We start from the raw sequence: 230686 nt of genomic DNA, 5'->3' as shown, positions 1-230686 counted from the left end.
GGAAAGTTAAGCGCAATGCACAATTTAAATTTTTTAAATTGGACCATTGCAGATCAACCAGATTGGGTTTGGTTGTCTAACAATTCGTTTTTAAGTAACGTAGTACACATTAATGCTTATTGGCAGAAAAATGGTGCTTACAATGAAAATTACCAACGCTTAAAGATTACGATTTTATAACACCTATGAATATACAAGATAAAATACATACGCTTCGCGAAGAGTTACGTCAGCATAACTACAATTATTATATTTTAGACGAAGCTACTATTAGCGATTACGATTTTGATATTAAATTAAAAGAACTTCAAGCATTAGAAGCGGCGCATCCTGAGTTTTTTGATGCCAATTCCCCTAGCCAAAGAGTGGGTGGTGCGGTGACTAAAAATTTTAAAACCATAGTACACGACTCAAGAATGTATTCTTTAGATAATTCGTATTCTAAAGAAGATTTACAGGATTGGGAAGCGCGTGTTAAAAAAATGGTAGATGGCGATGTAAGTTATACTTGCGAGCTAAAATATGATGGAGCTTCTATAAGTCTTACGTATGAGAAAGGTAAATTGCTACGTGCGGTAACACGTGGTGATGGTGTTCAAGGCGATGAGGTTACGAGTAATATAAAAACTATAAATACGGTGCCTTTACAGTTAACGGGCGATTTTCCGGAACGTTTTGATATTAGAGGAGAGATTGTATTACCAATTACAGGCTTCTTAAAGATGAATGAGGAACGTATAGAAAATGGTGAAGATCCTTATAAAAACCCTCGTAATACGGCCTCTGGAAGTTTAAAATTACAAGACAGTGCTGAAGTTGCAAAGCGTCCTTTAGAATGTTTACTATATAGTATTGTAGGCAATAACCTTAATATTGAATCGCAATTTGATGGTTTAGAAAAAGCGAGGTCATGGGGTTTTAAAGTGCCTCAAGAAGCCAAATTAGTCCATTCTATAGATGAGGTTTTAGATTATATTAATTATTGGGACACCCACCGATTTGATTTACCTTTTGAAATTGACGGGGTCGTGGTTAAAGTTAATAATCTTCACCAGCAAGATGAGTTAGGCTTTACCTCAAAAGCGCCACGTTGGGCTATGGCTTATAAGTTTAAAGCCGAACAAGTCTCAACCCGATTAAATAAAATAACCTATCAAGTGGGGCGTACAGGGGCTATTACGCCTGTAGCGAATTTAGAACCGGTACAATTGGCGGGAACGATTGTAAAACGTGCCTCATTACATAATGCCGATCAGATTGAAAAATTAGACATTCGTGAAGGCGATGAGGTATTTGTTGAAAAAGGCGGTGAAATTATACCAAAGATTATCGCAGTAGATCTTACAAAACGACCAGAAGATTCTGTGCCTACAGAATATATAAGCCATTGCCCGGAGTGTCATACAGAACTGATTCGTTTAGAAGGTGAAGCCAAGCATTACTGCCCTAATTACAATGGCTGTCCTACTCAAGTGGCAGGCCGTATTCAGCATTTTATCTCAAGGAAAGCTATGGATATTGATGGTTTAGGCGGTGAAACTGTAACACTATTGGTAAAAGAAGGTTTAATTTCTAATTACTCTGATTTATATGACCTAACCGTAGAGCAAGTGATTCCATTAGAGCGAATGGCTCAAAAAAGTGCGGTTAATTTAGTAAATGGTATTGAAGCGTCTAAACAAATTCCTTTTGAGCGTGTGCTATTCGCTTTAGGAATTCGTTATGTGGGCGAAACTGTGGCAAAGAAACTCGCTAAGCATTATAAGTCTGTAGAGGCTTTAATGCAGGCGTCGCTTACAGATTTAGTTACCGTAGATGAAATAGGGGAGCGTATTGCTCAAAGTGTCGTGGAGTTTTTTAATGCTGAAGAAAATAAAGCCATTATTGAGCGTTTAAAAAGTTTTGGTGTACAATTAGAAATTTCTGCAGATCAACTTGCCAACCAAACTGAGAAATTAAAAGGACAGACTTTTGTAGTTTCAGGAGTTTTTGAAACGATTTCTAGAAACGAATTAAAAAAACTTATTGAAGATAACGGCGGAAAAGTATCGTCGTCCATTTCATCAAAAACGAGTTTCTTAATTGCTGGAGATAAAATGGGGCCTAGTAAACGTGAAAAAGCAGAGCGTTTGAATATCAATATTTTAACGGAAATGTCTTTTTTGAATAAAATGAAGTAAATTCTTACATAAAAATAACATTTATTCGGTGAATTACATAGTTTTATCGTTTAAAAGTTAGATATTTGTTTATATTTGCTAACGTTAATAAGGGATAATTAATGTTAGTAAAGAGAATTTTAAAAATAGTATTACTGCTATTGGCGGTAACCTATGTTTTTTTTCAAACGATGTCGTTGGAGTTTGAGGGGGCTTTGACAAGTGCTGTCATCATGGTGCTATTGACCATTTTGTATGTGGGTTGGACCCCTAATGTTTCCAAATTATTTTTATCGTTTTTGGTGTTATACGCCTTAGCTGAGGTTATTAATGTCTCGGCTTGGTCAAAACCTGAGGTCGCGATAGAGAATATAGATTGTATTTATTTTAGTATCAATACACTATATCTTATCGCTTACACGTTACTTATTGTTGAGATAATTAGGCAACTCGATTTTAAAACAGTCTTTAAAGAACTCACAATACCTATCATCATTTTATTGGTTTTAGACGTGTTCAGTGTTACGCTTATTTCTAATACAACAGAAGGCTTTTTCAATTTTTATGAGTACGCTTTAGAGTATACATATAATGCTGTTGTGATGCTGTTGTTGTCCTTAGCCTTAATTAACTATATGTATCGCAACACTAATAAATCGATGCTCTTTTTAATAGGGTCTATCTTTATCGTGTTTTCAGAAATTATTCAGCTGAGCTATTATTATATTTTAAAAGATGATAATTTAGGCTTTATCTATTCGCTATTCTTTATGATTGCGCTGACCTTCTTTTACTTGCAATCTCAGCAAGAGTTTTCAGGTCCAATACAAGATTATACCGATGAAAATTACAGTATAGATTAAGTCATTGGGGTATTTCATTTTAAAAATCTCATGAGAACAAAGCCGTAAACACGATTAAAGCTATTCAGTCTCAGATTTAAACGATAATAGAAGCGCCATCAGATTTTACTTTTCTTCCAGGTTCAAAATAAAAATCAACGCGTCCTAAGTATAAACCAAAACAGCCCACTTGGTTAACTAAAACACTTTTGCCAACACTATTGGTTTCTACGGTTGGTTTAGGTAAAAAGGTATGCGTGTGGCCTCCTATAATAAGATCGATGTCTTTAGTCGCTTTTGCTAGAGAAATATCGCTAACTTTCTGTGGTGCATTCTTATATTCGTAACCGAGGTGCGATAGGCAAATGACCAAATCACAGCCTTCGTCTTCACGTAAAATACGAGACATATCCTGAGCTTTTTCAATAGGGTCAAGGTATACCGTTTCTTTATACATGTCTTTACCGACTAAGCCTTCTAACTCAACGCCTAATCCAAAAATTCCAATTTTAATACCGTCCTTAACAAGGATTTTATACGGTTTTACATGCGTGTCCATCACGGTGTTTGTAAAATCGTAATTGGCGGAAACAAATTCAAAATCAGCATGTGGAATTTGAGCGTACAACCCATCAATTCCATTGTCAAAATCATGATTACCAATGGTAGCAACATCATACTTTAACATACTCATGAGTTTAAATTCTAACTCACCCCCGTAATAGTTAAAATAAGGGGTTCCTTGAAAAATATCTCCGGCATCTAATAATAAGGTATTCGGATTTTCAGCTCTAATAGATTCTACTAAACTGGCACGCCTAGCAACACCACCTTTATTGGCGTTTCTACCATCTTCTGGACCAAAAGGGTCAATATGGCTATGGACATCGTTAGTATGTAGTATGGTTATTTTTTTTGTTTTGGTAGAACTAAAAGATTGTAAGCTGAGACCACCAACACTTGCTAATACAGTTGCTGCTGTTGATTTTTGTATAAATTGTCTTCTTTTCATGGGTCTTTTATTTACGGTATATTATAAGGATGACTTCGTAAAATAGGTTTAGATATAAATGAATGCGTTTTATAATTTAATAAAACGTTGGTCTCTTTTAGGATTAATGGTGTCGTATTTTTTAAAGTGGTCAATAAGAATGTTTCTTATTTTATAGTTTAAAACATAAAGACCTTCATTAGGATGGAAAAACGTCATGCCATCACCGCCATCATAAAGATAATCATTTGTAGCCACATAGTAGGTCTTGTTCTCATCAATAGGAGCGCCATGAATGGTAGCGGACTTTACTTTTCCGTTTTCATCTAAGGTTAACTGTAATTGTTTTGATATAGGATGCGCTCGTTTTCCGCGAGAAAGGTATTCCGTCATTTCCATAATTTGAGTGCCTTTTAAACCAGCGACAACAACAGAGTTTTCAAACGGCATAACACCATAGGCAGTTCGGGTTGTAATATTTCCTTTAGAAATTATAGATCGGATCCCACCATAATTTAATAACACAAAATCAAGATCTTTTTGAGTCTGTTTTTTAAATACGGGATTTCCTTCAGCATAAACAGCATCGGCCATAAAGTTTCCTATAGCCGTATTAAATTTACCATCGGTTTTAGAATAGGTTTCTGGCGCGTAAGAAATAACGCTATCCATGTCTTTATTAATATGAAGACGGTAAGGTTTTATAAAATCGTCAATGGCCTGATCGGTCTTTAAAGTGGCATCAATATCTAAGCGTTTGCCTTCAATTTTAGAAATTTCTGACGAGGCACAAGAGAAGATAAGCAGTAGTACACAGAGGTTTAAAAGATGTTTTATAGACATTAGAATAACTTATAAGAAGTTTGTAATAAAGTTGAAGTGCTTTTACTAAATTTGCACAAAGGCTAAAGGTAAATGATTTTAAAAGCATTTAAAGAAAAATCGAATCGAAAATATGTTAACAATTTATTGGCTGCACGTAAATCTAGAGTTAACCAAACTAAAATTAAAACGGTTGCTGTCCTTTTAAATGCTAACGAATTTCATGAATTTGAAGTCTTTAGAGTCTTTTTCAAATCTTTAGGTTTGGAGTCTCCGAAGCACAAAATTATAGCTTTTACTTTAGATGACAAATTAGAGCATAACGAATGGAATACTCATGTAAGTCCAAAAGACTTCGGTTGGAAAGGAAAAATTAATAATGCCGACTTAGAGACTTTTATTAAGGAGCCTTACGATTTGTTAATTAGCTTTTATAAAAATCCAGTGTTACAGCTCGATTTAATTACGGCAGCCTCCAAGGCCCAATTTAAAGTAGGCATTACAAGAACCGATGAGCGGTTATACGATTTAATTATAGATGTCGATTTAAAAGACATCAACATTTTTAAACAAGAATTAAAAAAGTACTTAAATATCTTAAATAAATTATAATGACTGAATTTATAGGAACAGGTGTGGCATTAATTACACCTTTTAACGCTGACTTAAGCATTGATTTTGATGCCTTAGAGCGTTTAGTAGAATATAATATAGAAAATGGAACGGACTATTTAGTAATAAGTGGGACCACAGGAGAGAGCGTAACAGTAACGCCAGAAGAGAAAAAAGAACTCATTGCATTTATATCTAAAGTTAATAAGGGGAGACTTCCTATAGTATTAGGAATAGGAGGGAACAACACCTTAACAGTACTTGAAGAAATTAGAACCACAGATTTTACAGGGATTGATGGAATCTTATCCGTAACACCGTATTATAGTAAGCCAACACAAGAGGGAATTTATCAGCATTTTAAAGCCATTGCTGAGGTATCTCCAAAACCAATCATCTTATATAATGTTCCAGGACGAACGGCATCTAACATGACTCCTGAAACCACTTTACGTTTGGCTAAGGATTTTGAGAATATCGTAGCTGTAAAAGAAGCCGGAAATAATGTTCACCAGTATTTAGAATTATTAAGATCTAAACCAAAAGGCTTTTTAGTGTTATCTGGAGATGACGATTTAGCATTAGGCGTAGCCTTAGCAGGTGGATCGGGTGTGATTTCGGTCATCGGACAAGCCTTACCAAAAGAGTTTTCTGAAATGATCCGTTTAGGAATTGCACGCAAAGCTAAAGAAGCGTACGATATTCATTTTAAATTAATGCCAATTACCGGATTAATCTTTTCTGAAAATAACCCTTCAGGAATTAAAGCTGTATTAAGTGCGCTAAATATTTCTAAGCCTGCAGTACGTTTACCGTTAGTAGAAGCAACAGATAACTTAAAAACTAAGATTGCTGCAGAACTTAAAGTTTTAGGTAAAAGTTAAACTTAGCATAAATTGATTTTTTGCGCTGAGGCAAGGTTTATTTTAGCGTATAATAAATTTTTTTTAAATCCGTTTATAATGTTTACTTTTGCACACTGTTTATTATTTATGAAGAGAGGAATATACATATTACTAGTCAGTATCTTATTTATTTCATGTAGTGATTTTCAAAAGACGTTAAAGTCCGATGATACCGCTGCAAAATATGAAATGGCTACTGATTTATACGAGGCTGAGAAGTGGAATAAATCTTACAGGTTGTTAGATCAAATTCTTCAACAATTTAGAGGAAAACCACAAGCAGAGAAGATTACTTTTATGCATGCGATGTGCTCGTATCAATTAGGGGACTACTATATTTCTAGTTTTCATTTTGATAAATTTACTGATGTGTATCCGCAAAGTGAAAAAGCTGAAGAAGCCGCTTTTTTAGCTGCGAAAGGGTATTATTACAACTCACCGGTATATTCTAAAGAGCAAAAAGAAACGGTTGAAGCGATTGAAAAGTTACAATTGTTCTTAAATCGTTATCCAAATTCTGAATACTTAGGTGAAGCCAATACTTTAGTAAAGGAGTTAGATTTTAAATTAGAGAAGAAAGCTTTTGAAATTGCAAAGCAATACAATACCATTGGTGAGTATAAAGCTTCTATTAAATCGTTTAATAACTTTTTATTAGAGTTTCCAGGGACATCCTTAAGAGGGGACGCCTTTTATTACCGCTTTAATTCTGCTTATAATTTAGCGGTATTAAGTGTGGAGCATTTAAAAGAAGAACGTCTAAAAGATGCTATAAATTACTACAATGCCCTTAAAAAAGGCTATCCTAATTCAACCTATTCGGAGATTGCGGATATGATGAATGCTGATTTACAAAAAGAATTAAATACGTTTACTACAAAAAGTTGAACATTATAATGATGGATTTAAAAAAGACAGATGCACCCGTAAGTACAATTACTTACAACCGAAATGAAATTGATGCTCCTACAGATAATATCTATGAAGCAATTTCTGTAATTGCTAGACGTGCCGAACAGATTAATACAGATATTAGACGTGAGTTAATAGACAAGCTTGAAGAGTTTGCAACTTACAATGATAGTCTTGAGGAAATTTTTGAAAACAAAGAGCAAATTGAAGTTTCTAAGTTTTACGAAAAATTACCTAAGCCACATGCTTTAGCAGTAAAAGAGTGGATTGATAACAAAATTTATCATAGAAACACTGAGGATCCTCAGCCATAATTTAATAACCTTAGATGTCTATTCTAAAGGATAAGAATATTTTATTGGGCATTACTGCTGGTATTGCCGCATATAAATCTGCGAACTTAGTCAGATTATTTATTAAAGCAGGCGCTAACGTTAAAGTCGTTATGACGCCTGCTTCTAAAGATTTTATAACACCGCTTACACTTTCTACCTTATCTAAAAATCCGGTGTGTTCTTCATTTGTTGCTGAAGATGAGCAAAATGAAGATAATCAAGTTTGGAACAACCATGTTGATTTAGGACTTTGGGCCGATCTTTTTATTATTGCGCCCGCAACGGCAAATACTATGGCTAAAATGGCTAATGGTGTATGCGATAACATTCTTTTAGCCACCTATCTTTCTGCTAAATGTCCGGTGTATTTTGCACCTGCTATGGACTTAGATATGTATCAGCATGCGTCTACAAAAGCGTCTTTTGCAAAACTTCAATCTTATGGTAATACCATGATTCCGGCAGGAACAGGTGAGCTTGCTAGTGGTTTAATTGGTGAAGGTCGTATGGCAGAGCCAGAAGCCATTATTGGTTTTATTGAAAAGGATATCTTAGATCAATTACCATTAAGAGGGCAACACGTTTTAGTTACAGCAGGGCCTACTTACGAAGCTATAGATCCTGTTCGGTTTATTGGAAATCATTCCAGTGGTAAAATGGGCTTTGAAATTGCCAAAGCCGCTGCCAATCTAGGCGCTGAGGTAACTCTAGTCAGTGGTCCTACCCACCAAACAATAGATCATTATTTAGTCACCTTGAAGCCTGTGGTTAGTGCTGAAGAGATGTATAACGAAGTGCATAAGCACTTTTCAACAGCTCATATTGCTATTCTTTCTGCTGCGGTTGCAGATTACAGACCTAAAGAAGTGGCCAGTCAGAAAATAAAAAAGCAATCAGCAACGTTTACTATAGGATTAGAGAAAACTAAAGACATTTTAAAATCATTAGGAGCGCTTAAAACCAGTCAGTTTTTAGTTGGTTTTGCTTTAGAAACGAATAACGAATTAGAGCATGCTAAAGGTAAACTAAAAGCTAAAAACTTAGACCTTATTGTCCTTAATTCGTTACAAGATAAAGGCGCTGGTTTTGGAGTGTCAACAAATAAAGTTACATTTATAACGTCAGCAAATGACATTATAGAACAGGAATTAAAATCTAAAGCCGATGTCGCTAAAGATTTAATGCAATTGATCTTAAAACAAACCCATGCGTAATCTTTTATTGATTTTTACTTTCTTCCTTACTTTAACAAGTGTTGCACAAGAACTCAACTGTACGGTGAACGTCATTGCGCAGCAAACCGGGAATGAAAACGATATTATTTTTAAAACCTTAGGGACACAACTTACAGAGTTTATTAATAATACCAAGTGGACCTCACAAACCTTTGGGCCCCAAGAGCGCATTAATTGCAGTATGGTTATAAATGTAAAAGAGCAAAATAATAATGCCTTTTCAGCCACGCTTCAGGTGTCTTCATCACGTCCTGTTTTTAATTCAACCTATAGCACTCCGGTGTATAATTATAACGATAGAACTTTTAATTTTGAATATGTAGAATTTCAGAATTTGGTGTTTAATGAAACACAGTTCGAGTCTAATCTCATCTCAGTATTATCATTCCATGTATATATGATTTTAGGAATGGATGCCGATACGTTTCAGCTTAATGGTGGCGACGACTATTTTACACAAGCACGGACCATTGCTAATTATTCACAACAACTCAGTGGTCAAGGTTGGAAGTTAGAAGACGGATTACAATCGCGATTTGCACTCATTAATAATTTAACCTCGCCAATGTATAAAGGCATTAGAGCGACGTTATATAAGTATCACATTCAAGGATTAGACATCATGAATGAAGATGCTAAAGAAGGAAAATCAGAAATTATTTTAGCCTTAAATGAGCTTCAAACCGTACATAGTGTAAGACCCAACTCTTACGTTATGCGTGTGTTTTTCGATGCTAAAGCCGATGAGATTGCCGATATTTTTTCGGGAGGACCTAGTGTTAATATTAGAGACACCGTAGATCTTTTGGCAAAAATTGCACCTATGCACTCACAGAAATGGAGAAGTATTAAGTACTAAATCGCCTGCTTATAGTTAAAAAACTCGAGTGGCTTGCTTGTTGTGTTTTAAGCCTACCGAGAGTGTAAGAACGCTTTTAATGGCGAGCAAAACACTTAAAAATTAGAGTTATTTTTTAATTTTATATTCTTAAATCTATAGACGCTTGTTAACATCACTTCACATAAAAAATTACGCCCTTATAGATGAACTTAAAGTTTCATTTCATAATGGTTTTACAATTATTACAGGAGAAACCGGTGCGGGTAAGTCCATATTATTAGGAGGTTTATCGCTTGTTTTAGGAAAACGTGCCGATTTAAGTCAGGTTAAAAATAGCAAAGAAAAATGTGTTATTGAGGCCGTTTTCGACATTGCCAATTATAATTTAACGGCATTATTTAAAACCTTAGATTTAGATTATGATGTACAAACCATCATTAGGCGAGAAATTTTACCTTCCGGAAAATCTAGAGCATTCATTAATGATACACCCGTAACGTTAGAAAATTTAGGGGCTTTAAGTGGTTCTCTTATAGATATCCACTCGCAACAGCAAACACAACAAGTTACGCAAGATGATTATCAATTTAAAGTCATCGATGCCTTAGCCGAAAACCAATTGAATATAGAGGCGTTTTCAAAACAATTAAAGCAATATAAAAGTTTAGAAAAGACGTTAGAGCAGTTAAAGCAGTCTAAAGCCGAATTGATTAAGGAATATGATTACAATCTCTTTTTAACAAAGGAATTAACCGAAATCAATTTAGAAACCGTTGATCTAGAGACCTTAGAAGCAGAATATGAAGCGCTCAATAATGTAGAAATTATTGGCGAAAAACTAGCAAGTGCTAAGGCCATTTTAAATGCTGAACAATTGGGGGTTTTAGATCAGATTAACGCTTCTAAACAAGAGTTAACTAAAATTGCTTCTTTTGGTGCAGCCTATGAAAACTTAAAAGAACGCATTGTAAGTATTGGTATAGAGCTCGATGATATTTTGGTTGAAATTGATGACCTAGAGGAAAAGCTTTCTACAGATCCTGAGGCCTTAGAGGGGATTAATACCAAACTTCAAATTATAAATAATTTGTTTCAAAAGCACGCCGTCTTAGATGTTAAAGCTTTAATTGAAATTCGAGATACCTTACAATTAAAATTAAACGATACAGAAAGTTTAGACGATGCCATTGCAGATAAAGAGCAAGAACTTGTTAAAGCCCAAGAAAAGCTTAAGCAAATGGCGCTTAAAATTCACAAGAATCGAAAAAAGGTCATTCCTGTATTCGTTTCAAAATTAGAAGCAATTCTTTCAGAATTAGGCATGCCAAATGCGAAATTTAAAGTAGAGTTAGAAGCTTTAACGCACTTTGTTAAAAACGGAAATGATAATTTACAGTTTCTGTTTATGGCCAATAAAGGGTCTAGTTTTAATGAGCTTAAAAAATCTGCTTCCGGAGGAGAGTTGTCGCGTATTATGTTAGCCATTAAATCTATTTTAGCAGATTACATACAGCTGCCTTCCATTATGTTTGATGAGATTGATACAGGAGTTTCTGGAGAAATTTCTAATAAAATGGGAGATATCATGAAACAAATGAGTCTAAAAATGCAAGTATTTAGTATTACCCATTTACCTCAAATTGCAGCAAAAGGAAGTGCGCACTTTAAAGTGTTTAAAACCGATATTGATGATGTTACGCATACCAACCTTAAAAAACTATCAGAAGAAGAGCGTATTGTAGAGATTGCTCAGATGCTAGGAGGTGTAGCCATTACAGATTCTGCCATGGCACATGCTAAACAATTATTAAATTAATAAACAACAGATCAAGTCTTAATCAACGCGTCTTAGGTTAACATTGCTTATAGGCTTTAAAATCAATATATAAGCGAGGGAAGGACTCTAGAGTGAATTTTAAAGTTTCCTTTCGTAGAATGGAGCTTAAACCGCTGTAAAGAGATCCGTTGTAATAACATTTATAGACATAGAGGTTAGAAGATGGGAAGGCTAAAGGGCCTACCGTGGTCTAATTACAGATTTAGGAATTAAAACCGACTAATAACTTTAAAGTTTTATTAACTTTGAACTCTTAATATAGCTTATCAATAAATAAAAAATAACATGTCTTATAATTTATTAAAAGGAAAACGAGGAATCATATTTGGTGCCTTAGATGAAAACTCTATCGCTTGGAAAACAGCAGAACGTGTACATGAAGAAGGCGGAACATTTGTTTTAACAAATGCACCAGTTGCGATGCGTATGGGGCAAATAAATGAGCTTGCAGAAAAAACAGGTTCTCAAATCATTCCTGCAGATGCGACTTCTGAAGAAGATTTAAAAAACTTAGTAGAGCAATCTATGGAGATTTTAGGAGGTAAAATTGATTTTGTATTACACTCTATAGGGATGTCTATTAATGTACGAAAAGGAAAACATTATACAGATCAAAATTATGCATGGACTCAAAAGGGAACGGATGTTTCAGCCATGTCTTTTCATAAAGTAATGCAAACCTTATACAAAGCAGATGCTATGAATGAGTGGGGAAGTATTGTTGCTTTAACCTATATGGCTGCACAACGCGTATTTCCAGATTATAACGATATGGCAGATAATAAGGCCTTTTTAGAAAGTGTTGCTCGTAGTTTTGGTTATTTCTTCGGAAAAGATAAAAAGGTGCGTGTTAATACCATTTCACAATCGCCAACACCGACAACTGCAGGTAGCGGGGTTAAAGGGTTTGACGGTTTTATTTCCTATGCTGAAAAAATGTCGCCTTTAGGAAATGCTACGGCATTAGACTGTGCAAATTACACCGTTTCCCTATTTAGTGATTTAACAAAACGTGTAACATTACAAAACCTTTACAATGATGGAGGTTTTAGTAATATGGGAGTTAGTGATGCTGTTATGGAAGCTTTTGTAGATCAGCAACAGTAGAAGAATAGAATTAATAATAAGCGATAAGCCATTATGTTTGAACATAATGGCTTTTTTATGTTCACAAATTCATGAATTTTAAAACAGAACCAAAATGTGGTGTTAAATATTTAACACTTTTGGGTGTTTATGTTTTTTGTCGACATTTTCTTCATTTAAACGAATTGAAAGTTAAAGCTAATTATGTTACAAGGAATTAACATATTTTTAGAGAATAACTAACTTAAAATATTTTTTATGAAGAAAATTACTTTATTAACCTTATTGTTATTCGCTTTTCTATGGCAGGGTAATACACAAATTTTTATACAAGAAGATTTCGATTCTGGGGTTCCTTCTGATTGGACCAAAGTAAGATATTCCAATTCTACTACTCCTGCGTATCAATGCGGTGATGGAACAGGTAGTGTTTTTAATAATATGTATGGTTCATCGTCTAATGACGGTACGTTAATTTCACCTAATTATGTAGGAGTTTCTAATGGTACAGATACGACCGTTCAGTTCGATTGGTTAGCTAGGCCTTATTCGGTTAATGCAGTAGATTATATTATGTATATTGATTACTCTACAAATGATGGGGCTGATTGGATTTCAATATCTTCTTTTGCAGTTACTGAAACTACACCTTGTACTGCATTTACAGAAGTTATTCCAGCGGCGGACTTAGCAACTGGTTCTGATTTTAAATTTAGAATTAGAGGGGAGTGGCAAAGTGGAGATAGCTATTTTTACTTAGATAATCTTAATATATCTCAAGTAATTTCCTGTCCTTCACCATCAGATTTATTAGGAGCGGATATTACAGCGACGACTGCAGCTCTTAGTTGGACGGAAAATGGTTCTGCCACATCCTGGAATATTGAAGTTGTTGATATTACAGCAGGGGCTACTTTTACTGGTACGCCAACGACATCAAATGTTACTAATCCGTATACAGTTACAGGACTAGCATCGGATAATGACTATGAATATTATGTACAAGCAGATTGTACAGGAGGTGATTTAAGTTCTTGGGTAGGTCCTTTTACTTTTTCTACAATACCAACTTGTTTATCACCAACGGATTTGGAAGTAAGTAATATTACTACAAGTTCAGCAGAACTTTCTTGGTCAGCAGGAGATGCAGAAGTGTTATGGAATATTGAAGTGGTTAATATTACTTCGGGTGGTTCTGTTTCAGGGACGCCATCAAATATGGGAGTAACTAACCCTTTTGTTGCTACAGGATTACTAACTTCTAGTGAATATGAATTTTACGTTCAAGCAGATTGTGGAAATAACGATACAAGTGAATGGGTAGGACCATTTACGTTTAGTACATTATGTGAGCCTATAGCGTCATTTCCTTGGACAGAAGATTTTGAAGCTGTCACAACACCTAATTTACCTATATGTTGGGATATAAATAACAACAATGACGATACTGATTTTTGGAAGACTTATGGAACATATGGTACTTCTGGTGGTACAGCAGTTGGTTTATATACTGACTACAATTATGGTTCAAACGATGATTATCTAATTTTACCACAATTTACATTAACAGGAAATGAGCGTTTAATTTTTAATGTTAGAGCAAGAAGTACTGGTGAGCCAAATGATTATAAGGTCGTATTATCAACGACAGGTACTGCTCCAGAAGATTTTACTACAGATTTGTCAGATTTAACTCAAGTTTCATCGACTAGTTACGAGGAGAAAATCATCAATCTGAACGCTTATTCTGGTGATGTTTATATTGCTATTCATGTTCCAGAAGATGGATTAGATGGATATTACATATATTTTGATGATTTTAGTATCGTCGAATTACCATCATGTATTGAGCCTACAAATTTAACGGCTTCTGCTATTTCTTCTGATCAAGCTAATTTATCATGGACCGAGGAAGGAACGGCATCTCTATATAATGTTGAAGTTTTAATTGCCGGTGAGACACCAACAGGGGTTGCTACCGATACTGGGGTTTCTAATTCCTTTACTAAAACAGGTTTATCACCAATAACTAGTTATGAGTTTTATGTACAAGCAGATTGTACAGGTGGTGATTTAAGTGCATGGGTAGGTCCTTACTCATTTACTACGAGCTGTGTCCCTTATGCCGCACCATTTATGGAAAATTTTGATGGCGTGGGGTCTTCAGAAGTACCATCATGCTGGTCTACCATTGAAAATTCTAGTTCATCTTATGCATCTGTACTAACAAATACGTCCTATGATATTTCTGAACCAAATTCAATGCGATTCTATAATGGCTCTGACACTGATGCAGAGTTAATTCTAATATCACCAAATTTTAATGATGACTTTACTTTAAATAGAGTACGTTTCTCTGGTAGAGATGGAGCCGAAAATGATTTTATTGTTGGTACAATTACAGATCCAACTGATGCGAGTTCATTTACGCCTTTTCAGACTATTACATTAACAAGTACACAAACAGAGTATTCTGTAAATTTTGATACCTATACGGGAACTGATAGCTATATAGCCTTGAAAATGGTGCCTAGTTCAACTTATAATTACACTTATATTGATAATTTTTATTGGGAGGCTATTCCTAATTGTACACAAGCTGTTGTAGAATCATCTGCAATATTTGAAGATTGTGAAAATACTCAATATTATGTTGATGTAAATATAACTACTCTAGGTGATGCTACAGAAGTTAGTGATGGTACTAATACATTTGCCATTTCTGGAACAGGAATTGCACATATAGGTCCATTTGCTTCTGGTGATTCTACAACGTTGACAATTACGCATTCTGATTCAGCTTGTGATTTAAATTTAGGAACTTTTCATTTTGCTTGTCCACCAACTAATGATGAATGTTCAGCGGCTCAATCTATAACACAAGAAACTGGAATAGCAAATGCAAGTAGTGCGACTGCAACTCCAGGAACTATTGATGGTGCAACAGATTCTGGTCTAGCAGCAGAAGAATGTGGTATTTTTACTGGTAACGCTAATGATGATGTTTGGTACTCATTTGTAGCACTAACAGAAGATGTTAATATAACATATGAGCTTAGTACTGGTTTTGATGGGGTAGCGGAATTATTTTCTGGTACTTGTGGAGCTTTGACAATTATTGGATGTTCAGATAATAGTACAACTGAAGAAGTGAATGCGACAGGTTTAACTGTAGGTGAAACTTACTATACAAGAATTTTTCAGTATAGTGGTTCAGTTTCTACAATAGGTAAAACTTTTGATCTAAAAATTTGGTCTCAAGATGAGCCTTTAGGTGTAAGTGATTTTGAAACTGAAGCAGCATTTACTTATTATCCAAACCCAGTAAAAAACACATTATCTTTAAATGCTCAAAACACCATAGAGCAAGTGGCAATGTACAACATGCTAGGTCAAGAAGTATTAAGAGCAACGCCTAATACTGTTGATAGTGATTTAGATATGTCTCAGTTACAAACGGGTACTTACTTTGTTAAAGTAACTATTGCAAATGTGACTAAAACGATTCGAGTAATGAAGCAGTAGAAACCGTCATGCATGATAAATGCATAACTTAAATACGCTTTTTTATTATTATAAATGAGTTAAAACCAGAGAAGTGATCTTCTCTGGTTTTTTTTTGTTTAAGGTTATAGGTAAGTGAACTTCATTATTATTAAAATCATTAAAATCAAAAAAGTCTTAGGCTAACGGGACTCAATTTTTATAAGTTTTACGCGTCTAATAAGCTCATAATCTTGAAAGAATAAAATTACAGTTTTTAGATCTGTTAATTTCATCGAATTTATAGGTTGTTTGACGATTGAGGGATTTGTGATGACATATTTTTAGTGTTTTAACATATTTTTAGAGAATAATCTTACTTAAAACACATTTATTATGAAAAAAATTACTTTATCACTTATGGCTTTGTGTCTCGGATCTGTAGCTTGGGCACAATGTACAAGCGGAATTCCATATGAAGGCGCTGCTTTGGAAAATAATGGAACCATAGAACAGCAATCCATTTGTAATTTTTCTGGCGAGTATAGCGAAACTACAGGAATTATAGATGGTGACACCTATACGTTTTTCTCAGATATAGAAACTGATTTCTTAACCATAACGAGCTCTGATGGTAGCGTAATCTATGGTTATGGAATAACCCCGGTGACTCTAACAATTAATACCATACCCGATGTTAATGATCAAGCTGTAAATGTATATTATCATATTAATGAATATTGTTCTACGGATATCTATACTTGTCGTCGTACAAGTGTAAGGAATGATACTGTTGCTGAAGGTGCGTGTTTATCTCCTCTTGAGGTTGAACTCAGTAATATAGAAGATGTTTCTGCTGAACTTTCCTGGGAGCCCAATGGTATTAGCGTTATTAATTATACAGTAGAAGTGTATTTGGTAGGAGAAAGCGCGTCCAATTCAAATACGCCGGTGTTTGCTAATGCCAACGTTGAAGGTGAGAGTCTTCTACTAACTGGGCTTTCTGCATTAACAGAATACGATGTTTATATTAATGCCAACTGTGGAGGGGCTACTACAATGAGTGGGTTAACAAGTTTAAACTTTACCACTACAGCGTCTTGTGAGTCAACTTCAAACCTTGCTTTAGAAAACGTTATGTCTAATTCAGTTGTGGTATCTTATACGCCAGGTACAGGAAATAGTACTTTTTTGGTTGAGATTTATCTTGAAGGGGAGAGCGCTGCCCTAGGAAACACCCCCGTTTATTCTAATGCTTCGGTGACAGAAACTTCGGAGTATGTGGCTAATTTAGTTGAAGAAACAGCTTATGATGCTTTTGTTACAGGATTTTGTGACGGTGTCGCTACAGATTTGGTAGGCCCTGAGTCTTTTACAACACTAATAACTCCACCAACAAACAATGATTGTTACAATGCCGAAATAATTGTTCAAGAAACGGAAATTAGTGATGAGGACGCTGCGACACCAACATTAAGTACTATAGAAAATGCGTTACCATCTGGTGTTCCGGCAGAAGTATGTCAAGGTTTTGAAGGTGACGCTAATGATGATGTTTGGTTTTCTTTTGTGGCCTTAACAGAAAATGTAACTATTAATTACGACCTTACTTTTGATGGGGTTGCTGTACTATACACTGGTACTTGTGATAACTTAACCTATGTAACTTGTGCTGATGATTACGGAAATTCGGAAACAATTAATGCGACGGACTTAACGGTAGGTGAGACGTATTATACGCGTGTATATCAGTATAATACAGCTTCTACAGTAGGTAAAACTTTTGAAATAAAAATTTGGTCATCAGATGAGAACTTATCTACAACTGATTTTGAAAATGAGACCGCATTTACTTACTATCCTAATCCTGTTGCGCAAAGCTTAACTTTAGATGCTAAGCATACTATAGAACAGGTAGTTATGTATAATATGTTAGGCCAAGAGGTTTTAAGTCGTACACCTCAGACTTTAATGAGTCGTATAGATATGGATCAATTACCGTCAGGGACCTATTTTGTGAAAGTTACAATTGCTAATACTACTGAAACCATTAGAGTGATTAAAAAATAAAAGTAATCAACTTATGTATATATAAAAGCCGCTTTTAAAGCGGCTTTTTTTTGGGCGTATATCGTACATGGTTTAGTCCCATAAAAAATATAAAAAATGAAGCTATTTAAAGTGATTTTAGCTTTAATTGTCACCTTAGTATTATTTACCTTTGTAAGATATGGCAACAATATATTTTTCTTTTATTATACCCGTTTATAACAGACCACATGAGGTTAAAGAACTTTTGCAAAGTTTTTTAAGTTTAGAAGGGGAGCATCAGTATGAGATCGTTATTGTAGAAGATGGCTCTACAGAAAGTTCAGAGCAGGTTGTAGATACGTTTAAAAAACAGTTAGAAATTTCTTACTTTAAAAAAACAAATTCAGGACCCGGCGATTCTAGAAACTATGGAATGCGAAACGCCAAGGGAAATTATTTTATCATTTTAGACTCAGATGTTTTATTACCACCACAATATTTAAATACAATTTCATCATTTTTAAGGGAGACCTATTACGATTGTTTTGGCGGACCAGATGCAGCACATCCGTCTTTTACATCGCGACAAAAAGCAATTAATTTTGCTATGACTTCCTTTATTACGACTGGTGGAATTAGAGGAGGAGCGAAGAATATTGAAGATTTTCAACCCCGAAGTTTTAATATGGGCTTATCTAAAGCAGCGTTTTTAGCAACCGGCGGCTTTGGGAAAATTCATCCAGGTGAAGATCCCGATTTATCACTTCGTCTAAAACAATTAGGTTACAATACAGTTTTAATCGCTAAAGCTTTTGTTTACCATAAGCGACGGATCTCTTGGTCTAAGTTTTATAAACAAGTCCATAAGTTTGGACAAGTAAGGCCCATTTTAAATCAATGGCATCCAAGTTCTAAAAGTGTGGTGTATTGGTTACCGACCGTATTTAGCTTAGGAATGGTTATCGCAGTCCTTTTAGCTTTGTGGTCCTCTTATTTCCTCTTATATTTATATGGTTTTTATTTTGTGTTGGCTTGGATCTTAGCTCTAATTTCAAATAAAAATATTAAAGTGGCTTGTATGGCACTATGCGCTATAAGTATTCAATTTTTTGGCTATGGTTATGGCTTTTTAAAATCGACAATTGCACTCGTTATATTAAGAAAGACGCCAGAAACGGCATTTCCTCATTTATTTTTTAACTAAACAATGAATTCAAAAAAAAAGACTAACATTATAGATTACCTGAAAAAGAAAAATTTTAAAAGGTTCAGTCTCTTTTTTCTTGTTGCCTTTGTGTTTTTAATTTTCTCTAAACTCTCTAATGATTATAAACAGACCATACGTTTAAAGGTGAAATTGATTCATGTAGATGATGAAATTTTAATTAAAAAAGATTCCTCTAATAGTATTGAAGCTTATGTAGAGGCCAAAGGGTTTTCGTTAATGCCTTTTATTTTTGATAATACTAAAGCCTTAATTGTTGATGCTAAAACAGATGTTACGGTCCGCGCTGATTATTTTGTTTTTGATGTTACAAAGCACAAATATCTTATAGAGCGACAATTTGGGGATGCTTACCATTTAATTTCGGTAATTCCAGATACGTTGGTCATAGCCTATTCTAAACGCGCTTCAAAAAAACTACCTATTACATTTAAAAAGGAAATAGCATATAGTGTGGGCTATGATTTAAAAGGTGGCTTTGCCTTAGAAATGGATAGTGCCAAAGTGGTTGGGCCTGTAGAGGAGATTTCAAAAATGAAAACCATTACAACAGAAACCTTAAAGCTTAACGAGGTGAAAACGGATATTAATAGCAGTGTAGGTTTAGACATATCGGCTTTTAAGAATGTAGAAGTCTTTCCTAAGACCATAAATGTTAAAGGAAAGGTAGCGCGTTTTACTGAAGGGGTAATAGAGGTTCCTATTACTATTATTAACCAACCCGAGGATGTGGTTATTAATTATTTTCCTAAAACCGTTACATTGAGTTATTATGTAGATTTAGATCAGTATAACCATATTAAGGCTTCAGATTTTAAAGTGGCATGTGATTATTTGGACCGAGAAGAAAATCAAAGATTTTTAGTTCCAAAGGTGGTGCAGTCTTCAGAATTTGTGAAATATGTAAACATTAAGCAGAAACAAATTGATTTTATAGAATTATAATATGGTTGTAGGATTAACAGGAGGCATAGGAAGTGGTAAAACCACCATTTTAAACTATTTTAAATCCTTAGGCGTACCGGTCTATATTGCAGACCAAGAAGCTAAGGCCTTAATGAATTCATCAACGGAGATTAAGCAACAGTTAATCTGTTTGTTTGGTGACGAGGCCTACAAAGAGGGCGTGTTAAATAGAGCGTTTTTATCGGCAAAAATTTTTAACGATAAAGTCTTACTCCAAAAAATGAATGCCATAGTACACCCTAAAGTGGCGGCGCACTTTAAAACTTGGTTGCAGCAACAAGAGGCACCTTATGTCATTAAGGAAGCAGCTATTATTTTTGAAAATAACCATCAAGATCAGTACGATTATATTATTACCGTTATAGCAGATGAGGATTTGCGTATACAACGTGTTATGGCTAGGAATGGGGCTACCGAAGACAACGTAAAGTCTATTATTAAAAATCAATGGTCAGACGCAGACAAGGTAAAAGCTTCAGACTTTGTTATCGTTAACAACAGCTTAAAAGAGGCCAAGGATAAAGCCTTTCAAATTCATAATTCCTTACTAAAAAAGTTAAATCCCTAATTATACACTTTCATTTGTTAACATTAGGTTAAACCTAATTTGCACTAAATGTTAAAATGTTAAATTTGGGAAATGAACAAAAAACTATTCGTGTTATTAATAGTCCTAATGAGTTTATCGCTCATAGGGATTATTTTTGTACAAGCATTTTTCATAAACAACAGTTTAGAAAATGAGAATAAAAATTTTACGTTTAGTGTAAGACGATCATTAAGTTTGGTGTCTCAGGCTATTGAAGACTATGAGTACCGCGATTACTTTATGAAGCTTCAGCCTTACTTAAGTCAAGACAATAAGGCCGATTCCTCAATCATTAAACAATTATTTATTGCTACGGAAGATGATGTTAACGATAAAACCATTATTCACCGTAACACCGTTTTAGAAGAACGCTTTAAAGTGCCTTCTTTGTTCTTTGAAATTGATGCCGATAGTTTTAACGTTAGTAAATTATCTAGTGAACGGGTTACCGAAACGTATAACAATACCAGTATTGATGGTAATAGAAGAATAGACCCACAAACACAATTAAGAGAATATTCTTCTTTAAGTGCTTTAGATAAGCAGGTGTACGAAGATACCTTTAAGACCTTGTTAAAAGACACTCCTGTTTACAAACGTGTTTCTGCTGCTCAAGTAGAAACCTTTTTAAAGCGCGAGTTAAGAGCAGAAGGAATTGATTTAGATTTTGAGTTTGCCATTTATGATGATGATTTAGCGACTAAAGTAAGATCTGAAAATTTTGAGTTAATCGATGGCGAAGCCTATGGAGTGCCTGTTTTTTTAGACGGTAATAATGAAAGTAGTTACAATCTTTGGGTTGACTTTACAGGACGAAAAAAATACCTGTTGTCTTCAATTTTATGGATGATTGTATTGTCTATTGTTTTTACAGGAATTATTATTTTAGCTTATTCTAGCGCTATTTATCAATTGATAAGACAGCGACAGATTTCTCAGATTAAGACCGATTTTATAAATAATATGACGCATGAGTTTAAAACACCTATTGCGACCATAAATTTAGCTTTAGACTCTATAAAAAATCCTAAAATTATTTGCGATCAAGAAAAGGTAAGACGTTACTTAGGCATGATTAAAGAAGAGAATAAGCGGATGCATGCCCAGGTAGAAAATGTGTTGCGTATTTCTAAGCTTGATAAAAATGAGCTGAATATTAGTAAGGAACGCTTAGATATGCACGACTTAGTAGAGGATGCCATTACCCATGTGGAGTTAATCGTAGAAGATAGACAAGGTTATGTAAAAAGCCATTTAGACGCAGAACATACTTCTATATTGGCTAATGACACGCATTTTACTAATGTGGTGGTGAATATATTAGACAATGCTATAAAATACTCAGATAATGCGCCAATGATTGATGTTTATACTGAAAATGTAGGGAATAGCATTATTCTAAAAGTGGTAGATCAGGGTAACGGAATGTCTAAAGCGGTAGCAAAACGTGTGTTCGAAAAATTTTATAGAGAACATACCGGAAACGTACATAATGTAAAGGGACATGGCTTAGGATTAGCCTATGTTAAAAAAATAGTAGATGACCATCATGGTCATATTTCAGTAGAAAGTGAAAAAGGAAAAGGCAGTACTTTTATAATAAAGATGCCGTTAATATCATAAAAACGAATTATGGAAGAGCAAAATAAAAAAATTCTTTTGGTAGAAGACGATCCAAATTTTGGAACTGTTTTAAAAGATTATTTAATGATGAATGATTACGAAGTAATCCATGCCAAAAACGGAATGGAAGGCTTTGAAAAATTCAAAAAAGATGATTATGATCTTTGTATCCTAGATGTCATGATGCCTTATAAGGATGGCTTTACTTTGGCTAAGGAAATTAGAGAGAAGAATGAAGATGTGCCTATTATTTTCTTAACCGCTAAAGCCATGAAAGAAGACGTTCTTAAAGGTTATAAAGTGGGGGCAGATGATTACCTTAATAAACCTTTTGATAGTGAAGTTTTATTGATGAAAATTAAGGCCATTATGCAACGTAAAGCTAAAGACACCGTTGCAGATAGTAAACAATTTGAATTTAAAATTGGGCGCTTTGATCTTAACTCTAAATTGCGTTTTCTTAAATTTGATGGTGGCGAACCGTCTAAATTATCTCCTAAAGAGAATGAATTATTACGCCTTTTAGCTTTACATGAAAATGATTTAATGCCTAGAGAATTAGCATTGACAAAAATTTGGCGCGATGATAACTACTTTACATCACGAAGTATGGATGTTTATATTGCGAAATTACGTAAATATTTAAAACCAGATCCAAGTGTAGAAATCTTAAATATACATGGTGAAGGATTTAGATTGGTGGTAAACAAATAAGTCCAAATAAATTAGATTTATAAAAAAAAATCCAGTGGTTAGTTCCACTGGATTTTTTGTGTTTTTTAAGGCGAATTTCATCCTTTTAAAATTAAAATTGAGCTTCAATATAACTTATAATTTGCGAGATATCGGTTTTGTAATCAAACCATTCTATATAAGGATCTTTTCTAAACCAGGTAAGTTGGCGTTTAGCAAATCGTCGTGTGTTCTTTTTTATTTCAGAAAGAGCAAAATCTAAACTATGATGGCCATTAAAATATTGAAACAGCTCTTTGTAACCTACCGTATTTAAGGCATTGAGATCTTTATAAGGGAGTAATTCTTTTACTTCATCTAACAAGCCATTCTCAACCATAAGATCCACACGTTGGTTAATACGATTGTAGATTATAGAGCGCTCGGCATTAAGTCCAATACTTATAGTTTTAAAGGCACGCTCTTTTTCAGGATCGGTTAAAAAGGAGGTATAAGGTTGTCCTGTGCCAATACAAATTTCTAAAGCTCTAATAACCCGTTTAGGATTATCAATAGCAATGGTACTGTAAGCCTTAGGATCTAAAGTTTTTAATTGTTCTTGAAGGACTTCTAGGCCATCTTTTTTTAATTTGGCATTAAGATCTGTTCTTATCTGCGCATCGACCTCGGGAAAATAATCTAAACCATCCCTAACAGCTTTTACATACAAGCCTGAACCGCCTACCATGACCACAACGTTGTGTTTTTGGTGTAACTTTTGAAGTTTTAAAATGGCTTCACGCTCAAAGTCTCCAACATTATAAGTGGTCTGTATCGATTTATTTTGAATAAAATGATGTGGGGCAGCCTGCAATTCTTCAGGAGAGGGTACCGCTGTACCAATATTCATTTCTTTAAAGAACTGTCGCGAGTCGGCCGAAATAATTTCGGTATTAAAATGCTGCGCTAATTTTATACTTAAAGCCGTTTTGCCAATAGCCGTTGGGCCTACAATAGAAATAAGAAATTTAGGGGATGGGTGTGCCATTGGTATCTTAAAAGTTTAATGGTGCAGTTGGTTACCACAATTGTAACAAAAGTCGGCATTATCTCTATGATTAGAGACATGACAGTTAGAGCAATGTTGCGAGTTCAGATGAATGGTTACATGTTGTGTAGGGTCATTTTCCTGATCGTAGTTGTTAGATTCTAAAGACTTTTTTTTATCATCACTCTGTTTCCCAGATCTAATATATTCAGCAGAAACAATTCCGGTAGGTACAGCAATAATTCCGTAACCCAGAATCATAATAAAAGTTGTGATAAGTTGTCCTAGGGCCGTTTGTGGTGCAATGTCTCCAAAACCTACAGTGGTTAAGGTGACCACACACCAATAGATACTTTTGGGTATGTTGTCAAAACCATTAGCTTCTCCTTCCACTAAATACATAATAGTTCCGAAAATAACTGACGTAATCATAACCGCAAATAAGAATACCATAATTTTTACGCGGCTAGCAATAAGTGAAGCTTTTAAATGATTAGAAGCACCGAGGTAACGCGCTAATTTTAGAATTCTGAAGACTCTTAAGAGACGAAGCGCACGTAAGGTGACTAAAGCTTGTGAGCCAACAAAAACAAAGGATAAGTACATAGGGATGGTAGAGAGAAAATCTACAATACCGAAAAAACTAAAGACATATTTTAAGGGTTTCTTTACGGAAATGATGCGTAAAATATATTCAATAGAAAACAAAATAGTCACCACCCATTCACCAATATATAAGAGTTGGTGGTATTCTTCATCAATACTTGCGATACTTTCTAACATCACCAATATGATACTAAAGATGATGAGTACCAATAAAATAATATCAAAGAGTTTACCAGAGGGTGTGTCGGCCTCATAAATCACTTCGTGAATTTTATGTTTCCATTTTTGTTTTTGTTGAGAATCCATAGGCATTAAAAGTCTAAAAAAGTATCACTATTGATTTTCTAAAACAATTACTGTATTGTTTTGAAGTTTTACAACCTTATCCATAAATTGTTTTAGATAAGGATAATATTCTGGTAAATAAATGGGTCTATTAAATTGAATTTTAAAATAAAGCGTTAGTACTTCATCTTTCATATTGGTATTAAATAGTATTCGTCCGCCATTATTAGGTAATGCATAATTTACGGAAGAAGGCATTTCTACTATTTTTAAATTATCATTAAGATCTATTTTTACTTTATACATAAAAATGCTTTTGTAGCCAAAATCTATAGGGTATGTTCTTTCTTGTAATTGAAAAGGGTTCTTATTAAAAAATTTTAAAATAAAGGGGTTTAAGTAAATTTTGTTACCTATAATTTCAGGTTCTAAAGAAAAATTTAAAGTTTCATTAAATTCCGACTTTGTTTTATCGTAATCATTAACGTTATGATCAATGATTTTAATATCAGTGTAATTATTAATGCTGTTCTCTTTATAAGTTATGGAATTTTCCTCAAACTGTTTTTTTTTACTATATGAATAATACCCTTGAGAATTACTGTTTATTCTTCCTGTAAAATGATCATCTTGATATGAAAATAACTCTATACTGTGTGATTTTATAGAGTTATCATTAACAATGATATCTTCCCAATAACTTCCATTATCAAAATCTATAAGTCTTCCATATTGATTTAAAGTTCTAAAAGGTAATTCTCCAAAAACGAGATAAGGATCAGTAGCATCTAAATAATAGCTTTTTTCATCTATTGTAATTTTTAGTATTACATAGTTAAAGTCACTAAGTACAGGATAGATTTTAGTTATTAAACCATTTTGTCTCGTAGATATTAAGATAGGGTAGGCTTTGATACCTTCAATATTTAATAAATTTTCTAAGAGTAAATTAATTTCAAATGTACTTCCTACTTTCTCTTTATTTAATGTTTTTATTGAAACATCATACCTTTCAGATTTACCGTTCCATTTATAATTATCAAGAACAAATTGATAAATAGCTTTCGCTTTAGTTAGCTTATCAGAAATTAGAGAAATAGACTCTGGTAATACACTTTTTACGAGACTCTTTTTACTAATCTGTCTTCCAAAATCTTCATCGGTCTCTAATTCTTTATCCGCATTTTTCCATGTTTTGGCTATTTTCTTAACAACACCATCAAACCCACGGAAAACACTTAGTTCATATTCTATTCTAGAAATATAATTTAACTCTGTAGTTGTATAATCTTCCAATTTGTAGGCGGGTATATTTTTCATCACATACTTAGAAATCCCACAGTCTGAATAACCATTACGCCCCACTTCTAAACAACTTTTTTCTAAACTAACATCATTAGTGTCTAAAGGAATACCACCAACTAATTTTACATGATATTCGTAATTACCAGGAATACTAGTGTTGTATTCGCTATACATCACAGGGTCTTGTCCTTGGAAATACCACGGCTGATATTTAGACATAAATTTAGATTGTGTTTCATATCTAACCGTTAAAACACTTCCTACTTTTACTTGTGGCAAAGCAAACTTTACTAAAGTATAGTTTTCATTTTCCTCTTTAAAAATAGCATCCTTAGATAAATGACTTTTAACAATTTTACCATTAACTAAATTGTAGGTCGTAGCACTAATGTTTTCAATTTTTTCTTCAGAAGATTTTCCTTTATAGAGTTTAACTTCAAATTGGCCTCGTTCTATTCCTTCTGGTCTTAAAATTTTTATTTTTCTTTGATTTTGTACTCTAAGCCAAAATGTATTTCTATCCACAAAACTGTTACCATAATCGTAAATAACAAGAGCATTTGCAGTAGAGTCTTTACTGTAAGAGGTGAGTTCTAAATCACTTTTAGAAACAAACATAGCCGTATTGTATTCTTGAGAAAAACCAATAATGCTGATAAAAAATACAACGATAAACAACCTTAATTTCATCAAAAATCTACTTTAAATCTACTATTTTTAATCGCTTATTACGCCTCATATAATTCTGAATGATATGCTGAGTATCTCTATTGTTTTCCATCGGCGTAATGATTGACGATAGAATAGCTCTATTATTGATTTGATGATTTAAATCAAAGTATCCCATTCCTTTAAAAATACCGTTCTCAATTAAAAACACGGTTTTTTCTTCAATGGTACGTCCTCGATCTATAATCAGCATATCCTTGTTTTGGTAGCTATACTTGTTAATAAGCTGCTTTACACGTTGGTTGTATGCTGCCACAGGTTCCTCATTAATGCATGCTCCTTCGCATTCTTTAACATCGTATTTAAAACAACTGCTTTTAGTAGTATATAAACCGGTTAATTTCTGACAAAGCTCAAATTGATCCACCGCTTTAAACAAAAAGTTTTTAGCACTTAAGCGTGTACTAAAAGTGATTATAGGCGTTTCTTGACGATTAGATTTGTCTATTTCTAAATTAATATAGCCGTTGCTGTCTGTATATTGGTATAAGGCATGTGTAAAAATGGTACGTCTTAATGCTCTATTAAAGATAGGCTTATGCGTTTTTATTTCAGCACTTTCTTTTAATAACGCGGCGAGTTCACTACCCGTTTTTTCATAGGTTACGGTATTGACTAAGCGTTGTATTTTTTTTGATTTTGAATTGGTACCCGTAAAATGCTGAACAATCCGTTTTCTTATATTATTACTCTTACCTATATAGATAATTTCGCCATCCGCATTATGGATGTAATACACGCCTGTATCTGAAGGTAAGTTGTCAATGATATCTTTTAAATTAGGCGCTATGCTCGATTTTTTTTCCACCTTAATAGCGTCCTTAACAATAGCTTTATCTAAATCTTTATGAAGCAACATCTTAAACAACTTCACCGTAGCCATAGCATCACCATTAGCACGGTGTCTATCGCTCATAGGTATGCCTAAAGAACGAGTGAGTTTACCCAAACTGTAAGAGGGCATATCTGGAATAAGTTGTTGAGAGAGCTCAACAGTACAAAGCGTCTTGCGTTTAAAAGGAAAGCCTAAACGTTTAAATTCGGTCTTTAGAATTCTATAATCAAAAGAAGAATTATGGGCCACGATGATGCAGTCTTCCGTAATTTCAACAATGCGCTTGGCAACTTCGTAAAACTTAGGCGCATTTTTAAGCATATTAGAATTTATGCCTGTTAAATTAACGACAAAAGGTTGAATTTCGCGTTCCGGATTAACCAAAGAAATAAATTGATCTACAATGGCGTGACCATCAAATTTATAAATTGCTATCTCAGTTATGCCTTCTTCATTGAACTTACCACCGGTGGTTTCTATGTCTAATATTGCGTAAATAACGTTATAAATTTTAAGGTTTAATCGTAGGCAGAAAACTGCTACAGCGTTGAGAACTAGTTATTGTAATTCCGAGATCCAAAGATACGACTTCCTACACGAACCATAGTGCTTCCATTTTTAATGGCCAGCTCATAATCACCACTCATTCCCATACTTACAATTTGAAGTTCTGAATGCTCGGCTTTAAGCGTAGTAAAAGTGCGTTTTAGGTATTGAAACTCATTTTCAACCTGTTCAAGGTCTTCTGTAAATGTAGCCATTCCCATGAGACCAACAATACGAATATGTTTTAATTCTGAAAATTCTTCCGATGCTAACAGTTGTGAAGCCTCATCGGCAGACATTCCGAACTTGCTATCTTCTTCGGCGATTTTAATTTGAAATAAGCAGTCGATAATGCGGTCGTGCTTTTGGGCTTGTTTATTAATTTCTTTTAAGAGTTTGAAGCTATCTACACCATGGATTAAGCTCACAAATTCGGCCATATATTTAACCTTATTACGCTGAACGTGTCCAATCATATGCCATTCAATATCTTTTGGCATTTCGGCATGTTTCTCAGCCATTTCTTGGATTTTGTTCTCTCCAAAAATACGCTGACCAGCATTGTAAGCTTCCATTAAATCTGAAACAGGTTTTGTTTTAGACACCGCAACCAATGTAACAGTTTCCGGTAGGCTTGCTTTTATTTCTTTTAAATGTTTTGTAATGCTCATGAGTTTGTAAATGAATTATAAAATGCGTTAGCTTTAATAATTTGTAGTCTTTTAATATTCATAAATGGTAATGCCGCTCCTTAATTTTGGTAAAATATAGGTGCTTTTTGGCGGCATGGTTAAACCTTCGTCGGCAATTTGTTTCATTTGGTGTACGTTAGATGGACATAAACCAAAACCCACTTTAAACGCACCGCTATCTACACTGCTTTTTATAGTTACCATTTCGTGTTGACCATTAACATACGAAATTCTGTCGTTATGCCTTAAATCGTCAATACCTAATAAAGGCTGAAGAATGGTTATATATAAAATCTGAGCATCTAAGGCATCTAATGCCGTATGAAACTCATAAGCCGTTTTTCTTAAAAATAAAGAATAAAATTCACCATCTAAATACATACTAAAATGATGCGCCTCTTTAGGCTGATAAGGCATAATACCTCTATTTTCTATTCTGAAAGTGGTATCGAGCTGAATTAAAAATTCTTCCTTAGTAAATCCGTTGAGGTCTTTTACCAAGCGGTTAAATTCTTGAATAACCAATTCCGATTCCGGAATTAAATAAGACATAAAATAATTGTAAGACTCATTGCCTTGATGCTTCGGGTTTTTAGCTTTTTCATCATTATATAAAAGATAGGAGGATGCTGAGCGGTGATGCCCATCGGCAATGTAAACCGTTTTCATCTTTTTAAATTCCTCTTGTATAATACCAATAGTTTTAGGGTCTTCTACTTTCCAGAGATAATGCGTATCTCTATAGGTCATAGTAAACTCAAACTCGGCGTAGCCTTTTTGCGTGTCTTTTATAATCGCTGCAATGACGGCATTGTCAGGATATGTCAGTAATACAGGCTCAGCGTTAAAGCCTACGGTTTGAAGGTAAGATTTAAAGGTTTCCTCACGTTGGGCAATGGTGTCTTCGTGCTTTTTTATCAGATCCTTTTCATAATCTTCAGCACTGGCTGCCGCTATAATACCATTAAACTCATGTCCATGTCTATTTACAATTTTATAGACGTAAAACGATGGGTTTTCATCTTGAACAAAAATACCGTCTTCTTTAAATTCTAAATAACGATTTTGAACCATTCGGTAGCGTTCTTTACCAGTAACTTCTTGGTCATATTTATAACCTGGATTGACGATATGAAGAAAACTAAAAGGATTATAGGCCATTCTGGACTCGCGCTCATCTAAAGTATAACTTTGATAAGGGCGTGCCGCAACGAGGCCTACAATGGCTCTTGTGGGTTTTACAGCTTTAAATGGAATGATATTCGGCATGGGTCATTTAAAAGTATAAGTCTTTAAGTATGGAATTTGAACTAAAATAACGAGGCTATTGGTTGTAGACCCTACCTGGGTTGAAACCTTATAATTTGCTGTTGTGCCTTTCACTTTCTACTAATGATTACCTACATTAAAAAATGCATCTTTTTCTATAGAATCGTGTGACTTCAATACCGCCGCCGAGGCCTAAGCTTTACAGCTCTAAAAAAAAACTGTAAAGCTTAAAATAGGGCTTTAATGTTTAGCAAACTGTTCAGACACTTTTTCTGCTTTTCTACTTTCAGCATAATCATAAAATCCTTCTCCAGATTTAACGCCTAATTTTCCGGCCATTACCATATTGACTAACAGTGGGCAAGGGGCGTACTTTGGGTTTTTAAATCCGTCATACATAACGTTTAGTATCGATAGGCAAACATCTAAACCAATAAAATCAGCCAATTGTAATGGTCCCATTGGGTGTGCCATACCAAGCTTCATTACGGTATCTATTTCTTCAACTCCAGCAACACCATTATAAAGGGTTTCTATAGATTCGTTAATCATTGGCATTAAAATACGATTCGCTACAAAACCAGGGTAATCATTGACTTCTGTTGGAACTTTACCAAGTGTTTTTGAGAGTTCCATAATGCTTGTGGTCACTGCATCACTCGTGTTATAACCTCTTATAATTTCAACCAATTTCATTATTGGCACCGGATTCATAAAGTGCATACCAATAACTTGTTCTGGTCTTGAGGTTGCCGCAGCAATCTGAGTGATTGATATTGATGAGGTGTTGGTTGCCAAAATGGTGTGTGCTTCACAAACCTCGTCTAGTTGTTTAAAAATTTTAAGCTTTAAGTCTAGGTTTTCCGTAGCAGCTTCTACAACTAAATCTACATTTTTAACCCCTTTTTGGGTGTCGGTAAATGTAGTAATGTTGCCTAAGGTCTCTTCCTTATCAGCAGCACTTATTTTTTCTTTAGCAACCATACGGTCTAAATTACGAGCAATGGTATCCATTCCACGTTTTAAAGAGGTGTCGTTAAGATCAATAAGTTGTACTTTAAATCCAGATTGTGCAAAGGTATGGGCAATACCATTCCCCATAGTTCCTGCACCTATAACAGCGATGTTTTTCATAAATAAAAAAGCCCAAATTAGCCTTCCTAGAGCGAAGGAATTCTTACGTGGGCGAAATAAGAATTTTGTTAATGCTTTATCTCCCTTATATAAAGTAAAGTGTTTATTTAGTTATACTATAAAGCGTTTAGCTTCCGGGTTTTATTTTGTGTGGAAATAAAACCCGAAGGCCTAAACGTTGTAAGTTTTAAAATTGATTGATGATCATATTGGCAACACGTAAAGCTTCTGTACCATCATGAAGGGTTACTACAGGCTTTGTGTTGGTATTTATAGCTTCTGCAAACGTTTCAAGTTCATCTAAAATTGCGTTGTTATTAGCAATATCAGGATTATCGAAATAAATTTGTTTTTTAACGCCTTCTGCGTTTTGTAAAATCATATCAAAATCGCCAGGAGTTTCTGGAGCATCTTTCATTTTTACAACCTCACATTTCTTTTCTAAAAAGTCTACCGAGATATAAGCGTCTTTTTGAAAGAAACGTGTTTTTCTCATATTTTTAAGTGAAATTCTACTCGCGGTTAAATTAGCGACACAGCCATTTTTAAACTCGATACGCGCATTAGCAATATCGGGCGTTTCACTTACCACAGATACACCACTTGCAGAAATGTGGGTAACTGTAGATTGTACAACACTTAAAATAATATCAATATCGTGAATCATAAGGTCTAATACCACCGGAACGTCCGTTCCACGCGGATTAAATTCAGCCAAACGATGACACTCTATAAACATAGGATTTTTAATCTGATCTTTTACTCCGGTAAAAGCAGGATTAAAACGTTCTACGTGACCTACTTGTCCTTTAACACCGTGTTCAGCAACCAAAGCTCTAATGGTTTCAGCTTCTTCAACAGTGTTGGTTATAGGTTTTTCTATAAATATATGTTTTCCTTGTTTTATGGCTTGTTTTGCACACTCGTAATGAGAGAGTGTCGGTGTAACGATATCAACCACATCAACGGCTTTAATTAAAGCGTCTATAGAATCATAATAGGTATAACCAAATTCTTCAACAACGCGTTTTGCGTTTTCAGGATCGGCATCGTAAAAACCAACAAGATCGTATTTATCCGATTGGTTGAGTAATCTTAAATGAATTTTACCAAGGTGACCAGCACCAAGAACACCAGCTTTCAGCATGTTTTTCTGTTTTTAACAAAAATAGTCGTTTTCACTTAGAAATTGAAATAAGAACCTACAAAATCTCAGGGTCTAAAACGGGGTGAAATAGTGCAAATTTTAAGGTAATTTTTAAGACTCTGCAAGCTCATTAACAGCATAATTTGTCAATTTAGCGTTGCGAGATATTCTGAGTTTTTACTTATGACATGGGGATTTTAGGATGATAAAATGCGTTTATTGGGGTTGGAAATTGCTTTTCTTTGGTTTATTTTAGCAGAAACTAAACTACGCTTTGAAAGATACATTTAAGCATCAAGGGATGCGTCAGCAACTTGTTGAGGTCCTTGTTAATAAAGGAATTAAAGACCATAGAGTATTAAAAGCTATAGGGAAAATTCCTAGGCATTTATTTATGGATTCAGGATTTATAGACCATGCTTATCAGGATAAAGCGTTTCCTATTGCGGCAGATCAAACCATTTCACAGCCGTATACCGTGGCTTTTCAATCGGAGTTGTTACGAGTGAGTCCGGATGATAAAGTTTTAGAAATAGGAACGGGAAGTGGTTACCAAACCGCGGTACTCTTAGAGCTCGGAGCAAAAGTCTATAGTATAGAGCGCCAAAAAGAGCTTTATAAAAAGACTTCTAATTTTTTACCTAAAATTGGGTATCGGGCAAAACAGTTAATTTTTGGTGACGGTTATAAGGGCTTACCAGAAGAAGCGCCATTTCAAAGTATAATTGTTACGGCAGGGGCGCCTTATGTTCCTAATCCGCTTTTAAGCCAATTGGCTATTGGTGGCCGTTTGGTTATTCCTGTTGGAGAAAATGTACAGGTCATGACCTTATTTATTAGAAAAGGCCCTAAGGAATTTGAAAAACATGAGTTTGGAGATTTCCGATTTGTACCTATGTTAGAAGATAAGAACTAAAGCTAAGGCCTAAAGTCATATTATAAAAATAGAACGCCTAAAATTGTCAATTCAACCATACAATTTTAGGCGTTTCTTTATTTAAAGTTTAGGGATCTTGTGCTCCCAATGGAGTCCACTAATATCGGTTATTTTTAAAGTATATGTCCCTTTGGCTAAAGTTTTGAGTGTCTCATTTCTAAAATGTAAACGGGCCTTGGCCCCTAAAGGCACAATTAAACTGTGTTTTCCAGGTTGTATCTGTGCGACATAATAATTATCAATAACACCTTCGTTTAAATGGGCTAATTGAGACTGATCTAAAGACCATATCACATCACCATTGGCATCACTTAAGTCCATTTTAATAATCCACGCCCCATAAACATCTACACCTTCGGTTCTAAAGAGGTCGAAAGAAAGATGATCTTGTTGGAGCTGCGCTTTTGTAATTTCTAATTTAGGTTTAACAGATTTATTATGTAAAGTTCCCCAAAGTCCTCCGTGAAATACCTGATTGGTGTATAAGGTAAGTCCTAAGATGAAAAACGAACCGATAAGCACTATTTTTGAAAATAGACTATTCTTTAGAGGAATAAGGCCAGAGCCCAACCAAGCAAATCCTTTTGTTTTTGTGATTGCGGCTTGCTTTTTCAAAAGGTAATAGTCTATGGAATAGCGGCCGCTTCCGGTTAGGAATAGGACGAATCCTGTTGCAATTCCAAGGACGCCAATTTGCCATTCATCTAGGCAGGTGGTTCCAATCCAACCCGAGCCTAAAAGAATGCCCATGGCAAGTCCGAATACGCCAATACTCATTAAGCGTGTAAACAATCCGAAAATGATAAAAAGTCCTACAAGGCCTTCTATAATGGTGAAGGCAACCATATGATACCATAAAATATCAGGATTTTCAACCAGGTAGAGAATCATGGGTTTAATGCCTAAGGCATTAGGGAGGAAATGGTTAAATTTTTCGCCAATATAGCCTGCGGTTTCAGGATCTAATTTGTCGGCTAAAATGGTGCGTCTAAAAAAGGCTGAAAAGTAGGTCCAACCGACCACCATACGTAAGGAAAGGGTTAAAAAACCCGAGTCATTTTTAAGAGGTAATTTCATTGTATATATCTTTAAATATGTAAACTAATTTTCTGCTAGCGAAGTGGCTAGGATGCTGTTAAGAAAACAAATTATAGATAAGCCTTACAATGTTTATAGAGAATATAATAAGGCGCTAAGGGAGGGATTTCGCCTCTAGCGCGATAGGTTAGTGCCAGCAAAGGCTTTAAGACAAGACCACGATAGAAGCTAAAGTCTTTTAAATTGGGCGTTGCGGCAACTGAAAATTGAAGTTTCTTATAAGCTGTTATGTGGCTATTGTAGGCTTCTACAGAAGACTTACAGAGGGTATTTGTTAATGAAGAAATACTTTTATTAGAAACTTTGGTAATTGGAATTTCTAAAGAGTTTTGAATTGTATTTCTGACTTTGCAAGGTGAAAATACCAACAAAACCATGAGCCCTAAAAGGGCTAGGGCACCGCTGATTTTTTTTATGTGTATTGGTAATTTCAAGGGACAAATATGAAATGATAATATTGAAATACTGCAAAATTTAAGTTAATTCTGCATTAGTCTTCCTGTGGTAAATAGGTTTCAGGGATTGGTGTGTCTTCGGTTTCTTGAGTCCATAATAAATTGATAATCCACCAACGTGTACCGTCATTGAAGAGTTGTATACTATTGATGCCTTTTAGAAAAGGAACCTCGTCTGTCTTTGTTTTATAGGCTTCATAAGTACTAAAAACTTGGGTGATGGCCCCAAAAGATTCAACCGTTCTATGCACTTCTCTTTCATGAAATCCATTGGTTTCTAACCATTCTCCAGAGGTTGAAATATAATCATCTACGCTCAAATATCGGACTTTTATTTCACCTTTTATCGATTTTCCTGTAGGAATAAGTTTAGCATTCTTATGAAACAAATGCTTAAATAAATCCCAATCGCGTTTAAAACCTTTATCACCAGAAATTACGGTGTATAGCGATTCAATAATGCTGTTTAAAGTGGCAACATTGGTTGTGTAATCTTTTTCTTCAACATCGTCTTGGGCAAAAGCTCCAAAAGACAGCGTGAGTAGGAGGGCTGTTAAAACAATTTTTTTCATGGGGTAAATTTAAAAGAATTTCAAACCAAATACAACGGCATCACTTTGAAATCCGCTTTGGTAAGAGCGCAAATAGTCAACGCGTAGAAATTTCCACTTTCCCCACCCAATATTGTCTACACCTACAGAGTATTCTTGGTAAGGACTGAAATTAGGTTGTGCTAAAACATGCATTCCTAAAACCAAATTAAAATTTAAATTGTTCAGTAGCGGGAGTTTTCCAAGGATATAACCATTAAAGTCGTGTTCAATATGGCCTTCAAAATAAGCGTCATTGGTGCTAGCGGTGTAGTAGTCTACATTGTTAAACACATTGGTGTAATTTCCAGAAGTGCTTACATGAGTTTGGTTGCCGTTAAAGTGTTGGTAATCCATAAACGCAATGTTATCGGCATTAAAAAACTTTCCTGCTTTTAGGTTATAATGGAAACGGCCTTTGTCTTTAATGTTGAAGGCTTGTCTAAGGCTTGCTTTAATTTGATGGTAATTATAGTCCTGATCTGATGACGCAAAACTGGTCTCGTAGCCTAAGTATAAGGTTGGATAATCTTCATTATTCACATTGTATTTAGCATCGGGATAGCTTAGGTATTTTTGTCCAAAATTAATACGAGCATCAAGATTCCCTTTGAGGGTATGGTGGGTGTTAAAAGGCGCAGTCCCCAAAGCGAGGGCATCTAAGGGATTGTTGCTGGTGTAAACATCGTCGTCATCATTAAATAAGGTTTGGTCTGTGGTGTTAAAAATAGCTTTTCGTCGTTCGTAACTTAAACCAGCATAAATTCTGAAGCCGTTAAAAAGTTCTTCAGCATAATTAATGGCTAGGTAGCTTTTGTCGTATAGCTTCATGTAATTGTCTTCAAAAAATAAGGTGCTTACCGTATTAATCAGTGGAGTTATGGGGGTGGAGGGACTAAATTGTTCTGCGCTAACACCACCCGATAGCACTAAAAAAGAATTTGTAATACTATTAAATTTATAAATCATAGATGCTGAAGCCCGAAATCGCTTATCTGAAAATCCATATTGCAGGGAACCATCGATATTGAAATACCGATTATAGGCATCGTATTTTTTTGTGTAAAAAACATCGGCATTAGCGGTATAACCTTGTACGGTGTTAAATTGTACGGCTTTTAAGGTCGGAATGTTAAAACCTAAGCGGTAATCTTTAATGGAGTTTTGATAGGTGTAGCCTAAAATGTTACTTACTTTAAATTTGTTTTTAACGCGGTCTACAGAATCTAAATAAGGTTGCGATTCGCGCAGTACCTGAAGACTATCTTTTTTTGTGTAATCGGTGCGTTCTTCAGCTGTTAGTGGGACCGGTCTAATGCTGTTCCAAAAAATAGAATCTTTGGTATTGGCTTCTTTTTCATACGTTACAATTTCACGTGTAAAGTCTTTATTGCTGAGTCCAATATTAAATTCATAATTGCTATAAACGGCAGTGAATCGGCCTTCACCTTTAATGCCAAAAAGAGCATATTTTAAATCGATACTCTGAGAAATTAATGCCCAAAGCTCATGATTTTCTGAATACGAAAAACTTTGTTGTAACGATAGTTGATCTACAATAGGAATTTTAGCTTGAGTTCCGGTAAGGCTTAATTCTATCGCGAAAAGCGTCCATTGCTCTTCAACAATATAGATAAACCCAGAAAAAACCGGATCATTTTTTCGCTTAGGAATTACCTTTATTTTATTAATGAGCTGTCCTCGCTCGTTATAAAACATCCCTTCAAGTTTATAATTGTAATAAGAAAAAGCATTATTGGCAATAGGAGAGATGATTTCATTTCCTAAAGAAATTGTATTGTTATAAAAGTTGTAGTCAACGTCTAGTGCACTATTAAAACTAAATCCATTACTATCACCGCTAACTTTTGAAGCAGTAATTTTTTCTTTCAGCTTATTGGGATTTAGAAATTGAATTTTAGAAATGGTTTCAGACAAATAAACAATACCACTGCGGGTAGAGTCTAAGCCACCACCCAAATCTCCTAGCTCTTGGCCCATTATTTTTTCTGGCGCGTCTACAATTTTAAGTAATCCGCGCGAATAGAAATCGGCTTTAAAGGATTCTATTTTAGCAAGGTTGGCTTCTCTTTGGGCAATGGTTTGGCGTATTATGGCATTAGCCGGATCCGTTTCAGAATCGATAAGCACCTCGTTTAAAGACACGGATTCTTCTATAAGAACCATATCTAACTCATAAGGAAACTGGCTAATCTGTACCTCTTTTTTTACCGTCTTATAGCCTAAATAGCTAAAGACAAGCGTATAAGTTTTTGGAGTGGTTATGTTTAGTTCATAAAATCCATCGTCATTACTCGTTGTGCCTTTGTAGGTATTCTCAATTAAAATATTTACAAAAGGAAGTGGTTGATTGTTTTGGTCGGTGACTTTTCCTTTAATTTGGGCTGAAACGAGTGTGGTGGCGATGAGGCACAACAAACCGAAGAATTGCTTTTGCATAGACGATGAGATTGATGAATTAATGTACGACCCTTTGAGTCCATTAAACCACAGGTAAAGTGATCTAAAAGTTAGGCGTCATAAAAGTCGCAACTAAAAATGAACGGTTAGACCTTAATTTAAGGCCACATAAATATAGACGAAAGTTTAAAGTAAACGCGAGTCCGCCCTAAATTTAACGCAAAAAAATAAAATGACGTCGATGCAGAGAAAGCGCTTAGCGGAAGTTCTTCTTAATACGGTCTAGGTTTCGCTTGTTATCACGATCCTTAATGGTATCGCGCTTATCGTAAAGTTTTTTACCTTTTCCTAAGCCTATAACAAGTTTAGCCAAACCACGGTCGTTAATAAACAAGCGTAACGGAACAATAGCATTCCCTTTAATATTCACTTCTTTTTCTAACTTTTTTAGCTCTTTTTTATTCAGTAATAGCTTGCGTTCAGCCTTAGGTCTGTGGTTGTAATAGGTGCCGTATTTGTATTCTTCAACCGTCATGTTAATTACAAAAAGTTCACCTTTGTCATTAAATTCACAAAATCCTTCAGCGATAGACGCTTGTCCAGATCGTATCGATTTAATCTCCGTACCAGAAAGCACTATTCCAGCGGTGTATTTATCCAAAATTTCATAATGAAACTTGGCTTTTCTATTGAGTATGTTGACGGTTTTTTGCATGGTGGGCAAAGATAAGAAAGTATGTGTGAAGTTTGAAGTCTTATAGATATAAAAAATGAAAGTGATTTCTGCTTGGGTTTTAGAACGTCTTTAGCGTCCTGCTTTCTGGTTTTTTTGTAAACCTTTTGACGCAAGCTTTATCATGAATTTAGGATAATTCTGTAATCTAAGCCATACATTCGCGACTGCAGTATTGTAAAACCAATGATATGAAAAATTACTTCTTCCTCGCAGCCTTAGTCTTTATTTTAGGATGTAAAAATGACAACGCAGAGACAAATACCGTAACACCTACTGAAACGGTTGTAAGCGCATTAACTGCAAACCAAATTATTGATAAAGCTATTGATGTAGCGGGAGGTGAGCGATTTCAAAAATCGAGTTTGAAGTTTGAATTTAGAGATGTGTATTACCAAGCGCTTCGTAAAAATCATGAGTTTTTATTGGTAAGACTTAAAGTGGAAGGGACAGATTCTATTTTTGATATGTTAAGCAATGTGGGGTATGAGCGTTATAAGAATGATGCTTTTGTACAGCTTGAAGATTCAATTGCTAAAAATTATGAAGCTTCTGTAAATTCTGTCCATTATTTCTCTGTGCTGCCTTATGGCTTAAATGATAAGGCCGTAAACAAAACGCTTTTAGGAACAGAAACCATTAAGGATAAGGCCTATTTTAAAATTAAAGTCACCTTTGATCAAGACGGTGGAGGAGAAGATTTTGAAGACGAATTTATATATTGGATCCATACCGATAGCTTTAAGGTAGATTACCTTGCTTATTCTTATGAAGAGGAAAGTGGAAGAGGGCAGCGCTTTAGAGAGGCTTATAACGAACGTTACCGCGGCGGACTTCGATTTGTGGATTATAATAATTTTAAAACCGACGATGCCGCTTTAAAACTAGAAGATTTAGCAAAAGCCTTTGAGGCCAACACATTAAAATTATTGTCTAAAATTGAATTGGAGAACGTTACTGTAGAATTAGTCAACGACTAAGAGCTCCGATTTTTTTTGATCTTCAGAGCGTGTCACAATATACAAGTTGGCATTATTATCATCAGCAATAGCCTCATATTTCTCTTCACCCAATAAAGCATTAACAAATTTTGGAGTGGTGTTGCTATGTCCAACGATTAATACGGTTTTGCCTTGGGTTTTGGAAATAAACTTGTTGATCTCAAGGTCTGAAGGATTATAATATTGAACCGCTAATTTCTTGGCTTCAGCTGTAGGTTGTGCCGTTTGTTCCGTACGCTTATAGGCGGTGGTATATATGGCATCAAAAGGGATTGACTTAAAATAGTCTGCCCAATGTTGTGCGCGTTTCAGTCCTTTTTCGTTTAAATCAGGATTTTTGTTAGAAGCATCAGACCGATCTTTTTCAGCATGCCTAATGAGGTAATAGGTGCTTGTACTCGCAGTATTAGATTGCACTTGGTCTTTGCAAGAGACTAGGCCTATTGCAGCAATTAGTAAAATTATAATCTGTTTTCTCATTACTGTTGAAATTGAATAACTTGTGCGTATTCTAAATTTAAGCCAATTCTAATGCGACTTCAATCATATGTTTAAAGGTGGTTTCGCGCTCTTTACTAGTTGTTGATTCCCCTGAAACCAAAGAATCTGAAATAGTTAGAATGGCAAGGGCATTTACCCTGTGTTTAGCGGCAATGGTATATAAGCCGGCGGCTTCCATTTCTACACATAAGACACCGAATTTAGACCATTTTTTAAAGGACTCTTTATCATCTTCATAAAATTCATCTGAAGATAGAACATTTCCGGCTTTGATAGGAATATTTTTAGAACGGGCTGCTTCTACGGCTTTAATAAATAAACCGAAATTTGCAGTTGGCGCATAGTCCGCACCGCCAAAACGTAATTCATTAACCCCAGAGGTTGATGAAGCTGACATGGCCAAAACCACATCTCTAATTTTAACGTCGGCTTGGTAGGAGCCAGCGCTTCCTACTCTAATAAGGTTTTTTACGCCATACTCGGTAATAAGTTCATTGGCGTAGATAGAAATACTTGGGACGCCCATACCTGTTCCCATTACGGAAACACGTTTTCCGTTATAAGTGCCTGTATAGCCATACATACCTCTAATTTCATTGAAACAAAATGGATTGTCAAAATAAGTTTCAGCAATCCATTTTGCTCTTAATGGGTCTCCTGGTAATAGGATGGTCTCTGCGATGTCGCCTTTTTTTGCTCCGATGTGTACACTCATAGTACAAAGTTAAGCAAAGTAGTGCAATTAATAAGCAGCTTTTGAGGCTAACTCATTCATCATGGCAACACCCGCCGAAGCTCCGATGCGGTCAACACCAATGTCAATATATTTCTGAGCAGTTTCAGCATCTCTAATACCTCCAGAGGCTTTAATTTTAACTTGGTCACGAACGGTTTTACGCATAATTTTTACCGCTGTTAGGGTTGCGCCACTTTTAGAAAATCCGGTTGAGGTTTTTATAAAATCGGCTTTAGCATCCATACAGATTTCACAAGCTTTTACGATTTCATTTTTAGAGAGTTCGCTAATTTCTAGGATAACTTTAAGGGTTGTAAAGCCAATAGCGCGCTTTACGTCACTGATATCCTTAAGAACTGCGAGGTAGTTTTTACTTTTTAAACGACCGATATTTAAAACCATATCGATTTCAGTAGCGCCTTGCTCTATGGCACTTTTAGCTTCAAAAATTTTAGCTTCAGTAGACATCGCTCCAAGAGGGAATCCTACGACGGTACAGATTTTAACATCAGAATGTCCTAAGGCTTGTTTCGCGAGTATTACATTGCTACTATTCACGCATACGGAATAGAAATTGTATTTCAATGCTTCTTCGCATAGTTGTAAAATGTCTGCTTCGGTGGCAGAGGCACTTAATAAAGTGTGGTCTAGGTATCGATTTAAATTCATCTATTATATAAGTAGGGTTATACTATAAATTGAATGATGTCGTCATCTCATTAATGATTTCAGTACATCGGTAATAAACTTAAAGGGAAGGATTAAATAGCTCGACAAAACTAAGTATTTATCCGATAAAAAGCATAATAAATAAGGTAAAATTATAGTGCATTTGGTCGAAAAGTTAGAAATACGAATTTAAACCCTTTGATTTTAGGGGTGTATGAGATTTAATTTGAAAAATGTTTTTTAACTATTTAGGGGGTGTTTTACCTAAAATAAAGTCAATACCTGCATTGTTTCTCTTAGATGTCTTTTTTGATTTCTGAATTGAAGCCTGAATTAATACAACTTATTTTCGTGGTCTGTAAAGGATTTTATGCTCCTAAATCAGTCTTCGTTTTAATGTATTTTGAAGTTAAAATTGAATTGGTTTTCCTAAGTTTTGAACGTTTATTTGACATATGAAAAGTCCGCAGTCTGATACTAGAATGTCAAAATTTTAATATAGGCAACCGCTTGTAGTCGTACTTTTATTTATAAGTTTTTAGCGTAAAAAAAGGGCATGAAAAAAGCAACACTCTTGGCTTCCTATCGAAAACTAGAATGTTGCTTTTAAAGGTATTTAAAAATATAATTTAATGCCTTAAAGTTTTAATTTAAAACTCTTCAGTGATTAAATCCCCTTGATTTCTAAAGACCAATTGCTTATCAAACTCATCAAGTAGAATAATACTATCCGTAGTGACTTTTCCTGATAAAATCTCTTTACTCAATGCATTAAGTACTTCTTTTTGAATCACACGTTTTACAGGTCGTGCACCATATTCTGGGTGATAGCCTTTATCAGCTAAATAACGTGCAGCTTCCGGAGTGGCGTCAAAAGTGATTCCTTGTTGCGCAATCATTTTGGTGATGCCTTTAAGTTGGAGTCCTACAATATCTAAGATGTTTTCTTTAGTCAGTGGCGTAAACATTATGGTATCATCAATACGATTTAAAAACTCTGGTCTTACCGTTTGCTTTAATAAAGCCAAGACATCAATTTTAGCTAATTCCATAGCCGAGGCAATATCTTTTGTGGCTTCAAAACGTTCTTGTATAATATGGCTTCCCATATTAGAGGTCATGATAATGATGGTATTTTTAAAATCGGCCACACGCCCTTTATTATCTGTCAATCGGCCTTCATCTAAGACCTGTAAAAGAATATTAAAGGTGTCGGGATGGGCTTTTTCAATTTCATCTAACAAGACCACAGAGTAAGGTTTTCTTCTCACGGCTTCTGTGAGTTGTCCGCCTTCATCATAACCCACGTATCCTGGAGGTGCCCCCACTAAACGACTTACGGCATGGCGTTCTTGGTATTCACTCATATCAATCCGAGTCATCGCATTTTCATCATTAAACAAATATTCTGCTAATGCTTTTGCTAATTCGGTTTTTCCCACACCTGTAGTTCCTAAAAATAGGAAGGTACCCACCGGTTTATTCGGATTTTGTAATCCAGCGCGAGAACGGCGTACCGCATCACTAACAGCTTCAATGGCTTCTTCTTGTCCTACTACACGCTTGTGCAGTTCATCTTCAAGTTTTAGTAATTTTTCACGATCACTCTGTAGCATTTTGGTCACCGGAATTCCAGTCCATTTTGCAATAACATCAGCGATATCTTCATAAGTAACTTCTTCTTTTATTAAAGAGGTTTCTTGTTGTGCGGCAAGTTGTTTTTGGTAGTTTTCAAGTTGCTCTGTAGCTTCTTTGATCTTCCCGTAGCGAATTTCAGCAACTTTACCGTAATCGCCTTCACGCTCGGCACGTTCCGCTTCAATTTTAAAGGTTTCGATATCTTGCTTAATATTCTGAACGTTTTCTACAACTTCCTTCTCTGATTTCCATTTCGCATTAAGCTCATTACGTTCTTCTTTAAGGTTAGCAAGATCCGCTTTTAAACTTTTAAGTTTTGTTTCATCTTTTTCACGTTTAATGGCTTCATGCTCAATTTCAAGTTGCATAATCTTACGGTCTAGGACGTCTAACTCTTCAGGTTTAGAATTGATTTCCATACGTAATTTAGAAGCTGCCTCATCCATTAAGTCAATGGCTTTATCCGGTAAAAATCGGTTGGTAATATAACGCTCAGAGAGTTCTACGGCACCAATAATAGCTTCATCTTTGATTCGCACTTTATGGTGCGTTTCATACTTTTCTTTAATTCCTCTTAAAATAGAAATCGCACTTTCGGTATCTGGCTCATCAACAGTTACTTTTTGAAAACGACGCTCTAAAGCTTTGTCTTGCTCAAAGTATTTTTGATATTCGTCTAATGTTGTGGCTCCGATAGCTCTTAACTCACCGCGGGCTAGGGCAGGCTTTAAGATATTAGCGGCATCCATGGCACCTTGTCCGCCACCAGCGCCTACAAGCGTATGGATTTCATCTATAAATAGAACGATGTCTCCATCACTTTCCGTAACTTCTTTTATTACAGATTTAAGACGTTCTTCAAACTCGCCTTTATATTTAGCACCAGCAATTAGTGCCCCCATATCTAAGGCGAAAATTTGTTTATCCTTAAGGTTTTCAGGAATATCTCCATCAATAATTCTATGGGCAAGCCCTTCAGCAATCGCCGTTTTACCGGTTCCTGGTTCCCCAACTAAGATGGGGTTGTTTTTAGTACGACGCGATAAAATTTGAAGAATACGTCTAATTTCTTCATCGCGACCAATAACCGGATCTAATTTGCCATCGCTAGCTAATTGATTTAAATTCTTAGCGTATTTTGATAAGGAGTTGTACGTGTCTTCTTGACTTTGAGAGGTAACTCTATCGCCTTTTCGAAGTTCTTCAATAGCCGCATTTAATCCTTTTTCTGTAACGCTTTGATCTTTTAAAATCTGAGCTATTTTGCTTTTAGATTTGAAAATAGCGACGATAAGATGTTCAATAGAAACAAAATCATCGTTCATTTTTTTTGCAATGATTGACGCTTCATTTAAACTTTTACTTGCTTCACGCGAAAGCATCAGGTCACCACCCGAAACTTTAGGGAAACTCTCCAATTCTTTATCTAAGACTTGTTGAAGCATTGAAACGTTGACGTTCAACTTCTTTAAGATAAAAGGGAGGACGTTTTCATCAACATTAAAGAGGGCTTTAAAAATGTGTTCGTTCTCTATTTGCTGATGACCAAAGCCTTGAGCCAGCTGCTGCGCTTGCTGTATGGCTTCTTGCGATTTAATGGTGTAATTATTAAAATTCATCTTTTTTTATGCCTGTTCTAAAAAACAGGTGTCTTTTTTAGTTTAACTTTTGATTTCGTCATTCAAAAGACATCTAGAAGTTAGACCGCTTTTGAAAGACCTTAACATCGCCTCAGATGGCGTTGTTTTGATAAGCTATAGTCAATTATCTTACCATTATTTAAAAGTAGGTAAAGCGCGACAAAATGTCTTATTTAGAATGGTTTATAATGACGTTTTGTCTTTTTGTAAGAATACTACTTTATTTCGACTTAAAGTATGACTAGCGTCAGTTTAGAGCTTTTAATGTTTTTGAAAGTAAAAATTAAATTGTATTATAGTGTAGAATGTGCGACCTATATTTTAGGGTTAACACGATTAAAAGATAAAGTATGTTTAAGAAAATATTCGGCAGTTCAGAGCCAAAAGAAGAAAAGGTGTTACCATGGCAATCTTTAGAAGAGGTGACGCAATTAGATGTTATTGCTGAAAAATCTATGGTTAAACCGCAACTCCTATTTAAGCATTCTACGCGTTGTGGAATTAGTAGAATGGTATTGAAACAGTTTGTTTCGGATTATAATTTAGATCTTAATATAGACTTACATTTTTTAGATCTATTAAGTTACAGAGCGGTGTCTGATGCTATTGGGACAAAATTTGAAGTCGTACACCAATCTCCGCAAATGTTAATTATAAAAAATGGTGTTGTGGTGGCTCACAGCTCTCATGGGGCTATAAATGAGATGAATTTAGAAAAATTTGTTTAAACCTTAAAAATAAACACCCCTTAATGTAGTGTTAGATTAAGGGGTGTTCATTTAAGTTACTATAGCTTTAATGGGTTGTCACTATAATCTTCTTATGAATAGTCTTGTTTTTTGTTTCTACCTTAAGAATGTGAGTGCCTTGAGCGATATGCTTTACAGGAATCCGTACTTGGTTAAGACTATTTGAAGTTGGGTTTGTCCAAGTTGCGAGGGTTTGGTCGGCAATATTAACAAGTTGAATCGTTTTAATGCTATCCTCTAACGGAGCTTGTACAAAAATCGCTTTGGATTGGTTTAAATACCGAATTGTAACGGCGTTAAAAGTCGCGTCTGAAATCCCTAAAGTTTCCTGATCTTGAAAGGCTAAATAGAATCGGTCCGTATAGGTGCCGGCTTCCAAGTACTGCTGGTAACTAACAGTATTGAATCTTGTATAGGTTTCTAATAGCGCATCGTAAATATACACATCAATAGGAGTTTCAAAATTTTCTAGAGTGTGAAGACTTATTTCTACATTTCCCGAGAGTCCTAAAATCATATCTAAAGGATACACTTTAGTGGCTTCAAATTCGCCCACACCTTGAATAATATAGCGTTCTCCTTCAATATTGAAAGATAAGTCACTAGGGAAGGTGTCTGCATTTAAGGCGTCGTAACCATAGTCTACACCGTCTGTAGCCGCATTGTCTGATGTAAATCCGAGTAAAAGCTGTCTTACGGCACCTTCTGGTGTGGTAAAGTTGAAATAAATACGTCGGATAACGCTTTCTTCGGAGTTTGTTTGGTTCAGGTCTTCCGTATTAAGCGTTCCATTTGAAGGTCGGAAGAACAACGATGCTCCTGAAGCTTCTGTTTTAAAACAACGTTGATTGTTGTTGAATGTAATTAAGCCTCCCGTTTCATTCCCTGAGACAAAGAAACCTTGTCCTATTGGGATATAGCGTTCTGGGATTTTACTCGCATTTCCAGCGCCGTAAATTTCGGATGGTGCGGTGACCGCTGGAGCACCTCCTGTATAGTTGTAATACGAATAGCGCCCTTCATAGTCAGCCAACATATGCGAATTATTGCTCGGTGCTTGTTCCCAAAAGGTAATTGTTCCGTCATCCAAAACGTTTTCGTTATCGGCTATAAATTGATCTGCATCTAGGGCCGATGGATAAGGATTTCCTAATAAGGTATAATTAAAACCTCCTCCCAAAGAAAGATTAATTTCTCCGTTGTTTGGTTGGCCTTTAAAGGTGTAATTCTGAGGGTCTTCACTAGAGCCACTGCCTTTCATGGTGTAGCCCAATCCAATAGCTACTGCGGTGTTTTGAGAAATAGAAGACCAGTTGGAATAATCGGATTCAGCATCATTAAAAACATATAACCATCGCGAACTTATGGTTAATGGAGAAGGACTTCCGTTGTAATTAGTGGTCCAATTTAACGGGGTGTTACCATCAAACAGAATGCTGCTCAGTTGGTAGGTTCCCGCGGCATTGCTTACAGGGCTTCCCCAATAGTTGTAATTAAATTTATTACTTGTGCCTTGTTGATCTCGTTCTAAAATTCCTGTTCCATTAGTGTCTACAATACTGCCTTCGTGCTGTATCAATTGCGACTCACCAACCAAATCTAAAGTACCGTCGATTTTTAAATATTTACGGACAACAAGAGGTTGGTTGTTAGAAACCGTTAACGTATGATTAGTGTCTACAATTAGCCCCAAGAGTTCCATAGGTCTATCTATTGTGACATTGTGAGTCGTTTTTACAATATTCCAATACACATCGTTGGTGTTAGGCGCCATGAGATGTGTACCACCTTGCCAGGTGTTCGCCACATCCCAACTCCCATTGGTTTCGGTAACATAGGGGAGTGGAGCTTTAGCAGATTGTAAAGCGCTCATATTATTTAATTGTCCAGACGCTCCGGTATTAGCGTTTAGAAAGCCATTTGTAATATCCGTCGTTCCTTGATTCATCTTGTAATAGCCTTCTAAATTATTCCATAATAAACCGGTTGTCACTTCAGGACCTGTAATACTTCCAATAACACCATTGTTATTTTCAATTTCTTGATTCATCATAATTCTAATTTGCTCTGTTGATAGCGCAGTATTCCATATACGGATTTCATCTAGCCATGCATCTAAATGATGGGTAGGCATGTTGTCTTCACGGGCCATTGCTCCGATAAGCATGTCGTAATCGTTAAGTAATGGGGCAGAGCCTGATAGTGTTGCCTTTTCTATACCATCAAGATACATGGTATAGCTGCCGTTGTAAGTAATGGCAATATGGTACCAACGGGCAGTACTAATATTTCTTACGGAGATACTTGTATTGTTATTAGCGTTAAAGGAAATTGTACCGTTGGTAAGGCTTAAATCGTAACCCGTATTGAGTTGTTCTGCGTTACGTTTAGATAAAATGGTTTGTTTGGAATTACTTTGGGTATTAGGTTTTAGCCAGAGTTCAATACTAAAGTTTTGAAGTAGATTATAATGATCTCCAAAATCGATATACTCTTCATTTCCAGCGAAAATTAAATTACTTCCACAGTTAGGAATTGTAAAGGTTAGGCTATCCGTATCGTTATCGCATACGGAAGCCGTATTAATAGCATTCCATGTTAACTGATACGTGGTGCCGCTTTCACCAGTAAATTGAGAATTTGGGGAAGTAGGATCGGAGAAATATCCGGTTTGAGGTGTGGCAGACCAAAAGCCTGAGACCTCATTGTTTGCTGCTAATGTAATTGTGGTATTCTCACAACTTAATGCAGTTTGGTCAGGACCAGCATGGGCCACATTATAAGGTATGATTTCAATATCTAATGTTTCGGTAACCGCATTACATGGTCCGTTAGGGGTGTTGCTTGTAAATGTAAAAGTCTTAGTTCCGCTAGAACTAATGAGGTAGGTTGCCGTGGCGCTATTTCCAGTAACAGTGGTCGCTAATGGGGTTCCCGAAATACTCCATGTTCCACTTGTGGCAGTACCACCTAAAATTGCTTCTAAATTTATAGCGTCTTCTGAAGCACATATAATAGGGGAGGCTGTGCTTAAGGTTGCAGTAGGGATCGGGTTAATGTTTAGGGTTCCTGATAATGTTTTTTGGCCACAGCTTAAGTTTGAAGTTATGGTATAATTAAAGACTCTTGTTTCTGTAGGTGTACCACTTATTGTAAATGTTGTGCCATTATAATTAGTACTTAATCCAGAAGGAAGTCCTGTTAAAGTTGGGGTGCTAAGTCCATCGCCAACATAGACAGAGATCGTTTCAATTGCCGCGTTTTCACAAAGGGTCTGATGTTGTGTCTCTGGTGCTGAGGTGAGATGAAGAAAGGGTAATTTTGACATAAAAGAAATATCATCTAAACCAAAATCATTTCCTGCTAAAGCCGATTGTAAATTACGAATTTCAATATCGACTACAGTCTCCGAAGGTCCCGTGGTATAAGTACCGTAAAACTGGGTCCAATTATCAGCGTTTAAATTATTGTTGTTGGGATGCGCAGCTAGGACAGGGGAGGTTCCAATATTAGTACCGTTAATATTAAAAGTAAGTTGCGCATAAGGTCCATGGCTATTTAAGCTCATGGCCCAAGCCGAAAAGTAATATTCTGTGTTCGGTTCTACAGTTACATCATTTTGAGCCCACACAATTAGTGAAGTGCCTTTACCATTAACGGCCATAAAATAACCCTGACTATCTCCTGTATGATCATAACCCCAAAAACTGTTATGTACATTTTGGCCGTTTTGGGTTATAGAGTAACCGCGGTTGTCTTGGTCATTTTGTAATTCGTTATTCGTGTTGTTTTGGTCTTCAATATAAAGGTAGTCTGAAACAAAATGAGCGTTGCCTAAGTTAAAATCTCCATTAATTATAAGATCTTGAGACATGTTATATAAGGTGCTATTGGTACATCCATGACTTGTTGTAGCAGTGACATTGCAAGCTCCAGATTGACTAATATATATTGTTGAACTTGTCTCGCCTGTGCTCCATAGCCAACTTGTAATATTTTGATTCGATGTAGCGGTTAACTGCACCATATTGCTTTCGTTTTGTGATGTACTTGGAAGATCTACCGGACAGTAGTTTGCGCTGATGCTTATTTCTGGTATGGCATATATTGAAATTGGATTAGCGCTATTTGTAGTACCTATTGGGGTGGTTATCGTGATTAATCCTGTAGAGGTATTAGGTGTCACGGCTGTAATTTCAGTATCGCTATTAACGGTAAAAGAAAGGGCTTAAGTGCCATTAAATTTAACGGAGGTGGCATTGGTGAAATTCCGACCCGTTAATGTTACTGTTTCGCCAACACATACGGCAGATGGAGAAAAATTATTAATAACTGGACGGAGAATAATCTCGTATGTAATGATAACCTTACCGTTGGCTCCTGCCCCTCCATCTCTAAAGCTTGAGTTTCCTAATCCAAGTCCTGAATGGTAAGCACCGCCGCCGCCGCCTCCGGGAATATGACCGGGGCTTCCGTGAGTAAGAATGCCACCGTTACCGCCAGTGTTAATCGTATTTCCAGAATCTCCACCTTGTCCACCTATTCCAAATCCGTTAGAACCACCAGGGGATCCTGGTATGTTGGTAGCACCTCCAGTTGCAGTTCCTCCGGCACCTCCAGCGTTATCAAAACTATTACTTTGGGTTCCTCCTTCACCGCCACCTACGGTTATCGATGTTTCGCTAATGGTGTGGTTTAGTGTAGATTCGCCTCCGGTATTACCAGATCCGGAATTAGTAGCGATAGCACCTCCAGCACCGATTTCATAGGTTATCGTTTCGCCAGCTGTAACTGTAAAAGTTTGCGTAGCATAAGCACCACCTCCGCCACCGCCACCGCCGCGACCTGTTTTTTTGGAGCCTCCACCAGAGCCACCAGCGCCCCATATTTCTACGGTAGCAGAAACGGCGTCAAGTGGAACGGTACTACTGTAAGTACCAGGTGTAGTTGAGTCTACATTTTGAGAAAAAGTCTTTGTAAAGAATAGTGAGAAAAAACAAAGGCTTAAAACTTTTACGAAATGAATTTTCATGTTTTATATAATTATACCTTAAGAAAAAGAGACTTAAACGTGTTGTGGGGAAGGGGTAATTTCTAACAACGTAACGACCTGATTTCCTTAAAAAAAATTTATAAAAAAGGACTATTCAAATTAGTTATAAGGGTATCCCAATATAAGACGTTAAATGTTAAAATCAAACAAAAAGCATCGATAAAATGTAATTTACATCGTTAAAATGTATTTTTTTGTGCGTTTTATGGTTAAATTGTTAAAAGCACGATTATGTTAAAATACGAGGAAAATCAAGGGATACGAGCAATTAATAGGGTAGAGAATTACCCTTGTCTAAGGATGGTAAAATTTTTAAAAAAAAATAAAAAAACACTATAAAATTGCATTTATTATAGTGTTAAGACTCTGATTTTGAGTTATTTTTAATGCTTAAAAGCAGTGAAAAAGCTAAATATAACTAAAAAGGGTAAAAAAAAACGCTCATATAGATTTATATGAGCGTGCTATTAAAAATTAAATTTGTTTCACATTGTATAGGATGTTATAATGCGTTTTAATTGTCGCTTTAAATCTTCACCTGTATCATATACCATATCTTCATCAGATGGAAACTGAAGTTCTCTTTGGTTTAGTATGCTGCGGTCATCGGCGTGCAGAGCACGACTGTCGCCTTGGTATCTTCCAAAAACATTTTCGAATATAAATTCACTAGCTATAGGAAAAGCATCAAGGACTTTGTTCTGTTTTAAGTCTGAATAAACCACATTGGCTACAACTTGTGCTGATTTGGTTTGTAAAACTTCATAAAACCTAGCCGTTACCGTTACAATTTTATCAATTTTAATATCATTACCAAGACTGTCTTTTTTTACATTTCCAGCACGATCTAATTCGTATTCCCAACCATCAACTATGTCTCGTTCTCTTATAATCTGACGTTCGCTCATGCGTTCTGGAGAAATTGAAATTTGCTTTAATTGCAGCTCCATGGCATAATCGTAATTCAGATCGCGCTCTTGAAACGAATGGTAAGTGGTCCAAAACTGATCTAAACCATAGGTGTTAAAATCTAAGAGCTCAGACTCTAAGCGTTCCGGAATAATCTGTTGAGTTTGATTCTGAATAGAAACATGTACAAAATCCATTCCTTTCTGGTGCGCCTCAGTCATTAGACTTCTCGTATTCTCAAAATTAGGATTAATCTGTTCTATATAATTAAAGATTTCATAGGCTTCCCTTACGTTATATTTATCATTAGAATTTAATAGGTTAAGTCCTTGACTCTTTAAGTAATTAGAAGTTTTATAGCGGTAAGAAACTAAATCACTACTATAATCCTTAAATTTAAATTCTATAGTCTGACCGTCAATTTGTAAGGGCAAAACTCTTTTAATTGCCGTTTGCCTTGCGTCTAAATTAGAATAGAGGCTATAGATGGTTTTGTATTGTTCCGGATTTCCGTCTTTCTTTAAATGTTTTATGGTTTCTAAATCTTCTCCAAGGGCCTTGTAAAACGCTTCTTCTAATAAAGCAATGTATTCTTGTTTGCTTTTTTTGTCTTTATTCGTTTCTAATTTTTCTAAAGCATCATCTATGGCTTGGTCAAAATTTCCATCACTAATTGCGCTTTTAATTTGTTTTTTAGCGCTACAAGATCCAAGTGCTAAAAAAAGAATAGATAAGAGTAAAAAATTTTTCATAATCTTGTGGGTTTAGGTTCGTGATTTAGCGAATCCAATTATGATGCCAAAATAAATAAAATATATGAGTTCCGTGAATTTAGATAGGTAAAGCGATCATTTTATTAAAATGTTTTATAGGCGTATTAAACGCCCTATTTTGAAGCGATGATTTTTAAGGTTAGGCCTTATAGCCTTATATTATTTCGTTTCTTTGCACGGCAATACGAATAAATGATGTTTAAACCGGAAGACAATTATTTTCACCCTTTAAAGTTGAAAGACGAAGTAAATTTACCTCAAGAATTTACGTATCCATTCTTATATGTGCCACATCCTTATTGTGTGGAAGCTGCTGATGAGGTTAAGGCGTATTTAAGTGCTCAACAGGATTTTGATCATAATTTTGGTTTAGATCCGGCTCTTAAAGGTTTACAAATCGGAAAGATGTTTGGGGTTATGCTAGTATTAAATGCTGAAGGACAATTAGGCTATATTAGTGCGTTTTCGGGGAAATTAGCAGAAAGCAATCATATCTCGGGTTTTGTGCCGCCAGTCTACGACACTTTAGATCCAAAAGGATTTTATAAAGAAGGAGAGACCTACTTAAACCAATTAACGGAGAAAATTTCGCAATTAGAGCAGCATCCCGATTTAGAAGCGGCTAAACGTAACCTTATAGCGGCGCAGGACTCCCAGATTCAGAAAATTACAGAGTTTAAACGCCAAGCCAAGGTAAGTAAAAAGTTGCGTCAACAACGGAGAACGCATGAGGCTCAAAATTTATCTGAAGCGGAGAAGTCTTTATTGTTTGAAGAATTAAAACAACAGAGTATTCAGAGTAATTTAGATCTTAAATATTTAAAATTAGCCTGCGATTCTGAGTTGGAACAAGCACAAGAACTATTAGACCGTCTTTTAAAGCCTATTGAAAAATTAAAGCAAGAACGTAAAGCCTTATCAGGTGAATTGCAGAAACAGATTCATCAAGAATATCGGTTTTTAAATGCTCATAAAGAGACTGAAGATTTATTATCCATTTTTCAACGTACGGATTTAGGATATCCTCCTGTGGCGGCGGGGGAATGTGCAGCACCAAAGCTGTTTCAATTTGCGTATCAAAATCAATTACAACCTTTAGCGATGGCTGAATTTTGGTGGGGGGTGGCGCCTAATAGCGAAGTGCGACGCCATGGGCAATTCTATCCGTCATGCCGTAGCCGTTGCGAACCTATTTTAGGGCATATGATGAAGGGCTTAAATGTAGAACCTAATCCTATTGCCTCTGCCGGACACTTTGATGGCACTTTAGAGATTATATATGAAGATGAGGCTATAGTTTTGGTAAACAAACCTCATGAATTCTTATCCGTTCCGGGAAAAACCATAAAAGATTCTGTGCTTATAAGGATGCAAGAGTATTTGCCTGAGGCTACTGGAGCATTATTGCTTCACCGGTTAGATATGTCTACCTCAGGGCTGTTACTTGTGGCCAAGACGGAAAGAGCACATAAGCATCTTCAGCGCCAATTTATTAATAGGAAAATTAAAAAACGTTACGTGGCGGTGTTAGATGGTGTATTGTCGTCTTTAAAAGGGACGATTGATTTGCCACTTCGGGTAGATTTAAACAACAGACCCCGTCAGTTGGTGTGCTATGAGCATGGCAAATTAGCAACCACAAACTATGAGGTGATAAACGTTAAAGATCATAAAACTAGAATTTATTTTTATCCGGTTTCCGGACGTACCCATCAACTTCGGGTGCATGCCGCCCATGTAAAAGGATTAAATACCCCGATAGTAGGGGATGATTTATACGGACAGCCTTCTAACCGCTTGCATCTTCATGCTGAAACCTTAAGTTTTGAACATCCCATAACTAAAGCTTGGATGAGCTTTAGTTGCACCCCCAATTTTTAAAAGATGTTTGTTATTGAACTATTTCAAGACAAAAGTTTCTGTACATAACAAGGATATCAATGTTTCTGGCATCAATGACGTTGAAACTTAAATGTGAATTAATATCAATTGTCCATTTCCTGATATTTATATAAAGTTATAAAACAAAAAAGAAGATTAAAGTACGGTACTCAAATCTTCTTTTTATAATGGTATAAGTCTAAAATTTATTTCTTTTTCTTCGGATTAAATATAGGAAGTAACTGTGTTTTTACGGTTCCAAATCCAATACGTGTACCATCGTTTTCACAATGCCCTCTCATAATTACAGAGTCGTAGTCATTGATAAACTTTCGTTCGGTACCATCTTTCATGGTTAAAGGTTTGGTTCCTTTCCAACTTAATTCTAACATAGAACCATAAGAGTCTGGAGTAGGACCAGAGATGGTTCCACTTCCCATAACATCTCCAGAGTTTACTGGACATCCGTTTACGGTGTGGTGTGCTAATTGCTGAGCCATATTCCAATACATATATTTGAAATTTGATTTGCTTACAATAGTTTCTTTAGCACCTTTTGGCTGAATAGCAACTTCTAAATTAATATCGAAACTTTTCTTTCCTTTACTTCTTAAATACTCTAAAGGCTTAGGGTTTTGTTTTGGGCTTTCAGTTCTAAAAGGCTCTAAAGCGTCCAAAGTAACAATCCATGGCGACATTGATGAGGCGAAACTTTTTCCTAAAAAAGGACCTAATGGAACGTACTCCCATTTTTGAATATCTCTAGCTGACCAATCGTTAAATAAAACCAATCCGAAGATGTATTCTTCAGCCTCTTCAATAGGAATTGGTTCTCCTAAATCATTAGCATCGGTGGTGATAAACGCCATTTCAAGTTCAAAATCTACAAGTTTTGACGGTCCAAAAACAGGAGTGTCAGCATCTGGAGGTAAGGTTTGACCTTGAGGTCTATGTACTGGAATTCCTGAAGGGATAATAGAAGAACTACGGCCGTGGTAACCAACAGGCATATGCACCCAGTTTGGCATTAAGGCATTATCAGGATCTCTAAACATGGTCCCCACGTTGGTAGCATGCTCTTTACTTGCGTAAAAATCCGTATAATCACCGACTTGTATAGGCAGTTGCATTTCTATTTCGTCTAAACGGAATAAAATAGTTTCTTTATGTGGAATATTATTTTTTAAGGTGTCGTTTTCAGCATCAAAAATCTCAGCGATTCTATTTCTTACCAGACGCCATGTTTTTCTTCCATCAGCAATGAAATCATTTAAGGTATCTTGAAGAAAAATATCATCGGTAAGGGGTATGCCTTCAAAATAACCCAATTGGTGTAAAGCTCCAAGATCAATAGCCGTATCTCCAATTCTAGTTCCTATGGTAATGATGTCATCTCTAGTAAGAAAAACTCCAAAAGGAATGTTTTGAATCGGGAAATCTGAGTTTTTACCAACATGTAACCATGAGGTACGATCTGGATTGTTAGCGGATAATGGCATATATTATTGTTGATTAATTGTTCATTAAATTCAGTCAAACCTACATAATTTTTGATATTTAAACTAATGTATTCACTATTTTTGTATTGATTTAACAAACACTTTATTTATGCAACGCGACGAACAAATATTTGAACTCATTCAAGCTGAAAAGGAACGCCAAATTGATGGTATAGAATTAATAGCTTCAGAGAATTTTGTAAGCGACCAGGTTATGGAAGCTGCAGGATCTGTATTAACTAATAAGTATGCTGAGGGGTATCCTGGTAAACGTTACTACGGGGGCTGCGAGGTTGTCGATGAGGTAGAGAATATTGCTATAGAGCGTGCCAAGACCTTATTTGGGGCTGCTTATGCTAATGTACAACCACACTCTGGGAGTCAGGCTAACACTGCAGTATACCACGCATGTTTAAAACCTGGAGATACAATTTTAGGTTTCGATTTATCTCATGGTGGTCATTTAACACACGGATCTTCAGTAAATTTTTCAGGTAAATTATATAAGCCAACCTTCTACGGGGTAAAGAAAGATACGGGGTATATTGATTACGATATGCTTGCGGATCAAGCTCAAAAAGAAAAGCCAAAATTAATTATTGCTGGGGCTTCAGCCTATTCTCGTGATATTGATTTCGCTAAGTTTAGAGAAGTTGCTGATAGTGTAGGAGCTGTATTATTAGCTGATATCTCTCACCCGGCCGGATTAATTGCAAAAGGAATTTTAAATGATCCCATGCCGCACTGTCATGTTGTAACGACTACAACTCATAAAACCTTACGTGGACCAAGAGGGGGAATGATCATGATGGGGGAAAATATAGACAATCCTTTCGGAATTACTCTAAAAAATGGAAATCTACGTAAAATGTCTAGCTTATTAGATTCTGGTGTTTTTCCAGGAAATCAAGGTGGACCTTTAGAGCATATTATTGCTGCTAAAGCGATTGCTTTTGGTGAAGCGCTTACTGACGATTTTATGCATTATATGTTACAGGTGAAGCACAATGCTAACGCTATGGCTAAAGCTTTTGTGGCTAAAGATTATAACTTAATTTCTGGAGGTACGGATAACCATATGATGTTAATTGACCTTAGAAATAAAAATATTACAGGTAAAGATGCTGAAAACGCTTTAGTAAAAGCAGATATTACTGTGAATAAGAATATGGTACCGTTTGATACGGAATCTCCATTTGTAACTTCTGGTATTAGAATTGGTACTGCAGCGGTAACAACAAGAGGTTTAAAAGAAAGCGATATGCCTTACGTTGTAGATTTAATTGATGAAGTTCTTGCTAACCATGATAACGATACCGTTTTAGAAGGTGTGGCTAAGAAAGTAAATGAATTAATGAGCGGACGTGCTTTATTTAATGCTTAAAACCTAGTCCTGTAGATTTTTGAGATACAGGAGCCTTAACAAACAAAAAGCCTTTCAATTTATTTTGAAAGGCTTTTTGTTTGTTAGTGTTGTTACTATTCTAGCTACTCGTTAAAAGTGGTATGGATGTAAGCGCCAGCGTCTATAGCACCTGAACGTGGATTGCCAAGTAAATCTGTTGCAACGGTGAATTCAGAACTGCCAATACCTATAGCTTCTGAATCGGCACCAATACGCATCTTATTATCATAAGGCGCTTCAAAATCGGGATCTTCATTAAAAACGTTATTCGCATAGAATGTGCTGTCTTCAAAATCGTAAATTCCATTACCTGAAAGATTCAAGTTATTAAAACGTAGAAGAGAATTTGAAAATTTAAATTGAAAGACGTCGCCTTGTTGCTCTAATAAAAATTCAGGATTATCATTACCATATATAATACAGTTGTTAAAATTCGCTTCGGTTAAGTCATTCACATAAACCGTATTATTTTCATCAACAATATAATCGTTTAAAAGTAGGGCAGGGTATTCTCTAAAGCTGCTGTTCCAGTAATTAGCAATGGTACAATGTGTAAAATTGTATTTTCCACCATAAGTTCCCGCAAAAGATGATTGTCCGGAGTTATTAAGGACTACATTTTCAGCGCTAATAGAGGTGGCTCTTCCTAAGATACCAAAGCTGCTGGTGTTGTAGATTTGAGAATTGGTAATCGTTAATTTGTCTGTAGTTGTATTCGGATTTCCTTCAACTAATAGTCCAACCGTAGCATTCTTTATAGTGGCGTGATTAATATGGTTATTCGTACTTCCGTTATAGAGCCAAATAGTACCCCATTGTCCGGGAATATCCTCGTATAAAGGTTCTAAACGATCCCCTTCAATAATAACTTCGTTTTCTAAGAGGTCAGGATTGCTACTAAGCGCACCATCAATGTGTAGTGAGGCGCCATCGGTTATGATAATTCCAGAATCGGCATGAAAATGAACCCGTGCTCCGGCTTCCATGGTTAGGGTTTTTCCGGTATTTACGGCAGCGTAACCATAGATTACATAAGGTTTTTCATTGGTGAAGGTTAATTCTTCATCAGTTAAAAACCGACCTTGAGTAGTCGTATCATCAATAACGCCATCGCCATCAATATCAAAACTTAAGGTTTCTATAGTTCCTGTAATTTCGTCTTTACTTGGATAGATAAAAACAGCATCCTTAACTAAAGTCACCACATCAATATCTTGTTGGTGATTCCCCGCGTCAAAAAGAATTCTGTCGGTGTATAAAAACTGATTCTCTAAAGCTCCAAGAGTATTGATATCTATAGTGGTTTCAATAAAAATATAAAGGCTATCGTTGGCCAATAATTCTACGTCTTCAAAGAATTTTCCTTCTTGGGCGCCTTCTAAACCGGTTTCGCCATCAACATTCATTCGGTATCGCGAGTCAGTTCCGTTTTCAAATTGAATGGTAGGGATCACAATATCCTCATCGCTACGGTTATAAACTTTAAGGTTATACGTGCTCGACCCAATATTAGAAAACACCGTATCTAAATAAATAGTGTCTTTGGCAAATTCTAATTGACCTTGACTCGGTGAGAATTCAAAATCGTTACGACAAGAACTCCAAAAGATTAAAATTCCAAAACAAAACATAAAGGATAGCAATCGCTTCATAAAAGAGAAATATAATTAAGGCTTAAAAATATAACTTTTGAAATTAGATTTTAGTATTGTAGCCTATAAATTACAAGACCTTTAGATTAAAGGCGTCGGGGAGGCTGTGTATTTATGATTATAAGGTTCGTGGTTTCTGGGGTTGGCATTTGTGCTTATAACAGGAAATGTTTTAAAGGCTACCTTTTGAGAACCACTAGAAAGCGCTTACTCTTGTTTTAAACTTTCTTCTCCGTACTCTTCTAAAAGAATTAAGAATAGTTGACTGTTTACAACCAATGCTTCTAATAATTGCATTTTGTTTTCTTCTTTGAGTAATTCCGAACTGAGTTGTTTAGACGCGCAATAATCTAAAAAGAGATAATTATAGGCTTCAGGAATTTTAAGGCTTTGGGTTAATAACTCCTGATTAAAAAATGAGCTTGTTTCAATGAGGGAGGTGAAATTCTTGTATGTAATGACTGTGGGGGTTTCTGTCTTTGGTTTTTTAGATTTTATTAAGTTGTAGAGTTTTTTAGCGAGGTAAACAAAATCTATACCTTGGTTATTACCTAAAGGCGCATATTTTTCAGGATGATTTTTAATATCTTCTTGAATAATACTTTTAAGCTCAATATTGTAGGTTTCTTCGGAAAAGACAGGTTGTTCGGGTTCTGCTTTTACTTCAACTTCATCGAGTTCATTCAGAATTTCTTTGAGCTCAAAGACGGCCATACTTCCAAAGTGAGAGGGTTTTAAAACTACGGTTTTTTGGTGATAGAAAAGGGACTGAAAAATAATACTATCTTGAACTTTAGCTTCAATTTTAAAATCACCATCAGCATTGGTAATGGTCATTCGGTTTTGCGTTTTATTAATCACCTTAATATTCTTCAGTACACTTTTGGTGTCGTAGACTTTACCGTTTAAGGTTTGAGAGAAGTGAATAAAAGGAAGGAGACAGAATAAAAGGCTAACCGTAATGTTACGCATAATAGGATGGATTGATGCGTTAAAGAAAAGGGTTTAAGCCCTAAATGTTGCGCTTATTAGTTAAACTTTAACCTAAAGAATTGTTAATTAAATAATTCTGAAATTTCTGGGATAATACGTGTTGGCCGTAATGTTTTATTGTCAATGAGACACCATTTGGCCTTAGAAGCGACTACGAGTTGGTCCGTTTTGGCATTGATAATTTCTACATGCCGTGTTGTAGATACGCCTTCTACCACCGGAACAAAGGTTTTTAAGATTAAAACATCACCAAGTAAAGCTTGATTTTTATATTCAATAAAATGATTGACTAAAAACCAAGAGTAGGTGTCTGTTATTGTTTTAGGGGCATAGGTGAGCCAATGTTCTTTGGCAATATCTTGTACCCATTGCACATAACGCACATTGTTAACGTGGTTGAGGTCGTCAATATCGTCCTCACAAACGGTAATGGTTTTTTGAAATACTTGCACGGATGTCTATTTTTTTTGAAGTTTCACTTCAAATAATTTATCCCAATTTTTTCCGGTTACAAAAATGGTGTTACGTTCTGGGTGGTAGGCAATACCATTTAAGACATCGAGTTCTGGGTGTTGCGTTACTAATTTTCGTAACGGTTTAAAATCGATCACCCCTTCAACACCTCCTGTTTTAGGATTGATGATAACCACACCATTACGTTGGTAAATATTCGCATAAATTTTTCCATTAATCCATTCCATTTCATTAAGGTTCGGAATTTTCCCTTTTTCCGTATAAACCTCAATATGACCTTTTTCATTTAAGTTGTCTGGGTTAAGCAGGTAAATTTTTTCAGTCCCGTCTGATTTATATAAAGTATTTCCGTCATTACAAATACCCCAGCCTTCTTTACTTGTGCCATAATTAAAAGTACTGAGTCGTTCAAAGGTATTAACGTCGTAAACAAATCCGCGTCTAGCTTGCCATGTTAATTGATAGATTTTGTCGTTTAAAATGGTTAATCCTTCACCAAAATAGGAATCATCTAGGTTAATGTTTTTTAAAACTTCACCGGTTTCAAAATTTACTTTTCTCAATTTAGATTCGGTACGTTGTCCTGTACTCTCATACAATTCGCCCTTATAAAATTCTAAGCCCTGCGTATAAGAGGTCATATCATGTGGGTAAACATTTACCACTTCATAAGTATAATACGATGGAATAATATTATTAAAAATCTGAATGGATTGTGATAAGGTTTCTTTTTTATCGCCAACCATAAGTTCAGCTGTAATATTTTTTTCGCCTAAAGTCACAGCATTTAAAATAGCATTCTCCTTTATAGGTTTCCCGTTTAATTGATAATTTACACTTGAAATCTCTAAATTTTTAGGATTGTTAATAGAGAGGTTAAGGGTATCGCCAAGCATTAAAGATTGAGCACCTACATTAATTGATAATCCTGATTGTTTTGAAGCGTTAGTATCTCCACATTGGAATAAAAGGAAGCTGAAGGCTAAGAGAAAAAGATAATTATAGTGGCGCATGGCGAATATTGGATTTTTTTTGGCAAGTTATTAAATAAAATTCAGTTTGAATATGCTTTTTAGCGTCTAAATTCAATGTGTTTTTAGCATTTTTCTAGAGGAAGAAGAAGATAAATTGGGATGAAATTTCAACTTAGAATTTCAAAATAATAGATTTTATCGAGTAATTTCTGTCTAAGATTCTCTTAATTAGCGGGTTAAAAATTTTAAAGATTTTATGGGATTTCTTTTGGCAAATACTCTGAAAAGATTGTATCTTTGCACCTGGCAAGTCCTACACAACCAGCTCCTGTTGAATCCTCCAGGGCGGGAACGCAGCAAAGGTAAATGGTCGTAGCGGTGTGATGTAGGTAGCTTGCCTTTTTTTGTACCCAAAACTCAAATCTTGAATGCTATAGCTCTTCGAGATTTTTTTAGTTTAAAACCTTACTATTCTTCAATTAGTTAAGGAATAAAAGGTCTACTAATTTCAGAATTTGTAATTTTCAAAATTATAATTTATATCATCATATGTCTAAAGTTGTATTAATAACAGGGGGCTCCTCTGGAATCGGAAAATCTGTTGGTGAATTTCTTCAAACTAAAGGTTTCAAAGTATATGGCACGAGTAGAAACCCTAATAATTATCCGCAAAGTAAGTTTCCTATCGTGGCTTTAGATGTAACGAAACCTGAAACCATTACGGCTTGTATCCATCAGGTTTTAACTGCTGAAACTAAAATTGATGTCCTTATTAATAATGCGGGTGCCGGAATCACAGGACCTATAGAGGAAATCCCTGATGCGGAAATCAAGCGAAATTTTGAAACCAATTTATTCGGTCCTATAAATGTGATTAAAGCTGTTTTACCAAGCATGCGTCAACAACAATCGGGTTTAATAATAAATATAACGTCTATTGCGGGCTATATGGGATTGCCATATCGCGGTATTTATAGTGCGAGTAAAGGGGCTTTAGAGTTAATAACTGAAGCTTTTAGAATGGAAATAAAAGGCTTTAATATTAAGATGACTAATGTGGCGCCTGGCGATTTTGCAACCAATATTGCTGCTGGGCGCTACCATGCACCGGCTTTAGAAAATTCGCCTTACAAAGAAACCTACGGAAAAACCTTAAGCCTTATGGATGAGCATGTTGATAGCGGTGGAGACCCTAAGGAGATGGCAGAGGCTATTTACAAAATTATACAAACGAAATCGCCTAAAATTCATTATAAGGTTGGGGCTTTTTTACAGAAATTTTCTATTGTTTTAAAACGAATTCTTCCAGATGCTATCTACGAGAAGATGTTAATGGATCATTATAAATTATAACCAACGCATTGTTTTGATGGGGTTAAAACCGTAAATTTGCGGCAACTAAAAACACAACAACTTAAATAAAGTTTTATGAAATTTTTTATTGATACTGCAAATTTAGAGCAGATTAAAGATGCTCAAGATATGGGTATTTTAGATGGGGTAACTACAAATCCATCGTTAATGGCTAAAGAAGGCATTACAGGAACTGATAATATTATGAAGCACTATGTGGCTATTTGTAATATTGTAGAAGGTGATGTTTCTGCAGAAGTTATTTCTACAGATTTTGAAGGCATGGTAAGAGAAGGAGAGGCCTTAGCAGAATTACACGAGCAAATCGTTATTAAATTACCAATGGTAAAAGATGGGATTAAAGCGTGTAAATATTTTTCAGATCGTGGTATCAGAACAAATGTAACCTTAGTGTTTTCTCCAGGACAAGCCTTATTAGCAGCTAAAGCTGGTGCAACTTATGTATCTCCATTTATAGGACGTTTAGATGATATTTCTACAGATGGTTTAAACCTTATTGCAGAAATCCGTCATATCTATGATAACTATGCTTTTGATACGCAAATTTTAGCCGCTTCTGTACGTCATACGATGCATGTTATTGACTGTGCAAAATTAGGAGCAGATGTTATGACAGGACCATTAAGTTCTATTACTGGTTTGTTAAGACACCCTTTAACAGATAGTGGATTAGAGAAATTCTTAGCAGATTATAATAAAGGAAACTAAGAGAATTTCAACTTATATAATTTTAAAGAGCATCTTGTTTAGCGATAAGATGCTTTTTTTGTAGTAATTCTTCAAGAGTATCGTGAAATTCTGAGCTAAAAATGTTAGCGTTAGGGTGTAAGATGATACCATCTTGGTCTACAACAATACATTTATTCAGATAGTTTACCGCTAGCGTTTTACGCGCTTCTTTAGAGTTTTTAAACTTAAACTCGTTAATGGTAGGGAACTTATAATTATCAATAATGTTCTTCCAAAATTTATCGTTGTTGTCATTTACATTAATAGAGATAAAATCGGTTTGTGGAAATTGAGACTTTAATTGGTCTACCATAAAATGACTGTTGCGGTATTGTGACTTAGAGTTAGAGGACCAGAAATAAATAATCGTCGGTTTGGTAATGATAGAGTTTATACGGTGTTCCGTGTTGTTATAATTAACGATGGTAATATTAGGCAACGGATTTCCTTGACGTAATAATTTTAAAGAAGACACTAAATCTTTCATGTACAATTTGTCTTCTTCATTGGTGCTCTTTGATAAATAATGCTCTAAAATTTCATTAGCTTCATCTTCTGTGTGGTTATAGCTAATATATTCTCTTGCCTTATATTTAAGTAAGTTATTTTTTATTACCGGATCGGTAATAATACTATCAATTAAATCGAGTTTAGATTTGTTATAGCCCATAGCGTGTCGGTTAAATTTACTATGATAGGCATTATCTTTATAATAGTCATGAATGGCCAAATTATCAATGTGCGAAAATAAGAAGCGGTTATAGGCAAAAAAGCGGCTTAAATGCGTGGCATTATAATCTATATGCTTTCTATGGGCGAAAAAATCTTCAGGAAGATCTTTAATATGAATCAGTTTGTTGTTCCCAAAATAGGCAAAAGGATAAATTTCCTTATCTGCATAGTTGTTGTAGTTAATATTAGCTTCAACAATAGACTTAAAAAATTCAGATTCTTCGGTCTTACTTAAAAAGGTATGAAAATCACGCAATTGTTTTAATCGACGTTTTTCAACAAAATCATTAAAAGCCTCAGGTTCCATTTTAGAATAACGCACTAACTGTTTCGCTTCTTTTTCATTAGATAAATACGTTTTAAGAAGGTAGTTGTTTTTTCTAGCGCCATGACCGGTAAACACAAGCGATTCATCAAAATCATAAGTATTAATACGGAACATAATACTGTCACTAGGCTCTAACAACAACATTTGGTATTCACCACCATGGGTAATAGAGTGGAGGCCAGGGATTAAATTATCTATTTTGTAAATAAATCGGTGGTTATCATCTAAGGTAATGGAGTCTAAAATCTGACCTTTAGTATTGTAAATGACAACACTGTTGTTTTTTGGGTTTATGATTTCACCTCCAATATATGCGTAATCTGTTGTTTTACTACCTTTAAATTGGCATCCAAAGATGGTAGACATTATAGTTAAAGCAAAAACGAAACGTAGACTTAGCATGTATATTTCATAAAAGTTAGGCTAACAAAAATAGAAGAAGCTTTGCAAATCCGTTGTTAATACCTCGTTAAATGTTAGCGAACTCCCACAATATTAGGATAAAAAGAGCGTATCATCGGTATAAAAGTCAGAGAATTTAAAAGAATATTTTCCGGCTTAGGATATTTTCTGAAGGACATTTTAAGTCCTCATAGGCGTTTTAGTTTTAAGATTAAGCCTTTAGTATATTTTTTCTAATTGAAGAGGGCCTATTGTAAGAGTTTCTGCTTTTAATTTTCTACTTTTGCAATCTTAAAAATTCACCTTTATTATATAAGGTTAACAGAATAAAATTATACAACATGTTATCAGTTTCTAATCTTTCGGTTCAATTTGGAAAACGCGTACTTTTTGATGAAGTAAGCACCACTTTTAATAATGGTAATTGCTACGGAATTATCGGTGCTAACGGGGCCGGGAAATCAACGTTTTTAAAAATTATAGCAGGAAAAATGGATCCTACTTCAGGGAGTGTACATTTAGAACCTGGGAAGCGTATGTCTGTTTTGGAGCAAAACCACAACAAGCACGACGATGATACCGTTTTAGAAACCATATTAAAAGGCAATAAACCGTTATACAATCTCAAAACTCAGATCGATGCGCTTTATGCAGACTATACCGATGCTAATGCTGAAAAAATTGGAGAGCTTCAGGTACAGTTTGAAGAAATGAATGGTTGGAATGCCGATAGTGATGCTGCGGCCATGTTATCAAATCTAGGGATTAAGGAAGAGTACCATTATACCTTAATGAAAGATTTAGATGGAAAGCAGAAAGTCCGTGTGTTATTAGCGCAGGCTTTATTCGGGAATCCAGATTTACTAATTATGGATGAGCCTACCAATGATTTGGATTACGAAACCATCTCTTGGTTAGAAAATTTCTTAGCAAACTATGAAAACTGTGTTATTGTGGTATCTCACGATAGACACTTTTTAGATTCTGTTTGTACCCATATTTCTGATATTGACTTCGGAAAAATTAATCACTTCTCAGGAAACTATACCTTCTGGTATGAGTCTTCGCAATTAGCGGCCAGACAACATGCACAGCAAAATAAGAAGGCTGAAGAGAAGAAGAAAGAATTAGAAGACTTTATCCGTCGTTTTTCTGCCAATGTTGCAAAATCTAAGCAAGCAACGAGTAGAAAGAAGATGATTGATAAATTAAATATTTCTGAAATAAAACGTTCTAGTCGTCGTTACCCAGCTATTATTTTTGAACGCGACCGTGAAGCCGGAGATCAGATTTTAAATGTTCAAGGTTTAGGAGCAAGTCTTGAAGGCGAAGTTTTATTTAAAAACGTAGACATCAATTTAAATAAAGGCGATAAAGTGGTGGTTTACTCTAAAGATTCTAGAGCAACGACCGCATTCTACCAAATACTTAATGGAAAAGAACAAGCCGAAGAAGGGAAATTTGATTGGGGTGTTACCACAACACAATCGTATTTACCTTTAGATAACAGTGAGTTTTTTGATAATAAACTAACCTTAGTAGATTGGTTACGTCAATGGGCTACAACAGAAGAGGAGCGCGAAGAAGTTCATATTAGAGGCTTCCTTGGGAAAATGATTTTTAGTGGTGAAGAAGCCCTTAAAACTTCAGATGTGCTATCAGGAGGAGAAAAAGTACGTTGTATGCTAAGCCGAATGATGATGATGAGAGCTAACGTTTTAATGTTAGATGAGCCTACAAACCACTTAGACTTAGAAAGTATTACGGCGTTTAACAATTCCCTTACTAATTTTAAAGGAACGGTTTTATTAACCACACATGATCATGAGTTTGCACAAACTGTGGGTAATAGAATTATAGAATTAACCCCTAGTGGTGTTATTGACCGTTACATGACCTTTGATGAGTACATGGGAGATAAGAAGATAAAAGAACAACGCGAAAAAATGTATGGTGTAGCTTTATAATAAGCACTCTATAATAAGTCGCTATAGATTTATAGTATAAAAAAAAGCTGGTATGAAGATACCAGCTTTTTTTTGCTTTAAAGTGACGGTATTAAGGCCTAAAAAAACATTAGAACCATTTCCTTTATTATAGCGACAAGATTAAGAGGCTTCCATTTCAGCCTTCAGCCGATTTATAATGCCCATGGCTTTAGTTAATTCGTCATTATGTACAAAAACTTCTTGGTATCCCTGATTTAAGGAAGCGTAACCTGCCAAACGTTGCGATTCCCCTTCATCTTTAATAATAGGAACGATGCCAGAGGCTTCTAATTCATTCTTTATTCTCGTAACTAAAATAAAATTTCCGTAATAAACTTTGGTATATTCTGTAGTGCTCATAGCTATAGGTATTGATTTACACTTAAAAGTTACGAAATTTTCTTGAGATTTCAGCCTATAAAACGCTTTATTTATTCGTGTTAACTATCGGTTTTTAATTTACAATAGTTTTTGTCTATTAAAAAATAAATTAAAAAAATTACGTATCTTAAGCCTAAGGTGCATAATAGCATAATTTTATCAAAAATTAAATCAAAAAATCATATAGGATATGGAAAGTAATTCGCATTCAACCGATGCTCCCCAAGGTAAAAATTTCGACATTAATGAAAGTGCAGCTAAATGCCCGTACTTAAGTGGTACTGTAAAACAAACCGGTGGTGGGGGTGTAAAAAACCGTGACTGGTGGCCCAATGAATTAAAACTAAATATTTTGCGTCAACACGCTGCAAAATCGAACCCAATGGGTGAAGATTTCGATTATGCTGAGGCGTTTAAAAGTTTAGATTATGACGCTTTAAAAAAAGAGCTTACAGATTTTATGACCGATTCTCAAGATTGGTGGCCAGCAGATTATGGTCATTATGGAGGATTAATGATCCGTATGGCGTGGCACAGTGCAGGAACCTACAGAGTAGGAGACGGACGTGGTGGAGCAGGAGCAGGGAATCAGCGTTTTGCACCAATTAACAGTTGGCCAGATAATGGTAACTTAGATAAGGCACGTTTATTATTATGGCCTATTAAACAGAAATATGGCAATAAGATCTCTTGGGCCGATTTAATGATTTTAGCCGGGAACTGCGCCTTAGAATCTATGGGATTCCCAACAGTTGGGTTTGCCGGAGGACGTGTAGATGTATGGGAACCAGAACAAGATGTGTATTGGGGAAGTGAAACTGAATGGGGTGCGAACGAAGACCGTTATAAGGATGGAGATTTAGAAGATCCATTAGCCGCTGTAATGATGGGGTGGATTTATGTAAATCCTGAAGGACCAAACGGAAATCCTGATCCTATGGGCTCTGCACACGATGTTAGAGAAACCTTCGGTAGAATGGCGATGAATGATGAAGAAACTGTGGCTCTTGTTGCGGGTGGACATACCTTCGGAAAAGCCCATGGTGCTGCAGATCCTAATAAATACGTTGGGAAAGAACCGCATGGAGCTTCCATAGAAGAAATGAGTACAGGATGGAAAAACTCTTACGGTACAGGAGTTTTAGATGATACTATTACAAGTGGTATTGAAGGCGCATGGACTCCAAACCCAACACAATGGGATGCTGATTATTTTGATGTCTTATTAAACTACGATTGGGAATTAACACAAAGTCCTGCGGGCGCACACCAATGGAAACCTACAGCCGCTTCTAATGCTAAAATGGCTCCTATGGCTGGTGATGCTAATGCAAGACAAGATCTTATGATGACCACTGCAGATATCGCGCTTAAAGTAGATCCTAAATACTTAGAGATTTCTAAACGTTTTCATGCCGACCATAAAGCTTTTGAAAAAGCCTTTGCAAGTGCTTGGTATAAATTAACGCATCGTGATTTAGGACCAACATCACGTTACTTAGGTCCTGAGGTACCACAAGAAGAATTGTTATGGCAAGATCCAATCCCTATTGTAGATTATACTTTAACTGATACGGATATTGAGACTTTAAAAGGGTTGATTTCAGATTCAGGTTTAACCACGTCACAATTAGTGACTACAGCTTGGGCTTCTGCATCTACATTTAGAGGTTCAGATAATAGAGGTGGTGCTAATGGCGCACGTATTCGTTTAGAGCCGCAACGTAGCTGGGAGGTTAATAATCCTTCGGAATTAAATAAGGTATTAACCGTATTAGAGGACATTCAAAATAAGTTTGAAGGTGATGTATCTATGGCCGATTTAATTGTTTTAGCCGGAAATGTTGGTGTAGAACAAGGACTTAAAAATGCCGGATACGATCAGAAAGTCGAATTTTATCAAGGTCGTGGTGATGCCACTCAAGCACAAACCGATATTGAACAATTTAGCTATTTAGAGCCTTTAGCCGATGGTTTTAGAAACTATATTAAAAGCGATATAAAAATTGCTGCTGAAGATTTATTAGTAGATAAAGCTAACTTACTAACGCTTTCTGTACCAGAATTAACTGTTTTAGTAGGAGGATTACGTGTGTTAGGTGCTAATTATGATGGTTCTGATTACGGTGTGTTTACCGATAATGTAGGGCATTTAACTAATGATTTCTTTAGAAATATTTTAGACTTTACGTATACCTGGAAAGCGACTTCAGATGATGATCGTTATTTTGAAGGACGTCACCGTAATACAGGAGATTTGAAATTTAAAGGAACACGTGCTGATTTAATTTTTGGTTCTAATACCGAGTTAAGAGCAATTGCAGAAGTGTATGGAGCTAACGACGGACAAGATCGTTTTGTAAAAGATTTTGTAGCCGCTTGGACCAAGGTGATGAACTTAGATCGCTTCGATTTAAAATAAACCGTAGAATAATTAAATATGAAGAAGGAGTGAGTGTAAAATCTCATTCCTTTTTTGATTAACACATACATTATGAAAGATATTGATATTTTTTTCGAAGCCATTAGAGTTGGTGATCAAGACCGCATTGAAGCCTTATTAAATATAAATCCTAAGCTTATTAATGAAAAAGATGCTCGTGGCTTTACACCTTTAATTTTGGCAACCTATTTCGATAATGAAATAATTACGGATGTCTTATTAAAGCATCAAGCCGATATAAATGCTAAGGATGGTTCTGGGAATACTGCTTTAATTGGCGTAAGCTTTAAAGGAAATGAGGTTTTAGCGCGAAAATTGATTAACCATGGTGCCGAGGTTAATGCAGTTAATACTACTGGAGTTTCAGCCCTAATTTTTGCCACCATGTACAATCGCAGCGCTATTGTTAGTCTTTTATTAGAGCATGATGCCGATAAAAGCCTCACTGATGAGCACGGAAAATCAGCTTTAGATTACGCTAAAGAAAAAGAATTTGATGCTCTTGTTGCTTTATTGCAATAATGCATTAATAGCACAATGGTATACAGCCACTTCGATTGAAGTGGCTTTTTTGTTTGAAGTTTTTTATGCAAGCTTTGGGGCTTAGGTTTTGCGTGGTTGTTTATGGTTGGTTACGAGTGTTTTTGTAAGTCGGCCAGCACTAGCACTGAATTAAATATGGTTTTGGACACAGTATTTCTAATATTTAATTTTTAATGTCTTCCCTTCCAAGAACTTTCCTTTTGATTGGGAAATTCTTAGTTTTTGTTCAGCTGAAATTCCAGTTGTTTCTCCGTCTTTTAGCGTAACGTCATGAGCGATAACATAATGAGATAAATTAAATATCATTTCATTTAATTCTTCTATTGCCTTTTCAAACTCAACAATTTCCATTTCCATTTTACCAAAGTCAGCAAGTCCGTAGGTATATACAGATTGTTTTCCGTTTTCTTTTCTTAAACCAAAATAAATCCAATTGTATAAAGGAAGATCTTCTTTGCTCATCATTTCCACATTCGCTTGATAGAAGTCTTTTTTCAGAACTAAAGTTCTACCTCCAATATAAATTCCGATTGCTTTGCTGTTATTCATAACTGCAGAAGCAATTTTACTATATAGTAAATTTTCCTGAACTGTATTTTTTCCAATGTTTATAATTGATAAAACAATATGTCCTTTGTGTTTGGATGTTTCTTTAATTCCGTTTTCCCAGAAATAATTGTATTCAGCTGCTTTTCAACTTCTTCTTTTGGTATTGGAGCTGGAATATTTGCTACAGCAACACTGTAATCTCCAATGGCTAATACAGCAGCTTTGTCATTAGGGTTATTATCATTGACTTTTAGTTTCCATTTTGTTTTCAATTCATTTACAGTCCCTGTTAAGTCAAATGAATTTGGGGCTTCCAAAAGAACCATTCCTAAAATTGTTGAATTTGTGTTTGATTCAGTCTTTTTGTCTTTCTTTAAAAAGCTAAATAATCCCATGGATAGCGTATAGGTTAATATTATGGTAAGTGATTTTCGCAAGTAAGCTCATAAAAAACAATTTATGACGCACGGTGTTCGCATATACTATTATTGCGTTTTATTCACCCAATTTAGAAAATCTTGAAAAACATCATTCCAATGGTCTTCAAATTCGCCATTTTCTAATTCCATTTCAAATCCATGGTCAAGATTCGGGTAAGCTTTAAAAGTTAAATTGTCTTTTTTATTTCGTATAAATTCGATTGGTATCAAGTAAGCAGATTCAAGTGCTACAGCTTGGTCTTTTGTTCCGATGGCAACAAATAATGGTTTATTAATTTGCAATAGATTCTCAATAGGCGGGTCCGAAAAATGACTCCATCGCTTGTAGCTATTATCATCTCCTTGCCAAAATTTGTCCGTCGCATTGGGATGAGACATAATATCTCTTAAGTCGTTAAATAGCGAATCTATTTTTATTTTTGCTTGTGCTTCCGTTAAAGTCCCTTTTTCAACATCTTTTCTTATAAACGTTACAAAGTCTATAAATTGGGTGTTCCCGCCACCTGACCAGTATCCAAAATGTGTTACTCTTTTATTTATAGTTCCAAGTTTTGCAACAACATCACTACCCTCAGAATGTCCGAGTACTATTATTTTGTCTAATTGTTTGTTGTATGTTTTATGTAGGTCGTTTATGACCAAATTTGCTTGATTTGCTCGATATTCGAGCGTTTGATTCTCAAAAAATGATTCAGGAATGGGAAATGGCTTATCTAATTCAGTAGAAAATGGAAATCCTTTACGTGATATTACAACGAATAAAAAATGATCTGGAATTGTGGCTAAATCAAAAGGCACGGTTGTTCCAATAACAATACTGCCTTTTTCTTTTTTGACTTGGTATAAAGATATCGCACTTGAGCCTTGAATGTATAAGAGAATGGTACTTAGAGAATCTGTTTTTACTTTAGCGTAAGTATGATAGTTTATGGTATCATTTTTAGTAATGACGGAGTGATGTTTGTAATTCTGTAATTCACTATATTTCTGTGCAAATACTGTAAAATTGCTGGTCAAAAATATAATCGTTATAACTAATATCTGTTTCATTCTCAAAGGTATGTCAACATAAACACATAAACAACAAAAAGCTCTAAACCTGTATACACTGAGAAGGAAAACCATAATGATGTCCACTCTAAAAAAAACGTTAACACCTTCAGGTTTACATTAGAACAAGTTAGAGTAGCGATAGAACCACGATTTAAATAGCATAAGGCATAAAAAAAACCCTTCGATGGAAGGGCTCTTATTTTAGCGGAAATTTTTCTTTTTTTATTTATCTATAGAACCAAGAACACGAGACATAAAAGTATTCAGTGCTTCTTTTTTAGGCGTTCCATCCTTTATCATTTTTTGGACCTCTACAGCGCCATACATATTAGAGATTAATTCTCCAATAACATCGAGTTCTTCATCTTTAAGAGAAGGGACTTCTGTAAGTTGTTCTAGGGTTTCAATAGTTTCTAAAATATAATCTTCATCATTCTCTTCAATGAATTGTGTTAAATGCTTAATTACAGGTAATTTCATAATTAAATAGCTTCTTCAACAAGTTCTTTAAGAACATCGAACTTATTAGTTTGTACTTGATTTTTAAACGCTCCTTTTTTAAAGGTGGCAAAGGTTGGTAAATTATCAACCGTCGCTAATTTTCTACTTTCAGGAAATTTTTCAGCATCAGCAATCACAAAGGCCGTACCTTCATTTTCTGTTGCTAATTTCTTGAATTTTGGTTTCATAATTCTGCAATTACCGCACCAAGTTGCAGAATACTGTACCACTACAGTATCGTTATTATTTATAATATCTTGTAGGTTGTCTTGTTCTAATTCTTGAATCATAACGTTTTGTATTTTTTTTAAAACCTGAGCTATTCTTACAAATAACCCAGGTTTATATAGCATTTTGGATTAGTGAGCAGCTAAATAAGCAGCAGTGTCTTTAGCGTTAGCTTGCATTGCTTCTTTTCCTTCTTCCCAGTTTGCAGGACAAACTTCACCTTTTTCTTGTACGTGTGTTAAAGCATCAATGATTCTGATGTATTCATTAACGTTTCTACCTAATGGCATGTTGTTCACACTTTCATGCTGAATAGTTCCTTCTTCATCAATGATGTAAGTTGCTCTAAAAGTAACATTGTCACCTTCTACAGTTACTAATCCTGTTTCTTCATCATATTGCTCATTAAAAATATCTAAAATTCCTAATGCAGAAGCAAGGTTACGGTTAGAATCTGCAAGGATTGGGTAAGTTACACCTTCAATTCCTCCGTTATCTTTAGATGTGCTTAACCATGCAAAGTGCACTTCAGCAGTATCACAAGAAGCACCAATTACAATGGTATTTCTTTTTTCAAATTCTCCTAATGCGGCCTGGAAGGCGTGTAATTCTGTTGGGCAAACAAAAGTAAAATCTTTTGGGTACCAGAATAATACTACTTTTTTATTATTGTTCTTAGCTTCTTCTAGAACGTTCACTTTAAAAGTGTCACCCAATTCATTCATTGCGTTTACGTCTAAATCTGGAAATTGTTTTCCTACTAATGCCATGTTTTTATAGTTTTAAAATTATTAATTATTTTACACTACAAATATACTTCGCATCAAGGAAAATAAACGTTAATCGAATTTTAATTTTTTATAAGGAAATAGGCATTGGCTATGATAAAGTTTTGGGTATTATAAACGCATTTTATTACGCTTTAATCATCTTGATTTTCAACTTTAAAGCCGCAAAAATTAAGGTGGTCACCGGACTTAACCAATTAAATATCGCATAGATAAAAAATTCTCCGACGCCTACACCTAGTACGCCACTATGATAGGCTCCACACGTGTTCCAAGGGATTAATACTGAAGTTACTGTCCCCGAATCTTCTAAAGTACGACTTAAGTTTTCTGGGGCTAAACCACGATCTTCATAAGCTTGTTTAAACATTTTACCAGGAATAACTATGGCTAAGTATTGATCTGAAGCGACAATGTTTAAACCAAGACAACTCGCCACAGTACTCGCAAATAATCCAAAGACAGATGTTGCAATAGATAGTAAGGCTTTCGTAATTCTAGATAGGGCACCGATACCATCCATAATCCCTCCAAAAATCATGGCACAAAAGATTAAATAGATGGTCCAAAGCATACCATTCATTCCTCCAGAACTAAATAGTTTTTTTAGTCTTTTGATGGTGATGAGTTTATCTAAATTTTCAACTTTAGATTCAATAACTTCGGGATCACTATATTCAGTCGCAAAAAAGTTTTTTAAATTTTCTGTGGTATAGATTCCTTTTAAATCATTATCGCTAAATAAATTGGCTAAACGGCCTTCATCATTATTTATATTTTCAATATCAGTTGCGGTAAAAGCATCCTTATAGGCTTCATCTGAAATCGTGACATTAATATCCGTTAAAACCGAAGTGGTAATGGTATCTATTGAAGAGTCTGAAATGCTATTGATTAGTTTCGGTTGAAAAACAAAAGCAAAAATAATGGCTAAGACTACCCCTGAAACCAAGGCTAATAAAGGTTTTGTCTTTAATAAAATAAGGCCTACAACCGCTACAGGAACCAAGAATAACCAAGGCGTTATATTAAAGTAACGACGGATGGTTTCTAAAATAAAACCAGTATCAGAACTTCCTGTGGTATCAATATTAGCGCTTATAATAGCAAAGACCACTAGGGTAATGATAACGGTAGGTACGGTAGTAATACCCATATATTTAATATGTGTAAATAAATCGGTACCGGCCATAGCGGGTGCTAAATTAGTGGTATCACTAAGCGGAGACATTTTATCTCCAAAATAGGCTCCAGAGATCACGGCTCCTGCAATCATTCCAGGATCAATCCCTAAAGCGGTTCCGATACCTACTAAGGCAATACCTACTGTTGCTGATGTGGTCCATGAGCTTCCCGTAGCGATAGAAATTATGGCTGCAATAACTACAGAGGCAGGTAAAAATATAGCTGGACTTAACACTTGCAGGCCATAATACACCATAGCGGGGATTACACCACTAACGAGCCAGGTCCCGGCAAGAGCTCCTACTAATAAAAGGATCAATACCGGAACAAAAATGGTTTTAAGGTTTTCCCAAACTTCGGTAATCATTGTTTTTAAGCTGGTTTTATTAAAAAAACCAACACCTGCGGCAATAGCACCTCCTATAAGAAGTATAATTTGATTGGTATAGGCGCCGAACCATTCTTGACTTTCAACGAAAAAAATATTGTACGCTAATAGCCCCATTAAAATAACAACTGGGATAAGGGCTTCAAGTAGATTTAATTCTTTATTGTCTATGATATTTTGATTGTCAAAATCTAATTGAGAGGGCTTATCTGGCATTTTATCTGAGTTTAGTGTCGTAATGTTACGATTTTGTTAACTCATTTGCAAATGAAGAAGCGTGAGGCAAGGCTTATACCTGAAAAAAAGGTTAGATTTTCATTTCTGAAAATACTAACCTTCAATTATATTACCTCTTTTTATAAATTTTATAAAATATTTAATTGGGTCATACACGCTTTCATTTTTGTGAAGGTTCGTTCAATATCGGCATCCAATCCAATTGAAAAACGTATTAAACCGTCGCTTAGTCCCATAGATTTCTGTTCTTCCTCAGGAATTTCTGAAGATGTAGAACTCCCCGGCGCGCTAAATAAGGTTTTGTAAAAGCCTAAACTTACGGCGAGATAGCCTAAATTTTCTTTTTGCATCAATTCCATTAAGGCATTGGCTTTTTCTAAAGTGCCTATATCAATGGTGAGCATCCCTCCAAATCCGTATTTTTCATTCATCATAGCTTTAAATAATCCATAAGAAGGATGAGATCTTAATCCAGGATATACGGTTTTTAAGCCTTCACGTTCAAATTTTTCGGCTAAATAAGCCGCATTAGAACTGTGTTGTTGCATCCTTATATGTAGAGTTCTCAGGTTTTTTAATACTGAAGCAGCGCGCAAGCTGTCCATAGTAGCGCCTAAAAGCATGGCTGCACCGTCATTTACATTACGCAGGTCATTGATTAATTCTGTAGTTCCGCAAACCACGCCACCAACGGTATCTGACGAGCCATTGATAAATTTTGTTAAACTGTGAATTACCACATCGGCACCTAAATGATAAGGCGAAATAGATAGAGGAGAAAACGTATTATCAACAACCAATTTTAGCTTGTAGGTCTTGGCCAATTGTGCTAACCCCTTAATGTCGGCGACTTCGAGTAGTGGATTGCTTACCGATTCGCAATACAACACTTTAGTCTTTGGGGTAATGGCCGCTTCCACGCGTTCCAAATTGGTTATGTCTACAAAGCTGGTGTTTATACCCAAACGTGGCGTAAAATTTTTTAAAAAAGCATACGTCCCACCGTAAATTGTTCTACTACTGACCACATGGTCTTCAGCGCCACAGAGCTGTAATAATACGGCGGTGATGGCGCCCATGCCTGAAGCGGTTACCGTAGCGGTTTCAGTCCCTTCCATAGCGGCCAAAGCTTCAGCTAAATATAAATTAGAGGGGGACGAGTGGCGCGAATAGAGATAACAGCCATCAGCATTGCCTTCAAAAGTATCAAACATGGTTTTTGCGGATAGAAAGGTATAGGTGGAAGAGTCTGAAATGGAAGGGTTTACGCCTCCAAACTCTCCAAAATATTGTAAATCTTGAATCTGATTTGCGGGTTTAAATGCCATGATTATAAAATTTTAGTTAGTACATCAAAAGTCTGCTATATTAGAATATTAGTCAAGCAATGTGGTATATTTTAGAAAAATCATAAGCAATTAGAGTTTTTTTTAGATTTTTTATCTTAAATTACTCAACGATAACCCTTCGTTTAGAAAAAAGATAAGTATGATTTTTGATGCTACCGACAGAAAATTACTTCACTTACTGCAAAAAGATAGTAAACAAACTACAAAAGCTCTAGCGCTACAGTTAAATTTATCTGTAACTGCCGTCTATGAGCGTATTAAAAAATTAGAACAAAGCGGAATTATTAAACAATATGTCGCCTTGGTAGATAAAAGCAAGGTGGAGAAAGATTTTGTGGCCTTTTGCCATGTGAAATTGGTACAACACTCTCAAGATTATGTGGTGCGGTTTGAGCGGGAAGTTACGCAGTTAGAGGAGGTCTTAGAGTGTTACCATCTCAGTGGAGATTATGATTATTTACTTAAAGTACTTGTAAAAGATATGAAAGCCTTTCGGGTATTTATGGTAGAGAAATTAACTAAAATTAATCACATTGGTAGTACTCACAGTATGTTTATGATTAATGAAGTGAAGTACACTACGGCTATCTCGGTTTAAATAAAAAAAGTGTATTTTTATTAGAGTTTTCTTTACTATAATGTTGCTATTTAGATAATTGGGTGAATGTTTTTTTGAATAGATACCCATAGTGAAATGATAATTTTTTAAATTTCTCTTATGAAATATGATGAAATTAAAGAGGTATACGAGTTTATTTTTAAATCCTATAATAAACCGTTTTTAGAAAAGCATATTAAGAAATTTATTGAGCTTGATGAATATCTACCTTATAGTTCAACGTTTTTTTGTGTAACGAATACGCAGTCTCTTACCTTTGAATATGTCAGTAAAAATTACAAGAGTTGTTTAGGTCTGGATCCTGAGGAATTAAAAAAACGTGGTATGCGCTATTTTTGGAGTAGAATTCATCCAGACGATGTAGAGCCATGGATTCAAAGCCTAAATGGCTTAATGGAATTTACGCTTGAAAAAATTCCTATAAGCAAAAGAGGAGACACTAATTATACATGGAATTTCAGACTTAAAAATAGTGAGGGGAATTATGTGAATGTGGTTCAAAATACCACGCCTTTAATTTTTGGTAGCGAAGGCAAACCTATTATTGGCCTAGCCCATTACACGGTTTTAGATGCAGGACTTAAAATGGACATCTCTGCCTCGGCTAAGATCTTAAATGCAAATAATGAATACGAAACCCAATATTTCAATAATTTTTCTCAAAAATTACTTCAGGGACGTATCAGTAATCGCGAGCGTGATGTTATTAGATTGTTAGTTCTTAATCAATCGAGTAAAGCCATTTCAGATAAACTTAATATTAGTTCGCATACCGTAGATACACATCGTAGAAATATTTTAAAAAAGTTGAACATTTCGTCTACAGGAGAATTAGTAGGACTATTAAAAAGCAATAAACATTGGTTGTAAGCATAAATACTCAAATTGAGTATTGTGGGTATCATTAATATATTGCAACTTTGAGAAGCTATTAAATTTAGGGTAAAACAGGTCCATTCTAAGAGTTATTTAGGGGTAACTTAAAGTTTGGGCCATTTTTTTAGGCCAAATTAAAAAGGAGGTCTGTTCAGAATTTGTTATATAAAATACCTTCGCGTAATAGTTCTCACTTCAAAGTATTTTATTTTTAAAAAACGACATATAATATATGTTCTGCGACAGTAGCTATTAGCTTAAGATTGCTAGTATCGATTGGGGTGTATGGGTTTAAGCAATTTCTAAACCGAGCTATTTTAAAAATCCAAAGAATTTTTTGCACTATAATTAGGTCTAAAAATAAGGTAGAGGCAATGGAAATAAAAAAATAAGATAAGGTGCATTTAATATTGTTTTAAAATTCGTAATATATTAATCTAAATTGTACATTTGTTATCGTTTTTTAATCAACGAAAAAAAAATCATATGAAATCGTACGATGTAGCAATAATAGGTTCAGGACCTGGTGGATATGTAGCAGCAATCCGTTGCGCACAATTAGGCATGAAAACTGCAATTATTGAAAAATATTCTACTCTCGGTGGAACTTGCTTAAACGTAGGTTGTATTCCAAGTAAAGCTTTATTAAGTTCTTCTCATCATTATGAAGAAGCAACAAAACACTTTGAAGATCATGGTATTGAGATTCCAGGAGATATTAAAGTGAATTTAGAAAAAATGATTGGTCGCAAGCAAGCTGTAGTAGACCAAACAACGGGAGGTATTGATTTCTTAATGAAGAAAAACAATATTGATGTTTTTGAAGGGTTAGGATCTTTTATAGATGCTACTCACATTAAGATTGAAGGAAAAGATGCTCAAGAGATTGAAGCTAAAAAAGTAATTATAGCAACAGGGTCTAAGCCTTCTAACTTACCATTTATCTCTTTAGATAAAGAACGTATTATTACGTCTACAGAAGCCTTAAAATTAAAAGAAGTGCCTAAGCACCTAATCATTATTGGTGGTGGGGTTATTGGTTTAGAGCTTGGACAGGTTTACCGTCGTTTAGGAGCAGAAGTGACTGTTATTGAATATATGGACAGAATTATCCCTACAATGGATGCTGGTTTGTCTAAAGAATTAAATAAAGTCTTTAAGAAAGCAAAATGTAAAATGATGCTTTCTCATAAAGTACAGTCTGTGGAACGTAAAGGAGACGAAGTTGTAGTAAAAGCAGAGAATAAAAAAGGTGAAGTGGTTGAGTTTAAAGGAGACTATTGTTTAGTGTCTGTAGGACGTAAGCCTTACACGGAAGGATTAAACTTAGAGGCTGCTGGTGTTAAGATGAATGACAGAGGACAAGTAGAAGTTAACGAACATTTACAGACGTCTACCTCTAATATCTATGCCATCGGTGATGTTATTAAAGGGGCTATGTTAGCGCATAAAGCTGAAGAAGAAGGTACGTTTGTGGCAGAAACTATTGCCGGACAAAAACCTCATATTGATTATAATTTAATTCCAGGTGTGGTTTACACATGGCCAGAAGTTGCGGCTGTTGGTAAAACGGAAGAAGAATTAAAAGCTGATAACGTAGCTTATAAAGTAGGACAATTTCCTTTTAGAGCCCTTGGTCGTGCTAGAGCAAGTGGAGATATTGAAGGATTTGTAAAAATCTTAGCAGATAAAACTACAGATGAAGTATTAGGCGTACATATGATTGGTGCACGTTGTGCCGATTTAATTGCTGAAGCCGTTGTGTCTATGGAATATAGAGCGTCTGCTGAAGATATTTCGCGTATGTCTCATGCGCATCCAACTTTTGCTGAAGCGGTAAAAGAAGCAGCATTAGCAGCAACGGATAACCGTGCGTTACACGTATAAATATATTTTGAAGTCTTAAGATTTCAATACCATAGTAATAGAAAAGCGAACTTTAGGGTTCGCTTTTTTTATGACATTATCTATATTATACTATGATCAGGTGTTAGTCGAGTTCGTTTATTAAATCAAAAATACGTAAGCGCTCACTGTAATCGTAAGCATTAATATCTCGGACAAAACAATAGCCGCTTATTTCTCCGTCACGGACTTTTTGGGCTAATTCTTCAACTTTACAAGGACCAAATTCTTCAGATTTTTCGATATAATAAAATTCATGATCGTAAATGGTAGTACTGACCTTTTTCTGATATTTATACTTTAAAAAAGCTTGTATGTCTTCAATGGAATTTAATTCGTCTTTATATTTTGTGGTATTTATATAAAGTGCAAATTCATCGTTATCCTGGTTGTTAAGCACAAGGATATCATCATCTTTAAAAAACGCACTCACGGTGATTTGGCCGTCTTCGGTTTCTATAGTGAGTATATTCTGAAGCGAAATGGTCCACGATGTTTTAATAACATTGTCTTTACGCGAGATTTCAAGAATATTATTGGCTTTAAAAGTGTAAACTGATTTTTTATTAGAAATCCCATTAACCAAAACCCATTGTTGATTTATAAAATGCGCATCATGATGACGTTCATAATTAAATGGTTTTAAATTCGGAATGGTTTTATGCAAAAAATCGTTCATTCAATAGATTTGTGGTACCCTGCTGAGATGATAAAACGTTTGTTTGATGTGGTTTATTTCTTAAAGTTAAGGATTTTCTAAACATTTCAAAATTTCTAGTTGAGAACTTTTAGGGGCATTGGCTACTCTTTAGGGCTAGAGAAGGTTTTTTTTGACTTCTACAACGTATTATTAGTGAGAAAAGTAATAATGAAGCCATATAAATTATGTAATTTTGTCAAAGCGCCTTACAGTCTATGTTTTTAGAACATAAACTGAAGTGCTAAACTTTTAAATTGATCTTTTTAATACTCCTGTATCAGAATATTTATAGTGTCTTCAGAAATAACAAAACGTATAAGTGACTTTATCTTAAAATAAGTGTCTTATAGCTAACAACCATATAATTACAGAGTAAAATTTCCCTTGACAGTAGACGCTATTCATACCCTAAACGATGAAGCGCTTGTAGAAGCTATCGTAAAAACAAACGACACTATGTTGTTTGAGGTACTCTATGACAGGCATGCCGCTATGGTTTATAATAAATGCTATGGATTTGCCAATAGTGTTGATGAAGCCAAAGATTTAACTCAAGATGTTTTCTTAAAGGTTTTTATTAAATTAAAAAGTTTTAAGGGGAAATCTAAATTTTCAACTTGGTTATATGCGTTTACGTATAACCACTGTGTTAATTATGTGACTCGTAATACCGCTAAGAAAATTGAAAAGCAATCTATTAGCAGCGAATCTATAGATATTGAAAATATAGGCGAGGATATAGATTCTACTTATGAGTTTGAAAACATGAGAGTTGAGCAATTAAAATCAGTCATGGAGCTTATATCGCCAGATGAAAAAATGATTTTATTACTAAAGTATCAAGATAATTTATCGATTAGAGAATTAGCAGATGCTTTAGATATTGGAGAAAGCGCCGTTAAGATGCGTTTAAAAAGAGCAAAAGAAAAATTAGTACAGAAGTACTCAAATTACACGAAAGATGGAGAATCCATTTAAGCAATTAGATCAGCCTCTTAAGGAAGTTCCTTCTGAGCTTAAAGCAAAAGTGATGCACGATGTGGCTATGGCTAAGCTTTTTATGGAATTAGCTGAGCTATTTTCTTATAATATAGGTCATATTATAGAAAGTGTACAGAGTAAACGACAAAAGCATAATTAATTAAAACAATCCCTCACCTAAACGTATTACCATGGAAAATATAATGACATTTAAGAACAGTGCAATACAATCGTTGTACGCTTTATGGCCAGAATTTTCAACTCTTGCTCTAAAAATATTAGGGACTCTTGTCCTTTTAATCGTTGGATGGCTTGTAACCAAGCTTGTGGTAAAAGCGATACAAAAACTTTTAAAATTTGCTAAGGTAGAGAAGCTAGACGCTAAACTAAAGGAGATTGAAATTGTAGAGGGAAAGTCAATCAATTTTGACACCGTTAAAGTGATTTCTAAGGTTGTAAAATGGGTGATGTATATCATTTTATTAGTGGTGATTTCTGAAAGCTTAGGGCTAGAAATCATATCTAATCAGGTGAATAATTTATTAGGGTATTTACCACAGTTATTTGCAGCTTTAGTTATTTTTATTTTAGGATTATTATTTGCCAATTTTGTAAAAAATGGACTCAAATCACTTTTTGCTTCTATGGATTTATCGGGAGGAAAGATGATCAGTCAAGTGGTATTTTTCCTTATTCTTACCTTTATATCTATTACAGCCTTAAACCAAGCGGGTATTGATACGGTAATTATAACCAATAATATAACCATGATTATGGCGGCCTTTTTATTGGCCTTTGCTATTGCCTTTGGTTTTGGAGCTAAAGAAGTGGTGGGAAAATTATTGAACACCTTTTATGCCAGAAAGACTTTTGAAGTAGGACAAAAGATTATATTCAATGATCAATTGTATACAATTGAAGCTGTTCAAAGTATTTCTGTGGTCTTAAAAAATGCACAAGAAAAACTTATCGTTCCCGTAAAAGACATTATTGATACACAAATTGTGGTGAAGGATGAGGCTTAATTTTAAGGCCTCACCCTTTATCTGTTAAGTTGTGTTTAGGGAGTAATAGGGTATTGAGATGCTTTACCTTTTATAACCTCTCGTAAAATCTTTTATATCTATCTCAGTCTTACAAATTGCAAGCGTTTTTAGCACGAATAAAATCGGTGATAAGATAGGTAATTAATTTTCCAACCTGGGTTTCATTAGATGGAGTAGGTGCTGCTTCACAAATATGGAGATAGGCCGCGTTTTTATGCGAGCCAAAATAATGTATAAATTGTCTTGCTTTTTCACTGTTAAAACCACTAGGAGTCATTGCGCTACTTGGCACGTGCCTTATGGCATCACAATCCATTTCAATTCCAAATGGTCTGTCATTAATATGATCTGCTGCCGATTTTAATTCTGAACTGTAGTCCAGTTCTTGTCTTACGGCAATGGCTTCATAAGTGTTATATTTTATAGATTTCACTTTTTTAAGCCTACTCAGTAAATTTTGAGAGGTATAATTTTCATGCAATCCAAAGATGAAATAATACTTTAAAAACCCTTCAGCATAGGCATAACTAAAACCATTACCACTATGTCTGCCTTCATCGGATCTAAAGTCGGAATGCGCATCAAAATTAATCACATTCATACGTTGTTTATAAGCTAATGCGGCGCCTTTAATATTACCATAAGCGTTATTATGGCCGCCACCAATAATAATTGGGATTTTGCCGGCTTCTAGTATGGCAGTAACCAAATGTGTTACATCACGATCTATAGTTTCTACAAAATGGCGCACTTTGGCAAGTTGTTTTTTTTTGCTTAAATCTAGATTTAATAACGCTTTACGTTCTTCAGGGTATTCTAATTGGCCTAAGACTAAAACCCGGTTAGGGTTGGTAAAGGTATTACTCTGAATATTTAATAAAACTTTTAATGTAGCATCCCAAGCCTTATAAGTTCCTGTTTTACCGTGGTTTGCCGCAACACCTATATCTTCGCTAATACCAAAAATAACATAGTCAACATCTAAACGCGCAATATCATCGTATATCTTTGTGAGGTTGGGTATTAACTGAATCTGTTCACCAAATTTTGTTTCCCCTTTTCGTTTATTTAAAAGCTGTTCTTTTTCTTTTTCAGTAAATAAAGTTAGCTGCTGCATTTAAATGAAATATTATTTTAATTTAGTTAAATGTACATTTTTATTTAATTACTTTGACCTTAAATATCATTAAAAACAACAATTAAAGAATACTCAAAAACTAAACAAATTATGGAAGGATCTCAAAAATCGAATTCAGGATTAAAGGTAGGATTAGTAATACTCTTGGTATTATTCTTAGTCACTGCGTTTTACACCTCAAAACTGTATAGCGAAAAACAAGAAAATGAGAAATTACTGATGAGCGAAAAGCAACAAGTAATGAATGATCTTAATAATATGGCTAAGGATTATGATGAAGCCATTGCTGAGAGTGAATTAAAAAATCAAGATTTAGTAGCAGCCAGAGATCGTATTCAAGGATTAATGGATTCGCTAAAAGTGTCTCAGAATAGTGTGGGAAGCTTATGGAACTACAAAAAGAAGTACTTAGCCTTACAAGAAGAAATGGACGTCTTACTGGTTGAAAACGACCGTTTAAAAGGTGAAAATCAATATTTAGCATCATCATTAGACAGTACGCAAACACAATTGGCAGAACGTACCATGTTTACCGATTCTTTATTGGTGCAAAACACTCAGTTATCTACGGTAGTTAAAGATGCAGCAGCTTTACAGACTGTTGGTTTGGTAGGAATGGGCGTTATAGAACGTAATAATGGAAAGCAGATTCCAACAGAACGTGCAAGACGAAGTGATAAACTTAAAATTTGTTTTACCGTTGCTAAGAATACCTTAACGGAAAGCGGTGACAAGGAATTATATGTACAGGTTATTGATCCTAGTAATAATGTATTAGGAAGCAACGCACAAGTAGAATTTGACGAACAGGTTTTAAACTACAGTTTAATTAGCCGTTTTAATTACGAGAATAGAAACTTAAATATCTGTGAATATATAGATGAATTAGAAGATTCTAAATTTGAAGAAGGACGTTACACGGTGAATGTCTTTAACGATAAAGCGTTAATTTCAAGTTCAGAATTTGAATTAAGATAAGCCTGAATAAAAGCTAAAAAGAAAAAATCCAGAAGTTTAAGACTTCTGGATTTTTTTATTTTAACAATTGCCCATTAATAATAACATGCGCAATAGGATCGTGAGCAAAAGCATATGGAATTTCACTGTAGTGTTTCATGGGTTTGGTAATAATAATATTAGCCTTTTTTCCTCGTGTAATACTTCCGTACATACTGCTAATTCCCATAGCATAAGCCCCATTAATGGTAGCTGCATTGATGGCTTCTTCTGGAGTCATTTTTAGTTTGACGCAAGCCGCACTAACAATAAAGTTCATATTTCCACTTGGTGAAGACCCCGGATTATAATCTGTAGCAATAGCTAAGGGTAAACCTGCATCGATAATATCTCTTGCTTTGGTATAATTCATACTTAAAAAGTAAGAGCAGCCTGGTAGGGCAACCGGAATGGTATCTCCTGTTTTTAAGGCTTCAATATCTTCAGAGCTGAGTTCTTCAAGGTGGTCTACCGATAAGGCATTGTGTTTTACTCCTAAAGCAATTCCGCCGAGAATATTAAACTGATTTACATGAATTTTTGGCCTAAGGTTATACGCTTGGCCAGCCTTTAAAATGGTTTCTGTATCCTCAATATCAAAATAGCCCTTTTCACAAAACACATCAATAAAGTGTGTGATATTTAAAGCCGCCGCTTGCGGAATCAGTTCTTCCGTGATAAGCTTAATGTAGGCTTCTTTATTGGTTTTATAGTCTTTAGGAATGGCATGAGCCGCTAAGAGTGTAGGGATGATGGTGGCTAAACTCTCTTGTTTAAGTCGTTTTATTACCCGTAGCATTTTAAGTTCGGCCTCTACCGTAAGCCCGTAGCCTGTTTTAACTTCAACCGCACCAGTTCCCATAGCGATAAGTTCATTCAATCGTTTTAAAGATTGCTCAAACAATTCTTCTTCCGACGTTTCCTGAAGTTTTTTGGCTGAATTTAAAATTCCACCACCTTTATTAGAGATTTCTTCATAAGAAAGGCCATTGATTCGATCGACAAATTCCGAAGTTCTATCCCCAGCATAAACCAGATGGGTGTGAGAGTCGCACCAAGAAGGTAAAACAATCTGCCCCGTGGCATCTATAATTTTTTCAGCATGGATTCCTTCACAATCTTCCATAACACCATATTCTATAATGGTATCATCTACAATGTAGAGATACGCATTTTCTAAGACAGGAAGGGTTTTCATATCGCTTCCTTTAACGATCGTGGTGTTATGTTCATGTACCTGAACGAGTTGTTGAATGTTTTTTATTAATATAGACATGCTTATTAGTATTTGGTAAACGTATTAGTTTGAATAAAAAAACGCTAGGTATAGAGGTCTAGCGTTTTTTTTGATTTATTTGAACATTGTAATTTTACTTTTTTATAAACTTTAAAAGGCCTTTGTTATTAGGGCTTAACACTTTAAAAGACTTAGACGATGAACACGGAACACATGCTGTAGGCCTAAGCTTCAAACTTTAAGTACAGCTTCTGTAAAAGTATTGTTGTAAAAGAACATAGGGTAGAGGAGGATTCCTCTTGTTACTATGTGGTTTACATTTTCAATATCTAAAAAAACTGTGCCCTCCACGCGTTATTTTAAAGCTTATAAAACTGCTATTCCAAAAGTACAAGGTATAAGATGTCTACGAATATAGTCATAAATTATAATTGTAGCCTTGAGGTCTTATGGAAAGCGCCTTACAAGTTACTTTAAGCTACCCACCATATTTTCTGGCTTCACCCATTCGTCATAATCTTCAGCAGAAACATAACCTAAATTCACTGCTTCTTCTTTTAAAGTGGTGCCGTTTTTATGGGCTGTATTTGCAATTTCAGCCGCTTTGTAATAACCAATTTTAGTATTTAAAGCCGTTACAAGCATTAAAGAATTGTTTAATAATTCTTTTATAACTTGGTGATTAGGCTCAATACCACTTGCACAGTGCTCTTCAAAGCTTACACAAGCATCACCAATTAATTGTGCTGATTGTAGAAAGTTAGCTGCCATTACAGGTTTAAAGACATTCAATTCATAGTGTCCTTGTGTCCCTCCAACAGAAATAGCCACATCATTACCTAAAACCTGTGCACAAACCATAGTTAAGGCTTCACACTGCGTAGGGTTTACTTTTCCTGGCATAATAGAACTTCCTGGTTCATTCGCTGGGATAATAATTTCACCAATACCAGAACGTGGTCCTGAGGCCATCATTCTAATATCATTAGCAATTTTATTTAAAGATACCGCCAATTGCTTTAAAGCGCCATGGGTTTCTACTATAGCATCGTGTGCCGCTAAGGCTTCAAATTTATTTTCAGCAGTAACAAAAGGTAAGTTTGTAAATTGAGCAATGTATTTAGCCACAAGAACGTCATAACCTTCTGGAGTGTTTAATCCGGTTCCTACAGCGGTTCCTCCTAAAGCTAATTCGCTTAAGTGTGGTAAGGTATTTTCTAAAGCTTTTAAGCCGTGATCTAATTGCGATACATACCCTGAAAACTCTTGTCCTAAGGTAAGCGGTGTCGCATCCATAAGGTGCGTACGTCCAATTTTAACGACTGCCTTAAATTCTTGAGATTTTTTATGAAGTGTATTACGTAACTGAATAACCCCTGGAATGGTGGTTTCTACAATTTTCTTGTAAGCCGCAATATGCATTCCTGTTGGAAACGTATCGTTAGACGATTGCGATTTATTAACGTCGTCATTAGGTTGAATAGTTTTTTCGCCCTCACCAATAGTTTTACCAGCAATTTGGTGCGCTCTGTTGGCCACAACTTCATTCACATTCATGTTACTCTGGGTTCCAGAACCGGTTTGCCAAATGACTAATGGAAATTGATCATCGTGCTGTCCTTCTAAGATTTCATCACAAACCTTTGCGATTAAATCACGTTTTTCTTTAGACATCACTTCCAATTCACAATTGGTATACGCTGCTGCTTTTTTTAAATATGCAAAACCATAAACAATTTCTAAAGGCATTGAGGCTGTTGCACCAATTTTAAAGTTATTACGAGAACGTTCAGTTTGTGCTCCCCAAAGTTTATCGGCAGGTACTTTTACCTCCCCCATGGTGTCTTTTTCTATTCGGTAATTCATGTTGATATATGTATTTATTGCTTTACAAATTTAAATATTTTAAGGGTCTAAACGGGTATTCTATAGGTTTTATTTAAACAGTTTTTAGATAAAATGGTTAAAAAGTTTTACGCCACATTCTCCTAAAACTAAAGCCGTAATTAAAGCTGATAAATATCATTTTTCTTTAAATATTTTATTTTAAAGTTAAGACGGCGCTTAATCTTATGTCTTCTGAAAAAGTAAGTATTTAATTACATTTTTTTTGAATAGGCGTCAGTCTAAAACTCTAGTTCAAAATATATATGCTATTTTAGCTTGGTCTAGTACTTTTTACTAATCGCGAAATTATAGTTATATGTCAGACCGTCAAGAACTCATTAATAAGCTTATAGAGAAGTTAGAACTTTTGTTTGAAAGGCAAGCCGAGTTTACTTCAGAAATAAACAATTTAAAGGAAGAATTGTATCGCTTACAATCTGAATTTCCTGAGGCTAATGCTGAAGATGATGGACTGAAGGTTGAAACTCCAGTGGTTGAAAAAGTTGAAACTATTGAAAAGGTTGAAATTACTGCGGAAGAACCCGTATTGCAAAATTTAACGCCGGTAGAAGCTTCAACGCCTCCGGTTAGTTCTGAGCATGAAACGCCTCAAGACCGGTCTGAAGATTTAGAATCAAAGCGTAAAAGCAGACCTAACAAATTTCGTTTAGAATCCTTTATCGGGGAAAATCTCCTAAATAAAATAGGGATACTTATTACCGTAATAGGGGTGGCTATTGGAGCAAAATATTCTATTGAAAACAATCTTATAAGTCCTAGTACACGTATTATTTTGGGTTATCTTATGGCCATTGGACTTTTAGGGTTTGGTATAAAACTGAAAGCAAAATTTGCAGCGTTTAGTGCCGTTTTAGTCAGTGGCGCTATGGTTATTTTGTATTTTATAACCTTTTTTGCCTATAGTTTTTACGACCTAATTTCACAAGGTGTCACGTTTGCGCTGATGGTCATATTTACGCTCTTTACCGTCGTTGCTGCCATTAATTACAACAAGCAAATTATTGCTCATTTGGGCTTGGTAGGAGCTTATGCAGTACCTTTTTTACTCAGTGATGGTTCAGGACGCATAAGTGCGCTGTTGAGTTATATGGTGATTATCAACTTGGGCATCGTAGTGCTTTCCTTTAAAAAGTATTGGAAATCCTTATACTTATCGGCCTTTGTATGTACTTGGTTAATTTATGCGGCTTGCTATTTTGTAGAAATGCCTTTTGAAGACCAATTGCTTTTGGGGCTCAGTTTTCCGACCATATTTTTTCTCATCTTTTATGTAACGTTCTTAGCTTTTAAAATGCTTAAAACAGAAGTTTTACACAGCAGTGATGTGGTGTTATTATTGCTTAACTCGTTTTTATTCTATGGCTTTGGGTATATGATTTTAGAAGCGGATCCGGTAGGACAAGAGTTATTAGGTGTTTTTAGTCTTGTTAATGCCTTAATTCATTTTATAGTGAGTTATATTTTATTCAAGAAAAACTTAGGTTCTAAGAATCTATTCTATTTAGCCTCTGCTATGGTATTGGTGTTTATAACCATCACCATTCCTGTACAATTAAATGGAAATTGGGTCACCTTGCTATGGGTTACAGAAGCGGCCTTATTATTTTGGTTGGGGAGAACCAAAAGCATTCCCGTTTACGAGAAACTCGCATTCCCATTAATCTTATTAGCCTTTTTAAGTTTAATTGAAGATTGGTCTGTGGGGTATAGTGGTTTGGGAGAACATGCTGTTCTACCTTTTATATTTAATCTTTATTTTTTAACCTCGGTATTATTTATAGCCGCTTTTGGGAGTATGGTTTGGCTATCTAGAAATCCGGCATATCCTTCAACGTTAAAAACCGATTCAATTTGGATAGTTGTCTTTAAATATGGCTTGTCTTGTCTGTTGTTGTTTACCATTTACTATGCCTTTAGATTAGAAATTGCCTCGTATTGGAATCAGTTATTAGATCGTACAAAATTAACGTTGGATGCTGAAAATATCTATAGCACTACTTTTTATAATTACGATTTAATGACCTTTAAGACCCTATGGGTGCTAAATTATTCCTTAGGTTTTGTGGCCGTGTTAGCCTTAGTAAACCTTAAAGTCATAAAAAATGAAATGCTTCAAAAAGTGGTCATTGGCTTGTCTGTCATTAGCATTTTTACCTTTTTAACGCAAGGATTATACGCCCTAAGTGAGTTAAGAACAAGTTATTTAGAGCCTTCAGAATATTTTATAAGTACAACCTTTAATTTATGGCTGCGTTATATCTGTTATTTATTTTTAGCTATAGTGTTATGGACTGGTACTAAAAGTGTAAAGGGCTATAGATCAGATAAAATTGTCAATATGATTTACGATTTGGTGTTGCATATCGCCCTTTTATGGTGTCTAAGCAGTGAGCTTATTCATTGGATGGATGTCATGGAATCAGAACAATCCTATAAATTAGGACTTAGTATTTTGTGGGGCTTATATTCCTTTGTGTTAATTGTCTTCGGACTTTGGAAAGATAAAGTTTACTTAAGAATAGGAGGTATAGGCCTGTTTGCCCTTACCTTATTAAAGTTGTTTTTCTACGATATTTCACATCTCAATACCATTTCTAAAACGATTGTGTTTGTCTCCTTAGGGCTACTATTGCTTATCGTCTCATTTTTGTATAATAAATATAAAAGCCGCATTTCTCATGACAATAAAGACCAATTATCTATTTAGTATTCTGCTGATGTTCAGCCTGGGTTGTTTTGCGCAAATGGATACCTATCAGTATGAACGAGCACTTACAGGTATAGAAGATGAGTGGCATAACATTATCATTCCGTCTAAGGTTTTTGAGAATTTACAACCAGACCTGTCAGATTTAAGAATTTATGGACTAACCTCTACTAATGATACTATTGTAGCACCGTACCTCTTAGAAACTCTTTCGGACCAAGTGGTACAGCACAAGATTCCGTTTAAAATTATTAATCGTAGTAAAGGCGCGGAAGGGTTTTATTACACCTTTCAGGTTCCAACGGAGACTTCAATTAATGCGATTGATCTTGATTTTAAAGTCGCTAATTTCGATTGGAATGTAAGTCTACAAGGGAGCCAAGATCAACAAGAATGGTTTACGATTTTAGTGGATTACCGTATTCTTTCAATCCAAAATAATATTACAAATTATAGCTTTAGTCAATTGCGATTTCCAGAGGCTAATTACACCTATCTAAGGCTTTTGGTAAAAACGAAGGAAACTCCGCAATTAAAAGGGGCACACCTTAATAAGGTTGAAGTTAATAAAGGTACGATTTTAAATTTTCCTATTCGTTCTATGTTTCAAAACACGGATCGCGGTACCAAAATCACGGAAGTTGATGTTGTTTTAGAAGAAACCGTACCGGTCTCTGAGCTTCATATAGAAGTTGAAAATACTTATGATTTTTACCGTGCGCTTAAAATTGAATACCGCAGCGATAGTTTAAACACTGAAAAGGGGTGGACCTACCAATATTCAACCTTAACAAAAGGGGTTCTACATTCTTTAGAACCGCAAAGATTTAGTTTTAAAAGCACGCTAGCAAAGCACCTAAAAGTAACACTGTATAATAAGGACAATGAACCTTTGAGTTTAGGGAAAATTAAAGTTTATGGACCGCAACATCAATTATTAGCACGTTTTTCTCAGCCAGCAGCATATCGTTTAGTCTATGGGAAAGCTTCAGCAAAGCTGCCGAGCTATGATATTGCGAGGTTTAAATCTAAGGTGCCTAAAGATTTAAAAGCACTACATGTTGGAGATGAAGTAAGCTTACAAAAACAAAAATCACCTGAAGCAAGGCCTTTATTTCAAAATAAATATTGGCTATGGGGTATTATTGGAGTCATTATCTTAATTCTTGGCGGATTTACGCTAAGTATGATGAAGAAGCGTTAAAGCAGCACGATCTTAATTGACAATTTTACCATCTACCATGGTGAGTTTACGATCGGCCATTTCAGCTAACTCTTGATTATGAGTTACCAAAACAAAGGTTTGGTTAAACTCATCACGGAGCTTAAAAAATAAATTATGAAGTTGTTCTGCGGATTCACTATCTAGATTTCCAGAAGGCTCATCGGCAAAAATAATATTAGGATTATTAATTAGGGCTCTGGCAACCGCCACACGTTGTTGTTCCCCTCCAGACATGCTATTAGGTTTGTGGTGAATACGTGCACTGAGGCCTAAATACTCTAACAATTCCTTAGCGCGCTTTTCAGCTTCTGCTTTTGGAGTATTGTGAATAAAGGCGGGAATACAAACATTCTCTAAGGCCGTAAATTCAGGTAATAACTGATGAAACTGAAAAATAAAACCTATATTTTTATTTCTAAACTTAGCCAAAGCTTTATCGTTTAGGGTTTTTATAGATTGGTTGTTAATTATGAGTTCTGTATCGGCTTGATAGTCGGGTTTATCTAAGGTGCCTAATATTTGAAGCAGGGTCGTTTTACCAGCTCCTGAAGCGCCAACAATAGAAATAACTTCGCCTTCTAAAATGGTTAAATCAACACCTTTTAAAACCTGAAGTGTTTTATAGGCTTTTTTAATTTGTTTTGCGGAAATAACGGTTTTGCTCATACGATGTGAAAGTACTACTAAATGTCAGAATCTACAATAGTAGCTTATAGTTTTATCGTAGTCAAGAAAAAATTAAGATATTTAAAGAGACAAAATTTCTAAAGATTTTTGGAACAGTTTTTGAAGTTCTTAATACGAATAAATAATACAGATGAATAAATACAAAAAATTACTAATGGGTATCGTCTTAGATGCTATAGGCTTAGTCTCTTTCATCATTCCTGGAGTAGGGGAGTTTTCAGATATTGTTTGGGCGCCCATTTCTGCTTGGATAATGACCCGCATGTATCAAGGAAAAGCTGGGAAGATTGCAGGTTTCGTAGCCTTAGTAGAAGAAGCTTTACCGGGGCTTGATGTGATACCAAGTTTTACCTTAATGTGGTTTTATAGCTATGTTATAAAAAAACAAACCCCAGAAATTAAAGCCTAAAAAAAAGCACTCCTCGGAGTGCTTTTTTTATAAAGGAACGGCGTTATTAGTTAACATCATAGGTAAATGTAACTTCGGCATCTGTAGCTCCACCAGCATTAGTAATGTCACCAGCACTAACACCATCAGCACTTTTACTTGGCTCATGTCTTAGAGTTACGACTAAGGTATTTCCTGTAGAAGCTGCTCCTGAGTTAAATAAGGTAGAAACTCCAATTGGGTTTCCGTCGCTATCTACATCGTTGTAAGTAAAGCTACTGTCGGTGGCAGAAGTAAACGTATAGAATACTTGGTGGTCATCACCTTCTTCTAAAACTTCTAAAGTAATATCTTCAGCAGGGTTTTCAAGTTCATTTAAAAACTGAACAGCGCCAATATAATCCGTATTAGCAACAAGATCACCTTCCATAGTGTAAATTGGAGCATCAGGGCCATCACCGTCTAAATCTTGACTTTGAAGCACAACTACTTCTCCTGTTGCAGGTGTAAGTTCTAAACGAACTGTTGTGATTAATTCTTCTTCGTTTACAACTTCAGGGGTATCATCATCAGATGAACAAGATACAAGTGCAGATAAACTTAATACAGATAAAAATAGATACTTAATGGTTTTCATGTTTTAATTTTTTTTAATAGTTAAATTGTAGTTGCAACATTACATTTCTTCCTAAGTCATCAGCAAAATAACGAAGGCGGTTTAGGTAAGCTCTATACTTGGTGTCTAATAAATTATTAACGCTAAGGGCAATGTTTAAATTGGTTTTAGCGGACGTCTTTAAAGTCACTTCAGAATAAAGATTTAATAACTGATAAGCACTAGGAGGCGTACTCACATCAACAAGAACGGTTTCTTCTGTTGCTGCAATATAGGTCTCAAAATTATTATCAGGGTATCGGGTTTGTTCAAAATTCCAATCGCTACTTAAGGATGCTGAAAATTGTTTCCAATTTGCGTTGGTATAGGTTATCGTATTTAAGGTTTTAAAACCAGGGATATTAATAAGTGGTTTATCATCTTCAATATTAGTTCCTACGGTGTAAGACGATTTGTTTGAAAACTTAAAATGCTCATTAATATGGTAGTCTGCACTTAAATCTATCCCATATAACTCCGCATCGGTCTGTAAATAACTCCATACTGGAAAAGCACCTCTTATGGTTTGCTCAATTCCTGTGGGTTCTATATACATAAAATTAGCAATTCGGTTGTAAAAGACTTCTGTGGTCAGCTTGAAGGGGGGGCTTGTGTAATTATAACTCGCCGAAACTCTATTAGACGTTTCTTTGGTTAGTCTTAAATCACCCAATTCAATTCTTGCCGCAGAGTGGTGTAAGCCATCACTAAATAATTCTGAAGCGTTAGGAGGTCTGCTTGATAAGCTATAGTTTCCTATAAAACCGTGGTGCTCATTAAGCAGATACTGGAATCCTGCTGAAGCTGAAAAATTATGATAATTAAACACGGGGTTGGCTAACAATTGCGTACCCGAATCGATATAATCAATAATAATATCAGAGAAATCCTCATCATACCCGCGTTCTTCCCAACGTGAGGTGATGTAGTATTTCTTAGCATCAATACGATTGTAGTCGTAGCGAAATCCTAAATCTACAGTTAAATTAGTGTTTAAGCGCTGCTCTGCTGTGGTGTAAATACCAAAATCATATTTATCGTAATCCGGAATTAGGCGTCGTATGCCAGTATCGGGATCTGGAAAATTATTTTGGTAGCGGCCCATCAGTCCAAACTTTACTTTTGTCTTAGAAAACGCATCTAAAATCACGTCTGTCATTACGGTATGTGTATTCAATTCTAAATCTAAAGCGGGCTTATACTTGTCGTCACCCACACGAATATCGTACTCATAGCGTTGATTGTTTTGATAATCGTATTGTACATTAACTTTACCAAAATTTGTAAAACGTTTGTAATACATAGCTTTAAAAAGCTGATGGGTTACATCTTGTTTTGGTGCGTTAATGTCGTAACTAAAATCTTCAATCACTAAAGGTTCTCTACTATTAATAGCGGTTACCAAATCTTGGATACTACCAATATGAGAGGCTTTTAAGATTCCTATTTCATTATTTAAATAGCTGTAAAAGATTTCAAAACCCGATTCAAAATTATGTTTTCCGCCACGGAAAGAAAAACCTTTAGACTTAGCGCCCGTGTTGGTTAAATTATAATCAGGAGTTTCAAAATCACCGTTTTGCTTAAGGGAGCCTTGCACAGCGGCAAACCAACCTTTAGCGGTGTATTTATTTAATTTGGTACTTAAGGAATAGCCTCTTCCATTGCTTTGTCCGGTTACTGTTGTTTTTCCGAATAAAGTATCTTCTAAAAATACCCGCTCTGGATTAACAACCACCACACCACCAATAGCATCGCCGCCATAAGCCAAAGCTCCGGCGCCTTTAATAACAGAAATTTGAGACGCTACATTAACATCGATATTAGGAGCGTGTTCAATTCCCCAATCTTGGTCTTGTAGCCTAACATTATTATTTAGCATAATAAGTCGGCTACTATGCAATCCGTTAATCATAGGTTTAACAATTGCACTTCCTGTAGAAATTGAAGAGACACCAGCCACTTCTTTTAACGCATCTCCAATACTCAAAGCGGCATACTTTTTTAGGGTTTGCTCTTTTAATACGGTTTCTTGCGCTGTAGTGGTTTCCTTTTTATCCACATGAGCAACCACTGAAACTTCCTTGAGTTCTTCAATATGATGTTCAATTAAAATAGTTTTAAAAGTATCACTATTGATGTTAAAACTCACGGTTTTAGTTTCGCAATTGGCATGCGATATGGTTAATGTTAATGGACCTGCACAAAGATTTTTAATTTTGAATTTCCCGTCTAAGTCAGAGAACGCATACTTATCATTTTCTTTTTGATAAATAGTGGCTGACTCTATAGGGGATCCGTCATGAAAATCTTTTAACTCTCCTAAGAAAATATAACTGCAGTTTTGACTATAACTAAAGCTAGATATAGCGATAACTAGGCCAATAATTAATCGTGTCATTCAAATAGATTTATTAGTGTAATAGAAATTTTACAAATTCTAAATCACTGCGGGTGGCCCCCGATCAAACCTTGATAAATGCTGATAATCTTCAAAAGAAATATAATGTGAAAAATAAGTTTTCTCTGTTATAGCTTCTTCTAATAAGTCATAATTAGAGCTAACAAAGAATTGGATGTTATTAAGTTGAAACTTGTAAAAATCGCAATTGAGGTCCGACTCATGAAAATGGGTTTTTTCATTGCCATCGACCTTACAAACCTTGTGTGAGCGGTGCGAAAACACATGGGTTAATTTTATAGCAGAAGGAAACAATACCGCCAGCACTAGCACAACGGCTAATGGCTTTAATAAGGGCGTAAATATTGTTTTTAAATTCAATCTATAAATCTTTTTAATCCGAATCTACGAAGCATTTTCTTTTCAAATTCCCAGAAGAATTTAAACTGACCAAAGAGCCAACCATAAGAAACTAAAAGGATTTGGTAGAAAATAAGCCCAATGATAAGGAATAAAAACCAATAGAGTATAGGGTTTAAGTTTTCTTTAGTAATTCCCATGGCATAAATAAGGGGACGTCCTACAAATAAGGAAGAACTCCCTGTAATGGCAAAAACCATAAAAACGCGAATCATTTCCCATTTATAATCTAAAATCCATTTTTTTTCTAATTTTTTAAAGATGAATAAAATGAATTTCAGTAAAACGAAGAAAATAGCAATAGCCGCTACAATGCTTATGATAAGGCCATAAGTTTTTAATATACCATTCGCTATTTTGAAGGCCGAATACCCTAAAATAACTAGACCTAAAAAGGGAAATAACAACTGCCAATTGTGTTGTATTTCCCAGTGTTTTTTAAATTTTTCCATATGCATCACTCTCGTGCTGCAAAACTAATAAATAAAGATGTATTTAAAGCTTAAATTCTAGGACTAAACGCAGAGGTCAGTCTTTGCTTATATTTTATTTGAAAGTATAAAAAGTAGTTGTACAATTTATAATTAACCTCGTAGCCGTAGTCTGAATTAACATCGTAATCAATACGAACTTCGTATAAACTCGGATCGTAGTTTTGGGGTTGCATATTTCTTTGGTTCCAACTTTGTACTAAGATAGCGTTTCTAGACTCTAACCATTCTTGAGAGTGGTAGCCCTCTGGTCTTGCGGTTGATAATAACCAAGAATTAAAACCAGGTTCTATAATAATAATCTCATAGTCGTTTTCATCACTACTAATAGACACTGTATCATTGCCAATAAGGCTGTGCTCATTTTCATTATTTATAACGGGGCTCGTGGTATAAGACTTACAACTTGCCACCAAAATAACAACAACAATAAAGGGAAGTAATTTTTTCATAGATAATAAAGGTATTAATTTTTTTTTTGAAGTCCTCGTGTTTTACTTCAGTTTAACACCGTAAAGTAAATGTATTTAAGAGCGCGAAACTAGAGGCAATGCGTAAACTTAGAGTTTAACGAAGGGAGGAAGGCTTATGACTACGTAAAGCGGCATAAAAAAAGCAGCTCTAAGACTAGAACTGCTTTACTTATTTTTTTTGGTCTAATTTTTATTTACCAAACATTCCTCCTAAAAGGCTTCCAATACCTCCAGAACTTTTATCGCTTCCTAAAACCATACCAGCTACATCGTCTACAACGCTACCATCACCATCGGCATCTAATATTTTTTCGAAGAAACTTTGTTCGTTACTCGCGCTACTTCCTCCAAGTAAACCTCCTAAAAGCCCACTGATATCAGATTGAGAACTTACGTTATTCTGATTGGCTTGTTTTCCTAAAATACCCATTAATATAGGTGCTGCCACCTTAAGGATGTTAGAGACCGTATCGGTATCTAAGCCCGATTTAATACCAATCACTTGTTCTACACCTTGTTGTTTACTTCCTAAAACATGGCTAAGAATTTTAGAACCGTCATTTTTAACGCTATCATCTACACCGCCACCAAATAAACCACTAAGGTTATCTAAGATACCACCGTTATGTTGCCCATTTAAAGCACCCATTAGGCTTTCTGCACCTTCTGGAGTAGAGGCATTACGCTCCATCGCCTTCATTAATACGGGTAGCGCCATTGTTAATACGCTGCTTGTTTTATCTTGGTCTGCGCCTGTTGAGCCTGCCACACCACTGATAATATTTTTTCCTAAATCGCTGTTTAATAAGTCTAAAATTCCTGCCATTTTATTTCTGTTTTTTAAGGTTCGTTAAATATGGTTCTTCAAGATACAAAAAAAGTCCCACGTTATGTAGGACTCATTTTATTTGTATTGGTCACATTTTCTAGTGTTTTTTTAAACCTTAGAAGCTGTGTGCCGTCATTTTAAGACAATCAATTAACCAAGAATAGCAATAATTTGTTCTGCTAATTCCGTTCCAATTCTATCTTGAGCTTCATTTGTAGCCGCCCCGGTATGTGGGGTTAAAGATAGCGCTGGGTTCATTAACAATTGAATTTCTGGTTTAGGTTCTTTTTCAAAAACATCTAAAGCTGCTCTTGAAACTTTACCACTCTGAATCGCTTCAACTAAAGCGACTTCATTAACAACACCACCACGGGCAGCATTAGCGATAATGACACCGTCTTTCATTTGTTCAAATTCTTTCTTGTCTATAACGTATTCCTTCTGAGCCGGTACATGTAAGGTTAAGAAATCTGCTTGTTTTAAAACCTCTTCTTTAGAAATGGTTTCAATTTCAAAATTCACTTTTTGACCATCAAAGAAATCCAATTCAAGATTTGCTTTTTCTAAGAAAGGATCAAAAGCAACGACTTTCATACCTGCTCCGATAGCTACTTTAGCGGTAGCTTGACCAATACGTCCAAAGCCCAAAACGCCTAAAGTTTTACCTTTTAATTCTGTTCCTTTAGCGTAAGATTTCTTTAACCCTTTAAAGTTGGCATCACCTTCTAAAGGCATATCGCGGTTAGAGTTATGTAAGTAACGTGCAAGTCCGTAGAAATGTCCGAAAACTAACTCGGCCACAGAGTGCGACGATGCAGCAGGGGTATTAATAACTTTAAGACCTTTGCTACGTGCGTAGTCTACATCAATATTATCCATACCAACACCACCACGACCAATAACTTTTAGGCTAGGGCAGTTGTCAATTAAATCTTTTCTTACCGTTGTAGCACTTCTTACTAATAAAACTGAAATTTCATTTTTATTAATGTAGTTTTCTAATTGTTCTTGTGCAACAGTTGTTGTTATTACTTCATAACCTGCAGCTTCTAAAGCGTTAATTCCACTTTGAGAGACTCCATCGTTTGCTAATACTTTCATGATTTTCTTATTGGTCATTGTTTACAGTAAGCCTGGTTATTTTTAATCTTTTTAGGCGTGTAAAAAAAATGACAGTTATTATTTAATGGCGTTAGGTTAGCCCTTGAATAGCAAGGCGCCCTAAACGATTTTTTTTATTAAGCTTTGCTTTCTAATTCGCTCATAACTTCAACTAAAGCTTTTACGCTATCTAAAGTTAAGGCATTATACATAGAAGCTCTGTATCCTCCAACACTACGGTGTCCGTTAATACCGTTGATTCCTGCTTCTCTTACCATAGCATCAAACGTTTCTTTTAAGTTTTCGTTTTCTAGAGTAAAGGTCGCATTCATAAGAGAACGATCTTCTTTGGCTGCAAATCCTTTAAATAATGGATTTAAGTCAATTTCAGAATAAATAAGACGTGCTTTCTTTTCGTTTTCTTCTTCAATAGCTTTGATTCCTCCTAAGTTCTTTAACCATTCTAAAGTTAACATAGAGACATAAACGGCAAATACAGGAGGCGTATTAAACATACTGCCTTTGCTGATGTGCGTTTTATAGTCCATCATTGATGGAATTTGACGCGATACTTTACCTAAGATCTCTTCTTTAACAACGACCAAAGTTGTTCCTGCAGGTCCCATATTTTTTTGAGCGCCGGCATAGATTAAATCAAATTTAGAAAAGTCTAACTGACGTGAAAAGATATCACTACTCATATCACAGACCAATGGGACTGGTGAGTTAGGGAAGCTTTTCATCTGCGTTCCAAAAATGGTATTGTTAGAGGTGCAGTGAAAATAATCATAGTCTTCAGGAATATCATATCCTTTAGGAATATAATTATAGTTGGCACTTTTAGAAGAAGCAACCTCATAAATATCATCATAAATTTTAGCCTCCTTAATGGCTTTATCTGCCCAGGTTCCGGAGTTTAAATATCCAGCTCTTTTTTCAAGTAGATTTAAAGCTACCATTAAAAATTGTGTGCTTGCGCCACCTTGAAGAAATAAGGCTTTATATCCTTTACCTTCTAGGCCTAACAATTCTAAAGCTAAGGACCTCGCATTCTCCATGACGTCTACAAAAGGTTTGCTACGATGCGAGATTTCTAATAACGATAAACCATCATCAAAGTTTAATACAGCAGCTGCTGCTTGCTCCATTACAGATTTTGGTAATACACATGGTCCTGCGCTAAAATTATGTTTTTTCATGAAAATTATGATTTCATTCCCGATGCTTCGGAAATATGATTTTACTTATTATAGAGTAACAAAGGTGCTAATTAATTGGTTATTTAGTGTTATAGATTTGATAATTTTTACTCTATATTTTTAATAAAAATTCAATAGTGTCTTCGCCGTCCGCATAATCCCAAAGCTGCGGATTTTGTGTTTCTCCGAAGTCTACTATGTTTTCAGTAAAAGAACGCGAAACAACACATTGTATTTTATCGGCGTCGGCCTTTAATTTTTCTTGTAAGGTATTACGGTCTTCATAATATTCATAAAAGAGGGTAGCGATCGGCGAGGCGTAACTTTGGTCTTCTTTTATCATAAGGAAACCGTTCTCTAGCATATCAAACTCACTCATTAAATAAACCGCTTTATTATAATCATAATTATTAGCGTATTTAGATTCGTTAATAATAGGATTCCATTTATAAACGGCCTTAAAAAAGTATTGAAAGTCATAATCTTTAGGTACAAATAACTTAGATACATTTCTGCAACCTAGGCCGTAGTATCTAAAAATATCGTCGGCTAAAGCTTCTAATTCTTCCTGTGTTTCAGTTCCATTTATTACGGCTACAGAATTTCTATTCTTTCTAATAATAGAAGGTTTATCTTTAAAATAGTACTCAAAATAGCGGGCTGTATTATCACTTCCTGTGGCAATAACGGCGTCAAAGTTTTCTAATTTGGCTTCTGTAAAGGTGATGTTACCTTTAAATTCAGGCGCAACGATTTCTAAGTATTTGGCTAAAAAGGGAAGGAGCTGTTTGTCATTTGAAGACTGCTTCACAAGAACCTGATGCCCTGTGATTAGTACGCTCAAAAAATCATGAAAGCCTACTAAAGGAATGTTCCCGGCCATAATAATAGCAACCTTCTGCGGGTTTACACTCTTAAAATCATAGTTTATTAACCATTGTTTCAGGTTGTCTTGGGTTAAGGCCTGAGCCCAATTTTTTAACGTAAAGGCGATATTTGCCTTAGTAAACCAGCCGTTATGCTCTTGGGCGAGTTTTAATTGATGCTTAAAGCCGTCAAAGAATAAATCGTTGGCTTCAACAGTATCCTTTTTTACGCTGTTAATATCTTGAAATTGACTTAAAAATTCGCCTAATTTTACAAAAGCGTTAATTCTATCTTGTAAATCCATAAAGAGTTTGGTTATACGATGTTTTGGCTTTATTTTTGCAAGTGCAAATTTAAGCAAACAATACTAAAAAAATTACTATGGCAATTATTATCACAGACGAATGTATAAATTGTGGTGCGTGTGAGCCAGAATGTCCTAATACAGCTATTTACGAAGGTGCAGATGATTGGCGTTATGCTGATGGCACAAGTTTAGAAGGCAAAGTTGTGTTACCTGACGGTAAAGAAGTGGACGCTGAAGAAACGCAAGAACCTATAAGTGATGAAGTTTATTACATTGCGCCCGATAAATGTACAGAGTGTATGGGATTCCATGAGGAGCCACAATGTGCTGCAGTTTGTCCTGTAGATTGTTGTGTGCCTGATGAAGACCACGTAGAAACAGAAGAAGAATTGTTAGGTAAGCAACGTTTTATGCACCCTGATGGGCATTAAAACGGTCAACCTAATTCTATTTATAAAAAATCCTAGGTCATTTGGCTTAGGATTTTTTGTGTTTTAGGAGCAGATGACTACTGTTTTGCAGGTTTAATTTTGAACTTAAAAAATGGCTTAATTTAGAATGGTCTATCGCTAATGGCTCAATATTTAATTTTATGAGGTTATTTTTTAATTGAGACTGAGCTGTTTTCCGAAAAAGATATTTAAAGTCCTCGAGGTTTACCTGTCCTTTTTGGTTTAAAACTAGAAGGAGATTGTTTTTTTCTTTTTTAATCTCTGCTTTTGAAATAGCGCTCCATAAAATCATTTGTTTAGTGATTTTTTTATGTTCAATACCTAAGTCAGATACAATTAATTGAGGTTTATGATTTAATAAATGATATAAATTGATGACGAGGCTTACAGCACCAAGAATTAAATTTAAATATCCTAATATTATGATGATCAGTAAATCGGAATCTAAACATGAAATTCCGATGATTATGATCATTGAAGAAAAAAGGATGGATTTCATCAACTTTCGTTTAGAACTATAAAATTCTAATTTATTTTCCATTTCGTTTCAAGCGTTATGCAACCGATCCGTTTACTTTAGGTTTAAATTCTAAATTTAGGAAATAAAAGGGAAATATAAAACCTACTATAATTTTTTAAGAGTAGGCGAGAGGGAGTGTTAAATGAGCTTTGTTTTTGGTAAGTGTGTTTTATTCGGCTATTGCTATTTTCCCTGAATTTAAATAATTTTTCCCAAAAAGACCTTTCTGGAACTCTATAGTGATGTGATCTCCTTTCTTTATGTTAGGTAGATCAAATGTTGTAAACTTATTTTCTGTGCGTTCGAAATAGTCGCTTTCTTATAAACGTCTGCATTATTCTAATTGATGTCGACTTTTCGAGCGATAACAAACGAAAAAACAGAACTAAGGAAATGAAAAATATAATTCCGGTTATAATTAGAGTTTCTTTTAGAGTGAAGTTGATGAAATCTCGTTCTAAATAGAAGTTATATTGGTAGGGAACGGGAAACCAATAAATGAAAAGGGAAACACCTGTTCCTACAAGTCATTTCTAATGTCGTTTTAGTTGCTCCATGTTTTTTGGGCTGGTTATGAGTAGTTTTGTGGTTTAAGATCTAATTTAGTAAAGAAATCACAGATAGAAAGTCTTATGGGTTATTAGTAAGCAGGCTGGATTCTCTCATCAGTTATATAATGTTAGCTTTACAGCTTTTATTTACTTACAAATAGCTTTAATTATTCGTTCCTCATTTATAACAATATCTCTAAATAATACGTGTGGAAATTTTGTGTATTTAGATGTTTTAAAAGCCTCTAAAATATTCGACAGAGTTGAGGCGGTTATAAGTGATAAATTCATTTCTGTATCCATTTCGCAATCGGTAACAAAATCATCACTAAATTCTGGTGCAATAAGTAATATTTTAACGATTCGTAAATCATTTTTTAGGGCTAAATTTTGATAGGATTTCAATTGTCTTGAAACTGCACTAAATTTGTTATACCCTCTTTCTTTACTTGTTTTACACTCTACAATTATTACTTCACTATTATCTAAATTTAAAAGAATATCAATCATATCCTTTTTAGTGTTCAATTTATTTTTAAACTCATCATCAATGTTGAATCCTAAACCTGTAAATATAACTTTTGTTAATTCCTCAAATTTACTTCCGAGCTCACTTTCTTTAATGGTAATTCCATTTTCTTTTAGTGCGTTGAGATTCCTGTAAGCAACGTTTTCAAAGTTTTCTAAGTATAAATTTTCTACGTCTTTATAATGTTCTAGAATGTTTAAAATATTATCCCCACGTTGCTTAATCCCATTGTCTTTTATGAATTTTGTTAAATCTGACTTAGTAATTAAATCCAAAATATCTCTGGGTTTTATATTGTAATCAAGAAGAAAATCAGCTTTTAAAACAAATTCATCTTGCAACTCAAATTGAGCTTTAATGTTTTTATTTAGTTTAGGAAGAGATTCATTTAATTCAGTAAGTAATTTGTCGAATCCATCAATTGAAATCCCAACTTTTTCATCACGCTCAACATTCTCAAAGTGTTCAATTAAACTATTAATCTTATCTTCTAAAATGCTACCTTTTAAATTTGAGATATTTAGACCTTTTTCACATAGTTCATTTAAGGTCTTTTTCTTTTCTGTTAGTGTACTTCCTGGTTTGTAAATATCTTCTAAAAGTAAACTTGTAAATGAAATGCCTTCTTTTATTATTTCCTCAATTTTCTGAGAATGAGATAATTTTCTGTCGATATTATGCTCTCTACAGATTTGATTAATAATAGGTTCTCTTAAGATTTTTAAAGTCCTACGATAGAATTTTTCAGCAACTTCTTTCTGTCTTACTTTACGCAACATTCTAACCATTTCGTCAGCTACATAAATTGTGTTTTCTTTATTTGAGAAGAAAATTATACCAATATTTTTAAGACCTTTAATAACTTCTTGAATATCAAGTTTTTTAATTGGTAAAATTGAGTAATTGATCAGTTTAACTTCTTCTTGTGAAAGACCTAATTGTTTTGAGAGGGTTAGGATTATTGACAATTCATCAGAAGTGATTTTTGTATCTCTATTATTTACAATATCATTATGATAAGCCGTACTTAAACAAGCTTTGTAAATTTTGTAATCTCTTTTTCGGTTTGCGCTTAATTCCGATTTATCATTATCAAAATCAGCATTAAGCATTTTAGTTTTATTTTTTAAGCTTTTAATTTCAGCTTCATACAATCTCGAAAACCAATCTTGTTTCATTATACAATTTCCATCTCGAATTATGATGTCAATTAATATGTCTAATTGCGATGCTATTTCCTGAAATTCACATTTAATGTGTTCTTGGAATTCGCTAGCAGTTAAATTAAATATTTTAGAAATATTTTGATTGTCAACAGATTTTAGCCCCTTATCTGATGAGCTCAAAATTTTGTCAATTTGTTTAGTGTTCTTGGGGTTTTTAGATATTATGTTGTCAATAATTTTAATAAATGAGTTCTTTTCAATTGAGCCGAGTTTATCTAAAATTTTCTCTAATTTCATGTTTTTTAAGGTTTGGTACTGATGTTTATTGAGCTTTTGTCTATCAGATATATACAAACCCTAAATGTAGCAAATAAAAACAAAATAGAAAATTTTAATGGATTTTTACAAGGAGTTGAATAGAATCTAAAATTTATCGTTTTGCTAAATCTATTTTTTAATAAATAAATGGGGGGTGTTAATTTAAAAAAAGGAGGAGATAAAAAATCCTGAAACCACAACCTGAAATACCGACACGGCTTATTCTACTAAAGTTGCTTTTCAAAACAGGGCACTTTACGCAGTAAAACCACTAGTTTACGTATTTTAAGGAGAGAAAAAGCATTAAAAATCATAGCTTTGTTATCAATGTATACAACCCATATAAAAAGAAATATTATGAAAAAACTAGGAATGTTATTCACTTTAAGCCTGCTCGCTTTACAGAGTTATGGGCAACAAAAAAACTTTATCGATCAAGCCTATTTAGAAACAACAGCCGTTGTAGATACATTGGTGGTGCCCGACCAAATTTATTTAGACCTATTAATTAGCGAAAAAGATACCAAAGGAAGAACCTCGGTTGAAGAATTAGAAAACCAGATGTATACCAAACTCGAGGCGCTAGGGATAGACACCAAGACACAGTTAGCGCTTTCAGACGTGGCGAGTAACTTCAAAAACTATTTTTTAAGAGGTAAAGAAGTCTTAAAGAATAAAGCCTACACCTTAGAGGTTTATGATGCTGAAATGGCAGGAAAAGTTATTGTTGCTTTAGAGGCCATCGAGATTGCTAACGTTTCCATACGTAAAATGGAATATTCTAAAATAGAAGCGCTTAAAATCAATTTAAAACAGAAAGCTATTCTTAAGGCTAAAACACAAGCGGAGGCTTTATTAAAGCCCTTAAATCAGAACTTAGGGAAGGCGCTTTATATTTCGGACGTTAATTTTAGTTCCATGAATTATCTACAAGGAAAGACCTCAGGGATTCAGATTCGAGGATATGCCTCATTAGATGCTACCTCAAATTATCAGCCTATAGATATTGAATTTGAAAAGATAAAAATAGAAAGTACGGTAACCGTAAAGTTTGCTATTGAATAAAGGCTAATCAAGGTGTTCCTAAAGCATAAAAACCAAGCTCTGTTTTCATTTATAATAACAGCTGAAACAAGTTTCAAAAACGAAAGGATATGGTATTAGAATCTAAAGCCCTTTTACAAATTCAAAAGCCCATTGCAACGGTTTTTGAAGGTATTGTCAATCCAGAGATCATGACCCAGTATTTTATTTCTGAAAGTAGTGGGCGACTTGAAACCGGAAAAACGTTAATTTGGAAGTTTCCAGAATTTCCAGACCAGTTTCCTATAACCAACGTCCGCGTAGAGAAGGAGCATCTTATCACCTTTGTTTGGGATCCTGAAACGGTAGTAAACATTACATTAGAAGCCTTACCTAATCAAAGTACCCTTGTAAAAGTCAGTGAAAAAGGAAAAGCATTAAATGACGCCAATATAGAGTGGGCGCTACAAAATACAGGAGGCTGGGCTAATTTTTTAGCCTGCATGAAAGCCTATCTAGAATACGGGGTTCACCTTAGGAAAGGTGCTTTTGATTTTATGCGCACTAAGGTGTAAAAATCGGGTCTTGGTTTAAAGCTTACACGCTAGAGCATAAAAAAAATAAAGACGAAAACTTAAGGGTTCTCGTCTTCAGGTTTTATAAGTGTTGAGCTTTCTGGGGCTAAAAATGCTTTATGCCGTTCTAACAGTTGCTGTTTAATTTTTTCCAAGTCCATCATGTTTGTTCCCATAGCTTGTTCAAAAAAATCATCTAAAAACAAAGGCGATTGTAATAAAGAATCTTCAGGAAATCCTTGATGCAATAACGACCTATGGCCTCCAGAAAATTGAGAAAAGAAACGGGAACGCATAGCGCTCAATAGACTGTCTTGCTCAACTTGCGGTAAATCTTGTGCCCCATTGTGGGACGACCAAGAATAAACACTATCAAAACGTATAAGATTACCCTGTTCATCGTAGGTTTTGTTAACGCGCCAAGAACCTTCAGGAGGACTTACTTGTGATTTTGGGCTGGCTTGTTGTGCTAAACTTTTATCCGTTTCAGTTTGTCCGTTGCAGCTTAAAAACAGCAAGCAAAGCCCTGTAAATAAAAGTTGTTTTTTCATAATATTGAAATTTAAGTTAAACGTAAGGTGTTAGGCGAATTGTAAGTTTTAAATAAACCGCCAGCGTCCCTATGGTGGATCAATGCATTTTGATGAAAAGTCTCTACATAACGTTTTCCATTGCTATACCACACACATTCTAAAAACGTATCTTGATCTTTTACACCAAGAAGTGGCGCTTTATGAACCGTATATTTTAAAACTTGCATTTTAGGAGCGGTAAGTTTTCCTTTAATCCTTACCCAGTCTCCGGGTTTAAATTTTTTAGGCATAACTTTAAATTTTAAAATTGAATACATAACCAATAGGAGGCCCTATTAAAGCCTCCTTCTTAAATAACAAATCCTTTTATAAGCCTTAAGATATCTCTATGTTTCTTACGGGCTTTTGTTTAGCTTCTTCTTTTTTAGGAAGCAAAATACTTAAAATACCATCTTCGTAACGGGCGTTAATCGCATCTTCGTCAACACTTTCAGGTAAATTAAAACTACGTTTAAAGGATGCATATCCAAATTCACGACGTGTGTAATTGGCGTCTTTATGCTCATTTTCCTCTTTAGTTTCCGTAGAGATAGACAACAGGTCGTTATCTAAATCGATATGAAAATCCGATTTTTTTAATCCCGGCACCGCCATATCTACAATAAAAGCATCTGCCGTTTCTTTTATGTTCACCTGTGGTAAGGTCATTCCTGTATTAAAATTAGACGTTAATACAGAAGGGAAATCTCTGTTGAAAATATCATCTAACCAATGTGATAACGTGGAGAAGTTAGAATTTGAATTGCTGTTTGATAAAGTTCCGTTTTTAGGAACACTAATTAAATTGCTCATAATTACAAAAATTTAAATTAAACATTATTTCAAAATATGAAATCTATAGTGCTAGACTTCGTAAACTAAGTAGACAAAAAAAATGCCAAACCTCTAAAAGGGCTATTTGAAGTCGTTTTAGCTGTTTTTTATGATATTTTGTCTTGAAAATGAGTGTTTCCGTATTATATTGTAGTAAAAATGTCAAATTGACATTTTTAAGAGTCGCAAAAAACAGATCTTTTAAAGACGAAGCGGTTGAAAAAATGGCAGCCTTCAAAGGCTTGTCACCTTGAGTTTTAGGTCTTGTTTTAGGGCGATTTAAACAGAAGCCGTTAACCTTTTAAAAAATAATAAGATGAACAATACAACTCTCAATAGGCCTTTATGGTTTGCAATAGTTGCAATCGTACTTTTAATATGGAATGCGCTAGGTATATTCTCATTTTTTGCCCATACCTTTATTTCTGACGAAGCTTTAGCAGCATTGCCCGCCGAAGAAAGTGCTTTATACGGGGCTTACCCTTTTTGGACCACTGTAATTTTTGCTATTGCTGTTGTTACAGGGTTTATAGGTGCGCTCGGTTTAGTTTTAAAGAAGGCTTGGTCTAAAAAAGCATTTATCATATCATTATTAGCCATTATTCCGCAAATGATTCATAATGTCTTTTTTACGGATGCTATTGCGGTTTACGGCACGGCAGAAGCAGTCACTATGCCAATTCTTGTGGTGCTTCTTGCAGTATTTGCGTTATGGTTTTCTTCATATGGGATTAAAAAAGGCTGGCTTGCATAGTGGATGCCTAACATATATAATAGATATTTGTAGTGATAGAATGAGAACGGCAAGGCGTCAGATTTAAATAAGACAGAATTCGTTTTATAACTGCGTAACCCTGCATTAGTTAATTAAAGACCATGACATACGAAGACGATTTTAATGAATTTTGGAAAACGGTAGAGCAGAGTATTGAAGCCCAAGCTTTTGCTAAGCTAACAATGGCAAAAACTATAGGGAAACCTGAACTGAAAAATATTTTTCTGAGACCATTATACGGAAAGGCGGATTTTAAAGTACTGCTGAAATATAGTTTTAGACCTCGAGAAACTGAAGATATTGAGGAGGAAATGACTTTAGAGGCCGCTTTACCAATTATTAAAGCACATTTAAAAAGTGCATTCTTATCAGTGTTGTTATTTACAACGGAAAAGGATGTTACGTTTAAAATCAGCAAAAAAGGAGTAGGGAGCATTACAGAAGGCTATCCGACCTTTAAAAATATAATTCCAGCAGAATAATCCACAAGTGAAGAGGAGGGGATCCATTTTGTGATCTCTAGCCATCCCAAAACCATAAAAATTTATACAATGCAAAAGCACAAACCTAGTCGACCTAAAGTAGTATTCTTTGATGTAAACGAAACATTACTAGATCTTGCTCCGATGAAAACAGAAATCGCGACCGTATTAGGAGAGGAGAAAGAAGTTTTAGCCTTGTGGTTTACAACCATGTTGCAGTATGCCTTAGTGACTTCTGCTAGCGGACAGTATAAATCCTTTGGAGAAATTGGTGCGGCCGCATTACAAATGGTTGTGGCCAATCAGAATAGTTTTATTTCTGAAGCTGATGCGCTAAAAATTGTTAGCGAATCCATGCAAAACTTACCACCGCATCCCGAGGTCAAAGCGGCTTTAGCTTTGTTGAAAGAGGAAGATTATACCTTAGTGGCTTTAACAAATTCTTCTGTAGAAAGTTTAAAAAATAAGTTTGAAAATGTAGGCTTAACCTCGTATTTCGATACCTTACTCAGCGTTGAAAGCGTCGGAAAATTTAAACCTTTTTCTGAGACCTATCATTGGGCTGCCCAGGAAATGAAGGTTAAGAACGAAGACTGTATGTTAGTTGCAGCTCATGGTTGGGATGTGGCAGGAGCACTTTGGGCAGGTTGGCGTGCCGCTTTTGTGAGTCGTCCGGGGCAGCAAAAGTTTCCTTTAGCACCAGATACTGAAATTACAGGTTCTGACTTATCTAAAATTGCACAGGCTTTAATTCAATATTAATTCGCGCTAATTACACCTAAACGTATCAACTAAAAAAGCTTCTAGAACTCAATATATGTCAACGCTTCACATTAAAAATATGGTTTGTAACCGCTGTATTGTTGCCGTGAAAAGCGCTTTAGAAGCTTACGACCTAGACATTACGTCTATAAACTTAGGGGAAGTAGTGTTGTCTAAAGTGTTGCCCAACCCTCAAAAAGTTCAACTGGCTAAGGACTTAGAAGAACTCGGTTTTGAGTTAATCGCAACGAAAGAGCTTCAGGTGGTAGAAAAGATAAAGAATGCCATTGTACACCTCGTTCATTATCAAAATAACCAACTTAACGTTAAGCTGTCTGAATATTTACAGAATCAGTTGCATCAAGATTACAGCGCACTTTCCAATTTGTTTTCTCAAGTAGAAGGGATCACCATTGAAAAATACCTTATCGCTCAAAAAATTGAAAAGGTCAAAGAACTCTTAATTTACGATGAGTTAAGTTTAAGCGAAATTGCTTTTCAACTGCGTTATTCTAGCGTGGCTTATTTAAGCAGTCAGTTTAAAAAAGTCACCGGACTCACCCCGAGTCAGTTTAAGAAAAATGGGATTTACGAACGTAAGCCCTTAGATAAACTTTAAATCTCATAAATCTTTTCCATAATACTATAAGGTCTCGGTTATAGAGATTTCCGAATTTTGTGTTTTAATCCTAAATACAAATAAGAGATGTCTAACCCTCAACTTATAAAAGCTCGCTTTCCTGTTTTAGGGATGACTTGTGCTTCTTGTGCGGTAAGTGCAGAAACAAGTGCTGCCGCTGTAGATGGCGTGGTAGAGGCTTCGGTTAATTATGCGTCGGAATCGCTTGCGGTAAGCTATAATGCTGAAGTAACCAATGCAAAAGCCATACAAAAAGCCGTACAATCTATAGGCTACGATTTACTCATAGAAGAGGAGCATCAAGACCAAGATGTAGAGGAAATCAATAAGAAAAACTACCAAAACTTAAAGCAAAAAACCATTTGGGCGGTTGTATTGGCATTCCCTGTCGCAGTGATTGGAATGTTTTTTATGAATATGCCTTACGCTAATGTAGTCATGTTTATACTAACCACGCCTGTGGTATTGTGGTTTGGACGTGGGTTTTACAAGAGAGCATGGAAACAAGCCAAACATGGCACGGCTAATATGGATACGCTTGTGGCCTTAAGTACCGGAATTGCTTATAGTTTCAGTGTTTTTAATATGGTCTATCCTCAATTTTGGAAAACTCGTGGCTTAGAAGCACATGTGTATTTTGAAGCGGCCGCCGTTATTATCGCTTTTATATTAATAGGGAAACTAATGGAGGAGAAGGCTAAAGGAAATGCCTCTTCGGCTATTAAAAAGTTAATGGGATTACAGCCTAAAATGGTCACATTAATAACTGCGGAAGGCGAAGAACGAAAAACGGCTATAGAACAACTTCAGGTCAACGATCTTATTTTAGTAAAACCTGGCGAAAAAATTGCCGTAGACGGTGTATTGGTTTCAGGGACGTCTTATGTGGATGAAAGTATGTTAAGCGGTGAGCCTATTCCGGTTTTAAAGGAAAAAGAGCAGATGGTTTATGCGGGTACCATAAACCAAAAGGGGAGTTTTAAGTTTAAAGCCAGCAAAGTAGGGAAACATACCTTATTATCTCAAATTATTGCGACCGTACAAGAAGCGCAAGGGAGTAAAGCGCCGGTGCAAAAATTAGTCGATAAAATTGCGGCCATTTTTGTGCCTACAGTAATCGCTATTGCGATACTCACCTTTATAGTATGGTTGGTTTTTGGAGGTGATAATGGCGGAGTTCAAGGGCTTTTGGCTGCAATAACAGTATTGGTTATCGCTTGTCCTTGTGCGCTTGGCTTAGCGACGCCAACAGCAATTTTAGTTGGTATGGGCAAAGGCGCCGAACAGGGAATTCTTATTAAAGATGCCGAAAGTTTAGAGTTGGCCAAAAAAGTCAACGCTATGGTTTTAGATAAAACGGGAACCATAACAGAAGGACAACCGAAAGTCACGGAAGTATTAGGTTTAGAAGATCATGAGGCTTTTATTGGAATTTTACTTGGTTTAGAACAGCAATCAGAGCACCCACTAGCAGACGCTGTGGGGCATCATTTTAAGGAGCACAAAGCAAATGAAATTGTAGATTTTGAAAGTCTAACCGGTAAAGGTGTTACGGGTAAGTTTGAAGAAACCACGTATTATGTGGGGAATGCGGCACTTCTAAAAACTCACAATATTGCTATAGCACCACGTTTATTGGACAAGGCTGAGGCTTGGAGCGCAGACGCTAAAACGGTGATTTGGTTTGCGAATGAAGAGAAAGCTTTAATGGTTCTAGCGATTTCAGATGCCATTAAGCCCAGTTCTAAAGCGGCAATTGCAGCGCTTAAGCAGATGAATATTGAAGTGTATATGTTAACTGGAGATAATCCGTCTACAGCTAAAGCCATTGCTAAACAATCAGGGATAACACATTTTAAAGCCGAAATGTTGCCGCAGGATAAGGCCGACTTTATAAAAACGCTTCAAGCAGAAAATAAAGTGGTGGCTATGGTTGGAGATGGTATTAATGATAGTACCGCATTGGCAACGGCTAATGTGAGTATTGCGATGGGAAAAGGTAGTGATATCGCAATGGATGTGGCGAAGATGACACTTATTTCGTCCGATTTGCTTAAAATCCCTCAAGCAATCACTTTGTCTAAATATACCGTGGCTACGATTCGGCAGAACTTATTTTGGGCTTTTATTTATAACCTTGTAGGGATTCCTATTGCTGCCGGAATTTTGTATCCGATTAATGGATTTTTACTCAATCCTATGCTTGCCGGAGCTGCAATGGCTTTAAGTAGTGTGAGTGTGGTGAGTAACAGTTTGCGATTAAAAGGGCGCTCTTTGGGGAATAGTTTGTCAGAAAAACTAAAACAGCCTGAGGCACTTAACGAAGCGGCGACTATGCCACCAACACCTTCAGAAAAACAAACAAAAACAACAAATAAAATGAAAACTCAAGTTTTAAAATTTAAGACCAATATTAATTGTGGACATTGTATTTCAACAGTAACCCCATCTTTAGATAAGCTTGTTAAGGAACAATGGGAGGTAGATACAGACCACCCTGATAAAATCTTAACAATAACCTCAGACTCGGCTAATGCTGATGAAATTAAGTCCGCTATAAAAGAGGCAGGGTATCAGATTGAAACGGTATAGGGCGTTCGTTTTGTTGGATTACGTCAATTTAAAGCTAAACTAAACTGGTTTTAATTAAAAAATAGTAGTGGAGATGGCTTACAATACAATAAAGAAGCTAACTTTGCCCGAACCTTTAAAAACAGGAATTGCTTTTATGTATAAGACATAAAGAACAGATTTTTTTAGGTTGAAGTGAAATACAGTACAATGGATAAAAACGAATTTTTAGAAGCATATATTTTTAATGGCTTAGAGCCAATTGAGGTCGCCAAAGCCACAGAAGGCATAACTTATTTCTCAGAATCAGATTTTGGGATAATTTTAGAGCGTGCGGAGCATTATGGTTTAAGTGTTTATACCATTGAAGCGCGTTTAGAGGCTGAGGTTTTTGATACCTTAAGTCATGACAAAGCAAAAAAGAAAGCAACAGATCCTAAATGGTACACCCAAGCGTTGGTTCATTTTAAAAAGCGCCAATCGGGCTTGGTTTACGGGGCAACCTATAAAGTGTCTCAAAAACTATTAGATCGTAATAACGGCGATGCAGAAGCGCTATAATTAGAACCACTAATTGTAAATTTAAAAGAAATTCTGAGCGTTGAGCTTGGGATTTTTTTTTGTGTTTTAATGGCAGGGAGAAGATGAAGCGTTTTTGATAGGAATGAAGGCTTTACATCGTGTTTTATTTCCGCTGCCAAGCCGGTGAAAAAATAGGGTTTTAGCGGGGTTGAGGATTTCAAAAAATATAATTCAAACTATTCTCTGAATTAACTACATTTGCATTCGCAAAAATCTGTGTCGGCTATTCTTTTAAAATCGAAAGAAAACGCAGGTACAGAAGTGATAATTTTATTAATAAAGTTCCCGCAGCAATGGGAATGAAAATATATTTTCGATGAAAGCAGGAATCGTAGGATTACCAAACGTAGGAAAATCAACCTTATTTAACTGTTTATCTAATGCTAAAGCGCAGAGTGCCAACTTTCCGTTTTGTACGATTGAACCTAATATTGGAGTGGTGAATGTACCAGACCCAAGGTTAGAGAAATTAGAAGAATTAGTAAAACCAGAGCGTGTTTTACCAGCAACTGTAGAGATTGTAGATATCGCAGGTCTGGTAAAAGGGGCGTCTAAAGGTGAAGGTTTAGGAAATCAGTTCTTAGCGAACATCCGAGAAACTGATGCTATTTTACATGTATTACGTTGTTTTAATGATGATAATATTGTGCATGTTGATGGTTCTGTAGATCCTATTAGAGATAAGGAAACCATTGATATGGAATTACAGTTGAAAGATTTAGATACTGTAGAAAAGAAATTAGATAAAGTAAAGCGTGCTGCCAAAACTGGGAATAAAGAAGCCCAAAAAGAGGAAGCTATACTGCTTAAGATTAAAGAAAATTTAGAAGCAGGTGTTTCTGTGAGAGCTTTAGAATTTACAGAAGAAGATTACGAAGAATTTGTAAAACCATCACAGTTTATTACCGATAAGCCTGTAATGTATGTTTGTAATGTTGATGAAAGTGCTGCAAATACAGGTAACGCTTATGTAGAGCAAGTGCGTGAGGCGGTTAAGGACGAAAATGCAGAGGTTTTAGTCTTGGCTGTTGGTACAGAAGCTGATATTAATGAATTAGATGACTACGAAGAGCGTCAAATGTTTTTGGCAGATATTGGTCTTGATGAGCCAGGTTCGGCAAAATTAATTCGTTCAGCCTACAAGTTACTTAATCAGCAAACCTATTTTACGGCTGGTGTTAAAGAAGTACGCGCATGGACGGTAAATGTTGGTGCTACAGGCCCACAAGCTGCTGGCGTTATTCATACGGATTTTGAAAAAGGATTTATTAGAGCTGAGGTTATCGCTTACGAAGATTACGTAACTTATGGTAGTGAAGCCAAAGTAAAGGAAGCTGGCAAAATGCGTGTAGAAGGAAAAAATTATATTGTTAAGGATGGTGATGTGATGCATTTCTTATTTAATGTATAATCGTCGTAAATCATAGTAATTTTTACGATATTAATAAAAAGCCAGTGTTCTCAACAACATTGGCTTTTTTGTTAATTATTTTAGCATTTGATTATTTCATTTTTTAAGGTATAATCTTATATTAGCCTTTCATCTTAATACTTACCTCACTTTATGTCAGAACAGACGAATTATACTGAAGATAACATACGCTCACTCGATTGGAAAGAACACATCCGAATGCGACCTGGTATGTATATCGGAAAGTTGGGTGATGGCTCATCTCCCGATGACGGAATTTATATTCTTCTTAAAGAAGTTTTAGACAACTCTATTGACGAGTATGTTATGGGCGCTGGTAAAACCATTGAAATCTCTATTCATGGCGAGCGCGTTATTGTACGCGATTACGGTCGTGGGATTCCTTTAGGGAAAGTGGTAGACGTGGTGTCTAAGATGAATACAGGTGGAAAATACGATTCTAAAGCCTTTAAAAAATCGGTTGGACTAAATGGTGTAGGTACAAAAGCCGTTAATGCCCTGTCCTCTTACTTTAGAGTAGAGTCTACCCGAGATAGTAAATCGGCTTCTGCCGAATTTGAGCAAGGGAATCTTATCAATCAAGAATTGTTAGAAGACACCTCGCGCAGAAAAGGAACTAAAGTCTCTTTTATTCCTGATGATCTTATTTTCAAAAATTACAAATACCGTAATGAGTATGTGGTTAAGATGCTTAAAAACTATGTGTACCTCAATCCAGGGTTAACCATAGTCTTTAACGGTGAAAAATTCTACAGTGAAAACGGATTAAAAGATTTACTTGCTGAAAATATTAAAGCAGACGATATGCTGTATCCTATCATTCACCTAAAAGGGGATGATATTGAAATAGCCATGACGCATAGTAAAACCCAATACAGCGAGGAGTACCATTCTTTTGTTAATGGGCAGAATACCACACAAGGAGGAACGCATTTAGCAGCCTTTAGAGAAGCCATCGTTAAAACCGTACGTGAGTTTTACGGTAAAAACTACGAGGCTTCAGATATTAGAAAATCGGTGGTGACCGCTATTGCCATTAAGGTTATGGAACCGGTCTTTGAGAGTCAGACCAAAACAAAATTAGGATCTACAGATATGGGGGGCGAATTGCCAACCGTACGTACCTATATTAATGATTTTGTTAAACGCTATTTTGATAATTACCTACATAAGAATCCTGATACAGCCGAAAAACTGCAACGTAAAATTCTTCAAGCAGAACGCGAGCGTAAAGAATTATCAGGCATTAGAAAATTAGCCAAAGACAGAGCGAAGAAAGCCAGTCTTCATAATAAAAAATTACGCGATTGCCGTGTACACTTTGGGGATACTAAAAACGATCGTAATCTAGAAACCACTCTGTTTATTACCGAGGGAGATTCAGCATCAGGTAGTATTACCAAATCACGTGATGTAAATACCCAAGCGGTATTCAGTCTAAAGGGGAAACCGTTAAACTGCTATGGTTTAAGTAAAAAGATCGTTTACGAGAACGAAGAGTTCAACCTGCTTCAAGCCGCCCTAAACATAGAAGAGTCCTTAGAAGATTTAAGATATAACAATGTGGTGATTGCTACCGATGCCGATGTCGATGGGATGCACATTCGTTTACTGCTGATCACATTTTTTCTTCAGTTTTTTCCGGAGGTCATCAAAGAAGGGCATTTGTATATTTTACAAACCCCGCTTTTTAGAGTTCGAAATAAAAAAGAAACCATTTACTGTTATTCCGAAGACGAAAGACGTGACGCTATTGAGAAATTAAAACCTAAGCCAGAAATTACCCGATTTAAGGGGTTAGGGGAGATCTCTCCAGATGAATTTGTACACTTTATTGGTGAAGATATTCGTCTAGACCCTGTGATGTTAGATAAAGAAATGCCTATTGAAGATTTATTGGCGTTCTACATGGGGAAAAATACACCAACCCGTCAAGAATTTATTATAGATAATCTGAAAGTTGAATTGGATGTTGTTGAAGATACGTTATGAGAACAGATAATAGGGAAATAAAAAATACCATAATTTCTATCTACTTTATTATTGTTGTTTTGGCCGTGCTTTTGGCCACTGTATTTAGGTCGTTTCGTCTGGTAGAAGGCAGTTCGCTTTATGTCTTGTTAGGCTTATTGCTTGCTGTAGTTATCGTTCATTTTGTCGCCCGCTTTTTTGAATATGATAGCGATGGTGCCAATGTGATTATTACCAATAGCGGCTTAATTTTAACCGATTATTTTAATTATAGAGAAAATAAAGTTGAGGTTGCTAGAAACCAACTGACCGGCTATAGGATTGTAAACTATTATTTTTATAAGAGCTTAATTGTCTATGTAACAAGTAGTAGTGGTAAGGTTTCAAAAGAACGCTTTAATATCACGCTTCTTAAACGTAAGAAGGTACGCTATGTAAGGCAATCTCTAAAAAAGATTATTAAGGAAAATAAAATGCATAAATTAGACTAGTGAGATGGTAGAAGAACATGACGAATTTATAAATGAGGATAACGGTAGTCAAGAAACCATTACCAAGGTTACCGGAATGTATAAAGAGTGGTTTTTAGACTATGCTTCCTACGTAATTTTAGAACGAGCGGTCCCGGCAATTGAAGATGGGTTTAAACCTGTGCAACGCCGTATTATGCATTCTATGAAAGACTTAGATGATGGGCGTTACAATAAAGTCGCTAATATCGTTGGTCATACCATGCAATATCACCCCCATGGTGATGCCAGTATTGCAGATGCCATGGTGCAAATCGGTCAAAAAGATTTATTAATTGACACTCAAGGAAACTGGGGAAATATCCTGACCGGAGATCGTGCTGCAGCGTCTCGTTATATTGAAGCCCGCCTTTCTAAGTTTGCTTTAGATGTGGTGTACAATCCAAAAATCACAGAATGGCAAGCCTCTTATGATGGTCGTCGTAAAGAGCCTATCAATTTGCCAGTTATGTTCCCATTATTGTTAGCGCAAGGTGGAGAAGGGATTGCTGTAGGTTTGTCTACCAAAATTTTGCCGCATAACTTTATAGAGCTTATAGACGCTTCTGTAAAGCATTTAAAAGGAAAACGTTTTACAATTCTTCCAGATTTTCCAACGGCCGGAATTGCAGATTTCTCAAATTATAATGATGGAATGCGTGGCGGTAAGGTGAGAGTCCGTGCTTTAATCTCGCAACGTGATAAAAATACCTTAGTAATTACCGAAATTCCTTACGGAACCACCACATCATCGTTGATAGACTCTATTCTTAAAGCTAATGATAAAGGGAAAATAAAAATTAAGAAAATTGAAGATAATACCGCTGCAAAGGTTGAGATTTTAATTCACCTTCCTGCTGGTTTGTCTCCAGACAAAACTATCGATGCGCTTTATGCCTTTACAAGTTGCGAAACGTCTATTTCGCCTTTAGGTTGTGTAATTGAAGACAACAAGCCTTACTTTGTTGGGGTGACAGAAATGCTACGTAGATCTACGGATAATACGGTTCAGCTTTTAAAAAGTGAGTTAGAAATAAAGCTTGGTGAGTTTCAAGAGCAATGGCATTTTGCGTCTTTAGAACGTATTTTTATCGATAAGCGTATTTACCGTGATATTGAAGAGGAAGAAACTTGGAATGGCGTTATTGAAGCTATTGATAGAGGATTACAACCTCATATAAAGCACCTAAAGCGTGCTATTACGGTTGAAGATATTACCCGTTTAACAGAAATACGAATTAAGCGTATTTCTAAGTTCGATATTGATAAAGCCCAACAAAAAATTGATGCTTTAGAAGCGCAAATCGCTGAAGTAAAACATCATTTAGCCCATTTAACCGATTATGCTATAGCCTATTTTGAACGTTTAAAAAAGGAATACGGCGAAGGCAAAGAGCGTAAAACAGAAATCAGAATTTTTGATGATGTTGATGCGACTAAAGTGGTTATCAGAAACACAAAACTCTATGTCAATAGAGCAGAAGGCTTTGTAGGAACCGCACTAAAACGCGACGAGTATGTTTGCGATTGTAGTGATATTGATGATATCATTGTCTTCACCCAACAGGGTACGATGATGGTCACCAAGGTGGATTCAAAGACCTTTATTGGTAAAAATATCATTCATGTCGCGGTCTTTAAGAAAAAAGACAAGCGCACCATTTATAATATGATTTATCGTGATGGAAAAACAGGCCCATCGTATGTAAAACGTTTTGCTGTTACTAGTATGACGAGAGATCGTGAGTACGATTTAACGAACGGCTCTAAAGGATCGGCCTTATGGTATTTCTCAGCCAATCCTAATGGTGAAGCCGAAGTGGTGACTATTATGTTGCGCCAGGTGGGAAGTATTAAAAAGTTGAAGTGGGATTTAGATTTTGCAGATGTGCTTATAAAAGGGCGTGCGTCTAAAGGAAACACGGTTACTAAATACGCTATTAAGCGCGTAGAACTTAAAGAGAAAGGCGTTTCTACACTAAAACCACGTAAAATTTGGTTTGATGATACGGTAAGACGTCTTAATGTTGATGGACGTGGCGATTTAATTGGAGAATTTAGAGGTGAAGATCGTTTGTTAATTATCAATCAGTCGGGGGTAGTAAAAACGATTGTTCCAGAATTAACGGCGCATTTTGATAATGATATGATTGTGATGGAGAAGTGGATCCCTGAAAAACCAATTTCTGCCATTTATTTTGAAGGCGAAAAAGAGCGCTATTACGTTAAGCGTTTTGTGGTGGAGCACGAAGGCCGAGAAGAGTCTTTTATTTCAGACCATCCCAACTCTCAATTAGAGATTATTTCTACAGATTGGCGTCCGGTGGTAGATGTAGAATTCACCAAAGAACGCGGAAAAGAGCGTAAGCCTAATATGGAAGTTGATCTTGAAGAATTTATTGCGGTAAAAGGGATTACAGCCTTAGGAAATCAGCTAAGTAGAGATAAAATAAATCAAATTAGTTTGTTAGACCCTTTACCTCATGAGGCCTCAGAAGCGGAAGCTGAAACGGAAGCCCACGAGGGGGACGGTGAAGTGTCTAAAGCTTCTCAAGAGGAAGGAGCTGATGCACATTCGGATGAGGATGATAAAGACCAGCCGACCTTATTTTAATACTGAAAAGAGATAAGCATCGTGTTTTGATTTTGCCTTAGGAAATGTTATTTTTAAAACAATCCTAGTCCTAAAAGCGAAATTCAAAACACGTTTTTTTTTATGTTGATTTATGGTTTGACCAAAGACGTTAAACCCAATCAGAATCTTCTAAAGTAAAGATGGCGCTAATTTCAACATCAAAGATCTGCGCCCATCTTAAAGCTAAAACTGTTGACGGTTAGGTATGCTTCTCGCTTTTGCTTAATCATTTTATAGACATGGTTTTCTCTAAATCTACTCTAGAGAAAACTTAATAGCGCACTTTTAAAAGCTGGTGATGTCTTCTTTCGGCTACTTGAAACGTATAGATTTGGTCCTATTAGTTTTAAACGTTTAGAGGGTCTTGTTAAAGCGAAATTTAGATTTAATTATCTTTATTGCAACTTAATTGCAATAAAAATAAAAAGCCTAACTTTGTTTGGTATGAAAAAGAACAGTTAAACTAGGCGTAATTTTATAAAAAGCACATCGTTGGAGATTTCGGCTATGGCTTTTCCAAGCGCATTAAGGGCTTTTAAATCATTAAAAGATATGGAGGAAAATCAACAATTCGACGTCGTAATCATTGGAGGTAGTTATGCAGGCTTATCGGCCGCAATGACCTTAGGGCGGTCATTAAGGACGGTGCTTATTATTGATAGTGGGAATCCATGTAATAAACAAACTCCACATTCACATAACTTTCTAACGCAAGATGGGGCAACCCCAAAAGAGATTGCAGAAATAGCAAAGGCACAGGTTTTAAACTACCCAAGTGTTAACTTTCTGAACGATTTGGTGGTTTCAGTTCGTAAAATGGATTCTGGTTTTGAGGTTTCAACACATGCTTTAAAGTCTATAAAGGCGAAAAAGTTACTCTTTGCGACAGGGATTAAAGATATAATGCCCAATTTAAAAGGATTTTCAGAATGTTGGGGGATTAGTGTTTTACATTGTCCGTATTGCCATGGTTATGAAGTTGCTCATAAAAATTTAGGAATAATTGCTAAAGGCGAGACTGCTTTTGATCTGTGTATGCTTATTCAGCATTGGGCTGGCGATTTAACCTTATTTACTAATGGCCCTTCAGAATTGACTCCAGAACAATTGAATAGCATTGAAAAACTCCATATCAAGGTTGTAGAAGAAAAAATAGCAGCACTTCATCACACTCACGGGAAAATACACAGCATAACTTTTAAGGATGACTCTAAGAAAGGTATTGAGGCTGTGTTTTCAAGAGTTCCTTTTGAGCAACATTGTAAACTGCCCATAGAATTAGGTTGTGACATAACCGATACGGGCCATATCCAAGTCGATTTTTTTCAAAAAACAAATATAAATGGCCTGTTTTGCGCTGGTGATAATACAACACCATTCAGAACGGTGGCTTCAGCGACATCTGCTGGCACCAAAGCGGGAGCTTTTATTAATATGGAGTTATTGCAAGAAGCCCTTCCGAAGTAAACAGATATCTTTATATACTACAGTATTTAACTGTTTTATAGCGGTTAAATAGAAAATTTATTCGGAATTCCCTCACATTCGACCGCTTTTTTGCTAAATTAGGAGCTTAACGTCTTAATTAACGGCACCGCAATACTTGTAGTCCATTAAAAAAATGAAATGTCAATAACAAAACCATCAGAATTAAGCGGAATGAAAAAGATTAGCGAAGTTGTAGGAACCACGCTAAAACTAATGCGAGATCATGCAGCAGTAGGAATGTCCACAAAAGAACTAGACAACTATGGTGCTGAGATTCTAAAACGTTATGGCGCTAAATCGGCACCCTATGAAACTTACGACTTCCCTGGTTTTACGTGTATTAGTGTTAATGAGGAAATTGCTCACGGTATTCCAAGCAATAACAAAATTCTTAAAGAAGGGGATCTAATTAATATTGATGTATCGGCTGAATTAAATGGGTTTTGGTCTGATAACGGTGGTTCTTTCGTTCTTGGAAAAGACATTAATAATCATCAACCGCTTGTAGAGGCTTCTAAACATATCTTGAAAAGGGCTATTGAACGTATTAAAGGCGGGGTTAAAATAGCTGATATTGGACAGCTCATAGAAACAGAAGCTAGAAAATCAGGTTTTAAAGTCATTAAAAACTTAGCTGGTCATGGTGTGGGAAGAAGTTTGCATGAAGCACCTGAAAATATCTTAAACTATAGCGTTAGGACCAACCGAGAACGCTTTAAAAAAAATACAACCGTAGCGATAGAAACTTTTATCACAACAAAATCTACGGTGGCTGTGGAACGCAGTGATGGTTGGACTCTAGTGGGTAATAGAGGTGGTTTTTGTACGCAACACGAACACACAATTTTAATTACAGACAAAGCAGCAATAATTTTAACCGATGCTAATGGTATTTGGGACTAAAACAGGTGAGGGTAAGGTGGGTACTAAATAGTTGTTGTTTTATGACTATGAAAATTCTACCGAAATTTGTTTTCATATCATTCATTTTTTAAATGGAGTGACAAGTATACTATTCATTATAGGTTAAAGGTAGGTGGTTGATAAAGGAAAATGGTAAAATACAGTTCATCATCAAAATACTCAAATTATACAGCGGCAATAGCGGCTCTAATGGTTTTAGGGATAGGAATTACAATCGCTAATTCATTAAAAATGCTATGGGCAAAAGTTTATAGTATTGTTGTCGCAATCGCATTAATGGCTTTAATGCTAGTTTATCAAAGAAGAAAGACTTTTGAGATTAAGTTTCTTGAAACCGAAATTTTAATTGAATATCCATATTTAAAGACAAGCCTCCAAATTCCTTATGCAGATTTACTAGAAATTCACTTTGTATCCGTCTATAGAGAGCCGGATAGAAATAGAATAAAATTCAGAATGGGAAACAAAATAAAATCTTTAAGGTTTTTAACCGTTGCGCACTCTGATTCTTATATTGAATTTATTAAGTGGCTAAAATCTAAAAATGGCAACGTAGAATTAAAGGTGATTCCTTCTGATCATATCATGAACCATAAAATTCAAGACGTTTTTGGATTTAAATACCGAAAAATGGTGAAGAAAACGCTTTAAAAATGTCTAATCCTGTGCTTTAAGAAAGGGAATATTCCTTGGGAATTTCTTCATTTACAATTCTTTTCCCTAAATTACTCCCTTAAGCAACACAACGTATCATAAACCAAGCGTTGTAGATCATTAAAACCCATCTATGAAAAAGACAATTTTACTCGTCACTTGCCTATTATCAATCTTCAGCGTTTACTCACAAGTCAATATTGGACGAAAAAGAGGTCTGGGAAATTTATATGTTGTAGAGCATAAGGATAAGTTGTACGATATTATAGGGAAAACTACAACTTACTTTGTGGTGCCAGAAACTCTAGATTTTGACGAGACCAAAAAGACCATCGAAGAGATTTGGACCTTCAACACCATTAAATTTATCTCTGAAAAAGATTATGAAAACGGAGATTTCATTGCTACAGACAATTCTATCATCAAATTTCAGGACAAGAATTATATCAAAACAAAAGAAACCATGGGTTTAAACGATAAACGAATGGTTGGTGTTGTTGATCTGTATAAATTTCAAATGTTTTATTTCAAAGAAGTCACCAAAAAAACTAATGGGAAAATTAAAAAAGATATAGGGCAGATTGCAGAAATCATATTTACGCCAAACAACTATTATAGGTTTTTAGCCAACAAGGTAGAGGATACCGGCGACTTTAAAGTAGGGTATGTAAGGAAGTCAACCCCATTTGGAACTTCGCTAGAAGACGTTAAGATGGAAACTACAGATGATGGTAATAGCTATAGGTTGCTTAGAGCTCCAGAATCGTACAATTTTAATCTCGGTTATATTAAAAATTATTTTCAAATTTTGAATAACAAATTAAAAGCGCGTCAAAGTTTAAAAATAAGAGATGATATTAAAGATAAAGACAAGTTAAAAGTGCTTAAATCGAAAACACTTTATGCGCCACATTGGTTGTTAAAAAAATATAGCACCATAAAATTAAAAGTAACTGGAATTTTAAAACCTGAAGAATTATTTGAGGATTACAAGCACAAATTTCAAATTCTTTCTAATGAGGAATTAAATTCAAAAATTTTAAACAAAGAAGATTTTTACTATTTGATGCACACCACTTATAATGGAGAGAAAGTGGTTTCTATTATTAATAGTCTGTCAGGAGAAATAATATACTCCACAGTGGATAATTCTAGTGATCTTATTGAAGCATCAGATTTAAAAACGATAAGTAAATTAATTAAATAATACTGATTTGTAATATCTTGTAAAAATAATTGCAAATTAAAGCATGTTGCGGGTTTGTAGCGTTTGGTTTTTCTCGGAAAATCCTACTGTGCAAACCCGTATTACGTCTTAAACAAAGCTGTTGCTTGTCATTTAAATAAATAACTGTGAGATGAATTTTACAACCCTTATTCTGAATGTTTTATGTCTTAGTGTCGCTATAAGTACATCTCCTAAGCTTCAGACGACCAATGATAGTCTTGATCTAAAATTTAAAAATTCACATTATGTTAAACAGGCTACGGACAGCGTAAAGCTTAATAAAAGTAAGTTTCATGTCGTGATTAAAGGGGCTGAAGATTACGATATTGTTCTAACTAAGGTGCGAAAAGAGACTTATGAGGCGGCAAAACAAATTAAAACCACTCAAGTATTAGATAAAACGATAAAGCCTTCTCAAATAAATTTTACTGAAGACTGTTATACCGTTTCAACTGGTGTTAAGACTGTACAAAACTGCTTATCGGATGATGAGCAACTCCATGGTCTATCTTATCTCGGATTCATTAAAAAATTAAATAGCGTTGTTGTTACTGAAGATTGGTTTGAATCAACCACTTCAAATTTATTGATTAATTTAGGTGATGGAGCAAGGTCTTACATCTCGGGCGATACGCTTATTTTTTCTCCAAATCTAAAATTCATTTATAGTTATGCGCATGACGGTATTGATTTCGATGGCATGTCATTACATTATATAAAAGATAAAAAAGCAGAGCTTATTCTTGTAACCGATTACGATATGCAAGATAAATATAAAGTTGATTTTAGCGCTTTGGGTGATGTCTATTGGGATTCGGACACCAGTTTCCTCGCTAACACGGACAATGACTATTACAGATTTAAGATTCAAGATAAACGTGTAACTTATCGTAATGAGCGAAAAGCAACCATCATTCATTCTGAAAATAAAAAGTTTATCATTAAAGTGGATCAATTAAAAGACGGCACGCTAAGGTATATGTCTTGGAATAAACCGAACAGCACTAAGGATAAGCCTGATTTAGTTTTGTATAACGGTGAGAAGTATGAACAACATAAATACGGTTCCGGATTTGATTATAGATTTGAAAACGGGCCGTATCTTTATATTATAGAAGATAACGAAGAAACAACAAGTGCTAAACGTTTAATGCTGAGGCTTTATAAAGCTAATGAAGAAATACTTTATACGAGTTTATTAAATTTGAAGGAATTGAATAAGGCAAAGTAAATGGAGCTGTAGAGCGTCACGTAAGTTGTTTTTTTTGGGTTTCTTACTTGGTTTTTATTTTCAATTTACGCCTAATCTACAAGGGCTAATCCTATCACAATCCTTGTATGTAATTATAAAAAAAGATGAGAATACCAATACTATTAATTCTATTTTCTTACGAGCTTTTTAAGTGCTCAAAGAAATTCTGAAAAAGCAAAAGAATTTCTAACCGTACTAAATTCAGATCAGGTAATCGACGACTATTATGGAGAATACAAGCATAAAATATTAGAGGCTACAAATTTAGTTTTTAAAGAGCATGATTTAGATATTTCAGATAGCACTCTACTGAAAGCGTATAATAAATCCTTAGAGAAAAACTTTGAATCCTATTGTAAAGAGGCAAAAGAAACAACCTTACGTATAGCAGTATGATTTTTTTAAAAATCATTTTGTTAATCTGCCAAAAGAATTAAGAGCAATTTTAAGTGATGAAGATAAAGAATTGCACAATCCGATTTCGCAGTATTGTTTTGAAAAACTCTTGTTTTGGGAAAAAGTCATAGATAATGATCCTAAAAATAATTCCGATTACGTAATGATAAAAAGAAGTGGGGATTTCACCAAGGGGTTAATTAGTTTTAAAACGCGGGTTACCTCTATTGGAAGGTTAAAATAATAGGATATGATAAGAATGCAGAAAAATGTAGAGTTCAAAGTATGGCTTTTTAATTCCTTCAACAGATAATCATATAAAATTAAACATGGGAATATTTGATAAATTATTTGTTAAAAAAGATCCAAATTTTCAAACAGAAGGGCTTTCGCAAAATTCTGAACAATTGATGGATTCTGAAATGTTTTGGGAAATGATATCAATATCAAAGGCGAATAGTTCTGGGGATTATGAGCAACAACAATTAGAACTGAAAAAAGAATTACTAAAACGAAGTGCAACCGATATTCTTGAATTCGACAATAAATTCAGAACATTAAGAGGGGAGATTTATGATTGGAATTTTTGGGCTGCAGCTTACATCATAAATGGAGGTTGCTCAGATGATTGTTTTTCCGATTTTAGAGGTTGGTTAATTGGACAAGGAAAAGCGGTTTTTGAAGGTGCCATTCAAAATGTTGAAAATTTAGCGGAACTAAAGGACACTAATGATGGCGATTGGGAAGGTTTAAGTTATGTCCCGTCTGAAGCTTATGAGCAAAAAACCAGAAAAGATCTTCCGGCAGGGATTCGTGAAAATTTTGAAATAACAGGAGAAGAGTGGAGCGAGGATGGTGATGATTTAAAAAACAAATTTCCTAAGCTGTGGGAGAAATTTGGTTTAGAGTAAGTTGTAGCAATTCCGGGATGTAATGATCCTTTTGGTTCTGATTTAAACTTATATTCCTGTAAAACGTTGATGCATTTGATTCCTTTATGCTAAATTAGTTTATTAGCAACATCGCTAAGGGTTTAATGAATGTTGCAATCAAAAATTTAAAAACCGTAAACCAACCGTCTTATGAATAAAGCACTAAAAACAATGATTGATAATATGCCTGAAAAAACAGGTAAATCCTTAGCGGAATGGAAAATCCTCCTAAAAGAAAAGGCTTTCGCTAAACATTCAGAAGCGGTTAATTATCTAAAAACGGAGTATCAGGTGACACACGGATTTGCAAATACCATTGTAACACTTTCTAAAGACGAACAGCATACATCAGAAGACCTTGTTGAAAATCAGTACAAGGGAAAAGAAAATCTGATTCCTATTTATAACTCACTCATAAGTTTTGTAAAGTCTTTAGGTGAAGACATTAGCATTACGCCTAAAAAAGGCAGTGTAAGTATTATAAGATAACGACAATTTATTTTAATTAAGCCAGCCACTAAAACAAGAATTGATTTAGGGTTTAAATTAAAAGATAAGCCCCCCACAGAACGACTTGAAAATTCTGGACCTTTTGGTGCTATGTTTACGCATAGAGTACGCTTATCAAATCCGGAAGAGGTGAATGAGGAATTAAAAAGCTGGATCAGCGAAGCGTATGAGAAATCTATTTAAACTTGTAACAACAAAAAAAGTGCTATAATGTCAAAGAGGCATAACCAGAGCGCGTTATGGCTTTAGAAACTAAATAAAAATTGAAATACATTTTAATCTATTTAATCTGAATAGCCGTTTCTTGTTCAGATAAGATTAAAATTTATAAGGTGAAAAGCGGAGCTATTTTATCTTAAATCTCTTATTTTGAATGAAAATTAAAATCAACAATTTTTAATGTCCATATTCACCTATCATCTTGTTAGGCTACCATATCACTTGGCGCTAAAAGGCTTATTTGCTTCTCCAATACACAAAAAGACCAAAGGCCTTATTCATTCAGAATATATGACAGCGATGACTTTAGGTTCTTCAATAATCTCAAGGTCACGATTTCTTATACAGCAAGTTGCTATTTTTGCGCAATGGGAAAACGAGGCTGCTTTTGAAACTTATCTAGAAACCGAAAAATTTGGTCAAACCCTAGCTAAAGGTTGGCATGTGTGTTTAGTCTTTATGCGCGAATGGGGAAAAATAAGCGGCTATAAAATTCCGGTGCAAAAGGCAGAATTAGACAATGAATCGTCTCCAGTGGTTGCGGTTACTATAGCGAGAATGAAACCTTTAGCGATTCCAAGATTTTTGCGCTGGGGAAGACCTGTAGAAAAATTAGTGAGAGACCATTCCGGAACATTATTGTCGCTCGCTTCAATTCGTTGGCCAAATACCGTATCGACGTTTTCAATATGGAAGACTGAAAAAGAAATGACCAATATGGTTCATGGACACAGTGCGATGCCAAAAGCGAAAAGACATGCAAACGCCATGAAAGAACGAGCACGCAAAGATTTTCATTTTGAATTTACAACTTTGCGTTTTAAGCCTATTTCTGAATTTGGATTTTGGAACGGAAAAGAAAATTACATCCCAAATCTTAAAAGCAAATAAATTAACCAATGGAAATTCCTGCTTTCAAACAAAACCTTCAAGATTGGATTACGCAACAGTGGGTCATTCTATTCGGAAAGAGAATCCAACCAAAAGATAAGCTTTGGTTATTGGGACCTTTTGGAGACACCAACGGAATAGGTCTAAAGTTTATTAAGCAGTTAGCACAGCACGAGGGCTTAATTATAGATAAGAAACAAATTGATAAAGGTTTACTGAATTCCATTGATCAACTCCATTTAACGGAGTCAGCGTTAAACCACTTATCTAAAGATGTTATTGACTTTTACGAAAATACCAGTAATTATAAATTTGATTTAAAAGTAAAATGGAATCCGCTCTTTAAAGTATTTGGATATGCTTTAAAATTTTTATTCAGTAATAGAATTGAGCAGTTAAACATTCCGATGAATAACACCAAAGCTTCAGGCGTTTTAAGTAGTGAGATCATTCATTTGTTAGACAAAAACAGCAAGACCGTAAAACGAACCATTTGGTTAAGAACATTTAAGGCTTCCAATCAAGTGGTGTATTCTGGCATTTATGAAGTTTGTACAATTCCCAACGGACAGCCGTGTATAAAAGCTATTTTCCCTTTGCCTAACGGAAGTGCCACGGTAATCTTAGAACCCAAGGTTGGTAAAAACGGTGAACTTATTTTAAATTCCTCAGGACAAACCATTGGAGATTCTGGTTTTTATTTTCTATTGAAAGACGCCAAGGGAAATTTATGGACAAAATTCATTAAATCGTTTAAAGATAAACTAGTGGTCAGTTCTGAAAATGAAAATGTAAAGGCGGTACAAACCTTAACACTTTGGAATTTAAAAGTGTTAGAATTTCAATACGCTATAAAGAAAATAAATTGCGATCAAGCGTAAATTAAAGCGGGTGGCTTAAGAATTAAAAACGCAGTGATTTTTCTTAGCTTGTTTTAAAAATGAAATCGGTTTCCTTCTACAGAAAAAGCAAACATTCCAAAAGCGCTCAAAAAATCTAAATTTTACTTAGTCCACTTTCTTGGCTACACCTTTCTCAACGCGTGTCGGTCGATTAGGGCGCTTTACAGCGCGTTTATATTCAAAAACGTATGAATCCTTAGTTGTAGACAAAATCTTCATGTGTATCGCTTCTTTTTCGGCATTTGTTGTTGGGTGTAGTTTTTTTAAGATAAACTCACAATCGTTAATCCAACGTACGGACGAGGAATCCGCATGGCCTTCATGGTAATCAATATTTAAAGTGTCTGTCCTTTTAAATTGACTGGTGTGTTCAGTGCCGTCGATGGTGTACGTAAATTCAAAAGTTCCAGTTTTAAAATCTGTGCAATCGCGCTGATTAGAATAACAACTCGTTAGGAGGGCAAGGCTAAGAAGAACTAAAATTTGTTTCATGATAAACTTTTGCCAAAGGTAATCAATCCTTCAATGAAAATTAAGGCTTGTAACTTTTAAAAGTACCGTTCTTGTAAAAGATCACAATTTTTTCAATCTCGGAATCTGAAGGCGGAGGTGTAATTTGATTTTCCTTTTCTGCTTCGGTCGGAATTGAAATTTGATTGCCATTTTCAGAAGGCAATTTTTTTTGAGCTTCTGAAATTTTTGGTGGCGGTGTTTGGTTGTCAAGAGGGTGGTGAGGAAAATTTCCTTTCCCGTTAAGAAGCCAATATAATTCTACCTCAGGATAACTGTTTAGTACCTTCATCACAAAGTCTAAACTCGGCTTGTTTCGTCCTGATAAAATGTGTGAAATACTAGAGCGTTGCACACCAATTTTTTCGGCAAAGCTAGAGGCTGATTCGTTGTAATAATCGATGACTTTTTGCAGTCGACCTGTAAATTCCGCAGAGTTTATCATTGTATACAATTGTAAAGTAAAACTTATAATACAAATGTAAACAAAACGGATAATATGACCTAGATAAACTTTAAAACCTTAAAAACACACATAAAGTAATACTTCGGTAAATTAATTTAAATCACTGAATAATAGTATTTTAAATTATAATTTAAAAATGAAATGTTTTTAGCCTTATCTCTAGGCTTGTTTTTCGTTTTAAAGTAGAAAAAGCTGTTTACCATTGTAACAAAAGAATAGCATTTCGTTGTTTACAATTGTAAAATATCAAATGATTACATTTGTAACCAATAAAATTTACATATGACATTAGATAATTTCAATAGCTTATACCATCAAGTAAAAAACAGTAATTTACACGGGCGTTTCATTACCAATTCTCATATCAAATCGAGTCTCGATTCCTTAGTAAAACCAGCCGTTTCTGTGCTTGGGTATTCTGTCGAAAACCGACCAATTTATAGTGTGAAATATGGACAAGGTCCGATCAAAATTTTGCTATGGTCCCAAATGCATGGGAACGAATCTACCTCTACAAAAGCTCTTTTTGATTGCTTTAATTTATTTGAAAACGACCATGCTTTGGCGACTGAAATTTTAGAACAATGTACCTTAGTAGTGATCCCTATTTTAAATCCAGATGGTGCCGAGCGCTTTACAAGAGTTAATGCAAATACGGTCGATTTGAACAGAGATGCCCAAGAGCTAACACAGCCAGAAAGTCAAATTTTACGTCAATTATATAACCAAGAACAGCCCGATTATTGTTTTAATCTGCATGGTCAGCGTACAATTTTTAGTGCAGGAGAAACTAATAAAATAGCGACGTTGTCATTTTTATCGCCAGCGCAAGACCCGGAACGCCACTTAACCTCCAATAGAAAAGCAGCTATGGCTATTATAGCGGAGATTAATAGCGTGTTGCAAGAAGGGATTCCAGAAGGTGTAGGACGTTATGATGATGGTTTTAATTTGAATTGCGTCGGTGATACGTTTCAGAATTTTGGTGTGCCGACCTTATTATATGAAGCCGGACATTACCCTAATGATTATGAAAGGGAAGAGGTGAGGCGCTTAATGTTTACGGCTATTTTAAAAGGTATAGCGGTTGTTGCGCGAGGTGTGGATGTGGAATCGTATAAGGCGTATTTTAATATTCCAGAGAACGGTAAGTGCTTTAATGATGTGATTATTCGTGATGTAAAGCGTGCCGATGAGGAGGCTTTAGTCGATGTGGCTATACAATATAAGGAAGTTCTTATCGATCGCGTGTTGCATTTTATTCCAGTGGTGGTGAGTATAGCGACTTTAGAAGGGCAATTTGGACATCGCGAAATAGACGCTCAGGGTGGTTTTATTAAGGATTTAGATAATTCTGAGATAACTATAGGTTCCGAAATCGATTTCGTAATGTTAAATAATGAAAGAATATCATTAAAACCTTAAAATTATTCATTTAAAATGCACAATCGTTAACTTAAATGTCTTAATTTTGCATTTACTTTAAATATTATATGATTATGGCAAAATTTAAATTAGATGAGGTTGATCACCAAATTCTAGATATGTTGATTGATAATACCCGAATTCCATTTACAGATATAGCAAAGAAACTGTTAATTTCAGCAGGTACCGTACATGTACGTGTTAAGAAAATGGAAGAGGCTGGGATTATAATGGGGTCATCCTTAACCTTAAACTATCAAAAATTAGATTATTCATTTATTGCTTATGTTGGCGTTTTTCTTCAGAATACCTCGCAAACTAAATTCGTTTTAGAGCGTATCCATGAGATTCCTTATGTAACTGTAGCGCATATTACAACGGGCAAATTCAATATTTTCTGTAAAATTAGAGCTAAAGATACCATGCATGCAAAGGATATTATCTTTATGTTAGATGATATTGAAGGCGTATACCGTACAGAAACAATGATTTCTCTTGAAGAAAGTCTTAATGACAAGAAAAGATTGATGCATACAATATTTAATGAGTTGTAATCTATCAAAATAATAAATACCTTAAGCCCTTTGTAATTTTACTTAGGGCTTTTTTATAACTATAATCTTATGATGCGTACCACATTATCACCTTCAGAATACCATAACTTTTACCAAATTTATATTGACCAAGTGGATCCCGCTTTGGGGATTGTAGAAGGTTTAAAAACCCAACACTTAGCCATCTTAAACTTTTATAAGCAGCTTCCTGAAGACAAGCATAATTATGCGTATGCTAAAGATAAGTGGACGATTAAAGATGTTTTATTGCATATTATAGATACCGAACGGATTTTAGCCTACCGTGCACTGCGTATTTCTAGAGGCGATAAAACAGCATTAGCTGGCTTTGAACAAGATGATTTTGTGGTTCATGGGAAAGCCAATGAGCGTTCAATGGAGAGTTTACGCACTGAGTATTCAGCGGTACGACAAGCTAGTATTGCCTTGTTTTCTTCCTTTGATGACGCTGCAAAGCTCCGCGTTGGTGAGGCGTCAGGCTTTCCAATTTCAGTACGAGCTTTAGGGTTTATTATCTTAGGGCACGAAAATCACCACAACAGAATCATAGAGGAACGTTACCTCTAGCGGTTGTAATATTCAAAAGCTTCTAGGATTAACTCATTGCTCACAACGCAGTCTATTTTAGGCTGACCAATAGCTTCCAATAATACAAATTTAACAACGCCATGGCTGTTTTTCTTATCGTGTATAAGGAGTTCTATGATGTGTTCTTGGTCTTGTTTTGTGATCTCTACCTTAGTAAAAGTCTTTAAAATGCCTTCATTAATTTCGTCTAATTCGGAAGGGCTTAAATCGCAAACTTTAGTCGATAAGTAGGATTCTAAGATCATTCCCAGCGCAATAGCTTCGCCGTGAAGTAAAGCTGTTTTTTCAGGATGCTCTAAGAAGTAGCTTTCAATAGCGTGGCCTAAAGTATGCCCAAAATTTAAGATCTTTCTTAAGCCTTGTTCTGTAGGGTCAGAGGTGACTACCTCGTTTTTAATCACCACAGATTCATGTATTAATCGGTCTAAATCTGAAAGGTCTAAGTTTTCTAAATGAGTTAGGGTATGCCAGTAACTTTGACTGTAAATTAAGCCGTGTTTAAGCATTTCGGCAAAGCCAGAAACCATTTCTTTTTGAGGTAAAGTATCTAAAAAAGAGGTGTCAATTCCTACCATTTCACCTTCATTAATAACGCCAACTTGGTTTTTAAGTGCGCCTAAGTCCACTCCGGTTTTTCCACCAACGGATGCATCAACCATCGCGAGTAAGGACGTTGGGATGTTAATATAGCTTATACCACGCATGTAGGTACTTGCAACAAATCCGCCTAAATCAGTAACCACACCACCGCCTAAATTAATTAAAAGGCTTTTTCGGTCCGCATGATATTCAGATAAAGCGCCCCAAACTCCAGAGCAGATGTCTATGGTTTTGTGTTCTTCGCCATCTGGCATTTCCATAACCTCAACTGTTATATCGCCATTTTCTAAGCGTTCTAGAAATTTTGGCAAACAATAATCGTGTGTGTTGCTGTCTACTAACACAAAGATAATTGAAGGTTGAGTGTCTTTTATATAGCCATTTAATGCTGAATAAACATCAGAATTAAAATGAACAATGGCGTTTTGAGTGGTAATTGAATCCATGTTAAAAATTATAATCAGAAATAGGATGTGAAAATACTTCCTTTTTAGAAAAAAAAGTAAAACTATAATAAATATATTTGCAGCAACATAATTTAAGCTAATGATAGATCGTTCACTTTTTGAGAACACAGGGACAGCTTTTACTCTAAAATCAGATTCTGAATTAGAGCGTGCCTACTTTTTATTTAAAATGATTTCTTCTGAGCCTTTGGTTCGTATTGGCACTGTAGCCACAAATTTTGCTTTAAAGGCGCACCTGCCGGTAGAGAAGCTTATAAGAGCAACTGTTTTCGATCATTTTTGCGGTGGCGTGAGTGAGGAAGATTGTTTGCCGGTTATAGATCGCTTGTATACGAAAGGCGTAAGTTCGGTATTGGATTATTCTGTAGAAGGAAAAGCGGAAGAAAATCAGTTTGATAATGCTTTAGAGAAAATTCTAAAAATTATCAATTTCTGTGATGAACGTGAAGCCATGCCTATTGTGGTTTTTAAACCGACTGGATTTGGGCGTTTCTTTCTGTATCAGAAAAAGACAGAAGGTGTAGCGTTTACTGCTGAAGAACAAGCGGAATGGGAGCGTATTGTAGACCGTTTTGATCAGGTTTGTAAATTAGCAAAAGCTAAGGATGTCGAGGTTTTAATTGATGGTGAGGAAAGCTGGATGCAAGATGCTGCAGACGACCTTGTGGAAGAAATGATGCGTCGTTATAATAAAGATGTAACTATCGTTTATAATACACTACAGTTGTATCGTTGGGATCGCTTTGATTATCTTAAAGGATTGCATGAACGTGCAAAGAAAGAAGGTTTCAAAATTGGAATGAAGGTGGTACGTGGTGCTTATATGGAAAAGGAGCGTGAACGTGCGCTTGAAAAAGGCTACGATTCCCCGATCTGTGAAAACAAAAAGGTCACCGATGATAATTTTAACGGTACTCTTAATTATATTTTTAACCACCTCAATGATATCTCAGTCTTTATTGGAACTCATAATGAAGCGAGTTGCTATTTGGCGATGGAGCTTATGGAGAGTTTAAAGATCTCTAAGCAAGATAATAATGTTTGGTTTGGGCAACTGTATGGTATGAGTGATCATATCAGTTTTAATCTTGCTGCTCAGGGTTATAATGTGGCGAAGTATATTCCATTTGGTCCTGTAAAAGATGTGATGCCTTATTTAATACGTCGTGCAGAGGAAAATACCTCCGTTTCAGGACAAACGAGCAGAGAACTGAATTTATTAAAAACAGAAAAGCGAAGACGAAAAGCGACTCAGAACTAAGATTAAAGTTAAATTATAATAATAAAAAGCCACTAGTATATGAGTGGCTTTTTTAGTTTTTAGTATTGGTTTTTAAGAACTAAGCCTTACCAAATTGATACCATTTTTTATTTTTATGCGGGTTGTTTCCGTAGCCATAACCGTAACCGTAGCCTTTCTTATGAAAATTAGTACCGTTTAAAAGCATGGTCATTTTAGGGAGCCTCTTGTCTTCATAGAGTGGTTTAGCCACAGCAACAAGTTGGCGTTTGTCTACATTATCGGCACCAACTACATAGATAAACAGATCGGCATAATTAGAGATAAGTAAGGTGTCGCTCACTAAGCCTACGGCCGAAGTATCTACAAGGATATAATCGTATTTATCGTCAAAATAATCGAACAGGTCTTTAACACGTTCGCTCATTAAAAGTTCCGAAGGGTTGGGAGGGATGGTTCCTGAAGGAATCACATCTAAGTACGAATTATCTTTTATAGGGTTTATAATTTGTGTGGGCTTAATGGCAGGATCTGCAATATAGTCTGACAATCCAATTTTTGAAGTTGGTTCTTCATTGAGATACTGCATAATTTTAGGTTCTCTGATGTCCATTTCTATGAGCAGCACGCGTTTGTCTGAAAAAGAAATAGATTTCGCTAAGTTAGTACTGGTGTGCGACTTCCCTTCTTGAGCCTTGGTCGAGGTAATGAATATTTTTTTAGCGCCGGTTTTAGATTCGCTCAGTAAGAAATCAATATTCGAACGAATAATTCTAAAGGCCTCTGCTTTGGGAGAGTAATCGACTTTAGAGATTAATTTACGTTTTTTACTTGTTTTCGGAATGTCGCCAAGATACGGAACGTCTAAGATGTTGGTAAGATCATCTTTATCATAGATTTTGGTGTCTAATAAATCCCTAACATAAATAAACCCAACAGGAATAATGAGTCCAATGATAAACGCTGCCAAATAGGTAAACATTTTATTTGGATATACTGGGATGTACGTGGAGTAAGCGGTATCTACAATTTTGGCACTTGGAGTGAACATACCAAGGGTTATGGCAGACTCTTCTCTTTTTTCTAGTAGATATAAGTAAAGGGATTCTTTAATGCTTTGTTGGCGCTCAATGTCTCTAAGTTGTCGTTGTTTTGTTGGCGTGGAGTACAACTGACCACGTATTCTGGCATCTTCGCGATTTAGATTGGCAAGAGTAATTTCATTAGAGCGTTTCATGTTCTCTAATGAATTCGATAAATTTTCCTTTAAGGTATTAATCTGATTGTTCAAATTAATCACTACTGGATTGCTTTCCGAAGAATTTTTTAAAAGTTTATCGCGCTCAGCCACCAATTCATTATGGCTTCGCGTCACTTGATTTATATTGCCATCAGACAAGCCGATATTAGAAGGTAAAAGATCAGAGTTTTTGTTCTTCTCTTCAAGCTCCTGTTGCATATAATCAATGAGTTGTATGTTGTTGGTGGTGTTATTAATTTGAGATTCATTTTGTCTCTCACTTTGTAAATAGATGTCTGCTTGAGAGCCTAAAGCCGTTAAATTATTGCGTTTCTGAAGTTGTTCTGCAGAGAAATCTACCTCCTCGAGTTCTTTAAAAACAATTTCTAAACGGTTATTAATAAAGTCTGAAGTGACTTGAACCACCTCTTCTTTATCCGTAATGACATTACGGTTATATTCTTTTACCATTTGATTAAGAATGTCCATGGCTCTTTTAGGAATATTGTCTTCTAAGGTTAGCTTTACAACGCTAGATTCATCACTGGTGCTAACGGTTAAGTTAGATTGGTATTTGCTTAATAGTGACGATACTGATTTAATAGAGATTCGGAGGTTACTCCCTATTTTAGGTTGGTGTTTCCCAGTATTCGGAATAATAACCATGCCGCCAAAACCTGTTTTTATACGGTCTCCAAAAGCGTAAGATTTACCTAAACTTTCATCACGGTCAATTAAAGAATTGCCGTCGTCTTCAAATATTAAAAATTTAGAAGCCGATTTTATTTTTATATAGAGTGTGGTGTCTACTTGCTGTATAACAGAATCATGTGCGAAAAAATTTAACTTAACAGGAGGGTTGTTGTAGATCTCTTGCTCTTTAATTTTTCCTTGTTCAAAATAAGTGATGTTAAGGTCTAAGTTCTTAACGATGTTAGCAATTAAGGTTCTTGATGTTAAAACTTCAATCTCATCCTTAAGTTGATTAGAACTCCCGGAGAGTAAGCTGCTACCGCTAAGTTCTGCAAGACTAGGGAGTTTTTGAGATTCTTTATCGCCCTTTATCTTAATGGTTGCCGTGGCTTTGTATTTAGATGTGGTATATCTTAAGTGCGTGTATGCTAACGCCAAAGCGATAATAACGAAAAAAGAAATAAATTTCCATTTACTGAGGTAGAGGTTCAGTATTTTTTTTAATTCTTTTATAGAGGTTATACTGTTTGATTGCATAGCACTTAAAATTTGTAAACAGATTTTATTTAATTAAGAATACGGCGATCACCGTGGTTAAGGTTCCTATGGCGGAGATTAACACACTGTTGTTTTGGTTGTAAGTAGACGATCGAATACGGGCATTGTTAGGTTCTACATAAATAACATCATTTTGTTGGAGGTAGTAATGTGGCGCATTAACCGCGTTACTCGAGGTTAAATCGATAGTAGAGAACTTCTTTATACCATTAACTTCTCGTATCAATTTTACGTTTTTACGCTTTCCAAATATCGTAAGGTCATTGGCAAAACCTAGAGCTTCTAAAAGCGTGACTCTTTCATCTTGCATGGTAAACGTTCCAGGGGAGGCAACCTCACCAAGTACGGTAATGGTGAAATTGGCGAGTCGGACATTAACAATAGGGTCATTGGCCATTTTCTTAATTTCGTCAACCAATAAATTTGTTAATTCGGTTCGGGTTAAACCCTCTACTTTTAAAGTTCCTAATACCGGGAACTCAATATTGCCATTGTAATCCACTAAATACGATTGCTGTTGCAGGGCGCCTTGAGCGGTGGTCACGTCTAAAGTGTTGTTAGATACTACTGGTAAATTAAAAGGACGCACGGTGTTTGGGTCTAAGGCCGAAACGTTAATGGTTAAAATGTCATCGGGCTTATAGGTGAGCTCTACAGGCTCTGAAGGCATTTTGAATTCAGTATAAGACTCATCTTGAAAATAGATTAACTTTTTACGCGACCCACAAGAGGAGAGTATAAAGCAAGATAGGATGGTGAGCGTGAGAAAACGTGTTTTCATATTTAGATTTGGTATTAATTAGTAGCGTGATCACTGGTTGCTATGCGGATCTAAAATTTCATAGGCCGAATTATTAGATATATATTCAGGAATAAGTTGCTTTATCGAAGATACGATATCTAGAGGCTGGGTACATGTTTTAATCGCTGAAAGTTGATTAATTTTCGTTTCAATGCATTCGATATCAAATTGTTTCGTTTTTGCAATCATTATTTTATGATGGTAAGTTTTCTTAGTGTTCTCTCCATCGGCTAATAGCTCTTCGTAGATTTTTTCTCCTGGTCTTAAGCCTGTAATTTTAATGTCAATATCTTCAGGATAACGCAGGCCGGATAGGGTAATCATATTTGTAGCGAGATTGAAAATCTTGATTGGAGTTCCCATATCAAAAACAAAAATTTCTCCTCCGTCTCCCATTGCTGCAGCTTCTAAAACCAATTGGCAGGCTTCAGGAATGGTCATAAAATAACGCGTAATATCTTTGTGGGTTACCGTTAAAGGGCCTCCTTTCTCAATTTGCTTTTTAAATAAAGGGATTACAGAACCGTTAGAGCCTAAAACATTTCCAAATCGGGTGGTAATAAAACGGGTTTGTTCCTTGTCTTTTAAGCAACTCACATAGAGTTCGGCAATACGTTTAGTTGCGCCCATAACGTTTGTTGGGTTTACAGCCTTGTCTGTGGAGATTAAAACAAATTTTTCAACTTTATGTTTCACAGCAATATCAGCTACATTTTTAGTACCGCCAATATTGACGCTCACGGCTTCAAAAGGCGTGCTTTCCATTAAAGGAACATGTTTGTAAGCGGCCGCATGGAAAATGATATTGGGCTTGTATTCTAAAAAGATCTGATCAATACGGTTGCGGTTTCTTACATCGGCAACTATGGCTTTTATGTTTTTTAGTCCCTGCAGTTTAAATTCTTGTTGAATGTCATAAAGTGCAGATTCTGCGTTATCTATTAGTATTAAGGTGTTGTAATTGTATAAGCTTATTTTACGGCATATTTCACTTCCTATGGAGCCTGCTGCTCCGGTAATTAGGATGACTTTATTATTGTATTGCGATTCTAGATCTGGATTTTTTATGTTGATAGGATCACGGCCCAATAAGTCTTCAATTTTAACCTCCTTGATTTGTCCTACACTTAAATCGCCATTAATCCAACTCTGAACAGGAGGGACGATCTTTACTTTTAGATCTAAAGCGAAAAGCTTCTCGGTGATTTGAAGCAGGTGTGTAGAGTCTATGTTCTGCATGGAGATAATCACATCTTCAACATCTAATCTAGCAATTAGTTTAGGATTTAAAGACTCTAAGTCGTAGACGTTAAGGAGATTAATTTTTTTTCCAACTTTACGTTCGTCATCATCAATAAATCCTACAACATTAAGGCGACTTTTGGTATCATTTTCTATAGCATCATAGGTAATCATTCCTGAATTTCCAGCGCCATAGATTAAAACGTTAGAGCTGGAACGAATATCTTGTGTAATGTTGATGTAAATCGACTTTATAAAGAGTTTAGCGCCCATAAGACAGAGCATATTCAGCAACAAATGAATGTAGATGATGGATCCGGAAATGTTAAAGATACTATCCGAACCAAGTGTTTTTCGACTTAAAAACGTGAAACATATTAATAGTGTTGCTAAGATATTGGTACCAATAATAATGTTTAAAATATCTTTGAAGCCTGTAAAACGGACCACGCCTTTGTAAGAGCCCACGGACAAAAAGCTAATAGCTGCAATAACAGCGACATATGGAATTTGACTCAACAGGGTGATGACGTCAAAATCGATTTGAAAATTAAAACGTATTAAATAAGCAATGAAAAACGACCCCATGACAATGCAAATGTCAAAAATGAGCACTAACCATTTAGAGGCGTATTTTTTCGAAATTTTATTTAATAACTTGTATATCATGTTTTAAAGTAAGCATGTACCGTTCTTGTAACGCGGTTAAGTTCTTCTTCCGTTAAGTTAGAACCACTTGGTAGGCAAAGGCCACGCTGGAATAAAGCATCAGAAACGCCATTCAAATAATGGGGGTAAGCTTTAAAAACAGGTTGTTGATGCATCGGTTTCCATAAAGGTCTCGATTCTATGTTTTCATGTTCTAAGGCTTGTCTCAAACCTTCTCTTGTGGTTTCGCTATCTAAAAGGATACAGGTTAACCAACGGTTAGAAGTCATTCCTTCAGGTTCTTTTAAGAATGTTATTTGAGTGTTTGCTTTAAAAGCTTCGCGGTAATGATTGTAATTAGCACGTCGTTGTTTTACATGCTGGTCTAAAACGGTCATTTGTCCGCGACCAATTCCTGCTACGATATTAGACATTCTGTAATTATAGCCGATTTCAGAATGCAAATAATAAGGCGCCTGATCTCTGGCTTGCGTCGCTAAGAAAATAGCTTTTTCTTTTAATTCTGAAGTAGAGATCACTAATGCACCACCTCCAGAAGTGGTTATAATCTTGTTGCCGTTAAAGGATAACACTGAGAAATCTCCTAAAGTACCACAATGTTGTCCTTTATATAGGCTTCCTAAAGCTTCAGCGCTGTCTTCAATAACGGGGATGTTGTATTTTGAGGCTATGGCATTAATCTCATCAACGCTATAAGGCATACCATATAAATGGACTGCAATGATGGCTTTTGGAGTCTTGTCTTTAGAAATTCTATCGCGTATAGCGCGTTCTAGCTGTTCTGGACACATATTCCATGTCTCTTCCTCGCTATCCACAAAAACGGGTGTTGCTCCTTGATATATAATGGGATTCGCAGAGGCCGAGAAGGTTTTACTTTGGCAAATGACCTCATCACCTTGTCCAATACCTAAAAGAATTAAGCTAAGGTGTAGGGCGGCAGTGCCAGAAGCTAATGCAGCAACATGGCGTTCTTCCTGTAAATATGTGGTTAAATCATTTTCGAAACCATTTACATTTGGACCTAAAGGTGCTACCCAATTCGCATCAAAAGCGTCTTGGATGTAGCTAAGTTCGTTACCGCTCATATGTGGGGAAGACAACCAAATTTTAGGTTTCATAAATGTAAAAAGTTGTAAGGTTTGTGTTTAATCTACTGTTTTGGCCTCTTAAGCCAAATACCGTTAATAAGGTATGTTAAATATGCGCTTTTAACTCGAATTTCACCAAATAAAACGATGAAGGGTATAAAATTACGTTCTTATTAATTTATGAATGGATTATGTTGAATTTATAAAAAATTATGGCTTAAATTATCAAATTAATAATATTTTTAGAGATTAGTTTCATAAAGATCTCTGATGTTCGTGTTTTAAAGACGGATTATATTACTTATATTTATGCTGAATAAAATCTTGAAAACGCAAACTTAAATGGAGAATGTCAATGTCTTAATCACTTCAGCCGGACGGAGAGTTTCTTTAGTAAGGTCGTTTCAAAAGGAATTAAAAAGAATAGTGCCTACAGCTAAAGTATTTGCGGCAGATGTAAAACCTATGATGTCAGCGGCCTGTCATATAGCCGATGGTCACTTTGATGTCCCTAAACTAGATGCTCCAGACTATATTTCCGTTATTCTTTATTTATGTAAAAAAAACAATATAGGTTTAATTATTCCGACCATTGATACCGAATTACTTGCTCTTGCTCAAAACAAAGCCATGTTTAAAGCGGAAGGGATTGAAGTGGTAATTTCTTCAATAAAATTTGTGAATGCATGCCGAAACAAGCGCGTCATTCACGATTTCTTTGGTTCTCATGATATAAAAGTCGCCAATGAATACACCAAAGATAATTATGTTTTACCTTTATTTATCAAACCTATTGATGGAAGCAGAAGTGTAGATACCTATGTTATAAAAACGGAAGACGACCTTACGGATTATCATTTTCAGAATGATAAACTTATGTTTTTAGAATATATAGATCATGATAAATTTGAAGAATTCACTTGCGACTTGTATTATTCAAAAGACCATCAGCTCAGATGTATAGTTCCAAGAAAACGCTTATCGGTTAGGGATGGTGAAGTTTATAAAGCATTGACTGTTAGTAATGAATTGGTGCCTTACTTAAAGAAACACTTGAAGTTTGTTAAGGGGGCTGTGGGGTGTTTAACGGCACAGTTTTTTCTTCATAAAACCGATGCGTCACAAATATATGCCATTGAAATCAACCCGCGATTTGGAGGCGGATACCCCTTGTCTTACCTCTCTGGGGCCAACTATACTAAATGGCTTATTGATGAATATTTGCTTGAAAAAACTATAGAAGATAAGTTTGATGTTTGGGAGCGTGATTTGTTAATGATACGGTACGATGACGAAATTTTAGTCCATGGATTTAAAGGTTAGTAAAAATACTGCGGTTGTATTTGATCTGGATGATACTTTATATAATGAATTAGAGTATCTGAAATCGGCCTATAGGGCTATTGCACAAACTTTAGATCCCCAAAAATGGGAAATGCTTTATTCTAAGATGTTTTCGCTCTACCGTTCTCAGCATAATGTTTTTGAATTCTTATCGGAATGCTATGCTATTGAGACTACTGAACTAATTGATAGGTATCGGAATCATATTCCGGATATTCAGTTGTTTGATGGCGTGTTGGACGTCTTTAAAGCCATAAAACAGAATCAAGGAAAAATAGGTGTAATTACAGACGGAAGATCCCTAACGCAGCGAGTAAAATTAGAACGTTTGGGCATTTATAATGATATTGATAAAATTGTTATCTCTGAAGAGATTGGTACTGAAAAACCCTGTCTAGCTAACTTTAAAGCTTTAGAGTCTGCTTTACCGCATTGTAGCTACTGCTATATTGCTGATAATTTGAAAAAAGATTTTATTGTGCCCAATGTCTTAGGGTGGAAAACCATAGCTTTAGTAGATAATGGTAAAAACATCCATTATGAATCGCATCAATGTATGGAAGCCAAATACCAACCCGATCATTATATTATCGATTTCAAGCAATTAACGGTAGTTTAATCCTGAAACCTTAAGTGTCACTGCCTCTAAATTCTGGCATATTTAGGTTTTCAGAACTGTTGATGTCCTTTCTATTGATGACTTTATCAATCGTTTTTAAAAGAATTTTAAAATCTAATTTAAAACTTTGATGCTCTACATAGTAAACATCGTAGTCAAACTTTTGCTCCCAGCTTATGGTGTTTCGGCCGTTGACTTGTGCCCAACCTGTTATGCCTGGTAAAACCTCATGTCTTCGGTTTTGCTCTTCATTATAGTACTGTAAATACTGTGGTAGGAGGGGGCGTGGGCCAATAAGACTCATGTCTCTTTTTATAATGTTGATAAGTTGTGGCAATTCATCTAAGGATAATTTTCGACAAAAATTCCCCACTTTAGTGACGCGTTCCATGGCAGGAAGTAAGTCGCCGTTGGCATCGGTTTTATCTGTCATGGTTTTAAACTTAATGATGGTAAAAATTTGTCCATTTTTTCCTGTGCGAGCTTGATAAAAAAACGGTTTACCATTATTAAGGATAAATAAACTAATCATCAAAATAAGAAAAATAGGCGCTATGAGTAAAAGGCCTAAGGTAGCGGCTAAAACATCGCCACAGGGTTTAATAAAAGATCTGTATATATTCATAATATTACACGTTTAAGACCGCTTTTATAAGTTGAACGAGGTCTTTATTTATAATGTTGACATCAAATCGTTCTTCGGCATAGATTCTACTTTCTCTTCCCATAGCCTTTAATTCCTCGGGGTGGGTAATGCAGTATTCCATAGCTTCTACTAAAGCCTCTAAATTTTGAGGAGGAATAAGGAATCCGTTTTTACCGGGTTTTACAGCCTCTCTACAGCCCACGGAATCTGTAGTGATTATAGGGGTGCCTGTAGCACAGGCTTCTAATGTGGTTCTTGGTAAACCTTCACGGTAATAACTCGGTAAAACAAAGATATTGGTATTATGAAGGTGGGTTGCTACATTAGATTGTGGACCATGAAAAATAATTATTCCTTCTTGGTGCAATCTATTCAGTTCCTCTTCATTGATGGCAGAAGGGGAGGTTTCTACCACACCAATAAGATGAAACTCGGCCCTTGGGTAATTCTTTTTTAATTGTTTGGCAGCTTCCATATATAAAGCGATGCCTTTTTCTTCAATAAGACGGGCAACCAATAGAAAACGAATAGGGTTTAAAGTTTCTTTCTCCTTAAACGTAAAGGTATTCAGGTTAACGCCAGAGCCGCTGACAAAAGCAACGGTTTGCTTTTTTGAAATGACATGCCGATCTAAAAACAGTTGATGGTCATCTTTATTTTGAAAAATTATTATTTTGTTTTTTCGGATGGAGAGCCTATACAGCATTTCGTTAAAACGCTGTAAGATTTTAGCTTTAAGGCTAAGTCCGGTAAAGGCATACCCTAAACCGGTAATGAGTGAGGTTACCGGAACATTGCAACTGTTAGCGGCAAAAGAACCGTAAATGACAGGCTTAACAGTGTAAGGAAACACCAAATCTATGTTGTTGTTTTTAATAATGGTCCTTAATGCTTTAATGGACTTAAAGTCGTTTATAGGGTTAAGGCCAGTACGTTGCAGATTAAACTCTACCGGCGTTGCACCTAAATCGCTAAGCATTTCAATATCCTCCTCGGTATAATTAGGGGCGGCAGTAAACACCTTAAATTGGTTAGCAATAAGACTTTTTATAAAATCACCTCTAAACCAAATTAAGGAGCCTGCATAAGACGCAATAAGTAAGATGTTTTTCTTTTTCATATCGGCTTAGTTTTGATTGAGGTAATTGTAGTGGTACCATTTTTGAAAACAGTAATACGACCAAACTCTAAAAGTGCTGTCTTTTTTACTGCTTAAATGGTCTTTTACAAGCTTGGTGATAACGGCGATATTGAAAAAACCTTGTTTTTTTAGAAGTTTAGGTTCAATATAGTGTTCCAGTTCTACTCTTAGACTTTGTCTTAGCCAGTCGCCAGTTGGAGATCCAAATCCGCTTTTACTTTTTTCTAAAAACCCTTCAGGAAACTGATCTTTAAAGGCTTCTTTTAAAATATGTTTTTTATTCCAACCTTTCATTAAATAAGCTTCTGGCAGTGTGTTGGTAAACTCCCAAAGTTCTCGGTTAAGAAAAGGAGCTCTACATTCTAAAGAGGTTAACATACTGGTACGGTCTACCTTAGCTAACATACCACCTTCTAAGCTTAAAATTTTATCTACAGCTCTAAAATCGGTCAGACTTTCAATTTTTTGTTTTCCTAAGGTGGTTTTATAGGCTTTAAAAATATCAGCATCGAAATACTCTGGGGTAAATAGCTCTGCGAGTTGCGTTTTGGTATTGGCTAAAGAGATAATATCCCAGTAGAATTCGCCATCGTAATGGATGGCATTCAATAATTTATTGATTTGAAATTTTCTTCCTCTGGTATCGTCTTTATCGATAAGGTATTTCCCGCTTAAGTGCTTAATTTTTTCATGTAAGGTTTTAGGAACAATAGTGGTATATTTTTTATTCATTTTACCGATGTAATATTTGTTGTAGCCTCCAAAAACCTCATCGCCACCATCGCCCGTTAAAGCCACCGTAACATGGGCTCTTGTTTTTTCTGAAAGTAGATGTGTGGGTAGGGCTGCTGTATCGGAAAAAGGTTCATCAAAATTGATTAAAATTTGATGAATGTTATTCTTTAGATCATCTTCGTCAATGATAAATTCGTGGTGCTTACTATTTAATTGTTCAGCGACAACTCTAGATTTATCCGTTTCATCATAAGACGCTTTTTTAAAACCTATAGAAAAGGTATCAATTTTTTTTGTTGTGGTTTGTGCCAAGCATAAGGAAATAATTGAGGAATCTACGCCGCCCGATAGAAAGGTGCCTAAGCCTACATCTGCAATAGATCGGCTTTCTACACTAGCGTATACCAATGCTTTTGTTTTAAGTTTTGCTTGTTCAAAGGTTAAAGGAGCTGTTTCAGCCTTTGGCCCTTTATGGATTTCGTGTATGGATGTCCTTTGATTGGCAATATCATAAGTGATATAATGGTTAGCTTCTAGCTTAAAGATAGTCTCATAAATAGTATGAGGAGCAGGAATATAGGTTAGTCTGAAATATAAGTTTAAGCCTTTCTTTGAAATTTGAGGTGTAAAATCAATAGTTTTTATGATCGATTTTAATTCTGAAGCCCAAATAAAAGCCTTGTCGGTTTGGGTGTAATACAGCGGCTTTTCTCCGAAAAAGTCTCTTGCGATATAGAGTTTGTTTTTTCTTTTATCATGAATACTGAAGGCATACATACCATCGAGCCACTGAAAAGCTTCGACACCAAACCGCTCATAAGCTCTTAAGATCACCTCAGTATCACTTGTGGTTTTAAACTGAAGTCCTTCCGATTCTAATCTCAATTTTAGGGCTTTATAATTATATATTTCACCATTAAACACAATAGTGATTTGCTTATCATCTGAATACATAGGTTGTTTTCCAGTAGATAAATCTATAATGGCTAAGCGTCTCATGCCCATGCCCACAGAATGCGTAGCATTTTCATCGGCATAAACGCCATCGTCATCTGGACCTCTATGAATAATAAGGGTATTCATCGTGTTAAGAATAGACCTGATGTCTTCTTTACTTTTTTGAGATGTGGTGATAATACCGTTAATTCCGCACATTTTAATTGCTTTAGGGTTGGGTTACTTGGTGTTAATGATAAGGTCTAAATATTTTTTTAAAATATTATTTTTTTCAAATGCTAGGATGCGATGCTTCCCGTGGGTTTTACACGATTCAGCATAAGTTTTATGGTCTAAAAAGTATTGAATGCCTTTTGCCATTAGATCCTTATTTTTTATAGGAACCAAAATGCCGTAATCTGTAATCATAAGGTCGTTTTTTATGATTTTGAGTTCCATAATTTCATTAGGACCAGATTCACAATTTGTGGTAAGAATAGGAAGTTGGCATGCCATGGCTTCTAGTAAGACATTTGGAAAACCTTCATGATTAGAGCCAAACATAAAAAGGTCTGCTGCTTTTAGATACTGGTACGGATTAGGGTCAAACCCCATGAGAAATACTTGTTGGTCGACATCTAATTTTTTAATAAGATCTTCTAGAGGCTCCTGCATATCGCCCACGCCAAAAATATAAAGTCGTACGCGTGGATGGTTTAACTGTGCAATAGCTTCAATAAGCATTTTATGGTTTTTACCAACATCTAACCTCCCTAAAGTAATGATATTAAAATTTTGTGGCTCAAAAATATCAGACACTGGTGCGATCGCATTTATTTTTTTTAAATCTATAGGGTTATGCACCACACTTACAATGCGACTTGGAACTTCAAAATTGTCAATAAGATCTTTAGCATTACCTTCAGAATTACTGATAATTAAGTCGGCATTTTTAAAGAGGTTTTTAATCAAGGTTTTGTTGAATTTCGATTGAAAACCAGGATAACTGTACTGCAAAGACGGAAACGCCAATTCATTCACGATGACCTTAAACGGATGTCGTGTTAACTTTTGGGCTATTAGGTTGATGTAATTAGGCCGTGTTAAAAGGCTAACACTATGTGTAATTTGAAGTTTTTTTAATAGTCTTGAATATTTATAGGCCAAATACGGAATTTTTAAAGCTTTTATGGTTCCGTTTTCATCTGATTCTGATTGCTCTAAATAATGAATAGGAATTTCCTTCGGAATCTCATATTTAATCAGCGTATTCATTAAAATCAAATGGGCATCGATATTGTGGTTGTGGCAATAAGACAGGATGTATGAGGTCTGTCTTTCGGCACCACCGCCAGATAATGAATATATGAATATCGCTAATTTCATAGGGGCTTTAGGCATTTATAAGATCATTAAATAGGGTTTCGTATTGTTGTATAATTTTAGTTCTATTAAACTTGCTGTATACCGATTTTCTCACCGCTTCAGGGTTCCATGATTTGGAGTGGTTTAGGGCTTCTAAAAAATCGGCTTCATTAGCCATCAAATAACCGTTTACACCATCCTCAATAATTTCTTTAGTGCCTCCTGGTACGTCAAAGGCAATCACCGGAGTCCCTACAGAACAGGATTCTATGAGGCAGTTGGGAAAGCCTTCGTAATAAGAACCTTGCAAGAAAAAATCGCTCTTGGCTAAATATTTTGAAACCTCTTTAGTAAAATGAATATGCGTAATCTTGTCTGTTAAGTTGTATTCATCTACTAGTGACAATACGGCTTCTTTTTGGTTGCCATTTCCTATAATGGTATAATGAAATGGAAATTCTACTTTAGAAAGAATTTTTAATAAGCGTTCGTATCCCTTTTCTTTACTGAGTCTTCCCACGGTAATAAACTGAACAACGCCTTCTGAAGGGGGTTCGGGTTTAAGTTGAAAATGGTCTGTAATGGGATTGTTGATTACCACAATCTTTTCAGGTTTAATGGTGTAGTTTTTTATAATATCGTCTTGCATGTCTTGAGACTGACAGATGATTTTGTCAAAAAAATGAAATCTTTTTTTTATAATTAGGCTCCATGGATCGAAGCTATTCGTTTTAAAAAAATCAACATCAACGCTGAGTACAGTAACTTCTCGGGCTATAAATTTTGTCTTAGGGAAAAACAGCGACATATAAGCCATTATAGTATTTAGGTGACCAACGGCACTTAGTACAATATCGGGCTTATGTTTTAAAAGAAATTTAAATAGGGGAATCGTACCATTTAGAACACGTGATTTTTCTAAAAACACGAGGTTTATACCTTCCACATCGTAAGAAGCATCTTTGGAGAACCCTATAATTAAGAGCGTAGCATTAAATTGTGTTTTATCTATATTTTGAGCTATAAAAGAAAACACACGCTCAGCGCCACCAGGCAGGAGGTTGGGTAATATAAAAACGATATCAGTTTTGGTCTTGGTCTCCATATTATGTGCTTAAAATATTATTGATATATCCGTCTGTAGGATTGTCTTTACTTACTATTTTGGCAGGATTTCCTATAACCAACGAGTTTGCAGGAACATCAAAATTGACAAAAGAGTTAGGGGCAATGAGGACATTGTCTCCAATTGTTATTTTCCCTGTAATGACACAACCTGTACCAATCCATACAAAATTTCCTATAGTAGGACTTCCTTCAAGTCGACCTCTATTTGTTTGCCCTATGGTTGTGCAATGGGCAATATTGCAATAGTCTCCTATAATACTGTCTTTATTAATTACTATTGTCCCGAAATGACCGATGTAAAATCCTTTTCCAATGGTTGTAGTCACCGGAATTTGAAAGCCGTATTTATATCCAAGACGTTTTATGATAAGATAGTAGTAGATTCCTAAAAGCGACCTTTTTTGATGTTGTGAGGCTTTCCGGAGGTAATACATATAATGAAAACCGGGGTTGCGTTTTCCTTTAAAAATTCGCGTTAGGCCACCATATCGATATAAATCAGTCTTTATAATTTTATCTATATGTTTCATTTGCCTATTCGGTTTTACAATCTACGCTTGGAACGTTTTATGGTCTCTAACAAATATGAAAATTAAATCTGTTTTTTGTAGTATTAATTGACAGATCAGCAATAAATTGGGTTAAAATGCAAGATTCGTTATTGTTGTGGTGTGATTTTTTTATTTAATTGATAAAAAGTGGCTTTTTTAAAGGGTGCAAATTCTTTTTTATTCGAGATTTTCTTGCTGTCGTTTATAGATGAGGCTATCAAAAAAGGCTAAGCTTATTAAAAGCGCTCTTTCTTGATAAATGGAATGGGAGATTAGGCCTTCAAAAATAAGCAGGCTTAAGAAAATTAAATAGTAAAATTGATCTGATTGTATGGCAATTTTAATTCCAAAACCTAAATAAATCAGATAAATAATTAAGGCTAGGATACCGTAATTAACGGCTAAAAAGAGGTAGTAGTTATGCGTATTTAAAGCGTTAAAGCGTTTTTCAGAAGTGTACCCTGTACCATAACCAAAAGGCTGCGCTTTAAATTTTCTGAAATATTCAAACATTAGGTCGCCACGACCTCCGCCAGACCCAACATCTTCAGAAATAGCGCCTTTTTCACTTTTACCAATAATAAGATCAATACGGTCTCCTGCAGCACCGCGCGTAAAGGCAGGGAAGTTGTCCTTAATAACCCCAGCTAATAAGACCAAACCTAGATATAAGGTCGAAAAAAGAAGGGCCATTTTAAAGAGGCTTTTAAAAAGGATCGGAACGGTAATTGTAAAATTGGTGTTCCAGTTATTAGCGATCCCAAAAACTAAAATTAGGATTACAGAAACAATACCGCTACGAGAAAAGGTTAGGAACACAGCAATAACCATGGCGGCAATAAGAATCATGCGTTTGGTTTTAAAACGATTTAAAAACACCAATGTTGCTAAGGCTAGAAACTTAATACCAGAAGCTGCTTGGTTGGGGTTTTCGCCAAAACCACCTTTTCTAACTGCTTCAGATAGTTTAACGCTGTACTTGGGCAATCCGATAATAAAATCATACACCACACTACCGGCAAGAGTGACAAAGGCGAAAAAGATGGCCGCAAAAACTAAAGGCTTTTTTTCGGTTCTAAAAAAATGTACGGCAAATACATAAATTAATAAGGTAATTATATCTAAAGTAACATTAGTGGTTATTGTTGCGGTACTCACTTTAGTGATTGCGGCATAAACAATAGAGAAAATTAAAATACTTAAGAAAAATTTAAAGGAATGCGATTTTAAAATGTCTAAATAATCTAAGAGCGGGTATTTAATTAAACAAACACTTAAAAAAAGCGGAATAACAAAATACGACGGTTGCAACGGAATAATACCTATTCTAAATAAAAAGATATCAGCATAAGACGCCAATAAGATGAGTAAAACAGCAATGAGGTATTTCATAGTTAGATTACTTAATTTTCTTTTTAATGAGTATAAATAGTCTAGAGATTAAATCTTTAAAGCCTTTGCTTAATAGGCTTAAGATAGAGAAATAAATTAAGAAAAAGAGGATTCCAAATTTCATTAGAGTTCCTAATAAGGAGAATAGGTTTAGATTCTCTTGAATTTCAAAAAATGAAGCACAATACTTATAGATCATCAAAGCCATGACCACATAGAGAAGATGCAAGCTAATGCCTTTCCAATACATGAAGTGGTTAATTTTAAATCCGTATTTAAAAACATAATAAGGTCTCCATAGCATAACAATGATAAACTGGCTAATTAAAGTCCCTAAAAACACGCCTAAAACTCCATATTTAATAACAAAAATTATAGATAAAGTTAAATTGATAAGACTTTGTATAACAGGAGACCAAATATCATCATAAAGTCCGTAAGCTTGTTTAAAACTGTCTACGGGTTGTCTTATTTGTAGCATAAAAAATATCAGAATTAACACCGTAAGAATAGTGTTAGAAAGCAGGTATTTTTCACCGAGCCAAATGGTGATTAAATCATTAAAACCGGTATAGAGTAAAACGGTAGAGCATCCTGCAATAAAAAATCTCAGCGCCATGAACTCCCAAAACACTTTCAGCATATTGGTTTTATTGTTTTCAGCCACCAAATTGCCAACACCAGCATCTGTTCCTTCAAATAATTTACTGACCAAGAGGTTGATGTTGTTCATGATCATCTGGTAATTGCCTACAAAGGCCACCATAGCGGGAGAAACCAGTGAGAAAATAATTATGTTATCCGTACTGTTACTTACAAAACTGCCTAGTTTATGAAAGCTTATCTGTTTTATTTTTCTCAGTAAGCCTTTCTGGTTTTTCCGAATGACCTTGGTGATTTTTAAATTAAAAATAAGCCATGGATAGGTTTGTCTGACTTTCTTTCTAAGGATATAGATATAAATAAATGGCGTTAAGAGTTCTAGGGCAATCCAGAGGATTATATCATTAAGATAGAGTAGGACTACACACTGTAGAAATAACCGTAATATAAATACAGATTGACCAATGGTGGTGTTAATGTAACCTTTCTGATCGGCATGAAAAAGAAACATGTAATAGGCAAAGAAATAACTTAATAAATTGCTGACGAGCAAGGCAATGAATAAGAAAATAATAATAGGGAGTTCTATCGTGGTGTTTTTAAAGACCAAGGGAAAGAAGGCTATAAGTAATAGCGATACGCTAAGAATAAAAAGGCCTATTCTTTTATAGAGAAAGCCCAAATACCCGATAATTTCATTTATTTTGGCTCTATTCTTATCAAACAAAGGCTTGTATAAGGCAAATCCTACCGCAGTACCAATGCCTAGTTCAGAAAGATTTAAAAATTGCAAAATACTTTTAAGAGTTTCAACTGTACCAATAAATTCATCGCCTAAATTTTCAAGAAAAATAGTCCTCGAAAAAAATTGGATGATGATATATAAAACTTGAAACACTAAGGCGATCCAAGCATTCTTAAGGGTGAAAGCGACTCTAGACATATGCCATTATCTTGAGGTTAACTTATTATAACTCGTTGAAACCAGTTCCATAACTTTTGAAGGAAATAGAATAACCATTAAAGATCTTAAATTCATAGTTTTAAACGTGAATGAATCCATGATAGCTTTTCTTAATTTTTTTCTAAAGGCTTTATCACCATCTATTTCGGTATGCCTAGACAGCGAAAAATAATGATCGGTATAATAATAGGTAACATAATTCTTTAATGTGTTTTTTAAGGCTGAATGTTGCGCTAGATTCTGGGTTAAGTATTCCGTTGCTCTAATACCTGCTGTAATTTTTCTTAAGGAATAGGTGCTTCTAATAATACTTTCGTTATCGGAATTGTAGTAGTATAAGGGAAGGTTAAAAAATCCAATCTTGTCAATTCTATTGAGCACATCGATGGTGAAGAACACATCTTGATGAATTATTTTGGGGATAAAACGTAAGTCTTCAATTAGTGTTTTTCTATACAAGCGGCACCAAACATTGAAGGTGGTTTGTTCTATAATTCGCTGTAGTGCGACGACGTGATCTTGAATTTCAAAATCATCGAGATGAGGAACTTCTGACCTTTTGTAATTAGGCCTTATCTCTACAATATCTAATTGATGTTCTAAAAGATGGGTTAACATAACATCGAACATAGCATGATGAATATAATCATCACTATCTACAAACGCAATAAAATCTCCCTTAGCGCTATCTAAGCCTACATTTCTTGCACAACTCGATCCTTCATTCTCTTTATGAATTACAACAATACGTTGGTCTTTAGCGGCATAGCTGTCACAAATTTGTCCGGAGTTATCCTGCGAGCCATCATTAACCAAAATGATTTCTAAATCCTTATAGCTTTGGTTAATGACACTATCCAAACAACGTGGTAAGTAGGTCTCAACGTTATAGACGGGTATTATGACGCTAATCTTATGTTTCATAGGTTAGGGGAATTGTAGGTACTAAAGGTTCATTTATGTCATGTGGTTAAATAAAGCGTTGCTTTGGTTATTGGGTTCAATGCGAGTTAAAATTCAAATTCGTCATACCATTTGCTTAAAACAAAAAGTTTCCAAATGTAGGTGCGGTGATTTTCCTTTCCACTCATATGAGCTTCAAATAATTGTTTGAATTTCTTAATATTAAGATTCGGAACTTTCTCTAAAAAATCATCATTTAAGGCTTGTGTAAATTCGTCCCGTAATTCATGACGCATCCAATGTTCTATAGGGGCGGCGAAACCCTGTTTGGGTTGATTAAAAACGGTTTCGGGAATGTAGTCTTTCAGAATATCTCTTAAGATTTTTTTCTGCCTTCCTTTTTCATATTTAAAATGCATCGGTAAAGTGCGCGCATACTCTATAATTCTATAATCTAAAAATGGACTTCTAACCTCAACAGAGTAGGCCATACTTGCTCTATCAACCTTTACATTGCTATCATTTTCTAACCACAGTTTTATATTTAAATCGGCAGCTTTCTGTAAAAATAATGACGACCAAGATTTATAGCCTTGGTAATGTTTCATCCAATCTTGACGGGGTTTGTTTAATAGGAATCCTTTTCTTGAGAAAATATTTTCTATAAAATCATTTCTCGTTTTTGTGTTTAAGGCATTGTGAATTCGGTGCGTATTCATACCAAAAAGCTTCAAAATACCTGATTTTGAGACCAGTTTTCTAATCGGATAAGGGATATCCATGATGCTTTTGTTTCTTATTAAGGAATCAAAATGTTCATAGCCTATAAAGCTTTCATCTCCACCATCACCCGAGAGAGCTACGGTGACGTATTGTCGCGTTATTTTATTTAATAACAGTGAGGGTAATGCGGAACTATCAGCAAAAGGTTCGTCATAAACTTGGGTGAGTTTAGGAATCAACTCCATAATATCACTGGCGCGACAGATAGTTGTGGTATGCTTACTTTTTATGATTTTAGCATACTGTTCTGCAATTTTACTTTCATCGTATTTAGGATCTTCAAACCCAATAGAAAAAGTGTTTATAGTCGTTGGTGAAACTTTGGCGGCAATACTAGAAACTAAAGACGAGTCAATTCCGCCTGATAAAAAGGAACCAATAGGAACATCAGATTGTAACCTGATTTTTACAGCGTCTTTTAGTAAATCATGAAGTTCGTTTTTGGCCGCTTCATAACTTATGGTTTTAATCGTGGCAGGTTTTAAGTTCCAATAGGTGTGAATGGTTTTTGTTTGACGCGAAAAGTCAATTTCCATATAGTGACCCGGCGGTAGTTTGTACACATGTTCTGCAATGGTGTAGGGGCTAGGAATGTAGTCCGTATCTAAGAATATGGAAATGGCTTCTTCATTAATCGTCTTCCCTTTTAATAAGGGTCGTATCTGACTGCAAATTTCTAAGGCACCTTCATGCCAATAATAATAAAAAGGCTTGACTCCAAGGCGATCTCTAGCTGAAAATAAGGTATTGGTTTCTGCATTGTAAATGCTGAACGCAAACATGCCGTTCATTTTATCGAGGACGTTTTTACCCCAGTGTTTAAAGCCTATGAGCAGCACTTCGGTGTCACTTTCTGTATGGAAAGAATAACCTAAAGTTTCTAATTCACTTCGGATGGTTTTATAGTTGTAAATCTCACCGTTATAAACCAAGGTTAAATGGTCGTGCACCATGGGTTGATGAGACCTGGGATCTAAATCTAAAATTGACAGCCTAAGATGCCCAAAAGTAAGTTGATCTACGGTTGTAATTCCCGTATAATCAGGGCCTCTAAAAGAAATAGATTTGAGCTTCTTTTCTATGATAGGCTTTTCATAAGCTATGTTAGTCACATATATCCCACACATTAAAATTGAATTTATAACACTGTACCAAAGTGTAGATTGTTCTACTCTAAAAATACGGAAATAAATGTAACTAAGAATTAAATGTTTCTTGTAAATATTTTCTCTAATAGGTTAAATGTCAATTTATAACGTCTAAATATGTTCGTTCGTCGTATTTATGTAGAGTGAGAATTATTTTATTGTAAAATTCTTACAGATTGGTGCAGTTTATCGAAAATTTAAACCCTTAGTCTGGGTTTATTTTTTTTGGTTTATACATTGCCCCTTCATTTAAAAAACAGATAAAATTTAGTCCCTAATTCAAGTTAAAAATCCCCTTTTAAAAATGAAACAAATTATTTATCTCATCTTTATTATTCCTTTTTTATGTCTATCCCAACAAAAAGCTTTCCCTACAGCTTATGGTGGTGGTGCTTATGCAAGTGGCGGTCGTGGTGGTTACGTTTATCATGTAACTTCTTTAGCAGATGATGGTTCCGAAGGAACATTTCGTTGGGCTTTATCACAGCCTAGACCAGCAACTATTGTTTTTGATGTTTCTGGTGTCATTAATATGGAAAACTACATTGTTATTTCTGGTGAAGATTTAACTATTGCAGGTCAGACCTCTCCAGAAGGAGGGATTACTTTCACAGCTAACAACACCCAATATGTTTTTAGGCTATGGGATGTTCAAAATATGATCTTACGTTATTTGAGGTTTAGATTTCAGCGTGATAACAATAACATCGGTATTGATGTTTACGGAAACCACGGAAATGCTAGTGATCTTATGTTTGACCATTTGTCTATTTCCTATTCTGGGTGGACGGGTTTCGGGTGTCGTGGGAGTAATAACTATAATGTTACGGTTCAAAACACCATTTTTGCCGAGTGTAAAACGGGAGCTATTTTTGGTGATCCGGATACTTTTGAGTTTAGTTACGACAATTCTTTTTTAAACAATTTCTTTTATAATGTATCGCATAGATTTCCAAATCCTAGTGCGGTAGGTAGAGTGGATGTTATAAATAATGTCTCTCAGAATCATTACTATAGATTAAGTCGACCTCAAGGGAGTGTTCAACTTAATCATATTAATAATTATTATGCAGCAGGGGCTCATAATAATTTACCACTAAGTGATATGAATCAAGTGAATTCAGCTCAAGATAATACCATTTATACCAGTGGAAATATTATGGATAAAGGCTTGTTTTCTGATGCTGATAATAGTCTTATTTGGGCAGAGTTTGATTCGGGGAATTCACCAAACTTCGCGCCAGCCACTGAGTTTGTGTCTACACCATATCCTTTAATTGACGATACTTTTACGATTAAAACAGCAGTAGAGGCTTATAATGCTATCATTAATAATCCTACTGTCGGAAATAGTAAATCCTTAACGGCCGCTGGGGGAACCATTGAGAATTACGATGTTAATGATGCTGAATATCTTGCCAAAACAGCAGAGGGGGAAGGGGCTTATGAAGCTTACACGGCAGGACAATATGGTGTAGATAGAAGTTTCTTTTATGAAGACCGCTATTATAACTTTTTAGCGACGATTACTGGAGTTCCGGTAAATACTAGACCTGATAATTTCTACGTTTCTAATCCTCATATCCCAGAAGTTTGGTTTCAAGCCCATGTTCCTGAAGGCGAAGATCACAATGATATTGCGCCTAGTGGGTATACGTGGTTAGAAGAATATTTAAATCAGGTCGATGCTGAGGCTGCAATCCCATCACTTCCCGTGGAAAGTGTTACAGTATCTCCTGAATCTGCAGAATTAAATAGCGATGATACCCTTCAGCTAGAGGTGGTATATACACCTGAGAACGCTACAGACCAAACAGGAACGTGGACCACTAATGACGAGACTGTTGCAACTGTTGATGATAATGGCCTTGTTACTGCAATTGCTCCAGGAGATGCTATAATAACGTATACCGCTACGGATGGTAATTATACAGATACATCTCAGATAACGGTTTTTCCTGAAGCGCTACAAGCTAGCGCAGGTGATGACCAACAGATTTGTCCAGGCGAAAGCGCCACGCTTACCGCAAGTGGAGGGACAACTTATGTTTGGAGCACCGGTGAAACAACGGCAAGTATTACGGTAACACCTGAGGAAACTACGACGTATAATGTAACGGTTTCTGATGATTACGGGCAATCGGCAGATGTTGAAGTGAGCGTTGAACTTAACGCAGTTCCTGAGGCAGATGCAGGAGACGAGCAGACCTTATGTTTAGGAAGCAGTACTACTTTAACGGCTTCAGGAGGAACGTCATATTTATGGAGTACAGGTCAAACTACGGCGTCTATTGAAGTGAGTCCAACAGAAGATACAATCTATAGTGTGGAAGTAAGTAACGGAAACTGTTCAAGCACAGCGGAAGTGAATGTTACTGTTAATCCAGCACCTGAACTAATCTTAACTGAGGATCAGCTGATTTCAGAAGGCACGTCTGTCACGTTAAACGTAGGTGGTGGAGAAACTTACCTATGGAGTACGGGTGAAACGTCTAATACAATTACAGTAACGCCAAATACGACGACAACGTATACCGTCAATGCTACAGGACCTAATGGTTGTACAAGTTCTGCACAGGTAACCATTTCAGTAGCACCTGCTATAAATGCGAGTGCGGGAAGTGACTTGTCTATTTGTAATGGAGAAACCGTAACCTTAACGGCTAGTGGTGGAACCTCTTATTTTTGGAGTACGGGTGATGAAGGTGCGGAAATCAATGTGAATCCTACGGTGACCACGACCTATACGGTAACTGTTGAAGATACTTATGGTTTTTCTGAAACTGATGAGGTTGTCGTTTTTGTAAATGATGCTCCAAATATTACGGTGAGCGAGAATACGACTATTATGCAAGGGGATTCCGTAACACTATCTGCAAACGGAGCTTTGTCTTATGTATGGAGTACCGGAGATAATACAGCTGAAATTAATGTAACACCAGAAGATACTACGACCTATACAGTTACAGGGCAATCTGAAGAAGGCTGTTCGACAACTGCGGAAGTTACGGTTACAGTTGTCGCAGAATTAAGTGCTAATGCTGGAGACGATGAAACCATATGCTTAGGAGAGAGTGTAACGCTTAATGCTTCAGGAGGAATAGATTATCTGTGGAGTACGGGTAACACGGGACCTACTTTAACAGTGACCCCTTCAGAAACGACAACTTACACCGTAACGGTGATGGATGAATTTGGAAATTCAGATTCTGATAGCGTTATCGTGACGGTTAATGAGGTTCCAAATGCTAATGCAGGTGCCGATCAGACCATATGTATGAATAGTGAAACGGTGTTAACTGCGGAAGGAGGAGAATCTTATTTATGGAGTACAGGTGAAACGACAGCAAGTATAACTGTGAGTCCTATTGAAAACACCACTTATACGGTTGAAGTTTTTGAAGGATTTTGTTCTAGTAATGATCAAGTAACCGTATGGGTTGATGCCTTGCCTGAATTGGTACTAAGTAATGATGTAACAATAATTGATGGATCTTCTACGGTTCTTGAAGTTTCAGGTGCAGAAAGCTATACTTGGAGTACAGGTGCTACAACAGCTACAATTAGTGTAAGTCCAACGGAAACGACCACTTATAGTGTTACAGGAATTTCTGAAGCCGGATGTGAAGCCATAGCAGAAGTGACCGTAACGGTAATTCCAGAACTTAATGCTAATGCAGGGAATGATGTTAGTATGTGTTCAGGAGAAAGTGTCACACTTACTGCAACAGGAGGAGAAACATATGCTTGGGATAACGGTGAAACAACTGCTTCAATTACGGTATCTCCATTAGATACTACAACTTATGCGGTTACGGTATTTGATGCTTATGGAAATTCAGATTCGGATACGGTAACAGTAACGGTAGGTCCTTTACCAAGCTTAAGTCTTTCAGAAGATCTAATGATAATGGCGGGTGAGACTGCGGAATTAACGGTTTCAGGAACAGATAGCTATACTTGGAGTACAGGTGCTACAACAGCTACAATTAGTGTAAGTCCAACGGAAACGACCACTTATAGTGTTATCGGGACTTCTGAAGCAGGATGTGAAGCTACCGCGGAAGTGACCGTAACGGTAATTCCAGAACTTAATGCTAATGCAGGAAACGATGTTAGTATTTGTTCAGGAGAAAGTGTCACACTTACCGCAACAGGAGGTGAAACATACACTTGGGATAATGGTGAAGCAACCGCTTCAATTACAGTATTTCCAGAAGAAACCACAACTTACATGGTAACGGTATTTGATTCTTATGGAAATTCAGATTCGGATGCGGTAACAGTTACGGTAGGTGCTTTACCAACCTTAAGTCTTTCAGAAGATCTAACAATTATGGCCGGTGAAACTACGGAATTAACAGTTTCAGGTGCAGATGGCTATACTTGGAGTACCGGCGAAACAATAGCTACAATTAACGTAAGTCCAACCTCAACGACGACTTATAATGTCACAGGGATTTCAGAATCAGGATGCGAAGCCACAGCAGAAGTGACCGTAACGGTAATCCCGGCCCTTAATGCTAATGCAGGGAATGATGTTAGTATTTGTTCAGGAGAAAGTGTCACACTTACCGCAACAGGAGGTGAAATATATGCTTGGGATAATGGGGTAACAACCGCTTCAATTACGGTAGCTCCACAAGAAACCACAACTTACATGGTAACGGTATTTGATACATTTGGAAATTCAAATTCCGATGAGGTAACGGTGACGGTTCATGAATTACCGGTTTTATCTGTAAGTGAAAATGTAACGCTTATTGAGGGTGAAAGTGTAACGTTATTCGCCAATGGCGCAAATAGTTATTCGTGGAATACAGGAGCTACTTCAAGCGCTATAGAGGTAAGTCCGACTGAAACAACAACTTATACGGTCATTGGAATGTCTAATTCTTGTTCTAGTGAATTAGCCGAAATAACCGTAACAGTAATACCACTTTTTCATGCCTCAGCAGGAAGTGATGTCTCGGTTTGTGAAAACGATGATTATGAAGTGGAATTAATAGCTTCTGAAGGTGAGAGCTATTTATGGAGTACCGGCGAAACCACGCAAAGTATTGTTGTGAGTCCTTTGTCTACAACAACCTATTCGGTAACGGTTACTGAGGGAGTGCAAGAAGATTCGGATGAAGTTACAGTCTTTGTAGGTCCTAGTCCAGAGGTTACCATTACCAATGGCGCAACGGTTGAAATTTTAAGTGGTGATTTCGTTACCTTATCAGCTCAAGGGGCGAATACCTATGAATGGGATAACGGCGCTACGCAGCCTAATATTGCGGTGAGTCCATCTACGACAACAACTTATCACGTAAGGGGATTTATAGGAAATTGTTATGATGATCAAGAAGTTACTGTCAATGTTATTGAACCTGTTGTTGCTGATGCAGGAGAAGATGTCTTAATATGTTTAGATGAATGGGTAACTTTAGAAGCGACTGGCGGCGATGACTATGTATGGAGTACAGGAGAAACAACATCGAGTATTACCGTGTCTCCTGAAGAAACGACGGATTATACTGTGACAGTTTTTAATGCTTTAGATTTTGATGAGGCTACAGTGCAAGTTGAGGTTAATTTAAATTGTACTTCAGGTTTACCAGAGGATGAGGAAGATGAACAAGTAGAACTTACTTTTGAGATGTATCCGAATCCTGCTTCAGATTACGTTAATGTGAAAATATCGGGCTTATTGAATGTTTCTGTAATCAATATTTATGAAGTGACGGGTAAATTAGTGCAGCAGGTGAGGGTGACCAACGAGCCTTTATCGCTAACGGTAACAAAACAAATTGAAGTCAGCGGATTACAATCTGGGGTCTATTTTATAAAGCTTGTAGATCAAGAAAGAAGTATGACTAAAAAACTTATTGTGGATTAAAACCTCAATATATGGTATAAAAAAAGCACTGAATTTCAACATTCAGTGCTTTTTTTTATGACTTATAATTTAATTATTTTCCAATTGAAGAATATTCAAATCCAATAGCTTCCATTTCAGATTTATCTAAGATGTTTCTACCATCAAAAATAAAGGCTGGCTTTTTCATTTGATCGTAAACTTTCTGCCAATCGTAAGTTTTAAACTCATCCCATTCCGTCATAATCGCTACGGCATGAGCATCTTTAGTCGCTTCATAGGGGTTGTTAAAAGAGGTAACTAAATCTTTGTTTTCGTCTTCCGAACGTGTATTTAAGTAGTTTAAATCATTTAAGACCTTTTGTTCATTCACTTTAGGGTCATAAACAGCAATGTTGGCTTGTTCATTTAATAAATGATCCGCCACGTAAATGGCAGCTGATTCTCTTGTGTCGTTTGTATCCTTTTTAAAGGCCCAACCTAACATTGCAATCTTTTTTCCAGATACGGTATTGTATAGCGTGCTAATTAAATTGTCAGAAAAACGACGCTTTTGGTGATCGTTAAGAATAATAACTTGTTCCCAATAATCAGCAACTTCTGTGAGTCCGTAGCTACGCGCAATATAAACAAGGTTTAAAATGTCTTTTTGAAAACAAGACCCTCCAAAACCAATTGAAGCATTAAGGAATTTAGAACCTATACGAGAATCCATACCGATAGCTTTTGCAACTTCATTTACATTAGCTTCAGTGTGTTCACATAATTCAGAAATCGCATTTATAGAAGAAATACGTTGTGCTAAAAAGGCGTTAGCAGTAAGCTTTGATAATTCAGAAGACCAAACATTAGTTCTTAAAATGCGATCTTGAGGAACCCAACTTCCGTAAACATTAGCAAGACTTTCAATAGCAGCTTCAGATTCTCCACCAATTAACACACGGTCTGGATTTAATAAATCTTCAATAGCTGTTCCTTCCGCTAAAAATTCTGGGTTAGATAAGATACTAAAGTTAACATCACTTCCTGTATTGTGTAGAATACTCTTAATTGCTTGAGCTGTTCTAACAGGTAACGTTGATTTTTCAACCACAATTTTATCTGTTGTAGCAACTTCAGCAATATTTCTAGCACAAAGTTCTACGTATTTTAAATCTGCAGCCATACCTTTTCCTTTTCCATAGGTTTTGGTAGGGGTATTAACAGAAATGAAAATCATTTCAGATTCCTTAATAGCTTCGTCAATTGCAGTTGTGAAAAATAAGTTTTTCCCTCTTGTTTCTTTTACTATTTCAGCTAAACCAGGCTCATAAATAGGTAAGTTAGAAACATCTTCGTCGTTCCATGCAGCAATACGTGCTTCATTGATATCTACGATAGTTACTTTAATATTAGGATTTTTCTTTGCAATTACTGCCATTGTTGGTCCACCTACATAACCCGCGCCAATGCAACAAATTTTTGTGATTTTCATGCTTTTAAGTTTATCTTATATTGTACTCAAGTATTATATATTGAGTTATTTACATTTAATGTTTAAGGCAGATGTCCTAATTAAGGAACCTGCCTTTTATATGAAGGTCAAAAATAATTTTTTTTTTTATTGTAGGGCCTTATTTGTAATATTCTTTGTACCAATCTATAAACATTTTTACACCCGCTTTAATGGATGTGTTAGGTTGGTAATCATAATCTTTAATTAGTTCGTCTACGTCGGCCCAAGTACGTTCAACATCTCCAGGTTGAATGTCCATCATATTTTTCTCAGCAATCTTATCTAAATTCAATTCAATTTCTTGAATAAAGTCTAATAATTTTACGGAACTATTATTACCAATATTATAGAGTTTATAATACTCTTGATTGTCGATTCTAGTTTTTGGTGATTTCTCTATGACACGCACTACACCTTCCACAATATCATCCACATAAGTAAAATCGCGTTCCATTTTCCCGTGGTTAAAGACTTTAATAGGTCGGTTATTTACGATAGCATCGGTAAATAAAAACATGGCCATATCTGGTCGTCCCCAAGGTCCATAAACGGTAAAAAATCTTAAACCTGTAGTAGGGATTTTAAACAAATGACTGTAAGTATGCGCCATTAATTCATTAGATTTTTTTGTGGCTGCATAAAGGCTAATAGGATGGTCTACGTTATCTGATGTAGAAAAAGGAACTTTTTTGTTTGTACCATAAACACTAGAACTACTCGCGTAAACTAAATGTTTTATGTGGTAATCTCTACAGCATTCTAAGATATTTAGAAAACCAACAACGTTAGAATCTACATAAGCTTCAGGGTTCTCTAAACTATAACGAACACCGGCTTGCGCTGCAAGATTACATACAATGTCAAATTCTTCATTTTTGAATAACTTTGGTAATTCCTGTCGATCTTCAAGATTCATTCGGATGAACTTAAAATCGCTAGTTTTACTATGGCAAGTATTATGAAACTTTAAGGCGTCTTCCTTAGCAATGCCCAATTCTGTTAATCGAGAAAGCTTAAGGTTAACGTCATAATAATCATTTAAATTATCTAAACCAAAAACATCATAACCTTTAGATATTAATAGTTTTGAGGTATGATACCCAACAAAACCCGCTGCTCCTGTAACTAGAACTTTCATAATGAAATTGTATATTGTTAAGCCACTGTATTGTTTAAGACCTTAGAAAGATCTATATATCAGTAATGCTTATGAGTTTGTTTTATATAAAATATTGAGAACTGTGGACACAGAGTCGCAATTTTTAATCATTAATTCTAAATCACGTTGCTTATAACTGTTTTCTATACGGTACACTTTGCAAGAATCAACGTTTGTTTGGCTATGTGAAAAATCTACATCTCCAAACTTTACTAAATTTACAACAGTTGTAGAATCTAAAGCTTCTTTTTCAATAAAAAAAGCGGCTTTTTCAGAATATTGAAAAGGCTTAGAGCTGATGTTTTTAACGGTCCGCGCATTCGGACCATAATCACAAGAGGCATCTTTTCCATTCAAAAAAAATAACAAAAGAATTAAACCTAATGCAAAACCACCAAGATAGTAGCCTAATCGATGTATAAATTTCATAGTAAATAAAATGACTTGTCCTTAAATTAAGACCGTTTAGAAAATTAATAAATTAGCATCGCTATATTCTAAGCCAAACCATTCTGCAACGGATTTATTAGTTAAAATGCCGTGGTAAAAATACAACCCATTTTTTAAACCTCTGTCAAAACGCAAGGCATTTTCTATACCACCATACTCACCAATCTCTAAGAGGTAAGGTGTAAAAATATTACTTATTGAAACTGAGGCTGTTCTCGAATATCGTGCCGGAATATTAGGAACACAATAATGGATGACTCCATTGTGGTCAAACGTAGGATAATCATGAGAAGTGACTTCACTGGTTTCAAAACAGCCGCCCATGTCTATACTTACATCGATAACTACGGAACCGGTTTTCATATGAGAAACCATACTTTCTGTGACCACAATCGGGGCTCTGTTGGTGCCACGGACAGCACCTATCGCGACATCGCAACGCTTTAAGGCTTTTAAAATATTTTTAGGTTGCATGGTTGAGGTATAGATAGAGCGCCCTAGTTTGTTTTGCAGTCGACGTAATTTTGTAATAGAGCTATCAAATACCTTTACATTAACACCTAGACCAATAGCTGAACGTGCGGCGAATTCACCAACGGTTCCTGCGCCTAAAATAACGACTTCTGCTGGCGGAACACCGTTAATATTACCCATCATTAAACCATTACCACCGTTAACATTAGAGAGTAATTCCGAAGCAATTAATATGGATGCGGTTCCAGCGATTTCACTTAAAGAACTAACGGCAGGATATTGGCCGTCGTCATCTTTAATATATTCAAAAGCTAAAGCGGTAATACGTTTTTTGGCTAGAGCTTCGAAATACGATTTACTTTGTGTTTTAATTTGTAATGCAGAAATTAAAAGCGTTTGTGGATTAATCAGTTTAATTTCTTCTAAAGATGGCGGTTCAACCTTAAGAACAATAGGGCAGGAGTAGACTTTTGCGGTGTCTTTTGTAACTTCTGCGCCAGCGTCACTATAACTTTTGTCTTTAAAATTAGCACCTTCTCCTGCGCCAGATTCAAACAATACACGGTGTCCATTAGCGGTTAATGCTGATACCGCGTCTGGAGTTAAGCAAACCCGACGTTCTTGGAATTCAGCTTCTTTAGGAATTCCGATAAAGAGTTCGCCTTTCTTTTTTAAGATTTCTAAGGTTTCTTCCTGGGGTAATAATTGGGCTTTTGTAAATGGAGATAATGACATACTCATTTGAAGTGACTGACTTTGGTTTGCTATTGCAATATAGCAAATACCATGAGATATTGATGGATTTAAATCAATTCAAATAAAAAATGAAGTGTACTTAAGCGGTTATTAAATTATAGCTGTGCCAGGAAATATTAGACTTACCGTAATGTTATTAGTGTAAACGTTATAAAATTTATAGCGATCTGAGACCTTGTCTAAAAATACTGTTTTATTCTACTCCAAACCCCTTTAGGTCTAATCATAAATTCCTCTTCCATTTCAGTCAGAGTTTTGTCGGCGTTGTTAATCTTATTAAACATTTTGGCCCGTATTAAATAAATAGACGGAAAAACGATAGCCATAAATGGAAGTAACCAAACAATATGTAGTTCGTCCATAAAAAGCACTTCATCATTAAAAGCACTAATGGTCTGAAACGAAAACATCACAATAGGAATTAATAAGGCATGGTACCACCAATGACGACAAGTTAGAAACCAAAGTAAGGATAACAATAACGGAACAAACTTCATCATTAGAACCCAGATCCCAACATTAGCACTTTTATAGTAATTGCTGTGGTAAGTCCCTACAAAGGTATCCCAAGTTTTTGTATCTGGTACGTACTCGTAGATATAAAATAAAAAGGGAGTAGCGGCAACTAAAGTTGCAACTATACTCCCCATAATAATTTTTCTTGTGTTGGATTTTTTATCCCCACGTTGGAATTTTAAGTTTTCTTTTGTCAACTTGCTGTGTAGTTTGTCCATCTAAGTCAATAATGTTAGTAGCTTGAGCAGTAAATAACATGCCTCCAAAGATTGCAATTGCTAAAACGAGATTTTTTTTGTTTTTCATAATTTAAAGGGATTTAATTAATTAATATACTTCAAATGTAAGAGGCTTATACAGCTCTTACAAATGCGTGATTGTTAAAATCCAAGAAATCATGTGCTTGTACTTACGGTTTTTCCGTAATTGGTCTTTGTTTTTGTAGGAATTTTACTAATAATTTTTTTTGCTTCAGCTTTTTTTGTTCGTTAAATGTGCGTTTATATAGTTAGTTTTATAGTTCTTTTACCCTCTTGTAAATCAGTAATAGTAAGGGTTTGGTGAGCTTCTGGAACTAAATCTTCAATGCGTTCTGACCATTCCATAAATAACCAGTGATCAGAATTTAAATAATCTTCAATTCCAAAGTTGTAAGCTTCTTCTATAGATTCAATACGATAAAAATCGAAATGATACACTTTATCGTCTGCTAAACGGTATTCATTAACTATTGAAAATGTAGGACTGCTTGCCTCATCATTACTATTCATCGCTTTTAAGAGCGCATTTATAAATGTGGTTTTTCCTGCTCCCATATCACCATTAAATAATACGGTCTTAGTGTGCAAGTGAGATAATACTGCTTCTGCAACTTTTTGAATGTCTTTAATATGGTAGGTGAATTCTAGTGTTTTCACAGTTTTTTTTATGCATTTATAGAATACAATAGTAAGGATAAATTTCTTGTAAAACAAAGAGTGATTTGTATTTTGTCGGATATATTTGCGTTTTGAGGATTAATTTTGCGTTTTATTCCGTTTTTGAGCCTAAAAAAGTACGATAATTCAACGCCCTAAATCTTAGGGAAATAAAAATGCTTTGTCATTGAAAGACAAAGCATTTAAAATATAGTTGTGTAAGTTCTCTTACAGTGTTTATTTTGGATCTAAGACCACAAATGGGATAATCATCTCCTCTAAAGAAACCCCGCCGTGTTGGTACGTATTTCTGTAATAACTTACGTAATGATTAAAGTTATTTGGGTAGGCCAGAAATAAATCGCCCTTAGCAAAGATAAATGAACTGCTCATGGTTAGGGCGGGGAGGTGAACCGACTTCGGGTTTTTTATGGCAAGGACATCTTTATCTTGGTACGTAAGACTTCGACCTGTTTTGTAACGTAAATTTAAACTAGTGTCTCTATCGCCAATCACTTTTGTAGGAGCTTTTACATTAATAGTTCCATGGTCTGTGGTTAATATAAGCTTAAACCCTAATTGTTGTGAAAGCTGAATCATTTCTAATAAAGGTGAGTTTTTAAACCAACTCACAGTTAAAGAACGGTAAGCTTTATCATTAGAAGCGAGCTCTTTTACAACTTCCATCTCTGTTTTAGAATGTGAAAGCATATCTACAAAGTTGTAAACAATAACACTTAAATCGTTTTCCTTTAAAGATTTGAAGTTTTCCACTAGTTTTTTTCCAGATTTTAGATTTGTAATCTTATGGTACTCATGCTTAATATGGCCCAGTCCTAAACGCTTCAGTTGTTCTCTTAGAAAATCGCCTTCGTGTAAGTTTTTTCCACCATCATCGGTATCGTTTTTCCAATATTGCGGAAATAAACTCTCCATATCAGAAGGCATTAAACCTGAAAAAATAGCGTTTCGCGCATATTGTGTAGCCGTAGGTAAGATGCTATAAAAGGCAAGTTCTGATGCTTTTTTATAATAATTATTGACTATTGGCTCAAAGGCTTTCCATTGGTCGTAGCGTAAATTGTCTATAACGACTAACACAGTGGGTTGCTTGTCGCTTAACTCAGGCACCACTTTGTCTTTAAATAAGGTGTGCGACATAATTGGGGCGTCTTCATTGGGCTGAAACCAATCTTCATAATTTTTTTCAATAAACTTCCCAAATTGCATGTTAGCTTCTGTTTTCTGTGACTCTAGAATAGCCGTCATGCCCACGTCTTCAATGTTTTCAAGCTCTAGCTCCCAATAAATAAGCTTTTGGTATAGGTCTATCCATTCTTCGTAAGAATTCACCATAGATAAATCCATAGCAATCTTTCTAAATTCCTGCTGGTAATTAGAACTGGTTTTTTCAGAGATTAAACGCGAATGATCTAAGTTCTTCTTTAAACTCAATAATATTTGATTCGGATTAACGGGCTTAATAAGGTAGTCTGCTATTTTATTTCCAATGGCTTCTTCCATTATATATTCTTCCTCACTTTTGGTAATCATAACAATAGGTAAGTTCGCACGACGTTCCTTAATTTCGTTTAGCGTTTCTAAACCGGTGAGTCCAGGCATATTTTCGTCTAGAAACACAATATCAAAATTTGTATCGTTAATAATTTCAAGAGCTTCTGTACCACTTTGACACTTGGTCACTTGATAGCCTTTTTGCTCTAAAAAGATAATATGAGGCTTTAATAAATCTATTTCATCGTCAACCCAAAGAATATTTATCATGTTGTGGTATATTTGTTATCTAATTAGTGAATTTTTACATTTTGCCTACAAATAATAAGCTTAAAATATTTAACGATCCAATTTACGGATTTATTACCATTCCGAATACTTTAATATTCGACATCATTCAGCATAAATATTTTCAACGATTACGTCGTATTAGTCAAATGGGATTATCTTATTTGGTTTATCCTGGCGCTCACCACACCCGTTTTCATCATGCTCTAGGTTGTATGCATTTAATGCAGAAAGCCGTTAATGTGCTTCGTTTTAAGGGGGTTGTGATTTCTGAAGAGGAAGAAAATGGCTTGTTAATTGCAATTCTTTTACATGATATTGGACATGGACCGTTTTCACATGCCATGGAACATAGCCTTGTTGATGATATCTCTCACGAAGAAATTTCGCTGCGTTTTATGCAAGAACTCAATAGTGAGTTTAACGGAAGTTTAACTTTAGCCATCTCTATTTTTAAGAAAGAATATCCGCGGCAATTTATGTGCGAACTTATTTCGAGTCAATTAGACATGGATCGTGCGGACTATTTAAAACGAGATAGTTTTTATACGGGCGTGGCCGAAGGAAACATTAATAGCGAGCGTTTAATTACCATGCTTAATGTAAAAGAAGATCAGCTGGTCTTGGAGGAAAAAGGAATCTTAAGTGTTGAGAAATTTTTAATAGCACGCGGATTTATGTATTGGCAAGTTTACCTGCACAAAACAAGTGTGGTGGCAGAGCAGCTATTAGTACGTATTTTAAAACGTGCAAAAGAGCTGGTATCTCAAGGGGTGAACTTAAGATGTAGTGAGGCATTATTTTACTTTTTAAGTTCTGAAATTAACGCCGATAGTTTTGATGCACATACCTTAAAGGTGTTTTCAAAATTAGACGATTATGATATTGTGGCGGCGATGAAAGATTGGCAAAGTCATGACGATTTTGTGCTCAGTAATCTTTGTCAAATGATTTTAGATCGAAATCTTTTAAAAATTAAGGTAAAAAATAAACCGATTGCAGAGGTAAATCTCGAATCACATTCTAAAGCCTTAATTAAAAAGTATAATATTTCTGAAGCTGAAGCCGCCTATTTTGTTTTTAAAGGACGTTTAGTAAATCAGGCGTATGAGAATAAATTTCAGAAGATTAAGATCTTATTTAAGACCGGAAAAATTAAAGATATCGTGAAGGCTTCCGATCAATTAAACCTAAAAGCACTCAGTAAACCTATTACAAAATATTATATGTGCTATCCTAAAAAGAAAATGTGATCCTTTTTTTCTATTTTTGCGGAAACAAACCGTGCCATTAAAATCAATTTTTTGAAATTTACAGCAGAACAAATCGCAGGTATTTTAGAAGGAACCGTTGTTGGTGATCCTCAAATTGAAGTTTTTAAACTCTCTAAGATTGAAGAGGGAACAGAAGGATCCTTAACATTTTTATCCAACTTAAAATACACACCATATATATATAAGACTGAAGCCTCCATTACGATTGTTAATGCAGATTTTCAGCCAGAGAAACCAATTACAACAACCCTTATTAAGGTAGAAGATGCCTATGCAGGCTTCACCAAGTTGTTAGAATATTATGATCGTATTAAGTCTTTAAAAACAGGTATTGAACAACCGAGTTTTATTGATGCGTCTGTAACCATACCAGAGACCGCTTATGTTGGGGCCTTTGCTTACGTAGGAAATAATGTAAGTGTTGGTGAAAATGTAAAAATTTACCCTAATGCATTTGTAGGTGATAATGTGGTACTTGGAGAAAACACTACAATTTATCCAGGAGGTAAAGTTTATTCAGACTGTGTCTTAGGTAAAAATTGTGTCATTAACTCAGGTGTCATTATTGGTGCCGATGGTTTCGGTTTCGCACCAGCTAAAGACGGAAGCTATTCTAAAGTGCCGCAGACAGGTAATGTTATTTTAGAAGATGATGTAGATGTAGGCGCAGGGACCACTATAGATCGTGCCACCTTAGGATCTACAATTTTAAGACAAGGTGTAAAGTTAGACAACCAAATTCAAATTGCGCATAACGTAGAAATTGGTAAAAATACAGTTATTGCAGCCCAAACTGGAGTTGCAGGGTCTACCAAAATCGGAGAACATTGCCAAATTGGAGGACAAGTGGGGATTGCAGGACACCTCACTATTGGGAATAACGTAAAAATACAAGCGCAATCTGGTATTGCGAGAAATATAAAGGATAACGAAGTATTACAAGGATCACCAGCCTATGGTTATGGGGATTTTAATAAGTCTTATGTATATTTTAAAAATTTACCTAAACTTGCTAAAACTATTAACGAATTAGAAAAAAAAGTAGATGGCCATCATTAAAACGGAAACGAAGCAAAAAACCATTGAAAAAGAAGTAACACTAACAGGTGTAGGACTTCATACTGGTGCAAATGTAAAATTAGTATTTAAGCCTGGCGTTGAGAATTCAGGATTTGTATTTCAACGTGTAGATTTAGAGGGAGAGCCTAAGATTGAAGCTGATGCTAACTATGTTACAAGTACACAGCGTGGTACATGTATGGAGAAAAATGGCGTAACCATTCAAACTTGTGAGCACGTACTTGCTGCTTTAGTGGGGATGGATATTGACAACGCTATTATTGAGTTAGATGCTTCAGAACCGCCAATTATGGATGGGTCTTCTAAATTTTTTGTTGAAGCTATAGAAGCTGCTGGTCTTGTAGAACAAGAAGCTTTTAGAGAAGAATATGAAATTACACAAGTAGTTTCTTATACAGATGAAGAGTCTGGAAGTGAAATTATCTTAATGCCTTCAAGTTCTTACCAAATTACAACTATGGTAGATTTCGGGACTAAGGTTTTAGGAACACAGAATGCGACACTCAATACGTTGTCGGACTTTAAGTCTGATATCGCAAACGCAAGAACCTTCAGCTTTTTACATGAAATTGAAATGCTTTTAGAGCATGGCTTAATTAAAGGTGGAGACTTAAACAACGCTATTGTCTATGTAGATAAAGAGTTGTCACCAGGGACAATGGACAAACTTAGAGTAGCCTTTAATAAGGATAACATCGCGGTGAAACCAAACGGTATTTTAGATAACTTAACCTTACACTACCCTAATGAAGCGGCTCGCCATAAACTATTAGATGTTTTAGGAGATTTGGCGCTTATTGGGACACGTATAAGAGGTAAGGTTATTGCTAATAAACCAGGGCATTTTGTGAACACACAGTTTGCAAAGAAAATGTCTAAATTGATTAAAAACGAAAGACGAAACAATGTACCTCAAATTGATTTGAATGCAACACCTATTATGGATGTTAATCAAATCATGGACATGTTACCACATAGACAACCTTTTTTATTACTTGATAAGGTTTTTGAATTGTCAGACAGTCACGTTATCGGGATGAAAAATGTTACCATGAACGAGGAGTTCTTTAAAGGTCATTTCCCAGGAGCTCCAGTTATGCCTGGTGTTCTTATTGTTGAAGCTATGGCTCAGACTGGTGGAATTTTAGTCTTGAGTACTGTTCCAGATCCAGAAAACTACTTAACCTTTTTCATGAAAATGGATAAAGTTAAATTTAAACAAAAAGTAGTTCCTGGCGATACCTTAATTTTCAAATGTTCTTTAATTACACCAATTAGACGTGGTATTTGTCATATGCAAGGCTATGCTTACGCCAACGGAAAATTATGTGCAGAAGCGGAGTTAATGGCTCAGATTTCAAAAGTAAAATAAAAACTAAACCGCCGTATCGCGGCTTAGTAATTCATATAAAAAACGAACGTTTAGGGCTTATCCCATTGATAAGTTACGTTCTATAAAGTGATGCTATTTATAGCCCTTTATTAAAATAAAAATTAGAATAATGAATCAACCTTTAGCATACGTACATCCGGGAGCAAAGATTGCGAAGAATGTAGTAATAGAGCCTTTTACAACTATACATAATAATGTAAAAATTGGTGAAGGCACTTGGATAGGAAGTAACGTAACGATAATGGAAGGGGCGCGTATTGGAAAAAACTGTAATATCTTTCCTGGTGCCGTGATTTCTGCTGTACCTCAAGATTTAAAATACAACGACGAAGATACAACCGTAGAAATTGGTGATAATGTTACCATTAGAGAGTGTGTAACCATTAACCGTGGAACGACTGATAAAATGAAAACGGTTATTGGAGATAATTGTTTAATTATGGCTTACTGTCATATTGCTCACGATTGTATTGTAGGGAATAACTGTATTTTTTCTAACAACAGTACCTTAGCAGGACATATTAACGTTGGAGATTACGTGGTTTTAGCAGGGATGACAGCTGTACACCAATTCTGTTCTATTGGTAACCACGCCTTTGTAACAGGTGGGTCTTTAGTAAGAAAAGATGTGCCACCTTATGTTAAAGCAGCAAGAGAGCCATTATCTTACGTCGGTATTAACTCTGTAGGTTTAAGACGTAGAGGTTATAGCACGGAGAAAATCAGAGAGATTCAGAATATTTATAGAATATTATATCAAAAGAATTATAATAATACACAAGCTTCAGATTTAATTGAAGCTGAAATGGAGGCCACTCCAGAACGCGATGAAATTTTACAGTTTATTAAAAACTCGCATCGTGGAATTATGAAAGGTTATTTCAAATCAAACTAAAGCATAGAAATAAACTTTCATTAGTAAAGAATAACAAATAAACATTTAAATCATTTTATGGCAACGACATCAGATATTAGAAACGGATTATGTATCAGATACAACAACGATATTTATAAAATTGTAGAATTCTTACATGTAAAACCAGGAAAAGGTCCTGCTTTTGTAAGAACGAAAATGAAAAGTGTAACGACAGGAAAAGTTTTAGATAATACGTTTTCAGCAGGTCATAAAATTGAAGATGTACGTGTAGAAACACATAAGTTTCAGTATTTATATAATGACGGTGAGTTCTATCATTTTATGAATGAAGCGGATTATACGCAGATTAGATTATTAGAGTCTGCTATAGATAGAACTGACCTTATGAAAGAAGGGGAAGTGGTAACCATTCAAATTAATACTGAAGATAATATGCCACTTTCTGTAGAATTACCAGCATCGGTAATTTTAGAAGTTACAGCTACAGAACCGGGGGTAAAAGGAAATACAGCAACAAATGCCACTAAGCCTGCAACGGTAGAGTCTGGTGCAGAAGTTAATGTACCACTTTTTATCAACGAAGGGGATAAAATTAAAGTTGAAACGGAAAAAGGAACGTATAAAGAACGTATTAAAGAATAAGGAATTTTTAATATTGCAAGTTGCTTAACCTTAGGGAACTTGCAATAATTCCTTTATAAATTCAAAACATGAAGTTTCCAAAACCTTATACTTTAAAAGAAATTTCCGCACTAATTGACTGTGATTTTAAAGGCGACGAGAATTTTGAAATTCTTGGCATTAATGAAATTCATGTTGTAGAACCTGGCGATATTGTTTTTGTAGATCACCCAAAGTATTACGATAAAGCTCTGCAATCTGCGGCTACTATCGTTTTAATTAACAAAGAGGTTGACTGCCCTGAGGGCAAAGCCCTTATAATTTCAGAAGATCCTTTTAGAGATTTTAATAAAATCACTGAACATTTTAAACCGTTTAAAGCATCTCAAAGTGCAATAGCTGCAGATGCCGTTATTGGTGAAGGAACGGTGATTCAACCCAATTGTTTTATTGGTTACAATGTTACCATTGGTAAAAACTGTGTCATTCATGCTAATGTTTGTATTTATGATGATGCCGTAATTGGTGATGGCGTAACCATTCATGCCGGAACAATTTTAGGAGCAAGTGCCTTTTATTACAAAAATAGACCTGAAGGGTACGATCAATTAAAATCTGGTGGTCGTGTTGTAATTAAAGACCATGTAGATATTGGTGCTCTTTGTACTATAGATCGTGGTGTTACTGGAGATACGACTATTGGTGAAGGTTCAAAATTAGATAATCAAATCCAAATAGGGCATGATACGCTGATAGGAAAAAAATGTTTAATTGCATCGCAAACCGGTATTGCAGGTTGTGTTGTGGTTGAAGATAATGTTACCATCTGGGGTCAAGTAGGAGTGAAAAGTGGAATTACCATTAAGAAAGGTTCCGTGTTATACGCGCAATCTGGAGTAGGAAATACAACCGAAGAAGGAAAAACTTATTTTGGAAGTCCGGCGCAAGAAGCCCGACTGTCGTTTAAAGAAATGGCCTACATTAAAAAGATTCCTGAAATACTTCAAAAATTAAAAAACCTATAATGCGGTAATGTTACTGTTTTGCTCTAAAGAGCAGAGTATAAGGTGATAGAAAAATAAAAATTGAAGTCAAAAATTTAGACAAAAATTGAAAATTGAGATCTAAATAAGAAGGGAAGCTTTAAAGGCTGTACCTTTATAAGGTCTCACATCGAAATAAAATTAAAAAAGAGGTCGCTTTTGCGTTAGAAATCTCTTATTTTTGCACAACAAAAATTATAAAACTTTAAATACACAATAGCAAATGAGCGTTTTAGTTAATAAGAATTCTAAGATTATAGTTCAAGGGTTTACTGGTAGTGAAGGAACATTTCACGCGGAGCAAATGATTGAATACGGTACTAACGTCGTTGGAGGTGTAACTCCAGGTAAAGGTGGTCAAACACACTTAGACAAACCTGTTTTTAACACAGTTTCAGAAGCTGTTGAGAAAGTTGGTGCAGACACAACCATTATTTTTGTACCACCAGCATTTGCTGCTGATGCTATTATGGAAGCTGCTGACGCAGGTATTAAAGTGATTATTACAATTACAGAAGGAATTCCTGTTGCTGATATGATTAAAGCATCAGATTATATAAAAGGAAAAGATTGTCGTTTAGTAGGACCTAACTGTCCTGGGGTAATTACACCAGGTGAAGCTAAAGTTGGTATTATGCCAGGTTTTGTTTTCAAAAAAGGAAATGTAGGTATTGTTTCTAAATCAGGAACATTAACATATGAAGCTGCTGACCAAGTTGTAAAACAAGGTTTAGGAATTACAACTGCAATCGGTATTGGTGGTGATCCAATTATCGGAACAACAACGAAAGAAGCGGTGGAGTTATTAATCAATGACCCAGAAACAGAAGCTGTTGTTATGATCGGTGAAATTGGAGGTCAATTAGAAGCTGATGCTGCACAATGGTATAAAGCAAGTGGAAGCAATAAGCCTGTAGTAGGTTTTATTGCTGGTGAAACCGCTCCTGCTGGTCGTACAATGGGACATGCTGGTGCTATTGTAGGTGGTAGTGATGATACCGCTCAAGCTAAAAAGAAAATTATGGCAGAATGTGGAATCCACGTTGTAGATTCTCCTGCTGAAATTGGGAAAAAAGTAGCAGAAGTTTTAGGCTAATTTTACCCACATAAAACTGTTAAAAACCTTACAAAATCTTGTGAGGTTTTTTTAATTCATGCAATTTGTATTGATTATCTTTGATTACAACAACTATAAGAACTAACGATTAACATATTATGAAATTATTAGAAGGAAAAACGGCTATCATTACCGGAGCAAGTCGTGGTATCGGTAAAGGAATTGCCGAAGTTTTTGCACAACACGGTGCTAATGTTGCATTTACATACAGTTCTTCTGTAGAAGCAGCTAATGCCCTTGAAAAAGAATTGAATACCTTAGGAGTAAAAGCAAAAGGTTACCAAAGTAATGCCGCTAATTTTGAGGAGTCTCAAAAATTAGCAGAAGCGGTATTAGAAGAATTTGGTGCTATAGATATATTAGTAAACAATGCAGGGATCACTAAAGATAACTTACTTATGCGAATGGGTGAGGAGGATTTTGATAAAGTGATTGAAGTGAATTTAAAATCGGTATTTAACATGACTAAAGCGGTACAGCGTACCATGTTAAAACAACGTAAAGGCTCAATTATTAATATGAGTTCTGTTGTTGGTGTTAAAGGAAATGCCGGACAAACTAACTATGCCGCTTCAAAAGCAGGGATTATAGGATTCTCTAAATCTGTAGCGTTAGAATTAGGTTCTCGTAATATTAGATCTAATGTTATCGCTCCTGGTTTTATTGAAACCGAAATGACCGCTAAACTTGATGAAGAAACTGTGAAAGGCTGGAGAAGTGCTATTCCTTTAAAACGTGGTGGTTCACCTGAAGATATTGCAAATGCTTGTGTCTTTTTAGCAAGTGACTTAAGTGCTTATGTTACAGGACAAACACTTAATGTAGATGGTGGAATGTTAACCTAATAAACCATAGTTTTATTCCATAACTATTATTTAAATTGATTTTAATGAGTTCTTTAACTCTATTATACATAACAATTGCTGCTATAACAGCGCTAGTATTAGCGCTGTTTCAGTATATATATAAATCGAAATTAAAGTCCAAATTAAAATATGTACTTACGGGTTTAAGAGCCCTTGTTATTTTTGGAATTCTTTTAGTGCTCATCAATCCAACCTTTAAGTCGTTTACCTATTTTCATGAAAAACCCACCTTGGTTCTTGCTGTAGATGACTCAGAATCTATTGCTTATCTTAATCAAGAAGAAAATGCGCAATCCACTTTAAAGTTTATAGAACAACACAAAGGTTTACAAGAGCGTTTTAATCTTCAAACCTATCGCTTTGGTAAAGAAGTCAACACTTTAGACAGTCTTAATTTTAAATCGTCACAAACAAATATAAGTGCGGCCTTAAAGCATTTTAATGAAATTTATAGGCAACAAACAGCTCCAGTAGTACTTTTAACCGATGGCAATCAGACTTTTGGTTCCGACTATATCTACCAATCAAAGCACAATACCCAAGCTATATACCCTGTAATTCTTGGGGATTCTATGGTGTATTCAGACGTAAGCTTAAAGCAAGTGAATACCAATCGGTATGTCTATTTAAAAAATAAATTTCCGGTTGAAATTATTGCTAATTATAACGGAAATGACGCTGTAGAAACGGAACTTAAAATTTGGGCTGGAAATGCAGTAGTCTTTAAAAAAACATTAAAATTAAATCCTTTAAAATCTTCAGAAATTGTCTCTGCTATTTTACCCGCCAATAGTATAGGGGTTAAGACTTATAAAGTGGAGTTAATAGCTTTAAAGGATGAAAAAAATACGGTTAATAACAGTAAGAATTTTGCTGTAGAAGTAATTGACCAAAAAACAAATGTGGCCATCATTTACGAGCGCTTACATCCTGATATAGGGGCGCTTAAAAAGGCCATTGAAAGTAATGAGCAGCGTAGCGCTAGCATTTTACGCCCTCAAGAGGTGTTAAATAAATTAGAAGACTATCAATTATTTATCTTGTATCAACCTGATGCTAAATTCAGTACGCTATTAAAAGCACTGCAAGAGCAGAACAGTAATACCTTTACGATTGCTGGGGAAACTACGGATTGGAATTTTTTAAATAACAATCAAAAGTTTTTAGAACAAAAAGTCACCAATCAAACCGAGAACTTTTTAGCAACGTTAAACCTAAACTATAGCACCTTTATTGTTGAAAATTTAGACTTTGAAAGTTTTCCGCCTTTACGCTCCGAGTTTGGGGCCTTCACGATTAAAGTCCCTTTTGAAACTCTATTATATAAAAATGTAAATGGGATTACCACTAAATCTGTTCTATTAGCAACCTTTGAAGCTGAAAACACCAAGCATGCCATCTTAAACGGAGAAGGCTTATGGCGTTGGCGAGCTCAGTCTTTTTTAAATAGAAATAGCTTCAATAATTTTGATGAATTTATAAGCAAGTTGGTGCAGTATCTCAGTTCTAATAAAAAGAGAAGGCGTTTAAATGTGGATTACAAATCATTTTATAACGGGAATGATGATCTGGTCATTTCAGCACAATATTTTAATAAGAATTTTGAATTTGATGCTGAAGCGTCATTAAGTATTGTTTTAGAACATAAGGAAGATGGTACGATAAAAGAAATTCCGATGTTATTACATAACGGCAATTATACGGTAGACTTAAGTGGTACCAAGGCGGGCTCTTATGATTTTAAGATTAAGCATAATTCTGAAAATGTATCGGCCACTGGTTCGTTTAAAATCTTAGATTATAATGTAGAGCAGCAATTTTTAAATGCAGATTTAGAGAAGCTAAATACCTTGGCAGATAAGAGCAGCGGAAAAGCTTACTTTGCGACACAAACAGAGGCTTTAATAACACAATTATTAAATGATAATCGTTATCAAACCATTCAGAAAAGCACCAAAAAAATCGTACCTTTGATAGAATGGGAATATCTACTCCTTATAATTGCATTATGCTTAATTATAGAGTGGTTTATTAGGAAATATAACGGATTAATATAAAAATATAAGATGGAAAAATTACCAAAAATTGGATTACCGATTTTAATAGGCGTTGTGCTTTTAATTATTGTTTTAGCAAAATCAGCAGTAACTCTAGACTCTGGTCATGCAGGAGTATTATATGAAACCCTAAGAGGCGGTGTAGATTCTAATAAAGAACCTTTAGGCCCAGGATTTCATGTTATCGCCCCATGGAACCGAGTTATTGATTATGAAACACGTCAGCAAGAAGTACCAGAAAAAATGTCTGTGCTATCTTCGAACGGTTTAGATATTAAATTAGACGCTTCAGTGTTGTACCAACCGGATTATAAAAATTTAGGACGTTTACATAACGAAAAAGGGGAAGATTATTTAAGTCGCGTGCTTCAACCAGCGATTCGAAGCGCCGCGAGAAGTGTGGTTGGACGTTATACACCAGAGCAACTTTATTCTAGTAAAAGAGATGCGATTCAGGAAGAGATTTTTGAAGAGACAAAGAAAATTGTAGAGCCTCAATTTATTCAGTTAAATGATATTTTAATTAGAGATGTCACCTTGCCACCAACAATTAAACAAGCTATTGAAAGAAAGTTAAAGCAAGAGCAAGAGTCTTTAGAATATGAGTTTAGACTTGTAACTGCACAGAAAGAAGCTGAAAAAGTTATTATTGAAGCACAAGGTAAAGCGGATGCAAACCGAATCTTAAGTGCTTCTTTAACAGACAAAATTCTTCAGGATAAAGGTATTGAAGCGACTGTAAAACTTTCAGAATCACCAAATAGTAAAGTGGTTATTATAGGCTCTGGCGAGAGTGGAATGCCTATTATATTAGGAAATCAGTAATAAAATACAGGCTACAATAATATTTTGTTAAAAATTAAAACTTTATGGCCTTTCATTAGGATTTATAAATTTTAATTGAAGATATTTGTAGTATCAAATAAAAGACATGACATTTATTCAATTACATCATCATTTTCATACTAGCAATCAAGCGAGGTGAATCTGTATTGAATAAATTCAACATATATTATAAAAACCCGTTTGAGAAATCAGATGGGTTTTTTGTTTTTAAAATACGCACTGAAATCTTAGACATAACAACAACAAACCATGAGTAAATTAAAAATTGCAGTTCAAAAATCGGGTCGTCTTAATGAAGACTCAATGAAAATTTTAAAAGAGATTGGTATTTCTGTCGATAATGGAAAAGATCAGTTAAAAGCCTCAGCACGTAATTTCCCTTTAGAGGTTTTTTACCTTAGAAATGGCGATATTCCACAATATCTAAGAGACGGCGTGGTTGATGCTGCTATTATTGGAGAGAATGTTTTAATAGAAAAAGGAAACGATCTAAAAATTGTAGAGCGTTTAGGATTTTCAAAATGTAAAGTGTCTATTGCGGTACCAAAATCTTCTGAATTAAAAAGCCTTAAGGATTTAGATGGAAAGCGTATAGCGACGTCTTATCCTAATACTGTGAATCAGTTTTTGGAAAAAGCAGGCGTAAATGCCAATTTGCACATTATTAATGGTTCTGTTGAAATTGCTCCGAATATTGGATTGGCAGATGGGATTTGTGATATCGTTTCAAGCGGAAGTACACTGTTTAAAAATGGACTTAAAGAAGTGGAAGTGCTGTTAAAATCTGAAGCGGTTTTAGCGACCTCACCTAAAATTTCAGATGAAAATCAAGCCTTAATTGATAAATTGCAATTCCGCTTAAAGTCCGTTTTAAAAGGACGTGAGAGTAAGTATATCTTATTAAATGCTCCAAACGATAAATTAGATGATATTATTGGAATTTTACCAGGTATGAATAGTCCATCTATTTTACCTTTAGCTAGAGAAGGGTGGAGCTCTATGCACTCCGTGATTGATAAAAATGATTTTTGGAATGTTATTGATGAATTAAAAGCGAATGGTGCTGAAGGGATTTTAGTTTGTCCTATTGAAAACATGGTACTCTAAGCTAGCGCTGCACGAGTAAATGCCTTAACCTAGATTTTAGAAAGAAGATGAAATTATATAGCAATCCAGACCGATCAGATTGGTCAGAAATATTAAAAAGACCCACTCAAACCGTTGGAGATATTGAAGCGACGGTAAACGAGGTATTCAATGCGGTGGCGAAAAACGGCGACCAAGCCATTGCAGACTATACCTCTAAATTTGATGGTGTGTGTTTAGAAAACCCCATAGTTTCAGCACAAGAAATTGAAGCGGCTAAAACGGAAGTGTCTGAGTCTTTAAAAAATGCTATTGCTTTAGCAAAACGTAATATTGAAGCTTTTCACAGTGCTCAAAAAACGGATAAAGTTACGGTAGATACCATGCCTGGTGTAACGTGTTGGCAAGAGAAACGCCCTATACAAAAGGTTGGTCTTTATATTCCTGGCGGAACAGCACCTTTATTTTCAACGGTATTAATGTTAGCCGTTCCGGCGCAAATTGCAAGATGTAAAGAGATTGTATTGTGCTCGCCACCGAATAAAGAGGGTCATATTGCTCCTGAAATTTTATATGCGGCTAATCTGTGTGGCGTTACTAAAATTATAAAAGTTGGAGGCATACAAGCCATCGCTGGTTTAACCTTTGGAACCAAAAGTATTCCTCAGGTTTATAAAATTTTTGGTCCAGGAAATCAGTTTGTCACGGTGGCAAAGCAAATTGCGACTAAATATGGTGTAGCTATAGATATGCCAGCAGGACCAAGTGAGTTATTAGTCATGGCCGATACGACGGCTAATGTAGCTTTTGTGGCATCAGACCTTTTAAGTCAAGCGGAACACGGTAGTGATAGTCAAGTTATTTTAGTAACGACCTGTCAAGAATTTGCTAAAGCTGTATCTGAAGAAGTTCAAGAGCAATTAGCAGTCTTACCAAGAAAAGAAATGGCAGAACAAGCTATTGCTAACTCAAAAACAATTGTGGTAGATGCGAATACTACAGCTATAGATTTAATTAATGCTTATGGTCCAGAACATTTTATCGTGGCCACAGCAGATAATGATTTTTTCGTCAACGAAATTAGTAATGCAGGGTCTGTATTTATTGGCGATTATACGCCTGAAAGTGCTGGAGATTATGCTTCAGGGACCAACCATACGCTGCCTACTAATGGGTTTTCAAAAGCCTACTCCGGAGTCAATTTAGATAGTTTTCAAAAGAGTATGACATTTCAGAACATCTCGAAAGAAGGAATTCAGAATATAGGAAAAACCATAGAGCTAATGGCGGAAGCCGAAGGTTTACAAGCCCATAAAAATGCGGTAACTTTAAGATTAAAGGAATTAGAAAAATAATTTAACAGCACTTCGAGTGATTTCGAGGTAGGAGGCGTTGTATCGAGAAGCAATAAAAATGAAAAATTTCAACTTAAATAATCTCATTAGAGATAATATTAAATCTATAAAACCGTATTCTTCAGCACGAGATGAATACCAGGATGTTACTACGGATATGGTTTTTATTGATGCCAATGAGAACCCATTTACTACAACGGTAAATCGTTATCCCGATCCGCAGCAAACAACGGTTAAGGAACGTTTGGCAACTATTAAAGGTGTGGGGACACCTCATATTTTATTAGGAAATGGAAGTGACGAAGTTTTAGACTTAATTTTTAGGGCTTTTTGTGAACCTAAAACAGATAAAATCATCACGTTGCCACCTACATACGGAATGTATAATGTGTTGGCGAACCTCAATGCGGTTGAAAATATAGAAGTTGCATTAGATGCTGATTTTCAGCCTAAAGTTCAAGATATTTTGGAGTTGAGTACAGCACGAACAAAGTTATTATTTTTATGCTCGCCTAATAATCCAACTGCCAATAGTTTTGAAGCCGAACGTATAGAAAAATTAATTCAGAATTTTCCAGGTTTAGTGGTTATAGACGAAGCTTATATTGATTTTTCAACGGAAGAAAGTTGGTTAAGTCGGTTACACGAATTTCCAAATTTGATTGTAACTCAAACCTTGTCTAAAGCCTATGGATTAGCAGGAATTCGACTTGGCATCTGTTACGCTTCACAAGATATAATTTCAGTTTTAAATACAATAAAACCACCGTATAACATCAACCAGCTCAGTCAGAATAAGGCCTTAAAACGCTTAAATACTTTAGAGGACGTTGATAATGAGGTAAAAAGTATTATTTTGGAACGTGGAGTTTTAAATCAAGCCTTACAGACTATTGATTTTGTTTCAGCGGTTTATCCATCGGATGCTAATTTTATTTTAGCGAAAGTTGATGATGCTAACAAACGCTATCAGCAACTCGTAAGCCAAGGTATCGTGGTTCGCAACAGAACCAATCAGCCCTTATGTAAAAATTGTTTACGCTTTTCAGTGGGCACCAAAGAAGAGAATGAAAAACTAATACAAACATTAAAAACATTGTAAGTCCTCGTTAGGATAAAGCTTGTTTTAAGATTAAAATAGCATTCCTTAGGGCATCACTTTTTTATGTGCCGCAAGGAGCAAAACCAACCTAAAAGATATTAATAGAAACAGATGAAGCCAGTACTATTCATAGACCGCGACGGAACTTTAATAAAAGAGCCTGCAGACGAACAAATTGATGGGTTTGAAAAATTAGAGTTTTACCCAAAAGTGTTTCAATATTTAAGTAAAATTGCTAAAGAGCTTAATTTTGAAATTGTTATGATTACCAATCAAGATGGTTTAGGGACCGAGGTGTATCCTGAAGATACGTTTTGGCCAGTCCATAATTTTGTCCTTAAAACTTTTGAAGGTGAAGGTGTTGTTTTTAAAGAACAATTCATTGACCGTACTTTTGCGAAGGATAATGCGCCTACGCGTAAACCTAATACAGGCTTGCTCACTAAGTATTTTTCGGAGGATTACGATTTAAAAAACTCCTTTGTTATTGGCGATCGTCTTACAGACGTAGAATTGGCTAAAAATCTTGGTGCCAAAGGTATTTTTATCAATGATAATACCAATTTAGGAACCGATGAAGTGACCGTGAGTCATACGGCATTAGAAGCTTTCATTGCCTTAGAAACGAATGATTGGGAAACTATTTATAAGTTCTTAAAAACAACAGAACGCGTTGGTAGTATTGAAAGAAATACCAATGAAACAAAAATTAAAATCGATTTAAACCTCGATGGGACGGGTAAGAGCAACATTGATACAGGCATTGCGTTTTTTGATCATATGCTCGATCAAATAGCACGTCATGGTCAACTTGATTTAGATATTAAAGTGATTGGCGATCTTGAAGTTGATGAGCACCACACCATTGAAGATACGGCCATTGCATTAGGAGAGGTGTTTGCTAGCACTTTAGGAAATAAACTAGGCATAGAACGTTATGGCTTTTCGTTACCTATGGACGATTGTTTAGCTCAAGTAGGAATTGATTTTGGAGGTCGTAATTGGTTAGTTTGGAAGGCGGAATTTAAACGCGAAATGATAGGTAAAATGCCTACTGAAATGTTTTTTCACTTCTTTAAGTCCTTCACCGATGGCGCCAAGTGTAATTTAAATATTAAAGTGGAAGGTGATAACGAACACCATAAAATTGAGGCCATTTTTAAAGCCTTTGCAAAAGCGATTAAAATGGCTGTAAAACAAGACGTAGAAAAAATGATTTTACCGTCTACTAAAGGGATGTTATAACATTTTAAGTAAGACGCCAAACCAAAAATAGAGGTTATAAAAAATGAAATTATCAATTGTCAATTACGGAGCGGGAAATATTAAAAGTATTCAGTTTGCTTTTCAGCGTTTGGGATATAATGCCGTCTTAACAGAATGTCCTGAAGAAATTATAGCATCAGATAAAGTAATTTTTCCAGGGGTTGGAGAAGCGAGTTCCGCTATGGAAAAATTAAAACAAAGTGGTTTAGATCGTTTAATCCCTACGTTAAAGCAGCCCGTACTAGGCATATGCTTAGGGATGCAATTAATGTGTCAGCATAGCGAAGAAGGGGACACTAAAGGGCTTGGGATTTTTGATGTGAGTGTAAAACGTTTCTCAAATAAAGTAAAAGTTCCACAGATGGGATGGAATATCATTTCAAATTTAAAATCAGGTCTGTTTAAAGACATCAAGGAAAAAGAATACATGTACCTAGTACATAGTTACTATGCTGAACCTTGTGCTGAAGCGATAGCGACCTCTGATTATGAGTTGGAATATGCTTCTGCCCTAGAAAATGATAATTTTTATGGTGTACAATTTCACCCTGAGAAAAGCAGTAAAGCCGGTGCGCAATTGCTAAAAAACTTTATAGAACTTTAAGGATTTAAGTCGGTTAAACACTTGTTATGGGTGAAGAAAAATTTAATTTAAAAAGCGATCCAAATAGAGGATAAATATTATGAGAATCATTCCAGCTATCGATATAATTGAAGGAAAATGTGTACGTCTTACCAAAGGCGATTATGACACAAAAAAAATATATAATGAAAACCCTTTAGAAGTGGCTAAGGCTTTTGAAGATGCCGGAATTCAATATTTACATGTTGTAGACCTCGATGGGGCAAAAGCACAACATATTGTAAATTATAAGGTGCTTGAAACTATAGCGACGAAAACTAATTTGAAAATTGATTTTGGTGGCGGATTAAAGTCTGATGACGATTTAAAGATTGCTTTTGAGTCAGGGGCGCATCAAATTACAGGAGGAAGTATTGCAGTTAAGAATCCTGAAGTATTTGAAGGTTGGATTTCAAAATTCGGATCCGATAAAATTATTCTTGGGGCCGATTGTAATAACGAAAAAATAGCAATTAGTGGTTGGCAAGAAGAAAGTGATTTAGAGGTGATTCCTTTTATAAAAGACTATCAGTCTAAAGGTATTACCAACGTTATTTGTACCGATATTTCTAAAGATGGCATGTTAGAAGGCCCTTCTTTTGAGCTGTATAAAAGAATTTTAGAAGATGCTGAGGGTGTAAAGTTAATTGCTTCAGGTGGAATTTCTCAGTTTGATGAGTTGCCAAAGCTTTTAGACTTAGGTTGTGATGGCGTTATTATAGGAAAAGCCATTTATGAGAATAGAATAAGTCTTAAAGAATTAGAGGCTTTTTTATAAACGTCAAAAAGGGGTAATTCATTTAAACACCATGGAATAATCTCAATGAAATCAGTAAGTTTTATAAGAATAAGTTGATAAACGCTTAAATGTTAAGCGATAACCTAAAAAGATGTCTGCCTTGGTAGATCAAATAAAAAGAACAAATGTTAACGAAACGTATAGTCCCTTGTTTAGATATTAAAAACGGAAGAACCGTAAAAGGGGTCAATTTTGTAGATCTTAGAGATGCGGGAGACCCTGTGGTTTTAGCCAAGCAATATGCAGACTTAGGGGCTGATGAATTGGTGTTTTTAGATATCGCGGCGACTTTAGAAAATAGAAAAACCATGCACGATATGGTTTTAAAAGTTGCAGAACAAGTCAATATTCCTTTTACCGTTGGAGGTGGGATTTCTTCTGTGGAAGATGTTGATGATTTACTGCACTGTGGCGCCGATAAAGTGTCTATTAATTCTTCAGCCGTTAAACGTCCTGATCTAATCAGCGAGCTTTCAGATAAATTTGGAAGTCAGTGTGTCGTTGTGGCCATTGATGCAAAAGAAGTTGAAGGGGAGTGGTTGGTGCATTTAGCAGGCGGAACAATCCCTACAGATTTAAATTTATTTGAATGGGCCAAAGAAGTGGAGCAGCGTGGTGCTGGTGAAATTTTGTTCACCTCCATGAACCATGATGGTACCAAAGCCGGATTTGCCAATAAGGCACTGGCTAAATTATCAAGCCTAGTTAATATTCCTATTATTGCCTCGGGTGGTGCAGGAAGTATAGAACATTTTGTAGCGGTTTTTAAAGAAGGAAAAGCCGATGCAGCCTTGGCAGCCAGTGTATTTCATTTTGGAGAAATCCCTATTGCTGAGCTTAAGGAAGCCTTAAGGACTGAGAATATTGAGGTGAGACTTTAAACACATACTAAAAATTAAATTGTGGCTAACAACAGATGCTTAGCCTTACAATAAGAACATAAAATTATGAATGTAGATTTCAATAAAAACGAAGACGGATTAGTACCGGCGATTATTCAGGATAATACGACTCAGCAAGTGTTAATGCAGGGGTATATGAATGCTGAAGCGCTGCAAAAAACCCAAGACACCAAATTAGTGACCTTTTATAGTCGAAGCAAACAACGCCTCTGGACCAAAGGAGAAGAAAGTGGTAATGTTTTAAAGTTAGTGTCTATAAAATTAGATTGCGATAAGGATTCGCTTTTAATCAAGGTTAATCCCCAGGGGCCAACCTGCCATAAAGGAACTGATACCTGTTGGGATGAAACCAATACAAGTACTTATGGATTTCTTTCTAATTTAGAAGCCACAATTGAGTCGCGCATTAAAGCAGCGGATTCCGAAAAATCTTATGTCGCTTCTTTATTTGCAAAAGGCATTAATAAAGTAGCTCAAAAAGTTGGAGAAGAGGCTGTTGAAGTGGTTATTGAAGCTAAAGATGATAATGATGAATTGTTTTTAGAGGAAAGTGCCGACTTACTTTTTCACTACCTTATGTTATTACAAGCAAAAGGATTTAAGTTAGACGATGTGGTATCGGTACTACGTTCTCGCGATAAAAAGTAAGGATTGCTTTTGGAAATATTAATAATTTGGCGTTCTTGTTGGCATGTTTGATAAACGCTTTTATTACCTCATAAAAATTCAATATTTAGGCTATCGTTTTCACGGTTGGCAAAAACAACCCGATGTGAAAACGGTACATCTAATGATTGATCGTACGTTAAAATATATTCTACCTGAAACTCGGTTTAAAACTTTGGGCGCGGGTCGTACAGATGCTATGGTGTCTGCAAATGAAGCCGCATTAGAGTTGTTTATATATAATGAACCGCTTCAGGATTTTGATGAATTTTTGGCCCTCTTTAATCATAATTTACCCCAAGATATTAGAGCCTTGTCGATTAAAGAAGTCGATAAAAAATTTAATGTTATTCAAGATTCAAAACTAAAGGAATACCATTATGTGTTTTCAGAAGGGCAGAAGAATCATCCTTTTTGCGCTCCGATTTTAACCACCATCCTAGAACCTTTAGATGTAGACTTAATGAAACGCGGTGCTAAATTATTTGAAGGCACTCACAATTTTAAAACTTATTGTTACCGTGCTACGGATAAAGGGGAGTATGTAAGAACCATCAATACATGTGAGTTGGTTGATAATACTATTTACACGGCTAATTTCTTCCCTGAAAAATCCTATGTTTTAAAAGTTGTAGGGAAAGGGTTTATGCGAAATCAGATTCGATTGATGTTTGGTTGTTTAATAAAACTAGGTCGCGGAGATTTAACCTTAGATTATATTGAAGCAAGTCTGAAAGCAGAGAGTACCGAGGTTATGGATTATATCGCCCCAGCATCGGGTTTAATTTTACATGCTGTAAATTTCGAATAAATAAAAAGGTATGAGCTAATTAGCTCATACCTTTTTATTTTAAATACACTTTAGGATTTATCTTATACATTCAAAAATAAATCACTGTACTTATTTTCTATCTTAAATTTCTAATGTTTAGAAAGAAAATTACTCTGCAACATGTAATTTTGGTTCTTTATCTACAAATTTTCCATTTACAGATTCACCTAAAATAATTACTTCTTTAGAGCGCTCGTACATTTTAATAGCACGGTGCATTTGTAATTTGGTGCCACTGTAAAGTTTTACACCTGATTTTGAGCCCTTGTTTCTAATTTCAATATAGAAACCGTCTTTTAGTGCGGTTGGTCTTGTTGCTGGTCTACCCATAAATTTAATGTCTGTTTTTAAAAAGTGGTGCATAATAACAAAAAAAATAAAAACCCACAAGTTAATTTAAGAACAATTAACAATTTATAGTTGATTTCTTACAAAAACCTCAAGAAAAAGCGAGAATTGATAGAATTTGGAATAAAATCAGCATCAAATTATATAATTTTTAATTTCAACCTTAAATAATGAAGTTTTCGTAATCATAAATACCGCTTTAGGATTAAAATTTAGTGCAAAAGAGCCAAGTTTATTGGGGATTGGGTAGCAATTTTGTAAATAAAAATTTAGATGCATGAAAGATCAATTTAATACCGCTTTAGGAAATTTAATAGATAAACTTGGAGGTTGGTTTAATGCTATTATTGAAAATATACCCAATTTCATTCTTGCCATTTTAGTAATGATTTGCTCTTATTTTGGAGCGAAATACGTCAGTCGACTAGTTCGGAAATTGGTGGAAAATCGTATTGAACAAGATTCTATTAAAAATGCCTTATCACGGGTGATTGCAGTATTGGTTGTAGCTCTCGGACTTTTTATAGCTTTAGGTGTTTTAAATTTAGGGAAAGCCCTTACGTCTTTATTAGCAGGTGCTGGAGTTGTTGGTTTGGCCATTGGTTTAGCCTTGCAAGGAACGATAGCCAATACCTTTGCTGGTTTGGTGTTGTCTTTTAGAAAAAAGATTCAAATCGGGAATTGGGTAGAAACCACAGGGTATTCTGGAGAGGTGATGGATATTAACCTAAAAGACTTTACTTTAAAGGAAGCTGATAATAATATTGTGATCATTCCGAATAAAACCATTTTAGAAAATCCGTTGAAAAATTACTCTTTAACCACAAAAATGAGAATATTCTTAGAGTGTGGGGTGGGCTATGAGTCCGATTTAGAGGAAGTACAACGTATTACTCAAGAGACGATAGCAAAAACTTTTGATCAGGTTAAATCACCTGAAGATGTAGAGTTCTACTACACGGAATTCGGCGATAGCTCTATTAATTACCTTTGCCGTTTCTGGATTGATGCCGAAAGTATGTTAGAAAAATTAAGGGCTAAAACCAAAGCGATTATTGAAATCAAAAAGGCTTACGATGCTGCTGGTATTAACATTCCATTCCCAATCCGAACCTTAGAATTCAACAACAAATTAGATATTAAAGATTCAAAGTCTGTAGATTCAGGTGATAAGCAATAAACGAATATGGTTTATTGAATAGAGTTAAAACTCTTGTTATAAGAGCAAATTCTATCGCACCGTCTTAACGATATTTGTATTAACATTAACCAATAAAAACAATCAAGATGAAAAAATTTAGTTATTTATTTATAGCCCTTTTTAGTTTAAGTCTTTTAACCACTAGTTGTAGAGAAGAAAAATCTACCGGAGATCAAATAGAAGAAGCTGTTGATGATACAGGAGATGCTATTGAAGATGCTGCAGAGGATACTGGAGAAGCTATGGAGGATGCAGCTGATGATGCTGAAGACGCTGTAGAGTAATATTTATAGTTCTTAATATAAAACATAGTAAAGATAAAAGCCATCGTTAAGATGGCTTTTTATATTTTTATCAAAATTTAGAATTTATGAGCCCTAGCATACCCCAAGAGGTCTTTTCGTTTTTAGAAAAGCTTGAAAAAAATAACAATCGCGATTGGTTTAATGAGCATAAGCTAGAATTTAAAGCTATTGAAACACAAATGAAAGCGGTGTTTCAGCATTTGGGTGAATTGATGAGTACCCATGATCTGATTGAAAAAATTAAGGTTTTCCGGATTTATAGAGATGTTCGTTTTTCAAAAAATAAATTGCCTTATAAAACGCATTTTGGAGGATCTTTTGCACGTCATAAACCCGAATTACGAGGTGGCTATTACGTCCAGATTCAACCCAGAAATCAATCGTTTATTGCGGTAGGTTTTTGGGATCCCAATAAAGAAGACTTACTGCGTATCCGTAAGGAGTTTGAAATGGATGATAGCGAGATTAGAGCCCTTATAGAAGCAAAACCATTTAAAGAAATTTGGGGTAATTTAACAGGAGATAGCTTAAAAACAGCACCCAAAGGTTTTGATAAATCCCATCCGGCTATTGATCTCATTAGACGTAAGCAATTTGTCTTCGTTAAATCTTTTACCGATAAAGAGGTCTTGTCAGATCAATTTATTAACGAAGTCAATGAGGCTTTTATAGCTGTACGTCCGTTTTTTGATTTTATGAGCGATGTATTAACCACCGACTTAAATGGAGAATCGCTATTATAATCTTTTTAAAATGGATGATGTAAACAGCTCCACCTGAATTATAAAAATTAAAAAAACCTTACAACACCAATTGGTACTGTAAGGTTTTTTGCGTTTATAAGCTTATACGGCTTTTAGAATATCCGGTTCTGCTAAAACCTGAACGCTATCGATAAGGCGTTCTTTAACAATGGTCATCATGCGTTTATTTAAGGCTGAAGAATTCTGAATGTAAATCTCATATTCTTCTACCGTAAATTGACCTATAAGCATACCTTTTACCGAATTTCTGAATTTGGTGTCTTTATGAATCGCATTATCGATATAGCCTAATTGCTTTTCTAAGCTAAGGTCGTAAAAGACATTTTTATGTTTGCGGATGTAGTTTTTAAACACGGCAATTAAAAGGGGGTGTTGTAATTTAATCACGGGTCGCATGGTGGTATTCTGAAAGCGCTCATCCGAACCCATATTATCATAGATTTTAGCGGAACGAATCTGAGGTCTTAAAGCAAGCAAGTGGTCTGTTCTAGAAATCATAATTAAGAGTTTATGGGTTAATTTGAATTAAAATTAAGGATTAAGCTCTCGCAATGAAGCGCTTTAACATTATCTTGTTAACGTGGTTATTAACAAAGGCAATTCTAGTATTTAATAATCATATCCAATTCTAGTGGGCTAAACCTCTATTAAGTTTTATCTTTGAATTGAAAATAAAAATAGTAATGACAAACAATAGACATATGAGATTTCATACAAGAAAATGGGTAAAACCAGAAGATTTAAATCCAAATGGAAGTTTATTTGGAGGGCAACTTTTAGCTTGGATAGATGAAGAAGTTGCACTTTATACCGTTATTCAATTAGAGAATTCTAAAGTAGTAACAAAATACATGTCCGAAATCAATTTTATGGCGTCTGCCCGTCAGGGAGATATCGTAGAAATTGGGATTTTAGTAACTAAGTTTGGTAAATCGTCATTAACCTTAAAATGTGAAGCGAGAAATAAAATGACACGCGAAACAATTTTAACGATTGACAATATTGTCATGGTAAATTTAGGACCAGACGGAAAACCGACCCCACATGGTAAAACAGAGGTGGAGTTTGTAAAGGACCGTTTAAAAGAGGATTAAGCCTTTTGATTTAAAGACAATTCATAGATCTCTAAATCAAAATAAGTTACGGAAGCCAAAACGTGATCAAAAATATCACCTATAATGTATTCGTAATTTACCCAACGCTGATCTTTACTAAAGGCATAAATTTCCATAGGAATCCCTTGTGCTGTTGGTTCTAATTGACGCACCATTAAAGTCATATCTTTATTAATGGCAGAATGATTATCAATATAAGTTTGAAGATATTTTCTGAACAACCCAAAATTAGTGAGATTTCTGCCGTTAATTAAGACGGACTTATCAATCTGATGACTTTCATTAAAAGATGAAATTTCATGAGATCTGTTATCTAAATAATCAGACACCAATTGTATTTTCTTTAAACGCTGAATGTCTTCATCCGTTAAAAATTTAATGGTTGAAGTTTTAATAATCACCGAGCGTTTAATACGCCTACCCCCAGAAGACAACATACCTCGCCAGTTTTTAAACGAATCCGATATTAAAGCATAGGTAGGAATGGTGGTAATTGTTTTGTCCCAATTCTGCACTTTTACCGTGGCTAAATTAATTTCGGTGACTTCACCATCGGCGCCATACTTTTCAAACGTAATCCAATCTCCAATACGCACCATATCATTAATAGAAACCTGAATACTAGCTACAAAGCCTAGAATGGTGTCTTTAAAAATTAAAATGATCACGGCAGATGCGGCTCCTAAAGTGGTAGCAAACTCTATAAAGGAAACCCCAGTAACAATCGCTATAATGGAAAAGAAACCGAGTAACCATGCAAAAATCATAAAGACTTGCACGTAGCTATCAATCGGTTTGTCTTTAAATCGGGGTAAGGTTTTAAGGTAATCTTTAATAGAACTTAAAAGACTTCTTATAATTTGAAGGGTTAAAACAATAGTAATTACCTTTAAGGTAATTTCTATGATGTTCTGTGTAATTTCAAAATCCGTAAAAACCTGAGGAACAAACTCTATTAATATCAGTAAAGGAATAATATGCGCTACATTTCTAGGGAGTTTGTTGGCTACTAAAATATTATCAAAATCCGTCTTTGTACGTTTTGCAATTCCAGCTGAGAACCGCCATAAAAAACGTTTCGTAATAAAATCGACGATAAAGGCAATAAGGAGCAATGCCAAGAGTAATCCTAGCATGTTTAAGTATATAGCAACATTTTCAGGTAATCCTTCTGCTACTAAAAAATCGTATAAAAAGTGTTTAATATTAAGCACGGCTCGCCTTGGTTAAGTATTTCTTATCAATATAAAAAGTTCCAAAAGGGATTACAGAAGCTATTAATACAATCCATAGGGTGCGGGTAGGCCATTTCATGTCGTTACTTATTAAAACAGCAAAAACAACATAAGCCATAAATAAAATACCATGAGGCATACCTAATAATTTTACGTATTGCGGATCTTCGTAAAAGTATTTTATAGGTGTGGCAATAAATAAAAGTAAAAGATACGACACCCCTTCTAATAAGGCCACAAGTCTAAAAACAGGTAATAATTTTAACATGCTACTAAATTTTCAGCAAAAATACTCTAGAATTAAAGAAATAAAGAAGATTTTAACAGGTTTTAAGAAATTATGATCTAGGTCATTTCTATTATTTATATTTAGGCCAGTTATCATTTTTACCCAGATATTTTATGAGAAAAATTTACACCCTAGCTTTAGCATCATCCGTGCTGTTGTCTTGTGCTACTGTAGCGTCTTCGAGCTCCAAAAACACGACTTCTAAATCCACACAAGTTTCCACGAAGAGTCCTCGGAAAAGTTCGAGTAAAATTAAGCCTTACGATCAGGTGGTTACTAATGAGGCCATTACAGATGAGGGCTTGTTTACAGTGCATTTAGTTGGGGAGAAGTATTATTTTGAAATTCCCTTAACGCACCTAAATACCGATATGTTATTGGTGAGTCGTTTTTCTAAACTCCCCGCTAATCTGGGAGGTGGTTATGTAAATGCGGGGACAAAAACCAATACCCGAATGATTAATTGGGAGCGTTTTAAAAATAAAATCCTCATTAAAGAAAAGTCATCAAGTGCTGTGGCTTCAGATAGTCTTCCTATTCATATTTCTGTAAAATCTAATAATTACGAGCCTACCTTATATGCATTTGATATTGCTGCGTTTTCAAAAGACTCATCTGCTGTAGTGGTAGATGTGACTAATTTTTATGGCACCGATGTAAAGGCTATTAGCGGATTAGGATCGCGATTACGATCGTCTTATAAAGTAAAGAATTTAGACAAGTCCAGAAGCTTTATAAATGCGATAAAGAGTTTCCCTGAAAATATAGAGGTGATCCAAGATTTTACATATAATGCGGGTAAACCTCCAGTAAACACTGGCGATGAAACCATAAGTGTACAAATGAATCAGTCAATGATTCTGTTACCTAAAACGCCTATGCAACCTCGTCTTTTTGATGAACGTGTGGGCTGGTTTACCTTAAGTCAATACGATTATAGTAGTGAAGCTTTAAAGTCGGACAAGAAAACCTATTTAAGACGATGGAAATTAGTGCCTAAAGATATTGAAGCCTATAAAAGAGGAGAGTTGGTTGAGCCTGTTAAACCTATTGTGTATTATTTAGATCCGGCTACACCAATGAAATTCCGTTCGTATATGAAGGAAGGCATTGAGTTATGGCAAAAAGCTTTTGAAGCTGCAGGATTTAAAAATGCGATTATCGCTAAAGACCCACCGTCTAAAGCTGAAGATCCTGATTTTAGTCCGGAAGATATCCGTTATTCTGTGGTGAGATATGTGGCGAGCACTACTAGAAATGCTACAGGGCCAAGTGTTTCAGATCCACGAAGTGGGGAAATTATTGAAAGTGATATTATATGGTATCATAACCATTTGCGCTCGTATAGAAATCGCTATTTATTAGAAACAGGTGCCGCGAACCCTTCGGCACGAACTTTAGAGACTTCGGACGAAGAAATAGGGGAGATGATGAAAATGGTGATTGCGCATGAAGTTGGTCACACCTTAGGGCTACCTCATAATATGAGTGCGAGTTATGCCTACGATGTAGAAAGTTATAGAGATGGCGATTTTACACATAAAAATGGTATTGCCGCGACAATTATGGATTATGCGCGTTACAATTATATTGCACAGCCTGGTGACGAAAACATTCGTTTTATTAGACAATTAGGGCCTTATGATAACTATGCGATTAATTATGGTTACCGTTATATTCCTGAAGCGAATTCTGCTGAAGCTGAAAAAGAAATTTTAACGCAGTGGGTTGAAGAAAAGGCAGGAGATCCTATTTACAAATTCGGAAAACAAAGCAGTCGTTTTGATCCTACAGCGCAGACTGAAGATATTGGTAACAATAGTATGAAAGCGAGTTCTTACGGGCTGAAGAATCTAAAAATTGTAGCTAAAAATCTTCCAAGTTGGACGAGTGATCAAACGGATAATTATGAAGATTTAGAAGAACTCTATGGCGAATTGCTTAGTGTTTGGGGACGTTACGTAGGTCACGTCGTTACTCATATAGGGGGTGTGGTTGAAACTACCAAAAATCCATCGCAAGGGGGCGTTATTTATAGTCCGGTGCCTAAATCGGAACAGAAATCAGCAATCGCTTGGTTGCATAAAAATGCTTTTGAAACACCGGCTTGGTTGGTAGATGAATCTATTTTACAGAATATAAATTATGCAGGTTATACCGATCGTATGCGAAGTCTACAAGGGCGTCATTTAAATACTATTTTAAGTTTTGAGCGTTTAGGGCGCTTAATAGACCACCAAGCTTTAGATGCCAAACACTATTCGGCCTTAGAACTTTTAACGGATGTAAGAACCGGAATTTGGTCGGAAACAAAATTAGGTTTAAATGTTTCAGTTTTTAGACGTAATTTGCAGCGTGTTTACTTAGACGCGATGTTCAAATTAATGACGGAAGACCTTGATCCTAATAGAACGCGACAGTACTATAATGTGAGTCAATCCGATATTAGAGCTTTAGTAAGAGGAGAACTTAAGGTTTTAAAACGTCTTTTACAACGCGGCTTAAAGCAAGGTTTAAACACAGAAACAAAGTATCACTACCAAGATGGTATAGAACGAATTAGTAATATTTTAGACCCAAAATAACATGAAGAAATTAGTTTTATTAGTTGCAATCTTTAGTCTTTCAGCATGCTTTTATGGCCATTCACAGTCGACAACCACACAGAAAGAGGATTTTGAAGCTACGTATCAAAATATGAAATCGATAGTAGATTCAGGACATTTCCGCTACCTTGGACATGCAGTTTATGAAAACCGAAACCGTAAATTGATAGATACATCGAAAAATCAACTTGAGATTACACCTACAAGTGTTACTGCGCACCTTGAGGCGTTAGATATGAAGGTTTATGAGGTTAAGGCTGGCAAGACTTCAAACTATAAAGTTAGTCATGATAACGCCACACAAACGGTTGAAATTAACTTTAATATAGGAGCAGATGAATTCCAAATTGTAGTGAAACGAAATGGTAAAGCATTCCTTACTTTAAGGTCTACTGTTAATAATATTCAGCAAACAGGTGTGATTGAAAGGATTTAAGTTGTATATTTGTAATCAGTTTATTGAAGATATACTACACAAATAGCTTTATTCTGAGTTATTTTTCTAGATTTTAATACGATTCAGTGTTAAGTTAATTAACTTGTCTGCATTATACATATTTTCAAAAGCACACACACATATTAATTTTTAAAACTACGAATGGCTAAATCACAACAGACTTTTAGTAAAAGTGAAAAAGAAAAAAAACGATTAAAGAAGAGAGAAGATAAGCGCAAGAAAATGGAAGCGCGTAAACTCAATAAAGATGAAAATGGTTCAGGAGGTATTCCTATCGCTTATGTAGATCATAACGGTAACCTAACAGATACGCCACCAGATCCAACAATGAAGGTGAAAGTAAAAGCGGAGAACATTGTTCTTGGTGTTCCACAAAAAGAAGATTCAGACGAAGATCCTTTTGATCCTATTAGAACAGGAAAAGTATCTTTCTACGATAGCTCTAAAGGTTTTGGTTTTATTATAGATACTGAAACAAACGAAAAACATTTTACTCACGTTAGTGGTATTATAGACGATATAGCAGAAAACGATAAAGTTACTTTTGAATTAGAAAAAGGACAACGTGGTATGAACGCCGTAAGAGTCAAACAAGCTTAACATTCTTAATTTTAAAAAAAAGAAAGCCATTATAGTTATTACTATAGTGGCTTTCTTTTTATATTTAAGTCCGGCTTTCTAAGCATAAATTATAAAAACAGGCCTTTTTTAAAACCGTCGCTTTTGTTTCTTCGTAAATAGAGAAACAAAACCTTAAAATTTTATATATGAAAACGAAATCAATTATTATAACAGCAGTCTTAGCCTTAAGTTTAATTTTTGGATCTACCGTAATGGCACAATCCAAAATGGAAATGGATACTAAAATGGTGGGTGGTGCCGCGATGTATCCATCAAAAGATATTATTTCTAATGCGGTGAATTCTAAAGAACATACCACATTAGTGGCGGCGGTAAAAGCAGCGGAGCTTGTAGCAACCTTACAAGGAGAAGGACCATTTACGGTTTTTGCACCTACCAATGGGGCTTTCGATAAATTATCTGAAGGAACTGTAGCTATGTTGTTAAAGCCAGAAAATAAAGCAAAACTTCAAGCGGTGTTAACTTACCATGTTCTTGCAGGGAATTATAGCGGAAGAATGATAATGAAAGCGATTAAAAAAGGAAATGGAAAAGCTAGTTTTACTACTGTAAATGGTCAGCAATTAACGGCAATGATGGATGGAGATACTATTGTGCTTTCAGATACGGCGGGGACGATCTCTAATATTACCATTAGTGACGTTAACCAATCTAATGGTGTAATCCACGTTATTGATGCCGTGGTTTTACCAGGGATGTAATTTAGATAACAAAGCAATTTGCAGTTGTAAATTGTTTAAGATAAAAAAAGCACAAGGAATTCACTTGTGCTTTTTTTTATACCTTTCCCTGAAATAAATAAAAGTGTATGCGTCCAGAAATAATTGAAACATCAGAGCGAAAGGTGATAGGGGTTTCAACAACAATGCGGCATGGGGAATATCATAAAATTCAAGAATTATGGCAGCAGTTTATGCCAAGACTTAAAGCCGTTAAAGCGAGAAGTTCTATGGAGTTGATAGCGCTTCAAGAATTTCCTGAAGGTACAAATACAGCAACACTTTCAGACTATATTATTTGGGCTTGTGCAGAAGTTTTAAATTTCAACGAAATTCCTGAAGGGATGATGTCCTTAGTTATTCCTGCCGGTACTTACGCCGTTGTAGCACATAAAGGGATGGATGCGTCTAAAACCTACAGACAATTTATGAGCGAATGGTTAATAAATTCTGGCTATGGTGTAGATACGAGACCACATTTTCAAGTGATGGGCGCCAAGTATAAAAATGGGAGCCCAGACTCTGAAGAAGAGTTTTACATTCCTATAAAACGGATAACGGAAGTAAATTAAAATTTAGCTGCGGTATTAAAACGCGATTCTATAATCGCAACCCGATTTATATTGGCTACAGCCAAAAGCAGTTTTACCTTTTAGAAGTGTTCCTTTTTTACACTTCGGACAAGGGTCTCCCGCTTTAGGAGCTACAGGTTTTATAGCTGTTTTTTTAGGTTCAAACTTCAATTTAAAAGCCTCATCAAAACGAAGTAAACCTTCCTGAGTTTGGTTTTCAATTTTAAAGCCTTTTAAATTCACTGTAGAGCCTTTAGTAATAAGGCGAATAAATTGTTTTTCAGAGATCTTCTTATTGCTAAAACTGAAGGGTAAGGTGAAATCACACGATTTTCCATAATGACTACAGCCATAAGCCGATTTCCCTTTAATAAGTTGACCTACTTTACATTTAGGGCATGGGCTTCCTACTAAAGTCGCCGTTTTAGATTTGGTTTTTGATTTCGACTTTGTTTTTGAACCGCCTGAAGGCTTATTATTAACGGCCGATATTCGGGTTTGCACTTGTTCAGACCGCACTTCGTAAACCAAAGCATCAACCATGCGCTTCATGCCTTTAATAAAAGCGCTCGCACTAATCTCACCTTTTTCAATATCTTTTAACTGCTTTTCCCAAGTTCCGGTTAACTCTGCCGATTTTAAAAGTTCATTTTTAATCGTATCAATAAGTTGAATGCCTGTTACTGTTGGTAAAATTTGCTTTTTGTTTCGCTTAATGTATTTACGTCTAAATAAAGTTTCAATAATATTGGCCCTTGTAGACGGACGGCCAATTCCGTTTTCTTTCATTAAATCGCGCAACTCATCGTCATCCACTTGTTTTCCGGCGGTTTCCATAGCACGTAATAAAGAGGCTTCCGTAAACTGGTTTGGAGGTTTGGTTTGCTTCTCTAAAAAAGAGGGTTCATGTGGTCCTTTTTCACCTTGAGTAAAGGTAGGGAGTAAAGCATCTTCTTTTTTATTAGACTTTTCAGATTCAAAAATAACGCGCCATCCTTTAGATAAAATTTCCTTTCCGGTAGTTTTGAAATTCACTTCGGCTGCCTTACCAATTACGGTAGTGTTAGACACTTTACAATCGTCATAAAAAACGGCAATAAAGCGTTTTACAATAATGTCATAAACTTGCTGCTCGTTATATTGTAAGTGCGTTTGCATTCCTGTTGGAATAATAGCATGGTGATCCGTTACCTTTTTGTCATTAAAGACTTTAGATGATTTTTTAATCTTCTTATTTAAAAGTGGTGCTGTAAGTACGGCGTAATCCGTAAGCTTCGATAAGATACCGTGAACTTTAGGGTAAACGTCATTCGGTAAAAAGGTGGTATCAACTCTAGGGTAGGTCACGACCTTTTTTTCGTATAATTTTTGTGCAATTTTCAGGGTGTCATCAGCAGAGAATCCAAATTTGGTATTACAATAAACTTGAAGTCCTGTGAGGTCAAATAATTTAGGGGCGTATTCTGTCCCTTTCTTTTTGGTGATGGAGACAATTTCAAACTCATCTTCCTTTACTTTATTTGCAAGAATTTCTCCGTCTTCCATCTTAAGGAAGCGTCCTTCTTCATAACTAAAAAGTGTCTCTCTATATAAGGTTTGCAGCTCCCAATAAGGTTGTGGCTTAAAGTTTTCTATCTCCTTAAAACGATTCACCAACATGGCAAGGGTAGGGGTTTGTACACGTCCTACTGACAAAACCTGTTTGTAACCTCCATGTTTTACGGTATATAAACGGGTGGCATTAATTCCTAAAAGCCAATCGCCAATGGAGCGCGAAAATCCGGCATAATAAAGATTATCATAATTTTCAGCAGGTTTTAGATTTTTAAACCCTTCTTTTATGGCTTCCGTAGTAAGCGATGAAATCCATAAACGTTCTACTTTACCCTTGTATTTTGCTTCGTTGATTACCCAACGCTGAATCAGTTCTCCTTCTTGTCCAGCATCCCCACAATTTATCACCACATCAGCCTTATCAAACAGACTTTTTACGATTTTAAATTGCTTCTTTATACCGTCATTGTTTGCCACTTTTACTTTAAATTTTTCGGGCAACATCGGAAGGTTATTAAGGTCCCAGCTTTTCCAATATGGTTTATAGTCTACAGGCTCGTAAAGGGTACAGAGGTGACCAAAAGTATAGGTCACGGCATAGCCATTGCCTTCAAAGTAGCCATCGCGCTTGGTGGTGGCTCCTAATACTGAGGCAATTTCTCTTGCTACACTTGGTTTTTCGGCAATACAGACTTTCAAATTGGCTTGGTTTTATGCAAACGCAAAAGTACAGAATTTTATAAATTATAAATTGGTTTTAAGATTATAAAACCAAGCGCTGCCCAATTTTTAAGGTAGAATTCTTTTTAATGGCATTGCTACGGCATAAGGCAGCAATAGAGAGGTTGTTTTTTCTAGAAATGTCATACAGCGTATCGCCCTTTTTTACCACGTAGTATTTTGGGATTTTAGCGAGACGCATTAATTCCTGGGCATCCTCTGCAGATTCTATAACCTTCACTTCAGTAACGCGTCTAGGATTGTGAAATCTGGCATGTGTCCATTTTTGGGTAACCCAAACATGCTGGGAACGTATGGTATTTTTAGCAGAAAAATCAAATAGGTATTCTGGATAAATTGAGGCACCGTTATAACTTAATTCTAAGTGTAAATGACTTCCTCTAGAATTCCCTGTATTACCGCCTTTACCTAAATACTGACCTTTTTGTAAGGTGTCGTTTGGTTGCACGCCTATATGAGATAAATGGGCATAAGTAGATTCTAAACCGTTATAATGGCGCACCACTACGGTATTGCCATAACCATTGACGTATTTGGCTAATCGTACAATACCATCAAGGACAGTAACAACAGTATCTCCGGTGACTAAATCGATATCAATCCCATTATGCGCACGACCTCGGCGCCAGCCATAACGTGAGGTTACGACTTTTTTATGCTTAATAGGAGATTCATAAACCGTATCGTTAAATTTTATCTCAAATGGAAATTGTTGTAATGTATTTCGGTAAGGGTTATAAACGTTGTGATCCCAGTAGGTATCCATAATTGATGGCGTTATTGGAGGTAGGCTAACTAGGGGGATTTCTACAGTTCCAGTAATATTACTTTTGGTGAAATTTACCGTTGGTAATTCAATAATTAAAGAATTAGCAATAGAATCTTGTTGAGCGTAGTTAAATGAAGTGATGCAAACTAAAGCAAAACAGAACAAAAAGTGTTTCATAAAAAATAGTAATAATCTTCTAGCGTTTGAAACGTAAATATAAAATAAATATTATCTCTCTTTTTCTGATGTGCGCCTTGGTCTAAAACAACCCTTCTTAAGTCATACAAGCCACCTAATGTTGTTTGAAATTCTAAACACTTGTAATAGAGTTAATTTCTGCATTTAACACTAAGTTTGAGATCCGATTTTTCTGAATTTACACGTCGGAATCCCTCAAAATAAGCCTTAAATTTTAACAAATAAATAGCATTTTATCGAGTATCTATTGGGCTGAAGCTTTTTTAGTGCATTAAAGTGTTGTAAATTTGCACCTTCATTTAAAACCTCGAAACTAAATTTATGTCGGAAGCAAGAGAAGCTGTTAAAGAAAAGAAAACTGATAAAGAATTATACGACTATCAACAGGGGGCGATAAGTCAGATTTTTGAAAAGTTTGATACCGAACGTGAGGATTATCACCTGCTTTATCAACTTCCAACAGGGGGTGGTAAAACCGTTATCTTTTCTGAAATAGTACGTCAGTATTTAAAACATCATAATAAAAAGGTGTTAATTATGACGCACAGGGTGGAACTTTGTAATCAAACATCAAAAATGTTGAATGGCTTTGGTGTAACCAACAAAGTTGTGAATAGTAAGGCCAATTTAGATGATCAAGGAGAGTATTCTTGTTTTGTGGCTATGGTAGAGACGCTAAACAACCGTTTAAATGATGGGATTTTAGATATCTCGGATGTTGGTTTAGTAATTATTGATGAAGCGCACTACAACTCTTTTACAAAACTATTTAAGTTTTTTGAAAAGTCATTTATTCTTGGGGTAACGGCAACGCCTTTAAGTTCCAATAAGGAGTTACCAATGAAGGATAATTATGATGAGTTAATTACCGGGGAAACCATAGAAAACCTTATTGAAAATGAGTTTTTAGCACGTGCGGAAACTTATGCTTACGATATGGGGTTAACGTCGTTAGAAGTAGGGTCTAATGGTGATTATACTGTGAAATCTTCTGAAGATCTGTATTCTAGTCCTTCTATGTTGCAGAAATTAATTGATGCCTATAAAAAGCACTCTTTAGGGAAAAAGACCTTGATTTTTAATAACGGTATTAATACATCTATTAATGTTTATTACGCTTTTAAGGATGCAGGTTATCCGGTAATGCACTTAGATAATACGGCGACTAAAAAACAGCGAAAGCAAATTTTACAATGGTTTCATGAGACTCCTGATGCTATTTTAACGTCAGTAAGTATCTTAACAACAGGTTTTGATGAGCCTACTATTGATACCATTATTTTAAATAGAGCCACAAAATCATTGACCTTGTATTACCAAATGATTGGTCGTGGATCGCGTATTTTAAATAACAAATCCAAATTTACAACCATTGATTTAGGGAATAACTTATACCGCTTTGGACCTTGGGGTGCGGATTTAGATTGGCAGACCATCTTTAAGTCACCTAATTTCTACGCAGACCGTATAAAAGATGATGAAGCTATTGAGTCTAACTTTAAGCACGATTTATCGGATGAAGTAAAAGAAGAGTTTTCTAAATCGGAAGAGACGTACTTTGATATTAAGCAGACTTATAAGGATGCGGTAGATGCGGGAGAGTCTTCAAAAGTAGTTTTAGAGCGTTCCATAGAACAGCATGCTAAGATCTGTATTGAAAACAGTGAAGATGTTTATGATGCTTTGGCCTTAGCAAAATTATTGAAAGACGATATTAACCAGCGTATTGAAACTTACGCGAAATGTATTAGTAGAAGTACTTATAATTTCCTGAAATGGTTAAAAGATGATTATCAGAAGAAATTAAGCTCTTACTTAAGAAGTAATTTTGATGAGAAATTTGAGGAAATACATGGTTATCCGCCAGAGGATTAAGATTTTTTGGCGCTCTTAAAATTTAAAAAATAATAAAGTAGTTCTTGTCTAATAAAATAGCGTAATTTCGCGCCTCAAATTAAAGCACGAAACATGAAACGCATTTCCCAGTACAAAAAACTCTTTGCTATAGAAGATTCTCTAGATTTAAAGACTTTAAAGAAAACCTATAGAAACCTTGTAAAAGAGTGGCACCCAGATAAATTTCAAGATGGTGATGCAGGACAGGCAGAGGCAGAATTGAAGAGTGTTGAAATTATTGATGCCTACCACTTTTTAGTGAGTATAGCACCAGAAACTAAGGCGGCTAATTTAGAGGCTTATAATAAAACCATTATGGAATCTAGTATTTTAGATTTTCAGCATAAAGGTTTGGTTTTAGAAATTACCTTTTTAGATGGTACCACCTATGAGTATTTTGGGGTTCCTAAAAATGTATTTATCAAATTTTTAAATTCTGATAAACAAATGCGATTTGCAAGGCGTAGTATCTTCAATTCGTATACCTACAGAAAATCTAAAAAAGAAACCCAAGCGGCCTAAGAATAAGTATAACGCGTTTTTTAAAGTTATGAGCGAGGAAACCTCCAATCCATCAGAAGAAATTTCAGTAAAAGAAATTGAAACTTGTATTTCTATTTTAGAACGATTGGTTGCGGACACCGATCAGATTTTTGAAATTCCTAAAGCACAACGTACCGCTTTAATAAAGGCCTCAGGACAATTATCGCGTCCGAGTAGGGAAGAATTTTCGCGTCGTAAAAAAGATGCTAAAAAAGCGGCTAAAAGAAAACAAGCAGCTCGCGATAAAAATGCCCGTAAAGAAACGGGGATTAGAAGTGCTAGAGAGGCCCATGTTTTTGTAGCTCCAAAATTATTGGCGGAAGCCGATTTAAAAGCTAAAGAACAGCAAGAATTAGAATCACCTAGAAACTGCTACGTCTGTAAAACCTTGTATACCAAATTACACCATTTTTACGACACTATGTGTGAAGAATGTGGTGATTTTAATTATGCAAAGCGTTTTCAAACCGCAGATGTTAAAGGACAAGTGGCAGTAATTACGGGGTCTCGATTAAAAATCGGTTACCATATTACATTAATGTTACTTCGTGGTGGCGCTACAGTAATTGCGACCACCCGTTTTCCTGTAGATTCAGCCTTGCGCTTTTCTCAGGAAGAGGATTTTACAGAATGGGGGCACCGCCTTAAAATACACGGTTTAGATTTAAGACATATTCCTAGTGTTGAGATTTTCTGTAATTTTATAGAGCAACGTTATGAAAGGCTTGATATTTTAATAAATAATGCTGCACAAACAGTAAGACGTCCGGCAGGCTTTTACAGCCATTTAATACCTAATGAAGAACGTCCTATTGAAGAATTGCCGAAATTTGCTCGCGATTTACTTAACGATCATACCGAGTGTTTGCAAGAGCTTCAGCAATTAACCTCTACGGCTTCACCTAATAAAAATATGCCGGTGACTTGGCATGGACCTGAACCGGGAATTGGCTTAAGAGCTTCTGCTAAACTTTCACAAATTCCGTATAGTTTTGATAATACCTTAGTGGCGCAAGAGGTCTTTCCTGAAGGGCAACTTGATGCCGATTTACAGCAGGTCGATCTAAGAAAAACCAATAGCTGGCGCCTAAAATTAGGGGAAATTGAAACCACAGAGATGATTGAAGTGCAATTGGTGAATTCAGTGGCACCGTTTGTATTATGTAACCGTCTTTCTGAAGTGATGAAGAAAGAAAAAACAGGTCAGAAACACATTATTAATGTGTCTGCAATGGAAGGGAAGTTTCACACCTTCTTTAAAGAAGATCGTCACCCGCACACTAATATGGCCAAAGCAGCCTTAAATATGTTAACACATACGGCAGCAGGTAGTTTAGCGAAGGAAGGGATTTATATGAATGCGGTAGATACCGGATGGGTTACGGATGAAGATCCAGCGGAATTAGCAAAACGTAAACAAGAGCTTCATGATTTCCAGCCGCCTTTAGATATTGTAGATGGTGCTGCTCGTGTAATGGACCCACTTTTTGATGGGATTAATACCGGAAAACATTGGTCTGGTAAATTTTTAAAAGATTATCGCCCTATCAGCTGGTAGATTTATTGTGTTTTTATTTTAAAGTATTTGGTTTTTAAGGTTTAATAAGGTGTTTTATAAACTATTAATTCAATGTTAAATCGTTGTTTTAAAGGTTAAGAATTCTTAATTTTTTTGACTTAAAGTTGTTAAAATGGTATTTTAAAGAAAGCCAAAAAACAACTTTAAAATGAAAACTATTCTATTTATCATAAGCCTACTATTCACAATTAATCTGTCTGCACAAGATCCAATTTTACAGAAGGACAATGAAGCTTTAGAGGCTGTGGCTACTAAATTAACTAAGACTTACGATGAGCACTTAGCTTTAGATGGAAAGCAATTTATTTTGTTCGAGAAAAAAATTGAAGAGTATTTAATAAAAGAAGAAAATATTCATCAGAAGTTTAGCGGAGAAGAAAAGCTAAACCTGTTATATAAATTAAGAAAAGCGGAAACGATGGAGATGCGCAATGTGTTAAGGCAACCACAGTTTGATTTGTATAAGCGTATAAAGTCGCAAATTCAACCGCTTGCCGTCATTACAACTTCAGATAAAACCGATAATAAATAACAATTCAACTTAAAAGGATAATACAAACATTCTAAATGACGTTTAGGATGTTTTTTTATTTTAGAAATACACTTTTTTAGTCTTAAAAATTGAGACGTTCAAGTTACCTTTGCACTTTAATTATTTTGTATGAAAACATTTTCAGAATTAGGGATTAGTAAATCCTATATCAAAGCTTTAAAAGAGCTTAACATTGTAAATCCAACCGAAATTCAAGAAGCGGTTATTCCTACCTTGCTTAAATCTAAAACCGATTTAATAGGTTTAGCGCAAACGGGTACGGGTAAAACAGCGGCCTTTGGTTTACCGATATTACACGCTATTAACCCTAATAATACGGATGTTCAAGCTTTAATTATTGCGCCAACGCGCGAATTAGTGCAACAAATACAAAAGCAACTTTTTAGGTTTACAAAATATGTTGATGCTAAAATATTTGCTGAAGGTGTTTACGGCGGTGAAAAAATGGATAAGCAAATTAAAGCCTTAACAAGAACCACTCATATTGTTGTGGCTACACCAGGTCGTTTGTTAGATTTGGTAGAGCGTGGTGCTGTAGATATTTCTAAAGTGAAAACATTGATTTTAGATGAAGCGGATGAGATGTTGAGTATGGGCTTTAAGGAAGATTTAAATAAAATTTTAAAGTTTAATACTTCTAGAAGAAACACTTGGTTGTTTTCAGCGACCATGCCAGAAGAAATTAAACGTATGGTGAATACTTATATGTCGCCAAGCGCCGTGAAGGTTGAAGTGAATAAGAATGCATTGGTAAATGAAAACATCTCGCACCATTATATACATACGAGCATTAAAGAAAAGCTGAACATGATTATCCGTATTTTGGATAAAAGACAAGAGGAACGTGGCATTATTTTTTGCAGAACCAAAGCAGGAACGAAAGCCTTGGCTCAAGAATTACAAAATGAAGGTTTTGCTGTAGGCGCTTTAGAAGGTGATATGCAACAAAAAGAACGTGATAAAGTGATGCGTGCTTTTAAAAATGAAAGTCTTCAAGTTTTAGTGTCTACTGATGTTTCGGCACGAGGAATTGATGTCAATAACCTAGGTTTTGTATTGCATCATCAATTGCCAGAACAACTCGATTATTACACGCACCGTAGTGGAAGAACGGCTAGGGCAGGGAAGACAGGGCAATCTATTGCTTTAATTATTCCTGGTGAAATGCAGAAAGTTATCGATATTCAATCTGCTTTAGGAATTACGTTTAGAGAATTAGCGATTTAGCATTAAATAGTTGCTATTTAAATAGTTAAAAGAGGTTTATTAAAGTTTTAATAAACCTCTTTTTGTGTCTTATAATTTGGTATTTCTAACAAAATATGCGGCGTCAAATACTGACTATGATTCGGTTTTTAAGATATTAACCTTACCTTGTGTCATAATAAACTAATATGCTACATAATTGATGAAATCATTTTCTATTCAAGATATCAATGCCATTATTAATGGTGAAATCGTAGGGGAGAGCACTAACGCTATTACGGGATTAGAGCAAATTGAAAAGGCCAATCCCCATCAAGCCACTTTTATTGGAAGTCGAAAATTTGAAAACCTTTGGAAGGACTCTAATGCAAGTTTGGCGATTATTAACGACAATATAGATTTAGAACCCGGCGAAAACAAAGCCTTTATCAAAGTTAAAAATGCCGATTTGGCTATGGCGAAATTATTAGAAGCCTTTGCGCCAGAAGCACCGCATTTTGAAGTTGCTATTCATCCTTCAGCAACGGTTGATGCTTCTGCAACATTAGGAGAAGGTACTAAAGTTGGAGCAGGTGCCTATATTGGTAAAAACGTGGTCCTTGGAGCTCATGTTACCGTGTATCCTAATGTGACCATTTTAGATGATACCACAATTGGCGATCATACGGTAATTTGGTCGGGAACTGTAATTAGAGAGCGCTCAGAAATCGGACACTATTGTATTTTCCATAATAATGTAAGTATTGGTGCTGATGGATTTGGGTACCGCCCAAGTGATGATGGTCGTAGCTTAGTAAAAATACCTCATATAGGAAATGTGGTTATTGGTAATGCTGTAGAAATCGGTGCTAATTCTTGTGTAGACCGCGGTAAATTTAGTTCTACGATTATTGGGGATGGTTGTAAAATTGATAATTTGGTTCAAATTGCCCACAACTGTGTCCTTGGTCGCTCTTGTATAATGGCAGGAAGTTCTGGTTTAGCAGGATCTGTAACGCTTGGGGATGGCGTTATTATTGGAGGTTCAGCGTCTATTAAAGATCATACCACCATTCATTCAGCAGCTACAGTAGGCGCTGGATCTGGCGTAATGAATGATGTACCAGCTGGAAAAACAGTATTAGGATACCCGGCCGTAGATTCTAGAGAGATGTTAAAACAATGGGTAGCACTTAGGAAACTAGCACGTTGATCATAATAAAACATAAAAACGTCAGTAGACCTGTATTTTAGACTTGAAGTCTTATCGCTTTAATAAAGTGTTGAGACTATGAGTAAAGCGAAAAATAGAGATCTACTGACGTTTTATTTAGAAGGTGTTATTGGAGTTTAGCCCACCATGATCGATTTGATATTTACAAACTCTTTCATACCAAAACCACCGTGTTCTCTACCAAAACCAGAGTCTTTTACACCTCCAAATGGCATATTAGGATACGCGGTTCCGAAGGCATTGATAAACACCATTCCGGTATCAAAATACTTCTCGGCAAGTTCTATAGCCTGCTTTTCATTTTTAGAAAAGATACCACCTCCAAGTCCAAAACGACTGTCGTTAGCAATACGCATGGCATCGTCTTCATCTTTAGCTTTTATTAAGGAGGCTACAGGGCCAAATAACTCATCGTCATAAGCCGGTTGTCCTGGTGTCACCTGCTCTAAAACAGTTGCTGGATAAAAATAGCCATCACCATCTGGGATTTCGCCACCACACAAGAGTTTAGCCCCTTTTTTAACACTTTGTTGCACTTGTTCATGTAGCGTATCTCTCAAGTCTTCTCTTGCAATAGGACCTAACTTAGTGTCACTAGCCATTGGGTCGCCCATCTTTAAGGCTTTCATGGCTTTTACAAATTCATCTTTAAAAGTCTCATAAACCGCTTCAACGACTACAAATCGTTTAGCAGCAATACAGGTTTCTCCGTTATTATAAATTCTACCCATCACGGAGGTTTTTACAGCTAATTCAATATCAGCGTCGTCTAAAACAATATAAGCATCGTTACTACCTAATTCTAAAACCGATTTTTTTAAGGCTTTACCTGCTTTTTCGCCTATAATTTCTCCAGCTTTCGGACTTCCTGTTAAGGTTATACCGCGAACTAATTTATGATTCACAACGAGGTCAGATTGGTCATGGTTTATGAGTAAGACGCTAAATAAGTGCTTTGGAAGTCCTGCGGCTTCAAAGATAGATTCTAATAATTTTGCGGTTCCTGTAACATTAGCCGCATGTTTTAAAAGAATACTGTTTCCGGCCATAAGATTTGTTATGGTGTAGCGGATCACTTGATAAGAGGGGTAGTTCCAAGGTTGAATTCCGTAAATCACCCCAATTGGTGCGTAAGTGATAATTCCTTTTTTACCATCTTGAAGTTCACGGGTTTCGTTTTTTAGAAATTCTGAAGCCTGATCTGCAGAATAATTACAAATAGTGGTACATAAATCAACTTCTTGCTCACTTTGCTTTAGAAGTTTCCCCATTTCATTGGTCATTAACTCGGCTAATTCAGATTTATGCTTCTGTAATTCTATACCTATAGTTTTAATGATTTTTCCTCGTGATTCAAAGGATTGTCCTTTCCACTTTAAAAAGGCATCATGCGATTTTTCAATAGTTGTCTTCACAACATCGTCAGTCATATATTGGTAGGCACTGAGCTCTTTTCCTGTTGTTGGATTTATTGTTATAATGTCTTTTGTTTTTGTGTTATTTTCCATAATGCTACTTTTTTATAACTCAAAGGTGCAATTCTTAACCAAAGACTATTAACGGTATTCTATTAATTATTGACTTAAACACGAGGTGCAATTGGGAATGTAAAATTTTAGCGTTCGCATTAATAGAAATTGCAAACGAGCCAAGAGGAATGCAGGACTTCTTCTAATTTAGAATTTTCCAAATAATGGGAATATCTAAATGAATTATAAAAAAGAAAAAGACATGTTAAAACCAAGACAAAAAACACCAGATTTAAGTATAAATTTAACCAACGGGATGGAGTGGACCTTGAGCAAACAAAATCCGGAGGCCTTTACTATGGTTGTTGTATATCGCGGGCTTCACTGTCCGGTATGTAAGAAATATTTAGAAGAATTACAGACAAAATTGTCCAAATTTGAAGATTTAGGCGTCAATGTAGTGGCCGTGAGTAGCGATACCAAAGAAACCGCTTTAAAAACTGCGGAAGAATGGGATATAGGAGATGTGCCGTTAGGGTATGAATTTTCTATTGAAGAAGCCCGAGACTGGGGATTATTTATATCTAAAGGTATCAAAGATGAGCCAGAAACGTTTATAGAACCTGGGCTGTTTGTTATAAAGCCTAACCAAGAATTATACTGTGCGTCCTTACAAACAATGCCTTTTGCAAGACCGGGCTTAGATGATATTATCAATGCCATTAAGTTTGTCTTAAATAAAGATTATCCGGCTAGAGGAGAGGCCTAATAATTTTAAAACCATAGAATACATACGTAAAGTCTTCTAGGCTTTGCGTATTTTTTATTACCGCAATATATGTCTGAAAACAAAACATTTAAAATTACAAAACTACCGCAATTGCTTTTGGCTTCAGGGAAATCTTGGTTCGAAGGTGAGCCTTTCCAACGAAGCGCCATTGTGGCTTATTATGCGGTATTATCGTTACCGGCTTTAATTATTATTATCTTGAAAGTGGTCGGGAGTTTTTGGGGTGAAGATTTAGTGCAAGGTGAATTATTAGGTGAAATTTCAAACGCAATTGGTCCCGATGCAGCGGATGCGATCCGAACGATGATTGATAATCAGAGTGGTGAAAACACCAATCTATTTGCGACAATTATAGGGATAGGAACCCTGCTTTACGGGTCTACAGGAGTCTTTTTTCAGTTGCAATCGGCTTTAGACGATATTTGGGATCAGGAGCCAGCGTATAAAAATAATGTTGTCGCCACTTTAATGAGTCGTGTAAAAAGTTTTGGATTTATACTAATCTTAGGGTTTTTACTATTAACCAGTTTTATTTTAACTTCTTTACTGAGTGCTTTTAGTCAACAATTAAATCGATTTTTGCCCGACAATTTATTCGATTACCTCTTTGTCATCGATTTCTTAGTTTCGGTTGGCTTTATATATCTATTATTCGCCACCATGTTTAAGTATCTACCCTCGGCTAAGATTAAATGGAAAACTGTAAGAACAGGTGCGGCATTAACCACTTTTATGTTTTTAATAGGAAAATATCTTTTGGCGTTATATTTTAATACCATGGAACCCGGATCTACCTATGGCGCAGCAGGATCAATCATCTTAATTATGCTTTGGGTGTCTTATTCTAGTTTAATCTTACTATTTGGAGCGCATTTCACAAAACAATATGCCGATCAATACGTTGAAGACGATTACATCACTGGGGAATAGTGATTTATAAATCGGTGCGAACGCGTTTCGTTTATAATAGAGGTAAAGAGCGGTCTTTTTAAAGCAAAGACTTATTTTTGCCTCTTTTTTTGATACGTATAGGGCACTGTTACAAACCTAAAAACCCGATAAATAGAATAGGACCCTTTAAAATTCCTAAATAGAAAATATGGCAGAATTAGATGAAAATGGATTAAGCAAAGGGGCCCGAACACGTCTTCTTATAGGGGTTTTATTTGTTTCGGTAAATTTAAGACCTGCCTTGTCTAGCATTGGACCGCTGATAGATAAGATTCGTTTAGAGCTTTTATTGTCTGATACCTTATTAGGATTACTAACCACATTACCCTTATTGGCTTTTGGGGTGGTATCTACCATGACGCCTTTATTTACCAAACGTTTTGGTATTGGAAATACGCTTTTAGGCGCTTTAATTTTATTGGTTGCCGGACTCGTTATTCGTTCAGCAGGAGGGGTCTTTACCTTGTATTTAGGGACCATCATTTTAGGTGTGGCCATAGCCTTCGGAAATGTGTTAATTCCGGCATTAATAAAACGAAATTTCCCGCATAAAGCAGGATTTGTAACAAGTTTATACTCCGGAATAATGTCGTTAGGCGCTGCGTTTGCCGCGGGTTTAAGCGTGCCTTTATCTGTAGAGATGAATTTGGGTTGGCGTGGATCTTTAAGCGCTTGGGCTATTTTAGCCATTATTGCAGCATTTATTTGGCTGCCTAGTATAAAGCGAATTAAGCGATTGCCACCGAATAGAAGTTTTAAGGTAGCGATGAAAAAACTATCGGGGTCATTACTCGTATGGCGAATGGCTTTTTATATGGGACTTCAATCGGCAGCCTTTTATGTGATTTTAGCCTGGTTACCAGCTATTCTTATTGATCGTGGTTTTGATGCCGCATATGCAGGCTGGATGTTATCCTTATCGCAGGGTACCGGGATTTTGGGTGCCATTGTTATTCCGATATGGGCCGGATCTAGAAAAGACCAGCGCCTTGTTATTGCAAGTTTAGTGGCTATGGAGCTCATCGCGTTGTTAGGATTATTATTTCTTGCAACAGGAATGGTAGTGCTTTGGGTAGGCCTATTAGGTTTGGTACTTGGAGGTACATTCGGCTTGGCTTTGTTGCTTATTGTATTACGATCTAATGATGCGGAAACCGCCGCAGAATTATCAGGAATTGTTCAATCTATTGGCTATATTATCGCAGCTGGCGGACCGTTTACTGTCGGTGTTATTTATGATCTTACACAGGAATGGAATTATACTTTAATATTCCTCATACTTGTAGCGCTTATAAAACTCATAACCGGAATAGATGTAGGGCGCGACCGTAAAGTCTAAAGAATCTTTAGATATTAATGAAGTAAAAAAGGAATACAAATCTTATGTTTTTACAAAAGTATTTTACATAATATAAATTATAGGACATTTAGTTGCAATTACCGTATTAGGGCTCTTGTGGTGAAATTTGATTGTATTCTTCTTTATGTTTGTCTTTTTCTAAAGACATTTTAAGAGTCTCCAATTTATACTTGTGATCGTCTGTCCACTTTATTTTATATTTCTGTTTTCCACCTAAGTCACCATGTTCAATCTGACGTTTGGCACGTCGTTTTATAATCGTTTCACTGTATGCAGGATTCTCATACTTAAATTTGCCACGATGAAATTCTTTACATTTTACACGGTCTTCCGCTGGTAATTCATAGGTTTTGTACTTTGAATTCACAAAATAGTAGATGGATTTCCAGCATGTATTGGTCATTTTCATTGGGTAAATTAACGTCCCGTTTTTAAAATGCTCTAAACAGCCTTGTTGCCAGCCATCATGCTTATAGGTACTTTTGTCTTGGTTAATTTTAATATCAAACCGCTTCCCATTTGTATCTACACAATAATCAATAACGACAACCGCTACGCGGTCAATATCGTCAACAAAATTTTGAGAAGATGAATAGAAAGAAATAATGACGAAAACAAGGATTAGGCATCGCTTCATTTGCTTAGTTTGTTGCTAAAGTACATTATATCTTTAAACTTATAAGGTGGTTCATCTTGGATTTTATTTTGAAATAATTCAATATCTAAAAAAGATAAGGTTATTAGAACTATGACCATTCTTCCTCCACACGTTTCTAACTTTTCCTCTATAAAATCAGGTAGTAATGAATCCGAGGTCTTTAAAGCTAAATATGCAACTCTATTGAAATGAAACAATGAAATATGCTATTGCATCAAGACGACTTATAAAATCCAATTAATTTTAAAGACAAACACTAATCTTTAAAAATCAATATATTATGAGTTATTACTTTAGTAAAACCTTAGAAGGCCAATTTAACGATGTGGTAGAAAAAGTTATTGCTGCTCTTAAAACCGAACAGTTTGGTGTCTTAACGGAAATAGACATCAAGAGCACGCTAAAAGAAAAATTAGACGTCAATTTTAATAATTATAAAATATTAGGTGCTTGTAATCCGCCTAGTGCACACAAAGCCTTGATGGCGGAGGATAAAATAGGCACTATGCTACCTTGTAATATTATTGTGCAAGAATTAGATTCTGGCGCTATTGAGGTGGCAGCGGTTAACCCTATGGCTTCCATGCAAGCTGTAGATAATGACGATTTAAAAGCCATTGCTCAGGATATTTCTTCAAAACTTAAGGCGGTTATTAAAACGGTATAATCATTACTGCTTTTATGTTTTTCGATGCTTGCACGCTCAGAAACGGTTGCGTTTTAAACGGTTTTTGCGTACAGTATAGTTCTTCTGAAATCAATTAAATCCTTAAGGTCAATGTGTTATTCATCGAGTATTCGACGAACGACACGTATAATATGCTGAAATTAATAATTTTGTTGTACTTAACCTACAAATATGACATTATGGATTTAAAATTACGACGTTTTTCTTACGTTGTGGCTTCGTGGCTATGCCTTATCCCCACAGGTTTAGAGGCGCAAACGCAACCCATTCATCCCACGGAAGCAGCAGCTCACTTTAATGTGTTTACCGCTGGCGAAGCTATTGCTGTAAAAACAGAATCTGAAGGGGCTTGGGCCGTTGGTGGCGATTTCACACTCGATGGGAACCTAAATATCTTTGGTGGCGTTGACCATTACAACGGAGACGCTCAAGCGACTGCTCTTGTGGTAGACGGAAAAGTGAATTATGTTTCAGGACGTTTACAAATTCTACAAAATAATTATGTAAAGATAGCTGATTTATCTTCAAGTACCATTTTTGAATTGGATCCCAACCAAGTGATTACAAATACAAGAATCACATCTGTTGACGGTCATTTCGATAGTACCCCAAATATTTCATTGTCTACATCACAAAGTGCCAGTTCTATTACGGCAGACCCCCTACTCGATTTTGAGGCTGCTTTTGCAACGTTTGAAACCGTATCTGCACAGATCGGAAGTTTAGACTCGAATGTGTCTTGGAATTTAAACGCATATGCTCAAGGGAAATTATGGTTAGATTTAGTGCCTCAAACTACTAACGTCATCAACTTTACGGCTGCCGAATTCAATGCGCTTCAAGAAATTAAATTCAATACCCTAGTACCTTCAGCAACTACGCCGTTGGTCATTAATATTACGGATGTTAGTGCAAATCCAGAGGTTGTGTCATTAAATAGCTGGCCAAATATCGTGGGAAGCCCTTTAAGTTACGCGCCTTATATTCTATATAATTTTGCAGAGGTACAGTCTACACTAGAATACACCGGAGGTGCACAAATGTATGGGACTATTTATGCGCCTAAAGCACGATTTAATAATCGCAGTCAGTTTAATATAGACGGACAAATTATCGTTGCGGCGTTTGAGCAGAATTCAGGCGAAGTTCACCCTTTATTGTTTGATACTGTTATTGAGTTTCCACCGTTTAATGCTGAAGAAATCTGCGATGGTATTGATAATAATGGCGATGGCCTTATTGATGAAGATTTTGCAGATACAGACGGCGATGGTCTTGCGGATTGTATAGATAATTGTCCTGAGACCCCAAATCCAGATCAATTAGATGTCGATGCCAACGGTATTGGTGATGCTTGTGAAGTACCTGAAGTTGAAGAAATTTGCGATGGTATAGATAATAATGGCGATGGCTTTATTGATGAAGGTTTTGGTGATATCGATGCAGATGGTGTTGCTGATTGTGTAGATAATTGCATTTACACTTATAATCCTGATCAAGCCGATTTTGATGGCGATGGTCTTGGTGATGTGTGTGGTGGCGGTGCAACCGGACCGTATTACCGAAGTGCATTTAGCGTGGACGTCTACCCTATTCCTTATGAAGATGTGGTTCACTTTAGTCATCATGCAACGGTAAATACCAACGCAACCATTGAAGTTTTTGACATGAACGGACGCGTATTAAAACGTGTGGTAAGTCCTTTAGAGATGAATGCTGAAAATGAAATAATTAGTATAAGTTTAAAGGAGTTTTCTAAGGAAAGTCCGGTGTTATTTGTTCGTTTTACAACGGATGAGGGTACTGTGGTAAAACGTATCATTTCGCATTAAGTCAAATTTGTTTCGTTTTATAAACTCGAATAAGCCAGTGAGCAGCGTGTCTAACTGGCTTTTTTGTATCATATGAAGTTATACGCGTTGAAGGCTTGTTTTTTATAAAGCTTAAAAGCTTAATTTTGTGATCTAAAAATGTTAGAAACGCTACTAAATATGAATGATTCTGTTGGGAGTATTAAAGTATTGGATTTAGAGGGAAATGCAGTTGATCTCATGCGAGCCTATAAGGATAAGATTCTCGTATTGATAATTTATAACAACGCATGTTTAGGTTGTACAGGACGTGCTATTCCGCTGGCGTACGAGTTACAACAAACCTTTCCGTCAATTCAAGTGGTTGGTATTCATTCTAACTTCCCAGGTAGAGAAGCGACTGAAGAAAGTATTAAAGCCATTTTTAGGAGTGGTGAGCTTCCGTTTCCGATTTATATTGATCCTAATCATCAGGTATATGACCAGTTTAAATCTGAAGGGACTCCACAATGGCTCTTACTTACTGCTGATGGTACGTTGTTTCGTTCTATTTTTGGGTCTCAAGCCAATGCTAAGAATCGTTTATACTATGCTCTAGAAAGTTTAGTGGAAAACTAAAAACTAAATCTTGTATTTTGTTTTAAAGTGTTTTTTTACAGGGTTTAATGGTGTGCTGTGTAGGTGCTTTGTTTAAGTCTTTTATGCTGAAATAAGTCACAACATAAGCGTTCTAATAATACAGTCGAAAATTAAGTCGTTTGCAGACGCTATAATGTCTTTGGTGCAACTCCTCTACAACTTCGAACATATCATCATCGTCTTTAAATAAATTAAAGAAAGCCTTATCCAGGTTAGAACTCGCCATGCCACTATAGGCATTACCATAGCCCGAAACGGCTTTAGCTCCTGTAATGTCTAAAAAATACTGGGCTTCTTCCTCTTCTAAATCTAGAGTTTTGGCATTAGAAAAATGTAAAATCTTTCCGCTTAATCGGCCTTCAAAAAGTTCTGCAATTTCCTGAAAGCTATAATAGTAGTCATTTAAACAAATGGTATTGGCTTCGCCTCGCATTACCAAATAAATGATTTCATAATCCTTAAAATAATGATCATCTAACACTAATGCGTTTATGCTGTCCTCTAATCCCTCAATAGTGTCGCAAGTTTTGTAAATACTTGCTATGCCATAATTTAAGGCTAATTGCGTTAAGTTTTCTTGTGCGTCAGTAACTTGGTTCGTGTCTACATCATCAACGCCTTCTAAACAGTAAATAAAGTGGTCGGTTTCTGTAAGCTGTTCTTGGGGTAATTGTTGTTTTTCTAGCAAGCTTTTAAATTTAGGCGGTGTTTGTAAAGTGCAAAATTATAATAACGCTTTTAAAATGTTTAAGGCTTTAGTATAAAATTGTGTTTTACCTGATACAACTCGTATTTAAAATGTAAATAATGGTTAAAAGGCGTAACACCTTTTAAAATCTAGGTTTTATGTCATAATCACGCTCATCTTCATAACTCGTAATATTACAATAAGATAGCGTTATTGATTTTTTTGAAAGGAATTTTAAAAACCTTCGACAGACTGAAAACCAACTTTTTAAAAAACAAATGAAACGCACTAAAATTTTAGGCTATTTCGGTCTTTTTGCCTCCATTCTTGTAGGATTAGGCGAATATTTTTTACACTACTCCCCTTCTATTTTAGAGCATTCTGAGGCTTATGCTTTTTTTAAAGATGTTCCCTTAGATCACCTTAGTATTGGTCATTTTTTAGCGGTTATAGGTATTCCCTTTTATTTTGCGGGCTATATCCATATTTACCGCATGTTAAAACCAGGAAATAAAACCTTAGCACAACTTGTTTTGGCTATTGGTTTTGTGGCTTTTACAGTTGGCGGGGTTTGGATTGGTTCTAGAGCTTCAATTGGCAACATTGTACACCTACAAGATGCTATGAGCCCTGTGGTTTACCAAGATCTATTGGCGCATTACACCAAGCATATGGAAATACTGGTACAAGCCCTGCGGATTATTATCGCAACCCTTTCAGTGGTGTTTGCCATTACTATTTTAAAAGGCGGCACCTATTATAAAAAAGGGATGGCCATTTTTAACCCTATTGTTATTCTTATTTTATTAGTGCTTATAGGGCAACTTATCCCCGCTATTGGGAAGCATATGCTCCCTATACTAATGAATGTTACTCACTTTATATTATTTGCATTATCCCTATACCAACTAAAAAATACAACTTATGAAACTCATTAAAAACCTTTTAAAACTCGTAGGCCTTGCCGCAGTCTTGTTCATTTTATTTATGATGAGCTTTTTCTGGCGCGACTCTGTTTCTGATAAATACGATATTAGTATTTCAGAGAAAGAGATTCCGAAATTTACGCCTATTACTTTAGATTTTGTACATCAATATCAAGGTAAAAAATCATTACCTATTGCCCCTTCGGCTTTAATAGATATTAATAATGACAACGTTGATGAAGTCTTCTTTGGAGGCGGAATGGAACAAGAGGATGCTATTTTTGCTTATCGTAATAATGCGTTTGTAGACATTTCTAAGAAGGTTAACTTACCTAAAAAAGGAACTGCCTCAACAACGGTTGGAGCGGTATCTGCAGATTTTGATAACAACGGTTTTACCGATCTTATATTAAGTCGTGAAGACGGACTTCATTTGTATTACAATACCAATGGTTCTTTTACAGAGGTGCTTGTAGATACGCCTGTAAATGCGAAATCTAATCCTGCCGGAATTACGGTAGCCGATATTGATAAAGATGGCGATTTGGATATCTTTTTAGCGACTTACATCAAAAAGGAATTAATGGAAGGGCAAAATATTTTTGAAGATTACGATTATGGTGCAACAAGCGAATTGTTGCTTAATAACGGCGATAATACCTTTAAGAGTATTACCAAAGCGGCTGGCTTAGACTATGTACACAATACATTTCAAGGTGTTTTTGTAGATATCGATAATGATACTTGGCAAGATTTAGTGGTGGTACATGATACAGGTGAAGTGCGTACTTATAAAAATAATGGCGACTTAACCTTTACTATGAAAGCCAACCCAATGACCAAGCGTTTTGCTTACCCAATGGGACTTGCTGTTGGAGATTATAATAATGATGGTTGGGCAGACTTTATGTTTTCTAACACCGGAAGCACATTGCCTAATAAAATTGCTCATGGCGATATAAAAGACACGTCTTTATTTACAGACAAATGGATGTTATTTGAAAACCAAGGTAATTTTAAATTTACCGATGTGGCTGAAACGGCTAAAATAGCGGATTACGAATTTGCTTGGGGCTGTACCTTTGCTGATCTTAATAACGACGGCTTACAAGATTTAATGGTGGGCGAAAATTATGTGGACTTCCCACCTAGCAAGTTGTTTAAATTACCGAGTCGTGTGCTTATCCAAAAAGCAGATGGCACCTTTGCGCCTACCGAAGCAGAAAGTGGTCTTAGTAATCCTCATTTTGCAATTACCTCGTTAGTAAGCGACTTTAATAACGATGGGTACTTAGATATGATTTGGGTGAATATAGACTCCCCAGCTTTAGCTTATATCAATAAAGGGGGAACGCACAATTACCTGCAAGTTGATTTAGGAGAGTCGGTTAATGTACAAGGTGCTAAAGTTACCGTAACGACCCCAAATAAAACACTTACGGAATGGTTAGTAACAGGAGAAGGTTTAGCAAGTGACCAAACGGCATTGCTTCAATTTGGATTAGGAACTACAGCGCGCGTTTTAAATGTAAAAGTTCAGTTAGCTAATGCGAAAGAGATTTCTATAGACCATCCTGAAATTAATGGCATTTTAGATTTAAAAGCGGAAGTTGAAAAGGCTTTAATTGATGAAGCAACAGAAGAAGCAACTATAGAAGACGCTACAGAAACCGTTAGTCAGCTCACTACTGAAGACCAGTAAACCCTATTTATAACTAAAGTCTCCTACCAATTTATAAGACCGTAGTTGGTTTTGTAAACGACTGATAATGACATCACAGACTTAAATTTAAATGGTGATGCTTACCTTATTTTGTCTAAATTGTAAGGGCGCTTAAAAATGTCACTGCTGTAAATGGAACAGAATGTTTCTACCCCCCCCCCCATCAACAGAATTATAAACTAATGTTAAAAAAGAAACCCTATTTCAGCATTCTCATACTCCTCATTATTGGAGTATTTGGTGCTGGAGCATTAGTTGTTGAAGAATTTAAAACGGGTGAAGGTTGCCCTAAACTGTTACATATCCCTATGTGTTTAGTGGTCTTCATCTGTTTTAGTGTTCCGCTTGCAGCACACCTATTAAAAAAAGGAAATGCGCTGTATTTTCTATTTACAGGTTTAGCGGGGAGTATAGCTCTTGTGGCTTCCGTTATGCAATTTACGGGACATGCAGAATGTCCCAAAACAGCGTCTGGCACACCTATGTGTTATTATTCCTTAGTGCTTTTTAGCAGTTTAATACTTCTAAAAATTTATCATTTAAAAAACAACAATCTAAAATAATATGAAAACAAATTTACCCATCAAAATCAGCATGCTTTTAATGCTGTTGTTCGTCAGTTATTTTTCTGCAGCACAAAAATTAGAAACCTCTGTTTTTGTCACAGGAAATACGGGGACCACCACCGATACTTCGGTGCTAAAACAAATCACTGAAGAAGCCAAAACCTTAGACGATTCAAAATTACTCATATTAGGTAATGTGGTACCTAAAACAGGTTATAACAAAGCCTCAAAAGCACATATCACCTCGCCATTAGCGGTTTTAGAAGCTTTTGATGGTAAGGTGATTTTTACACCTGGGCATCATGAATGGGCTAAAAATGGGCATAGAGATGTAAAGGCTATAGAAGACTTTATTCAAAAAAACAGTGAGGCAAAATTCTATCCTGATGAAGGTTGCCCTATTAAAAAAACAGAATTGACGGATGCTGTGGTTTTAATCACTATTGATTCGCAATGGTATTTAGAAGATTGGAATACGCACACCTATCTGAACGAAGATTGTGATATTAAAAACCGCACTCAGTTTTTCTTAGAGTTTGAGAGTATGCTAAAAAAATCGCAAGGCAAAACCATAATGGTCGCTATGCACCATGCGCTTTTTTCGAATACTAAAGAGGGGGTATTAGCAAGAACAGGTGGTACGGCTTTACATGATTTTCAGAATAAGCAAAACACAAAATTTAGAAACCGATTAATAACTCTGGCTAGGCAAACGGAAAACATCTTCTTTGTTTCGGGTCATGATAAAAACCTACAATACATTAACACCTATGGTGTGCCTCAAATTATAAGTGGAGCCGCAGGGAAAATAGAGAAAGCCAATCCAAGACATGAAAATGATTTTAGTGCTAACGAAAATGGGTATGCCCGTATTGATCTTTTTAAAGACGGTGCTGTTAGTGTCACGTTTCAAGGGATAACCACACCGTATACCACCACCATTATTGCCCCCTTAAATAATGAAGCGACTTATACTTTTAAACCTAAAACAAGTTTTAATAGTACGTATAGTGCTTCGGTATATACCTCAGAAGAGACTGAAAAAAGCAAGACCTACAAAGGGCTTTGGGGACAACATTACAGAACATTTTACAGTAAAGCCGTAAATGCACCAGTGGCTTTTATAGATACCTTAAAAGGGGGCTTAACCCCTGTGAGACGTGGTGGAGGTCATCAATCTAAATCGTTACGCTTAGAGGATAAAGACGGTAAACAATACGTAATGCGTGCTTTACGTAAAAGTGCCATTAAGTTTTTGCAATCTACCGCCTTTCAAGACAAGTATGTAGAGGAAGACTTAGAGGGCAGTTTTGCAGATCGTTTTCTACTCGACTTTTATACCACAGCACACCCCTACACCCCAACAACGATAGGAACACTTGCCGATGCCGTGTCTATTTTTCATACCAATCCTGAGTTGTACTATATTCCTAAACAAGCCACTTTAGGGGCTTATAATGATGAGTATGGTGATGAACTTTATATTATTGAAGAACGTGTAGAATCTGGACATCGGGATTTAGAGAGTTTCGGAAGACCTAAAGCCATATTAAGTACCAATGATGTGTTGCAAGAAATTAATAAATCGGGGAAATCTATTGTAGATGAACCCTCATACATTAGAGCTCGTCTTTTTGATATGCTTATTGGCGATTGGGATCGTCATGAAGACCAATGGCGTTGGGCGTTGTTTGAAAAAGAAGACGGTACGGAGATTTGTAAACCTATCCCTAGGGATCGGGACCAGGCTTTTTCTGTTTTTGATGGAAGTCTATTAGGTTTTCTGCGCTGTGCAATACCAAGCATCCGTATGATGCAATCGTTTGATGCGGAATTACCAAGTCCTAAATGGTTCAGTTTTGAGCCTTACCCCCTAGATATGACCTTTATTAATCAGTCCAATTGGGCCGATTGGGAAACCGAAGCTAAAACACTACAAACAGGTCTTACAGATCAGGTGATAGAAGACGCCTTTAAGCATTTACCAGAAGAAGTTAAAGGGGCTACCATAGAAGAGATTAAGCAAAAGCTAAAAGGCCGACGTGGAAACATTGTTAACATAGCTCGCACCTATTATAATTACGTCAATAAACACCAGGTCGTTACCGGAACACAGAAAGACGATCGCTTTGAAATTATAAGACATCCTAATGGAAAAACCTCTATAGAAGTACACCGCAAAGATCTAGACATCTTTAAAAGAACATTTACCAAAGCCGAAACCAAAGAAATATGGATTTATGGATTGGATGGAAATGATACGTTTAATGTCACTGGAGAAGGTGATGATTTTATTACACTTAAAATTATTGGAGGAAAGAAAAATGATACCTATAATTTTGAGAATACTAAAAAAGTAAAGCTTTACGATTATAAAGATAAGAACAATACCATTGTAAACAAACACTCTAAGAAGTGGTTGGTAAATGATTATGGTATAAATAATTACGATTATAAAAAACGTAAGTATAGCATGAACCAGTTTTTACCCATCTTAGGGGCCAATCCAGATGATGGGTTTCGTATTGGGTTTGTAGATAATTTTACAACTTATGGTTTACAACGCAATCCGTTTACCACAAAACACAGTTTAAGTGCGTCGTATTACACAGGGAATTCGGGTTACGATGTGTCTTATAGAGGTGAGTTTTCTAATATTTTTCACCATTGGAATTTTGCCGTAGAAGCCAAACATACCAGTCCTAATTTTGTACAAAACTTTTTTGGCTTCGGAAATGAAACTACTTACGATAAAGATGAAGTTGATATTGACTTTAACCGTGTAAGTATTAAAGAATGGCATGCGGCTATCGCATTATTATGGTATGGTAGAGACGGTGGGTCTTTCTACTTTAAACCCTTAATAGAATCTTTTGAAGTTAAAAATGTAGCCGATAGGTTTATAAATAGTTTGCCTTCAAATGCCGCGCTTTTTGATCGTCAAACCTACGCAGGTGCAGAAGTTAATTATGGCTTTAAAAACAGAGATGATGCGTCGTTCCCTACTATGGGATTAGATGCGGGACTTACCGCAGGGTATAAAGCAAATGTAGATGGTGGTGCAACAGAAAATAAATTTGGTTATCTTAAACCGCATTTAGCGATTAACCACCGCTTAAATAAAAGTGCCAGCTTAGTTTTAGCTACAAAATTAGGTGGTGAAGCTATTTTTGCTGATGATTTTGAACTGTACCACGCCGCACAATTAGGTGGTGGTGATAATTTACGTGGTTTTAGAAAAGAACGTTTTTCAGGACAATATAGCGCGTATCATACCACCGATTTAAGATTGCTATTAGGAAAGTTAAAAACTAGTTTTATTCCATTAAAATACGGTATAACAGGAGGTTTTGATTATGGGCGTGTTTGGATAGAAGATGATGCTTCAGATAAATGGCATAACAGTGTTGGAGGCTCTTTTTGGGTCAGTGGCTTAGAATCCTTTACCGCTAACGTAGGCTATTATGGCAGCAGTGATGGCGGTAGAATTGCTTTTGTGCTAGGCTTTGCCTTTTAAATAGTAATGAATACGATAAACTTATGGAAAAACAAATGCATTTAGCGGCTCAGTATTTAGCTGCAGCAGGAATCAGTTTTTTAGATAAAAAACTAGACGATAGTCATACAAATTTAGGCTTCGAAATTAAAAACGGCGGTCTGAGTACTCATGTACTTTCAGACCAAGGCGATCAATTGTCTTTAAATTACAATCGGTTTACCTTAGAATGGAAATCAAACGACAACGATACTGTTGTTTTTGAATTGGATGGTGCTATGCACACCGAAGTCTTAAGTTGGTTGAACCATGCGGCTACAACCCGTTTAAATAAAACCTACCACTATAAGTTTCACTATGAGTTACCTTATGCCATAGATGCTACTTTTACGTTTCAACTTTTAGATTTCGACCAATTAATGGCGTTAAAAGCCCTACGCGTTATGGCGCAATTGGTACTTAAGCAGGTCGATAAAGACTATGGCTTAGAGGGAGCAATTAGAGTTTGGCCACATCACTTTGATTCAGGGATTTACAGTACCCTACCCGATTCTGATATAACGCTTGGCTTAGGTTTAGCCATTCCAGATGCGATATGTAACACCCATTATTTATACATTTCAGGCTACAAAAACGGACAAAAAATAGCGACTTCTACGTTGCCGGTATTATCATCAGGGGTGTGGAAATCGGGGGATTTTGTAGGTGCTGTGTTGAAAGCAGATACTGTAACAGCATCAGAAGGCATAGCCTTTTTTGAAGACGCTATTAGTCATTTAAAAAATAGCTAAAGAATAATCTAAATTTAACCTTGTGAAGGATGGCAGATAAATCAAAAGACAAATTAAAAGAAAAAGCAGAAGACAAGTATTTAATGGCAGAGTTAAATATTGATAAAGATGCCTTAAAGCAATTAAAAAAGAAATTGGCTAAAGTTGCACCAAGGTCTGAAAGAGGTGTGGAAACTTTATTTAAACTGCTGTCTAAAAATCAGTACACCTTAAATACCATGATAGATACAAAATCTAACATTTTGATATCTATAAATGCTCTAATTTTATCGTTGATATTAGGAACCGTTATGGGGCAATTGCATAATGACCCCCATCTTATTTATCCGATAATCATGATTTTAGTGACCAATTTAGCTTCGATTACTTTTGCTGTTTTTGCTACACGTCCAGAACTTGTACACGGCAAAAGTGATGCTAAAAACTTAATGTTTTACGGTAACTTTCAAGACATGGAAGAAGACGCCTATATAGACAGTATTACCAACTTAATGAATGAAGGGGACGAACTTTATAGAACCATAGCTAAAGATACCTATCATTTAGGGAAAACGATAGATCGCAAATTTAAGTTGCTACGCAAATCGTTTCATATCTTTCTGATTGGTATTATTTTATCCGTAGTCGCCTTTGTAGGGTGTCATGTTTTTTTTGGAGGGCTAATGTAAATAGCTTACTAACGCATCCTGTGTTTTGTTAGTAAGCTATTTGTACATTATAGTGTGATGATAAAAAGACATCACTAAGTTGACTTATCGTCTAGCTTTGCTCCATAAATTGATGTACCGTTTCGGTTTCAATTTTAGGGTTCGCCCCTTCGCTACTGGCTACTAAAGCACCCATAGCACAAGCAAAATCTAAGGCGTCTTGTGGACTATTTTTTTTGAGTAATTTATTGATAATTGCTGCTAAAAAAGAATCCCCAGCGCCTACGGTATCTGCGACTTTAACGTGGTACCCTTTATTGTGATAAAACGTTTCATTATAATATAAAACGGCGCCATGACTACCTTTTGTAACGCATATACTTGCTGTGCCCGTTTGTTTAGCGATAAAACGTATAGTCTCTTCTAGGTGCTCTGATTTGAAATGCATTGAATCGGCAATTTCAAAAATCTCATCGTCATTAAATTTTATAAAATCGGCCACAGTCATCAATTCTTTTAAGACAGCATTGGTGTAATGTGGTGCTCTTAAATTAATATCTAAGATTTTATAATTTGCGACTTCTAATAAATTAAATAAGGTGGTGCGCGACGTATGATCTCTAGCGACTAAACTCCCAAATATAAAAGCATCGGCTTGTTTAGTGGCTTGTAAAGCGGTGTCTGTGACTTGCAGATTATCCCAAGCACGGTTATGGTTAATGGTGTATGTTGCAGATCCTGTTTTGTCTAAAATGACATCAACCGCTCCTGTTTCTAAAATATCATCAATTTGAATGTTTTCAGTATTCACGCCGTGATCCTTAATGAAATTAGCAATTTCAGTACCTTTAGTGTCCGCTCCTATTCTGGTAATGATAGATACGTTGTTGTCTAAAGATTGCAAGCGTAACGCCACATTTAAAGGCGCTCCTCCTATCTTTTTATGTGTAGGGAAAACATCCCATAACACTTCGCCAAAGCAAACTATATTTTTCATTTAGATGTCGTTTAAAACGTTACTATTAATGTCCTTAACGGATTTCTCAATACCATTTTGAACAATATTTAGATAAGCTTCATTGTATGCTTTTACAAAGGTCTCATCGTTTTTAAGGGTTCCGAAAATGCTTTCTAATTCTAAAAATGCGGTTGGGTTATTTTGAGAAGCAATAGCTTTTTCGTTTAGCTCGGCTTCCATAGCATCTTTAATAATGAGTTGTGTACCGAATTCATTTTGTCCTAAGCTATAAATCGCAAACGCAGCAATGATAAAAGCCGCATGATTGATGCTTCCTTTTTGTTCTAATTGTTTATACACCGTTGGTAAAATAAAGATCGGTATTTTAGCTGAGCTCTGAGAGCAGATTCTTTCAATTTGATCTTTAATATAAGTATTTCCGAAACGTTGTATAAGAGAAAATTTATAATTTTTTAAATTCACCCCCTCTAGGTCTCCTAAAGTTGGGGTCACTTCATTCCCCATATAAATTCGTAAAAACGAACTGATATCGGCATTACTAGCTGCTTCATCTATAGTAGAATAACCATATAAAGCACCGAGAATACCTAATACGGAGTGTCCTGCATTAAGTAAGCTTAATTTCATTTTTTCGTAAGGCACTACATCTTTTACAAACTGTGCACCCACGGTTTCCCAAGCAGGTCTTCCGGCGATAAAATCATCTTCAATAACCCATTGTTTAAACGGTTCGCAAACCACAGGCCAAGCATCATCAATGCCTGAAGTTTGTTTTAGTGTTTCAATATCTAAAGCTGATGTTGCCGGCGTAATACGGTCTACCATAGCATTTGGAAACGACACGTTAGTCTCAATCCAATCTGTTAATTCAGGTTCAGCAGTTTGTACATAGCTCATTAACATTCTCTTGGTCATGTGTCCGTTACCTTGGATATTATCGCAAGATTGAATGGTACAACCTTTTAAGCTGCGCTCTTTTCTTAGTTTTAAAGCTTGTGTTAAGTACCCAAAAATAGTTTTAGGCGCTTGTGGGTGTTTTAAGTCGTGTTGAATTAAAGGATTACTAAAATCGAATTCTTGAGTGGCTTCATTATAATTATAACCTCCTTCTGTGATGGTTAATGATATGATTTTAACATCAGGACTTGCCATTTTCTCTATAACCTTACCTGGGTTTTCAGGAGCAAATAAATAATCTGTAATCGCTCCAATAACACGTTTGGTATGCGTACCATCGAGTTCTTTAATGATTAAAGTATATAAACCATCTTGTTCCTTTAAGGTGTTGTAGATTTTGGTGTCGAAATCCAATAAAGCGACCCCGCAAATCCCCCAATCCGTAATGGATTCATCTTGTAATAATTGATCGGTATAAAATGCTTCATGAGCTCTGTGAAAACCTCCAATGCCAACATGAACAATACCTGTTTTTAATTGACTTCTATTGTAAGTTGGAGTAGGAATCTCTTTAGAAATTTCAGCTAAATTCTTTTGATTAAGTTTGATTATATTTTTCATGATTATGAGATGTTTTTCGATTTTCCGCGTTTAAGCGCCCAATACGCAGTTATAAAATAAGTCATTGTACAAATGAAGGCGTAGGTATAGAATTGTTCTCTGTTTTGGATGTAGATCTCTTCGTTTGCACTTCCAAATAAGACCCTGCTCCCTAAAACAACAGTAATAATTAAAGCTAATAAAGAAACGAT

General features: G+C 35.6%; 207 protein-coding genes and 1 other RNA gene (2 of these 208 cut by a window edge). 115 read left to right on the top strand and 93 right to left on the bottom strand.

The window, feature by feature from the left end; genetic code table 11:
• The 3 genes from DFQ08_RS13070 to DFQ08_RS13060 form a co-directional block, all read left to right on the top strand.
• A protein-coding gene (locus DFQ08_RS13070; RefSeq protein WP_114310462.1) for a hypothetical protein crosses the window boundary here: on the top strand, window positions 1-180 show its 3' end. It extends 873 nt beyond the left edge of the window; only the last 180 of its 1053 coding nucleotides appear in the window; its start codon lies off the left edge, out of view; its stop codon occupies window positions 178-180.
• A gap of 5 nt (window positions 181-185) precedes the next feature.
• Window positions 186-2180, top strand: coding sequence for an NAD-dependent DNA ligase LigA (ligA, locus tag DFQ08_RS13065; RefSeq protein WP_114310461.1), 1995 nt, complete (start codon window positions 186-188; stop codon window positions 2178-2180).
• 101 nt (window positions 2181-2281) lie between these two features.
• Window positions 2282-3022 (top strand): hypothetical protein, encoded by a 741-nt coding sequence (locus tag DFQ08_RS13060; protein WP_114310460.1) that lies wholly within the window; start codon window positions 2282-2284, stop codon window positions 3020-3022.
• Window positions 3023-3098: 76 nt separating this feature from the next.
• On the opposite strand, the gene DFQ08_RS13055 is transcribed toward DFQ08_RS13060, so the two are convergent.
• The gene (locus DFQ08_RS13055; protein WP_114310459.1) at window positions 3099-4013 is read right to left on the bottom strand and encodes a bifunctional metallophosphatase/5'-nucleotidase; all 915 of its coding nucleotides are present in this window, start codon (window positions 4011-4013) and stop codon (window positions 3099-3101) included.
• A gap of 69 nt (window positions 4014-4082) precedes the next feature.
• The gene (locus tag DFQ08_RS13050) at window positions 4083-4835 is read right to left on the bottom strand and encodes a 5'-nucleotidase C-terminal domain-containing protein (RefSeq protein WP_114310458.1); all 753 of its coding nucleotides are present in this window, start codon (window positions 4833-4835) and stop codon (window positions 4083-4085) included.
• A gap of 72 nt (window positions 4836-4907) precedes the next feature.
• On the opposite strand from DFQ08_RS13050, the gene DFQ08_RS13045 reads away from it, so the two are divergent.
• The 15 genes from DFQ08_RS13045 to DFQ08_RS12975 all read left to right on the top strand — a co-directional run bounded on the left by DFQ08_RS13045 (window position 4908) and on the right by DFQ08_RS12975 (window position 23208).
• Window positions 4908-5426: a DUF6913 domain-containing protein gene (locus DFQ08_RS13045; protein ID WP_114310457.1), complete on the top strand. Its 519-nt coding sequence runs from the start codon at window positions 4908-4910 to the stop codon at window positions 5424-5426.
• On the top strand, window positions 5426-6310 hold the full coding sequence (gene dapA / locus DFQ08_RS13040; protein WP_114310456.1) for a 4-hydroxy-tetrahydrodipicolinate synthase: 885 nt from the start codon (window positions 5426-5428) through the stop codon (window positions 6308-6310). The genes DFQ08_RS13045 and dapA overlap by 1 nt, the downstream gene beginning before the upstream one ends.
• A gap of 108 nt (window positions 6311-6418) precedes the next feature.
• The gene (locus DFQ08_RS13035) at window positions 6419-7219 is read left to right on the top strand and encodes an outer membrane protein assembly factor BamD (RefSeq protein WP_181858411.1); all 801 of its coding nucleotides are present in this window, start codon (window positions 6419-6421) and stop codon (window positions 7217-7219) included.
• An 11-nt stretch (window positions 7220-7230) separates the two neighbouring features.
• Window positions 7231-7557, top strand: coding sequence for a DNA-directed RNA polymerase subunit omega (locus DFQ08_RS13030; protein WP_181858412.1), 327 nt, complete (start codon window positions 7231-7233; stop codon window positions 7555-7557).
• 14 nt (window positions 7558-7571) lie between these two features.
• On the top strand, window positions 7572-8792 hold the full coding sequence (coaBC, locus tag DFQ08_RS13025; protein ID WP_114310453.1) for a bifunctional phosphopantothenoylcysteine decarboxylase/phosphopantothenate--cysteine ligase CoaBC: 1221 nt from the start codon (window positions 7572-7574) through the stop codon (window positions 8790-8792).
• Complete coding sequence (gene porD, locus DFQ08_RS13020) at window positions 8785-9672, top strand: type IX secretion system protein PorD (protein WP_114310452.1); 888 nt, start codon at window positions 8785-8787, stop codon at window positions 9670-9672. The genes coaBC and porD overlap by 8 nt, the downstream gene beginning before the upstream one ends.
• A 145-nt stretch (window positions 9673-9817) precedes the next feature.
• Window positions 9818-11470, top strand: coding sequence for a DNA repair protein RecN (gene recN / locus DFQ08_RS13015; RefSeq protein WP_114310451.1), 1653 nt, complete (start codon window positions 9818-9820; stop codon window positions 11468-11470).
• Between the two features lie 306 nt (window positions 11471-11776).
• Window positions 11777-12598: an enoyl-ACP reductase FabI gene (locus DFQ08_RS13010; protein ID WP_114310450.1), complete on the top strand. Its 822-nt coding sequence runs from the start codon at window positions 11777-11779 to the stop codon at window positions 12596-12598.
• Window positions 12599-12835: 237 nt separating this feature from the next.
• On the top strand, window positions 12836-16102 hold the full coding sequence (locus DFQ08_RS13005; RefSeq protein ID WP_114310449.1) for a T9SS-dependent choice-of-anchor J family protein: 3267 nt from the start codon (window positions 12836-12838) through the stop codon (window positions 16100-16102).
• A gap of 354 nt (window positions 16103-16456) precedes the next feature.
• Window positions 16457-18130 (top strand): T9SS type A sorting domain-containing protein, encoded by a 1674-nt coding sequence (locus DFQ08_RS13000; RefSeq protein ID WP_114310448.1) that lies wholly within the window; start codon window positions 16457-16459, stop codon window positions 18128-18130.
• A gap of 160 nt (window positions 18131-18290) precedes the next feature.
• A complete protein-coding gene (locus DFQ08_RS12995; protein ID WP_114310447.1) occupies window positions 18291-19295 on the top strand; it encodes a glycosyltransferase in 1005 nt (334 codons plus the stop codon).
• A gap of 3 nt (window positions 19296-19298) precedes the next feature.
• Window positions 19299-20261 carry a YbbR-like domain-containing protein gene (locus DFQ08_RS12990; RefSeq protein ID WP_114310446.1) on the top strand — a complete coding sequence of 321 codons (963 nt, stop codon included), beginning with the start codon at window positions 19299-19301 and terminating at the stop codon, window positions 20259-20261.
• A 1-nt stretch (window position 20262) separates the two neighbouring features.
• Window positions 20263-20850: a dephospho-CoA kinase gene (gene coaE / locus DFQ08_RS12985; RefSeq protein WP_114310445.1), complete on the top strand. Its 588-nt coding sequence runs from the start codon at window positions 20263-20265 to the stop codon at window positions 20848-20850.
• A gap of 108 nt (window positions 20851-20958) precedes the next feature.
• A complete protein-coding gene (locus tag DFQ08_RS12980) occupies window positions 20959-22494 on the top strand; it encodes a sensor histidine kinase (RefSeq protein ID WP_114310444.1) in 1536 nt (511 codons plus the stop codon).
• 9 nt (window positions 22495-22503) lie between these two features.
• On the top strand, window positions 22504-23208 hold the full coding sequence (locus DFQ08_RS12975; RefSeq protein ID WP_114310443.1) for a response regulator transcription factor: 705 nt from the start codon (window positions 22504-22506) through the stop codon (window positions 23206-23208).
• 91 nt (window positions 23209-23299) lie between these two features.
• On the opposite strand, the gene miaA is transcribed toward DFQ08_RS12975, so the two are convergent.
• The 8 genes from miaA to DFQ08_RS12935 all read right to left on the bottom strand — a co-directional run bounded on the left by miaA (window position 23300) and on the right by DFQ08_RS12935 (window position 32762).
• A complete protein-coding gene (gene miaA / locus DFQ08_RS12970) occupies window positions 23300-24214 on the bottom strand; it encodes a tRNA (adenosine(37)-N6)-dimethylallyltransferase MiaA (RefSeq protein ID WP_114310442.1) in 915 nt (304 codons plus the stop codon).
• Between the two features lie 15 nt (window positions 24215-24229).
• Entirely contained in the window at window positions 24230-25126 is an 897-nt protein-coding gene (locus DFQ08_RS12965) for an ion transporter (RefSeq protein WP_114310519.1), read from the bottom strand.
• A gap of 27 nt (window positions 25127-25153) precedes the next feature.
• Entirely contained in the window at window positions 25154-27100 is a 1947-nt protein-coding gene (locus DFQ08_RS12960; RefSeq protein ID WP_114310441.1) for a DUF3857 domain-containing protein, read from the bottom strand.
• Between the two features lie 7 nt (window positions 27101-27107).
• Window positions 27108-28472 carry an exonuclease domain-containing protein gene (locus tag DFQ08_RS12955; protein ID WP_114310440.1) on the bottom strand — a complete coding sequence of 455 codons (1365 nt, stop codon included), beginning with the start codon at window positions 28470-28472 and terminating at the stop codon, window positions 27108-27110.
• Between the two features lie 56 nt (window positions 28473-28528).
• Window positions 28529-29191: a YggS family pyridoxal phosphate-dependent enzyme gene (locus DFQ08_RS12950; protein WP_114310439.1), complete on the bottom strand. Its 663-nt coding sequence runs from the start codon at window positions 29189-29191 to the stop codon at window positions 28529-28531.
• Window positions 29192-29242: 51 nt separating this feature from the next.
• The gene (locus DFQ08_RS12945) at window positions 29243-30481 is read right to left on the bottom strand and encodes a DUF1015 domain-containing protein (RefSeq protein ID WP_114310438.1); all 1239 of its coding nucleotides are present in this window, start codon (window positions 30479-30481) and stop codon (window positions 29243-29245) included.
• A 240-nt stretch (window positions 30482-30721) separates the two neighbouring features.
• Window positions 30722-31615: a 3-hydroxybutyryl-CoA dehydrogenase gene (locus DFQ08_RS12940; RefSeq protein ID WP_114310437.1), complete on the bottom strand. Its 894-nt coding sequence runs from the start codon at window positions 31613-31615 to the stop codon at window positions 30722-30724.
• 187 nt (window positions 31616-31802) lie between these two features.
• Window positions 31803-32762: a Gfo/Idh/MocA family protein gene (locus tag DFQ08_RS12935; protein ID WP_114310436.1), complete on the bottom strand. Its 960-nt coding sequence runs from the start codon at window positions 32760-32762 to the stop codon at window positions 31803-31805.
• 274 nt (window positions 32763-33036) lie between these two features.
• Here DFQ08_RS12935 and DFQ08_RS12930 point away from each other — a divergent pair, with 274 nt between their 5' ends.
• Window positions 33037-33678, top strand: a complete 642-nt coding sequence (locus DFQ08_RS12930) for a protein-L-isoaspartate(D-aspartate) O-methyltransferase (protein WP_114310435.1) — start codon at window positions 33037-33039, stop codon at window positions 33676-33678.
• An 81-nt stretch (window positions 33679-33759) separates the two neighbouring features.
• Here the strand turns inward: DFQ08_RS12930 and DFQ08_RS12925 are convergent, their stop codons facing one another.
• The 5 genes from DFQ08_RS12925 to smpB all read right to left on the bottom strand — a co-directional run bounded on the left by DFQ08_RS12925 (window position 33760) and on the right by smpB (window position 38978).
• Entirely contained in the window at window positions 33760-34776 is a 1017-nt protein-coding gene (locus tag DFQ08_RS12925; RefSeq protein ID WP_114310434.1) for a TQO small subunit DoxD, read from the bottom strand.
• A gap of 71 nt (window positions 34777-34847) precedes the next feature.
• Window positions 34848-35231, bottom strand: a complete 384-nt coding sequence (locus DFQ08_RS12920; protein ID WP_114310433.1) for a hypothetical protein — start codon at window positions 35229-35231, stop codon at window positions 34848-34850.
• 56 nt (window positions 35232-35287) lie between these two features.
• Window positions 35288-35824 (bottom strand): hypothetical protein, encoded by a 537-nt coding sequence (locus tag DFQ08_RS12915; RefSeq protein ID WP_114310432.1) that lies wholly within the window; start codon window positions 35822-35824, stop codon window positions 35288-35290.
• A 9-nt stretch (window positions 35825-35833) separates the two neighbouring features.
• A complete protein-coding gene (locus DFQ08_RS12910; RefSeq protein WP_114310431.1) occupies window positions 35834-38302 on the bottom strand; it encodes a DUF5686 and carboxypeptidase regulatory-like domain-containing protein in 2469 nt (822 codons plus the stop codon).
• 217 nt (window positions 38303-38519) lie between these two features.
• A complete protein-coding gene (gene smpB / locus DFQ08_RS12905; protein ID WP_114310430.1) occupies window positions 38520-38978 on the bottom strand; it encodes an SsrA-binding protein SmpB in 459 nt (152 codons plus the stop codon).
• 209 nt (window positions 38979-39187) lie between these two features.
• Here smpB and DFQ08_RS12900 point away from each other — a divergent pair, with 209 nt between their 5' ends.
• On the top strand, window positions 39188-39976 hold the full coding sequence (locus DFQ08_RS12900) for a DUF6503 family protein (RefSeq protein ID WP_114310429.1): 789 nt from the start codon (window positions 39188-39190) through the stop codon (window positions 39974-39976).
• Here the strand turns inward: DFQ08_RS12900 and DFQ08_RS12895 are convergent.
• The 4 genes from DFQ08_RS12895 to clpB all read right to left on the bottom strand — a co-directional run bounded on the left by DFQ08_RS12895 (window position 39962) and on the right by clpB (window position 45160).
• Window positions 39962-40477 (bottom strand): SixA phosphatase family protein, encoded by a 516-nt coding sequence (locus tag DFQ08_RS12895; RefSeq protein WP_114310428.1) that lies wholly within the window; start codon window positions 40475-40477, stop codon window positions 39962-39964. The two genes, DFQ08_RS12900 and DFQ08_RS12895, sit on opposite strands and share 15 nt — an antisense overlap.
• A 37-nt stretch (window positions 40478-40514) precedes the next feature.
• Window positions 40515-41213: a purine-nucleoside phosphorylase gene (gene deoD, locus DFQ08_RS12890; protein WP_114310427.1), complete on the bottom strand. Its 699-nt coding sequence runs from the start codon at window positions 41211-41213 to the stop codon at window positions 40515-40517.
• A 27-nt stretch (window positions 41214-41240) separates the two neighbouring features.
• Window positions 41241-41903, bottom strand: a complete 663-nt coding sequence (gene deoC, locus DFQ08_RS12885; RefSeq protein WP_114310426.1) for a deoxyribose-phosphate aldolase — start codon at window positions 41901-41903, stop codon at window positions 41241-41243.
• Window positions 41904-42553: 650 nt separating this feature from the next.
• Window positions 42554-45160: an ATP-dependent chaperone ClpB gene (clpB, locus tag DFQ08_RS12880; RefSeq protein ID WP_114310425.1), complete on the bottom strand. Its 2607-nt coding sequence runs from the start codon at window positions 45158-45160 to the stop codon at window positions 42554-42556.
• Between the two features lie 371 nt (window positions 45161-45531).
• On the opposite strand from clpB, the gene ytxJ reads away from it, so the two are divergent.
• On the top strand, window positions 45532-45909 hold the full coding sequence (gene ytxJ, locus DFQ08_RS12875; protein WP_114310424.1) for a bacillithiol system redox-active protein YtxJ: 378 nt from the start codon (window positions 45532-45534) through the stop codon (window positions 45907-45909).
• Window positions 45910-45976: 67 nt separating this feature from the next.
• Here the strand turns inward: ytxJ and DFQ08_RS12870 are convergent, their stop codons facing one another.
• From DFQ08_RS12870 to DFQ08_RS12860, 3 genes are all read right to left on the bottom strand, one after another.
• A complete protein-coding gene (locus tag DFQ08_RS12870) occupies window positions 45977-50116 on the bottom strand; it encodes a LamG-like jellyroll fold domain-containing protein (protein WP_147269478.1) in 4140 nt (1379 codons plus the stop codon).
• Between the two features lie 42 nt (window positions 50117-50158).
• Complete coding sequence (locus tag DFQ08_RS12865) at window positions 50159-50962, bottom strand: glycine-rich domain-containing protein (RefSeq protein ID WP_114310422.1); 804 nt, start codon at window positions 50960-50962, stop codon at window positions 50159-50161.
• Between the two features lie 506 nt (window positions 50963-51468).
• The gene (locus DFQ08_RS12860; protein WP_245935437.1) at window positions 51469-52644 is read right to left on the bottom strand and encodes a hypothetical protein; all 1176 of its coding nucleotides are present in this window, start codon (window positions 52642-52644) and stop codon (window positions 51469-51471) included.
• Window positions 52645-52857: 213 nt separating this feature from the next.
• On the opposite strand from DFQ08_RS12860, the gene DFQ08_RS12855 reads away from it, so the two are divergent.
• Window positions 52858-54546 (top strand): RluA family pseudouridine synthase, encoded by a 1689-nt coding sequence (locus tag DFQ08_RS12855; RefSeq protein ID WP_245935436.1) that lies wholly within the window; start codon window positions 52858-52860, stop codon window positions 54544-54546.
• Window positions 54547-54752: 206 nt separating this feature from the next.
• Here DFQ08_RS12855 and fahA read toward each other — a convergent pair whose 3' ends face one another.
• Window positions 54753-56045 (bottom strand): fumarylacetoacetase, encoded by a 1293-nt coding sequence (gene fahA, locus DFQ08_RS12850; RefSeq protein WP_114310420.1) that lies wholly within the window; start codon window positions 56043-56045, stop codon window positions 54753-54755.
• Window positions 56046-56154: 109 nt separating this feature from the next.
• Between fahA and glyA the strand changes: the two genes are divergently transcribed.
• Window positions 56155-57429, top strand: a complete 1275-nt coding sequence (gene glyA / locus DFQ08_RS12845; protein ID WP_114310419.1) for a serine hydroxymethyltransferase — start codon at window positions 56155-56157, stop codon at window positions 57427-57429.
• A 104-nt stretch (window positions 57430-57533) separates the two neighbouring features.
• Here the strand turns inward: glyA and DFQ08_RS12840 are convergent, their stop codons facing one another.
• From DFQ08_RS12840 to DFQ08_RS12825, 4 genes are all read right to left on the bottom strand, one after another.
• Entirely contained in the window at window positions 57534-59102 is a 1569-nt protein-coding gene (locus DFQ08_RS12840; protein ID WP_114310418.1) for a hypothetical protein, read from the bottom strand.
• A 207-nt stretch (window positions 59103-59309) separates the two neighbouring features.
• On the bottom strand, window positions 59310-60074 hold the full coding sequence (locus DFQ08_RS12835; RefSeq protein ID WP_114310417.1) for a hypothetical protein: 765 nt from the start codon (window positions 60072-60074) through the stop codon (window positions 59310-59312).
• Between the two features lie 83 nt (window positions 60075-60157).
• A complete protein-coding gene (locus DFQ08_RS12830; protein ID WP_114310416.1) occupies window positions 60158-60547 on the bottom strand; it encodes an acyl-CoA thioesterase in 390 nt (129 codons plus the stop codon).
• Window positions 60548-60553: 6 nt separating this feature from the next.
• The gene (locus DFQ08_RS12825) at window positions 60554-61582 is read right to left on the bottom strand and encodes a glutaminyl-peptide cyclotransferase (RefSeq protein ID WP_114310415.1); all 1029 of its coding nucleotides are present in this window, start codon (window positions 61580-61582) and stop codon (window positions 60554-60556) included.
• A 265-nt stretch (window positions 61583-61847) separates the two neighbouring features.
• Here DFQ08_RS12825 and ffs point away from each other — a divergent pair.
• The 3 genes from ffs to fsa all read left to right on the top strand — a co-directional run bounded on the left by ffs (window position 61848) and on the right by fsa (window position 63625).
• Window positions 61848-61946, top strand: an RNA gene (gene ffs / locus DFQ08_RS12820) — signal recognition particle sRNA small type.
• A 146-nt stretch (window positions 61947-62092) separates the two neighbouring features.
• Window positions 62093-62896: an SDR family oxidoreductase gene (locus tag DFQ08_RS12815; RefSeq protein ID WP_114310414.1), complete on the top strand. Its 804-nt coding sequence runs from the start codon at window positions 62093-62095 to the stop codon at window positions 62894-62896.
• Between the two features lie 75 nt (window positions 62897-62971).
• The gene (fsa, locus tag DFQ08_RS12810; protein ID WP_114310413.1) at window positions 62972-63625 is read left to right on the top strand and encodes a fructose-6-phosphate aldolase; all 654 of its coding nucleotides are present in this window, start codon (window positions 62972-62974) and stop codon (window positions 63623-63625) included.
• A gap of 22 nt (window positions 63626-63647) precedes the next feature.
• On the opposite strand, the gene DFQ08_RS12805 is transcribed toward fsa, so the two are convergent.
• Window positions 63648-65072, bottom strand: coding sequence for a TlpA family protein disulfide reductase (locus DFQ08_RS12805; protein ID WP_114310412.1), 1425 nt, complete (start codon window positions 65070-65072; stop codon window positions 63648-63650).
• A 377-nt stretch (window positions 65073-65449) separates the two neighbouring features.
• On the opposite strand from DFQ08_RS12805, the gene DFQ08_RS12800 reads away from it, so the two are divergent.
• The gene (locus DFQ08_RS12800) at window positions 65450-67075 is read left to right on the top strand and encodes an ABC-F family ATP-binding cassette domain-containing protein (protein WP_114310411.1); all 1626 of its coding nucleotides are present in this window, start codon (window positions 65450-65452) and stop codon (window positions 67073-67075) included.
• A 141-nt stretch (window positions 67076-67216) separates the two neighbouring features.
• Here the strand turns inward: DFQ08_RS12800 and DFQ08_RS12795 are convergent, their stop codons facing one another.
• Complete coding sequence (locus DFQ08_RS12795) at window positions 67217-67456, bottom strand: putative signal transducing protein (protein ID WP_114310410.1); 240 nt, start codon at window positions 67454-67456, stop codon at window positions 67217-67219.
• A 211-nt stretch (window positions 67457-67667) separates the two neighbouring features.
• Between DFQ08_RS12795 and katG the strand changes: the two genes are divergently transcribed.
• Together katG and DFQ08_RS12785 are read left to right on the top strand one after the other, a co-directional pair.
• Entirely contained in the window at window positions 67668-69899 is a 2232-nt protein-coding gene (katG, locus tag DFQ08_RS12790; protein WP_114310409.1) for a catalase/peroxidase HPI, read from the top strand.
• Between the two features lie 72 nt (window positions 69900-69971).
• Window positions 69972-70442, top strand: coding sequence for an ankyrin repeat domain-containing protein (locus DFQ08_RS12785; protein WP_114310408.1), 471 nt, complete (start codon window positions 69972-69974; stop codon window positions 70440-70442).
• A 177-nt stretch (window positions 70443-70619) separates the two neighbouring features.
• Here DFQ08_RS12785 and DFQ08_RS12780 read toward each other — a convergent pair whose 3' ends face one another.
• From DFQ08_RS12780 to DFQ08_RS12745, 8 genes are all read right to left on the bottom strand, one after another.
• Complete coding sequence (locus tag DFQ08_RS12780) at window positions 70620-71012, bottom strand: DUF4261 domain-containing protein (RefSeq protein ID WP_114310407.1); 393 nt, start codon at window positions 71010-71012, stop codon at window positions 70620-70622.
• A 59-nt stretch (window positions 71013-71071) separates the two neighbouring features.
• Window positions 71072-71407 carry a hypothetical protein gene (locus DFQ08_RS12775; protein WP_114310406.1) on the bottom strand — a complete coding sequence of 112 codons (336 nt, stop codon included), beginning with the start codon at window positions 71405-71407 and terminating at the stop codon, window positions 71072-71074.
• 90 nt (window positions 71408-71497) lie between these two features.
• Entirely contained in the window at window positions 71498-72502 is a 1005-nt protein-coding gene (locus DFQ08_RS12770) for an alpha/beta hydrolase (protein WP_181858410.1), read from the bottom strand.
• 225 nt (window positions 72503-72727) lie between these two features.
• Window positions 72728-72985, bottom strand: a complete 258-nt coding sequence (locus tag DFQ08_RS12765; RefSeq protein ID WP_114310404.1) for a DUF6952 family protein — start codon at window positions 72983-72985, stop codon at window positions 72728-72730.
• Between the two features lie 2 nt (window positions 72986-72987).
• Window positions 72988-73296 (bottom strand): thioredoxin family protein, encoded by a 309-nt coding sequence (locus DFQ08_RS12760; protein ID WP_114310517.1) that lies wholly within the window; start codon window positions 73294-73296, stop codon window positions 72988-72990.
• 69 nt (window positions 73297-73365) lie between these two features.
• On the bottom strand, window positions 73366-74004 hold the full coding sequence (locus DFQ08_RS12755; RefSeq protein ID WP_114310403.1) for a peroxiredoxin: 639 nt from the start codon (window positions 74002-74004) through the stop codon (window positions 73366-73368).
• A gap of 145 nt (window positions 74005-74149) precedes the next feature.
• Complete coding sequence (locus DFQ08_RS12750; protein WP_114310402.1) at window positions 74150-75811, bottom strand: Na+/H+ antiporter NhaC family protein; 1662 nt, start codon at window positions 75809-75811, stop codon at window positions 74150-74152.
• 149 nt (window positions 75812-75960) lie between these two features.
• Window positions 75961-77160 (bottom strand): aminotransferase class I/II-fold pyridoxal phosphate-dependent enzyme, encoded by a 1200-nt coding sequence (locus tag DFQ08_RS12745; protein ID WP_114310401.1) that lies wholly within the window; start codon window positions 77158-77160, stop codon window positions 75961-75963.
• Between the two features lie 160 nt (window positions 77161-77320).
• Between DFQ08_RS12745 and DFQ08_RS12740 the strand changes: the two genes are divergently transcribed.
• From DFQ08_RS12740 to lpdA, 3 genes are all read left to right on the top strand, one after another.
• Entirely contained in the window at window positions 77321-77779 is a 459-nt protein-coding gene (locus tag DFQ08_RS12740) for an Lrp/AsnC family transcriptional regulator (RefSeq protein ID WP_114310400.1), read from the top strand.
• A 120-nt stretch (window positions 77780-77899) separates the two neighbouring features.
• Complete coding sequence (locus DFQ08_RS12735; protein WP_114310399.1) at window positions 77900-78670, top strand: LuxR C-terminal-related transcriptional regulator; 771 nt, start codon at window positions 77900-77902, stop codon at window positions 78668-78670.
• A 492-nt stretch (window positions 78671-79162) separates the two neighbouring features.
• A complete protein-coding gene (gene lpdA / locus DFQ08_RS12730; protein WP_114310398.1) occupies window positions 79163-80563 on the top strand; it encodes a dihydrolipoyl dehydrogenase in 1401 nt (466 codons plus the stop codon).
• 103 nt (window positions 80564-80666) lie between these two features.
• Here lpdA and DFQ08_RS12725 read toward each other — a convergent pair whose 3' ends face one another.
• Window positions 80667-81260, bottom strand: coding sequence for a hypothetical protein (locus tag DFQ08_RS12725; RefSeq protein WP_114310397.1), 594 nt, complete (start codon window positions 81258-81260; stop codon window positions 80667-80669).
• A gap of 405 nt (window positions 81261-81665) precedes the next feature.
• On the opposite strand from DFQ08_RS12725, the gene DFQ08_RS12720 reads away from it, so the two are divergent.
• Genes DFQ08_RS12720 through DFQ08_RS12710 form a run of 3 tightly spaced genes read left to right on the top strand, consistent with a single transcriptional unit; the run spans window position 81666 to window position 83287 of the window.
• Window positions 81666-82259, top strand: a complete 594-nt coding sequence (locus tag DFQ08_RS12720) for an RNA polymerase sigma factor (RefSeq protein ID WP_114310396.1) — start codon at window positions 81666-81668, stop codon at window positions 82257-82259.
• The gene (locus DFQ08_RS12715; protein WP_114310395.1) at window positions 82243-82422 is read left to right on the top strand and encodes a hypothetical protein; all 180 of its coding nucleotides are present in this window, start codon (window positions 82243-82245) and stop codon (window positions 82420-82422) included. The genes DFQ08_RS12720 and DFQ08_RS12715 overlap by 17 nt, the downstream gene beginning before the upstream one ends.
• 31 nt (window positions 82423-82453) lie before the next feature.
• Window positions 82454-83287: a mechanosensitive ion channel family protein gene (locus DFQ08_RS12710; RefSeq protein WP_114310394.1), complete on the top strand. Its 834-nt coding sequence runs from the start codon at window positions 82454-82456 to the stop codon at window positions 83285-83287.
• A gap of 109 nt (window positions 83288-83396) precedes the next feature.
• Here the strand turns inward: DFQ08_RS12710 and DFQ08_RS12705 are convergent, their stop codons facing one another.
• A complete protein-coding gene (locus DFQ08_RS12705; RefSeq protein WP_114310393.1) occupies window positions 83397-84425 on the bottom strand; it encodes a formimidoylglutamase in 1029 nt (342 codons plus the stop codon).
• A gap of 111 nt (window positions 84426-84536) precedes the next feature.
• On the opposite strand from DFQ08_RS12705, the gene DFQ08_RS12700 reads away from it, so the two are divergent.
• Window positions 84537-85424 carry a chromosome partitioning protein ParA gene (locus DFQ08_RS12700; protein WP_114310392.1) on the top strand — a complete coding sequence of 296 codons (888 nt, stop codon included), beginning with the start codon at window positions 84537-84539 and terminating at the stop codon, window positions 85422-85424.
• A gap of 55 nt (window positions 85425-85479) precedes the next feature.
• Here DFQ08_RS12700 and hutI read toward each other — a convergent pair whose 3' ends face one another.
• The gene (hutI, locus tag DFQ08_RS12695; RefSeq protein ID WP_114310391.1) at window positions 85480-86718 is read right to left on the bottom strand and encodes an imidazolonepropionase; all 1239 of its coding nucleotides are present in this window, start codon (window positions 86716-86718) and stop codon (window positions 85480-85482) included.
• 429 nt (window positions 86719-87147) lie between these two features.
• Complete coding sequence (gene fumC / locus DFQ08_RS12690) at window positions 87148-88545, bottom strand: class II fumarate hydratase (protein WP_114310390.1); 1398 nt, start codon at window positions 88543-88545, stop codon at window positions 87148-87150.
• Window positions 88546-88882: 337 nt separating this feature from the next.
• Here fumC and DFQ08_RS12685 point away from each other — a divergent pair, with 337 nt between their 5' ends.
• Window positions 88883-91294 (top strand): DUF2339 domain-containing protein, encoded by a 2412-nt coding sequence (locus DFQ08_RS12685; RefSeq protein ID WP_114310389.1) that lies wholly within the window; start codon window positions 88883-88885, stop codon window positions 91292-91294.
• Window positions 91266-92498 (top strand): DUF3999 family protein, encoded by a 1233-nt coding sequence (locus DFQ08_RS12680; protein ID WP_114310388.1) that lies wholly within the window; start codon window positions 91266-91268, stop codon window positions 92496-92498. Before DFQ08_RS12685 ends, DFQ08_RS12680 begins: the two co-directional genes overlap by 29 nt.
• Before the next feature lie 12 nt (window positions 92499-92510).
• On the opposite strand, the gene DFQ08_RS12675 is transcribed toward DFQ08_RS12680, so the two are convergent.
• Entirely contained in the window at window positions 92511-93185 is a 675-nt protein-coding gene (locus tag DFQ08_RS12675) for an ABC transporter ATP-binding protein (protein WP_114310387.1), read from the bottom strand.
• 151 nt (window positions 93186-93336) lie between these two features.
• On the opposite strand from DFQ08_RS12675, the gene DFQ08_RS12670 reads away from it, so the two are divergent.
• Window positions 93337-93615, top strand: coding sequence for a hypothetical protein (locus DFQ08_RS12670; protein ID WP_114310386.1), 279 nt, complete (start codon window positions 93337-93339; stop codon window positions 93613-93615).
• 46 nt (window positions 93616-93661) lie between these two features.
• Here the strand turns inward: DFQ08_RS12670 and DFQ08_RS12665 are convergent, their stop codons facing one another.
• The 9 genes from DFQ08_RS12665 to DFQ08_RS12625 all read right to left on the bottom strand — a co-directional run bounded on the left by DFQ08_RS12665 (window position 93662) and on the right by DFQ08_RS12625 (window position 102334).
• On the bottom strand, window positions 93662-94231 hold the full coding sequence (locus tag DFQ08_RS12665) for a type 1 periplasmic binding fold superfamily protein (protein WP_114310385.1): 570 nt from the start codon (window positions 94229-94231) through the stop codon (window positions 93662-93664).
• A 13-nt stretch (window positions 94232-94244) separates the two neighbouring features.
• A complete protein-coding gene (locus DFQ08_RS12660) occupies window positions 94245-96650 on the bottom strand; it encodes a TonB-dependent receptor (protein ID WP_114310384.1) in 2406 nt (801 codons plus the stop codon).
• A gap of 39 nt (window positions 96651-96689) precedes the next feature.
• The gene (locus tag DFQ08_RS12655; protein WP_114310383.1) at window positions 96690-97031 is read right to left on the bottom strand and encodes a hypothetical protein; all 342 of its coding nucleotides are present in this window, start codon (window positions 97029-97031) and stop codon (window positions 96690-96692) included.
• Window positions 97028-97522, bottom strand: coding sequence for a DUF6787 family protein (locus DFQ08_RS12650; RefSeq protein WP_114310382.1), 495 nt, complete (start codon window positions 97520-97522; stop codon window positions 97028-97030). Before DFQ08_RS12650 ends, DFQ08_RS12655 begins: the two co-directional genes overlap by 4 nt.
• A gap of 50 nt (window positions 97523-97572) precedes the next feature.
• Window positions 97573-98013 carry a DUF6146 family protein gene (locus DFQ08_RS12645; protein WP_114310381.1) on the bottom strand — a complete coding sequence of 147 codons (441 nt, stop codon included), beginning with the start codon at window positions 98011-98013 and terminating at the stop codon, window positions 97573-97575.
• A gap of 211 nt (window positions 98014-98224) precedes the next feature.
• Window positions 98225-98860 carry a DUF937 domain-containing protein gene (locus DFQ08_RS12640; protein WP_114310380.1) on the bottom strand — a complete coding sequence of 212 codons (636 nt, stop codon included), beginning with the start codon at window positions 98858-98860 and terminating at the stop codon, window positions 98225-98227.
• A gap of 153 nt (window positions 98861-99013) precedes the next feature.
• A complete protein-coding gene (locus DFQ08_RS12635) occupies window positions 99014-99964 on the bottom strand; it encodes a D-2-hydroxyacid dehydrogenase (RefSeq protein ID WP_114310516.1) in 951 nt (316 codons plus the stop codon).
• Between the two features lie 137 nt (window positions 99965-100101).
• Complete coding sequence (serC, locus tag DFQ08_RS12630; protein WP_114310379.1) at window positions 100102-101163, bottom strand: 3-phosphoserine/phosphohydroxythreonine transaminase; 1062 nt, start codon at window positions 101161-101163, stop codon at window positions 100102-100104.
• Between the two features lie 112 nt (window positions 101164-101275).
• Window positions 101276-102334 carry an acyl-CoA reductase gene (locus DFQ08_RS12625; RefSeq protein WP_114310515.1) on the bottom strand — a complete coding sequence of 353 codons (1059 nt, stop codon included), beginning with the start codon at window positions 102332-102334 and terminating at the stop codon, window positions 101276-101278.
• A gap of 77 nt (window positions 102335-102411) precedes the next feature.
• Between DFQ08_RS12625 and DFQ08_RS12620 the strand changes: the two genes are divergently transcribed.
• Window positions 102412-102768: a 4Fe-4S dicluster domain-containing protein gene (locus tag DFQ08_RS12620; RefSeq protein WP_114310378.1), complete on the top strand. Its 357-nt coding sequence runs from the start codon at window positions 102412-102414 to the stop codon at window positions 102766-102768.
• A gap of 46 nt (window positions 102769-102814) precedes the next feature.
• On the opposite strand, the gene DFQ08_RS12615 is transcribed toward DFQ08_RS12620, so the two are convergent.
• The gene (locus tag DFQ08_RS12615; protein WP_147269476.1) at window positions 102815-103330 is read right to left on the bottom strand and encodes a hypothetical protein; all 516 of its coding nucleotides are present in this window, start codon (window positions 103328-103330) and stop codon (window positions 102815-102817) included.
• A 677-nt stretch (window positions 103331-104007) separates the two neighbouring features.
• A complete protein-coding gene (locus tag DFQ08_RS12610; RefSeq protein WP_114310514.1) occupies window positions 104008-105852 on the bottom strand; it encodes a hypothetical protein in 1845 nt (614 codons plus the stop codon).
• A 378-nt stretch (window positions 105853-106230) separates the two neighbouring features.
• On the opposite strand from DFQ08_RS12610, the gene DFQ08_RS12605 reads away from it, so the two are divergent.
• A complete protein-coding gene (locus DFQ08_RS12605; RefSeq protein ID WP_114310513.1) occupies window positions 106231-106938 on the top strand; it encodes an SIMPL domain-containing protein in 708 nt (235 codons plus the stop codon).
• An 89-nt stretch (window positions 106939-107027) separates the two neighbouring features.
• Window positions 107028-107471, top strand: a complete 444-nt coding sequence (locus tag DFQ08_RS12600; protein ID WP_114310376.1) for an SRPBCC domain-containing protein — start codon at window positions 107028-107030, stop codon at window positions 107469-107471.
• A 59-nt stretch (window positions 107472-107530) separates the two neighbouring features.
• Here the strand turns inward: DFQ08_RS12600 and DFQ08_RS12595 are convergent, their stop codons facing one another.
• From DFQ08_RS12595 to DFQ08_RS12585, 3 genes are all read right to left on the bottom strand, one after another.
• Window positions 107531-108022: a hypothetical protein gene (locus tag DFQ08_RS12595; RefSeq protein ID WP_114310375.1), complete on the bottom strand. Its 492-nt coding sequence runs from the start codon at window positions 108020-108022 to the stop codon at window positions 107531-107533.
• Between the two features lie 11 nt (window positions 108023-108033).
• Window positions 108034-108294, bottom strand: a complete 261-nt coding sequence (locus DFQ08_RS12590; protein WP_114310512.1) for a hypothetical protein — start codon at window positions 108292-108294, stop codon at window positions 108034-108036.
• Window positions 108295-108379: 85 nt separating this feature from the next.
• Complete coding sequence (locus tag DFQ08_RS12585) at window positions 108380-108856, bottom strand: Hsp20/alpha crystallin family protein (RefSeq protein ID WP_114310374.1); 477 nt, start codon at window positions 108854-108856, stop codon at window positions 108380-108382.
• A gap of 337 nt (window positions 108857-109193) precedes the next feature.
• Between DFQ08_RS12585 and DFQ08_RS12580 the strand changes: the two genes are divergently transcribed.
• The 20 genes from DFQ08_RS12580 to DFQ08_RS12490 all read left to right on the top strand — a co-directional run bounded on the left by DFQ08_RS12580 (window position 109194) and on the right by DFQ08_RS12490 (window position 130611).
• Window positions 109194-109631 carry a hypothetical protein gene (locus tag DFQ08_RS12580; RefSeq protein ID WP_114310373.1) on the top strand — a complete coding sequence of 146 codons (438 nt, stop codon included), beginning with the start codon at window positions 109194-109196 and terminating at the stop codon, window positions 109629-109631.
• Between the two features lie 122 nt (window positions 109632-109753).
• On the top strand, window positions 109754-110134 hold the full coding sequence (locus DFQ08_RS12575; protein ID WP_114310372.1) for a hypothetical protein: 381 nt from the start codon (window positions 109754-109756) through the stop codon (window positions 110132-110134).
• Between the two features lie 69 nt (window positions 110135-110203).
• Complete coding sequence (locus DFQ08_RS12570) at window positions 110204-110896, top strand: haloacid dehalogenase type II (RefSeq protein ID WP_114310371.1); 693 nt, start codon at window positions 110204-110206, stop codon at window positions 110894-110896.
• 55 nt (window positions 110897-110951) lie between these two features.
• A complete protein-coding gene (locus DFQ08_RS12565) occupies window positions 110952-111515 on the top strand; it encodes a helix-turn-helix domain-containing protein (RefSeq protein ID WP_114310370.1) in 564 nt (187 codons plus the stop codon).
• 87 nt (window positions 111516-111602) lie between these two features.
• Window positions 111603-114128, top strand: a complete 2526-nt coding sequence (locus DFQ08_RS12560) for a heavy metal translocating P-type ATPase (protein ID WP_114310369.1) — start codon at window positions 111603-111605, stop codon at window positions 114126-114128.
• 189 nt (window positions 114129-114317) lie between these two features.
• Window positions 114318-114668 carry a hypothetical protein gene (locus DFQ08_RS12555; protein ID WP_114310368.1) on the top strand — a complete coding sequence of 117 codons (351 nt, stop codon included), beginning with the start codon at window positions 114318-114320 and terminating at the stop codon, window positions 114666-114668.
• 337 nt (window positions 114669-115005) lie between these two features.
• Window positions 115006-116100, top strand: a complete 1095-nt coding sequence (gene ychF, locus DFQ08_RS12550; protein ID WP_114310367.1) for a redox-regulated ATPase YchF — start codon at window positions 115006-115008, stop codon at window positions 116098-116100.
• A 153-nt stretch (window positions 116101-116253) separates the two neighbouring features.
• Window positions 116254-118113, top strand: a complete 1860-nt coding sequence (locus tag DFQ08_RS12545; protein WP_114310366.1) for a DNA topoisomerase IV subunit B — start codon at window positions 116254-116256, stop codon at window positions 118111-118113.
• Window positions 118110-118583 carry a hypothetical protein gene (locus DFQ08_RS12540; protein WP_114310365.1) on the top strand — a complete coding sequence of 158 codons (474 nt, stop codon included), beginning with the start codon at window positions 118110-118112 and terminating at the stop codon, window positions 118581-118583. Before DFQ08_RS12545 ends, DFQ08_RS12540 begins: the two co-directional genes overlap by 4 nt.
• A gap of 4 nt (window positions 118584-118587) precedes the next feature.
• The gene (locus DFQ08_RS12535; RefSeq protein ID WP_114310364.1) at window positions 118588-121215 is read left to right on the top strand and encodes a DNA gyrase/topoisomerase IV subunit A; all 2628 of its coding nucleotides are present in this window, start codon (window positions 118588-118590) and stop codon (window positions 121213-121215) included.
• Between the two features lie 573 nt (window positions 121216-121788).
• A complete protein-coding gene (locus DFQ08_RS12530; protein ID WP_114310511.1) occupies window positions 121789-122703 on the top strand; it encodes an NAD(P)/FAD-dependent oxidoreductase in 915 nt (304 codons plus the stop codon).
• A gap of 159 nt (window positions 122704-122862) precedes the next feature.
• Window positions 122863-123627: a type I methionyl aminopeptidase gene (map, locus tag DFQ08_RS12525; RefSeq protein ID WP_114310363.1), complete on the top strand. Its 765-nt coding sequence runs from the start codon at window positions 122863-122865 to the stop codon at window positions 123625-123627.
• Between the two features lie 150 nt (window positions 123628-123777).
• Window positions 123778-124299, top strand: coding sequence for a hypothetical protein (locus DFQ08_RS12520; RefSeq protein WP_114310362.1), 522 nt, complete (start codon window positions 123778-123780; stop codon window positions 124297-124299).
• A 136-nt stretch (window positions 124300-124435) separates the two neighbouring features.
• Window positions 124436-125509 (top strand): hypothetical protein, encoded by a 1074-nt coding sequence (locus DFQ08_RS12515; protein WP_147269475.1) that lies wholly within the window; start codon window positions 124436-124438, stop codon window positions 125507-125509.
• Window positions 125510-125660: 151 nt separating this feature from the next.
• Window positions 125661-126761: a hypothetical protein gene (locus DFQ08_RS12510; RefSeq protein WP_114310360.1), complete on the top strand. Its 1101-nt coding sequence runs from the start codon at window positions 125661-125663 to the stop codon at window positions 126759-126761.
• Window positions 126762-127507: 746 nt separating this feature from the next.
• Window positions 127508-128089 (top strand): DUF4240 domain-containing protein, encoded by a 582-nt coding sequence (locus DFQ08_RS12505; protein WP_114310359.1) that lies wholly within the window; start codon window positions 127508-127510, stop codon window positions 128087-128089.
• 171 nt (window positions 128090-128260) lie between these two features.
• Entirely contained in the window at window positions 128261-128599 is a 339-nt protein-coding gene (locus tag DFQ08_RS16420; RefSeq protein ID WP_394347185.1) for a DUF4287 domain-containing protein, read from the top strand.
• Between the two features lie 9 nt (window positions 128600-128608).
• Window positions 128609-128803 carry a DUF5655 domain-containing protein gene (locus tag DFQ08_RS16415; protein WP_394347187.1) on the top strand — a complete coding sequence of 65 codons (195 nt, stop codon included), beginning with the start codon at window positions 128609-128611 and terminating at the stop codon, window positions 128801-128803.
• A gap of 216 nt (window positions 128804-129019) precedes the next feature.
• Window positions 129020-129730 (top strand): hypothetical protein, encoded by a 711-nt coding sequence (locus tag DFQ08_RS12495; RefSeq protein ID WP_114310358.1) that lies wholly within the window; start codon window positions 129020-129022, stop codon window positions 129728-129730.
• 8 nt (window positions 129731-129738) lie between these two features.
• Complete coding sequence (locus DFQ08_RS12490) at window positions 129739-130611, top strand: hypothetical protein (RefSeq protein ID WP_114310357.1); 873 nt, start codon at window positions 129739-129741, stop codon at window positions 130609-130611.
• Window positions 130612-130737: 126 nt separating this feature from the next.
• Here DFQ08_RS12490 and DFQ08_RS12485 read toward each other — a convergent pair whose 3' ends face one another.
• Together DFQ08_RS12485 and DFQ08_RS12480 are read right to left on the bottom strand one after the other, a co-directional pair.
• Window positions 130738-131124: a hypothetical protein gene (locus DFQ08_RS12485; RefSeq protein ID WP_114310356.1), complete on the bottom strand. Its 387-nt coding sequence runs from the start codon at window positions 131122-131124 to the stop codon at window positions 130738-130740.
• Between the two features lie 40 nt (window positions 131125-131164).
• A complete protein-coding gene (locus tag DFQ08_RS12480) occupies window positions 131165-131587 on the bottom strand; it encodes a helix-turn-helix domain-containing protein (RefSeq protein ID WP_114310355.1) in 423 nt (140 codons plus the stop codon).
• A 303-nt stretch (window positions 131588-131890) separates the two neighbouring features.
• Here DFQ08_RS12480 and DFQ08_RS12475 point away from each other — a divergent pair, with 303 nt between their 5' ends.
• From DFQ08_RS12475 to DFQ08_RS12465, 3 genes are all read left to right on the top strand, one after another.
• Complete coding sequence (locus DFQ08_RS12475; protein ID WP_114310354.1) at window positions 131891-133033, top strand: M14 family metallopeptidase; 1143 nt, start codon at window positions 131891-131893, stop codon at window positions 133031-133033.
• Between the two features lie 74 nt (window positions 133034-133107).
• Window positions 133108-133587 (top strand): Lrp/AsnC family transcriptional regulator, encoded by a 480-nt coding sequence (locus DFQ08_RS12470; RefSeq protein WP_114310510.1) that lies wholly within the window; start codon window positions 133108-133110, stop codon window positions 133585-133587.
• Between the two features lie 69 nt (window positions 133588-133656).
• Entirely contained in the window at window positions 133657-134175 is a 519-nt protein-coding gene (locus DFQ08_RS12465) for a DinB family protein (RefSeq protein ID WP_114310353.1), read from the top strand.
• Here the strand turns inward: DFQ08_RS12465 and aroB are convergent.
• On the bottom strand, window positions 134172-135242 hold the full coding sequence (gene aroB / locus DFQ08_RS12460; protein WP_114310352.1) for a 3-dehydroquinate synthase: 1071 nt from the start codon (window positions 135240-135242) through the stop codon (window positions 134172-134174). The genes DFQ08_RS12465 and aroB overlap by 4 nt on opposite strands.
• 100 nt (window positions 135243-135342) lie before the next feature.
• Here aroB and DFQ08_RS12455 point away from each other — a divergent pair, with 100 nt between their 5' ends.
• Window positions 135343-136524 carry a proline dehydrogenase family protein gene (locus DFQ08_RS12455; protein ID WP_114310351.1) on the top strand — a complete coding sequence of 394 codons (1182 nt, stop codon included), beginning with the start codon at window positions 135343-135345 and terminating at the stop codon, window positions 136522-136524.
• Between the two features lie 79 nt (window positions 136525-136603).
• Here the strand turns inward: DFQ08_RS12455 and DFQ08_RS12450 are convergent, their stop codons facing one another.
• Genes DFQ08_RS12450 through DFQ08_RS12435 form a run of 4 tightly spaced genes read right to left on the bottom strand, consistent with a single transcriptional unit; the run spans window position 136604 to window position 142828 of the window.
• Window positions 136604-138973 carry a GumC family protein gene (locus DFQ08_RS12450; protein ID WP_114310350.1) on the bottom strand — a complete coding sequence of 790 codons (2370 nt, stop codon included), beginning with the start codon at window positions 138971-138973 and terminating at the stop codon, window positions 136604-136606.
• Between the two features lie 25 nt (window positions 138974-138998).
• Complete coding sequence (locus DFQ08_RS12445) at window positions 138999-139775, bottom strand: polysaccharide biosynthesis/export family protein (protein WP_114310349.1); 777 nt, start codon at window positions 139773-139775, stop codon at window positions 138999-139001.
• A gap of 30 nt (window positions 139776-139805) precedes the next feature.
• Window positions 139806-141707, bottom strand: a complete 1902-nt coding sequence (locus DFQ08_RS12440; protein WP_114310348.1) for a polysaccharide biosynthesis protein — start codon at window positions 141705-141707, stop codon at window positions 139806-139808.
• Complete coding sequence (locus DFQ08_RS12435; RefSeq protein WP_114310347.1) at window positions 141704-142828, bottom strand: DegT/DnrJ/EryC1/StrS family aminotransferase; 1125 nt, start codon at window positions 142826-142828, stop codon at window positions 141704-141706. Before DFQ08_RS12435 ends, DFQ08_RS12440 begins: the two co-directional genes overlap by 4 nt.
• 312 nt (window positions 142829-143140) lie before the next feature.
• Here DFQ08_RS12435 and DFQ08_RS12430 point away from each other — a divergent pair, with 312 nt between their 5' ends.
• Together DFQ08_RS12430 and DFQ08_RS12425 are read left to right on the top strand one after the other, a co-directional pair.
• Window positions 143141-144121, top strand: a complete 981-nt coding sequence (locus DFQ08_RS12430; protein WP_114310346.1) for an ATP-grasp domain-containing protein — start codon at window positions 143141-143143, stop codon at window positions 144119-144121.
• Complete coding sequence (locus DFQ08_RS12425; RefSeq protein ID WP_114310345.1) at window positions 144105-144761, top strand: HAD family hydrolase; 657 nt, start codon at window positions 144105-144107, stop codon at window positions 144759-144761. Before DFQ08_RS12430 ends, DFQ08_RS12425 begins: the two co-directional genes overlap by 17 nt.
• Before the next feature lie 10 nt (window positions 144762-144771).
• Here the strand turns inward: DFQ08_RS12425 and DFQ08_RS12420 are convergent, their stop codons facing one another.
• The 10 genes from DFQ08_RS12420 to asnB (DFQ08_RS12375) all read right to left on the bottom strand — a co-directional run bounded on the left by DFQ08_RS12420 (window position 144772) and on the right by asnB (DFQ08_RS12375) (window position 157020).
• Window positions 144772-145380: a sugar transferase gene (locus tag DFQ08_RS12420; protein ID WP_317048386.1), complete on the bottom strand. Its 609-nt coding sequence runs from the start codon at window positions 145378-145380 to the stop codon at window positions 144772-144774.
• A 10-nt stretch (window positions 145381-145390) separates the two neighbouring features.
• Entirely contained in the window at window positions 145391-146527 is a 1137-nt protein-coding gene (locus tag DFQ08_RS12415; protein WP_114310343.1) for a glycosyltransferase family 4 protein, read from the bottom strand.
• Window positions 146528-146533: 6 nt separating this feature from the next.
• Complete coding sequence (asnB, locus tag DFQ08_RS12410) at window positions 146534-148438, bottom strand: asparagine synthase (glutamine-hydrolyzing) (RefSeq protein WP_114310342.1); 1905 nt, start codon at window positions 148436-148438, stop codon at window positions 146534-146536.
• A 21-nt stretch (window positions 148439-148459) separates the two neighbouring features.
• Complete coding sequence (locus DFQ08_RS12405) at window positions 148460-149620, bottom strand: glycosyltransferase (RefSeq protein WP_114310341.1); 1161 nt, start codon at window positions 149618-149620, stop codon at window positions 148460-148462.
• Window positions 149613-150689, bottom strand: a complete 1077-nt coding sequence (locus DFQ08_RS12400; RefSeq protein WP_114310340.1) for a glycosyltransferase — start codon at window positions 150687-150689, stop codon at window positions 149613-149615. The genes DFQ08_RS12405 and DFQ08_RS12400 overlap by 8 nt, the downstream gene beginning before the upstream one ends.
• Before the next feature lies 1 nt (window position 150690).
• Window positions 150691-151242 (bottom strand): serine O-acetyltransferase, encoded by a 552-nt coding sequence (locus tag DFQ08_RS12395; RefSeq protein WP_114310339.1) that lies wholly within the window; start codon window positions 151240-151242, stop codon window positions 150691-150693.
• A gap of 198 nt (window positions 151243-151440) precedes the next feature.
• Window positions 151441-152655 carry an O-antigen ligase family protein gene (locus DFQ08_RS12390; protein ID WP_114310338.1) on the bottom strand — a complete coding sequence of 405 codons (1215 nt, stop codon included), beginning with the start codon at window positions 152653-152655 and terminating at the stop codon, window positions 151441-151443.
• A gap of 7 nt (window positions 152656-152662) precedes the next feature.
• Window positions 152663-154201: a lipopolysaccharide biosynthesis protein gene (locus tag DFQ08_RS12385; RefSeq protein ID WP_114310337.1), complete on the bottom strand. Its 1539-nt coding sequence runs from the start codon at window positions 154199-154201 to the stop codon at window positions 152663-152665.
• A 6-nt stretch (window positions 154202-154207) separates the two neighbouring features.
• Entirely contained in the window at window positions 154208-155146 is a 939-nt protein-coding gene (locus DFQ08_RS12380) for a glycosyltransferase family 2 protein (RefSeq protein ID WP_114310336.1), read from the bottom strand.
• A gap of 86 nt (window positions 155147-155232) precedes the next feature.
• Entirely contained in the window at window positions 155233-157020 is a 1788-nt protein-coding gene (gene asnB, locus DFQ08_RS12375) for an asparagine synthase (glutamine-hydrolyzing) (protein ID WP_245935435.1), read from the bottom strand.
• A 340-nt stretch (window positions 157021-157360) separates the two neighbouring features.
• Here asnB (DFQ08_RS12375) and DFQ08_RS12370 point away from each other — a divergent pair, with 340 nt between their 5' ends.
• Window positions 157361-162937: an Ig-like domain-containing protein gene (locus DFQ08_RS12370; protein ID WP_114310334.1), complete on the top strand. Its 5577-nt coding sequence runs from the start codon at window positions 157361-157363 to the stop codon at window positions 162935-162937.
• 73 nt (window positions 162938-163010) lie between these two features.
• Here the strand turns inward: DFQ08_RS12370 and DFQ08_RS12365 are convergent, their stop codons facing one another.
• From DFQ08_RS12365 to porX, 8 genes are all read right to left on the bottom strand, one after another.
• Window positions 163011-164390 (bottom strand): nucleotide sugar dehydrogenase, encoded by a 1380-nt coding sequence (locus DFQ08_RS12365; protein ID WP_114310333.1) that lies wholly within the window; start codon window positions 164388-164390, stop codon window positions 163011-163013.
• A 139-nt stretch (window positions 164391-164529) separates the two neighbouring features.
• Window positions 164530-165549, bottom strand: a complete 1020-nt coding sequence (locus DFQ08_RS12360; RefSeq protein ID WP_114310332.1) for an NAD-dependent epimerase — start codon at window positions 165547-165549, stop codon at window positions 164530-164532.
• A gap of 69 nt (window positions 165550-165618) precedes the next feature.
• Entirely contained in the window at window positions 165619-165999 is a 381-nt protein-coding gene (locus DFQ08_RS12355) for a hypothetical protein (protein ID WP_114310331.1), read from the bottom strand.
• A gap of 36 nt (window positions 166000-166035) precedes the next feature.
• Window positions 166036-167235 carry an alanine dehydrogenase gene (locus DFQ08_RS12350; RefSeq protein ID WP_114310330.1) on the bottom strand — a complete coding sequence of 400 codons (1200 nt, stop codon included), beginning with the start codon at window positions 167233-167235 and terminating at the stop codon, window positions 166036-166038.
• Between the two features lie 194 nt (window positions 167236-167429).
• The gene (locus tag DFQ08_RS12345; protein ID WP_245935434.1) at window positions 167430-167900 is read right to left on the bottom strand and encodes a hypothetical protein; all 471 of its coding nucleotides are present in this window, start codon (window positions 167898-167900) and stop codon (window positions 167430-167432) included.
• A 25-nt stretch (window positions 167901-167925) separates the two neighbouring features.
• Entirely contained in the window at window positions 167926-168072 is a 147-nt protein-coding gene (locus DFQ08_RS16215) for a hypothetical protein (RefSeq protein ID WP_181858409.1), read from the bottom strand.
• Between the two features lie 194 nt (window positions 168073-168266).
• Window positions 168267-168683: a tRNA (adenosine(37)-N6)-threonylcarbamoyltransferase complex ATPase subunit type 1 TsaE gene (gene tsaE / locus DFQ08_RS12340; RefSeq protein WP_114310329.1), complete on the bottom strand. Its 417-nt coding sequence runs from the start codon at window positions 168681-168683 to the stop codon at window positions 168267-168269.
• A 237-nt stretch (window positions 168684-168920) separates the two neighbouring features.
• On the bottom strand, window positions 168921-170468 hold the full coding sequence (porX, locus tag DFQ08_RS12335; protein WP_114310328.1) for a T9SS response regulator signal transducer PorX: 1548 nt from the start codon (window positions 170466-170468) through the stop codon (window positions 168921-168923).
• Between the two features lie 41 nt (window positions 170469-170509).
• On the opposite strand from porX, the gene DFQ08_RS12330 reads away from it, so the two are divergent.
• From DFQ08_RS12330 to truA, 19 genes are all read left to right on the top strand, one after another.
• Window positions 170510-171739 (top strand): HD domain-containing protein, encoded by a 1230-nt coding sequence (locus tag DFQ08_RS12330; RefSeq protein WP_114310327.1) that lies wholly within the window; start codon window positions 170510-170512, stop codon window positions 171737-171739.
• Window positions 171740-171790: 51 nt separating this feature from the next.
• Complete coding sequence (gene lpxD, locus DFQ08_RS12325; RefSeq protein ID WP_114310326.1) at window positions 171791-172819, top strand: UDP-3-O-(3-hydroxymyristoyl)glucosamine N-acyltransferase; 1029 nt, start codon at window positions 171791-171793, stop codon at window positions 172817-172819.
• Window positions 172806-174212, top strand: a complete 1407-nt coding sequence (locus DFQ08_RS12320) for a bifunctional UDP-3-O-[3-hydroxymyristoyl] N-acetylglucosamine deacetylase/3-hydroxyacyl-ACP dehydratase (RefSeq protein ID WP_114310325.1) — start codon at window positions 172806-172808, stop codon at window positions 174210-174212. Before lpxD (DFQ08_RS12325) ends, DFQ08_RS12320 begins: the two co-directional genes overlap by 14 nt.
• Window positions 174213-174342: 130 nt before the next feature.
• Window positions 174343-175128, top strand: a complete 786-nt coding sequence (gene lpxA, locus DFQ08_RS12315) for an acyl-ACP--UDP-N-acetylglucosamine O-acyltransferase (RefSeq protein ID WP_114310324.1) — start codon at window positions 174343-174345, stop codon at window positions 175126-175128.
• Between the two features lie 57 nt (window positions 175129-175185).
• Window positions 175186-175752 carry an elongation factor P gene (efp, locus tag DFQ08_RS12310; protein WP_114310323.1) on the top strand — a complete coding sequence of 189 codons (567 nt, stop codon included), beginning with the start codon at window positions 175186-175188 and terminating at the stop codon, window positions 175750-175752.
• Window positions 175753-175820: 68 nt separating this feature from the next.
• Complete coding sequence (locus tag DFQ08_RS12305; protein ID WP_114310322.1) at window positions 175821-176756, top strand: UDP-3-O-(3-hydroxymyristoyl)glucosamine N-acyltransferase; 936 nt, start codon at window positions 175821-175823, stop codon at window positions 176754-176756.
• A gap of 241 nt (window positions 176757-176997) precedes the next feature.
• Window positions 176998-177870, top strand: coding sequence for a succinate--CoA ligase subunit alpha (sucD, locus tag DFQ08_RS12300; protein ID WP_114310321.1), 873 nt, complete (start codon window positions 176998-177000; stop codon window positions 177868-177870).
• A 119-nt stretch (window positions 177871-177989) separates the two neighbouring features.
• Window positions 177990-178736, top strand: a complete 747-nt coding sequence (gene fabG, locus DFQ08_RS12295) for a 3-oxoacyl-[acyl-carrier-protein] reductase (RefSeq protein ID WP_114310320.1) — start codon at window positions 177990-177992, stop codon at window positions 178734-178736.
• Window positions 178737-178780: 44 nt separating this feature from the next.
• Window positions 178781-180814: a vWA domain-containing protein gene (locus DFQ08_RS12290; protein ID WP_114310319.1), complete on the top strand. Its 2034-nt coding sequence runs from the start codon at window positions 178781-178783 to the stop codon at window positions 180812-180814.
• A gap of 9 nt (window positions 180815-180823) precedes the next feature.
• Window positions 180824-181639, top strand: coding sequence for a prohibitin family protein (locus DFQ08_RS12285; protein ID WP_114310318.1), 816 nt, complete (start codon window positions 180824-180826; stop codon window positions 181637-181639).
• Between the two features lie 270 nt (window positions 181640-181909).
• Entirely contained in the window at window positions 181910-182767 is an 858-nt protein-coding gene (gene hisG / locus DFQ08_RS12280) for an ATP phosphoribosyltransferase (protein ID WP_114310317.1), read from the top strand.
• Between the two features lie 47 nt (window positions 182768-182814).
• Window positions 182815-184101 (top strand): histidinol dehydrogenase, encoded by a 1287-nt coding sequence (gene hisD, locus DFQ08_RS12275; RefSeq protein ID WP_114310316.1) that lies wholly within the window; start codon window positions 182815-182817, stop codon window positions 184099-184101.
• A 58-nt stretch (window positions 184102-184159) separates the two neighbouring features.
• Window positions 184160-185203: a histidinol-phosphate transaminase gene (hisC, locus tag DFQ08_RS12270; protein ID WP_114310315.1), complete on the top strand. Its 1044-nt coding sequence runs from the start codon at window positions 184160-184162 to the stop codon at window positions 185201-185203.
• A gap of 111 nt (window positions 185204-185314) precedes the next feature.
• On the top strand, window positions 185315-186448 hold the full coding sequence (gene hisB, locus DFQ08_RS12265) for a bifunctional histidinol-phosphatase/imidazoleglycerol-phosphate dehydratase HisB (RefSeq protein WP_114310314.1): 1134 nt from the start codon (window positions 185315-185317) through the stop codon (window positions 186446-186448).
• A gap of 43 nt (window positions 186449-186491) precedes the next feature.
• Window positions 186492-187073: an imidazole glycerol phosphate synthase subunit HisH gene (gene hisH, locus DFQ08_RS12260; protein WP_114310313.1), complete on the top strand. Its 582-nt coding sequence runs from the start codon at window positions 186492-186494 to the stop codon at window positions 187071-187073.
• Window positions 187074-187152: 79 nt separating this feature from the next.
• Window positions 187153-187869 carry a 1-(5-phosphoribosyl)-5-[(5-phosphoribosylamino)methylideneamino]imidazole-4-carboxamide isomerase gene (gene hisA, locus DFQ08_RS12255; protein WP_114310312.1) on the top strand — a complete coding sequence of 239 codons (717 nt, stop codon included), beginning with the start codon at window positions 187153-187155 and terminating at the stop codon, window positions 187867-187869.
• 146 nt (window positions 187870-188015) lie between these two features.
• Window positions 188016-188771 (top strand): imidazole glycerol phosphate synthase subunit HisF, encoded by a 756-nt coding sequence (hisF, locus tag DFQ08_RS12250; RefSeq protein ID WP_114310311.1) that lies wholly within the window; start codon window positions 188016-188018, stop codon window positions 188769-188771.
• Between the two features lie 66 nt (window positions 188772-188837).
• Entirely contained in the window at window positions 188838-189440 is a 603-nt protein-coding gene (gene hisIE, locus DFQ08_RS12245) for a bifunctional phosphoribosyl-AMP cyclohydrolase/phosphoribosyl-ATP diphosphatase HisIE (RefSeq protein WP_114310310.1), read from the top strand.
• Window positions 189441-189483: 43 nt separating this feature from the next.
• Window positions 189484-190269 carry a tRNA pseudouridine(38-40) synthase TruA gene (gene truA, locus DFQ08_RS12240; RefSeq protein ID WP_114310309.1) on the top strand — a complete coding sequence of 262 codons (786 nt, stop codon included), beginning with the start codon at window positions 189484-189486 and terminating at the stop codon, window positions 190267-190269.
• Window positions 190270-190398: 129 nt separating this feature from the next.
• Here the strand turns inward: truA and DFQ08_RS12235 are convergent, their stop codons facing one another.
• Window positions 190399-190620, bottom strand: a complete 222-nt coding sequence (locus tag DFQ08_RS12235) for a hypothetical protein (RefSeq protein ID WP_092443056.1) — start codon at window positions 190618-190620, stop codon at window positions 190399-190401.
• Window positions 190621-190915: 295 nt separating this feature from the next.
• On the opposite strand from DFQ08_RS12235, the gene DFQ08_RS12230 reads away from it, so the two are divergent.
• The 3 genes from DFQ08_RS12230 (at window position 190916) to DFQ08_RS12220 (ending at window position 192887) form a co-directional block, all read left to right on the top strand.
• On the top strand, window positions 190916-191818 hold the full coding sequence (locus DFQ08_RS12230) for a mechanosensitive ion channel family protein (RefSeq protein WP_114310308.1): 903 nt from the start codon (window positions 190916-190918) through the stop codon (window positions 191816-191818).
• Between the two features lie 107 nt (window positions 191819-191925).
• Window positions 191926-192123, top strand: coding sequence for a hypothetical protein (locus DFQ08_RS12225; RefSeq protein ID WP_114310307.1), 198 nt, complete (start codon window positions 191926-191928; stop codon window positions 192121-192123).
• A gap of 86 nt (window positions 192124-192209) precedes the next feature.
• On the top strand, window positions 192210-192887 hold the full coding sequence (locus DFQ08_RS12220; protein ID WP_114310306.1) for a DUF2461 domain-containing protein: 678 nt from the start codon (window positions 192210-192212) through the stop codon (window positions 192885-192887).
• 102 nt (window positions 192888-192989) lie between these two features.
• Here the strand turns inward: DFQ08_RS12220 and DFQ08_RS12215 are convergent, their stop codons facing one another.
• Window positions 192990-193406 (bottom strand): glyoxalase, encoded by a 417-nt coding sequence (locus DFQ08_RS12215; RefSeq protein ID WP_114310305.1) that lies wholly within the window; start codon window positions 193404-193406, stop codon window positions 192990-192992.
• 203 nt (window positions 193407-193609) lie between these two features.
• On the opposite strand from DFQ08_RS12215, the gene DFQ08_RS12210 reads away from it, so the two are divergent.
• Entirely contained in the window at window positions 193610-194002 is a 393-nt protein-coding gene (locus DFQ08_RS12210; RefSeq protein ID WP_114310508.1) for an acyl-CoA thioesterase, read from the top strand.
• On the opposite strand, the gene DFQ08_RS12205 is transcribed toward DFQ08_RS12210, so the two are convergent.
• Window positions 193999-195237, bottom strand: coding sequence for a mechanosensitive ion channel family protein (locus DFQ08_RS12205; RefSeq protein ID WP_114310304.1), 1239 nt, complete (start codon window positions 195235-195237; stop codon window positions 193999-194001). The genes DFQ08_RS12210 and DFQ08_RS12205 overlap by 4 nt on opposite strands.
• A complete protein-coding gene (locus DFQ08_RS12200) occupies window positions 195230-195526 on the bottom strand; it encodes a DUF3817 domain-containing protein (protein ID WP_114310303.1) in 297 nt (98 codons plus the stop codon). The genes DFQ08_RS12205 and DFQ08_RS12200 overlap by 8 nt, the downstream gene beginning before the upstream one ends.
• A gap of 134 nt (window positions 195527-195660) precedes the next feature.
• Between DFQ08_RS12200 and DFQ08_RS12195 the strand changes: the two genes are divergently transcribed.
• The 5 genes from DFQ08_RS12195 to DFQ08_RS12175 all read left to right on the top strand — a co-directional run bounded on the left by DFQ08_RS12195 (window position 195661) and on the right by DFQ08_RS12175 (window position 200543).
• Window positions 195661-198132 carry a zinc-dependent metalloprotease gene (locus DFQ08_RS12195; RefSeq protein WP_114310302.1) on the top strand — a complete coding sequence of 824 codons (2472 nt, stop codon included), beginning with the start codon at window positions 195661-195663 and terminating at the stop codon, window positions 198130-198132.
• Between the two features lies 1 nt (window position 198133).
• On the top strand, window positions 198134-198589 hold the full coding sequence (locus DFQ08_RS12190; RefSeq protein ID WP_114310301.1) for a hypothetical protein: 456 nt from the start codon (window positions 198134-198136) through the stop codon (window positions 198587-198589).
• Between the two features lie 162 nt (window positions 198590-198751).
• On the top strand, window positions 198752-199210 hold the full coding sequence (locus tag DFQ08_RS12185) for a cold-shock protein (RefSeq protein ID WP_114310300.1): 459 nt from the start codon (window positions 198752-198754) through the stop codon (window positions 199208-199210).
• A gap of 167 nt (window positions 199211-199377) precedes the next feature.
• Entirely contained in the window at window positions 199378-199953 is a 576-nt protein-coding gene (locus tag DFQ08_RS12180) for a fasciclin domain-containing protein (RefSeq protein ID WP_114310299.1), read from the top strand.
• A gap of 107 nt (window positions 199954-200060) precedes the next feature.
• A complete protein-coding gene (locus DFQ08_RS12175; RefSeq protein WP_114310298.1) occupies window positions 200061-200543 on the top strand; it encodes a GyrI-like domain-containing protein in 483 nt (160 codons plus the stop codon).
• A gap of 15 nt (window positions 200544-200558) precedes the next feature.
• Here the strand turns inward: DFQ08_RS12175 and DFQ08_RS12170 are convergent, their stop codons facing one another.
• Window positions 200559-202796, bottom strand: a complete 2238-nt coding sequence (locus tag DFQ08_RS12170; RefSeq protein ID WP_114310297.1) for a type IA DNA topoisomerase — start codon at window positions 202794-202796, stop codon at window positions 200559-200561.
• A gap of 64 nt (window positions 202797-202860) precedes the next feature.
• On the bottom strand, window positions 202861-203784 hold the full coding sequence (locus DFQ08_RS12165; RefSeq protein ID WP_114310296.1) for a M23 family metallopeptidase: 924 nt from the start codon (window positions 203782-203784) through the stop codon (window positions 202861-202863).
• Between the two features lie 342 nt (window positions 203785-204126).
• On the opposite strand from DFQ08_RS12165, the gene DFQ08_RS12160 reads away from it, so the two are divergent.
• The 6 genes from DFQ08_RS12160 to lpxD (DFQ08_RS12135) all read left to right on the top strand — a co-directional run bounded on the left by DFQ08_RS12160 (window position 204127) and on the right by lpxD (DFQ08_RS12135) (window position 210774).
• Window positions 204127-205680 carry a DEAD/DEAH box helicase gene (locus DFQ08_RS12160; RefSeq protein ID WP_114310295.1) on the top strand — a complete coding sequence of 518 codons (1554 nt, stop codon included), beginning with the start codon at window positions 204127-204129 and terminating at the stop codon, window positions 205678-205680.
• Window positions 205681-205773: 93 nt separating this feature from the next.
• Window positions 205774-206223, top strand: coding sequence for a KTSC domain-containing protein (locus DFQ08_RS12155; protein WP_114310294.1), 450 nt, complete (start codon window positions 205774-205776; stop codon window positions 206221-206223).
• A 28-nt stretch (window positions 206224-206251) separates the two neighbouring features.
• Window positions 206252-207802, top strand: coding sequence for an SDR family NAD(P)-dependent oxidoreductase (locus tag DFQ08_RS12150; protein WP_114310293.1), 1551 nt, complete (start codon window positions 206252-206254; stop codon window positions 207800-207802).
• Window positions 207803-207971: 169 nt separating this feature from the next.
• Window positions 207972-208355, top strand: a complete 384-nt coding sequence (locus DFQ08_RS12145; RefSeq protein ID WP_114310292.1) for a hypothetical protein — start codon at window positions 207972-207974, stop codon at window positions 208353-208355.
• Window positions 208356-208484: 129 nt separating this feature from the next.
• Window positions 208485-209603 carry a DEAD/DEAH box helicase gene (locus DFQ08_RS12140; protein WP_114310291.1) on the top strand — a complete coding sequence of 373 codons (1119 nt, stop codon included), beginning with the start codon at window positions 208485-208487 and terminating at the stop codon, window positions 209601-209603.
• A gap of 181 nt (window positions 209604-209784) precedes the next feature.
• Window positions 209785-210774 carry a UDP-3-O-(3-hydroxymyristoyl)glucosamine N-acyltransferase gene (gene lpxD, locus DFQ08_RS12135; RefSeq protein WP_114310290.1) on the top strand — a complete coding sequence of 330 codons (990 nt, stop codon included), beginning with the start codon at window positions 209785-209787 and terminating at the stop codon, window positions 210772-210774.
• 137 nt (window positions 210775-210911) lie between these two features.
• On the opposite strand, the gene DFQ08_RS12130 is transcribed toward lpxD (DFQ08_RS12135), so the two are convergent.
• Complete coding sequence (locus DFQ08_RS12130) at window positions 210912-212303, bottom strand: NAD-dependent succinate-semialdehyde dehydrogenase (RefSeq protein WP_114310289.1); 1392 nt, start codon at window positions 212301-212303, stop codon at window positions 210912-210914.
• 199 nt (window positions 212304-212502) lie between these two features.
• Between DFQ08_RS12130 and DFQ08_RS12125 the strand changes: the two genes are divergently transcribed.
• From DFQ08_RS12125 to DFQ08_RS12115, 3 genes are all read left to right on the top strand, one after another.
• Entirely contained in the window at window positions 212503-213033 is a 531-nt protein-coding gene (locus tag DFQ08_RS12125; protein WP_245935433.1) for a redoxin domain-containing protein, read from the top strand.
• Window positions 213034-213102: 69 nt separating this feature from the next.
• On the top strand, window positions 213103-213984 hold the full coding sequence (locus tag DFQ08_RS12120; protein WP_114310288.1) for a YihY/virulence factor BrkB family protein: 882 nt from the start codon (window positions 213103-213105) through the stop codon (window positions 213982-213984).
• 169 nt (window positions 213985-214153) lie between these two features.
• The gene (locus tag DFQ08_RS12115; protein WP_114310287.1) at window positions 214154-215344 is read left to right on the top strand and encodes a CynX/NimT family MFS transporter; all 1191 of its coding nucleotides are present in this window, start codon (window positions 214154-214156) and stop codon (window positions 215342-215344) included.
• Window positions 215345-215450: 106 nt separating this feature from the next.
• On the opposite strand, the gene DFQ08_RS12110 is transcribed toward DFQ08_RS12115, so the two are convergent.
• The gene (locus DFQ08_RS12110) at window positions 215451-216002 is read right to left on the bottom strand and encodes a hypothetical protein (protein WP_114310286.1); all 552 of its coding nucleotides are present in this window, start codon (window positions 216000-216002) and stop codon (window positions 215451-215453) included.
• A gap of 301 nt (window positions 216003-216303) precedes the next feature.
• Between DFQ08_RS12110 and DFQ08_RS12100 the strand changes: the two genes are divergently transcribed.
• The 3 genes from DFQ08_RS12100 to DFQ08_RS12090 all read left to right on the top strand — a co-directional run bounded on the left by DFQ08_RS12100 (window position 216304) and on the right by DFQ08_RS12090 (window position 219140).
• The gene (locus DFQ08_RS12100) at window positions 216304-216690 is read left to right on the top strand and encodes a DUF302 domain-containing protein (RefSeq protein WP_114310284.1); all 387 of its coding nucleotides are present in this window, start codon (window positions 216304-216306) and stop codon (window positions 216688-216690) included.
• A gap of 200 nt (window positions 216691-216890) precedes the next feature.
• Window positions 216891-218543, top strand: coding sequence for a collagen-binding domain-containing protein (locus DFQ08_RS12095; protein WP_181858408.1), 1653 nt, complete (start codon window positions 216891-216893; stop codon window positions 218541-218543).
• Window positions 218544-218702: 159 nt separating this feature from the next.
• Window positions 218703-219140: a TlpA family protein disulfide reductase gene (locus tag DFQ08_RS12090; RefSeq protein WP_114310506.1), complete on the top strand. Its 438-nt coding sequence runs from the start codon at window positions 218703-218705 to the stop codon at window positions 219138-219140.
• A gap of 112 nt (window positions 219141-219252) precedes the next feature.
• Here the strand turns inward: DFQ08_RS12090 and DFQ08_RS12085 are convergent, their stop codons facing one another.
• On the bottom strand, window positions 219253-219849 hold the full coding sequence (locus DFQ08_RS12085) for a DUF6642 family protein (RefSeq protein ID WP_114310282.1): 597 nt from the start codon (window positions 219847-219849) through the stop codon (window positions 219253-219255).
• Window positions 219850-220127: 278 nt separating this feature from the next.
• Here DFQ08_RS12085 and DFQ08_RS12080 point away from each other — a divergent pair, with 278 nt between their 5' ends.
• The 6 genes from DFQ08_RS12080 to DFQ08_RS12055 all read left to right on the top strand — a co-directional run bounded on the left by DFQ08_RS12080 (window position 220128) and on the right by DFQ08_RS12055 (window position 228019).
• Window positions 220128-220787, top strand: coding sequence for a DUF6796 family protein (locus DFQ08_RS12080; protein WP_114310281.1), 660 nt, complete (start codon window positions 220128-220130; stop codon window positions 220785-220787).
• The gene (locus tag DFQ08_RS12075; RefSeq protein WP_114310280.1) at window positions 220774-222477 is read left to right on the top strand and encodes a CRTAC1 family protein; all 1704 of its coding nucleotides are present in this window, start codon (window positions 220774-220776) and stop codon (window positions 222475-222477) included. The genes DFQ08_RS12080 and DFQ08_RS12075 overlap by 14 nt, the downstream gene beginning before the upstream one ends.
• A 203-nt stretch (window positions 222478-222680) precedes the next feature.
• Window positions 222681-223061 (top strand): hypothetical protein, encoded by a 381-nt coding sequence (locus DFQ08_RS12070; protein WP_114310279.1) that lies wholly within the window; start codon window positions 222681-222683, stop codon window positions 223059-223061.
• A 1-nt stretch (window position 223062) separates the two neighbouring features.
• A complete protein-coding gene (locus DFQ08_RS12065; RefSeq protein ID WP_114310278.1) occupies window positions 223063-226581 on the top strand; it encodes a metallophosphatase in 3519 nt (1172 codons plus the stop codon).
• Window positions 226582-226604: 23 nt separating this feature from the next.
• A complete protein-coding gene (locus DFQ08_RS12060) occupies window positions 226605-227351 on the top strand; it encodes a hypothetical protein (RefSeq protein WP_114310277.1) in 747 nt (248 codons plus the stop codon).
• Between the two features lie 29 nt (window positions 227352-227380).
• Window positions 227381-228019, top strand: a complete 639-nt coding sequence (locus DFQ08_RS12055; protein WP_114310276.1) for a Pycsar system effector family protein — start codon at window positions 227381-227383, stop codon at window positions 228017-228019.
• Window positions 228020-228110: 91 nt separating this feature from the next.
• On the opposite strand, the gene DFQ08_RS12050 is transcribed toward DFQ08_RS12055, so the two are convergent.
• The 3 genes in view from DFQ08_RS12050 to DFQ08_RS12040 are tightly spaced (at most 2 nt apart) and all read right to left on the bottom strand, a layout consistent with a single transcriptional unit that may run on beyond the window.
• The gene (locus DFQ08_RS12050) at window positions 228111-228995 is read right to left on the bottom strand and encodes a carbohydrate kinase family protein (RefSeq protein ID WP_114310275.1); all 885 of its coding nucleotides are present in this window, start codon (window positions 228993-228995) and stop codon (window positions 228111-228113) included.
• Window positions 228996-230495 carry a mannitol dehydrogenase family protein gene (locus tag DFQ08_RS12045; RefSeq protein ID WP_114310274.1) on the bottom strand — a complete coding sequence of 500 codons (1500 nt, stop codon included), beginning with the start codon at window positions 230493-230495 and terminating at the stop codon, window positions 228996-228998.
• A gap of 2 nt (window positions 230496-230497) precedes the next feature.
• A protein-coding gene (locus tag DFQ08_RS12040; protein WP_114310273.1) for a purine-cytosine permease family protein crosses the window boundary here: on the bottom strand, window positions 230498-230686 show its 3' end. 1530 nt of this gene lie beyond the right edge of the window; 189 of the gene's 1719 nt are visible here — the last part of the coding sequence; the start codon falls outside the window, past its right edge; the stop codon is at window positions 230498-230500.

It is taken from the genome of Winogradskyella arenosi (assembly GCF_003337305.1).
GTDB lineage: Bacteria > Bacteroidota > Bacteroidia > Flavobacteriales > Flavobacteriaceae > Winogradskyella > Winogradskyella arenosi.
This window is presented reverse-complemented; position numbering and strand designations above follow the sequence as displayed.

Bases quoted from the DNA above. Each gene is read 5' to 3' on its own strand.
- truA (WP_114310309.1), top strand. From the start codon at position 189,484: ATGTTTGATAAACGCTTTTATTACCTCATAAAAATTCAATATTTAGGC.
- DFQ08_RS12980 (WP_114310444.1), top strand. From the start codon at position 20,959: ATGAGTTTATCGCTCATAGGGATTATTTTTGTACAAGCATTTTTCATA.
- hisF (WP_114310311.1), top strand. From the start codon at position 188,016: ATGTTAACGAAACGTATAGTCCCTTGTTTAGATATTAAAAACGGAAGA.
- DFQ08_RS12385 (WP_114310337.1), bottom strand. From the start codon at position 154,201: ATGTCTAGAGTCGCTTTCACCCTTAAGAATGCTTGGATCGCCTTAGTG.
- DFQ08_RS12825 (WP_114310415.1), bottom strand. From the start codon at position 61,582: ATGCGCCACTATAATTATCTTTTTCTCTTAGCCTTCAGCTTCCTTTTA.
- DFQ08_RS12475 (WP_114310354.1), top strand. From the start codon at position 131,891: ATGACATTAGATAATTTCAATAGCTTATACCATCAAGTAAAAAACAGT.
- DFQ08_RS12075 (WP_114310280.1), top strand. From the start codon at position 220,774: ATGAAACTCATTAAAAACCTTTTAAAACTCGTAGGCCTTGCCGCAGTC.
- DFQ08_RS12555 (WP_114310368.1), top strand. From the start codon at position 114,318: ATGGATAAAAACGAATTTTTAGAAGCATATATTTTTAATGGCTTAGAG.
- DFQ08_RS12650 (WP_114310382.1), bottom strand. From the start codon at position 97,522: ATGGAAAAATTTAAAAAACACTGGGAAATACAACACAATTGGCAGTTG.
- DFQ08_RS12545 (WP_114310366.1), top strand. From the start codon at position 116,254: ATGTCAGAACAGACGAATTATACTGAAGATAACATACGCTCACTCGAT.
- hisH (WP_114310313.1), top strand. From the start codon at position 186,492: ATGAAATTATCAATTGTCAATTACGGAGCGGGAAATATTAAAAGTATT.
- DFQ08_RS12220 (WP_114310306.1), top strand. From the start codon at position 192,210: ATGAGCCCTAGCATACCCCAAGAGGTCTTTTCGTTTTTAGAAAAGCTT.
- ychF (WP_114310367.1), top strand. From the start codon at position 115,006: ATGAAAGCAGGAATCGTAGGATTACCAAACGTAGGAAAATCAACCTTA.
- DFQ08_RS12915 (WP_114310432.1), bottom strand. From the start codon at position 35,824: ATGAAAAAAATTGTTTTAACAGCCCTCCTACTCACGCTGTCTTTTGGA.
- DFQ08_RS12485 (WP_114310356.1), bottom strand. From the start codon at position 131,124: ATGAAACAAATTTTAGTTCTTCTTAGCCTTGCCCTCCTAACGAGTTGT.
- DFQ08_RS12145 (WP_114310292.1), top strand. From the start codon at position 207,972: ATGAAAACTATTCTATTTATCATAAGCCTACTATTCACAATTAATCTG.
- DFQ08_RS12495 (WP_114310358.1), top strand. From the start codon at position 129,020: ATGTCCATATTCACCTATCATCTTGTTAGGCTACCATATCACTTGGCG.
- DFQ08_RS12210 (WP_114310508.1), top strand. From the start codon at position 193,610: ATGAGATTTCATACAAGAAAATGGGTAAAACCAGAAGATTTAAATCCA.
- coaE (WP_114310445.1), top strand. From the start codon at position 20,263: ATGGTTGTAGGATTAACAGGAGGCATAGGAAGTGGTAAAACCACCATT.
- DFQ08_RS12455 (WP_114310351.1), top strand. From the start codon at position 135,343: ATGATAGATCGTTCACTTTTTGAGAACACAGGGACAGCTTTTACTCTA.
- DFQ08_RS12900 (WP_114310429.1), top strand. From the start codon at position 39,188: ATGAAAAATTACTTCTTCCTCGCAGCCTTAGTCTTTATTTTAGGATGT.
- ytxJ (WP_114310424.1), top strand. From the start codon at position 45,532: ATGTTTAAGAAAATATTCGGCAGTTCAGAGCCAAAAGAAGAAAAGGTG.
- DFQ08_RS12595 (WP_114310375.1), bottom strand. From the start codon at position 108,022: ATGAAAAAACAACTTTTATTTACAGGGCTTTGCTTGCTGTTTTTAAGC.
- lpxD (WP_114310290.1), top strand. From the start codon at position 209,785: ATGAAATCATTTTCTATTCAAGATATCAATGCCATTATTAATGGTGAA.
- DFQ08_RS13000 (WP_114310448.1), top strand. From the start codon at position 16,457: ATGAAAAAAATTACTTTATCACTTATGGCTTTGTGTCTCGGATCTGTA.
- hisD (WP_114310316.1), top strand. From the start codon at position 182,815: ATGAAATTATATAGCAATCCAGACCGATCAGATTGGTCAGAAATATTA.
- DFQ08_RS12665 (WP_114310385.1), bottom strand. From the start codon at position 94,231: ATGAAAACCATTAAGTATCTATTTTTATCTGTATTAAGTTTATCTGCA.
- aroB (WP_114310352.1), bottom strand. From the start codon at position 135,242: ATGGATTCAATTACCACTCAAAACGCCATTGTTCATTTTAATTCTGAT.
- DFQ08_RS12130 (WP_114310289.1), bottom strand. From the start codon at position 212,303: ATGGAAAATAACACAAAAACAAAAGACATTATAACAATAAATCCAACA.
- hisG (WP_114310317.1), top strand. From the start codon at position 181,910: ATGAGTAAATTAAAAATTGCAGTTCAAAAATCGGGTCGTCTTAATGAA.
- DFQ08_RS12560 (WP_114310369.1), top strand. From the start codon at position 111,603: ATGTCTAACCCTCAACTTATAAAAGCTCGCTTTCCTGTTTTAGGGATG.
- DFQ08_RS12290 (WP_114310319.1), top strand. From the start codon at position 178,781: ATGAGTTCTTTAACTCTATTATACATAACAATTGCTGCTATAACAGCG.
- DFQ08_RS12740 (WP_114310400.1), top strand. From the start codon at position 77,321: ATGATTTTTGATGCTACCGACAGAAAATTACTTCACTTACTGCAAAAA.
- DFQ08_RS13010 (WP_114310450.1), top strand. From the start codon at position 11,777: ATGTCTTATAATTTATTAAAAGGAAAACGAGGAATCATATTTGGTGCC.
- DFQ08_RS12115 (WP_114310287.1), top strand. From the start codon at position 214,154: ATGGCAGAATTAGATGAAAATGGATTAAGCAAAGGGGCCCGAACACGT.
- lpdA (WP_114310398.1), top strand. From the start codon at position 79,163: ATGAAATCGTACGATGTAGCAATAATAGGTTCAGGACCTGGTGGATAT.
- DFQ08_RS12780 (WP_114310407.1), bottom strand. From the start codon at position 71,012: ATGAATAACAGCAAAGCAATCGGAATTTATATTGGAGGTAGAACTTTA.
- DFQ08_RS12175 (WP_114310298.1), top strand. From the start codon at position 200,061: ATGCGTCCAGAAATAATTGAAACATCAGAGCGAAAGGTGATAGGGGTT.
- DFQ08_RS12140 (WP_114310291.1), top strand. From the start codon at position 208,485: ATGAAAACATTTTCAGAATTAGGGATTAGTAAATCCTATATCAAAGCT.
- DFQ08_RS12055 (WP_114310276.1), top strand. From the start codon at position 227,381: ATGGCAGATAAATCAAAAGACAAATTAAAAGAAAAAGCAGAAGACAAG.
- deoD (WP_114310427.1), bottom strand. From the start codon at position 41,213: ATGAGTGTACACATCGGAGCAAAAAAAGGCGACATCGCAGAGACCATC.
- DFQ08_RS12725 (WP_114310397.1), bottom strand. From the start codon at position 81,260: ATGAACGATTTTTTGCATAAAACCATTCCGAATTTAAAACCATTTAAT.
- DFQ08_RS12610 (WP_114310514.1), bottom strand. From the start codon at position 105,852: ATGAAATTAGAGAAAATTTTAGATAAACTCGGCTCAATTGAAAAGAAC.
- DFQ08_RS12675 (WP_114310387.1), bottom strand. From the start codon at position 93,185: ATGAGCAAAACCGTTATTTCCGCAAAACAAATTAAAAAAGCCTATAAA.
- DFQ08_RS12215 (WP_114310305.1), bottom strand. From the start codon at position 193,406: ATGATTTCTAGAACAGACCACTTGCTTGCTTTAAGACCTCAGATTCGT.
- clpB (WP_114310425.1), bottom strand. From the start codon at position 45,160: ATGAATTTTAATAATTACACCATTAAATCGCAAGAAGCCATACAGCAA.
- DFQ08_RS12520 (WP_114310362.1), top strand. From the start codon at position 123,778: ATGGTAAAATACAGTTCATCATCAAAATACTCAAATTATACAGCGGCA.
- DFQ08_RS12670 (WP_114310386.1), top strand. From the start codon at position 93,337: ATGAATAAATACAAAAAATTACTAATGGGTATCGTCTTAGATGCTATA.
- DFQ08_RS12400 (WP_114310340.1), bottom strand. From the start codon at position 150,689: ATGGAGACCAAGACCAAAACTGATATCGTTTTTATATTACCCAACCTC.
- DFQ08_RS12365 (WP_114310333.1), bottom strand. From the start codon at position 164,390: ATGAAAATCACAAAAATTTGTTGCATTGGCGCGGGTTATGTAGGTGGA.
- DFQ08_RS12685 (WP_114310389.1), top strand. From the start codon at position 88,883: ATGTCAGACCGTCAAGAACTCATTAATAAGCTTATAGAGAAGTTAGAA.
- DFQ08_RS12125 (WP_245935433.1), top strand. From the start codon at position 212,503: ATGAATTATAAAAAAGAAAAAGACATGTTAAAACCAAGACAAAAAACA.
- DFQ08_RS12625 (WP_114310515.1), bottom strand. From the start codon at position 102,334: ATGGATTTACAAGATAGAATTAACGCTTTTGTAAAATTAGGCGAATTT.
- DFQ08_RS12840 (WP_114310418.1), bottom strand. From the start codon at position 59,102: ATGAAGCGATTGCTATCCTTTATGTTTTGTTTTGGAATTTTAATCTTT.
- DFQ08_RS12680 (WP_114310388.1), top strand. From the start codon at position 91,266: ATGACAATAAAGACCAATTATCTATTTAGTATTCTGCTGATGTTCAGC.
- DFQ08_RS12095 (WP_181858408.1), top strand. From the start codon at position 216,891: ATGGATTTAAAATTACGACGTTTTTCTTACGTTGTGGCTTCGTGGCTA.
- DFQ08_RS12100 (WP_114310284.1), top strand. From the start codon at position 216,304: ATGAGTTATTACTTTAGTAAAACCTTAGAAGGCCAATTTAACGATGTG.
- DFQ08_RS12600 (WP_114310376.1), top strand. From the start codon at position 107,028: ATGGTATTAGAATCTAAAGCCCTTTTACAAATTCAAAAGCCCATTGCA.
- DFQ08_RS12735 (WP_114310399.1), top strand. From the start codon at position 77,900: ATGAAATATGATGAAATTAAAGAGGTATACGAGTTTATTTTTAAATCC.
- DFQ08_RS12390 (WP_114310338.1), bottom strand. From the start codon at position 152,655: ATGAAATACCTCATTGCTGTTTTACTCATCTTATTGGCGTCTTATGCT.
- fumC (WP_114310390.1), bottom strand. From the start codon at position 88,545: ATGAATTACCGAATAGAAAAAGACACCATGGGGGAGGTAAAAGTACCT.
- DFQ08_RS12425 (WP_114310345.1), top strand. From the start codon at position 144,105: ATGGATTTAAAGGTTAGTAAAAATACTGCGGTTGTATTTGATCTGGAT.
- DFQ08_RS12515 (WP_147269475.1), top strand. From the start codon at position 124,436: ATGAAAAAGACAATTTTACTCGTCACTTGCCTATTATCAATCTTCAGC.
- DFQ08_RS12065 (WP_114310278.1), top strand. From the start codon at position 223,063: ATGAAAACAAATTTACCCATCAAAATCAGCATGCTTTTAATGCTGTTG.
- DFQ08_RS12925 (WP_114310434.1), bottom strand. From the start codon at position 34,776: ATGAAATTACCTCTTAAAAATGACTCGGGTTTTTTAACCCTTTCCTTA.
- DFQ08_RS12705 (WP_114310393.1), bottom strand. From the start codon at position 84,425: ATGCAGCAGCTAACTTTATTTACTGAAAAAGAAAAAGAACAGCTTTTA.
- DFQ08_RS12635 (WP_114310516.1), bottom strand. From the start codon at position 99,964: ATGAAAGTATTAGCAAACGATGGAGTCTCTCAAAGTGGAATTAACGCT.
- DFQ08_RS13060 (WP_114310460.1), top strand. From the start codon at position 2,282: ATGTTAGTAAAGAGAATTTTAAAAATAGTATTACTGCTATTGGCGGTA.
- DFQ08_RS12575 (WP_114310372.1), top strand. From the start codon at position 109,754: ATGACATACGAAGACGATTTTAATGAATTTTGGAAAACGGTAGAGCAG.
- fahA (WP_114310420.1), bottom strand. From the start codon at position 56,045: ATGCCATTATCCGCTAACAATCCAGATCGTACCTCATGGTTACATGTT.
- DFQ08_RS12305 (WP_114310322.1), top strand. From the start codon at position 175,821: ATGAAGTTTCCAAAACCTTATACTTTAAAAGAAATTTCCGCACTAATT.
- katG (WP_114310409.1), top strand. From the start codon at position 67,668: ATGGAAAGTAATTCGCATTCAACCGATGCTCCCCAAGGTAAAAATTTC.
- DFQ08_RS13050 (WP_114310458.1), bottom strand. From the start codon at position 4,835: ATGTCTATAAAACATCTTTTAAACCTCTGTGTACTACTGCTTATCTTC.
- sucD (WP_114310321.1), top strand. From the start codon at position 176,998: ATGAGCGTTTTAGTTAATAAGAATTCTAAGATTATAGTTCAAGGGTTT.
- DFQ08_RS12700 (WP_114310392.1), top strand. From the start codon at position 84,537: ATGGAAGGATCTCAAAAATCGAATTCAGGATTAAAGGTAGGATTAGTA.
- DFQ08_RS12345 (WP_245935434.1), bottom strand. From the start codon at position 167,900: ATGGGGAGTATAGTTGCAACTTTAGTTGCCGCTACTCCCTTTTTATTT.
- DFQ08_RS12470 (WP_114310510.1), top strand. From the start codon at position 133,108: ATGGCAAAATTTAAATTAGATGAGGTTGATCACCAAATTCTAGATATG.
- DFQ08_RS12645 (WP_114310381.1), bottom strand. From the start codon at position 98,013: ATGAAAAAATTACTTCCCTTTATTGTTGTTGTTATTTTGGTGGCAAGT.
- DFQ08_RS12710 (WP_114310394.1), top strand. From the start codon at position 82,454: ATGGAAAATATAATGACATTTAAGAACAGTGCAATACAATCGTTGTAC.
- DFQ08_RS12320 (WP_114310325.1), top strand. From the start codon at position 172,806: ATGGCCATCATTAAAACGGAAACGAAGCAAAAAACCATTGAAAAAGAA.
- DFQ08_RS13030 (WP_181858412.1), top strand. From the start codon at position 7,231: ATGGATTTAAAAAAGACAGATGCACCCGTAAGTACAATTACTTACAAC.
- DFQ08_RS12070 (WP_114310279.1), top strand. From the start codon at position 222,681: ATGTTAAAAAAGAAACCCTATTTCAGCATTCTCATACTCCTCATTATT.
- DFQ08_RS12860 (WP_245935437.1), bottom strand. From the start codon at position 52,644: ATGAAAAATTTTTTACTCTTATCTATTCTTTTTTTAGCACTTGGATCT.
- DFQ08_RS12230 (WP_114310308.1), top strand. From the start codon at position 190,916: ATGAAAGATCAATTTAATACCGCTTTAGGAAATTTAATAGATAAACTT.
- DFQ08_RS12150 (WP_114310293.1), top strand. From the start codon at position 206,252: ATGAGCGAGGAAACCTCCAATCCATCAGAAGAAATTTCAGTAAAAGAA.
- porX (WP_114310328.1), bottom strand. From the start codon at position 170,468: ATGATAAATATTCTTTGGGTTGACGATGAAATAGATTTATTAAAGCCT.
- DFQ08_RS12535 (WP_114310364.1), top strand. From the start codon at position 118,588: ATGGTAGAAGAACATGACGAATTTATAAATGAGGATAACGGTAGTCAA.
- DFQ08_RS12975 (WP_114310443.1), top strand. From the start codon at position 22,504: ATGGAAGAGCAAAATAAAAAAATTCTTTTGGTAGAAGACGATCCAAAT.
- DFQ08_RS12590 (WP_114310512.1), bottom strand. From the start codon at position 108,294: ATGCCTAAAAAATTTAAACCCGGAGACTGGGTAAGGATTAAAGGAAAA.
- DFQ08_RS12950 (WP_114310439.1), bottom strand. From the start codon at position 29,191: ATGAGCATTACAAAACATTTAAAAGAAATAAAAGCAAGCCTACCGGAA.
- DFQ08_RS12770 (WP_181858410.1), bottom strand. From the start codon at position 72,502: ATGAAACAGATATTAGTTATAACGATTATATTTTTGACCAGCAATTTT.
- DFQ08_RS12855 (WP_245935436.1), top strand. From the start codon at position 52,858: ATGATGTTTAAACCGGAAGACAATTATTTTCACCCTTTAAAGTTGAAA.
- DFQ08_RS12960 (WP_114310441.1), bottom strand. From the start codon at position 27,100: ATGAAATTAAGGTTGTTTATCGTTGTATTTTTTATCAGCATTATTGGT.
- DFQ08_RS12895 (WP_114310428.1), bottom strand. From the start codon at position 40,477: ATGAGAAAACAGATTATAATTTTACTAATTGCTGCAATAGGCCTAGTC.
- coaBC (WP_114310453.1), top strand. From the start codon at position 7,572: ATGTCTATTCTAAAGGATAAGAATATTTTATTGGGCATTACTGCTGGT.
- DFQ08_RS12180 (WP_114310299.1), top strand. From the start codon at position 199,378: ATGAAAACGAAATCAATTATTATAACAGCAGTCTTAGCCTTAAGTTTA.
- DFQ08_RS12285 (WP_114310318.1), top strand. From the start codon at position 180,824: ATGGAAAAATTACCAAAAATTGGATTACCGATTTTAATAGGCGTTGTG.
- DFQ08_RS12360 (WP_114310332.1), bottom strand. From the start codon at position 165,549: ATGAAAGTTCTAGTTACAGGAGCAGCGGGTTTTGTTGGGTATCATACC.
- DFQ08_RS12225 (WP_114310307.1), top strand. From the start codon at position 191,926: ATGAAAAAATTTAGTTATTTATTTATAGCCCTTTTTAGTTTAAGTCTT.
- DFQ08_RS12795 (WP_114310410.1), bottom strand. From the start codon at position 67,456: ATGAGCACTACAGAATATACCAAAGTTTATTACGGAAATTTTATTTTA.
- DFQ08_RS12355 (WP_114310331.1), bottom strand. From the start codon at position 165,999: ATGAAATTTATACATCGATTAGGCTACTATCTTGGTGGTTTTGCATTA.
- DFQ08_RS13045 (WP_114310457.1), top strand. From the start codon at position 4,908: ATGATTTTAAAAGCATTTAAAGAAAAATCGAATCGAAAATATGTTAAC.
- DFQ08_RS12565 (WP_114310370.1), top strand. From the start codon at position 110,952: ATGTCAACGCTTCACATTAAAAATATGGTTTGTAACCGCTGTATTGTT.
- glyA (WP_114310419.1), top strand. From the start codon at position 56,155: ATGCAACGCGACGAACAAATATTTGAACTCATTCAAGCTGAAAAGGAA.
- DFQ08_RS12775 (WP_114310406.1), bottom strand. From the start codon at position 71,407: ATGGGATTATTTAGCTTTTTAAAGAAAGACAAAAAGACTGAATCAAAC.
- DFQ08_RS12620 (WP_114310378.1), top strand. From the start codon at position 102,412: ATGGCAATTATTATCACAGACGAATGTATAAATTGTGGTGCGTGTGAG.
- DFQ08_RS12940 (WP_114310437.1), bottom strand. From the start codon at position 31,615: ATGAAAAACATCGCTGTTATAGGTGCAGGAACTATGGGGAATGGTATT.
- DFQ08_RS12865 (WP_114310422.1), bottom strand. From the start codon at position 50,962: ATGAAAATTCATTTCGTAAAAGTTTTAAGCCTTTGTTTTTTCTCACTA.
- DFQ08_RS12945 (WP_114310438.1), bottom strand. From the start codon at position 30,481: ATGCCGAATATCATTCCATTTAAAGCTGTAAAACCCACAAGAGCCATT.
- DFQ08_RS12990 (WP_114310446.1), top strand. From the start codon at position 19,299: ATGAATTCAAAAAAAAAGACTAACATTATAGATTACCTGAAAAAGAAA.
- DFQ08_RS12755 (WP_114310403.1), bottom strand. From the start codon at position 74,004: ATGGCATTAGTAGGAAAACAATTTCCAGATTTAGACGTAAACGCAATG.
- DFQ08_RS12580 (WP_114310373.1), top strand. From the start codon at position 109,194: ATGAACAATACAACTCTCAATAGGCCTTTATGGTTTGCAATAGTTGCA.
- deoC (WP_114310426.1), bottom strand. From the start codon at position 41,903: ATGAATTTAAATCGATACCTAGACCACACTTTATTAAGTGCCTCTGCC.
- DFQ08_RS12235 (WP_092443056.1), bottom strand. From the start codon at position 190,620: ATGGGTAGACCAGCAACAAGACCAACCGCACTAAAAGACGGTTTCTAT.
- DFQ08_RS12050 (WP_114310275.1), bottom strand. From the start codon at position 228,995: ATGAAAAATATAGTTTGCTTTGGCGAAGTGTTATGGGATGTTTTCCCT.
- DFQ08_RS12465 (WP_114310353.1), top strand. From the start codon at position 133,657: ATGATGCGTACCACATTATCACCTTCAGAATACCATAACTTTTACCAA.
- DFQ08_RS12060 (WP_114310277.1), top strand. From the start codon at position 226,605: ATGGAAAAACAAATGCATTTAGCGGCTCAGTATTTAGCTGCAGCAGGA.
- DFQ08_RS12750 (WP_114310402.1), bottom strand. From the start codon at position 75,811: ATGCCAGATAAGCCCTCTCAATTAGATTTTGACAATCAAAATATCATA.
- DFQ08_RS12640 (WP_114310380.1), bottom strand. From the start codon at position 98,860: ATGGCAGGAATTTTAGACTTATTAAACAGCGATTTAGGAAAAAATATT.
- DFQ08_RS12490 (WP_114310357.1), top strand. From the start codon at position 129,739: ATGGAAATTCCTGCTTTCAAACAAAACCTTCAAGATTGGATTACGCAA.
- efp (WP_114310323.1), top strand. From the start codon at position 175,186: ATGGCAACGACATCAGATATTAGAAACGGATTATGTATCAGATACAAC.
- DFQ08_RS12080 (WP_114310281.1), top strand. From the start codon at position 220,128: ATGAAACGCACTAAAATTTTAGGCTATTTCGGTCTTTTTGCCTCCATT.
- smpB (WP_114310430.1), bottom strand. From the start codon at position 38,978: ATGCAAAAAACCGTCAACATACTCAATAGAAAAGCCAAGTTTCATTAT.
- DFQ08_RS12480 (WP_114310355.1), bottom strand. From the start codon at position 131,587: ATGATAAACTCTGCGGAATTTACAGGTCGACTGCAAAAAGTCATCGAT.
- hutI (WP_114310391.1), bottom strand. From the start codon at position 86,718: ATGTCTATATTAATAAAAAACATTCAACAACTCGTTCAGGTACATGAA.
- DFQ08_RS12045 (WP_114310274.1), bottom strand. From the start codon at position 230,495: ATGAAAAATATAATCAAACTTAATCAAAAGAATTTAGCTGAAATTTCT.
- DFQ08_RS12540 (WP_114310365.1), top strand. From the start codon at position 118,110: ATGAGAACAGATAATAGGGAAATAAAAAATACCATAATTTCTATCTAC.
- DFQ08_RS12380 (WP_114310336.1), bottom strand. From the start codon at position 155,146: ATGAAACATAAGATTAGCGTCATAATACCCGTCTATAACGTTGAGACC.
- DFQ08_RS12570 (WP_114310371.1), top strand. From the start codon at position 110,204: ATGCAAAAGCACAAACCTAGTCGACCTAAAGTAGTATTCTTTGATGTA.
- DFQ08_RS12835 (WP_114310417.1), bottom strand. From the start codon at position 60,074: ATGCGTAACATTACGGTTAGCCTTTTATTCTGTCTCCTTCCTTTTATT.
- DFQ08_RS12440 (WP_114310348.1), bottom strand. From the start codon at position 141,707: ATGATATACAAGTTATTAAATAAAATTTCGAAAAAATACGCCTCTAAA.
- DFQ08_RS12605 (WP_114310513.1), top strand. From the start codon at position 106,231: ATGAAAAAACTAGGAATGTTATTCACTTTAAGCCTGCTCGCTTTACAG.
- DFQ08_RS12195 (WP_114310302.1), top strand. From the start codon at position 195,661: ATGAGAAAAATTTACACCCTAGCTTTAGCATCATCCGTGCTGTTGTCT.
- hisB (WP_114310314.1), top strand. From the start codon at position 185,315: ATGAAGCCAGTACTATTCATAGACCGCGACGGAACTTTAATAAAAGAG.
- DFQ08_RS12815 (WP_114310414.1), top strand. From the start codon at position 62,093: ATGTCTAAAGTTGTATTAATAACAGGGGGCTCCTCTGGAATCGGAAAA.
- DFQ08_RS12110 (WP_114310286.1), bottom strand. From the start codon at position 216,002: ATGAAGCGATGCCTAATCCTTGTTTTCGTCATTATTTCTTTCTATTCA.
- DFQ08_RS12405 (WP_114310341.1), bottom strand. From the start codon at position 149,620: ATGCCTAAAGCCCCTATGAAATTAGCGATATTCATATATTCATTATCT.
- porD (WP_114310452.1), top strand. From the start codon at position 8,785: ATGCGTAATCTTTTATTGATTTTTACTTTCTTCCTTACTTTAACAAGT.
- DFQ08_RS12435 (WP_114310347.1), bottom strand. From the start codon at position 142,828: ATGAAACCTAAAATTTGGTTGTCTTCCCCACATATGAGCGGTAACGAA.
- fabG (WP_114310320.1), top strand. From the start codon at position 177,990: ATGAAATTATTAGAAGGAAAAACGGCTATCATTACCGGAGCAAGTCGT.
- DFQ08_RS12715 (WP_114310395.1), top strand. From the start codon at position 82,243: ATGGAGAATCCATTTAAGCAATTAGATCAGCCTCTTAAGGAAGTTCCT.
- DFQ08_RS12200 (WP_114310303.1), bottom strand. From the start codon at position 195,526: ATGTTAAAATTATTACCTGTTTTTAGACTTGTGGCCTTATTAGAAGGG.
- DFQ08_RS12350 (WP_114310330.1), bottom strand. From the start codon at position 167,235: ATGAGTATGTCATTATCTCCATTTACAAAAGCCCAATTATTACCCCAG.
- asnB (WP_114310342.1), bottom strand. From the start codon at position 148,438: ATGTGCGGAATTAACGGTATTATCACCACATCTCAAAAAAGTAAAGAA.
- DFQ08_RS12395 (WP_114310339.1), bottom strand. From the start codon at position 151,242: ATGAAACATATAGATAAAATTATAAAGACTGATTTATATCGATATGGT.
- DFQ08_RS12510 (WP_114310360.1), top strand. From the start codon at position 125,661: ATGAATTTTACAACCCTTATTCTGAATGTTTTATGTCTTAGTGTCGCT.
- DFQ08_RS12785 (WP_114310408.1), top strand. From the start codon at position 69,972: ATGAAAGATATTGATATTTTTTTCGAAGCCATTAGAGTTGGTGATCAA.
- DFQ08_RS12120 (WP_114310288.1), top strand. From the start codon at position 213,103: ATGTCTGAAAACAAAACATTTAAAATTACAAAACTACCGCAATTGCTT.
- DFQ08_RS12805 (WP_114310412.1), bottom strand. From the start codon at position 65,072: ATGTCTACCATCTTTGGATGCCAATTTAAAGGTAGTAAAACAACAGAT.
- DFQ08_RS12995 (WP_114310447.1), top strand. From the start codon at position 18,291: ATGGCAACAATATATTTTTCTTTTATTATACCCGTTTATAACAGACCA.
- DFQ08_RS12155 (WP_114310294.1), top strand. From the start codon at position 205,774: ATGAAACGCATTTCCCAGTACAAAAAACTCTTTGCTATAGAAGATTCT.
- DFQ08_RS12165 (WP_114310296.1), bottom strand. From the start codon at position 203,784: ATGAAACACTTTTTGTTCTGTTTTGCTTTAGTTTGCATCACTTCATTT.
- miaA (WP_114310442.1), bottom strand. From the start codon at position 24,214: ATGGCACACCCATCCCCTAAATTTCTTATTTCTATTGTAGGCCCAACG.
- DFQ08_RS13005 (WP_114310449.1), top strand. From the start codon at position 12,836: ATGAAGAAAATTACTTTATTAACCTTATTGTTATTCGCTTTTCTATGG.
- DFQ08_RS12090 (WP_114310506.1), top strand. From the start codon at position 218,703: ATGAATGATTCTGTTGGGAGTATTAAAGTATTGGATTTAGAGGGAAAT.
- DFQ08_RS12965 (WP_114310519.1), bottom strand. From the start codon at position 25,126: ATGGATTCTCAACAAAAACAAAAATGGAAACATAAAATTCACGAAGTG.
- hisIE (WP_114310310.1), top strand. From the start codon at position 188,838: ATGAATGTAGATTTCAATAAAAACGAAGACGGATTAGTACCGGCGATT.
- DFQ08_RS12415 (WP_114310343.1), bottom strand. From the start codon at position 146,527: ATGAAAAAGAAAAACATCTTACTTATTGCGTCTTATGCAGGCTCCTTA.
- DFQ08_RS12760 (WP_114310517.1), bottom strand. From the start codon at position 73,296: ATGATTCAAGAATTAGAACAAGACAACCTACAAGATATTATAAATAAT.
- DFQ08_RS12450 (WP_114310350.1), bottom strand. From the start codon at position 138,973: ATGCAATCAAACAGTATAACCTCTATAAAAGAATTAAAAAAAATACTG.
- hisA (WP_114310312.1), top strand. From the start codon at position 187,153: ATGAGAATCATTCCAGCTATCGATATAATTGAAGGAAAATGTGTACGT.
- DFQ08_RS12745 (WP_114310401.1), bottom strand. From the start codon at position 77,160: ATGGCATTTAAACCCGCAAATCAGATTCAAGATTTACAATATTTTGGA.
- map (WP_114310363.1), top strand. From the start codon at position 122,863: ATGTCAATAACAAAACCATCAGAATTAAGCGGAATGAAAAAGATTAGC.
- lpxA (WP_114310324.1), top strand. From the start codon at position 174,343: ATGAATCAACCTTTAGCATACGTACATCCGGGAGCAAAGATTGCGAAG.
- DFQ08_RS12765 (WP_114310404.1), bottom strand. From the start codon at position 72,985: ATGAAATTACCTGTAATTAAGCATTTAACACAATTCATTGAAGAGAAT.
- DFQ08_RS12505 (WP_114310359.1), top strand. From the start codon at position 127,508: ATGGGAATATTTGATAAATTATTTGTTAAAAAAGATCCAAATTTTCAA.
- DFQ08_RS12660 (WP_114310384.1), bottom strand. From the start codon at position 96,650: ATGACACGATTAATTATTGGCCTAGTTATCGCTATATCTAGCTTTAGT.
- DFQ08_RS12530 (WP_114310511.1), top strand. From the start codon at position 121,789: ATGGAGGAAAATCAACAATTCGACGTCGTAATCATTGGAGGTAGTTAT.
- DFQ08_RS12370 (WP_114310334.1), top strand. From the start codon at position 157,361: ATGAAACAAATTATTTATCTCATCTTTATTATTCCTTTTTTATGTCTA.
- ligA (WP_114310461.1), top strand. From the start codon at position 186: ATGAATATACAAGATAAAATACATACGCTTCGCGAAGAGTTACGTCAG.
- DFQ08_RS13035 (WP_181858411.1), top strand. From the start codon at position 6,419: ATGAAGAGAGGAATATACATATTACTAGTCAGTATCTTATTTATTTCA.
- DFQ08_RS12160 (WP_114310295.1), top strand. From the start codon at position 204,127: ATGTCGGAAGCAAGAGAAGCTGTTAAAGAAAAGAAAACTGATAAAGAA.
- DFQ08_RS12445 (WP_114310349.1), bottom strand. From the start codon at position 139,775: ATGAAAACACGTTTTCTCACGCTCACCATCCTATCTTGCTTTATACTC.
- serC (WP_114310379.1), bottom strand. From the start codon at position 101,163: ATGAAAAAACATAATTTTAGCGCAGGACCATGTGTATTACCAAAATCT.
- DFQ08_RS12935 (WP_114310436.1), bottom strand. From the start codon at position 32,762: ATGCTGAAAGCTGGTGTTCTTGGTGCTGGTCACCTTGGTAAAATTCAT.
- DFQ08_RS12190 (WP_114310301.1), top strand. From the start codon at position 198,134: ATGAAGAAATTAGTTTTATTAGTTGCAATCTTTAGTCTTTCAGCATGC.
- DFQ08_RS12585 (WP_114310374.1), bottom strand. From the start codon at position 108,856: ATGAGCAATTTAATTAGTGTTCCTAAAAACGGAACTTTATCAAACAGC.
- DFQ08_RS16420 (WP_394347185.1), top strand. From the start codon at position 128,261: ATGAATAAAGCACTAAAAACAATGATTGATAATATGCCTGAAAAAACA.
- DFQ08_RS12910 (WP_114310431.1), bottom strand. From the start codon at position 38,302: ATGCAAAAGCAATTCTTCGGTTTGTTGTGCCTCATCGCCACCACACTC.
- DFQ08_RS12185 (WP_114310300.1), top strand. From the start codon at position 198,752: ATGGCTAAATCACAACAGACTTTTAGTAAAAGTGAAAAAGAAAAAAAA.
- hisC (WP_114310315.1), top strand. From the start codon at position 184,160: ATGAAAAATTTCAACTTAAATAATCTCATTAGAGATAATATTAAATCT.
- DFQ08_RS12430 (WP_114310346.1), top strand. From the start codon at position 143,141: ATGGAGAATGTCAATGTCTTAATCACTTCAGCCGGACGGAGAGTTTCT.
- DFQ08_RS13055 (WP_114310459.1), bottom strand. From the start codon at position 4,013: ATGAAAAGAAGACAATTTATACAAAAATCAACAGCAGCAACTGTATTA.
- DFQ08_RS12800 (WP_114310411.1), top strand. From the start codon at position 65,450: ATGTTATCAGTTTCTAATCTTTCGGTTCAATTTGGAAAACGCGTACTT.
- DFQ08_RS12615 (WP_147269476.1), bottom strand. From the start codon at position 103,330: ATGGAAAATAAATTAGAATTTTATAGTTCTAAACGAAAGTTGATGAAA.
- DFQ08_RS16215 (WP_181858409.1), bottom strand. From the start codon at position 168,072: ATGAAAAACAAAAAAAATCTCGTTTTAGCAATTGCAATCTTTGGAGGC.
- fsa (WP_114310413.1), top strand. From the start codon at position 62,972: ATGAAATTTTTTATTGATACTGCAAATTTAGAGCAGATTAAAGATGCT.
- dapA (WP_114310456.1), top strand. From the start codon at position 5,426: ATGACTGAATTTATAGGAACAGGTGTGGCATTAATTACACCTTTTAAC.